Below are 226602 nucleotides of genomic sequence, written 5' to 3'. Positions count from 1 at the left end.
CCGACCGGAACGCCGACGTCCGCAAGGCGGCCGTCCTCGCCCTGACCCGGCACACGGCCACCACCGAGGACGCCCGGACGGCACTCGCGACCGTCACCGGCGACACGGACGCCGACGTCAGGGCGTACGCGACCCGGGCGCTGTGACGCGCGGCGGGCGCCAGGGCCGGCCTCCCGCCCGGCCCGGTCCTGTCCTGTCCCTATATCCAGTCGTCGGGCTCGGGCTCCGGCTCGTGCTCGGGCCAGTCGTCCCCGGCGGCCTGCGCACCCGAACCGGTTCCCGGTCCGTCCGACGGGGCGGGCGCGGGCGCCGGGGCGGAGCCCGGTCCCTCCAGCCCCGCCAGCACCTCGACCACGCCCTCCCCGTACGTCGCCAGCTTCTTCTCGCCGACCCCGCTGATGCCCCCGAGCTGCCCGACCGAGGCGGGCCACACGGTGACGATCTCCCGCAGGGTGGCGTCGTGGAAGATGACGTACGCCGGGACGCCCTGCTCGCGGGCCTGCTCCGCACGCCAGGCGCGCAGTGCCTCGAAGGCGGGGACCAGCTCCTGGGGCAGCTCGGCGGCGGCCGCCTTCGCCTTGCGCTCACCGCGTCCGCCGCCCGCCGACTTGGCCGCGGCGGGCTTCTTGGGCTCCTTGCGCAGCGGCACCTCCCGCTCCCGCCGCAGGACCTCACCACTGGTGTCGGTCAGCACCAGCGTGCCGTACTCCCCCTCGACCGCGAGCAGGCCCTGGGCCAGCAGCTGCCGGGCCACACCCCGCCACTCGCCCTCCGTCAGCTCCTCGCCGATGCCGAACACGGAGAGCTGGTCGTGATCGAACTGGATCACCTTGGCCGTCCGCTTGCCCAGCAGGATGTCGATGATCTGCCCGGCGCCGAACTTCTGCCCCCGCTCGCGCTTCAGCCGCACCACCGTCGACAGCACCTTCTGCGCCGCCACCGTGCCGTCCCAGGTCTCCGGCGGGGTCACGCAGGTGTCGCAGTTGCCGCAGGCGGAGCCGTCCGGGTCCTGGCCGAAGTAGGCGAGGAGCTGGCCCCGGCGGCACCGGGCGGTCTCGCACAGGGCGAGCATGGCGTCCAGGTGGGACTGGGCCCGGCGGCGGAACGCCTCGTCGCCCTCGCCGGACTGGATCAGCTTGCGCTGCTGTATGACGTCGTTGAGGCCGTACGCCATCCAGGCCGTGGAGGGCAGGCCGTCCCGCCCCGCGCGGCCGGTCTCCTGGTAGTAGCCCTCGACCGACTTCGGCAGGTCGAGGTGGGCGACGAAGCGCACGTCCGGCTTGTCGATGCCCATGCCGAAGGCGATGGTGGCCACCACCACCAGGCCCTCCTCGCGCAGGAACCTCGACTGGTGCGCCGCGCGGGTGCCCGCGTCCAGTCCCGCGTGGTACGGCACCGCCTCGACGCCGTTGCGCGACAGGAACTCCGCGGTCTTCTCGACCGAGTTGCGCGAGAGGCAGTACACGATGCCCGCGTCGCCGGCGTGCTCCTCCCGCAGGAAGCCCAGGAGCTGCTTCTTGGGGTCGGACTTCGGCACGACCCGGTACTGGATGTTGGGGCGGTCGAAGCTGGCCACGAAGTGCCGCGCCGACGGCATGTGCAGCCGCTCGGTGATCTCGCGGTGGGTGGCGTCGGTGGCCGTCGCCGTGAGCGCGAGCCGGGGCACGTCCGGCCAGCGCTCGCCCAGCAGCGACAGGGCGAGGTAGTCGGGCCGGAAGTCGTGGCCCCACTGGGAGACACAGTGCGCCTCGTCGATGGCGAACAGGGAGATCTTGCCGCGGGAGAGCAGGTCGAGGGTGCTGTCCAGGCGCAGCCGCTCGGGCGCCAGATACAGCAGGTCCAGCTCGCCGGCCAGGAACTCGGCCTCCACCACGCGCCGCTCGTCGAAGTCCTGCGTGGAGTTCATGAACCCGGCCCGCACGCCGAGCGCCCGCAGCGCGTCGACCTGGTCCTGCATCAGCGCGATCAGTGGCGAGACCACGATGCCCGTACCGGGCCTGACCAGGGACGGGATCTGGTAGCACAGCGACTTTCCGCCGCCGGTCGGCATGAGCACGACGGCGTCGCCGCCGGCGATCACGTGCTCGACGACCGCCTCCTGCTCGCCGCGGAAGGCGTCGTATCCGAAGACCCGGTGCAGGGTGGCCAGCGCCTCGCTGTCCTCGTCCCTCACCTGCGCCGTCTCTGCCATCTCGCCGATCACGCCCGTCCCGCCCATCGTCTGGTCCCCCGTACGTACTACCTCGCCCGTCCGGCCTGTCTGGTCCGTCCTGCCCCGACCACTGCCTCAACGATAGGGGTCCGCGCCGACAGCCCGGGAGTTATCCACAGGCTGCCCGGCACCGCCCGCGTCAAGGACACGACGATCGTTCACACGTTCGCGGGAGACCCGCCCGTTTCCGGCGGATAGTCTGATTGCACCCGCGAGACTCCGTCCCATGGGAGCACTGATGAGCGTCGCACCGAAGGCGTCCACGCCCGACTGGCCGACCCCGCCGGAGGGCGGCTGGACCGCGGACGACCTGGACCGGCTTCCGAACCTGCCTCCGCACACGGAGCTGATCGACGGGAGCCTGGTCTTCGTGAGTCCGCAGACCGCCTTTCATGAACGAGCTGTCGACTTCTTCAAGTGGCAGCTGCAGTCGCTGGCACCCGGCGAGTTCGAGGTCTTCCGTGAGTTCACGATTGACATCGACGCACAAAACCGGCCGGAGCCGGACGTCATCGTGCTCCGGGCGGATGCCTGGACCGAGTCGGCACAGACCCGGTTTCCCGCGGATGGGGTCCTGCTGGCAGTCGAGGTGGTCTCCCCGGACTCGGTGTCCCGAGACCGCGAGACCAAGCCATTGAAGTACGCCAGGGCGAAAATTCCCCACTACTGGCGGGTGGAGAGCGAAAATGGATTCGCCGTGGTCCACGTCTTCGAGCTGGAGCCGACGACTGGTGCTTACACGAGCATCGGCATCTTCCGTGAGCGCCTGAAACTCGATGCACCCTTCCCGATGGAGCTGGACCTGACCGCCATCAAGGCCCGGCCGCGCGGCAAATAGGACTGCCCTTGCACGGCCACGGCCCGGAACCCTCGCGGGGGTACCGGGCCGTGGCCACAAAGCCGCGAGCGCGGCGTCAGCGCACGAACACCCCCGCCTGACCCGCCAGGTCCAGGAAGTACTGCGGCGCCACGCCGAGCACCACCGTGACGGCCACGCCCACGGCGATCGCCGTCATCGTCAGCGGTGACGGCACCGCGACGGTCGGGCCCTCCGGACGCGGCTCGCTGAAGAACATCAGCACGATCACCCGGATGTAGAAGAACGCGGCGATCGCCGACGAGATCACGCCGATCACGACCAGCGGGGCCGCACCGCCCTCCGCCGCCGCCTTGAACACGGCGAACTTCCCCGAGAACCCGGAGGTCAGCGGGATACCGGCGAAGGCCAGCAGAAACACCGCGAAGACCGCCGCCACCAGTGGCGACCTGCGGCCGAGCCCGGCCCACTTCGACAGGTGCGTCGCCTCGCCGCCCGCGTCGCGGACCAGCGTGACGACCGCGAAGGCGCCGATCGTGACGAAGGAGTACGCGGCCAGGTAGAAGAGGACGGACGAGATGCCCTCCGGCGTGGTCGCGATGACACCGGCGAGGATGAAGCCCGCGTGCGCGATCGACGAGTACGCCAGCAGCCGCTTGATGTCGGTCTGTGTGATCGCGACGATCGCCCCGGCCAGCATCGTGACGATCGCCACGCCCCACATCACCGGCCGCCAGTCCCAGCGCAGGCCGGGCAGGACGACGTAGAGGATGCGGAGCAGGGCGCCGAAGGCGGCCACCTTGGTCGCCGCCGCCATGAAGCCGGTCACGGGCGTCGGCGCACCCTGGTACACGTCCGGCGTCCACATGTGGAACGGCACGGCGCCCACCTTGAACAGCAGGCCCATGACGATCAGCGCGGAGCCGACGAGCAGCAGCGCGTCGTTGCCCATGGTGTCCGCGAGCGCCGGGGTGACGTTCTGGACGGTGCCGTCGACGACCTGGGCGATCGTGCCGTACGACATGGAGCCCGCGTAGCCGTAGAGCAGCGCGATGCCGAACAGGGTGAACGCGGAGGCGAAGGCGCCGAGCAGGAAGTACTTGACCGCCGCCTCCTGCGACATGAGCCGCTTGCGGCGGGCCAGCGCGCACAGCAGGTACAGCGGGAGGGAGAAGACCTCCAGCGCCACGAACAGCGTCAGCAGGTCGTTGGCCGCCGGGAAGACCAGCATGCCGGCGACGGCGAAGAGGAGGAGCGGGAAGACCTCCGTCGTGGTGAAGCCGGCCTTGACCGCCTTCTGCTCGCTCTCGCTGCCGGGCACGGCGGCCGCCTGCGCGGCGAAGGAGTCGACGCGGTTGCCATGCTGTTCCGGGTCGAGGCGGCGCTCGGCGAAGGTGAACAGGGCGACCAGGCTGGTCAGCAGGATGGTGCCCTGCAGGAACAGGGCCGGTCCGTCGACGGCGACGGCACCCATCGCCGCGATCCCCGCCTTGGTCGTGCCGTACCCGTCCGCCGCGAGGGCGACGATCGCCGCGAACGCCGCGACCAGGGCGACGGCGGACACGAACATCTGCGCGTAGTAGCGGGACCTGCGCGGCACGAAGGCCTCGACCAGGATTCCGATGATCGCCGCGCCGAGGACGATGAGGACGGGCGACAACTGCCCGTACTCGATCTTCGGCGCGTCGATCTTGGCGATCGGATCGGCCGCCGTCGCCGCCGTTGTCCACAGGCTGTGGACGGCTGATGCGCTCACTTGGCCGCCTCCACCTCAGGCTGGGGGTCCGTCTTGTGTACGTCGGACATGGTCTGTTCCACCGCCGGGTTGACGATGTCCGTCACGGGCTTCGGGAAGACGCCCAGGAAGATCAGCAGCGCCACCAGCGGCGCCACGACCACCAGCTCGCGCACCCGCAGGTCGGGCATCCCGTTCACCTCGGCCTTCACCGGGCCCGTCATCGTCCGCTGGTAGAGGACGAGGGTGTAGAGCGCGGCGAGGACGATGCCGAGGGTGGCGATGATGCCGATCACCGGATAGCGCGTGAACGTGCCGACCAGGACCAGGAACTCACTGACGAAGGGCGCGAGGCCCGGCAGGGAGAGGGTCGCCAGGCCGCCGATCAGGAAGGTGCCGGCCAGGATCGGGGCGACCTTCTGCACACCGCCGAAGTCGGCGATGAGCCGCGAGCCGCGCCGCGAGATCAGGAATCCGGCGATCAGCATCAGCACGGCGGTCGAGATGCCGTGGTTGACCATGTACAGCGTGGCGCCGGACTGGCCCTGGCTGGTCATCGCGAAGATGCCCATGATGATGAAGCCGAAGTGCGAGATCGACGCGTAGGCGATCAGCCGCTTGATGTCGCGCTGGCCGACCGCGAGCAGCGCGCCGTAGATGATGCTGATGACCGCCAGGACCAGGATGACCGGCGTCGCCCACTTGCTGGCCTCCGGGAAGAGCTGGAGGCAGTAGCGGAGCATTGCGAAGGTGCCGACCTTGTCGACGACCGCCGTGATGAGCACGGCGACCGGCGCGGTCGACTCCCCCATGGCGTTGGGCAGCCAGGTGTGCAGCGGGAACAGCGGCGCCTTCACCGCGAAGGCGAAGAAGAAGCCGAGGAAGAGCCAGCGCTCGGTGCTGGTCGCCATGTCCAGCGAGCCGTTGGCCCGGGCCTCGGCGATCTCCGTGAGCGAGAAGTTCCCGGCGACCACGTACAGCCCGATCACCGCGGCCAGCATGATCAGACCGCCGGCCAGGTTGTAGAGGAGGAACTTCACCGCGGCGTACGACCGCTGGGTCGCCGCCGTCTTCTCGCCGTGCTCGTGCGCCCGGTCCCCGAAACCGCCGATCAGGAAGTACAGCGGGATCAGCATGGCTTCGAAGAAGATGTAGAAGAGGAAGACGTCGGTGGCCTCGAAAGAGATGATCACCATCGCCTCGACGGCCAGGATCAGGGCGAAGAAGCCCTGTGTCGGCCGCCACCGGCTGCTGCCGGTCTCCAGCGGGTCGGCGTCGTGCCAGCCCGCGAGGATGATGAACGGGATCAGCAGGGCGGTCAGCGCGATCAGTGCCACCGCGATGCCGTCCACGCCCAGTTCGTACCGGACGCCGAAGTCCGCGATCCAGGAATGGGACTCGGTGAGCTGGTAGCGGTCGCCGTCGGGGTCGAAGCGGACCAGGACCGCGATCGCCAGCCCGAGCGTGGCCAGCGAGACCAGCAGCGCCAGCCACTTGGCCGCGGTGCGTTTCGCGGCCGGCACGGCTGCCGTGGCGATCGCCCCGACGGCCGGGAGGGCCGCCGTGACTGTCAGCAGGGGAAAGGACATCGGTATCAGACCGCCCTCATCAGCAGGGTCGCGGCGACGAGGAGTGCCGCACCGCCGAACATCGAGACCGCGTACGAGCGCGCGAAGCCGTTCTGCAGCTTGCGCATCCGCCCGGACAGGCCGCCGACCGAGGCCGCCGTGCCGTTGACGACTCCGTCGACCACGGTGTGGTCGACGTAGACCAGGGAGCGCGTCAGGTGCTCGCCGCCACGGACCAGAACGACGTGGTTGAAGTCGTCCTGGAGCAGGTCGCGCCGGGCTGCCCGGGTGAGCAGCGACCCGCGCGGGGCGACGGCCGGGACCGGACGGCGCCCGTACTGCGCCCAGGCGACGGCGACGCCGATGACCATGCAGGCCACCGTCGCCCCGGTGACCGCCCCGGCGCTGATCGGGGAGTCGCCGTGGCTGTGCCCGGTGATGGGCTCCAGCCAGTGCATGAAGCGGTCGCCGATGCTGAAGAAGGCACCGGCCCCGACCGATCCGACGGCCAGCACGATCATCGGGATCGTCATGAGCCCCGGCGACTCGTGCGGGTGCGGGGGCTCGTACGTGCCGCGTGTCTCTGCGGCAGGCTCCACGTCCGGCTTCGCGGGCGACGGCGTCGGGGCGTTGCGCCAGCGCTCCTCGCCGAAGAACGTCATCAGCATCACGCGCGTCATGTAGTACGCGGTGATGGCCGCGCCCAGCAGGGCACAGGCGCCGAGGATCCAGCCCTCGGTGCCGCCCTTGGCGAACGCCGCCTCAATGATCTTGTCCTTGGAGAAGAAGCCGGACAGGCCGGGGAAGCCGATGATGGCGAGGTAGCCGAGGCCGAAGGTGACGAAGGTGACCGGCATGTACTTGCGCAGTCCGCCGTAGCGGCGCATGTCGACCTCGTCGTTCATGCCGTGCATGACGGAACCGGCGCCGAGGAAGAGCCCGGCCTTGAAGAAGCCGTGCGTCACCAGGTGCATGATCGCGAAGACGTAGCCGATCGGGCCGAGGCCCGCGGCGAGCACCATGTAGCCGATCTGCGACATGGTCGAGCCGGCCAGCGCCTTCTTGATGTCGTCCTTGGCGCAACCGACGATCGCACCGAAGAGCAGCGTGACCGCGCCCACGATGGTGACCACCAGTTGCGCGTCGGGTGCGCCGTTGAAGATCGCGCCGGACCGGACGATCAGGTACACGCCCGCCGTCACCATGGTCGCGGCGTGGATGAGGGCCGAGACCGGGGTCGGGCCCTCCATCGCGTCGCCGAGCCAGGACTGCAGCGGCACCTGGGCGGACTTGCCGCAGGCGGCGAGCAGCAGCATCAGGGCGATCGCGGTGAGCTTGCCCTCGTCCGCGCCGGACGCGAGCCCGGCCTCCCCGTGGCCGCCGAGCACCGGCCCGAAGGCGAAGGTGCCGAACCACAGGAACATCAGCATGATGCCGATGGACAGGCCCATGTCGCCGACGCGGTTGACCAGGAAGGCCTTCTTCGCGGCGGTGGCGGCGCTGGGCTTGTGCTGCCAGAAGCCGATCAGCAGGTAGGAGGCGAGTCCGACGCCCTCCCAGCCGACGTACAGCAGCAGGTAGTTGTCGGCGAGGACGAGGATCAGCATCGCCGCGAGGAACAGGTTCAGGTAGCCGAAGAAGCGGCGGCGGCGCTCGTCGTGCTCCATGTACGCGACCGAGTACAGGTGGATGAGCGAGCCGACGCCGGTGATGAGCAGGACGAACGTCATCGACAGCTGGTCGAGCCGGAAGGCGACGTCGGCCTGGAATCCCTCCACCGGGATCCAGCTGAACAGGTGCTGCGTCAGGGTGCGGTCCTCGGTGCCGCTGCCGAGCAGGTCGGCGAAGAGGACGACGCCGATCACGAAGGACACGGCGGCCAGCAGCGTGCCGATCCAGTGGCCGACGCGGTCCAGCCGGCGTCCGCCGCACAGCAGGACCGCCGCTCCGAGCAGGGGCGCCGCCACCAGCAGCGCAATCAGGTTCTCCACGTTTCAGCAGCCCCTCACAGCTTCATCAGGCTGGCGTCGTCGACCGAGGCCGAGTGGCGGGAACGGAACAGGGACACGATGATCGCGAGCCCGACCACGACCTCCGCGGCGGCGACGACCATCGTGAAGAAGGCGATGATCTGGCCGTCGAGGTTGCCGTGCATGCGGGAGAAGGCGACGAACGCGAGGTTGCAGGCGTTGAGCATCAGCTCGATGCACATGAAGACCACGATCGCGTTGCGCCGGATCAGCACGCCGGTGGCACCGATCGTGAACAGCAGGGCTGCGAGATACAGGTAGTTGACAGGGTTCACTTCGACGCCTCCTCGGACTGCTTGGAGTTGTCGGGGCCGGCCGCCTTGCGTTCCAGCCGGTCCTCGGCCCGCTGCTCCAGCGCCTTCAGGTCGCCCAGCGCCTCCATCGACACGTCGCGGATCTGGCCCCGCTCGCGCAGCGTCTTGCTGACGGTCAGCTCGGAGGGGGTGCCGTCGGGCAGCAGCCCCGCGATGTCGACCGCGTTGTGCCGGGCGTACACGCCGGGGGCCGGCAGCGGCGGCAGGTACTTGCCGTCGCGGACGCGCTGCTCGGACAGCTCGCGCTGGGTCCTGGCGCGCTCGGTGCGCTCGCGGTGGGTGAGCACCATGGCGCCCACGGCGGCCGTGATGAGCAGGGCACCGGTGATCTCGAAGGCGAAGACGTACTTGGTGAAGATGAGGGACGCGATGCCCTCCACGTTGCCGTTCGCGTTGGCCTGCGCGAGGCCGGTGAACTCCGAGACGGAGGCGTTGCCGATACCGGCGATCAGCAGGATGCCGAAGCCGAGCCCGGACAGCAGGGCCAGCCAGCGCTGGCCCTTGATGGTCTCCTTCAGGGAGTCCGCCGCGGTGACACCGACGAGCATCACCACGAACAGGAACAGCATCATGATGGCGCCGGTGTAGACGACGATCTGCACGATGCCGAGGAAGTAGGCGCCGTTGGCGAGGTAGAACACCGCCAGGACGATCATCGTCCCGGCGAGGCACAGCGCGCTGTGCACGGCCTTCTTCATGAAGACGGTGCACAGGGCGCCGATCACCGCGACCGTGCCGAGGATCCAGAACTGGACGGCCTCTCCGGTGGAGGTGCCGGCCGAGAGGGTCGCCGCGGCGGCGAGCTGCGCGCTCATCGGCGGATCACCTCCTCCGACGCCGGCTCGGTCGCGCCGAAGGTGGAGTCGCCCTCCTGGACGACCTCCCCCTTGGAGTGGGCGACCTGCTGGACCGTGCCGGGCGCGGCCTCGGTGACCAGGCCCCGGTAGTAGTCCTGCTCGTCGGTGCCCGGGTAGATGGCGTGGGGCGAGTCGACCATGCCCTCTTCGAGGCCGGCGAGCAGCTGGTCCTTGGTGAAGATGAGGTTGGCGCGGCTGGAGTCGGCCAGCTCGAACTCGTTGGTCATCGTCAGCGCGCGCGTGGGGCACGCTTCGATGCACAGGCCGCACAGGATGCAGCGGGCGTAGTTGATCTGGTAGACGCGGCCGTACCGCTCGCCCGGCGAGTAGCGCTCCTCGTCGGTGTTGTCCGCGCCCTCCACGTAGATGGCGTCGGCGGGGCAGGCCCAGGCGCACAGCTCGCAGCCGACGCACTTCTCCAGGCCGTCCGGATGGCGGTTGAGCTGGTGCCGTCCGTGGAACCGCGGAGCGGTGGTCTTCTTCTGCTCCGGGTACTGCTCGGTCAGCCGCTTCTTGAACATGGCCTTGAAGGTCACGCCGAAGCCGGCCACGGGGTTCATGAAACCGGGGTCGGTCCCCTTGTGGTCCACGTGCTCCGTGTTGTCCCTGTGTTCTTCGCGTTCCTCAGCCATCGGACGCCTCCTTTCCATCCGTAGGTCCGCCCGCAGGTCCGTCACTGTGAGTATCGGGCCCACCACTGACAATGAGCTCCCGCTCCCGGCGGGGACGGCGCCTGGGCACCGGCGGCACCTGCTGTCCGGGCATCGGCGGGACGGGGAATCCGCCGGCCATCGGGTCGAAGGCGGTCTCCGTCCCGGCCGCGGCCCCGGCCCCGGGCCCGGCACCGGTCCCGGCAGACTGGTCGGCGGCCTTGCCGCCCTTGTCGCGGTACATGTCGACGAGGAAGGACAACAGCAGCAGGACCAGGACGCCGCCGCCGATGTAGAGGGCGATGTCGCTGAAGCCGTAGTTCTCGTTCCTGAGGGCCCGCACGGTCGCGACCAGCATCAGCCAGACCAGGGAGACCGGGATGAGGACCTTCCAGCCGAGTTTCATCAACTGGTCGTAGCGGACCCGGGGCAGGGTGCCGCGCAGCCAGATGAAGAAGAACAGCAGCAGCTGGACCTTGACCACGAACCAGAGCAGCGGCCACCAGCCGTGGTTGGCGCCCTCCCAGAAGGTGCTGATCGGCCAGGGGGCCCGCCAGCCGCCGAGGAACAGCGTGGTGGCGACCGCGGAGACCGTCACCATGTTCACGTACTCGGCGAGCATGAACATCGCGAACTTGATCGACGAGTACTCGGTGTTGAAGCCGCCCACCAGGTCGCCCTCGGACTCGGGCATGTCGAAGGGGGCGCGGTTGGTCTCGCCGACCATGGTGACGATGTAGAGGATGAAGGAGACCGGCAGCAGGACGATGTACCAGCGGTCGTCCTGCTGGGCGACGATCTCCGAGGTGGACATCGAGCCGGAGTAGAGGAAGACCGAGGCGAACGCGGCGCCCATCGCGATCTCGTAGGAGATCATCTGGGCGCAGGAGCGCAGTCCGCCGAGCAGCGGGTACGTCGATCCGGAGCTCCAGCCGGCGAGCACGATGCCGTAGATGCCGACCGAGGCGACCGCCAGGATGAACAGCATGGCGATCGGCAGGTCGGTCAGCTGCATGGCGGTGCGGTGGCCGAAGATCGAGATCTCGTTGCCGGCCGGTCCGAAGGGGATCACCGCGATCGCCATGAAGGCCGGGATGGCCGCGACGATCGGGGCGAGGATGTAGACCGCCTTGTCGGCGCGCTTGACGACGACGTCTTCCTTGAGCATCAGCTTGATGCCGTCGGCGAGCGACTGGAGCATGCCCCAGGGGCCGTGCCGGTTCGGACCGATGCGCAGCTGCATCCAGGCGACGACCTTGCGCTCCCACACGATGGAGAACAGCACCGTCACCATCAGGAAGGCGAAGCAGAACACCGCCTTGACGACCACCAGCCACCAGGGGTCGGTGCCGAACATCGACAGGTCTTCAGCGGCGAGGTACGGGCTCATGCCTCCACCTCCTTGGGGGCGGCGCCCGCGGGCGCCGCCGGACCGATGCGGACGAGGGTTCCGGGCAGTACCCCGGCGTCGGAGGCGACGCCGGTGCCGGCCGAGTTCAACGGGAGCCAGACCACCCGGTCGGGCATCTCGGTGACCTGGAGCGGGAATTCGACGGCTCCGGCGGGCCCGGTGACGGCGAGGACATCGCCGTCCTTGACGCCCGCCTCGGCGGCCGTGGCGGCCGACACGCGCGCGCGGGCGGCGTGCCGGGTACCGGCCAGCGCCTCGTCGCCCTGCTGCAGCAGTCCCTGGTCGAGCAGCAGCCGGTGCCCGGCCAGCACGGCCTCGCCGGCGGCCGGCCGCGGCAGCGCGCTCGCGGTCTGCAGCGGCTCACCGGCCCGCGGCCCGTCCCAGGCGCCGAGCCGGTCGATCTCCGCGCGCGTGGTGCGCAGATCGGGCAGGCCGAGGTGGACGTCCATGGCGTCGGCCAGCATCTGCAGGACGCGGGCGTCGGCGGGGGCCAGGCGGCGGGTCATCTGGTCGGGCTTGAGCGCGGCCTCGAAGAACCGGACCCTGCCCTCCCAGTTGAGGAAGGTGCCGGGCTTCTCGGCGACCGCGGCGACGGGCAGGACGACGTCGGCGCGTTCGGTGACCTCGCTGGGCCGCAGCTCCAGCGACACCACGAACCCGGCCTCGTCGAGTGCCGCACGCGCGCGCGTGGGGTCGGGCAGGTCGGTGACCTCCACGCCCGCCACGAGCAGCGCCTGGAGTTCGCCCCGGGCCGCGGCCTCGACGATCTCGCCGGTGTCGCGGCCGTAGCGGTGCGGAAGGTCGGCCAGGCCCCACAGGGCGGCGACCTCCTCACGCGCGCGCGGGTCGGTCGCCGGGCGTCCGCCGGGCAGCAGCGACGGCAGCGCGCCCGCCTCGATGGCGCCGCGCTCCCCGGCCCGGCGTGGGATCCACACCAGCCGGGCGCCGGTCGCCGCCGAGGTCCGTACGGCGGAGGTGAGGCCGCCGGCCACGGCCGCCAGCCGCTCGCCGACGACGATCACGGCGCCCTCGGCGCGCAGGGCCTCGGCGGCCTGGGTGCCGCCCTCCTCCAGGCCGACGCCGCTGGCGAGGGCGTCCAGCCACTCGGTCTCGGTGCCGGGAGCTGCGGGGAGCAGGGTGCCGCCCGCCTTCTCCAGGCCCCGCGTGGCGTGCGTGGCCAGCGAGAAGACCTTCTGCCCGTGCCCCCGCCACGCCTTGCGCAGCCGGAGGAAGACGCCGGGCGCCTCCTCCTCGGCCTCGAAGCCGACCAGCAGGACCGCGGGCGCCTTCTCCAGCGACGTGTAGGTGACGCCGGTGCCGTCGAGGTCGCGGCCGTGTCCGGCGATCCGGGCGGCCAGGAAGTCGGCTTCCTCGGCGCTGTGCACGCGCGCGCGGAAGTCGATGTCGTTGGTGTCGAGCGCCACGCGCGCGAACTTGCTGTACGCGTAGGCGTCCTCGACGGTGAGCCGTCCGCCGGTCAGGACGCCGGTGCGGCCCCTGGAGGCGAGCAGTCCCTGTGCGGCGATCTGCAGCGCCTCCGGCCAGGAGGCCGGCTCCAGTTCGCCCTCGGCGTTGCGCACCAGGGGCGTGGTGAGCCGGTCCCGCTGCTGGGCGTAGCGGAAGCCGAAGCGCCCCTTGTCGCAGATCCACTCCTCGTTGACCTCGGGCTCGTTGGCCGCGAGGCGCCGCATGACCTTGCCGCGCCGGTGGTCGGTGCGGGTGGCGCAGCCGCCGGAGCAGTGCTCGCACACCGACGGCGAGGAGATCAGGTCGAAGGGGCGGGAGCGGAACCGGTAGGCCGCCGAGGTCAGGGCGCCGACGGGGCAGATCTGGATGGTGTTGCCGGAGAAGTACGACTCGAAGGGGTCGCCCTCACCGGTGCCGACCTGCTGGAGCGCGCCCCGCTCGATCAGCTCGATCATCGGGTCGCCCGCGATCTGGTTGGAGAAGCGGGTGCAGCGGGCGCACAGCACGCAGCGCTCGCGGTCGAGCAGGACCTGTGTGGAGATCGGCACGGGCTTCTCGTAGGTCCGCTTCCTGCCGTCGAAGCGGGAGTCGGCCTGGCCGTGCGACATGGCCTGGTTCTGCAGGGGGCACTCGCCGCCCTTGTCGCAGACCGGGCAGTCCAGCGGGTGGTTGATGAGCAGCAGCTCCATCACACCGTGCTGGGCCTTCTCGGCGACGGGCGAGGTGAGCTGGGTCTTCACCACCATGCCGTCGGTGCAGGTGATGGTGCAGGACGCCATGGGCTTGCGCTGGCCCTCGACCTCGACGATGCACTGGCGGCAGGCGCCGGCCGGGTCGAGGAGGGGGTGGTCGCAGAACCGGGGGATCTCGATGCCGAGCTGCTCGGCGGCCCGGATGACCAGGGTGCCCTTGGGCACGCTGATCTCGGCGCCGTCGATCGTCAGCGTGACGAGATCCTCCGGCGGGACCGCCGCAGCTCCCCCTCCCGAGGGAGTATTGGTGGTCACGGTCATGCCTTCACCTCCGTGCGGTCGGCCCAGGCCGTCGACTTGGCCGGGTCGAAGGGGCAGCCGCGGCCCGTGATGTGCTCCTCGTACTCCTCGCGGAAGTACTTGAGCGAGGAGAAGATCGGCGCCGCGGCACCGTCGCCGAGGGCGCAGAAGGACTTGCCGTTGATGTTGTCGGCGATGTCGTTCAGCTTGTCGAGGTCGGACATCTGTCCCTTGCCGGCCTCGATGTCGCGCAGCAACTGGACGAGCCAGTAGGTGCCTTCGCGGCAGGGTGTGCACTTGCCGCAGGACTCGTGGGCGTAGAACTCGGTCCAGCGGGTGACGGCGCGCACGACGCAGGTCGTCTCGTCGAAGCACTGGAGCGCCTTGGTGCCGAGCATGGAACCGGCGGCGCCCACTCCTTCGTAGTCGAGGGGGACGTCGAGGTGCTCGTCGGTGAACATCGGTGTCGAGGAGCCGCCGGGCGTCCAGAACTTGAGCCGGTGGCCGGGGCGCATGCCGCCGCTCATGTCGAGGAGCTGACGCAGCGTGATGCCGAGCGGGGCCTCGTACTGGCCGGGGCCCGCGACGTGGCCGCTGAGCGAGTAGAGCGTGAAGCCCGGGGACTTCTCGCTGCCCATCGACCTGAACCAGTCCTTGCCCTTGTTCAGGATCGCGGGAACTGAAGCGATCGATTCGACGTTATTCACCACAGTCGGGCACGCATAGAGGCCCGCGACGGCAGGAAAGGGGGGACGGAGCCGCGGTTGCCCCCGGCGGCCTTCGAGCGAGTCGAGCAGTGCGGTCTCCTCACCGCAGATGTACGCGCCCGCGCCCGCGTGCACGGTGAGGGTGAGGTCGAGTCCGCTGCCCAGGATGTTCTCGCCGAGGAAGCCGGCCGCGTAGGCCTCGCGCACGGCCTCGTGCAACCGCCGCAGCACTGGGACGGCTTCACCACGCAGATAGATGAAGGCATGCGAAGACCTGATGGCGTAACACGCGATGACGATGCCCTCGATGAGGCTGTGCGGGTTCGCGAAGAGGAGCGGGATGTCCTTGCAGGTTCCCGGCTCCGATTCGTCGGCGTTGACAACTAGATAGTGAGGCTTGCCGTCCCCCTGGGGAATGAACTGCCACTTCATCCCCGTCGGGAACCCGGCACCGCCGCGTCCACGCAGACCGGACTCCTTGACGTACGCGATCAGGTCGTCCGGCGCCATCGCCAGCGCCTTGCGGAGCCCCTCGTACCCCTCGTGCCTCCGGTAGACGTCGAGAGTCCACGACTCGTCCTCGTCCCAGAAGGCCGACAGCACGGGTGCGAGCAGCTTCTCCGGGCTGCTGCCCTTGATCTCGGCTGCCACGGTCATCACTCCCCCTCCTCGGCGGCAGGCCCTGCCGGGTGGGCCGGGTCGGATGCCGATGTGTCCTGCGGCGCGTCGTGCGAGCTGAGGTGTTCCGTCGGTGACGGGTCGTGCACGGCCCGGTCCTGCGGTGCGTCGTGCGGTCCGCCGTCCCGCGGGTGCACCACGCGCGCGGCGGGCGCTTCGCCCTTCGCCAGCTTCAGGCCGGCCAGGGAGGCGGGACCCGCGCTGCCGCCGGCCGCGACGGCGCCGTCCCGCTCGTCGGGGAAGCCCGCCAGGATCCGGGCGGTCTCCTTGAAGGTGCACAGCGGCGCACCGCGCGTGGGCGTCACCGGGCGTCCCGCGCGCAGGTCGTCGACGAGGGCCTTGACGCTCGCCGGGGTCTGGTTGTCGAAGAACTCCCAGTTGACCATCACGACCGGCGCGAAGTCGCAGGCCGCGTTGCACTCGATGTGCTCCAGGGTGACCTTGCCGTCCTCGGTGGTCTCGCCGTTGCCGACGCCGAGGTGGTCCTGGAGGGACTCGAAGATGGCGTCGCCGCCCATCACCGCGCACAGCGTGTTGGTGCAGATCCCGACCTGGTAGTCGCCGCTCGGCCGGCGCCGGTACATGGTGTAGAAGGTGGCGACCGCGGTGACCTCGGCGGTGGTGAGGTCCAGCATGTCCGCGCAGAACTGCATCCCGGTGCGCGTGACGTGTCCCTCCTGCGACTGCACGAGGTGCAGCAACGGCAGGAGGGCGGACCGGGAGTCCGGGTAGCGGGCGATGACCTCGCGCGCGTCGGTCTCCAGCCGGGCCCGGACGTCGTCCGGGTAGGCGGGCGCGGGCAGTTCCGGCATGCCCAGGCTGACGCCCCGCTCCGAAGAAGAGGTGGTCACCGGTCGACGCCTCCCATCACGGGGTCGATGGACGCCACCGCGACGATGACGTCGGCGACCTGGCCGCCCTCGCACATCGCCGCCATGGCCTGCAGGTTGGTGAAGGACGGGTCGCGGAAGTGGACCCGGAAGGGGCGGGTGCCGCCGTCGGAGACGACGTGCACCCCCAGCTCGCCCTTGGGGGATTCGACCGCCGTGTACGCCTGTCCCGGCGGCACCCGGAAGCCCTCGGTGACCAGCTTGAAGTGGTGGATCAGGGCCTCCATGGAGGTGCCCATGATCTTCTTGATGTGGTCGAGGGAGTTGCCGAGGCCGTCCGGTCCCAGGGCGAGCTGGGCGGGCCAGGCGATCTTCTTGTCGGCGACCATGACCGGGCCGGGCTGGAGCCGGTCCAGGCACTGCTCGACGATCCTGAGCGACTGGCGCATCTCCTCCAGCCGGATCAGGAAGCGGCCGTAGGAGTCGCAGGTGTCGGCGGTCGGGACGTCGAAGTCGTACGTCTCGTAGCCGCAGTACGGCTGGGTCTTGCGCAGGTCGTGCGGGAGACCGGTGGACCTGAGGACGGGGCCGGTGGCGCCGAGCGCCATGCAGCCGGTCAGGTCGAGGTAGCCGACGTCCTGCATACGGGCCTTGAAGATGGGGTTCCCGGTGGCGAGCTTGTCGTACTCCGGGAGGTTCTTGTTCATCTTCTTCACGAACTCGCGGATCTGGTCCACCGCGCCCGGCGGCAGGTCCTGGGCGAGTCCGCCCGGGCGGATGTACGCGTGGTTCATCCTGAGGCCGGTGATCAGCTCGTAGATGTCGAGAATCAGTTCACGATCGCGGAAGCCGTAGATCATGATCGTGGTGGCGCCCAGCTCCATGCCGCCGGTGGCGATGGCCACCAGGTGCGAGGAGAGCCGGTTCAGTTCCATCAGCAGGACCCGGATGATCGTGGCCCGGTCCGGGATCTGGTCCTCGATGCCGAGGAGCTTCTCGACGCCCAGGCAGTAGGCCGCCTCGTTGAAGAACGGGGTCAGGTAGTCCATGCGCGTCACGAACGTGGTGCCCTGCGTCCAGTTCCGGTACTCGAGGTTCTTCTCGATGCCGGTGTGCAGGTAGCCGATGCCGCAGCGGGCCTCGGTGACCGTCTCGCCGTCGATCTCCAGGATGAGGCGGAGCACGCCGTGCGTGGACGGGTGCTGCGGGCCCATGTTGACGACGATGCGCTCGTCGTCGGCGCGGGCCGCGGACTGGACGACCTCGTCCCAGTCACCGCCGGTGACCGTGTAGACGGTGCCTTCGGTCGTCTCCCTGGGGGAGGCGTGGGAAGTGCTCACGAGTACGACCTCCGCTGGTCCGGAGCCGGGATCTGGGCGCCCTTGTACTCGACGGGGATGCCGCCGAGGGGGTAGTCCTTGCGCTGCGGAAAGCCCTGCCAGTCGTCCGGCATCATGATCCGCGTCAGGGCCGGGTGATCGTCGAAGACGATGCCGAAGAAGTCGTACGTCTCGCGCTCGTGCCAGTCGTTCGTCGGATAGACGGAGACCAGCGACGGGATGTGCGGGTCGCCGTCTGGGGCGCTGACTTCGAGGCGGATCAGCCGGTTGTGGGTGATCGAGCGCAGGTGGTAGACGGCGTGCAGTTCGCGGCCCTTGTCGTGCGGGTAGTGGACGCCGCTGACGCCGGTGCACAGTTCGAAGCGCAGGGCCGGGTCGTCGCGCAGGGTGCGGGCGACGCGGACCAGGTGCTCCCGCTCGATGTGGAAGGTCACCTCGCCGCGGTCGACGACCGTCTTCTCGATGGCGTTGTCGGGGAGGAGTCCCTGCTCCTCCAGCGCGCCCTCGAGTTCGTCGGCGACCTCGTCGAACCACCCGCCGTAGGGCCGGCTCGCCGGTCCGGGGAGCCGGACGGAGCGGACCAGGCCGCCGTAGCCGGAGGTGTCGCCGCCGTTGTTGGCGCCGAACATGCCGCGCTGGACGCGGATCTCCTCACCGCCCTGGCCCCGCTGGCCGGGGAGGTTCTCCGCGGACAGTTCCTTCTCGGGGTTGACCTCGTTCGGGTCACCCGCGGTGTTGTTCGCGTCGCTCACCGCAGCAGCCCCTTCATCTCGATCGTGGGCAGGGCCTTGAGCGCCGCTTCCTCCGCCTCGCGGGCCGCTTCCTCGGCGTTGACCCCGAGCTTGGAGCTCTGGATCTTCTGGTGGAGCTTGAGGATGGCGTCCATCAGCATCTCGGGCCGCGGCGGGCAGCCGGGGAGGTAGATGTCGACGGGGACGACGTGGTCCACGCCCTGGACGATGGCGTAGTTGTTGAACATGCCGCCCGAGGAGGCGCAGACCCCCATGGAGATGACCCACTTCGGGTTCGGCATCTGGTCGTAGACCTGCCGCAGCACCGGCGCCATCTTCTGGCTGACCCGGCCGGCGACGATCATGAGGTCCGCCTGCCGCGGCGAGCCGCGGAAGACCTCCATGCCGAAGCGCGCCAGGTCGTAGCGGCCGGCGCCGGTGGTCATCATCTCGATGGCACAGCAGGCGAGGCCGAACGTGGCCGGGAAGACGGACGACTTGCGCACCCAGCCCGCGGCCTGCTCGACGGTGGTCAGCAGGAAGCCGCTCGGCAGTTTTTCTTCGAGTCCCATGTCAAAGGCCCCTCAGTCCCATTCCAGGCCGCCGCGCCGCCATACGTACGCGTACGCGACGAAGACGGTGAGCACGAAGAGCAGCATCTCCACGAGCCCGAAAATCCCCAGGGCGTCGAAGGTGACGGCCCAGGGGTAGAGGAAGACGATCTCGATATCGAAGATGATGAAGAGCATCGCCGTCAGGTAGTACTTGATGGGGAAGCGCCCGCCGCCGGCCGGCGTGGGGGTCGGCTCGATGCCGCACTCGTAGGCCTCGAGCTTCGCCCGGTTGTACCGCTTCGGACCGATCAGCGTGGCCATCACCACGGAGAAGATCGCAAAGCCTGCCCCGAGGGCTCCCAGTACGAGGATGGGCGCATACGCGTTCACCGCTCCTCGCTCCTCTCAGTCGGCACTGACTGCTGGCGGTTGCACTGGACTCACAGCCGCCCCAACAGCCCCACGAGCCCCGCCCGTCCCGACGAAGATCGCGAACATGTGAAGCAGGTCACAAGCCCAACTGCCTCGCATCCTATGCCCGACGCTCTGTGATCTGCGACACGGGGTATTGCACAAGCTTTGTGATCTCCACCACCTGACGAACGATCATGAAGTCGGATGAGCAGTGATCTTCACACAAGAAGCGTTCACCTGATCACCAGAGGTGACATTTTCGCTCGTCGTCGCTGGCCAGAGGGCCCGAGCAGGATGCGTCTCAATATCAAGATGGTTCCCTTGCATGCAAATTGGCGTTGGACGCCCGCCCTTGATAGAGGAGGTGTTCACACAGGAGAGGGAGGGCCGGGGGGCGATGTGGACACGTGCACGCATTCACGAGCGGTGATCCACATCGGCGGGCCACCGCCGGGCCGGCCCCGGGAGTCGAGTGGCGCACTCGCACGCGACGGACGCCTGTGCCGGGACAACCGTTCCGTGACCTGCGCCACATCCATGAGAGGCGTCTGAGAACCGGGCTTGGCCAACTGTCCCAACAAGTGGTAAGCGCGGGGCAATTCGGGCGTAACGATCAAAGACCGTGATCACAGGCCGGTTACGGCCCGTCCGCAATGTCCGTTACGGCGTCAATAAAGAGCGACACGCCCGGGATTCGACGGCCCGATTGAACAACTGTGGCGCAGCACACGTTTCTTGAAGGTATGGAGGAGCTACTGATACCGGTTGTCCCTATGTCCCACACCGCTCACATACGCAGCCACCGGAAGCCCCGCCGCAGCGCGTCGACGATCGCGATGCGGACCGGAGTTGCCGGTGGCGTCCTCAGCACCCTGGCAGTGGCCGGTGCGTCGGGGGCGGCCCACGCGGCCGAACCCGTGACGCAGACCCTCGAACTGCCCACCCTGACGGCCGACCTGGCCGCTCAGGTCGCCCAGTCCGCGGACGTCACGCAGCAGGCGGCCGCGAGCTACCAGCTGCAGGCCGAGCGCGACGCGGCGGCCGCCAAGGCCGCCAAGCAGGCCAAGACGGACCTCGCCGAGGCCAAGAAGAAGGCCGCGGAAGCCAAGAAGAAGGCCGAGGAGGCCGAGCGCAAGGAGGCCGCCGAGCGCGCCTCGCGCGCCGCCGAGCGCACCACCCTGAGCGCGTCCTCGGACACCGGCTCCTCCAGCGCCACCGGCACCGGCAGCAGCACCAGCACGTCCACGGCGACCGGTTCGGCCGCCGCCGTCGTCTCCTTCGTGCAGGCCCAGGTCGGCAAGGCGTACGTCTCCGGCGCCACCGGCCCGTCCGCCTACGACTGCTCCGGTCTCGTACAGGCCGCCTTCAAGCAGGTCGGCATCAGCCTGCCCCGCGTCTCCCAGTCGCAGTCCACGGCCGGTACCCAGGTCGGGCTGGACAACCTCCAGCCGGGCGACATCCTCTACTGGGGCGGCGCGGGCAGCGCGTACCACGTGGGTGTCTACGTCGGCGGCGGCATGTTCGTCGGCGCGCAGAACTCCTCCACGGGCGTCGTCGAGAAGCCGCTCTCCTACGACCCGCCGAGCGGCGCGGTGCGCGTGCTGTAAGCCGGCACCCACCCGTACACGCGCGACAGGGCCGCAGCCGCTCGGGGGCTGCGGCCCTGCGTCCTCTCCTGGCATGCTCGGCGCGGGCCGGTTCCCACCGGCCCGTCCACGAGCCGAAGGAGAGAACGTCATGCCGAGCGTCTTCGTCCAGGGGCGGCCCACCGCCTCCTATCCCCCGTTCGCGCCCGAGGCACGGCGCGGAGCGGTGCGGCGCGTCACCGAGGTCGGCGAGGAGGTGCTGCACCGGCCGTGCCGGGACGTCACCGAGTTCGGGCCCGACCTCGCCGCGCTGATCGACGACATGTTCCGCACGATGTACGTCGCGGAGGGGGCCGGGCTGGCGGCCAATCAGGTCGGGGTCGACCTGCGCCTGTTCGTCTACGACTGCCCGGACGACGACAGTGTCCGACATGTCGGACACATCGTCAATCCTGTCCTCGATCCCCTCGACCCGGCCGCGCGCCGGCTGCTCGACGAGGGCGAGGGGTGCCTGTCCGTGCCGGGCGCCGTCATGGCCGTACCGCGGCCCGACCGGGCCGTCGTGCGCGGCCTGGACAAGGACGGCGCGCCGCTCCTCGTCGAGGGCACCGGCTACTTCGCGCGCTGCCTCGCCCACGAGACCGACCACGTGAACGGGCACGTCTATCTGGACCGGCTCTCCGGCCGGGAGCGGAAGGCGGCGCTGCGGCAGTCGGCGGACCGGCGCGAGGAGGTCTTCGCGCGCCGGACCGCCAACGCCGCGGCCTTCGCCGCCTGACCGGCCCCTCGGTTCACGCCTTCGGCGCGACCTTGCTCAGTCCGTTGATGATGCGGTCCATCGCGTCGCCGCCCGTCGGGTCCGTCAGGTTGGCGAGCATCTTCAGGGTGAACTTCATCAGGATCGGGTGGGTGAGGCCGCGCTGGGTCGCGATCTGCATGACCTTCGGGTTGCCGATGAGCTTCACGAAGGCGCGGCCCAGGTTGTAGTAGCCGCCGTAGGTGTCCTTCAGGACGCGCGGGTAGCGCTGCAGGGCGATCTCGCGCTGGGCCGGGGTCGCCCGCGCGTGGGCCTGGACGACGACGTCGGCGGCGATCTGGCCGGACTCCATGGCGTAGGCGATGCCCTCGCCGTTGAAGGGGTTCACCAGGCCGCCGGCGTCGCCGACGAGGAGCAGGCCCTTGGTGTAGTGGGGCTGGCGGTTGAAGGCCATGGGCAGGGCGGCGCCGCGGATCGGGCCGGTCATGTTGTCCGGGGTGTAGCCCCAGTCCTCGGGCATGGACGCGCACCAGGCCTTGAGGATCTCGCGCCAGTCCAGCTCCTTGAAGGCGGCGGAGGTGTTCAGCACACCCAGGCCGACGTTGGAGGTGCCGTCGCCCATGCCGAAGACCCAGCCGTAGCCGGGCAGCAGACGGTCCTGCGGGCCGCGCCGGTCCCAGAGTTCCAGCCAGGACTCCAGGTAGTCGTCGTCGTGGCGGGGCGAGGTGAAGTAGGTGCGGACGGCGACGCCCATGGGGCGGTCCTCGCGGCGGTGCAGGCCCATCGCCAGGGACAGCCGGGTGGAGTTGCCGTCGGCGGCCACGACCAGCGGCGCGTGGAAGGTGACCTCGCGCTTGTCCTCGCCCAGCTTGGCGTGCACGCCCGTGATGCGGCCGGTGCGGTCGTCCACGATCGGCGCGCCCACGTTGCAGCGCTCGTGCAGCCGGGCGCCCGCCTTCTGGGCCTGCCGGGCGAGCTGCTCGTCGAAGTCGTCGCGCTTGCGGACGAGTCCGTAGTCGGGGAAGGAGGCGAGATCCGGCCAGTCCAGCTGGAGGCGCGAGCCGCCGCCGATGATGCGCAGGCCCTTGTTGCGCAGCCAGCCGGCCTCCTCGGAGATGTCGATGCCCATGGCGACGAGTTGCTTGACCGCGCGCGGGGTGAGGCCGTCGCCGCAGACCTTCTCCCTGGGAAAGGCGGTCTTCTCGAGGAGCAGGACGTCGAGTCCCGACCTGGCCAGGTGGTACGCGGTCGTGGAGCCGGCCGGCCCCGCGCCCACGACGATCACGTCGGCGGTGTTCTCGGAGAGCGGCTCGGTCTCGACGGTCACGGCGGGATCTCCCCAAGTTCGGAATCTGCGTGCCGACCGGCACTGGTCATGGGCAGTCTATTCAGCGTCACCGACCACCCGGCTGAAGGGCTGCCCAGTGAAGCGACCTCTCCCCGTTGTACGGTTGCGCGTTCCCACCGACGAGGACGCCGTCGCCTGGCACCGGATCTTCGACGACCCGGACGTCATGGAGTTCCACGGCGGGAGGGCGGCGGAGCTGTCCGTCTACGAGGAGCTGACCGCCCGCCAGCGCCGGCACGACGCCGAGCACGGCTTCTGCCTGTGGACCATGGTGGACGAGTCCGGGCAGGTCATAGGGTTCACCGGCGCCCAGCCGTGGCCGGGGGACTGGGGCCCCAAGGGCGAGATCGAGATCGGCTGGCGGCTCGGCCGGGCGCACTGGGGCAAGGGATACGTCACGGCGGCCGCGCGGCAGACGCTGGAGCGGGTCCGCGGTGCGGGTGTGGCGGAAGTGGTCGCGATGGTCGACGCGCGCAACACCCGCTCCATCGCGGTCACGGAGCGGCTGGGCATGCGACTCGCCGAGGTCTTCACCACCCCGGTCTCGCGACAGCAGGGGCACTGCTACCGGCTCCCCCTACAGAAAGGGTGACGGAGGGTAGCGGACTGTCACAGTAAGCCACTTGACGCTTCCCGGTGGTGCCCCGCGCGGCTACTGTGCCCGGTACCGCTGGGGGGTGACGTCCGTGCGCCTGGTACCCGACACATCCGACGTACGCGTACCGCGCCTGGTCGGCCTGATGGCCGTGGACGCGCGGGAGGCGATCCGGGAGCGGGGCCTGTCCCTGCACGCGCCGGACCGGCCGGACCTCCGGCTCGCCCTCGTCGACCACGTCGTACGCCAGTATCCGCAGCCCGGCGCACGGGTGCCGAGGGAGTCGGCGGTGTACGTGTGGTTCGACTTCGGGGAGGGCGAGGGCGGCGGGGGCAGCCGAGAGCCGCGGCTGCCGGTACCTCCGCACGGCGGGCTGCGGCGGGAGCTGGCCGAGCCCGGCGAGGACACGCAGCTGCCGCGCTGCGCGACCCTCAGCTGTCCTTGAAGCTGCTCTTGAACCCGCGGTGCAGCGTCACCACGCCGCCCGTCAGGTTGCGCCACGCGACCCTGGACCAGCCGGCCTTGCCCAGCCGTTCGGCGAGCGCCGGCTGGTCGGGCCAGGCCCTGATGGACTCGGCGAGGTAGACGTACGCGTCGGGGTTGGACGACACCGCGCGGGCCACCGGCGGCAGGGCGCGCATCAGGTACTCGGTGTAGACGGTGCGGAACGGCGCCCAGGTCGGGTGCGAGAACTCGCAGATGACGACCCGGCCGCCGGGGCGCGTCACCCGGTACATCTCGCGCAGCGCGGCGTCCGTGTCCTGGACGTTGCGCAGCCCGAAGGAGATGGTGACGGCGTCGAAGACGTCGTCCTTGAACGGCAGCCGCGTCGCGTCGCCCGCGGTGAACGGCAGCCAGGAGTGCCGTTCCTTGCCGACCTGGAGCATGCCCTGGGAGAAGTCGCAGGGGACGACGTAGGCGCCGGTGCGGGCGAAGGGGAGGGACGAGGTCGCCGTGCCGGCCGCCAGGTCCAGGACCTTCTGCGCCGGGCGGGCGTCGACGGCTCTGGCGACCGCCTTGCGCCACGCCCGGTCCTGGCCGAGCGAGAGCACGGCGTTCGTCAGGTCGTACCGTTCCGCGACGTGGTCGAACATCGAGGCGACTTCGTGCGGCTGCTTGTTCAGGGAAGCGCGGGTCACGGGCCCATTGTTGCAGCACCCGCCCCTGCCGCCGCCGACGGGCTCACGGCAGCAGGCGCGGCCGCTTCCGCGCGGCGACGTCCTCCACCCACCCGAACAGCAGCACGAACACCGCGATCAGGGCCCAGCCCACCCCGAGCAGGAACCACTGGCTCTCCAGCGGCAGGTACGCCTCAAAGGCGGGCACCTCCCAGAACCGGTCGATCAGCGGCACGGCCAGGACGAGGGCCAGCTCGTGCCAGAGGTAGACGGTCACCGCGCGGGCGTTGAACACCGCGACCAGCCGGTCCAGCCGCCGCAGCCGGACCAGTCCCGAGAGGCCGATCCCGAGCCGCTCCTTGGCGTACATCAGCAGCGTCACGGACCCGGCGGACCAGAAGGCCTGCGCGAGCGGGATGTCGTCGAGGTCGTAGGTGCCGTACTCGCCCCGGTGCGCGAAGGCGTACCAGGCGCCGTAGGCGAGGGCCGCGAGCGACAGGGCGACGACGGCGGCCGGCCTCAGGCGGGCGAGCACCCCGTCGCGGTGCGCGAAGCCGAGGATCCAGCAGAACAGGTACGTCGCGAGGTCGAGCAGCCCGGTGCCGAAGCGGTTCTCCGGCGGCTGCCAGAGGAACTGGAACGCCACGACCGGCGCGAGGGACAGCAGCAGCACCGGCACGGGCGCGAGCCGGAAGACCCGCAGCAGCAGCGGGGAGAGCAGCACGAACCACAGGTACGTCCTGAGGTACCAGAGGATCTCCCAGGCCTGCTCGCCCCACGCGCTGCCCGGCGGGTCGCCGAGCGGCACGACCCAGAAGACGATCTGCCACCCCGGCATCCAGCCGCGCGCCAGCATCGCGCCCACCACGAACAGGCCCCAGCACCAGAACGGTGGCAGCAGGCGGCGCAGCCGGCTCCCGAGCACCGTGGCGGCGGGACGCCGCAGCGAGCGGGCTATCAGGGTGCCGCCCAGGCCGAACATGATCCCCATGGACGGGAAGACCAGCCCCGCCCAGGGCCAGCCGAAGGCGTGGTACGCGACGACCCGGACGAGGGCGAGGGCACGCAGGGTGTCGAAGTAGCGGTCCCGCACCGCCGGGGCGGCACCCTCCGCAACCCGCACGGTGCGCGCGGCGCCCCGGCTGTGCGCCCCCATCAGCCGGTCCCCGTGGTCCCGGTGGTGCCCGTGGTCCCCGTCGGCGTCCCCACCTCGCCGGTCCGTTTCAGTTTCTGCCAGCGCAGCCGCCCGCCGGTCAGGGCGGTGACGCAGGAGTGGATGAGGACGAGGTACATCATCTGCCGGTACGCGAGCTGCTGGAGCGGCATCATCAGCAGGTACCGGTACTTCTCCCGGTCGAGCCGGAAGGCGTACGCCGCGCACACCAGCTGCACGCCCAGCACCGCGAGCCAGGCGAGGAGCGCCGCGCGGAAGTCGACGAACAGCATCGAGTAGACGGTGAACACGTCGATGAGCGGGGCGAAGACCGGCGTGACCACCTGGAAGAGCACCACCAGCGGCATCCCGACCCGCCCGAAGCGGCCCGAGGGCCCCTTGTCCGTCAGGGACCGGCGGTGCTTCCACAGCGCCTGCATCGTGCCGTACGACCAGCGGTAGCGCTGGGACCAGAGCTGGCCGAGCGACGCCGGCGCCTCCGTCCAGGCTCGGGCGTGCTCCTCGTAGACCACCCGCCAGCCCGCGCGGTGCAGGGCGATGGTGATGTCGGTGTCCTCGGCGAGGGTGTCGTCGCTCATGCCGCCCGCCTGGAGGACCGCCTCGCGCCGGAACGCGCCGATCGCGCCGGGGATGGTCGGCATGCAGCGCAGCAGGTCGTACATGCGCCGGTCGAGGTTGAAGCCCATCACGTACTCGATGTGCTGCCAGGCGCCGATGAGGGTGCGCCGGTTGCCGACCTTGGCGTTGCCCGCGACCGCGCCGACGCCGGGGTCGGCGAAGGGCTGCACCAGGTGCCGTACGGTGTCGGGCTCGAAGACGGTGTCGCCGTCCATCATCACGACGATGTCGTACCGGGCGTGCCGGACGCCGTTGTTGAGGGCGGCGGGCTTGCCCGCGTTGGCCTGCCGCACGACCCGGACGCCGGGCAGCCCGAGGGATTCGGCGATCTCGGCCGTGCCGTCCGTCGAACCGTCGTCCACGACGACGATCTCGACGGGGTGGGTACTGCGCGCCAGCGATCTCAAGGTCGCCTCGATGCACTCCTTCTCGTTGTACGCCGGGACGACCACGCTCACCGGCCCGGTCACGGGCGGGCCCCAGCCGAACCGGCGTCTGTTGCGCTGCCGGTGATGGCGGCGGGCCAGGACCAGCATCATCGCGAACCGGCCCATGACGGCCACGCCCACGACGACGAGCCCGGCCGACAGCGCGGGGACCGTCCACTCGGCGACGGCGACGGCCGCGATCAGCGCCTTGCCCTCGTAGAGGGTGGCGCCGGTGGCCCGGTGATGGGCGGCCTGGAGGCTGTCGCCGGGACCGTTCGTGTCCGGGGCCGCGGCGGAGGGCCCGCCCGTGGGCTGCTGATCGGCCATGACACCGCTGACGGTGGTGAAGGTGTAGCCCTTCGCCTTCATTTTCTCGATGTACTCCGGCAGCGCCTCGATGGTCTGCGACCGCTCGCCACCGGCGTCGTGGAAGAGGACGGAGGCCCCCTCGCCGTCCTCCGGCGTGGCCCACTCGACGATCTTCGAGACGCCGGGCCGTTTCCAGTCGTCGCTGTCGGTGTCGATGAAGACGCTGGTGTAGCCGTCCTCGCCGAGGCTCTCGTAGACGGGCCAGCTGTAGTTGTCGATGGCATCCGTCTGGGAGGAGTACGGCGCCCGGAACAGCGTGGTGGTGATGCCGGCCGCACCCGCCAGCGCGAGCTGGGTCTGCTCGATCTCGCGGGTGACGCGGGCCTGGCTCTGGTAGGAGAGGTCGACGTGGGTGAAGGTGTGGACGCCCACCTCGTTGCCCTGCTCGACCATGTCCCGCACGATCCCCGGGTGGCGCGAGACCATCGAGCCGACCAGGAAGAACGTGCCGGGCACGTCGTACTTCTCCAGGATCTCCAGCACCTGGGGCGTCCAGGTGGGGTCGGGGCCGTCGTCGAAGGTCAGCACGATCGTCTTGTCCGGGACGGAGACGGTGGTGGCCTGCCCGCCGGGGAAGGACAGGATCGGCCCGCCGTCGAGCACGTCGTCGGGGACGTCGCTCGCCGAGGCGCCGGTGCGTACGCGCTGGTCGCCGCCGACCTCGGCGCGCAGATAGCCGTCGAGGAGCATCACGCAGGTCAGGGCGAGCAGGAGGAGCAGGGCGAGGAGCACGCGCGGGCGTTGCAGTGCGGCGGCCCGGCCGGCGGCCCGTTCCATCCGGGAGGGGGCACGGCGGCGGCCCCGCGCGGGCGGGGTGGGGGGTGAGGTGGGCGTGGTCATAAGCGTGGGGGCGTCCGGTCAGTCGGTGGGGGCGGTGGTGAGGGCAGTAATGGGAGCAGTGGCGCTGGGGTCCGGGCTGGGAGAGGCGGCGGGTGCGGTGCGCGGTGGAGCGCCCGTGGGAGCGACGCCGCCCTGCGGACGCGTACCGCCCCCGGGCCCCGGGCCGCCCTCCGGTCCGCCACCACCACCGCCGACGCCGAAGGGCAGCAGCGCGGACGGGTTGACCGAGATGCCGACGCCCATGAAGGCCAGGCCCAGGACGACCGTGTAGCCGACGCACACGGCTCCCACCAGCAGACCCAGCCGGCGCAGCAGCCGGGCCCGGCGTCCGGTGCTGTCGACGAACACGGGCCCCTCGGCGGGCCCGGGGCCGCGTTTCCGACGGCGACCGCGCGGGGCGGCTCGGGAGGCGGTGGCAGGCTCGGATCGCATTGCCCGGACGTTAGGGAGCGTTGCCTGTCGCGAACTGGCAGTTCCTTGAGAGATCCCGGTGAATAGCGCCCCGTCCTGTCCGTTGCCTGGGAGCCGGGTCCGATCGGCGCCATTTCCTCAGCCAAGGCCCAGGAAGGCGTGGCACCTTCACTGATCCGACGGCGACAACGGACGACGACGAGAACGGGAGGGTGTGCTCATGGGGACTCACCGGAACACGGCAGCCGGGTGCGCCCTGTTGTTGGCCCTGGCCACCGCGGGCTGCACAGGACAGGACCGCACCACCGCCTACGCCCCCTACGTCGGTGCCACCACCGCGTCCGCCACCGACACGGCGGGCTCCCCCACGACGTACAACCTGGCGTTCGTCATCTCCTCCGGCGACGACTGCGTCCCCCGCTGGAACGGCGTCCAGGACATCGACGACGCCTCCGTCGCCTCCCGCGTCGGCAAGCTGAGGGAGTCCGGCGCCACCGTCCGCGTCTCCTTCGGCGGCGCCTCCGGCACGGAGCTGGCGGCGGCCTGCGACAGCGCCTCGCAGCTGGCGGCGGCGTACGGCACCGCCCTGGACGCGGCCGGTTCGACGCAGGCGGACTTCGACATCGAGGGCGACGCGCTGACCGACACCGGCTCCGTCGCCCTGCGCTCGGAGGCGATCGCGCTGCTCCAGGAGCAACGGGACGGCCTGGAGGTCTCCTTCACCCTCCCGGTGATGCCCACGGGCCTGGACACCGACGGCCTGGCGCTGCTGGCGTCCGCCAACGACCACGGCGTACAGATCTCCACGGTCAACCTCATGACCATGAACTACGGCGAGTCGTACACCGCCGACATGGGCGACTACGCCCTCGCCTCCGCGAAGGCCGCGCACACCCAGCTGAGGAAGGTCTTCGGCACGTCCGACGCGGACGCCTGGCGGGGCATGGCGCTCACCTCGATGCTCGGCGTCAACGACGTCGCCGGTGAGACCTTCACGCTCGCGGACGCCGCCGAGGTTCGCGCCTTCGCCGACGAGAAGGGAATCGCCTGGGTGTCGATGTGGGCGGCGTTCCGGGACAAGCGGTGCGCCGAGGACGCGTCGGCCACCGACGCGCTCACCACGTGCAGCGGCGTGGAGCAGAAGGACGGTGCGTTCGGGAGGACGTTCGGGACGGCGCCCGGCACCTAGGGCCTGTCCGACGAGCCCCGCGGACCGCGCGCTCAGCGCCCCCGGTACACCAGACGGCCGCCCACGACGGTGGCGACGCACGTGGCCGCGCCCTCCCTCACGAGCGCGGCCCGGTCGGGTACGTCGAACACCGCGAACCGGGCGGGCTTCCCGGCAGCGAGCCCGGGCAGCAGCACCAGCGGCACCGGCGAGAGGGACGCGGGCCCGGGCAGGGTGGCCGGACGCCCCGCCAGGGCGAGCCCCGCTCCGCGCACCGCGTCCTGGGCCGCGCGGCCGCGCAGCTCTCCGGCGACGGCGACGGTGCCGTGCGCCAGCATGCGCTGCACCCCGCGGCGCGCGCTGGCGCCCCGCGCGGACGCGTCCGCACCGAGGAGGGCGAGCCCGCGCTGCCCGAAGATCGGCTCGGTGCCCAGCCGGTCCGCTTCGCGCGGGTCGGGGTGGTACGCCTGCTCCAGCAGTTCCGGGCCGTACGGGTTGAGCAGTCCGGGCGTCAGGATGCCGGGCCACCGGCGCACCCGCGCCCGTGGGTGACCGGCGGCCAGTTCCTCGTACGGGCCGACGGCGGCGAGTTGCGCACCGTCGACCACGACGGCCGTCTCGGGCGAGGCTTCACAGACGTGGATCGTCAGCACGGCGGCCTCAGTTGGGGGCGAGCAGCTTCAGCTCGGGGTGGGCCGTGCCGCCCTCGATCGCCGTGGAGGAGATGTGGGAGACGACGCGCTCGTCGACGGGGTCGTTCGCCGGGTCGTCGTGCACGACGAGGTGCTCGTACGTGGTGGCCCGCTGCGCCGGGACCCGCCCCGCCTTCCTAATGAGATCGATGATCTCCAGCCGGTTGGACCGGTGCTTGGCACCCGCGGAGGAGACGACGTTCTCCTCCAGCATGATCGAGCCGAGGTCGTCCGCGCCGTAGTGCAGGGAGAGCTGGCCGACCTCCTTGCCGGTGGTCAGCCAGGAGCCCTGGATGTGGGCGACGTTGTCGAGGAACACCCGGGCGATGGCGATCATCCGCAGGTACTCGAAGAGCGTGGCCTGCGTGCGGCCCTTCAGGTGGTTGTTCTCGGGCTGGTAGGTGTACGGGATGAAGGCGCGGAAGCCGCCGGTGCGGTCCTGCACGTCCCGGATCATCCGCAGGTGCTCGATGCGCTCGGCGTTGGTCTCGCCGGTGCCCATCAGCATCGTGGACGTCGACTCGACGCCCAGCCCGTGCGCGATCTCCATGATCTCCAGCCAGCGCTCGCCGGACTCCTTCAGCGGCGCGATGGCCTTGCGCGGCCGCTCGGGCAGCAGCTCCGCACCGGCACCGGCGAAGGAGTCGAGACCGGCGGCGTGGATACGGGTGACGGCCTCCTCGACCGACACCTTCGAGATCCGCGCCATGTGCTCGACCTCGCTCGCCCCCAGGCTGTGGATGACGAGCTGGGGGAACTCCTTCTTGATGGCGGCGAAGTGCTCCTCGTAGTACTCGACGCCGTAGTCCGGGTGGTGGCCGCCCTGGAACATGATCTGCGTGCCGCCCAGCTCGACCGTCTCCGCGCAGCGGCGCAGGATGTCGTCGAGGTCGCGGGTCCAGCCCTTCTTGGTGTCCTTGGGGGCCGCGTAGAAGGCGCAGAACTTGCACGCCGTGACGCACACGTTCGTGTAGTTGATGTTGCGCTCGATGATGTACGTCGCGATGTGCTCGGTGCCGGCGTACCGGCGCCTGCGTACGGCGTCGGCGGCGGCGCCCAGCGCGTGCAGCGGGGCGTCGCGATAGAGGTCGAGCGCCTCTTCGGGGGTGATCCGCCCACCGGCGGCGGCGCGGTCGAGGATGGGCTGAAGGTCGGCCTTCTCGGTCACCGGCGTCCCTTTCGCAAGGTTCGTAAGGGTTGTGGACGGACCGCACCAGCGTACGCCAGGCCCTTCGCCCGCTCGTGGTCAGGCCGCGTACGCCCCGGCCAGGACGCCGAGGAAGGCGCCCGCGATGAGGAACGGCCCGAACGGGATCGCCGTCTTGCGGTCCGCGCGCCGGGCGACGAGGAGGGCACCGCCGTACAGCGCCCCGAGCAGGAACCCGGCGAAGGTGCCCAGCATCAGGGTGGGCCAGCCGTACCAGCCGAGGACGGCACCGGCCGTGAGGGCGAGCTTGACGTCGCCGAAGCCCATGCCGGCCGGGTTGATCAGGAACAGCACGAGGTAGCCGGCGCCGAGGGCGAGGGCGCCCAGCAGGGCGGTCGTCCACTCCCCCGCGTGCTCGGGCACGAGCGCGGTGAGGCCGAGCAGGACCAGCGCGGCCCCGGCCAGCGGCAGGGTGAGCGGGTCGGGCAGCCGCCGTACCTTCAGGTCGACGACGGCCAGCAGCACGCCGACCGGGGCGAGCAGCAGCCAGACGGCCACCTCCGGCCGGGTGCCGGTGGCGGCGGCGAGGGCGGCGCAGACCAGGGCGGTGGCGACGGCGAGGGACGCGGTGCGGGGGCCGTAGGACGCCTGACCGGCCGGGCACTGCCCGCACCGGGCCCGGCCGAGCCAGCCGCGTACGGGGTGCCCGTCCGGACACCGCTCGCGCCAGGCCTCCCCGGAGGGCGCGGCGAACCGGTAGGCCGCGCGGGGCAGCAACGCGCCCGTCGCCGCGCCCCAGAGCGCGGCGACGAGGACGATGACGAGGCCGATGTCGATCGGGGAGTCGAGGGCGATGTCGATGGCGGAGTCGACGGCGGAGTCGACGGCGGAGTCGACGGCGGAGTCGATGCTCATCCGGCGGCGGAGACGCCCTCGCGCCAGGTCGGCAGCAGCTCGTCGAGCAGCGCCTCGGTGCGCGGTGGCACCCCGCGGGCCCCGCTGCGGGCGACGAGGTCGGCGGCGAGGGCGCGCAGCCGGTCGGGGTCGCCGGTGGAGTGGGTGGCGCGCAGCAGCTCGTGCCACAGGCGTTCGTCGGCGGGGGCGGTGCGCAGCGCCGCGGTCAGCGCCTCGATGGCCTTCTCCGCACGGTTCTTCTCCAGGTGGAACTCGGAGAGCGCCAGCCCAGTGTCGGCGACGAGCAGCGGGAGCTGGGCGTCGACGATCTCGTGGGTGAGCCAGCGGTAGCGGCCCTCGGGCCGGTCGGCGAGCAGCGGCCCGCGCACCAGCACCAGCGCGTCGGTGAGCAGCCGCCCGCGCACCTGGCGGCTGCCGACGCCGCGGCCCTGGGTGGCCTCGTAGTAGAGGGAGCGCAGGACGTCGAGGTCGGAGACGACGGACTTGGCGAGGGTGAGCCGGCCGGTGGCGTCGGTGCCGAGCCGAGGGGTGCCGTCGGGGTCGGAGCCGAGCCAGGCCCGCAGCCGCTCCAGCAGCGCGTCGCGTACGTCCGGCGTCACGCCGCGCGGCCACAGCGCGGAGGACAGCACCCGCGGGTGGACCCCCTCGCGGTGCAGCAGGAGCAGCGCCAGCGCCTCGTGCAGCAGGGCGCTGCGCTCACCGTCGGGGGTGTCCAGGCCGATGATCTCGTACGACCCGACGAGCCGGGCGTACACCGCGGGCCTGCCCTGCTCGCTGATGTCGACGAGGAACGGCGGGGCGTTGGCCGGCCGGCCGGGCCCGCCCTCGGGGTCGGAGCCGGAGCCGGGATCGGCGTCGGTGAACAGCTCGACGACGGCACGCCGCTGGGCGGCCGGCAGCATCTGGGCGTCCAGTTCGAGCCCGAGCAGCGGCGCGAGCAGGCGGCCCTCGCCGGTGATCTCCATCTCCCAGGCGGCACCCGGCAGGTCGGTGCCCCCGGTGCCGACGAGGTAGCCGATGCCGAGCCGGCCGGCGTCGGCGGCCAGTTCGGCCAGTCGCAGCGCGTCGTCGTCGGAGGGCTGGGCGGCCAGCAGGACCAGGTGCGGGGCCCAGCGTGTGTGCTGGGCGGGCCCGGTGCGGCCGGTGAGCACGGAGTCGTGCCCGGCGGCACCGAGCGCGCCGCGCCGCTGCCGGGTCTCGGCGGACATCGTCTCGAAGAGGTCCTCGAACCCGTCGAGATGGCGGATCCGGTTGGGCGCGAGGGGCGTGAGATCGTCCCCGAACCCGACCAGGGTGATGGTCATACGGTCCGACCAGCCGTTGGTGGCCAGTTCGGCGGCGACCGACGCGAACACGGCGGCCCGGTCGGCCTCGGTGCCGCCGAGCGAGACGATGCCGGGCACGGCCTCCAGGTTGAGCAGCAGCCGGGAGTCGTCCATGGTGCCGAGACTGACGAGCCCGGGGTACGGCGCGGCCGTCTCGGCCTCCTCGTACCCCTCGGCGTCGGTGCGGGCCAGCATCCAGAAGGTCTGGTCCTGACCCTGCTGCCACGGCGCGGGCGGCTTCCCGGCCGGCTGGGCGAGCTGGAGGTGCAGGTCGCCGTTGCCGCTCATCCAGGCCGCGTAGACGACGGGCAGCGGGCGGGACTCGGCGGTGAGGGAGGCGGCCAGCCCGCGCAGCGACCGGTCGAGCAGGCGTACGCCCTCGGGGTCGGCGCCGACGAGCAGCGCGTCCTGCACGTCCTGGGCGTCGCCGGTCGGCGTGGGCGGCTCCATGCCGCGCCGTCCGCCGACCGCGCCGAGCGCCGACTGCCACATCGCCTGCCGGCGCCGTCGCCCGAGGGCGCCGAGGAGACCGGCGGCGAGCAGCGGCGCGGCGAGGAGCGCCTCGGGCAGCCCGAAGGAGTCTCCGGCCGGTGAGGCGGCGGGGGTGGCGTGCTCCTGACCCGTGCCGGGGACGGGAGTGGCCGGTGTGACGGGGTTGGCGGGGGTGGCAGGGTTGGCGGGCGTGGGTGCGGGCCGCTGCTCGGGCAGGGAGACCTGTGCGTCGCCACCGCCACTGCCCTGGGCGTGGTCCCCGGTCTGCGCGTAGTCGCTGATCTGCTGCTGCGCCTGCTCGGAGACGTTCGGCGCCGCGTCGGGCATCTCGACCAGTTCGCCGCCGCGGGCGTCGCCGGGCATCTCCATGATCCAGCCGGGCCGGATGAGCGAGGCCTCCGACAGCCGGGACCCGTCGGGCTGCACCCGGTCCTTGTTGAGCTCGAAGATCTCCTTGTACCGCCGGCCGTCGCCGAGGTGCCGTTCGGCCACCTCCCAGAGGGAGTCGTGGTGACGCCCCTCGGGCGGCTGGATCCGGTAGTACTTCGTGTCGCCGTGCGCGGCGGAGGCGCCACCGTCGGCACGCGCTGCGGCCTGCCCCGCCTGTCCGGCCTGCTCGGCGAGGGCGTTGGCAGTGGCGGCCGCCTGTTCCTGCTGCTGGGCGAAGATCCCCGGCGTCTGCTGGGCGGCGGCGACGGACGGCTTCTGGTTCCCTTCCAGGCTCTGCCCCAGCTGCGACAGCCCCGGTGTGAGGCTCGCGGCGGTGGCGCCGACGAGGAGCAGGGCGGCGACCAGCTGCCGGGCCAGCAGCTGACTGGGCCCCGACCCCGGCACCCGCCCCGGCACGCCGACACCGGACAGCGCGGCCTTGACCTCGACCAGCACGCAGGCGGTGAACTGCGCCCAGGCGAGCCAGACGATGACGGTGAGGATGTGGAGGAACGTGGTGACGGTGATCTCGCGCTGCAGCCAGTCGAGGCTCGGCGCGCCACCGGGGAACGGCCACCCCGCGGTCACGGCCAGCGCGAACGGCACCCCGACGACCAGCCCCGCCAGCACCACAAAGGCCAGGAACGCCTTGACGAAGTCCCCGAACGACCGCCGCCGCACCCGCACGGGCTGAGGCGTGCGGTTCCTCGGAGCCGAGGATGCCGGAGGTGCCGAGGGAGCCGTCGAGCTTGACGAGCTGGTGGTGCGGCGTCGCGGCATGGCGGGTGTCCTGTGTCGAGTGTGGGAGGAGTCAACTGCGTGAGCTGTCGGGGGCTCGTCGAGCCTACAGAGATCTTATGGACTGGCGCCGACAGCGGAGAAGGCCCCGAAGAACCGGGCTCGCAACTCCTGCACCGTTTCTCCCCCTTTACCCGTAAAGCCGTCGGACTGCCCCACCCTGAGGAAGGGGTCTCCCGCGCCCGGCGACCGACGGGGCCTATCGGTTGACGGCCTGGATCTCCCGCACAGCCAGGTCCTGTGTGGTCTCGAAGGTGCCGTCGGGCAGATCGCCCTGAGCTCCGCCGGAGCCCTCCCAGGAGATCTCCCATGTGATCGACGCCTTCAACTGGTACGGAGCGTCGCCACTCGCACGCAGGTACTTGATCCCGCAAGGCGGCGTCCGTTCGGCAGCACCCTTGGAGTAGGGAGTGCCGATGGAACCGTCGGCGTTGATCTCGCAGTCGCCGGACGAGGGATACGTCTCGGCATCCTCGGTGCCCGGGTCCAGGTGCAGCGCCACGGGTTTGGCGGTGGTCTCCGCCCACACGCCGGCCGCCTCCAGCTCTGCACGGACCTTGACCTCCTGGAAGGTCGCCTTGTCCAGCCACACCCAGGTGGGCAGGTTCACCTTGGACTCGGCGGCGGGCTTGAGCTCGACCTTTGTACCGGGAACCTTGATCTTGTCGTACGCGTAGGCCGCCAGGACGTCGGGAGTGGGAGCGTGATCATTGTCCGGGAGGGTGTTGGCGTCCTGCCAGAACAGGGTGCGGTCGCATTCGTAGGACGCCGCGTCGTTCTCCCTTTCCTTGTTGATCACTCCGCGCCAGAACCGGCCGTCCTTGCCGATGTTGTAGTTCTTGTAGCCGTCGCTGTCACCGGTCCGGCCCTCACCCTTTTCGTACTGGGTCACCATCAGCTCCTCACCCCAGGAGAGCGTCGGCGTGACAGCCACCAGATCACCGCCCTTCTTGAGGCGGTCCACGGCGGCCTTGAGCTGCTCGGGCGTGGCCACGGGCTCGTACCAGCAGGCGGGCGGCTCCCAGTTGGGGTCCACCGGGGCGAGCGCCTTGGGAGAGGTGCCGGAGCCGCTGCCACTGACCTGTGTGACCTTGATGCCGGTGGTGGTCGCGGAGGCGGTCAGTGTGTTGCTGTCGGCGCTTCCGGAAGGGCCCGTGGACGGCTGCCGGTTGTCCTCGTCACCGATCGCCTGCGCACCCGGAGTGGCCAGGGCCACCGCACACAGCGAACCGAAGAGCACGAGTCCCGCCTTGGACAGCGCCCCCATCAGGAACAGGCTCCCGGCACCACGTCGACGGACGCGGCTTTCCAGACCCCCTGCGACGTCTTGTCGAGGTTGATCCGGTACTGAATCACACTCTCCGGCTTGTCCGGGGTCTTGGTGACTTCGCCGGTCTTGCGGTCCTTTGTGGATGCCTGGCGCTCGTCGACGCAGTAGAAGAGCACACCGGATCCGGAGTCACCGATGCTGACCTGGGGGTCGAAGACCGTGACCTTCCCGATCAGGGTTTCGTCATCGTCGACGAACTGCTTGATCCACTTGCGGGCGGTCGGCAGAGTGGCGTCCGAGTTGTAGAACGCCACCGCGTCGGACTCCGGGTCCGCCTCGATCACCGCGGCGTACTGTGAACGCAACTCCTCACGGCCGTCGTTCAGGATCGCCTGGAGCTTCGGATCGCTGTTCGTCCAGCTCTCGAAGTCGGCCTGGAACTCCTTGGGGAGCGTGATCTCCGGCCGGTCGACACCATCCGGCGCGGCAGAGGCCGTAGGGCTCACGGAGGCGGTTGCTCCACCGCTGGTGTCCGCACCCTTGATCTTGTCCGACGATGTGTCGTCGTCGCCCGAGCCGCAGGCGGTCAACAGCAGGGCCGCGGATGCGGTGAGCGCGACGGTCACTAGCCGGGCGGGGCGGTTCACGCTTGGACTCCCGTTGAGGTGGGGGGCAACTGGAGTGAACCACGCTATCCAAGAGCCGGCCCTGCCAACAGACGGACCCCGGCCGTGACAGGAATCGGCTGTAGCCGAACCATGCCTGCCAGGTTGTCAGGCCCCGTCCCCGGCGAACAGGTCCTCGGCGCGCGTGACATGAACAGCCCGCTGGGACCACGTCTTCAGCTGATCCGGGTCGGCACAGGAAAGTACCCGCTCTCGAACGGCATCGGACACCGAAATACCCCGCCACTCCAGAATCTCCAGCGTGATTTCGGAACGGGCCTCGGCCCGGCCCTCCTCACGACCCTCCACCCGGCCCTCCTCACGAACCTTCTCGGCCACGGGGTTGTTGAAGAAGTAGCGGATCTCCGACATCAGGTCCCTCCAGAGGTCCTTGGCCCGGGAATCACCCAGGCACGATTCGATGAGCTGTCCGAAGACCGCCGCACTGTCACCGTCGACGGTCCGCAGAGCGCAGGCCAGTGGTTCCAGTATGGCGGCGGCCCCGGCACCACGCCCGTGCGTCATGGCCGACAGGACGGCCAGCGGAACGTCCCTCTCGGCCTCTCGCTCATTCGCAATCACCGGCACGTTGTCCGGACCGATCACCAGTGGCCGCACGGTCATCGAGTCCCAGCCGGGCAGCCCCCGCCGGATGGGCTGAGCCGCCCAGCGCGCCGTCGCACTGTTCTGCGTGATCACGACGAGCACCGGCTCGCACCGGTACTTCTCATACAGATACGAGAGGTAATAGGGCCAGCTGCCGCGCTTCTTCTCGTCCTTCTTTCCCTGCGCCTCGACGACGAGAAGGTAGGCCGCTTCGTCCGTCTCCACCCGCATCAGCGTGTCCACGCGCCGTTCGACGGGCTCAATCTCCGTAACGTCGGCATTCAGAACCGCGAAGTCACGCGGCTCCGGGAACGGAACGTGCAACACCTTCTGAAACGCCCGCGTCAGCAGCGCCGGGTCCTTCTGAAAGACCCAGTGCAGCGCCTCGTGCGACGAGCCGACCATCAGCTCTCCCTCCTGTACGACGCGATCAACGAGCTACGCCGCGACGAGGTCACACGTACTTGCCCCGGTTTCCGCCCCTGGCCGGCGGCTGCCACCCCCACAGGTCCGCACACGCCCGCACGAGCGCGACCCCGCCCCTTCTCCTCGTCCGTGAACGCGTCCAGGTTCCCGGGGACACCGCCGAGGTCGAACATCATGCGACGGCGCTGCGTGAGATCGTGATCACGCACGTTCCCGGGTTGCTCCAGACCACCGACTACACCCGCGCGGTGTACACCTACGTGATGCCGGGCCTGCCCGACAGTGAACTGACGCCGCGGATCGAACACCGGATGCGGCGGCACTCCGTGATCGAGGGTGCCAACCCGACGCCGTACGAGACGATCATGCCGAACCTCAACTGAACCAGCTTCGAACACTGTTCCGTAAGGTGGAGGAGGCGTCGCTGAGCCCTGCGGCGTCACGGGACTTCATCCACCGTCTGACGAAGGAACTCCGCGTGGCGACACGCGACTCGACGGCACCCTCCCAGGGCACACTCACCATCCCGGTCGGCACCTTCGCCGCCCTCATCCGGAGCCTCAGGACGACGACAACTGTCTGACCGGGACCCCGATCGGGTGCGATAAGTTCAGACGCGCGTTCTAAGCGAGGGCATCGCACGGGCACGGGGGAGAACACGGTGTCGCACAGGCCGGCGGACTGGTACGTACTCGACCTGGACAAGGACCCGACGCCGGGCGACCCGGCCCGCATCCGCAAACTCGCCGGCACCCTGAACGACTTCGCCGACGACGTGTCCGACGTGCTGCGCGACCTCAAGGGCATCGCCAAGGAGGAGGAGATCCTCTCCTGGGCGGGCAAGACGGCGAAGGTGTTCGCCGAGGAGTTCGAGGACGCCCCGAAGAAGCTGCGCAAGCTGAAGAAGTCGTACGGCCTGGCGGGCGACGCGCTGGCCACCTTCTGGCCCGATCTCCAGGATGCCCAGGAGAAGGCCGACAAGGCGCTGCGCGACGGCCGCAAGGCCCGCGAGGAACTCACCACCGCCCAGACCGCACTGACCGGTGCCGAGGACTGGGTGCGCAGGGCGACCGAGAAGAGCGACTCGTACGACCCGGCCAAGAACGGCGGCAAGGACGTCCCCAAGCCCGACGAGGCCGACGTCCGCCGCGCCACGCGTGACGCCCAGCACGCGAAGGCCCGCCAGGCGGCGGCCGAGCGGAACGTGGAGAGTGCCCAAAGCGCCCTCGACGCGGCCAAGAAGCTCGCCGGCCAGGCGAAAGGGCTGCGCGAGGAGGCCGCCCGCCGGACGGTGGCCAAACTCCGGGAGGCCTCCGACGCCGGTATCCCCAACCGGCACTGGTGGGAGGAGGTCGGCGACTGGGTCTCCGACCACTGGGACGAGATCGTCACCGTCTGCAAGTGGGTCGTGACGATCGTCGGCATCATCGTGATGATCGTGGGCGGCCCGTTGGGCTGGCTGGTGTTCGCCGCGGCGCTCGTCGTGATGGCGGACACGATAAGAAAAGTCATCAAGGGTGAGGCGGGCTGGGGCGATCTCCTATGGGCCGCCTTGGACTGCATACCCGCCACCAAGGGCTTCACCAGCCTCGCCAAGCTCGGCAAGCTGTGGAAGGCGGGCGGCCTGCGGGCCTTGGGCACCGGGTTCATGAAGGGCATCGGTGGAGGGCTACTCAAGAAGATCCAGCAGCTGAGATCTGGAGAGGGCCTACGCGGCATCTACCGCCCGTTCAAAGGATCTGCCCGTCTCTTCGGTGGCACTATCCCCTACCGGGCCCTCACCCCCAAGGCGCGGCAATTGGCAAGGGACCTGACCAAAGGGCCCGTTCCCATCACTCCCAACGAAGTCAACATATCTCACATGTCCGAACTTCAGCAGTTCCACGGAGTGGAGCACGCAGTCGTACAGAACCCCTCGGGACAGATGCGTCTCTTCCAGGGGGACGAGGTTACGACGATCGTTCCGAAGGAACTGCGCGACGAGGGCTACAAGTTCACCGTGCACACGCATCCCGAAGACCGCCTGCCCGGGCCGCCTGACGAGATGGAAGCCGCTCGTGGCATGAAGAACAGCATGAGCCGCGACCTGGACAACAAGAGGACCCCTCACATGGAAGCGGTCATCAGCCGCGACGGGCAAGTCCGGTTCTTCGACAACACGGGCGTTCTGGAATTGCCTCCGGGTACTTACCCTCCGGGCGGCCCCGTCAGCGAGCGCGGCGGAATCGTCCCCGTGACCGGCCTATGATGATGGAAGAAGCGACGCACTACCTGCCTTCCTCCGCGATTCAAGTGACCCTAACCCGGACCGACAGGCGATCAAGATGCCAGACGTGAATGAGTGCCAGATCTGTGGTGCTCCGGCTCCACTCATCCCGGGACAGTGCGACGGTGTCGCCGGGTACCGTCTGCTACGGGATCCGTGGTCCCCGAAACCCGCCTTCCTCGACGGGAACCTCCATTTCTCCTGCCTGTCGGAGTCCGATCGAAACGGGCTCTTCTTTGACGAGTTCACCCGTATGCTGCGCGCCGGCCATGAAGAGATCGAGAGCCTGGATGGTTCTCCTCCTCCCCTTACCAGGATGGGCCTGGGCATGACGGAGATTTTTTCCGGCGCCGAATGCTGCGTATTCCAGAGCGGCGTTGCCGACCGATGGATGGTGGTGAAACGCGACGGACCCTGGTTCCGTCTGCGCCTGGAAGACATCACTGAACTCGCCCGCGGTGCCACTCTCCAATCTTCCTCGGACGTCGTCCCGTACCGTCTTCCGGTCGACCTTGGCAGCGACGTCAGGGAGTTGAGCCTTGCGTCCCTGCTGTCCGTCCTGGGCGTGACGGATCGCTACGAGCCGGACGTCGTGGAATACGAAGCGGTCGACTACTACCCGCCGAAACTGCTGCTCGAGTACGTGGCTCGCGCACCGCTGAACCTGCCTCGTGAGGCGGTGGCATTCTTCACGGAGTACGTTCAGAATTACACCCCGGTAAGTTACGACGACGAGGCCTGATGCCCACACGTTCCACGCCCCTTGGCGTATCCCTGTCGGTCCCGGAATCGTGGTGGGAGTTCGACATCCGTCCCGAAGGCCGGGAGGCGACGATCCGCGCCTTGGTGGATGAACGCCTCGACGAGACGCCCGAGCTGGCGCCGTACCGCGCCGACCTGACCGCCATGCTCCGGAAGATGGCCAAGGACGCCCATGACTCCGGTGCCCTCTACCTGGGGTGCATGGCGGAGAACTTCGACGGTGTGCCGCTCTCGGCGACCGTCACCGTGTCCGTCCTCGGCGCCAAGAACCAGCAGGGTGTCGCCCTGTCCACCGACCCCCGGGCCATCGCCGACAGCCTTCGGACGATCACCGCGCGCCGGGAAGGGGACGCCTGGCGGAAGGTGACGACCGTCGACATTCCCGAAGTGGGCCCGGCCGCGCGGACGTACGGCGTGGAGGACGTGCCCGTGGCGCCGGGCGACAGTCGTACCCTGCGTATGGTGCTGACGCAGACGTACGTCCCCGTCCCCGGAACCACCGACCAGGTCGTCCTCGTCTCCGGAGCCAGCCCGGTGCTGGATCTCGCCGAGGCGTTCCACGACATCTTCGACGCCGTGACAGGCACGTTCCGTTTCGTCTGACCCGCAGAGAGGACTTCGGGCCATGGGCAAGAGCGATCTCGCGCTGCCGTTGACCGAGCTGGAGGACTACGGGCGCCGGCTGCGGTCGCTCAAGACTCGGCTGAACCACACGAAGAAGCTCTTCGAGTCCTACGAGGACGACATCGGCGACGGCGGCGTCAACGACGCCCTCGGCGACTTCGAGTCCAACTGGGAGGACGGCCGCGAGGACATCACCCAGCAGCTCGACGCCCTCGCCAGCATGTCGGACGCCGTGGTCCGCGAGTTCAAGAAGCTGGACGACGATCTCACCAAGAAGGTCAACGGCGCCGTGAAGACGGAGGACAAGCGGGGCGGCAAGGGCGGCGACAAGTAGCCGATGACCTGGGTCCCCGTGCCGCACCTCGTCGGCGAACCGCAGCCGGAGGCGGACTTCACCCCCGGCACCCTCCCTGACGAGTTGGCCGAGTCTCTGGCCAGATTCCTGGAGGGGGCGGAGCCCGTTCTGTTCTCACCGGGCACTGTCCCGGATCCGTTCTCCGACTCGGCGGACGCGCGCGTGCGTGTGGGAGTCATGACCGACGGGCGCTGGGTCTGGTCTCTAGCCTGGGCCGACCACGTCCGGCAGCACCGAGTGGCACCACCGTCGGCCTTCGTCCAGCACGCCCTCTCGCTCCGTTTCTCAGCTCCGGAGGTCAGCGTTGAACGAGCACTTGCCATCGCGCGGGCCGAAGGGCTCCCCCTCCCCGACTGAGGCCACCCGGGCGGCACGTACGGTCCGGGCCGTCGGGTTCTTCGACGAGCTCGCGCCCGGCTGGGGATTCCCCACCGACGGCACGATCAGGGACGCGGTCAGGTCGTCGGCGGACACGGACGAGCACCGCCTCGTCGAGTACCTCCGGCAAGGCTCCGGCATCTGGTCGGAGATGGGCGCACAGGCCGACGTGCTGGATCCCGAAGGGCCGGTCCTGGTGAGCGCCGGCTCGCTCCTCACGGACGGGGGCTGGCTCTGGCGGGAGGATCTCGCGTACTACGTGGGCAGGTACCACCTGGCTCTGCCCGGGGACTTCGTCGCGCGTGTCAGAGAGCTGAGCCACCGGCCACCTGAGGTCCCGGAAAGCAGGCTCGTCGAGATTCTGACGCGGGATCTCGGAATCCCCATGGGCTGAGCGCCGCGACTCCGCTCGCTCACCCCACCTCGTTCTCCGCCACCGCCTCGCCGTGGACGACCACGTCGCCGCCGTAGAACATGCCGGTGAACACCGGCGAGTAGGTGAGCTGGACCTCGACCTGGACCTGGGCCGCGTCGGCCGTGACACAGTGGGTCGCGGCGATGTCCGCGCCGGTCATGTCCATCTCGGCGGCGAAAGCCTTGACGCGGGCGTTGCAGTTCTCGTAGTTGATGGGGGCAGGGCCGCCCACGTCGTCGTAGAGGGCCTCGCGGTCGATGTCCTGGGCGGCGTAGCGGGCGGCCTGTTCGGCGATGTCCGCGGCGCGTTCGCGCTTGGAGATGGACATGCCGCCGTCGATGACGAAGGCCGAGAGGGACAGGAAGACCAGGGCGAAGATGATGACCGCACCGGCGCCCGAGCCGCGGTCGTCCAGCCGGGTGCGCCGGTCCGCGAGCCAGTCGCGTACCTGAGTTCTCACGCCGTCCTCCGGTACGGGTCCAGCGGGGAGCTGAAGGTCGCCGACAGGGTCGTGGGGATGTTCAGGCCGATCGAGGCCAGGCCGCGCACCTCGCAGCTCACCTCGACCGTGAAGAGGGTGTCCGGTTCGAAGCCCGCGCTCTTCTGGACGACCGAGACCGGGCCGGAGCACACGTCCGCGAGGTTGGCCTCGGCGGCCTTCTTCGCCTCCGCCATCGCCGTACCGTGGTCCTTCTGGATCGAGCCCGCGCGGGCCGCGTCCCTGGCGGCGCCGTCGAGTGCGCCGCGGCCGTCGACGAGTTGGCCGAAGGCCACCAGGACGAGGATGAAGAGGATCATCACGGGGGCCAGGATGACCACCTCGATGGTGGACAGACCCCGGTCGTCGCCCTCGCCGCACAACGGCCGGCCGCCCCTGCGGCGGGAGAGGTTCACTAGTTGCCCCCCTCCGGCACGAAGCGCTCGACCGGGCCCATCGACTGTGCGTGCACCGTCAGGTTCAGGCCCGGGAAGACCGTGGGGATACGGGCCGTGATCTCCACTCCGACCGTGTTCTGCTCCGGCTGGACCATCTTCACGTCGGGGGACAGGACCAGTTGCGGGCCGAGTTGGCGGATGTAGCTGTCGACCACGTCCTGGGCCTCGCCCCGCCACGCGCCGGGCTGGGCGTCCGCCGTCGCGCGGGCCTTGCGCGCGCCCGCCTGGGCCGCGGCCTGCGCCACGTGGTCCGCGAAGAAGTACAGACCGAACTGCACCGTCGCGAAGATCATGAAGAACAGGACCGGAGTGAGCAGCACGAACTCGATCGCGGTCATGCCGGAGTCGTCGCCGCGGGTGGTCGCGGCCTCCCGCGCGGCGTCCACCCTGCGCCGCACCCGTCTGTGCACGCCCCCGAGCGCGCCCTTGAGCACGCCGCGCACAGCGCCCGGCGTCCTCGTCCCCGTCTGTCCCGTCACGTCGTCCCCGTCACAGCGCCAATAGCTCTGGAGCCCCACGGCCGTACAGCGGCCGCGTACGGCCGGTCAGCAGGTCTTGCCCGCGTCCGCGCCCTTGATGCAGTCGCCGACCTTGTTGGCGCCGTCGCTGAGCGCGGCGTTGATGATGGCGGCCACCACGCCGACGATCGCGACGACGACCGCGGAGATGATGACCCACTCGACCGCGGAGGCGCCGCGGTCCAGCTCGCCGGAGCGGGCGCGCTCCACACGGGCCCGCAGGAAGGTGATCAGGAAGTCGACGGGCACGATGCCCGTGGTGCCGGTGCGGAGGTTCCGTCCGTTCATGGTGGGTTCTGTCCTCTCGTGTCAGTTCTGGGAGCGAAGCGGCTCGGAGCTGCTGAATCGGGGCTGCGGCGGGTGCGGCGGGTGCGCCGGAAACTGCGTCACACCTGGAACACCCGCATCGCCGCCGGATAGATCAGGAACACCAGGAACCCGGCGCACAGCAGGAGCTGGGCCACGAGCATCGACTGGGACTTCTCGCCCGCGCTGCCCTCGATCTCGGAGAGTTCGCGGTGCCGCATGGTCTCGGCGCGGGAGGCGAGGGACTCGCGGACCTTGGCGCCGTCGTCCGCCACCAGGGCGAGGGAGGCGGAGAGGTCCTTGAGTTCCTCGACGCCCAGGTCCTCGCCGAGCTGCCCCAGCGCCTGCCACTGGCTGATGCCCGTGATGCGCGCGTCGGCCAGCGCGTTGCGGATGCGGTGGGTGGCCCAGCCGTCGGACACCTCCGCCGCCGCCATCAGCGCCTCCGGCAGACCGCGGCCGCCGGCCAGGCTCATGGAGACCAGGTCCAGGTACGCCCCGATCACGCGCCGCAGGTCACGGCGCTTGTCGGCGGCGTCCCTGCGTACCTCCAGGTCGGGGAGGAAGAAGAAGAGCGCCGCGCAGAGCAGGGCCAGCCAGACCGGGATGATCGGGCTGTCCCCGAAGCCCAGCTGCCAGACGATCGCGAACAGGAACGGGCCGAAGAACAGGCCGCCCACCGCCAGCAGCGCCTTCGTCGCGAGGAACTTCTCCCAGCTGCGGTCCAGTACCGCCAGGTCCGCGCGCAGCGAGCGCTGCTCCCAGCCCTGCTGGAGGTACAGCTCGGCGACCCGGGCGCCGACCTGGGCCCGCAGCGAGCCGAGACGGCCGGTGTCCTTCGCCGCGCGGGACGACTCGTACGCCGCTCCGCGCGCCCGCATCGCGTCGATGCGGGCGACCTGCTGGATCGGGCTGCGTCTGCTCGGCATCAGAGCACGGACCAGGGCGTAGATGCCCAGGCCGGTGACGGCGCCGACCAGGACCGGCATGGTCAGGTTCATCGTCGTACCCCCTCGTCCCCAGACGCCGGCGACGGCTGGGACGGTTGCGGCAGGCGCTGTACGGGCTGACCGGGGTGACCGGGGTGACCCGGCTGACCCGGTGTGCGGGGGCGCACGAACTGGACGTCGGCGCCGTCCCGGACCAGGAAGCGCTCCGGCGTCTCGATGGTCGACAGCTTGCGCAGCCACCAGAAGCCCAGCGCGAACAGGCCGCACACGCAGACCAGGACCAGCTGGCCGACGGGCGAGCCGTACGGCTCGACGAAGTCCCGGTTGAAGATGGACAGGCCGAGGACGAAGAGGACCGAGACCGCGACCACGATCTGCACCGACCGGCGGGTCGAGGCGCGCTGCGCCATCACGCGCTGGCGCATGTCGACCTCCTCGCGCGCGGACTTGGCGAGGGCGCCGAGGACCTGGCGCAGACCCGGGCCGCGCAGGCGCGCGTTGAGGATGAGGGCCGCGACGATGATGTCGGCGGACGCGTCGTCGATCTCGTCGGCGAGGTGCTGGAGCGCGTCGGGCAGCGGGGTGCGTGAACGCAGCCGGTCGACCAGGGCGTCCAGGTGGGGGCGCAGGACGGGGGCTGCGGCGCGGGCCGAGGCGGGGATGGCCTGCTCCAGGCCGACGGCGCCCGCGATGGTGTCCCGCAGCGACTCCGTCCAGGAGGCGAGGGCCTCCACCCGCTTCATGGCGGCGCGTTCCTCGGCGGCGCCGCCGAAGAGGCGGTCCCAGAAGAAGACGAGGACGCCGGCCGCGATGCCGAGCACCGCCCAGCGGGTCAGGAGCAGGACGACGAGTCCGGCCAGGGCCGCGGCGGAACCGCGCCGGCCCGCCCACCGGATCAGCTCGTTGACGCGCTCGCTGGCCTGCCGCTTCTCGTGCTCGGGCTTGGCGGGCAGTCCGCGTACGGCGACGAGGAAGAGGGCCAGGCCGCCGCCGACGGCGACACCGCAGCCGAGCGCGTACAGGACCGTGGTGGAGAACAGTCCGCCCATGGAGCCGAGCGAGTCCAGTGCCGCGAGTGCGGTCGTGTCGTGCGTCATGTGGTGCGTGTCGCTCATGTCCCTCTCACCCCCACGTTCCGTTGGGCCGGTAGCCGTAGGCGATGAGTTCCTCCAGGCAGGCGATGGGGGCGTGCGGGACGACCTGGCCGTCGGGCGTCTCGGTGAACACCTCGCTGGACAGCACCCGGCCGTCGACGCCGTTGACCTCGCGGACCGAGGTGACCATGCGCTGGAGACGGCCGCCGCTCTGGAAGTCGTTGCGCCGCTGGACGAAGACGACGAAGTTGACGGCGCCGGCCACCAGCATCTGGCTGGCCTCGATCGGCAGCCGCTCGGTCGCCTGGAGGGCGTACGTGGAGATGCGGTTGAAGACCTCGTGCGAGCTGTTGGCGTGGATCGTGGAGAGCGAGCCGTCGTTGCCCTGCGACATCGCGTTCAGCATGGTGACGATCTCGTCGCCGAGCACCTCACCGACGATGACGCGGGAGGGGTTCATGCGCAGGGAACGGCGGACCAGTTCCGCCATGGTGATGGCGCCCTGGCCCTCGGAGTTGGGCAGCCGCTCCTCGAACGCCACGACGTTGGGGTGGAGTTCGGGGAAGGTGTCCAGGCCCAGCTCCAGCGCGCGTTCCACCGTGATCAGCCGCTCGTGCGGCGGGATCTCGTTGGCGAGGGCGCGCAGCAGTGTCGTCTTTCCGGCGTTGGTGGCGCCCGCGATCATGATGTTCTTGCGGGCCCGGACCGCGCAGGCCAGGAAGTGGCCCAGCTCGGGGGTGAGGGTGCCGTTGCCGACCAGGTCGGAGATGAAGACCTTGCCCAGGCGGGCGCGGCGGATGGAGAGCGCCGGGCGCCGGGCGACGTCCATGACCGCCGACAGACGCGAACCGTCCGGCAGCCTCAGGTCCAGCTGCGGGTTGGCGGAGTCGAAGGGGCGGGAGGACAGGCCGGAGTAGGCGCCGAGGATCTGGATCAGCTCGATGAGTTCCTCGTCGGTCTCGGCGACGGCCTCCCCGCGCGTCTCTCGCCCGTCGGAGTAGCCGACGAAGACGTGGTCGCAGCCGTTGATGTCGATGTTCTCGACCTCGGGGTCGTCGAGGAGCGGCTGAAGGCGCCCGACGCCGAAGAGCGCGGCGTGCACGGCGGCCGCGTACGCCTCCTCCGTCTCCGCGTCCAGCGGCGTACGCCCGCCGTTGATCTCCGCGCGGGCGTACTCCTCCAGTATCTGCGCGATGACGGCGCGCGCGTAGTGCCGTTCGTCCTCGGTGGACATCGGCGTGACGCCGCTGACCTGGTCCTGGCGGCGCTGCTCGGAGATGCGGTCGCCGGCGTCCTGCCGGAACCGCTTGACCAACGAGTGGTCGACAGCGGTCATCGGCCGGCCCCCGCGTGGCCGGACATGCCGGGCCCGGCGGGACCTGCGGCACCGGGGCCGGTGGGCATGGACCAGGCGGCGCCGAACTGCTGGTACAGGTCCGAGGTGACCTTGCGGGCCGAGCGGATGAGCAGGGACTTCTCCAGCCGCCCGCGCCTGCGTCCGGCCAACTGGTCGGCGCCGGCCGGGTCGTCGGCGATCGTGCCGACCACGCGAGCGCCGGTCTGGGCGTGCACCAGCATGTCGTTGACCTGGCCGGAGAGCTTGGCGGCGTTGTTGGTGTCGGCGACGAGGACGACGCCGATCAGCGGCAGACCGAGGCCGGCGGCGCCCCGCGATCCGCCGTGCAGCTTGTTGGACAGCGCGGCGGCACGGTCCCGGACCCGGGCGATGGCCTCCGGCTCGGTGCGGGAGAGGAGGAGGACGAGGGAGGCGTGCGGGAACAGCTCGGTCGCCGGGGAGTCCCCGCTGATCCGGCCGCAGTCGGCGATGACGTCGGCGGGTGCGTTCGGGGAGTCGGCGAGGGAGGCGAAGGCCCGGCCGAGGGTGGGCCACAGGCCCGCGAGCCCGGCGGCCTGCTCGGAGATGCCGAGGCCGACGAGGACTTCGAGGCCGCCGCTGAGCGGCTGTACGTGGTCCCAGAGCTGGTCGGGCACGAGCCCGCGGCGGGCGGTCGCGGCGATCGACAGCATGCCGGTGTTCGGGTTCAGCGGACCGCCGTGCGCGGCGGCGGACCGGTACACCAGGTCGCCGCCTGCCGGGTCGGTCTCGGCGAGCAGGACACGGCGCGGCCAGACCGCCGCGAGGGCGACGGCCGCGGTGGTGACGCCGGGGGAACCCTTGTCGGCGGCGAGGGCGATGAGGGCCATGGCTTCTTCGGTCGCCTTCTAGTTGCCGGGAATCAGAACGACGGCGACCTCGCCCGCGGACGCGGCCTGCGCCAGCGCCGCGGCGTCGGCGGCGTCGACGGTCAGCGTGACGGGCAGGTTGGTGCTGGTGATGCTGTCGCCCGAGGCGGCGGAAGCGTCCTCGACCACCGCGCGCTCGACCAGCAGCGAACTGTCGGCACCGGCGGACCCGGAGGAGCCTTCCTGGTCCCCGCCGCCGGTGGACTTGTTGCCGACGCGGTAGACGGCGACGTTGTCGCCCGCTTCCAGGCCCTTGGGGTACTGGCCCTCCTTGAGGGCGACACCGACCGTGGCCTTGCCCTGCTCCATGCCGGACTTGCCGGCGAACATCTCGCCGACGACGACGGTGCCCTTGTAGATCGTGGACTTGGCCTGGAGCTTCATCAGCCCGTCGCGCTGGTCCCAGCGCACGAAGTTGGCGCCGGAGTCGTCGTTCACCATGACGACCTTGATGTTGTCGTCGGTGATGGACTCACCAGGCTTGATGTCCGCCGTCACCTGGATCGCCTCGACCCGGTCACCGACCTGCAGCACCAGCATCGTCGCGCCGAGGGCGCCCAGCAGGATCAGCAGCACCGCCAGCGCGGCCAGCGCCGGTTTGCGCTCGCGAGGAGGGCTGGGAAGCCGGTCACCGACCGACGGCTGAGCCGGAGCCGCGGAACGTCCCGCGCCCGCCCCCGTACGCTCCTGGATCTTCACGCAACCGCTCCCCGTACAACCAAGAAAATTGCCTGCCACGTACTCACTCGGGCGCCGATCACCCAAGTCCGCAGAATCATCTGCAATTTCGGACACTTCACCCGTGACCGCCCGACCGATGGCGTCCCGGGGCATCCCCGTACGCACCCGCCCGACCTGGGCAAATAGCCAGCAGTAAGGCGAGTGTCAAGCCACCGCACCGTATCAGCCGCACATAAGCCCCTCAAGGCATGCCCTCCCCTGCCCGCACACCCTGTCCACCGTTACTCATCTGCAACTTCGCACCGGTGGAGCCCCTTTGAGCGAGGCCCAACAAGCAGCCACTCTCACTGTGCTCGCGCGAATCACGGACGGCCAGAGCCCGACACCATCCGCGCGCGGTTCGTCACGGTGCGCCCATGAGTCCTGCACGATTCACTCACGAGGGGCCCGACCGGCCGTGCCATGATCTTCGCTCGGATCAGTGACGGGGCGTGTACACAGAGAGAGTTGCAGAGGGAGAGCAGTGGGGGAATCGATGGACCTACTCCCGGTGAACGGGGCCGCGCTGTCGGCCGACCCGAGAGCGGCAGAGGTCATACGCGCCGTCGGCACACGTCACGGCGTCGACTACACCGATGACATGGCAGTGACGGCCCTGCTGGCGGAGCGGCGGCAGGCGTTGCAGGCGACACAACGCGGCCCACTCGTCTGGCTGGGTGGTTCGACACTGACACTCGGAGTCGTCTGGCCGTTCCTCGGCCCGACCATCCCGGCGCTCGCCGGCGATCCGATTCTGGCGGCCGCTCCGGCGGGGCCCCTCCTGATCGTCGCGATCGCGGCCCTCACACTCGTACGCGTCAGGTGGAAGCGCGAGTTGATCCACCCGGTACTCGTCGGCTACCGCGAGACCCTGGGCGTCGCCCGCGCCCACGGGATACCGGTGACACACATCCCCGCGTGGTTGGAGGGGCGGTCGTCGACCGGCGGAGGGAAGGGCATCGCCCCCGTCCCGACGTATCCGCCGGTACAACCGGCCACTGCGCAGGCAACACCCGCTCCAGCAACGCCCGAACAGGACGCCGACACACCCGACGAAAGCCCGGAACCGCAAACCACTCCCAAGCCATCGGCACCCGCTCCGGCAATACCCGTACCGCCGAAACCCTCAAAGGTCGAGGACTACGAACGCATGGCAGATGTGGGTGGCTGGCACGACGAGACAGGTTGCCTCCTCATCTTCGCCGGCGTGATCGGCACCGCCTGGGCCTACACCGACGGCTCCCCCCTCGGATACGCCACGGCCTTCCTCGTCCCCGTGGCCGTCCTCGTCTGGCTGGCGGGCAGCCGTCAGGGCGACGAGAAGAACGAACTGCGCGAGGAGGCCCTGAAATACATCAAGGAGCTGGAGGCCGCACAGGCCGCGGGCGCACACGTACCGGAACTCTCCCCACAGCTGCGCGCACTGCTCGACGACCACCACTGACCTCTCTCCCCCACCCAGGGAGCAACGGATTACCCGTGTACCGCCCCGCGTCCACTGCCCTCGCCGCCCTGTCCCTGCTGTCCGTCACCGCGCTCACCGCGTGCGGAGGCAGTTCGGATCCAGACCCGGCGACCGACGAACCGAAAGCGGGCTCGTCGAAGTCCACCTCCACGGCCGAGGCGCCCACCCCCGCCGAACACGCGGCCGCGACGCTCGTCACGAAGACCGACACCGACGGCTTCGAGGTGGAGGAGCCGGACGACGGGTACGCCTTCGCCAAGTCGACGGACGAGGTGACGCGCGACAAGCCTGTCCGCCGAGGCCGTGTCCGGGCGCCGTCGCACGTGCACTGAGAGCAGCGCGACCGGGCCGTCACCGTCCAGCAGGTCCAGTCCTTCAACCGCTGAGCCGAGGTACGCTCGGGCAACCGCGCGCATCGGGAGGGAAGGGGAGAGACGGTTGTCCTTTCTGCGTTTCGCGAGTGACGAAGTCCTCGGGATGGCCGGCACGCTGGAGACCAGCGGCGGCCAGATGAAGTCCGCGTCCAAGGGCATGAGGCACGCCGACTCCAAACAGATCGGGCACGGCGGCCTCGAGTCCGCGTGCGACGACTTCGCGGACTCATGGGACTACGGCTTCGGTCAGCTGTCGAAGCTGACCAAGGGCGTCTCCAAGTTCGCCAAGAAGTCCTCGGAAGAGTTCACCAAGCTCGATCAGAAGCTGAACGACGAGCTGAAGAAAAAGCAGAACGAGGGTAAGAAGTAGCTCGCACGCCCGCCACCACCTCGGGTCTCAATGAGCGCCCTTCTCCACATCGAAGGTGAAAGTCCGGCCGATCTGGGCGAGCCGCCCGCAGTACGAGTCGAGCAGGAACACCGACGGCGTGGAGATCGTCACGTAGACGCAGTAGTCGCGCGGCGCCGGGACGATCAGCTGCAGCGAAGCAACCGGCAGGGTCGGTCGTACGGTCTCGTCTTCGCCGACGGCGTCCGCGAGACCGCTCTCGGCGACGAAGCTCGCGGGCAGGGTGAGCAGACGCAATGACGTGGACATCACGGCCGGGCCGGAGGGCAGTTTGACCGCCAGGAGCATGTCCTGTCGCCCTTGCACGCCCTTGCCCAGGTCGAAGTCCAGTTCCTGCAGCTCGGGCTCGTCGGCGAAGAACCCGTGGCGCTTCGCCCGGTAGATGCCTTCAGCCGTCAGCAGCCGGTCATGATGCCCGCTCGGCTTCACGGTGACGGCGAGCAGGCCCATGGAGAGTCGCTCCTCGCCCGCGACGTCCTCCGTGCCCAGGCACATCGCCGCCAGATCGACCGTGTCCTCCCCGCCCGCGGAAAGACCGGGGAGCACCGCCCTCATCTGTTCCGTGGCCGAGGCCAACTGCTCCTCGTCGGCATCCGGAACGAGTCGTTTGAGCGCCTTCTCCCAGCCTTCGACGGCTGCGGGGTCGGGCAACCGCACGAATTCGTCGGGCACCGTGTACCGGAACGCGTACGGGACCTGGCGGGCAGCGGCGGCTTCGATCGGTGTGCGGGTCATGCGGCGGTCCCGAAGTTGCCGGGCTGGAGCCCCTTGGTGAAGCTCTCGCCGGCCGAGGTGAGCGTGGTGGTGCTGTCGAACCGGGGGCCCAGGGGACCGGGCGCCATCGTCTTCGGCTCGTTGTCCGGCGCCTCGTAGTCGACGAAGCCGGCTCCGGGACCCACCACGGGTATGTCGGAGATGTTCCAGTCGCCGTCCAGCCACCGGCCTTCGTTGGTGTTGGAGCCGAACGCGAAACCCGCACCGGTCACCGTGCCGACGACGTCGAGGGTCTTGCCCGTGGCGACGTGCACCCAGCCCTTGCCCGCCGTGGCGAACCCGCGCATGGAGTTCGCCATACCACTGGGAATCTTCGCGATGTTGCCCCACCCTCCGGGGCCGATCCTGCCGAGCGTCGCCATGAGCCCCTGCGAGGCGCGCAGGGAGCGCCCGGACTGCACCAGCGCCCGTCCCGCCTGAGCGAGCTTCGCCCCACCGAGGGAGGCACCGCCCGCGACCACCCCGAGGGCGTCCCAGGCCAGGGTCTGCCACGTGACGCCCTCCGCACCTCCGGCCATGGCGGCACCGTGCGCGGCCAGCGCGCCGACTCCGACGATGAATCCGATGAGCCCCAGCGCGCCCACGCCGGTGCCCAGCATCAGGGCGACCAGGCACACCACGCCGATGACCATGGCGATGTCGGCGAGGATGTCGCCGACGAGCTTCCAGAAGTTGGGGTCGCTGAGGACGTTCCAGGCATCGGACAGGAAATCGGTGAAACCGTCCACGAGGTCGTCGAACCAACCCGGCTCCGGCGGGGCGTCATCCGCGGCCTCCTTGACCGTACGTGCCGTCAGGTCCGCCGCTGTGACGTACTCCGCATGCAGGGTGTGCGCCCGTCCTCGCACGGCCTCCAACTCACCGTTCGCGGAGTCGTAGGCCGCCTTCTTGCCCTTCTTGTCCTTCTCGTACTCTTCCTTCTCCTTGTCCGTCATCTCGGACGTGTCATCGGGCAGGCCGTCCAGGCTCCCCTTGGCCGTACCGACTTTCCGGGCCGCCGCTGCCGCCTCTTCCTCCAAGGCACGGGCCCTCGACTGGAACCCGTCCAGGCTGGTCTCCCAGTTGGACAGGGCCCGGTGGGCGGAGCCGACCGAGTCGAGGGCCTTCTTGAGGTAGGGCGGGATCTTCTCGACCGACTTCGCGAACGTGTCGGCAGCCTTGCCCGTCCAGATGCCGTCGGAGGCGCCGATCTTGCTGAGCTGCGTGTGCGCCGTACCGCTCTCGCGGCTGACCCTGCCGATCGCGCCCACCATCAGACGCACCGTCTCCAGATCTCCCGGAGCCGGATCGAATCCCAGATTCGGGTACTTGGACGAACCCACTGCTGTCCCCCTGTGCATCCCTGTGTGTCGAACGCCTCCCGCCGCGGGGAGCTTGCCTGGCCCAGTGATAGGAAGCTATCCGTGGGGCGAGTGATTGCGCCATCTCGCCGATCCCACGGTAATGGCGTCCCGACGTCGTGCTACGACCCGGTCCCAGGAGGTTGGTCCGATGTTCCTGCAGCCCCAGCTCAGAGCACTGCTGCGGGACGGCGCGCAGGGTGTCGAACGGCATGACGCCCGCAACCTGCAGCGGTCGTGGCGGAAATTCGCCGCCTTCGCCTACGTCGCCGAGCAGTACGGATACCGGTACGACGGGCTGTCCACGCTGTCGCCCAAGGGGAGCCCGAACCCGTACTTCGCCTTTCGCCGGCTGCCGGACGCGCCGGAGCGGGCGGCGTGGAGCGCCCAGCACTACCCGGCTGCGCCGGAAGCCGGGCCGCTGCCCGGCATGCGCCCCGGGGGCAGCCGCCTGCGGCCACTGCCCGAGGTGCGGCACGAGGTCGATCTCCTGCACGCCCGCATCATGGTCGACTACAGCCGCACCCACCGACGCCGGGGACTGACCGCCCTCCTGGTCCTCATGGTGGCCATGCTCATTCCCCTGTCCCAGACCGGTTTCAGCGCCCAGTCGCTGCTCGTGTGCGGCGCCGTCTGGCTGTTCTTCGCCGCCCTGTGGCTGACGGGCCTCGCCATCGCACGGCACAGGTACAGGAAATACAGTCGCGTGCTCCGGGACTCCGGGGTCGACTGGCCCTCGAATCCGTCACTCGCCTAGCACTCTGGCGAAATCGGGAAGCACGCGGATACGGTCAGTGGCCTCGACTGCACTTCTGTCTCACGGGGAGTCCACTGTGAAGCGCCGCTCTTTGCCCGTTGCTGCCGCGCTCGCCGCCTCAGCAGCCCTGCTGCTGACGGCCTGCGGGGGCGGGGACGACAAGTCCAGCGACAACGACAAGATCGCGGGGGCGGAGCAGGGTTCTGCGACCCCGAGCGCGACAGCCGAGTCCTCGGCGGCACCGGCGGAGGACAAGCCGGACGGCGTGGACCTGTCCCTCCCGAAGGACATGAACCTGGTCTTCGACTGGGACAAGCCGAAGGACAAGAACGAAGCGGCCGCGATGGACGACGCGGCAAACTACGTTCGTGCCATCTACCGTGGCGTCGACAAGCGCACGACCAAGGACGCCGCGTTGGCCACCTACGCCACCGGGGACGGGCTGAAGTACGCGCGCACGCAGATCGACGCCCGACTCGAAGGCGACTGGACGTCGACCGGCACCCGCCGCCACTACCAGGCCACCACTCGGTCCGCCCCCAACGGCAACTCGGTGGAAGTCGCGTTCTGCGTGGACTCGAGCAAGTTCTACTCCAAAGAGGTCAAGACCGGGAAAGTCCTGAAGGGCACACCCAGCATCACGGACTTCGATTACTTCAAGATCGTCATGTCCAAGTACCCGACGGGGGACGGGATGTGGCAGGCGTCCAAGGTGTTCGTCGAAACGAAGGCGGCGAAGTGTCAGTGACGACGTCACGGCGCACGGCCCTCATCACCGGCCTGGCTGCGCTGACGTTGGTCCTGGGCACCTCCCTCGCGGATCCTGCGTACGCGGGAGAGCAGCCGAGCAACGGCCAGGGCGCCGACACCGAACAATCCGGCGGCGGTGACAAAACGGGCATCTATGCCGCCGCACGCATCACGTACTCCGGCTCTGTCGCCCCCAACGGTGGTACCGGAAACGTGACGTCCGCCGACGTCGATTGGACTCCCCCACCCTGCTGGTACGCCCCCTACCTCGGCGCCAAGGACTTCAAGAAGAAGATGTCCGCCGAGATAGAGGAGGCAGCGAGTGCACCCGGCATGACCGGGACCCCCGCCGCAGCGATCGGCCAGACGAAGGCGCACTACGAGGACGAGTACGGCTGGACGGACACGCCCGGTTATAAGGACTACAACGTCGCCAAGGACGGCGAGGGAATGTTCTGGGCCGGCGTCGAAAATCCGAACGAGTCCGACTACCTGAAGCGCAACTCCTGCACCGACCTCCCGTTCTGGGTCGACAACGGCGAGGCCCCGCCGCCCCAGTACGAGGAGGCCATCACCCCGGAGATTCTCGCCGCCCTCGCGTACCAGCACATGGAGCTGCCCGGCACCGAGGTCACCCTCGCCCCGGCCCAGACCACGAAGGTGAACCTGCCGACCTGGGCCTGGCTCGACAAGGCCGACTTCCACGAGGTCCGGGCCACGGCCGCCATCGACGCCCCTGGCTTCGCCCTCACGGCCACGACCACCGCCAAGCCCGTGTCGCTCAAGCTGGAGCCGGGCACCCCGGACGCTGTGACCTACCCGGCCTCCGGCGAGTGCACGATCAACGACGACGGCTCCATCGGCGAGCCCTACGCCAAGGGCAACGCCGACCGGACGCCGCCCTGCGGCATCAAGTACCTCCGCTCGTCCGGAGACGACACCTTCGACCTCCAGGCCACCATCACCTGGGAGATCGCCTGGACCGGCTCCGGCGGCGCGGGCGGCGACCTCCCCGACGGCACCTTCGAGAACGGACAGGCCGTCACGGTCCAGGAAATCCAGGCAGTCAATCGCCGATGAGAACCACAGGTCTCGCCAAGACCGCGAAGACACGACTCGGACTTGAAGCCGACTGTGCCGCCTGGTGCCGGATCAGCAGGATTCCCGACCCACCCGCGGACGTACACGAAGCCGCAGGTGGGGCGCCCATACGCCCCGCGTTCATCCGGCCGCTTGGCATGCTGGGTGTCGCGCTGGTGGCCGTCCTCTGGCCCTTCGGGGCGCTCCTGGCGTTGCTCGCTTCGTTGGAGGACCTGGCGGAGTGGCTCCTGAGCCCCAAGGAGCGCGCCAGGTCCCGCGCCCGGGCCCGGGACGACGAGGAGCGGAGGAGGGCCATCAAGGCCCACGCCCTGGACCAGCTCTTCGACGGGGACTGGACCGCGGCGGCCGGACAGTTCGTGCTGCGCTGGTACGGCCACTCGTCACATCCCAAGCGCCTGCTCGTACTGACGCCGGAGCGCATCGTGCTGGCCGCTCCCCCCAAGCGGGTGTCCGTCCGACAGTCGGAGCGCATGGTCGTCGTTGCCGAGATTCCGGCGTCTGAGGCCCGGGTGGAGGACCCGCTTCTCGGTGTCCATCCCAGTGACAGGCTCCGTGTCGTGTTCTCGGACGGGTCGTGGCTGACGGTCATCACCGACGAAACACGCAGCGAGATCCACAAGTATGTGATGCGCCTGCCCGCCCCGGAGTCACCAACCCCCGGCGCTGGCCAGTCCTCCCGAGAAACGCCGTGGAAGTGACATGTGGACTTACGTCTGAAGGCCCCTTCTGCCGTGCCCCGACGAAAGAGAGCGCTCATGTCCGAAGGCACGCTGTGGAGCGCCGACCTCGGCGCCCCGCTCCACATCGACACGGACGCCAACCCAGATCTCTGGGGCTATCTCCACCTCCAGATCGACAAGAAGAATTTCGGGGAATGGCTGGACCTGCACCTGACCGGCCTGGCCGCTGTCCACGGCGTCGACCTCACCCGCAAACTCCGTCGATTCCACAAGCGCTTCTACGAGAAGAAGATCGTCATGCTCCGGGACAAGCTTGAAGCCGACGAGGCGTTCATCCACCACCCGGTTCCGCTAACCCGCATGCCCCTCGTGATGCACGCCACCCGCATTCACTGCGAGGCCCCTGACACGGCCTCCTGTGAGGGGTCCACCGCGTTCACCGTGCCGCACCCGGGCATCCCCGAGTGGCAACAGCGGACCGCCAGCCTGCCGTTCGCCTCCCCGCATCTGGGCGAGAACGGCATCCGGGTCACTCGCTCCTACCCGGCGGACAGCACCATCACGATGACCGCGGTGACGTACCACTGGCACACACCGCCCGGCGTCCCGGACGTCTGCCTCCGCGGACACCACGACGATCCGGACGTGATTGCCGCGGCAATGGAGGCGCTGGACGACTTCGCGCGGACGCTCCGGCTACCTGAGGCCGATCGTTGAGGTGTGGCGAAGGGGGACGGGTTTGCGCGAGGAGTCGGCGTCCCGTACTTGAGTAACTCCCGTCCGCACTTGACTCGTTCCCGGTGGCGAAATCAGGCGACTGATCGATACGGTCAGTGAGCTTGCCCCCAATGCCCGGAGGGACCCGAACGCCGCATGAGCGACCTGACACTCGACGACACCATTTTCCAGCACTTGAAGGAGACGTTCTCCTCCATCAGCGACCGCATGGAAGCCACTCGCCGGACGCTGCGCGGCACCGACGCCTCGGCCGTCGGTGAACCGAAACTCATCGACGACGTCCAGGACTTCGCGGACGAGTGGAGCTACGGGATCAAGCATCTGGGCAAGCACACGCACGGCGCCGTCAAGATGATCAAACACATCGGCGACACGTTCAGCGACCTCGACCTGGACCTGGCCGAGTCCCTCAAAACCGCCAAGGCCAAGAAGGGGAAGTAGACGTGGCCGGTACGCGTCCCGCGTTCCCGAACATAGGCTGGGACCCTACGCCCGGAGATGTCGAGGACACTCGCGACCTCGCCAAGAAGCTTGGCAGTCTGGCCAGTGGCCTGGGCTGATCGGCAAAGGTGCGAAGGTCGTCGGCGCGGCCAAGGCGGCCACTACTGCGAGTCGGCTGGGTAAAAGATTCAAGGTCACCGAAATCGGTAATGCGCGTGTGCTGCTTTCCTTTGGCAAGGAATCCGCCAACATCACATGCGCGGCCTGTCCTACGCCGGCTACCACCCAGGCCAGTTGATCGGGACCAAGGGCGCGAACCTGATACCGGGCGTGAATCTGGATTCCTTCAGTGCTGCCGGGATGGCGTTGGACGCCGGTCTCAAGGTCGCTCCGAAGATCTACGGGCATGTGACCGACTGAGTTCCTGGGAGCACATCACCCCTATGTCAGCTATGGAGAAGGAACGACGGCCATGACCCTCTGGCTACCCCCTCAGGGGGAGACCCTCCTCGCTCGCGCGCCGGTGGCGTTCGCCTCCGGCGCGGCCATGCGGGTCAGAGGAAAGCGTTGGTTTCGCGACACAGAGCGCAACGACATTCAAGCTCAACTGGCCGGCTGGCCGGAAGGACCGACGTACACGGAGCGGTCGGCGGCCAAGGCGACCGCGCTGAACACCCTCAAAGGCACGGCGATCGCTGCGATGACCGTGGCGTGGGGGGCACTGTCCTCCCAAGGGGGGAGCGCCGGAGGGCCATCCGGAGAGACAGGTGCGGACATCTCTCACGATCGTGCGGACGAGGTCGAGGACTTCCCGGTCATCTGGGCAGCTCCGGACACCACGGCTCGGACCTTGCCGTGGCAGTTGGATCCGGGCCGGTCCTCTCCTGATCACTACCGCACGCACGCGGTTGTCACGGACCGTCGCTTGGTGATCGTCGGCTTCCCGTACGTCAAGGGAGACGACACCCTCATCGACGACGAACCCTTGTGGGACGTTGCGCGGTCGGGCATAAAGAGTGTGGAACTGCGTGACTTCAAGGCCAGGAATGACGCGAAGATCGTCTTCGCGGACGGTTCATGGGTCCGATTGAGTAGCGTGAAACGAGAAAGGCTGACTCGCTACCTTCTCGAGCCGCTCGATTTCCTTTCCCTGGACTCGCTGACAACCGCTCAGCGGGAAACAGCAGAGCGGTTCGCTTCGACAAAGGCGCCGGACGCCCAGCCTCCGCTCGTCAAACAGAACACATGCGGCTGCTTTCGCGTCGAGGTACTCGCGCCCAGCACGGTCCACGCCTTTTTTGGGCACTCAGGCCTGAACACCGTCATGGACGCCGAGGGCACCGAACTCAGCGTGACAGAATACCATCCTGACGACTTCCTCACCTGACAGAAATAGTCGGCCATAGCCTGACTCGTAGCATCAGCGCAGACCCGGCGCCTGTTGACAGAACCCCGCATGTCAGCATTTGCCCTCTATTACATCCAGTCAGGTTCGACTGCCACTCCAGGCGTCCGCCTCCTCATCCGGGCTGATTCGGACAGTGCGAGCGAATTCGTCGATTTCGTCGAGAGCTCGCAGGATCCTGCCGGCATCAGGATCGGCGAGGATGATCAGGACGTCCGCGGCTTCCGTGCCCTCCTCGTAACGCCAGGCGTAGCGGAGGCCGACATGCACCTCATTGCTGTCTTCGTCATGGTAGTAGCGCAGTACCCGCAAGCCGGTCCCCAGGTAGGGGGAATCGAAGTCCTCGACAATGGGCGGCTCGACGGTATAGCTCGCGTCAGCGTGGGTCAGCTCACGCAGTGCGGTTGTCCGGTCCTCACCCTCCTCGATCTCCACCAGGTCGACGTACACCGGGAGCGGAATCTCCCGTGGGTGCCGGAGATGAAGGAATACCTCGAAGTCCGGATAGGCTGCGGGGGCCCTGATGGCGTACATCAAGAGGATGTTGGTCAGCAGCTCGACTTCCCCGGGTTCTGGCTTCTCCGACGCCAGATCCTCCCAAAGCCCCTCGGCGAAGTAGCGCGCCCACGCCTCAGGCGTCTGAGCCTCCTCGACGTCCTCAAGCCCCGGTTCCGGCCACATGAGCGGAATGCGGATCCAAGCGGACAGATCCATGGCGTGCTTGACGTTGAGCCAGCTCACTCGTAACTCCATTTGAACGTGCCGACCACCGCGTCGAACAACTCGACCAGCACACCGGTGAATTCGCTGTCGATGTCACCATCACCCGGCGTGGAGAAGTTGATGCTGATCCAGCGACCGGGATCGTCCGGCACGGGGATCACATAGTCGACCCGTCGCGTCGGCAGGGCGGCCTGCTGTACGGCTTCGGAGGCAGAGCTCGGCTCTTCCTCTTCGAGAGACAAGCCATAGGCTCGACGAAGGGCGGGTGCACCTGCCACGTCAACCTGCTTCGCCGTTCTGTCTGGAGTGTCCTCGTTGGCCAGTTCAGTGATTACTGCCTGTTGAGGGATCACATGGGCTTGGCCGATCGGCAGCTCAGCGACGATAAAAGAGGCCATGAGGAAGATCCCTCCGCGCGGCAGAACCGGAAGATAGAGATCAAGGCCACCGTTTCTTCTGGCCGCACGCGCCTGCCTCTCCAACTGGCGACGCATGTCCAGCCGAAAGCGCATCGCGTCGTCCCGAGGAATTCCCTCCGGGACTTGCCCCATATGCGAGAACAGAACCTTCCCGAGCGCTTCTTTGGTGCCTTCGCGCAGGGGGATGCGGACCCAACCGGGTGGCAGGACAAGCTCATAGCCGCGGGGAGCGGTCACCTCGACGGGGGGCGACTGCTGTTCCGAATTTGACGTGCTCATGTACCGGTCCGCTTCTTGAGCTGCCAGTCGGCCACCAGGATCGCAAGGCAAGCAAGCACGGAAATCACAGCCAGCCAACTGTAGCCGATGGCTCCGATGATGTTCCAGAACAGATACATCACGGCAACGATCTTGATCGTCTGAGAGAAGTTGGCGCCCACATGCGGGTTACGGATAAGTTCTCCGTTTCTGAAGAAAAGGATCAGCATAAGCACTGGCGCGATCATCATCGGCCACGCCACGTACCCGTAGGTGAGCCAGTCCATTCCGCCGTATTCACTTCCGAGATCCTGAAAAGCGAAACAGAGAATCGGCACCAGTGTGCAGGCAGCAAGGAACTTCATCGCCCGCGATTCCTGTGGACTCTTCGCCGGGATTGTCGCCACTTTCACCGCTCCCTCGGTTTTCGCTTTGAATGCCATCGCGCCTGGTTATTTTTGGTCGATTCACGATTCGGAGTTGTCACCAACGGCTCCCGACTTCACGCGTCAGGACGTCCTTTGCATCACCGTACTGCTCACCAAGGGGACCCTTTTCTCCGAGTTTGTCGCCTACATCCACCAGCGTGGCGGCGGCGTAGTTCAGCCTGAACTTCAGTGCAGCCTTTCCCACCTCATCGGCCGCCTTCACCACCTCGGAATTCCCGCTGAACTCGGCTCGCATGCCCTTGGCGAACTTGGTTGCGCTGACGACCTCACCGTCGCCGCCCAGCAGGCGTTCAAGCCGGGTAGCCCCAGGGCGTGTCTCCCTCGCCCCGATCTGACGCAACGCACCCTTCGCCCGCACAGCTTTCGCGCCGCGGGCCGAATCGGTGCCATACCGCATGACGTTCTTGTCGAGCAGCTTGCGTAGATTCGCGTACCGCTGGAACCGTCCCGCCCTACTTGCGGTCTTGAGCGCTGCCGTGGCGGCCTTCACGCCCTTCATCGCCACACTGCCGAATCCCAGCGTCGCCAGCGCGAAGACATCCATGGCGACATCCGCCCAGCTCCCGTCACCGGAGAGGGCCAGCATCGTGTGCCCCACCCCGACGAGCGCCGTGAGACTGATGGCGGTCACCGTGATGAGTGTCGCCAGCCATCCGACGGGCGTGAAGAGGAGGGCAATGACCCCAATGATGGTCGCTGCCCAACTCAGGATTTCAATGACACTCTTGATCGTATCCGCATGCTCGTGCACCCAGTCTTTGAAGTTCTCCCACCCACTGTCCTTGATGATGTCGGAGATATCACCATCGATTTTCTCGGCGTAATGCCGGGCACGGGAATTACGGTCGGAGATGACCTGGTTGAGCTGCTTGTGGAAGGGCGCAAGGTGACTGTTGGGATCAGACTCCTCCGGCGCCTTCTTGTCGCCGTCCTTCTTGGCTTCGGCTTCCTTCTTCTTCACCTCGGCCGCGTGTTCCTCGTCGGCCTGCTTCGCGGCGCGGAGGACGCCATCGGCGCGTTCCTGGAAACCGTCCAGATCATTGGCCCAGTTGCCGAGGTCGCCGACGACGCGTTCGTAGCGGCCCGCTGTCTCGCGGAAGCGCTTCTCGAGGTCGCCGGACTTCTCCCGGATCTTGTCGGCGTACTTGCCCTTCAGGGCGTCGCCGTCGGCGGCCTTGCGCAGGATGGCAGCCTGGTCGCGTAGGGTCGAGGCCAGGTTCTTCATCCTGGTGACCTCGTCGCGGATGTCCTCCGGGTCGCCGGGGATCGGGTCCTTCTCCGCCAGCGGATGCCAGTCGACCGGCCGGCGCCTGCCCTTACCCGTCCCCATCGGTCAGCTTCCCCCGTTTTTCCCGTTCTTCTTCTCGGTCACATTCTTGAGATCAAGGTCCAGCTTTTCGAAGCTCTTAAGTGAAGTGTCTACTTGCTTGCCCAAGTCTTCGACATTGTCCAGGAGTTCACGCCGGTAGTTGTCCCAATTGTTGACGAACTCTTCCATCTTGCCGGCAATGCTGTCATGACCCCAGATGTCATGAATGTCATCACGATGGTCCTCGATATCCTTGAGGGCTCTCTTGATGTCCGTGAGGTTCTTCTTCGAAGACTCCAGAAGTGTGAAGTCGACCAGTAGGCGGTCGTGCTCCCCCATGAGCCCCTCCTCGGGGATTCCTTGATCAGGTCAAGGTCGTACCAAGCAGTACCAAGCTCCGTCAGCCCACCCTTCAGACTTCCATCCTCACGGGCGACATGAGCGGGCGCGGCAGGACACTCGATGCAATCCACCGCGCCCAGACGGCGTAGTGACCGCCGTCGACGTCCTCAGCTCTTGGCGCTCTTGGCCAGCTGCTCGTCCAGGTCCTCGTACGCCTTCTTGGCGTTGGTGAGGAACTTGGACAGGCCCTCCAGACCCTTGACGGTCTTGGCCGCGCCCTTGGTGAAGTCCTTGATGGACTCGTCGTACGCACCGGAGGCCTTCTGCGTGGTGAAGCCGTTCGCGACCAGCTCCTCCACACCCTTCTCGATGGCCTTCAACATGTCTTCCATGTCGCCCATCGCCTTGATCAGGTCGGTGGCCTTCTTCTCCATCTCGGCATAAGTAAGGTCCGTGTCCTTCGCCATGACAGCTCTCCCTCCCATCGCCTCAGGGCCTTCCCCCGTGGCGTGACTGACGCGGTACACCCGGCCGTTCGTCCACAGACCGTCCGCATGAGCAAAGATCCTACGGGCGAGGCACATGGGACGACAGGGATGCCCGGCAGCACAAGCGTGAACCAGTGCACATATCGGCCAGTGAAGGCGGCCTCAGCCCAGCGAGGGGCCCCGGAGCCCGACCGGTGGTCTCGCCCGACTCACTCACCGCAGGTCAGCCCCAGTGCAGCGTCCCCGACGTACCGATGCCCGCCACCACTCGCTGGTTGCTGCTGAACTTCTCGACACCCGTCGATCAGCTCGCGGACCAGATGGCGGCGCTGTTCGACACCGTGGCCTGAAAGTCCTTCAGCTCATTGGACCAGCGGTGCAGGGCGCGGGAGGCTTTGTGGGAGATCGCCTGGACCGGCACCGGCGGCGCGGGCGGCGACCTTCCCGACGGCATCTTCGAGAACGCCCAGGCTGTCACGGTGCAGGAAATCCAGGCGGTCAATCGCTGATGGGACGGGTTCGCCGTGCAGGAGAAGAAAGGGTGCTTGTGGTTACAGTGACCGCCCCGGAACCCAGCGCAGGGATTGGGCCATGGCGTCACAAAGGTCACCCATGGATCCCTCGGTACCGCTGAGCGGCATCGAAAAAGCCAGGTGCAGGTAGCCTGCATTACCCGGCATCCGAACATGGTGATCCAGCGTCGTCGCCGTGCGGACTCGCACCGTAGGCCCGGCCGGCATGTCGACGACACCCACGTCGGACTCGGCGTCGCGATCTGAGCTTCCGCGCTCGCTCAACGCCTCGGCGAATGCTTCGGCCGTCGGCGCAACTCCGCGAGGCATCGGTGGCCAGGAGATCAGAAGGGAGGCCGGCGCGATCGCCGTGCCCTCGGACGATTCCGTGCGGAGGAAGAATTCCAGCGCACCACGGGCCAGGCCGTTCTCGGCCGTGTTGCGGAGGATGGTCCATACGCTGCGGGGGACGTCCCCGGAAGTCCCGCTCCCGGCGAACTCCTTGTCCACGTAAGTCTTCAACTGACCGCGCCAGCGCTCCTGTGTGAGGTCGACACGAAACCAGTCGCGGGGTACGAGGATGCGGTAGTCCGAGGGCGGGGATTCGGGTACGGGCCCGGTCATGTCGCCGCCGCGGAGGTGATGAGCGGCGTTCCGTCGGCGCGGAACAAGCGGATGCTGCTGACGGTGTTGCCGAACATGGTCGAAAACGCGTCCCACCCTGCCATGGTGGGCGTCGACATCTCCATCATGAGAGAGGTGCCGTTCGGAAGCGGCACGTAGACACGTATGTACCAGTTCGGGAAGGTGAGCTCCTCGCCCGAGTCCGTAAGTTCAGCGACCAGCTTGTCATCGCGGCTGCCGATACACGACACGGCTGATCCACACGGCAGCTCGATCTCGGAGACCTCCGCGTCGCCGAGCTTGCGAAGGTCCGCGGCGATCGCCCTCACCGCATCACCCACGTCCGAGGCTTCCGGACTGTCCACCAGGGCGGCGTACATCGTCGCGGTGCAGGGGGTGTCGTCGACCGCCGTGACGCAGAGACCGGCGTACTGGGCGCCGGCCGCCAGCAGGTCGTCGACACCCAGCGCACACGTGACAGCGAGTGCCGTCTGAGCCTCTTGCCCGGCCCCCGGAAGGGCCTTCTCCACGAGTTCGCCCAACAGGCGGACCGCCTCGTCGTCGTCCGTCTCCTGGATCGGGATGTCGTGGAAGATCTCCGGCATCACCCACCGCACCTGGATATCGTCTGCGCGGAGCACGGGCGGGGCAGGGTGGGTGGGTATGAAATCAGCGAGTTCGGGCTGGCTCGTCACGGGGACTCTTCCCTTTCAGGTATGGGTCGTTCCGGCGCTTCGGGGAAGAACTTCCGCGAGGTGACGTACATACCGTAATAGGGGTACATGCTCGGAATTTCGGCCCCACCTTTGCGGGCCATGCCGACGATCTTTCGGTACAGACGAGCGCGGCACCGTACATTGCGCACGACCGGGTCGAGGAGGCTGCGCCGCCGGACCAGGACGATGGCAACGATTGCGGCGCAGACGATGATGGCGTCCACGGCGATGAAGGCGATCTGGAACTGGCGCGGCTTCTGGGATGCGACGAGGTCCCAGAAAGGCCAGGCCCCCACACCGAAGACAAACAGTGGCAGGGCGAGCAGACACCCAAGAACGCTCCCCTTCTCCGTGTCCTCACGCCGCTGGAAGAGCATCCATTGCACGGCCCTGTCGTCAAGGAAGTCGAAGTGCACCTCATGCCCGAAACGCTCGGCGGCGGCCTTGGCTTCCGGAACGGCGGCCACGACCGAGGACGGCACCATGGTGTGGACGGCACCCTGGTCATCGACGAACGTTCCGGGCTCCATGGCGTGGTAGTCGCTCACAGGGTCATCTCCTTACCCAGTGGGGGCGAGTGCGGAATGGAATGCCGTCGACCGCGGTTTCGGGCTTGGCTGCGGCGATGGCGACGGTGCGGGCCGGGGCCCTTGGTTCGGTGTCCTGCCCCCATTGGACGAGTCGCCGAGTTCTTCGAACCGGTTCTTCAACTTCACCACGCCGTGTACGCCCAAATTGACCAACGATCCACCCTTGATGTATCGCGTAAGGACTTCAGGGTTGAATCCACCCGGCGGCAGTTTGATCTTGGTGATGTCCTTGCTCTTCAAGAACTTCGAGGCCCAGACGACTCCCTTGTTGAAGTTCTTCACCGCGAAGCCGTTGGTGAATCCGGACCAGATGGCGTTCCTCGCGGCGAGCAGGCGTGCACCCTTTGCCGCCGCTGTGAGGCCCTTGATCGCCCCGAGTCCGGGAATGATACCCAGGACGTCGAGGCCCATCTTGAGCAGGTCGAGCTTTCCACCTCGAGCGAAGTAGTCATAAAGACGTCCTGACAGCGCGGTGGCACTCATCACTCCGGCTGCAACGACGAGGAACACCGCGAGGGTACCGCCGGAAAGAACAACCGCAGCCACCAAAGCCGCCACTGCCAAAAACGTCCCCACGGCGGAAAACAAGTCAGCGTGGTCCGCGATCCAGTTCATGAAGCCTCCGGGGTCCTTGACCCCGTCATGGTGGATCACGTTCTTGATCTTCCGGGCGGCATCGCGCGCCGCATCGTCGCGGATGGCCTTCGCCCTCATGATCTTTTTTTCGCCTTCGAGCATGAGCTGCGCGGCATCGTCGCTCTTCTTCTGCTGCTTGCTGTGCTGCACCGCGTCGTCGCCCGTCAGCACTTTCCCGTTGAGCGGGTCCAGGATCTTGTTGGCGGCCTTGTAATCGACCTCGGCGTCCCGATACTCCTGAAGTCCCTTGTCCGCCAACTGCTGGGCCCGGTGCAGCTCGCTGGCGTACTCGGACGACTCTCCACCTCCCTCCCGGACCTTGGTGCCCATGGCGATCGCGGCTTCGTCGTAGCGGTCGTAGGCGTCCTTGAGGCGACTCGATGTGTCGCCCGCGATCTCGTGGAACGCCCGGCCGGCGTCGCTGTCCCAGCCGTCGACCGACGCCAGCGCCTTGATGTTCCGCGCCTGCTTGTCGATCTCGTCTGCCATGCCGCGCAGCTCCTTGCCGAGCCGCGCCACCTCGTACGGGTCGCCGGGCACCGGATCGGAGTCGTACATCGGTGACCAGTCCTGCGGACGGGCTGTCACTGCTACTTCTCCTTCTTCCCGCTCTTCTTGGCGTCCCTGAGCGCGTTCGCCAGCTTGTGGTCGACTTCGTCATACGCCTTGGCCGCGTTACCGGTGTACTTGGCGAGGTTCTCGATGTCTTCCATGAGCTTCTTGCGGTTCTTCTTCCAGGTGTCGGAGAAGTCGCTGAAGACGTCCCGCAGTTTGTCGCTGCCCAGCGCGTCGCCGTACTCGTCGGCGGGGTTGCCGTTGTCCTTGAACTCCCGGTGCATGCGGTACAGGGACTTCGAGCATTCCTTGATCACGTCAAGGTCGAGCCGAGTTCTGTCTGCCACCCGTTCAGACTTTCTTCCTCAGGCACCGCCTCGTCCGGGCACGGCTGGACACGGTATGTGCCGCCTCACGCCCGGACAAGGGAGTGACGTCGACATCAGCCCTTGGCGCCCTTGGCCAGCTGCTCGTCCAGGTCCTCGTACGCCTTCTTGGCGTTGGTGAGGAACTTGGACAGGCCCTCCAGGCCCTTGACGGTCTTGGCCGCGCCCTTGGTGAAGTCCTTGATGGACTCGTCGTACGCGCCGGAGGCCTTCTGCGTGGTGAAGCCGTTCGCGACCAGCTCCTCCACACCCTTCTCGATGGCCTTCAACATGTCTTCCATGTCGCCCATCGCCTTGATCAGGTCGGTGGCCTTCTTCTCCATCTCGGCATAAGTAAGGTCCGTGTCCTTCGCCATGACAGCTCTCCCTCCCCACCGCCTCAGGGCCTTCCCCCGTGGCGTAACTGGCGCGGTCCACCCGGCCGTTCGTCCACCAGCCGTCCGCATGAGCAAAGATCCTACGGGTGGAGCTGTTGAGGCGACAGGGACGCCTGACGGCGGAAACGTGAAGCGGTGCACATATCGGCCAGTGAAGGCGCCTCGGCCCTGCAAGGAGTCCCGGTGGCCCCCTATCACCCGCCTATCACCCGCCAGGGACCACCGCAGTTCACTCCCAGTGCAGCGTCCCCGCCACCTCCGTCCGTTCAGGCCGAGACGCCTCCCGCCGGGAGCGGAGTGACGCGCATGGTCCGAACCGCTTCGTCGGCCAGTTCGGTGATCTGTTCCGCGAGGGCGACCTTCTCCCAGATCACCGTGACGACGATGAGACTCTCCATGCCGGGTGGGAAGACGGCGTACTTGATGAACCCGGCCAGCTTGCGGCCGAAGCCGAGCATCCGCTTGACCTTGAGCATCGCCTGAATGCGCACGGCCGGCCCCGCGGCCAGCTCGAGGCGGGTGATCTGGGGGTCACCCGTGACCTGCGCGTTGCCCCACTGCAGAAGCAGCGGGATAACCTCTTCCGGGCCTGGGCGGGGTACACCCTCGTCTCCGTACGAGTCGACCGTGAGATTGGCCAGGGCCTCGCCCGCCTCGGAGTAATACGCCGCCGCGAGGGTGGGCACGTCGTCGTTGAGGTCCACGGCCCGCGCGACCATGTCGTCGAAGACCGCGCTCCTCTCGATCTCGAGGCCGAGCGGATTGAGCCGGTTCACGACCTCCGTGGCCAGCGCCTTGGCCTCGGACTCCGTACCGTCGTGCAGAGTGAGATCGATCCAACCGGGCTGGAACTCGAAGGTGCACTCGAAGGTCTCATCCAGCGGAGCGGGATCGTCCGGCGTGGTCATGCTCGGACCTTTCGTGCGGATACGGGCGAGGCTCAGCCGATTCCGGCCACCTTCTGGAGGTTTGTCCAGTCAGACGACCCGGTGCGACAGGACGCTCGCGCCCCGCCGCACCGGGCTGTGTCGCGTGTGTCCCGGCTCAGCCCTTGGCGCTCTTGGCCAGCTGCTCGTCCAGGTCCTCGTACGCCTTCTTGGCGTTGGTGAGGAACTTGGACAGGCCCTCCAGGCCCTTGACGGTCTTGGCCGCGCCCTTGGTGAAGTCCTTGATGGACTCGTCGTACGCACCGGAGGCCTTCTGCGTGGTGAAGCCGTTCGCGACCAGCTCCTCCACACCCTTCTCGATGGCCTTCAACATGTCTTCCATGTCGCCCATCGCCTTGATCAGGTCGGTGGCCTTCTTCTCCATCTCGGCATAAGTAAGGTCCGTGTCCTTCGCCATGACAGCTCTCCCTCCCATCGCCTCAGGGCCCTCCCCCGTGGCGTGACTGACGCGGTACACCCGGCCGTTCGTCCACAGGCCGTCCGCACGAGCAAAGATCCTACGGGCGAGGCACTTGCGACGACAGGGACGCCCAGCAGCAGAAACGTGAACCGGTGCACATCCCGGCCAGTGCGGCCCTGCGCATCCCATTGCACGGGGGCGATGCACGGCGGCTGTGGTGTTGCGACGCGGAGCGTCGCCGGAGCCCGGATGTGGTCCCGGAGCACCCGTATGGCCACCAGCATGCCCCAAGGCAAAGGGAACGCGTGTGCCTGTGATCACTGGCCGGGGTGGCGGTTGCGGGATCGTCGGGTGCGTGTGCGGCTGTCGTACGTATGGTCGCAGGGGTTGGGGACGGCACGGTGTCCTGGCCGTGGCCGGAAAGGGGGCTAGATGGCGCAGGTGGGAGCGAGTGAGAAGGTCGGGCATGCCCGGTACACGTACCGGTTGCGGGTGTCGCCCACGGCTGGTGCCCGTCTGGCGGCGGAGTGGGGCCGGTGTCGCTGGGTGTGGAACGAGTGCGTCGCCAAGTCGCGGGCCGTGCATCTGCACAACAGGGCGAGTGGTGAGAAGGCCGCGTGCGGTCCGGCGCAGCTGGACCGGATACTGACCGGGGCCCGTGCGCGGACGCCGTGGCTGCGGGAGGGCTGCTGCGTTCCCCAGCAGCAGGTCGTCCGCGACCTCGGTCGCTCCCGCGCCAAGGCGCACAAGGACATCGCGGAACGTCTGCCCGTGGCGCGCCGGGCCGGGATGCCGACGTGGAAGACACGGCGTGAGGCGTTGGCGACCCTGAACTACACGCGGCGCGGTTTCCGGTTGAAGGACGGCCGGCTGTATCTGTCGGGCGGCATCGTCGTAAGAGTGGTGTGGTCGCGGGAGCTGCCGGCCGAGCCGTCCTCGGTACGCGTGTACCAGGACAGCCTCGGACACTGGTACGCCTCTTTCGTCGTCCCCGCCCAGGTCCAGCCCCTACCCGCGACCGGTCGCGTCCTCGGTGTCGACTGGGGTGTGAAGGAGACCGCGACCACCACGTCCGACGCGCACGACCTGCCGCACCCCGGGCACGGCGGCAAGGCGAAGGGGAAACTCACCCGGTACGACCGGATGATGGCCCGCCGCAGGCCGAAGAAGGGGACGCCCGGATCGAGGGGCTACCGGACAGCGAAGAGGCTGCGGGCGAAGGAGCACAGGAAGGTCGCCCGGCAGCGTGCGGACACCGGCCGCAAGTGGGCCAAGAAGGTCGTCCGCGACCACGATGCCGTAGCGGTGGAGGACTTCCGGCCGAAGTTCCTGGCCCGGTCGACGATGGCCCGCAAGGCCGCTGACGCCGCCATCGGCGCCACCAAGGCCGCTCTGATCGAGATGGGACGCAAACACGGGCGGGACATCCGCCTGGTCCACCCCGCCTACACCACGATGGACTGCGCGCAGTGCGGAGCGAGAGCCAAGCACGCCCTGCCGCTGGGTGAACGCACGTACACTTGCACCGCCTGCGGAACCACAGCCCCACGGGACAAGAACTCCGCACGCGTCATGCTCGTCCGGGCTGGTCTCAACCCGGCTGGCGCCGATGGCGCAAGACCTCCTGGAGCGCCGCTCCAGGAGGCAGCCTGAGCCAGGAATCCCCTCCCCCAGGGAGGGGAGGATTCAATGTGTTCAGCGTTCCGGGGGGCGGCCTCAGCCCAGCGAGGAGGACGAACGTGCGCCTGAGTCTGACCGTCGTCGACCCCGTCGGCGGAGCCAGCACCGATGTGGTGCTCGACGCCGATCCGGAGTCGTCGGTCGGCGACATCACTCGGGAGCTGGCGCGCCATGTCGGTGTCACCGGTGGTGCGGACATCATCCCCATCGGCGGGCGACCCGGCCCCGGCGGTACACCGCAGGCCTTCGTCGACGGCTACGCCCTCGACCCTGACGCCAACATCGTCGGCTCACCACTGCGCGAGGGCGCCGTCGTCAGCCTGCACGATCCAGCGGGCTGCGTGTCCGGCGAGCCGACGGGTGTCGTGGAGTTCCGCGTGGCCGGCGGTCCCGGGGCCGGTGCCGTGCACCGGCTGGGTGTCGGTCGGTACGACATCGGCAGCGGCCCGGCCGCGCACCTGCGCATCGACGACCCCGAACTCGCCACGCGTGCCGCCACTCTGTCCATCGCCATGGACGGCACCTGCGACGTCACCCTGCACGGCATCGAGCCGAAGAACGCCGGGGGCGAGGAGAAGGAGGGGAAAGAGGGGAAGGGCGGCGGCGACAGGGCACTTCCTCGGCTCGACGGCGAGGGGTTCGAGGGTGGCAGCTGGCCCCTGGGGTCCCAACTCGCCCTCGGCAACACGCTCCTGGAGATATCCGGATACTCCCCTCCCGACGCCGCCCTGAAATGGTCGGAGGACGGAGCCGGGCTCGACTACAACCGGCCTCCGCGACTGCGTCCGGCGGAGCGCAAGACACAGTTCCGGCTGCCTTCTCCGCCCAGGGAGTACGAAGTCCGGCCGCTGCCCTGGCTGATGGCCTTGTTCCCGCTGGTCGGCGCGGTCGTGTCCGTCATGATCTTCGGACGCTGGTACTACCTGATCATGGCTCTGCTGAGCCCGGTCATGCTCTTCGGCAACTACTTCAACGACAAGAAGCACGGCCGCAAGTCCCATGCGAAGCAGGTCAAGGAGTACAAGGAGACCAAGGAGCGGATCGAGAAGGACGCCCAGGACGCGCTGCGGCTGGAGCGGCTCGACCGACGCGCCGCCAGCCCCGATCCCGCCTCCGTGCTGGCCTTCGGTACCGGCCCGCGTACCCGGTTGTGGGAGAGGCGGCGCACGGACGCCGACCATCTGCTCCTTCGGGTCGGCACCGGCCAGGTGTCGTCCGAAGTCGTTCTCGACGACCCGGAGCAGGACGAGCACAAGCGTCAGGTCACCTGGGAGATCGAGGATTCTCCCGTCGCGCTGCCGCTGAGGGACCTGGGCGTCATCGGTGTCGCCGGGCCCGGCGACTCGGCGCAGGCGCTCGCGAGATGGGTCGTGGCGCAGACCGCGGTACTGCACAGCCCGATGGACGTTCAGTTCTACGTGCTCACCGAGAACCACGCGCAGCCGCGCTGGGACTGGGTGCGCTGGCTCCCGCACGCCCGCCCCACGAGCGGCCAGGACGTCAACGTGGTGATCGGGACGGACTCCGAGACCGTGAGCGCCCGGGTCGGCGAGCTGACGCAGTTGCTCGACGCCAGGCAGAAGGCCCTGAAGGAGAACAGCAGCGGTGGTGTCGGCCCCGCCTTCTCCGACCCGGACATCGTCGTCGTGTGGGACGGGTCGCGCCGGCTGAGGTCGCTGCCGGGCGTGGTACGGCTCCTGCGGGAAGGGCCTGCGGTCGCCATGTACGCGATCTGCCTGGACGAGGAGGAGCGCTTCCTGCCGGGGGAGTGTCAGGCTTTCGTCGTCGCCGAGCCGGTGGCCCACGACGCCGTCGCCGCCGCACGGCCCGGCAACGCCCCGCAAGCCGCCGCCGGTGGCTTCCCCTCCTTCCAGGCCTGGCACCAGGGCGCCCAGCAGAACCAGCAGACCGCCGAGCGGGCCCCCGAGCTGCGACTGCGCGTCGAGCAGACGGGTGCCCGGCGCCGGTCCGGCGTACGGCCCGACCTCGTCTCGCCCGCCTGGTGCGCCCGGCTGTCCCGGGCGCTGGCGCCCCTGCGGGACATCAGCGGCGAGACCGAGGACTCCGCGCTCCCGTCCTCGAGTCGGCTCCTCGACGTGCTCCAGCTGGAGCCCCCGACCCGCGACGACGTCGCCGCGCGCTGGCGCATGGGCGGGCAGTCCACCATGGCGGTCATCGGTGAGTCCTACGACGGTCCCTTCGGCATCGACATCCGGCGCGACGGCCCGCACGGCCTCATCGCCGGTACGACCGGTTCGGGCAAGTCGGAGCTGCTCCAGACCATCGTGGCCGCGCTCGCCGTCGCCAACACCCCCGAGAACATGACGTTCGTCCTCGTCGACTACAAGGGCGGGTCCGCCTTCAAGGACTGCGTCAAGCTCCCGCACACCGTCGGCATGGTCACCGACCTCGACGCGCACCTCGTCGAACGCGCCCTGGAATCGCTGGGCGCGGAGCTGAAGCGGCGCGAGCACATCCTCGCCGCCGCCGATGCCAAGGACATCGAGGACTACCAGGACCTGGCGCGCCGGGACCCGTCCCACGCGCCCGTGCCCCGGCTGCTCATCGTCATCGACGAGTTCGCGTCCATGGTGCGCGACCTGCCGGACTTCGTGACGGGTCTCGTCAACATCGCGCAGCGCGGCCGCTCCCTCGGCATCCACCTCCTGCTGGCCACCCAGCGGCCCAGTGGTGTCGTGTCGCCCGAGATCCGCGCCAACACCAACCTGCGGATCGCCCTGCGCGTGACCGACGCCGGTGAGTCGACCGACGTCATCGACGCTCCCGAAGCCGGTCACATCGCCAAGAGCACCCCGGGCCGCGCGTACGTCCGGCTCGGCCACGCCTCCCTCGTTCCCTTCCAGTCCGGCCGCGTCGGTGGCCGCCGCCCGGGTGCCGCCGATCCGGCGGCGCTCGCCCCGTGGGCCGGGCAGCTCTCCTGGCAGGAACTGGGGCGGGCCGCGCTGACGAAGCCCAAGACCGAGGCGCGGGAGGACGACGAGATCACCGACCTCAAGGTCCTGGTCGACGCCATCCGGGAGGCCAACCAGAGCCTCGGCATTCCGGCCCAGCACTCTCCGTGGCTGCCCGCCCTGGACGAGGCCCTGCTGTTGGACGACATCGCGGAGGTGCGCAGCCAGGGGGCGCTGCCGGCGGCCCCGTACGGCATCGCGGACCTGCCGTCCGACCAGGCCCGCCGCCCCGTGGTCGTCGACTTCGCCACCTTCGGGCACCTGCTCGTCGCCGGTGGTCCGCGCAGCGGCCGTTCGCAGGTGCTGCGGACCATCGCTGGCTCGCTGGCCCGCACCCTGTCGAGCGCCGACGTCCATCTGTACGGCATCGACTGCGGCAACGGCGCCCTGAACGCGCTGACCCGGCTGCCGCACTGCGGCGCGGTCGTCAGCCGCAATCAGCAGGAACGGGTGATCCGGTTCTTCAATCGGCTCACCGGTGAACTCACCCGTCGGCAGGACCTGCTGGCCGAGAAGGGCTACGCCGACATCGGGGAGCAGCGGACCGCCGCGGCCGAGGACGAGCGACTGCCCCACGTCGTGGTCCTCCTCGACCGCTGGGAGGGCTGGCTGCCCACGCTCGGCGAGTACAACCACGGCGACCTCACCGACCAGGTGATGGCGCTGATGCGCGAGGGGGCCAGCGTCGGCCTGCACCTGGTGATCACCGGTGACCGTCAACTGCTGACGGGGCGGATCTCCTCCCTCACCGAGGACAAGTACGGTCTGCGCCTCGCGGACCGGGGCGACTTCTCGTTGCTGGACATCAACGCGCGCAAGATCCCCGAGGAGATTCCGCCCGGCCGCGGCTTCGCGAGCGGGACGGCGACCGAGACCCAGTTCGCGCTGCTCGCCGAGGACACCACCGGTCAGGGGCAGGCCGCCGCGCTCGCCGCGATCGGTGAGGCGGCGACCGCCCGGGACGCCGGCCTGCCGCGCTCCCGCCGCCCGTTCCGCGTCGACGTCCTGCCCAGCCGGATCTCCTTCGCCGACGCCTGGGCCATGCGCGACCCGGTGGCGAGCGCCTCCCCGCTGTGGGCGCTGGTCGGGGTCGGCGGCGACGAGCTCACCGCCTTCGGCCCCGACCTCGCCCAGGGCGTCCCGGCGTTCGTGATCGGCGGGCCCGCGAAGTCCGGGCGCAGCACGGTGCTGCTGAACGTCGCGCGCTCCTGCCTCGCTCAGGGCGTACGGCTGGTCCTGGCGGCACCCCGCCCGTCCCCGCTGCGTGAACTGGAGGGAACGGAGGGCGTGCTGAAGGTCTTCACCGGGCGGGACATCGACGAGGACGAGATGGAGGAGCTCGTCGGGACGGCCAGTCCCGAGCAGCCGATCGTCGTCCTGGTCGACGACGCGGAGGTGCACGACGACTGCGACGCGGAGGACATCTTCAAGCGCATCGTCGAACGCGGGGTGGAGGAAGGTCTGGCCGTCGTCATCGCCGGTGACGAGGAGGAGATCTGCGACGGCTTCTCCGGCTGGCAGGTCGACATGAAGAAGGCCCGCCGCGGCATCCTGCTGTCTCCGCAGGACAGCTCCGCGGGAGAACTGATCGGCATCCGCACGAACCGGAGCATGGTCGGCGGCCAGATCACTCCCGGCAAGGGCATGCTGCACCTCGGCAGCGGGGAGCACCTGACGGTCACGACGCCGATGTGACGGGCACCGGCCGCCCGGAAAGGGCAACGGCCACCCGGAAAGGACGACGGGCCGCGGGACCGAGAGGTCTCCGCGGCCCGTCGTCCTCGCTACACCGCCGGCAGCGCGTAGATCTCCTGGCCGTGGGTCGCCAGCAGCCGGTTGCCCGCGAGGGCCACCTGCCACGGCTCGCCGGCGGCCTTGCTGTCGGTGTACGTCCAACGGAGCTTGCCCGTCCGCGTCTCCAGGGCGACGATGCCGCCGTCGACGGCGCCGGTGGCGCCGTACAGGGTCGAGCCGACGCGGCGGAACGACTCCGGGCCGTCGACGTCCAGTTCGTCGCAGAGCCAGTTCCGCTTGCCGGTCCTGACGTTCACCGCCCATACGCCGTCGTCGTGGTCGCTGACGTAGAGCACGCCGTCGACGACCGTCGGGTTGTCGAAGCCGCGGCGGCCGGCCGGGGGGAGTGTCCAGGCCGTTTCGCCCTTCTCCACGTCGACGGCCTCGAGTTCGTCGCCCGGCAGGAAGACGAGGCCGTTCGCGACCGTGGGCTGCCAGGACCACTCGTCACCGGTCTTCTTGGTCCACAGCTGGCCGCCGGTGGCGGTGTCCCGGACGGTGAGGTTGAGGTTCGAGTCGGCGTAGACCAGGTACTTGCCCGAGGCGGTGCCCTGGACGTCGTAGTCCTTCGTGCCCCAGTCCCGATGCTGGATCCACGTCTTCTTTCCCGTGGTGTGACTGACGGCCGCGACGGCCGTGCGGTACTCGGTGGCGCTCTTGGACCGGCCGTAGTCGGTCGCCGTGACGTAGACGTTCCTGTCGTCGATCGCGATGGTGTCCTCGACGGACAGCTGCTTGCCGAGGCGGCTGCGCCAGGCCTCTTCGCCGGTCTTGACGTCGTAGGCGACCAGAGCGCCCTCGTAGTCGCCGTCGGCGAGGAACAGCTTGCCGTCGTGGAAGAGGAGTCGGGCCCCGGGCCGGCAGATGCCCGCCTTGGTCCAGCGGGCCTTGCCGGTCCGGACGTCGTAGGCCACGAGCGGGTCGCCGCTGACCAGGAGCAGTCCGTCGTGGGTGAGGAGCGGTACGCGCGGGCTGGTGCTGTCCTTCCCGGCCGACTTGTGCCACAGCGGCTGGGGGGCCACCCCGGCGGGCGGAGTCGTGAAGCCGTCGTCCGCCGGATCGGCCGAAGTCCCGGTGCCGGGTGTCCCCTTCGCGTCGTCGGACGCGTCGTCGGACGTGAGCGCCCAGGCGATACCGCCCCCGGCCACCGCGACGGCGGCCGCGCCGCCCAGGGCCAGGCCGAGGACGCGACGACGGGAGCGGGCGGGAGCGGCTTCCGCGGTCTCTCCGAGTCGGACGGTGCCGGGCAGCGGGGTCCCGTACGCGGGTGCCGGGGTGCCGCCGGGCGTCGTGCCATGAGCGGCCGTTCCGGTCGACGAGGCGCCGTCGAGCATGGTCGGTGCCGGGCCGAAGCCCGTCGCCGGGTGGTTCTCCGGCTGCGGAGCGGTCCGCGGCGTTCCGGGTGCCTCCAGGTCCAGGATTCCCGCGGCATGGGTCGCGATGGTCGATGCGACGGCCGACGGCAGCCAGTCGTGCAGGGCGGCGTCGATGCCCTGCCCGGCCAGCGCCGCGACGATCTCACCCGGCGCCGGACGCTGCGCCGGGTCCTTCATCAGGCAGGCGCGGACGAGTCCCAGCAACGACGGGGGCACGTCCGTCAGGTCGGGTTCTCCGTGCACGACCTGGTAGAGCATCCCCGCGTGCGAGGTCGTGCCGTCGCCGAAGGCGGCCCGCCCGGTGGCCGCGAACGCGAGCACGGAACCGAGGGAGAAGACGTCACCCGCGACGCCGACGTCCTTGCCCGTCGCCTGCTCCGGCGACATGTAGCCGGGCGAGCCGACCACCACTCCGGTCTGGGTCATACGGCTGCCGTCCACCGCCCGTGCGATGCCGAAGTCGATGAGCCGGGGTCCGTCGGCGGCGAGCAGAACGTTGGAAGGCTTGAGGTCCCGGTGCACCAGGCCCGCCGCGTGGATGTCCCGCAGCGCCGCGGCGAGACCGGCGGCCAGTGCGCGAACCGTGCGTTCGGGCAGCGCCCCATGGGCCGCGACCACGTCGGTCAGATCGGGACCGAGGACGTAAGACGTGGCGAGCCAGGGCAGCGGCGCGTCCGGGTCGGCGTCCGCAACGGGGGCGGTGAACCGGCCGGAGACCGCCTTCGCGATCTCGACCTCGTGCCGGAAGCGCTCGCGGAAGTCGTGGTCGGCGGCGAGGTCGGGGCGGACCACCTTGACGGCGACGGTACGGCCGCCGGGCGATCGGGCGAGGTAGACGCGGCCCATTCCACCGGCGCCGAGCCTTCGCAGGAGGCGATAACTGCCCAGCTCCCGCGGATCGTCCGACTGCAGTGTCTCCATGGCGGGCCTTCCCCGTAGCGAAACCTTGACGAACGCCTTGACGAACGGTCATCTCATCACCGGTGCTCGTATCGCAGACACAGTAGTGACAAAGGGGGCAGGGCCATTACGGGCAGGGCCATTACCGGGCAGCGTCATCACCGGGGCATGGCGCGGCGGATGCGGAGGCAGTGGGCGGGTGGAGACCCGGTCCCGCTACTTGATCTTCGACAGCCGTGCCTTCGGCCGGCCCGACTCCTCGCTCTTCGAGGCGTAGTCGAGGTCGTCGCCGACCGGGGTGAAGGTGACCGTGGTGGGCGCGGGGTTGCAGCCGTCGTGGTTGCCCTCGGCGCCGACCGACCCGGCGACGAGCTGCTTCTCCGTGACCTTCTTGAGGGTGATCACGTCGACGCAGACGCCGCCCAGCGCGTCGGTCTGGCGGAGCCTGCCCAGTTCCTGGCCGGCCTTCGCCTGCTTGATGGTGATCCGGAAGGTGCCCAGCGGCAGCTTGCCGTTCAGGGCGGCGGCCTGGCCCTCCCAGGTGCCGACGTAGCGCGCGGGCAGCCCGCCGGGGGTGGCGGCCGGAGGTTCGGGGGAGGCCTCGTTGCCCCCCGCGTTGTTGGCGTCGTTGCCCGAGCCCGGCAGCAGGTCCAGGACGAACACCGACCCCACCGTCACCGCCGCCAGCGCGCCCGCCACCGCCAGCGCCACGGTGCAGCTGATCCGGCGGCCGCGTCCCTGGGCGCCCTGCGTCGAGGTCGCCGCGACGGAGAGGGCGAGCCTGCCGGACGGGTGCCCCGTGTCCGGGTCCGCGCCGGGGACGAATGAGGAGGAGGCCGTTGGCGGTGGCGGGAGTGGCGTCGAGGGCGCCGTGGGCGTCGGCATCACCGGAGGAGGACCGAAGGTGCCGGAAGCACCGGAGGCACCCGCGGGCGTGGGCGCCGCCCGGTCCTCCTCCGGTCCCCGCGGAGCGCCTGTCCCGTTCTCCCCGCCCGCCGTGACCGACGGCCGGCTGAAACCCACCGGGCCCGACGCCTCCCCCGCGACCGCCCCCGGCCCCGTCTCCGTCTCCGTCTCCGCCGCCTCCAGGTTCAGCAGCCGTACGGCGCTGCGGCTGACCCGCTCCACCAGCGCCCCCGGCAGCCAGCCGCCACTCACCAGGCGGGCCGCGCCCTCGGGGGCCAGGCGCCGGGCCACCTCGGCGGGGGCCGGACGGGCGGCCGGGTCCTTCGCCAGGCAGGTGGCGACCAGCTCGCGCAGCTCCCCGTCCAGGCCGTCGAGGCTCGGCTCCTCGTGGACGACCTTGTAGAGGAGCGCGGCCGAGGAGTCACCCGGGAAGGGCGGCCGGCCCGTCGTCGCGTACGCCAGCACGGCGCCCAGCGAGAAGACGTCCGCCGCGCCGGTCACGCCCTTGCCGAGGATCTGCTCGGGGGACATGTAGCCGGGGGAGCCGACGGACACCCCGGTCGAGGTCAGGGAAGCGGTGCCGTCCGTGGCGCGGGCGATGCCGAAGTCGATCAGGAGGGGGCCGTCGAGGGTGAGGAGGACGTTGGACGGCTTCACGTCACGGTGGACGAGGCCCAGTTCGTGCACGGCCGCCAGCGCCTCGCCGAGGCCCGCGCCGAGCGCCCGTACCGAGTGGGCGGGCAGCGGGCCGCCGTCCGCCACGGCCGCCGTCAGGGACGGACCGGCCGCGTACGCCGTGGCGACCCACGGCACGCGCGCCTCGGGGTCGGCGTCCAGTACGGGAGCGGTCCAGGCGCCGCCGACCCGGCGCGCGGCGGCCACCTCGCGCCGGAACCGGGCCCGGAACTCGTCGTCCAGCGCGAAGTGCGGGTGCACGATCTTCACCGCGACCGTGCGGCCGCCCGCGCTGCGGCCCAGGTAGACCCGGCCCATGCCGCCGGAGCCCAGCCGGCCGAGCAGCCGGTAGGGCCCCACCACGGTGGGTTCGTCGACTTCGAGCGGCCGCATGGCGTCCACCCCTCCCCCGTACGCCGGTACCTGCCAGCAGGGTAGTGGGCCGCCCCCGCCGGCACCCGGGGCGCGTCCGGGTCAGGGGGTGCCGAGCAGCTCCACCTTCACGTCCGCCGGGAAGCCCGTGGTGGGGCCGACACGGCGGGCGAACTCGGTGACCGCCGCCAGCTGCGGGGCGCCGAAGCGGAAGTCGAGGGTGGTGAAGTACTTCGCCAGGGTGTCCTCGTCGAAGGCCTCCCAGCGGGCGGCCTGCTCCGCGACCTTCTCCACCTCCTCCAGGGAGAGGTTGCGGGAGGCGAGGAAGGCCTCGTGCACCTTGCGGGTGATGACCGGCTCACGCTCCGCGTAGTCGCGCCGGGCCGCCCAGACCGCGAAGACGAACGGCAGACCCGTCCACTCCTTCCACAGGGCGCCCAGGTCGTGCACGTCGAGGCCGTAGCGCGGGCCGTCGATCATGTTGGCGCGCAGGGCCGCGTCCCCGATCAGGACGGCCGCGTCGGCCTCCTGCATCATCAGGCTCAGGTCCGGCGGGCAGGTGTAGTAGTCCGGCTGGACGCCGAAGCGCTCCGACAGGAGGAGCTGGGCGAGGCGTACGGAGGTGCGCGAGGTCGACCCGAGGGCGACCCGGGCGCCGTCCAGGCGGTCCAGCGGGACCTGGGAGACGATCACGCACGACATCACGGGGCCGTCGCAGCCGACGGCGATGTCGGGAAAGGCCACGAGGTCGTCGGCGTTCTTGAGGAATTCGACCAGGGTGACGGGACCGATGTCGAGATCACCGCGCACCAGCTGCTCGCTGAGCTTCTCCGGGGTGTCCTTCGTCAGCTCGAAGTCGAGGAGCGTGCCTGTTCTCGCGAGCCCCCAGTACAGGGGCAGGCAGTTCAGGAACTGGATGTGGCCGACACGCGGCCGGGTGCGAGAATTGTCCACATCGGGAGGCTAGCCCTCCGCCCGCATCCGCCCGTCGGCGACCCCCGGCGTCAGCCGAACGGCGCAGGCGTTCAAACGTCCGGGTGAAGTGATCTTGACCTCTGTTGCGCTCGGGGGCCTGCGTGCTAGGCTCACAGCAAGTTGCAGTTTGGTTTCCCTTGCAGTACAGAGCCTGCGGAGCATGTGACCGCGGGCTCTCGTCGTTCTCAGACGTATGCAGTTGTGCGGCATTCAAAGTCTTCACACTTGCTGGTTCTGGAGCAGGGCAACCCTTTGGGCCCAAGGAGGGCTTATGGCTACCGGAACCGTGAAGTGGTTCAACGCCGAAAAGGGCTTTGGTTTCATCGCCCAGGAAGGCGGCGGCCCCGACGTCTTCGTCCACTACTCCGCGATCAACGCGACCGGATTCCGGTCCCTCGAGGAGAACCAGCAGGTGTCCTTCGACGTCACGCAGGGCCCCAAGGGTCCGCAGGCGGAGAATGTCACTCCTGTCTGATTGACAGCAGTACCCAAGGAGCCCCGCGCCGGTTTCGGCGACGGGGCTCCTGCCTTTCGTGAAACCTTCGTGAATTCCTCACCGACTCCTGCTGTCAGTGGCTGCCGCTAGGGTCCGGCCATGACCGTCGACCCCGCCTTCGTGGCCACCACCCGGACCTTCTACGACGCCATCGCCGAGGACTACCACGTCCGCTTCCGCACCGCGCTGGACGACGCCCCGCTGGACCGGGCGCTGATGGGCGCCTTCGCCGAGCTGGTCGGACCGGAGGGGCAGGTGGCCGACCTCGGCTGCGGGCCCGGACTGGTCACCGCGCACCTCGCCTCGCTGGGCCTGCGGGTCTTCGGGCTCGACCTGTCCTCCTCGATGCTCGCGATCGCGCGCCGGGAGAACCCGGGGCTGCGGTTCGAGCAGGGGTCCATGCTGGACCTGGACCTGCCGGACGGCGCCCTCGCGGGGGCGGTCTCCTGGTACTCGTCGATCCACACGCCGTGGGAGCGGCTGCCGGACCTCTTCGGCGAGGTGCGGCGCGTGCTGGCCCCGGGCGGGCATCTGCTGCTCGGCTTCCAGGTCGGTGACGAGCCCAAACACCATGACCGGCCGTGGGGCCACCCGGTCGCCCTGGACTTCGAACGGCGGCGGCCGGAGCCGATGGCGGAGCTGCTGGAGCAGGCCGGGTTCACCGTGCTGTCCCGGACGGTACGGACCACCGAGGAGACCACCGTCGCCCAGGTCCCGCAGGCGTTCCTCATCGCCCGCCGCTGAGCATCCGCCGGGGCAGGCCCTGGCCCTCGTGGAACCCCTACCCCTCGTACAGCCCCTCCACCGCCTCCGCGAAGTCCCGCATGATCGCCTCGCGGCGGAGCTTCATGGAGGGGGTCAGGTGGCCCTCCCACTCGGTGAAGTCCCTGGGCAGTACGGCGAAGCGGCGGATGGACTCCGGGCGGGAGACCAGCTTGTTGGCCTCGTCGACCGCGCGCTGGAGCACGGCGTGGACGTCCTCGTCGTCGGTCAGCAGTTCCGGCGGCACGGGGTGCTTGCCGTTCATCCGGCGCCAGTGGGTGACGCCGTCCGGGTCGAGGGTGAACAGGGCGGTGACGTAGGGGCGGCGGTCGCCCAGGACGATGCACTGGGAGATCAGGGGGTGGGAGCGCAGCCAGTTCTCCAGCGGGGCCGGGGCGACGCTCTTGCCGCCCGCGGTGATCAGCAGCTCCTTCTTGCGGCCGGTGATCGTCAGATAGCCCTCGTCGTCCAGGCTGCCGATGTCACCGGTGGCGAACCAGCCGTCGGGTGCGGCCTGGACGACGCCCCCGGCCTGCGGGTCCCAGTAGCCGTGCAGGACCTGCTCCCCCGCGACGAGGATCTCGCCGTCGGCGGCGATGCGGATGCGGGTGCCGGGCAGCGGCCAGCCGACCGTGCCGAGGCGCGGCTTGAGCGGGGGCGTGACGGTGGCCGCGGCGGTGGTCTCGGTGAGGCCGTAGCCCTCGAAGATCTCGATGCCGGCGCCGGCGTAGAAGGCGGCCAGGCGGCGGCCGAGCGGGGAGCCGCCGCAGATGGCGTACTTGACCCGGCCGCCCATGGCGCCCCGGATCTTCCGGTAGACGAGCGGGTCGTAGAAGGAGCGGGCGGTCTTGAGGCCCCGGCCGGGGCCGCTGCCGGTACCGGTCTGGCGGGCCTCCTTGGCCTCGCCGTAGCGCACCGCCACCGAGGCGGCCCGGTCGAAGGCGGAGGCCCGGCCGCCGGACTCGGCCTTGGCGCGGGCGCTGTTGAAGACCTTCTCCAGCATGTACGGGATGGTCAGCAGGCAGGTCGGGCGGAAGGCCGCCAGGTCCGGCAGCAGGTCCTCGGGTTTCAGGCTGGGCGCGTGCCCGAGGCGGACCCGGGCGCGGACGCAGGCGACGGCGACCATGCGGCCGAAGACGTGGGACATCGGCAGGAAGAGCAGGATCGAGGGCTCCTCGCCGGTCTCCGCCTTGAAGACCGGGTAGAGCAGCTCGATGGCGTTGTCGACCTCGGCGAAGAAGTTGCCGTGGGTGAGCACGCAGCCCTTGGGGCGGCCGGTGGTGCCGGAGGTGTAGATGAGGGTGGCCAGCGTGCCCGGGCCGAGCATGCCGCGGCGTACCTCCACCTCCGCGTCGGGCACCCGCGCGCCCAGCTCCGCGAGCCGCTCCACGTGTCCCTTCTCCATGACCCACAGGTGCCCCAGGTCGGGGATGCGGTCCAGCTCGGGGCCGAGCGCCGCGGCCTGTGCGGTGGTCTCGGTGACGAGGGTGACGGCGCCGGAGTCCTGGAGGATCCAGCGGGTCTGGAAGAGGGAGGAGGTGGGGTAGATCGGGACGGTGACCAGTCCGGCCGCCCAGGCGGCGAAGTCCAGCAGCGTCCACTCGTACGTCGTCCGGGCCATGATCGCGATGCGGTCGCCCGGCAGCAGGCCCTCGGCGATCATGCCCTTGGCGACCGCCAGCACCTGCCCGGCGAACTCGGCCGCCGTGACGTCGCTCCAGTCGCCGTCCGGCGACCTGCGGCTGAGGACGACCTGGCCCGGGACCGCCGCCGCGTTGTCGAAGGGCAGGTCGGCGAGGGACCCGCGGCGCACCGGCGGCGCGAACGGCGGTACGTACGCCTCCCGTACGGTCCCGTCCAGCATCCGCGTCTCGGGCGCCACCAGGGTGGGGCCGGGCGAGTCGGCGTAGGCGGCGGACGCGGCGAAGGACGGAAGCGGGGTGGACACGGGCGGCTCCTGGGACGTGCAGCAAAGACACTGCTTCTGCTGTCGCTGCTCTGCTGCATGACGTACGTGCCTCGCGCGCCGAGGCGTTCATCGCCGGTTCCGCGGACATGGGTTACCGGCGGTCAGTTCCGGGATCGTACGGTGCCCAGGTGGGGACTTGGTGCGCGTTCCACGATCTTCCCGCGCCGGAGGTGTGCAGTGTTGGGGGTTACCTGAGGGTAAGTCACGTTCGTTCCAGTATGGCCGTGACACCCTGGCCGCCCGCCGCGCAGACGGAGATCAGGCCGCGCCCCGGTCCGTCCCGCTCGGCGAGCAGGGTGGCCAGGGTCGCCACGATACGGGCGCCGGTCGCGGCGAAGGGGTGGCCGGTGGCCAGGGAGGAACCCGCCACGTTCAGGCGGGCCCGGTCCACCGGGGTCAGGCCGCGCTTCTCCCAGGCGGCCAGCGTGGCCAGCACCTGGGACGCGAACGCCTCGTGGATCTCGACCAGGTCGAAGTCCCCGATCCCGAGCCCGGCCCGCTCCAGCATCCGCGGGACCGCGTACGCGGGGGCCATCAGCAGTCCGTCCTCACCCCCGGCCACGTCCCCGCCGGCGAAGTCCACGGCCGCCGTCTCGTAGGCCGTGAGGTACGCGAGGGGTTCGATGCCGCGGGCCTCGGCCCACTCCTCGCTGGCCAGAAGCACCGTCGCGGCGCCGTCCGTCAGGGGGGTGGAGTTGCCCGCCGTCATCGTGGGACCGGGGGCGTCGAGCCCGAACACCGGCTTCAGTGCGGCCAGTTTCTCCGGCGTCGAGCCGGGGCGCAGGTTCTGGTCGCGGGCCAGGCCCCGGAAGGGGATCACCAGGTCCCGGAAGAGGCCGCGTTCGTACGCCGCCGCCAGCCGCTGGTGGCTCGCGGCGGCCAACGCGTCCTGTTCCTCACGGGTGATGCCCCAGGCCCGTGCGGTGACCGCGGCGTGCTCGCCCATCGACAGGCCGGTGCGCGGCTCGGCGTTGCGCGGGATGTCGGGGACCAGGTGTCCCGGGCGGACCTTGGCCAGGGCCTTGAGCCTGCCGCCGGCGGTCTTCGCCCGGCGGGCCTCCAGGAGGATGCGGCGCAGACGGTCGTTGACGCCGAGCGGGGCGTCGCTCGCGGTGTCGGCGCCGCCCGCGATCGCCGACCCGGTCTGGCCGAGGGCGATCTTGTTGGCGGCGGCGATCACGGCCTGGAGTCCGGTGCCGCAGGCCTGCTGGATGTCGTAGGCGGGGGTGCGCGGGTCGAGGGCCGAGCCGAGGACGGTCTCGCGGGCGAGGTTGAAGTCCCGGCTGTGCTTGAGGACCGCCCCGGCCACGAACTCGCCGACCGCGCCCGGCTCCTGGAGCCCGTACCGCTCGACCAGGCCGTCGAGGGCCGCGGTGAGCATCTCCTGGTTGGAGGCGGTGGCGTACAGCCCGTCGGCGCGGGCGAAGGGGACGCGCGTGCCGCCGAGCACGGCGACGCGGCGCGTGGACTGCTGTGCCAGTGGGCTCATCTCGGACCGCTCCTCACCCGCGACATGGACTTACCGGCGGTAACACTACCGCACGCACAACTGCGCCGGGCGGGAGCGAAGAGGAACCACGGACCCATACGGGAAAAAATCCCGGACAAATCAAAGAATGCCGTGAATCGCAGTACGGTCACCTTCGCCATTGGCCCTTAACCCTTAACCATTCACCGATCACCGATCAGAGGAGAATTGCGGGATGACGACCCACGACCGTCCGCGGTCAATAGCGCGCCGTTCACTTCTCGTGGCGGCCGGAGGGGCCGCGCTCGCCGGCCCGCTGGTCTCCGCCGCCGCGCCCGCGGCCCGTGCGGCGGCGGGCGGGCGACTGCCGCTGACCGTCGTCAACAACAGCGGCGAGTTCAAGAACGCGTCGGTCCACGTGTACATCGTGGGGACCCGGAACGACCGGCAGGTCAGGGTCGACCGGGCCGGAAACGCCGTCCCGCTCGCCCTCGCGGACAACGGGGCCGGCGGGTTCACCGACTACGCGATCCCGCTCGCGGCGAAGGGCGAGACCCACCTCTCCCTCCCCCGTATGTCGGGCCGCATCTACGTGTCCCTGGGCGGGAAGCTGAAGCTCAAGGTGGTGCGGGACGGCAACGGGCGGCCCGCGCTGCAGACCCCGGCCGGCTGGGTGGCGTCGGACCCCAACCACCCGGTTCTGCACGACTGCGCGGAGTTCACCCACAACGCCGACGGGATGTTCTGCAACACGACCATGGTCGACATGTTCAGTGTCCCGATGAGCCTCCAGCTGACCGGGCGGGGCCGGCACACCACCGGCGCGGTGCGCAAGGGCGGCAGGCGGGCCGTCTTCGCCGCCCTGCGACGGCACGAGGCGTTCGACCGGCTGGTGGTGAGCGACCTGCGGGCCCTCGCCCCCGGGCACGGCCTCGACGCCGGACGCTTCCCGGGGAACTACTACGGCCCGTACATCGACCGGGTCTGGCAGCGGTACGCGCGGCAGAACCTCACCGTCCGCACCAACGCGGGCACCTTCACCGGTCGGGTACGCAACGGGAAGCTGACCTTCCACGGTCCGGCCACCCTCACCTTCGACCGGCCCACCACCCGCGACATCCTCTTCTGCGACGGCAGCCTCGCCGCACCCAACGACGGCCTGCGCGGCCCGGTGGCCGCGGTGCTCGGCGCCGGGTTCAACCGCTCCGTGCTGCTGCGCGCCGGCGCCCAGCCCACGACCGGCGCGGCGGCCTTCTACCGGACGCCCGTCACCAACCACTACGCGCGGGCGATCCACTCGGTGGTGAACAACGGCAAGGCGTACGGCTTCGCCTTCGACGACGTGGGTGACTTCGCCACGTACATCCAGGACAACGCGCCCCAGCGCCTGCGCCTGACGGTCACGCCCTTCTGATCCTCCGGCAGACCACCGCCGCGTGCGGTGTGCCGCGGCATCGGCACACCGCACGCGGCGGTCGGCTCGCAGTGGGCGGATCAGAACTTCGCGCCGAAGTCCTGGGTCCAGTACGTCCCGTAGCGGGTGCCCGGCTTCTTCACGTACCCGACGCCCAGGTGCTCCAGCGAGCAGTCGAGGATGTTGGCCCGGTGGCCCGGGGACCTCATCCAGCTCCGCACCACGGCGGCGGCGGTCTTCGGACCGGCGGCGACGTTCTCCGCGAGCGCGTTCCAGCCGGTGTAACCGGCGGCCCGCGCCCTGGTCACGATCGTGCTGCCGCCCGATCCGACGTGGCCGACGAAGTCGTGCCGCGCCATGTCGGCCGTGTGGCGCTGCGCGGCCCTGGCGAGCGCCGCGTCGAACGTCAGCCTCGGGCAGCCCGCCCTGGCCCGTTCGACGTTCGTCAGCCTGAGCACGTCGGCCTTCAGCGCCTTGGGCGGGGGCACGGCCGCCGAGGCGGGGGCGGCGGATCCCGCGGACAGTGCGGTCGCCGCGGCGGCGACGGTCAGGGCCGCGGCGAGGTACCGGGACATGAACATGTTCCCGCTCCCTCAGCAGCTCTTGTTCTTGCCGGGCGCGACGTGCAGGATCCGGGCGAACCTGTCGTACTGGGCCACCCGGTGGCGCACCTGGTCCGGCCTGCGGCCGTCGCACTCGACGGCGCCGTTGATACTGCGGACGGTCTGGCCGAAGCCCGCCCCGCTCACCATGGCGCGGTGGCCGGTCATGGAGCCGGAGCCGGTCTGCCGCATCCAGAACCACAGGGCCGTCTTCCAGGCGACGACCGGGTTCTTCTGCACCAGGTCCGGGTGGTGCAGCAGGTCGATGCCGAGGGCGTCACCGGCGGCCTTGTAGTTGTAGTTCCAGCTCAGCTGGATCGGGCCGCGTCCGTAGTACTTGGCTTTGCCGGCCGGGCAGCCGTAGGGCCTGCCCGGTTCGCAGTAGTGGTCGTAGTTGGACTTGTCCAGTTCGACGATGTGCTTCAGCCCACCGGTCTCGTGCGAGACGTTGGCGAGGAAGGCGGCGGCCTCGCGGTTTCTGACGGCGGCGCCGCCGGTGTGGGCGAAGGCCGGGAACGCCTTCATCGCCTTCGTCAACGAGGCATACGTGTAGAACGCGTTGTGGTTCGGGAACATGCGGTTGAACTCGGCCTTGCCGACCACGAATCCGGCCTGTGCGGCGGGCGCGGCCTGTACGGCGGGAGCGGCGGGAGCGGCGGACGCCGCGGTGGCCAGCGGTCCGGCCAGGGTCGAGAGTGTCAGGGCCGCGAGCAGCCCGGTGAGTATGCGGGACTTGGACATGGATCGAACTCCCCTGTTACCTGATACCTGTTACCTGACGAACTTCCACTTGACGCCCTTGATGACGCCCTTGGCCGGAGCGGCCAGCCTCGCGAAGGCGGGCCGCCCGAGGTCTATGTGGTTGGGGCCGCAGCCGGCGCACTTGTCCCGGACCGGCACGGTCACGGACTTTCCCCGGTAGGTCACGCGCACCTTGAGACCGCACAACGGGTCCTTGTTCGGATTGGCCGCCGTCCACCATTTCGGCGAGACGGCGACGATCGACTGGTGCGCCGCGTCGACCGGCTTTCCGCAGGCTCCGGTGCCGCGGTCCGTGTAGAACGTGGCCTTTCCCTGCCGCACCGTCCCCATGGGGACCGCGGAGGCCGGGCTCGCCTGCGCGACGCCCAGAAGGGCGGCGGCCACGCCTATGGTGACGAATCCTCTGACCCGCCGATTCATGAGCATGCTGAGTTGTTCCTCTCTGCGGGCGGGTGGAATGAGCACACCCGGACACCGGGATCTTAGAAAGCCGCCAATTTTGTCGTCGAGGACCGTCAATATTCCGGGTCCGGATTAAATGCCCTGCGGCCGGATTTACTCCGGCCCGCTTCGGTGGGCCGCCGCAGCAGGAATACGGCACCGAGGGCGGCGGCGAATTCGCCCAGTTCGGCGCGGCGGACGAGCAGCGGCGGGCGGGAGCCGAACCGCACGACGTTCGCCCCCAGTTCCCGCCGTACGGCTTCCATGAGCGCCGGGGCGGCGGTGACGAGTTCGCCTCCCACGACGACGGCGCCGGGTGCGAGCGCGTTCGCCAGGCCGGCCAGCACCCGGCCCGCGTACGTGCCCGCCCGCCGGACCGCGGCGTGGGCGGCCGGTTCACCGGCGCACAGCGCGGCCGTCAGGTCCGCCGCGTCCGCCGCGGCCCGGTAGGCGCGCAGTACGGCCCCGGTGGACGCCACCGTCTGCAGACATCCCCGGCCACCGCAGGCGCAGGACGGGCCCGCGGGCTCCACGGTGATGTGCCCGAACTCCCCGGACCGGCCGTGTGCGCCGTGGTGCAGCGCGCCGGCGCTCACCAGTCCGCCGCCGACCCGGTCGGACAGTTCCAGGTAGAGCACGTCCCGCTGTCCCGCGGCCGCGCCCCGCACGGTCTCGGCCAGCGCCGCCAGCCGCGGGGCGGCGTCCAGCCGGACCCGGGTGCCGAAGCTGCGGCCGACCAGCGTCGCCAGGGCCCGCCGGTCCACCGGGGCGGACGGGCCGGCGGCCGGGTCCGTCACCGAGACCCCGACCCCGTCGAACACGTCGAGCCGCGGCCGCCCGCCGGTCAGGGTGTCCGCCAGCCGGCGGGCGAGGGCGACCCGCTCCGGCCAGGGCGCGTCGGCGGGACAGCGCTCAACGGCGGTGCCGACGTCGTCGTGCAGCACCGCCATCGCGGCCACCCGGACGGCCCGCCGGCCGAAGTCGATGCCGAGGACCCGCCCGGCGTCGGGGTTCAGCGCCAGCAGTTCCGCCGGGCGCCCGCGTCCGCGCGGCCCGGCGTCCGGCACCGTGGCGACCACCAGACCCTGGTCCACGAGCCTGCTGACGACCTCGTACAGCGTGGTGCGGGACAGTCCGCACAGTTCCCCCAGTTCTCCCCTGGTCAGGGGGCCCGACTGGCGCAACGACCGCAGCACCTGGTCCGAGTGCGTTCGCACGTCCGGCACTTCCGGCATCCCTCCCCCGCAGCAGTCCGAGCCTGCTGTGGGGAGGAACGTAGGAGCCGATCTTGTGAAATTCTTGTGACCGTCCCGGCGGGTACGCCCGCTCAGTCGGCGGGTACGCCGGCTCGGTCGGTGGGTACGCCCGCTCGGTCGGCGGCGGTCAGCCAGTCGCGGCGGAGCAGCGGCAGGGTGTGTGTGACGTCCCGGACGCCGGTGACCGGCAGCCGCACCTCGAAGCGCGCTCCGGGTGTTCCGTCCGGACGGTCGGTCGCCACGATCCGCCCCTGGTGCAGGGCGACCTGCTGGGCGACCAGGGTGAGGCCGAGTCCCGAACCGGGGCTGTCCCGGCTGCGGTGGAAGCGCCGGAACACCGCCTCGCGCAGCTCCGGTGGGACGCCCGTGCCGTGATCGTCGACGGTGAGGACGGCCACCGGTGCGCCGACTCCCTGGACGGCCCGCAGAGTCACTTCCAGGCGGGCGTCGCCCGTCCTGGTGCGGCCGTGGGTCCAGGCGTTGATCAGCAGGTTGTCCACCGCCGAGCGCAGCCCCTCCCGCCAGGCGTGGACCAGCAGGCCGTCCGCGGCCCGCACGGTCGGCCGCGCGCCGGGGTGGGACCGGCGCAGGTCCCCGACGCAGGCGCGGACGAGCTCGCCCAGATCGAGCGTGGTGAAGGCGTCGGCCTCGACCAGATCGCCCTGGGCGAGCGTGCGCAGCATCCCCAGCAGTCCCAGCAGCCGGGCCTGTTCACGCGCCAGGTCGGCGAGCACCTCCTCGCGGTCGGCCGCGTCGAGGTCCGGGTACTCGGTGAGGACGTCCAGGTTGGTGCGCATGCTCGTCAGCGGGTTGCGCATCTCGTGGGAGGCCGCCGCGGCGAAGGACCGGGCGGTCTCCAGCGCCTCCCCGGCGCGCGCGGCCTGCTCGTCGTACCGGGCCAGTACGGTCCTCAGCGTGCCGGCGAGGTCGTCCACCTCGGTGACGCCGCTCGGCGTGTGATCCAGGCGGAGCACGGTGCTGCGGGGGTCGAGTCCGTTCGCCCGGTGCTGGAGGCGGCGCAGCGGCAGGGTGGCGCGGCTCGCGATGAGCCAGGCGATCGCCCCGGTGACGGGCGCGGACAGCAGGGCCACCGTCAGGATCCGGTGCCGTACCCGCGCCAGTTGCGCCCGGTAGGCGGTGTCCGGGGAGTACATCCACAGGTTGGGCCGGTCGGGTGGTGTGCCGTTCGGCGGGGTGATCCGGCGGGACATGACGAGCCACTTGGTGCCGCCCGGCCCCGCGCCGTCCAGGACGACGGGCTCTCTGGCCTCGTCCGGCAGTGGCAGCGCCGGGTCGTGCCGGGGACCGGCCGCGACGACGCCGCCCGGTGCCCGCAGCCGGAAGCCGACGTCCGGCGACGAGACGACCAGTCGGCGCCGGGCGTTCCTGGCGGCGACGGGGTGACCGGCCTGGACGGCCTGCAGATAGGCCTGGGCGTTGTGCGTGAGGGTCGTGGCACGCGAACGCAGCTGTCTCTCCTGCTCGGCGCGCAGGTCGCCGGTGAACCAGTCCAGCAGCAGGTAGTTGGTGGCGAGGACCAGGACGGGCACGATCACGGCGGCGGACAGCGCGATGCGGGTGGAGAGCCTCACGGTGCGGCTCCGGCCGCTCGCGCACTCCTGCCCGTGCTCTCGTGCGTACTCTCGCCGGTGCTCCCGTCCGCGCTCCCGTCCGTGCGCAGCACGAACCCGATGCCGCGCACGGTGTGCAGGATGCGGGGGCGTCCGTGCGCCTCCGTCTTGCGCCGCAGGTAGCTGACGAAGGTGTCCACGGCGTCCGTGCGGACTTCGGCGTCGTACCCCCAGACCCGCTCCAGCAACTGGCCGCGGGTCAGGACGATGCCCGCGTTGCGGGCCAGCGTCTCCAGCAGATCGAACTCGCGGAGCGTCAGTCGCAGGGGCCGTCCGTCCAGTGACGCCTGGCGGGCGGACGGTTCCAGGACCAGGCCGCCGGCCCGCACGCGGTCACCGGCGGCCGGACGGCGCCGGCGCAGCAGGGCGTGCAGCCGCAGCGTGAGCTCCTGCAGGGCGAACGGCTTGACCAGGTAGTCGTCACCGCCGGCCTGCAACCCGGCGATCCTGTCCGCCACTTCGTCCAGACCGGAGAGCATGAGCACCGGCACGTCGTCCCCGCTCTCGCGCAGGGCCCGGCACACCTCGATACCGCTCGGTCCCGGCATGCGTACGTCGAGGACAACGATGTCCGGCCGCTGTCGGCGCAACGCCTCCAGCGCGGCGTGCCCGTCCTCGGCCAGCGTCACCTCGAAACCCCCCAGGCGCAGCCCCCGTGCCAGCGAACGCCGTGTGCTCACGTCGTCGTCGGCCACGAGAACCCGTCCGGCCCTGCCGGTCATGCGGTACTCCCCCCAGCGGTCCCAACTCTCCTCCCCCGAGGCGATGTTACGCGCGACAGGCGCACGGACACGGCGACCGGGCCGGATGACAGGATGCCGCCATGACCGACAAACCCACCGCCGACGACTACCGGTGGATCACCGAACAGCACGAGGACTGGGTGGACGCGTACTGCGTCACCTACGTCGGGACGATCGCACCCGGGGAACTCCTGCGGGCCCTGGGCGCCGATCCCGCCGAGCGGATCACCGGCGTGAGCCGGCTGGCCGAGCTGACACTGGCCCACGACGAGGACGACCAGCGGTTCTTCGTCGGGGCCACCGCGGTCGGCGACTGGTCCGTGATGGTGGAGCACAACGGCTTCCTCGGCGCCACGGACGAGGCCGTGGGCCCCCTCTCCCGAGGCCGCACGGTGGTCTCGCACTACCGCAACGCCAACGCGCTGCACCGCTTCTGCTGGTACGTCGACGGCACGCTGCGACTGGACTTCGACGCGCTCTTCGCCGACTCCCGCGAGGGCAGCGCCCCGGACGGACTCCTCGCCGACATGGCGGAATGCGGCTTCGACCTCACCGGCGAGGACGACACCCCCGCGCACTGGGCCCACACCACCGTCCATCCGTCGTTCGCCCTCGCCGAACGCCTCACCGGCATCCGCCTGACGCCGCAGACGCTCACCGCCGCGCCGTACCTGTGCGGCCTCAGCGCGAACCCGTGGGAGGCGAGCGGGGTGCCCTGGGGCGCGGCACCGAGCTAGAGCCCGCCCGGCACCCGCCCGGCACCCGCCCGGCGGCCGACCGAATCCCGCGCGAGAACTGCTCCTGTCCCGCTCCCCACCCGCCACCCGGGATTACCTCCGGTAACCTTACTCTCGGGTAAGCACTCGTGAGCGCGCGTGGACACGACAGAGTCGCAGGGGAGACAGGACATGGCCGACCGCTATCTCAGCTTCACCGGTACCGCACCGGGCCGTTTCCTCACCCGCCGGCTGGGGCTGCCGCAGCCCGCGGTACTGCGGCGGGACGCGCTCGACGGCGGCCTGCTGCACCTCACCGCCGGCCAGCCGGAGCTCGGCCTCGCGCCCGTCCTGGCCCGCACCGGCCTGCCCAGGGACGAGGACGGCCGCCCCGCCGCCGTCGTCCTCGACGCCACCGGCGTACGGGACACCGACGCGCTGGCCGAGGTGCACGCCGCGCTGCATCCCGTCGTACGGTCCGTCGCCGCGAGCGGCCGGGTGGTGGTGCTCGGCGCGCCGCTCGACCCGGCCGACCACCACCAGGCCGCCGCGCAGCAGGCGTTGGAGGGGTTCACGCGCTCGCTCGGCAAGGAGATCGGGCGGGGCAGGACGGTCAACCTCGTACGGCTCACCGACGCGGCGCCCGCCGAGTCCACCCTCCGCTTCCTCCTCTCCCCCGCCTCCGCCTACGTCAGCGGCCAGGTGATCGAGGTCGCCGCGGCGGATGCGGGCGCCGCCCCCGACGACTGGGCGCTGCCGCTCGCCGGACGCACCGCCCTGGTCACCGGCGCCGCGCGGGGCATCGGCGCGGCGGTCGCCGAGACGCTGGCCGGGCAGGGCGCCCAGGTCGTCGTCCTCGACGTGCCGCAGGCCGAGGAGGCGGCACGCCGGGCCGCCGAACGCCTCGGGGGCACCGCGCTCACGCTGGACATCACCGCGGCGGACGCGGGCGAGCGCATCGCCGCCGCGCTGCCGGGCGGGCTCGACGTCCTCGTCCACAACGCGGGCATCACCCGCGACCGGCGCCTGGTCAACATGCCGGCCGACCGCTGGAGTTCGGTGCTCGACGTGAACCTCGCGAGCGTCCTGCGCACCACGGACGCGCTGCTCGCGGCGGGCGCCGTCAACCGGGGCGGCAGGATCGTGGCGACGGCCTCCATCGCGGGCCTCGCGGGCAACGCGGGCCAGACCAACTACGGCGCGAGCAAGGCGGGCATCGTCGGACTCGTCCGCTCGCTGGCGCCCCGGGCCCTCGCCGAACACGGGGTGACGGTGAACGCGGTGGCGCCCGGCTTCATCGAGACGAGGATGACGGCGGCGGTCCCGCTGCTCATCCGCGAGGCCGGCCGCCGCATGAACTCCCTCGCGCAGGGCGGACTGCCCGTCGACGTCGCCGAGACCACCGCCTGGCTCGCGCACCCGGCCTCCGGCGCGGTCAACGGCCAGGTCGTACGGGTCTGCGGCCAGAGCCTGCTGGGGGCGTGATGACCACCGCGGCCCCGCCCCCCAGCACCCTGACCGGCGTCCCCGCGCTGGCCCCGCTCCTCGCGCGCGGCGCGCTGCTGTCGCCCCTCAAGCGCCCCCGCCCGGACGCGGACTTCCCCCGCACCCGGCTGGTCCTGCCCGGCCTGCGCGTCGACCTCGCGCGGCTCGCGGCGTACGAGCGGGTGTGCGGGTTCGCGACCGGCGCGGACGCGCTTCCCGTGACCTATCCGCACGTGCTGGGCTTCCCGATGGCCATGCGCCTGATGAGCGGCCGGGGCTTCCCGCTGCCGCTGCTCGGCCTCGTCCACACGTCCATCGGCATCACCCGCCGGGCCGCCATGCCCGCGACCACCGGGTACGAACTCACCGTGTACGTCGAAGGGCTGGCCCCGCACCGGCGCGGCACCGAGGCGGCGGTGGTCACGGAGGTCCGGGCCGGGGGCGACGTCGTGTGGGAGTCCCGCAGCACCTACCTGGCCCGGCACCGCACCACCGCCCGGCCCTCCGCCGCCGGTGAGACCCCCGCGGCGGAGCGGGAACCCCTCCCCGTGCGCGCCGAGTGGCGACTCGCCGGTGACATCGGGCGGCGTTACGGCGCCGCCTCCGGGGACCGCAACCCGATCCACCTGCACCCGCTCACCGCCCGCCTGTTCGGCTTCCCCCGGGCCATCGCGCACGGCATGTGGACCGTGGCCCGGTGCCTCGCCGAGCACGGGACGCCGGACGCGACCGTGGTACGGGCGGAGTTCCGGGCGCCCGTGCTGCTGCCGGGGACGGTGGCGTACGGGGCCGGGGACGGGCGGTTCGAGCTGCGCGGCGGCGACGGAGGACGGCGGCTGCACCTGTCCGGCGAGGTGGGGCCCTACCCGGCGGCCTGAGCCACCGGCTCGGCATCGGCCACCGGCTCGGCATCGGGCACCGACTTGGCGTCCGGCACCGGCTCGGCGTCCGGCACCGGCTCGGAATCCTCCGGCGCGGACCAGGGCCGCCCCGCCATCAGGTCGCCCAGGCCCGCCCAGGCGAAGTTCATCAGGGTCGCCGCCGCCTGCTTCGCGGTGACGCCCTCGGTGGCGCCCGCCCAGTCGGCCAGCGACTCCGCGGCGCCGACCAGTGCCTCGGCCAGCCCGGCGACCTCGCCCTCGGCCAGGTGCGGGTCCCGGTGCGCGTCACGCGCGGCGGCGGCGATCAGCTGCGTCACGAAGGCGACGATCTCCTCGCGCATCGCCGCCACCTCGGCGGCGAACCGCTCACCGTGCGTACGGGCGTGCAGGTGCAGCACCCGCCAGGCGTCCGGATGCCGTGCGGTGTGGTCGAAGAACGCCCGCAGCCCCGACCAGAGTTGCCCGTCGGCGGACAGCCCCGGACGCACGCCGGCCCGCACCGCCTCGGTGAGGGCGCGGGCCTCGCGGCCGATGCAGGCGCTGAAGAGGTCGTCCTTCGAGTTCAGGTACAGGTACACCAGCGGCTTGGACACGCCCGCCAGTTCGGCGATCTCGTCCATCGACGCCGCCATGTACCCGCGCCGGCCGAAGACGCTCACGGCGGCGTCCAGCATCTGCTGCTCACGGACCGCACGCGGCATCCGCTTGGTCTTTCCTGCACCCATGCGAATCAGCGTACGGTCCGTGCGGCGGTGTCCAGGACGTCAGCGTCCCGGACGGGACGGTCAGGCGGCGACCGGAACCGGCTCCGACGCCTGCTTCTCCCGCTCCGGCTCGTCGATCGGCGAGGCGTGCGCCTCGTCGTAGGCCTTGCGGTCGAGGATCCCCTCACGGGCCGAGACGATCACCGGGACGAGCGCCTGTCCGGCGACGTTGGTCGCCGTGCGCATCATGTCGAGGATCGGGTCGATGGCGAGGAGGAGGCCGACGCCCTCCATGGGCAGGCCCAGGGTGGAGAGGGTCAGGGTGAGCATGACCGTGGCGCCGGTGAGGCCGGCCGTGGCGGCGGAGCCGACCACCGAGACGAAGGCGATCAGCAGGTAGTCGCCGATGCCGAGCTGGATGTCGAAGATCTGCGCGACGAAGATCGCGGCGATCGCCGGGTAGATCGCGGCGCAGCCGTCCATCTTGGTCGTCGCACCGAAGGGCACGGCGAAGGACGCGTACTCCTTCGGGACGCCGAGGCGCTCGGTGACCTTCTGGGTCAGCGGCATGGTGCCGACCGAGGAGCGGGAGACGAAGGCCAGCTGGATGGCGGGCCAGGCGCCCTTGAAGAACTGGAGCGGGCTGGCCTTGGCCACGGTGGCGAGCAGCGTCGGGTAGACCACGAACATCACGATGGCGCAGCCGACGTAGATGTCGGCGGTGAAGGTGGCGTACTTGCCGATGAGGTCCCAGCCGTAGGTGGCGATGGCCTTGCCGATGAGGCCGACGGTGCCGAGCGGGGCGAGGCGGATGACCCACCACAGGGCCTTCTGGAGGAGTTCGAGGATCGACTCGCTCAGGTTCAGGATCGGCTGGGCCTTCTCGCCGAGCTGGAGGGCGGCGATACCGGCGACGGCGGCCATGAAGACGATCTGCAGGACGTTCAGCTCGGTGAACGGCGTGATCACGTCGGTGGGCACGATGCCGGTCAGGAAGTCGATCCAGGAACCGGTGTGTTCGGGCTTGGCGCCGTCGGCCGCGGTGAGGCCGGTGCCGGCGCCGGGGTTGGTGACCAGGCCGATGACGAGGCCGATGGCCACCGCGATCAGCGAGGTGATCATGAACCAGAGGAGGGTGCGGGACGCCAGGCGGGCCGCGTTGTTGACCTTCCGCAGGTTGGTGATCGAGACGAGGATCGCGAAGAAGACCAGCGGTGCGACGGCCAGCTTCAGCAGGCCGATGAAGATGTCACCGACCTTCTCCAGGGTGGTGACCAGCCACGATATGTCCTGGCTGCGGGCCAGCCAGCCCAGCAGGACGCCGAGGACGAGACCGGCGAGTATCTGGGCCCAGAAGGGCACCTTGAGGTACTTCGTCACAGAAGAGGGTGAAGACACGGACATGCTCCGTAGGGGGACGGGACGCGGGATGGGACGCGCTGAGCTGACGTGGGGACGACTGGTGAGGGGGGAACGTCAGGGGCGACAGTTCGCGGACGCGCACCGGCAGAGGTCCACGTGCAGGCGCGCCACGAGCGCGAGGCGCTGTGGTGTGGTGGGCGCGGCTGCTTGCTTCATGCACACGACTTTAACACCCATGCTTTGAGACACTCAAAGCCATACTTTGAGAGGCAGGAGTGCACTACTGCCCGCAAAACGCAAAGCGCCCCGGTTTCCGGTGAATTCGGAAGCCGGGGCGTGCGGGTGCGTGACGGACGTTACGAGGTCTGGCCCTGCGCCCGTGCCGTGTCGTCGGCGGTGTCCTCCTGGCCGCGGTTGGCCTCCAGGTTGGCCTTCATGCGGTCCACCCGGCCCACGACCTGGACCGAGGCCCGGTCCCGCTCCTTGCGCAGCGCGACGTAGCTGATGGGGGCGGAGATCAGCAGGGAGAGCAGGAGGATCCACATGCCGTTGGAGTCGCCGAGGCCGCGCGGGAACACTCCGGCGTAGACGAGCCCCCAGACGACCACGAGGCAGCCTGCGAAGATCCCGAGGCGCATCAGCGTGTAGCGGAGCATCTCAATCCACTCTTCCGTTTCTGGCACAAAGAGGCACTGTCCAGTGAAACATGCCGGGCCGTCGATCTTGCAGGGGGGTCGGCCGGGCGGCGGCCGGGGATCAGGCCAGGGGCAGCAGCATGAAGACGTCGTCCCGGTCGTCGCCGGGGGCGACCCGGATCGCGCCGGGGACCCGGCCGACCTCCTTGTAGCCGCAGGACTCGTAGAACCGCTCCAGGCCGAGCCCGCCGCGGCAGGTGAGGCGTATCGCCTCGATGCCGTCGCAGGTGCGGGCGGCGTCCGCGGCGGCGGCCATCAGGTCCCGGCCGTAGCCCCGGCCCTGGTGGCGCGGGTGGACCATGACCGTGTAGAGCCAGAGCCAGTGCCGCATCAGCCGGTGCGTGTTCAGGGCGAGGAACGCGGTGGCGGCCACCCTGCCCTCCTCGTCGAGTCCGACGAGGAGGCGGGTACGCCCTTCGGCCATGCCCGTCAGGTGCTTGAGCAGCTCGGGGCGGACGTCCTCGCGCGTCACCGGCGGCACGAAGCCCACGGAACCGCCCGCGTTGGAGACGTCGGTCCACAGGTCGAGGACGCCGTCGCGGAGGTCGGGGGTGACGGCTGGATCGAAGGTGAAGGTAAGGGACACCGAGCCATAGTAGCCATTACGCGAGTGCTCGTGCGGCGACTCCTGGGTCGTTCGGGTCCGTGCCGGGTGCGGGTGGTTCGTGGCTGGTCGCGCAGTTCCCCGCGCCCCTGCGCCGGGACAGGCCCGGCGCCTCTCAGGAAGCGTGGGTGCATGCCCTGAGGGGCGCGGGGAACTGCGCGACCGGCCCCCACCGGCCGGCGGCCGAAGCACTGCCGCGGCGAATCAGACCCGCATCGGCTGCGGCGCCTCCCGGCGCGCCGGGTCGGGACCCTCGTACTCCCGGAGGATCTCGTACCGCGTGTTCCGCTCGACCGGCCGGAACCCGGCGTCGCGGATCAGGTCCAGCAGGTCCTCGCGCGTCAGCTTGTTCGGCGTGCCGAAGTCGTCCGCGTCGTGCGTGATCTTGTACTCGACGACCGAGCCGTCCATGTCGTCCGCTCCGTGCTGGAGGGCGAGCTGGGCGGTCTGGACGCCGTGCATGACCCAGAAGACCTTGACGTGCGGCACGTTGTCGAAGAGCAGCCGCGAGACCGCGAAGGTCTTCAGCGCCTCCGCGCCGGTCGCCATCTGGGTCCGCGCCTGGAGGCGGTTCCTGACCTTGCCGTCCTTCATGTCCACGAAGTCGTGCTGGTAGCGCAGCGGGATGAAGACCTGGAAGCCGCCCGTCTCGTCCTGCAGCTCACGCAGGCGCAGCACGTGGTCCACGCGGTGGCGGGGTTCCTCGATGTGGCCGTAGAGCATGGTGCACGGGGTCTTCAGGCCCTTCTCGTGGGCCAGGCGGTGGATGCGGGACCAGTCCTCCCAGTGGGTGCGGTGGTCGACGATGTGCTGCCGCACCTCCCAGTCGAAGATCTCCGCGCCGCCGCCGGTGAGGGACTCCAGACCGGCGTCGATCAGCTCGTCCAGGATGTCGGAGGCGGACATCCCGGAGATGGTCTCGAAGTGGTGGATCTCGGTCGCTGTGAACGCCTTCAGCGAGACCTCCGGCAGCGCGGCCTTCAACTCCCTGAGCGAGCGCGGGTAGTAGCGCCACGGCAGGTTGGGGTGCAGGCCGTTGACGATGTGCAGCTCGGTGAGGTTCTCGCCCTCCATCGCCTTGGCGAGCTTCACCGCCTCCTCGATGCGCATCGTGTACGCGTCCTTCTCCCCCGGCTTGCGCTGGAAGGAGCAGTACGCGCAGGAGGCGGTGCACACGTTGGTCATGTTGAGGTGGCGGTTGACGTTGAAGTGGACGACGTCGCCGTTCTTCCGCGTCCGCACCTCGTGCGCGAGGCCGCCGAGCCAGGCGAGATCGTCCGACTCGTACAGCGCGATGCCGTCCTCGCGGGTCAGCCGCTCACCGGAGCGGACCTTCTGCTCCAGCTCGCGCTTGAGCCCGGCGTCCATGCGATACCTCTTTCTGAGACAGACTGGTCAACCGTACGCCTCGGCCCGGCGGCCGGTCCCGGAGGCTAGACCTCTTCGGGCAGCTCGCCCACGCGGTTCTCCCACTTGGTGGAGAGAACGATGGTGGTACGGGTGCGGGACACGCCCTTGGTGCCCGACAGCCGCCGGATGATGCTCTCCAGGCCGTCCACGTCGGCGGCGCGCACCTTGAGCATGTAGGAGTCGTCACCGGCGATGAACCAGCAGTCCTCGATCTCCCGCAGCTCCTTGAGGCGCTGCGCCACGTCCTCGTGGTCGGCGGCGTCGGAGAGCGAGACGCCGATCAGGGCGGTGACGCCGAGGCCGAGCGAGGCGGCGTCGACGGTGGCCCGGTAGCCGGTGATGACACCGGCCGCCTCCAGCCGGTTGATGCGGTCGGTGACGCTGGGTCCCGAGAGTCCGACGAGGCGCCCCAGCTCCGCGTAGGAGGCCCGGCCGTTCTCCCTCAGGGCCTGGATGAGCTGCCTGTCCACCGCGTCCATGCGATCGAAGCCTTCCACTGAAGAGTTCTGAAGATGTGGGTAACAAACGTGTGGGGGGGTGGTGCTCAGTCGGTGGGGCGGGCCCCGCCGAGGTCGCCGCGCCAGCGGCGGTACAGGTCGTGCCCGACGCCCGCGGCGTCGAGAACGCGTCCGGCGACGAAGTCCACCAGGTCCTGGATGTGCGTCGCCCCCGCGTAGAACGCCGGGGAGGCGGGCACCACGCTCGCACCGGCGTCGTCCAGGGTCACCAGGTGCCGCAGCGTCCGGCCGTCCAGCGGGGTCTCCCGTACGGCCACGACCAGCCTGCGGCGCTCCTTGAGGGTCACGCTCGCGGTGCGCTGGAGCAGGTCCTTGGACAGCCCGAGCGCGACACCGGCCACGCAGGCCGTGGACGCGGGCACGATCAGCATGCCCTTCGTCGGGTACGACCCCGAGGACGGCCCGGCCGCGAGGTCGCCCGCGCTCCAGTGCCGTACGCCGGAGACGTCCGCGTCGAAGGTGTCCGGCTTTCCGTCGGCTCCGCGGGCCAGCCACTCTCGCAGGTCGTGCTGCCAGTGGGCGTCGCGGAAGGAGATGCCGGTCTCGTCGAGCAGGGTGAGCCGCGAGGCCCGGCTGACCACCAGGTCGACGCTCTCGCCGGCGGCGAGCAGCGCACGCAGCACGGCGGCGGCGTACGGGGTGCCGGAGGCCCCGGACACCCCCACGATCCAAGGCACGCGCTGCGTCTGTCCTGGGTTCATGATGCCGAGCCTAGTCGCAGGCTCAGGGTATTCAGACCGTGAGGCCCCGTACGAGCAGATCCAGCAGCGCGCACACGAACAGGGCGATGCCGATGAAGCCGTTGACGCTGAAGAATGCCCTGTTGAGGCGGGACAGGTCGGTGGGGCGGACGATGGTGTGCTCGTAGAGGAACGCGCCCGCGACGATCAGCAGGCCGAGCCAGAAGAAGACACCCGCGTCGGTGGCGACGGCGTACCAGGCGAACAGGGCCGTGGTGACCGCGTGGCAGGCGCGGGCGCCCCAGATCGCGGCGGGGATGCCGAAGCGGGCCGGGACGGACTTCACGCCGACCTGCCGGTCCGTCTCGACGTCCTGGCAGGCGTAGATCAGGTCGAAGCCGCCGATCCAGATGCCGACCGCGAGGCCGAGGATCACGGCCTCCCAGGACCACTCGCCGGTGATCGCCAGCCAGCCGCCGATCGGGCCCATGGCCTGGGCGAGGCCGAGGATGGCCTGCGGGAAGTTCGTGAACCGCTTGCCGTAGGGGTAGACCACCATCGGAACGACGGCGATGGGGGCGAGGGCCAGGCAGAGCGGGTTGAGCAGCGCCGCCGCGCCCAGGAAGACGACCAGGGCGATCAGCGCGCCGGTCCAGGCGTGCCTGACCGACATGGCGCCGGTGACCAGCTCGCGGTGGGCGGTGCGCGGGTTTCGGGCGTCGATCTCGCGGTCGATGATCCGGTTGACCGCCATCGCGAAGGTGCGCAGGCCCACCATGGCGACGGTGACCAGGAGCAGCCGGCCCCAGTGGATGTTCTCGTCCCACCTGTACATCGCGGTCAGCGCGGCGATGTACGCGAAGGGCAGCGCGAAGACCGAGTGCTCGATCATCACCAGGCGCAGGAAGGCCTTGGTGCGCCCCGGCTGCTGCGGCAGGGCGGCGGACGCCGACGTCACAGTCCGTACTCCTTCCAGCGGCGGTCGACCTTCGCCGCCGTCTCCGGGTCGGACAGCACCATGTCCGGCCAGCCCCCGTCGCGCGTGTACCCCTCCTCGGGCAGCTTCTTCGTGGCGTCGATGCCCGCCTTGCCGCCCCAGAACTGCTGGTAGGAGGCGTGGTCGAGGTGGTCGACCGGCCCTTCGACGACGGTGAGGTCACGGCCGTAGTCGGTGTTGCCGAGGGCCCGCCAGGCGACCTCGTGCAGGTCGTGGACGTCGCAGTCGGAGTCGACGACCACGATCAGCTTGGTCAGGGACATCATGTGGGCGCCCCAGATGGCGTGCATCACCTTCTGGGCGTGCTTGGGGTACTTCTTGTCGATCGAGACGATCGCGCAGTTGTGGAAGCCTCCGGCCTCGGGCAGGTGGTAGTCCACGATGTCCGGGACAATGATCTTGAGGAGCGGCAGGAAGAAGCGCTCGGTGGCCCGGCCGAGGGGCCCGTCCTCCGTCGGGGGGCGGCCGACCACGATCGACTGGAGCAGCGGGCGTTTCCGCATCGTCACGCAGTCGATCTTCAGGGCGGGGAAGGGCTCCTGCGGGGTGTAGAAGCCGGTGTGGTCGCCGAAGGGGCCCTCGGGGAGCATCTCGCCGGGCTCCAGCCAGCCCTCGATGACGACCTCCGCGTGCGCGGGGACCTGGAGCGGGACCGTCTTGCAGTCGACCATCTCGATCCGCTTGCCCTGCAGGAACCCGGCGAAGAGGTACTCGTCGATGTCGCCGGGGAGCGGGGCCGTGGAGGCGTAGGTCACGGCGGGCGGGCAGCCGAAGGCGATGGCGACCGGCAGGCGCTCGCCGCGGCGGGCGGCAACCTGGTAGTGGTTGCGGCTGTCCTTGTGGATCTGCCAGTGCATGCCGATGGTGCGCCTGTCGTGGCGCTGGAGGCGGTAGAGGCCCAGGTTCCGGATGCCGGTCTCCGGGTCCTTGGTGTGGGTCAGGCCCAGGTTGAAGAAGGAGCCGCCGTCGTCCGGCCAGGTGAACAGGGCCGGGAGGCGCTCCAGGTCCACGTCGTCGCCGGTGAGGACGACCTCCTGGACGGGGGCGCTGCCCGGCTTCACCTTCTTCGGCGGTACGTGCGTCATCGTGCCGAGCTTCCCGAACGCCTCGCGCATGCCGACGAAGCCCTGGGGCAGCTCGGGGCGCAGCAGCCCGCCGATCTTGTCCGAGATGTCGGAGTACGACTTGAGGCCGAGGGCCTTGAGCAGTCGGCGGTCGGTGCCGAAGACGTTCATCGCCAGCGGCAGGTCGGAGCCCTTCACGTTCTCGAAGAGCAACGCGGGGCCGCCGGCCTTGTTCACCCGGTCGACGATCTCCCCGACCTCCAGGTACGGGTCCACCTCGGCCTTGATGCGCTTGAGGTCGCCCTCGCGCTCCAGCGCCCTGAGCAGGGAGCGAAGATCGTCGTAAGCCATGCCGTCCAGTATCCCCGAGCGGCTACCCTGGCCCTGTACCTGGGGGCCGTGACGCGTCCCCACCCCTCGCTTGAGCTGGAGAAGCCCATGCTCCGGGTGCTGATGTTCCTCGTACCACTGGCCCTGAGCGTCTATGCGTTCATCGACTGCATCGGCACGAAGGACGCGGACATCCGCCACATGCCCAAGCCGCTGTGGGCGATCCTCGTGCTGCTCTTCCCGCTGGTCGGCTCGATCTCCTGGATCATCGCCGGGAAGAAGCGGCAGCCCGCCGGCTCCTCGCCCTGGCAGGGCGGCGGCGGGCGGCGGCAGTGGGTGGCGCCGGACGACAACCCCGACTTCCTGAAGTCGCTGGGCAAGGACGCCGAAGACGACAAGGACGGCAAGGGCGACAAGGACGGCAAGGACGACGAGGACCGCAGCGGCGGCAGGCGGGACGAGCCCTGACGCTGCGCCCCGTCACGCTCCGTCAGATCCTGGTCCAGCGCTGGGAGGCGGAGCCGGTGCAGGTCGTGGTGGTCAGGCCGATCATGGACGCCCGCCGGTTGAGGTCGAGGCAGCCGCCGGTGTTGAGGTTCCTGAGCGAGCCGTTCGCCCCCTCCCGCCACTCTCCTCCGAACGAGCCGCAGGCGTCCTTGACGAGCCAGGCGTTCGCGCTCCGGGCGTGGACGCACTGGGCGGTTCCCACGTTGAGCATGCGGAAGGCGCCGCCCGAGGTGCTCTGGAAGCGGAAGACGGCGACGTCGCCCGAGCAGGCGCCGTCGTCGATGGGGGTGCCGACGTACATGCACTTCCCGCTCGATCCGTTCTTCAGCATGAAGCTGCCCGACGCGGACCCGCCGCCCTCCGAGCCGTCCCCGCCGTCCCCGCCGTCCCCGTCCGCCCCTGATCCGCTTCCGGAGCCGGAGGACGTACCCGAGTCGGACGATCCCCCCGCGTCGGAGGAGCCCCCGGAGCCCGAGGCGCCGGAGTCCGAGCCGCCGCCGGACGCGCCCTGCGCGGCAGCGGCCGCGTCCCCGCTCCCGTCTGTGCCGGACGCGCCGCCGTCGCCGTCCTTCCCGCTCTCCTCGTCCTGGCCCTTGTTCCCGTCCTTGTCCGTGTCCGTGTCCGTGTCCTTGTCCCCGTCCTGACCGCCCTTCTTCCCGCCGTCCGAGCCGGGGGAGGCGGAGGCGCTCGGACCGGTGGCGGAGGCTGCGGGGTCCGGGGCGGCCGTTCCGGTGGCCGCGGGCGGCGCGGCCGCGTTCCCGTCCTGGTCCGCGTCGTTCATCGCGTACGGCAGCAGCGTGAAGCCGAGCGTCGCCCCGGTCACGGCGACCGGGATCACGAACGCCAGCACCTTCGTGCGGCGCCGCCGTTCGCGCTTGTCCGGCTGTCCGCCCGTGACCACGGGGGCGGACGGCGGGGGAGGTGCCGCCGCGTCCGGCTCGGACGGCAGGTGCGCGGGCTCCCGAGCGGCGAAGGCCGCCCGCTCGGACAGCCGCTCGGTGATGTCCCGCGGCCACGGCGCGGACGCCGACGGGCCGTGCGCCGCGGCGCGTTCGACGAGTTCGGCGGCGGTGGGCCGGCCCTCGTGGTCCTTGTCCAGGCAGGAGGCGACGACGTCGGCGAGTTCGGGGTCCAGGTCCCGCAGCGGCTGGAGGTCGGGCTCCTCGTGCACGATGCGGTAGAGCACGGCGTGCCCGGACTCGTCGCCGAAGGGCGGGCGGCCGGACGCCGCGTACGCGATCACCGAGCCCAGCGCGAAGACGTCGACGACGCCGCTGGACGCCCGCTTCCCCGAGGCCTGCTCGGGCGACATGTAGGCGGGCGTGCCCACCACCATGCCGGTCCTGGTCAACTGGCTCTGGTCGGCGGCCCGGGCGACGCCGAAGTCGATGAGGGTGAGTCCGTCGAGGGTCAGCATCACGTTGGACGGCTTCAGGTCCCGGTGGACCATGTCCAGCGCGTGCACCGCCGCGAGTCCGGTGGCGGCCTCCCGCAGGACGAGCCACAGCGCCTCGGCCGGCAGGGGCCCGTGCAGGTCGACGGCCTCGCGCAGGGTGAGGCCGGGGACGTAGGCGGTGGCGAACCACGGCGGCCGGGCCTCCCGGTCCCCCGCGAGCAGCGGCGCGGTCGCCTCCTCGGGCAGCCGGGCGAGATTGTCCAGCTCGTGCCCGAAACGGCGCAGGAAGTCCTTGTCCTCCCCGGCGACCGACGGCAGCACCTGCTTGACGGCCGCGTACCGGCCCTCGTGGACGCCGAGGTAGACGCGGCCCATGCCGCCGGCGCCGAGCCGGCCCAGCAGCGGGATCGGTCCGATCCTGCGCGGGTCCTCGTCCTCCAACGGCTCGGCACCACTGCCCGTGAGGCCGGATCCGGCTTCCCCGCTCAACTCTCTCCCCGTTCGCCGGCGCCGCGCGCTCCGTGCGGGTGCCGCGGCCACTCATCGGAAGCTACATCTTTAGCACGACCGCCCCAACTAACGCTCCGCAGAACGCCGGTGAGCCCCCGTCAGACGGGTTTCGCGAGGTTCGCGACCCGCGCCGGACCGAGTGCCCGGTCGAAGGCCCGTACGTCGCGGATGGCGCCGGGGAAGAAGTCCCGGGGCTGCCCGTCGAAGGAGGCCCGGCCGATCATGAAGGCGCCGGTGGCGGGTGCGGGGCCGGTGTCCTCGACGACCGCCTCCTGGGCGCCGTTGACGTACAGGTGCAGCTTGCGGGCCGGGCCGTCGCAGACGCCGGTCAGGTGGGTCCAGACCTGCGCGGCGGGCGCGGTGCGGCCGACGGCGCGCAGGCCGGGCCGGGCGAAGGCCCAGCCCTGGTCCTCGCTGGAGTACTGGAGGTAGAAGCCGCTGGCGTCGGCGCTGTCCTGGCTGACGGCGGTGGCGAAGACCTCCGGCACGGCCAACAGGCGGACCCAGGCGGCGACGGTGAAGCTGTGGCCCGCGCCGGTCTGCAGCACCGGACCGGCGGTCACGATCTGGCTGCCGGTCCCGTCGAAGGCGGCGCCTCCCCCGGCGCCCTGCCAGGCGACGCCGGTCACGGTGCCGTCGTGGCCGCCCACGGTGTCCCGCGCGACCTGGCCGGAGGCCTCGTTGAGGGGCCAGAGCCCGACCAGTCCCGGGGGTGGGGAGGGCGCGGACGAGGGCGACGGCGACGGCTCGGATCCGGCACCGTCCGCCGGGTCCGGGTCCGCCGGGCGGTTGAGCCAGAACCCGGTCCCCACGCCGAGGGCGGCGAGCGCGCCCGCGCCGGAGAGCAGGAAGGCCCGTCGGCTCCGGCGCCCGCCGTCCCCGGTCGCCGTCGGGCGTACGTCCGCCGGTGCGGGCGCCGGTGCGGGCGCCGACGGGTACGCCGGCGGACGTGCGGTGTCGACGCGGGTGTGCTGATGCCCCGGGGGTGCCGCGACCGGCGGGACGATCTGGGTGGGCACGGCGTCCGCGCGGGTCGGACGGGCGGCCGGCGTCCACTGCTGGGCGTGCGGCAGGGCCGTCGCGCTCTCGCCGCCCAGCGGGCCGATGCGGGCGAGGATCTCGCGCGGGGCGGGGCGGTGGGCCGGGTCCTTGGCGAGGCAGTCGGCGATCAGGGAGCGCAGGGCAGGGTCGGCGACGGCGGCGACGTCCGGGGCGTTGTGCACGACGCGATAGAGCAGCGCGGGTGTCGGTCCGGCGCCGAAGGGGCCCGCGCCGGTCGCCGCGAAGGCCAGCACCGCGCCGAGGCAGAACACGTCGCTGGCCCAGGTGACCTCGTCCCCGTTGACCTGCTCCGGGGACATGAAGCCCGGGGAGCCCGCCATGTGCCCGCTGCCGGTGAGGGAGTCGGCGTCGACGCTGCGGACGATGCCGAAGTCGATGACGCGCGGCCCGTCCTCGGCGAGCAGCACGTTGGAGGGCTTGAGGTCGCGGTGGACGAGGTGCGCGGCGTGGATCGACACCAGCGCCTCGGCGAGTCCCGCGGCCAGCGTGAGTACGGCCTGCGGGTCGAACGGCCCGCGCTCGGCCACCGCCTGTTCCAGCGACGGCCCGGCGATGTAGCTGGTGACCAGCCAGGGCAGCGGCGCGTCCGGGTCGGCGTCGACGACGGGCGCGGTGAAGGCGCCGCTGACCATCCTGGCCGCCTGGACCTCGCGCCGGAAGCGGTCGCGGAACTCGGGTCGGCGCAGCAGCTCGGCGTGCACCACCTTGACGGCGACGAGCCGCCCGCCCGGGGACCGGCCGAGGAAGACCCGGCCCATGCCGCCCGCACCCAGCCGGCTCAGCAGCCGGTACTCCCCCACGGAGCGCGGGTCGTCCGGCTCCAGCGCTGACACAGATCCCTCCCGGCGTGCGGTTCCTCGCCCCTGCGGGCGGGTCCAGCATAGGGGGGCCGTCAGCGGGCGACGCCGGCGAACTTCTCGACGGCGGCCGGGGTGACGGGCGTGAAGAAGTTGACCAGGTTGCCGTCGGGGTCGCGGAAGAGGAGGGCACGGTTGCCCCAGGGCATGGTCGTGGGCTCCTTGACGAACTCCCCGACGAACCCGGTCAGGTTCCGGTGCACGGCGTCCACGTCGTCGACGAGGAACTCGACGATCACGCTGCGGTTGTCGGCCGGGCGGGCGGAGCCGGGGGCGAAGAGCGGCACGGTACGGGTGCTGCCGATGGCGAGCGTCCCGGACGGGGTGCGCAGTTCCGCGAAGTCCTCGGTGGCCCAGGTCGCGCGCAGGCCGGTGGCGCGCTCGTAGAAGCCGACGAGACGGGCGACGTCGTCCGTGATGACGCGGAGCGAGACGAGGTTCATGGGGTGCCTCCAGGGGGGGGCCGATGGCCGATCAGTGCCTACGGCCCCCACGCTAGGAGCAATACCGGTCACAATCCGGCCGGTATCGAGCGCAGACTTGGGGCATGTCGCGTCCCGTCTCCCGTGTGCTGACCCTGCTCGAACTGCTCCAGGCGGGCGGTGTGCGGACCGTGGCCGAGCTGGCCGAGCGGCTCGGCGTCGCCGAGCGCACGGTGCGCCGGTACGTCGACCACCTCGTCGACCTCGACGTCCCCGTGGAGTCGGTACGCGGCCGCTACGGCGGCTACCGGCTGGCCCCCGGCCACCGCATGCCCCCGCTGATGCTGACCGACGACGAGGCGCTGGCCGTACTCCTCGGCCTGGTCGCGGGCCGGCGGACGGGGATCACGGCGGCGGCGGGCACGGCGGGCGAGACGGCGGCGGCGAAGGTCCGGCGGGTGCTGCCGGAGCGGCTGCGCCGGCGTCTGGACGCGGTGCTCGACTCGCTCACGTTCACGAGCGCGTCCGCCGGGTCGGCCGCCCCGGAGGCCGTCGTGCTGCTCCCGGTCGCCGACGCGGTGCGCCATCACCGGCCGCTGGCGATCCGCTACAGCGGCGGGAGCGGCGAACGCACCGTGTACCCGTACGGGCTCGTCGCGCACGCGGGCCGGTGGTACGTGACGGGCCGGGACCTCTCGGTCGGGGCGGACCGGACGTTCCGCCTCGACCGGATCGACGGCGCGCGGGTCCTGCCCGGCACCTTCGAACCGCCGCCGGGGCCCGGTCCGGCGGAGCGCGTGCTGACGGCGCTGGCCACCGCGCCCTACCGGCACGAGGTCACGGTGCGGGTCCGGGGAACGGCGGAGGAGATCCGCGCCCTGCTGCCGGGCAGCGTGGCCGTCGTCGCCGACGCGGACGGCGACGGCGAGGGCGAGGGCTGGTGCCGGGTCGAGATCCGGGCCGAACGCCTCGACTGGCTGCCGGGACTCCTCGCGTCGCTGGACCGCCCCTTCGTCGTCGAACGGCCGGACGAGCTGCGCGGTCTCGTCGCGGACCTCGCGGGCCGGCTGATGGACGCGGCCAGGGGCGCTCCGCCGCCGCGCCACTGACGGCGGACGCCGGGTCACAGCCAGGCCGTGGCGAGCCAGACCGTGACGGAGGCGGTGACCAGGAGGGTGAGGTTCAGGGCGACCTGCCGGTCCCCGAGGCGCAGGTGGACCCCGGTGGCGCCGATCTGCAGGACCACGAACCCGGCCGCCGCGGCCAGGGCCAGCCCGGGCGCGACGCCGGTCAGCGGCGGGAGGACCAGCCCCGCCGCGCCGAGCAGCTCGACCACGCCGATGGCGCGGACCGCGGGCATCGGCACGCTGTCCACCCAGGCCATCATCGGCCGCAGCGCGTCCCGGCCGCGCACCACCTTCACCGCGCCCCCGTAGAGGTAGAAGGCGGCGAGGAGACCGGCGACGATCCAGTACGCGACGTTCACGACCCGGTCCCCCGGGCCGGCGCGGGCAGGGGGGCGAAGTCGGTGGCGGGCTCGGTCGCGTAGCGGCTCATCGTCCCGAGGCTCTCCTCCCGAGTCGGGGTGCGGCCGCCGGCGTACAGCTCCTCCAGGTCGCGGAAGTACTGGACGTACAGGTCGGGGGTGAACGTGCTGAGCATGCGGGCCGGTTCGCCGGTGGTGTTGGCGAAGGTGTGCGGCGCGCCGGGCGGGACCATCACGAGGGTGCCGGCCGTCGCGTCGATGTCCTCGTCCCCCACCGTGAACCGCACCGTGCCGGAGATGACGTAGAAGCCCTCGTCATGCTGGGCGTGGCGGTGCTGGGGCGGCCCGGGGGTGTGCGGGGCGAGTACGGACTCGGCCATGCCGAGGCGGTGGCCGGTGTGGCTGCCGTCCTCCAGGACGCGCATGCGGGTGGTGCCGAGGAGGATCGTCTCGCCGTCTCCCGGGCCGACCACCGACACGGCGGGGCCCGCGACCGCCTCGCTGTTCTCGCTGTGCTCGCTGTGCTCGTCGTTTTTGGTGTTCTCGCCGTTCCGCGGTTCGTCGCTCATGCCTCGATTCCACCGCCGGGGCACCGGCAGCGTCCAAGACTCGTTCCGCACCCTCGATACCGCGCGGGTATCGTCGCAGGATGGACCGGGTGAACCGGATGGACCGGCTTGAGCTGCGGACGCTGCGCTACTTCGTGGCGGTCGCCGAGGAACTCCACTTCGGCCGGGCGGCCGTCCGGCTGCACATGAGCCAGCCGCCGCTGAGCCGGGCGATCAGGGCGCTGGAGACGGACCTCGGCGCCACACTGTTCCACCGCACCTCCGCGGGCGTCACCCTCACCGGGGCCGGTGCGGTGCTCCTCGACGAGGCGCGCGCCCTGCTCGACCGGGCCGAACGCATACCCGCCCGCGTGGCGGCGGCGGCCGGTGTCGCGACCCTCACCGTCGGCATCCTCGGCGACAGCACCGACCCGGACGTGGTCCGGCTGGCGGACGCCTACCGCCGGCGCCACCCGCACGTCGAGGTCACCGTCCGCGAGACCGACCTGACCGACCCCACCTGCGGGCTGCACGCCGGTCTGGTCGACGTGGCCCTCACCCGCGGCCCCTTCGATCCGACCGGCCTGACCACGCGGGCGTTGCGCGCCGACCCGGTGGGTGCCCTGCTGCGCGCCGACGATCCGCTGGCCGGCCGGGCGAGCCTGACACCGGCCGAGCTGGCCGACCGCCGCTGGTTCCGCTTCCCGGAGGGCACCGACCCGCTGTGGCAGGCGTACTGGAACGGCGGCGAGCCGCGGCCCGGGCCGGTGGTGCGCACCGTACGGGAGTGTCAGCAGGTCGTGCTGTGGAACGGCACGGTCGGCATGACCCTCGCCGACCACGTGCCCGCGGAGGGGCTCACCGTGGTCCCGCTGACGGGTCTGCCGCCGAGCCCCGTGGTGGTGGCCTGGCCCCGGACCGACCCGAACCCGCTGATCCGCTCGTTCGTCCGGCTCGCGGTCGCGGTGTACGACGCTCCCTAGGTCCGCGTCCAGCGTTGCGAGGCCGTTCCCGACCGGCAGGGCTGCGAGGAGACCCCGCCGCCGAAGGCCAGGTCGAGGCAGCCGTCGTTGAAGACATTCGTCAGGCTGCCCCCGGAGCCGGGACGCCACAGGTGGGCGTTGCCGAAGGAGCCGCAGTCGACGGTGGAGACGGCCTGGCCCATCATGTTCGCGCCCAGGCAGGCACCCGTGGACTTGTTGACGACCTTGACCGCGCCGTCCGCCGCGCTCCGGAAGCTCCAGGTCGCGGTCGAGCTGCCGCAGGAGCCGTCGTCGGCGGCGCCGTAGACCTGGGTGAGGCACTTGCCGTTCTCGCCGTTCTTCAGGGCGAACGTGCCCGAGGAGGGCGTGTCGGTGTTTCCGGATCCGTCACCGGACGACGAGCCACCCGCCCCGGACGATCCGCCGGAACGGGACGAGTCTTGGGCAGCACCGGAATCGCTGCCCGAGCCGCTGCCCGAGCCTGCGTCACCGGCACCCGTACCCGTACCCGTACCCGTGCCGGTACCGGCCGCCCGTTCCGCTCCCCCGCCGCCGTCGCCCTCCCCCGGGCCTTCGCCGCTCGCGCCGTCCTTGCCGTCGCGGCCGTCCTTCCCGTCCTCGGCGTCCTTGCCGGCCCTGTTGTCCGACGCCGACGGACTCGGGGTCGGCCGGTCCTGCGCGGACGCCGAGGCCGGGGCCGAGGCCGTCGGGTCAAGGGCCGCGGAGACGGACGGGGACGGCGCGGTGCCCGCCTCCGCCTTGTCGTGGGCGGCGTAGGGCAGGAGCTGGATGGCGAGGGTCGCTCCCGTCGCCAGCACGACCGGGACGACGCCGACGAGGATCCGGGTCCGGCGCCGGTTCCCACGCCGCCCGGACCCCTCGCTCTTCGCGTCCGTCGCCGGGGGCTCCGGGGCGGGCAGGTCCGCCGCTCGGGGTAACTGCTCGACGAACGCGGCTCGTTCGGCCAGGACCTCGGCCACGGCCCGCGGCCACGGCGGCGGCTCGTACGGCCCGTGCCGCTCGGCCGTCCCGAGCAGTTCGGCGGCGGTCGGACGGCCCTCGTGGTCCTTGTCCAGGCAGGACGCGACGACATCGGCGAGTTCGGGGTCCAGGTCCTTGAGGGGCCCGAGGTCGGGCTCCGCCGTCAGGATGCGGTGCAGCACCGGCAACGCCGAATCGTCCCCGAACGGCGCGTGCCCCGACGCCGCGTACGCCAGCACCCCGCCCAGCGCGAAGACGTCGACCGCCCCGCTGGGCGTCCGGCTGCCCGACGCCTGCTCCGGCGACATGTAGGCCGGCGTCCCCACGACCTTGTCCACCGACGTCAACTGGCTCTGGTCGGCGGCCCGGGCCACCCCGAAGTCGATGACCGTCAGGCCCTCCACCGTGAGCATCAGGTTCGACGGCTTCAGATCCCGGTGCACCATCTCCAGCGCGTGCACCGCCACCAGCGCCTTCGCGGCTTCCCGCAGGATGAGCCACAGCGCCCGGGCGGGCAGCGGCCCGCCGTGGGTGTCCAGCGCCTGGGACAGGGTGATGCCCGGCACGTACGCGGTGGCGAACCACGGCGGGCCTGCCTCGCGGTCCCCCGCCAGCAGGGGCGCGGTCACTCCCTCGGGCAGCCGGGCGAGGTTGTCCAGCTCGTGCCCGAAGCGGCGCAGGAAGCCCTTGTCCTCGGCGGCGACGGAGGGCAGCACCTGCTTGACGGCCACGTACCGGCCCTCGTGGACGCCGAGGAAGACCCGGCCCATGCCGCCGGCGCCGAGGCGTCCGATCAGCGGGATCGACCCGATCCACCGGGGGTCCCCGTCCTTCAGCGGCTCCGCCCCGCTGCCGTCCAGCTCCAACACGTCGACCCTGTCCCCCCGTTGTCCCGACGAACGGGGACCCGCGGCCCGCCCGCTCCCCTCCGAAGTCCGGGCGGACTCGCGCGTCCCGCAGGGGACAGTCTGAGTCAGACGGGCCTAGGATTGGAAGGAACTTCTAGAAAATTGTTCTAGAAATGCGAAACGAGAGCACGTCTGCCCATGAGCCCCAAACAGCACCGCGGCGAGGTCACCTCCGACCTCCTCCTGGACGCCGCCCTCCGTCTCTACACGGAGTCGGGTGAACAGGGCGTCACCGTCACCGCCGTCACCCGCACCAGCGGGGTCAGCCTCGGCAGCCTGTACCACCACTTCGGCAGCCTCGACGGCCTGCTCACGGCACTCACCGAGCGCTGGACCGGACGGCTCCTGGAACAGCTGGTCACCGCGCTGACCAATACCGAGACCGCCCGCGAGGGAATCCGGGCGGTCGTCGGGGCCTATCTGGCCTTCGTCCGCGACCACCCCGGCGCGGCCCTCCTCGTGCACTCCCCCAGTGCGGACCGGCGCCTGCTGGGCCAGGGCCAGGAGATGCGGGACGCGCAGCAGCCGGCCGTCTCGGCGATGGCCCGGTGGATCCAGCCCCGTATCGACGCCGGTGAAGTGGCCCCGCTCCCGATGCCGTTGCTGGAAACCCTGGTCCTGGGTCCGGTCGTGGCCGTCGCCCGGCGCCGCCTGTCCGGGGTCCGGGACGTCGACCTGGAGGAGGCCGCGCGCATTCTGCCGGAGCGGATCTGGCGGTCGATCAGCGCGGACGGGGCGTAGCGGCCGCGCGGGGCGGCGGGGCTGTCCCCCGCGGGAGCTACGGGCAGGTGTCCACCGCGGGGTGACGATCCGGGACCGGTGGATCCATAGAGTCTTCATCAGTCGCCGAGCACCACAGGCCGACTGAGAGAACTCCCCCCAACACCGCGTCCCTACCCCACCCTTGTCTGCTGGAGGCCCCCCATGTTCCGCACCTTCGCCAAGACGATTGCCGCGATCGCCGTCGTCTGCGCCGTGGCCGGCGCGGGACTCGTCCTGAACGAGGAATACGGCAAGGACGACTCCGACGCGAAGGACACCACCGCTTCCGCGGGAGCCTCCTTCACCGGCACGAAGAAGATCGACGTCGACGGCCACACGGTCAACGTCTCCTGCTCCGGCCACTCGGACGCGGACCAGCCGCTGGTGATGCTGATGGCGGGCGGCGGCGAGGGCCTGGACAACATGGCCGCCCTGCAGAAGTCCCTGAGCAAGACGGACCGGGTCTGCTCCTACGACCGCCTCGGCGAGGGCAGGAGCGACAAGCCCGCCAAGGACGAACTGCAGACCGTGAACGACACCAGCGTCCTGCTCACCAAGCTCCTCGACCACCTCGCGGGCGACCGCCCGGTCGTCCTGGCGGGGCACTCCCTGGGCGGCTACATCGCCGCCCGCTACACCCCCGACCACCCCGACCGCGTCAAGGGCCTGGTCCTGCTGGACGCCACCGTCCCCCACCTCACCCGTGACATGAGGCGCACCATCCCGGCCGACGCCACCGGCGGCGCGACCCAGGTCCGGGACGGCGCGATCGCGGCCAACGAGGGCAAGAACCCCGAGCAGTTCCTCATCGCCGACGGCCCGGTCCACTCCGCCGGGGACATCCCCGTCGAGATCCTCAAGCACGAGTCCCAGTACGCAGCGGTCCCGGAGTACGGCCCCGCCCTGGAGCAGATGTGGGCCAAGGGCCAGCAGGAGTGGCAGCAGCTCTCCACCAACGCGAAGCTCACCACCGCCAAGGGCAGCGGCCACTACATCCACACCGACCGCCCGGACCTCGCCCTCAAGGCCGTCCAGAGCGTCACCGACCGCGTCGCCGACGCCCGGTAGCAGCCGCTGCCCCCACAGACGGCCCTGGGCCGTGGCTTCCCCCGCCACGACCCAGGGCCTCAAGCCGTGCACCGGGGCGGAACGGCCGTCGAAAAGCGCCCGAAAACAATCGTTGAGCTCCACTTCCTGCACGCTAGTGTCCGTGGCCACGCAAACGGGCATCACCGTGGCAGGGGGAGGCGGTTCATGGAGAGAAGCGAGAGACCCGACGGCCCGGAGCGGCCGGAGCAGCAGCCGACGGCCCGGTCCGGGCCATCGAGCAGCGACAGGCCGTGGCACCGCGAGATGCCTCCGCCACCGGTGTTGCCTCCGCACCTGGCGGGCGGCGTCGATCTGCGCGTCGGCAAAAGGCTGTTGTGGGTCGGTGGCGCGGCCTACCCGACGGCCAACATCACTCGCGTGTACACGTTTCTGCTCACCCCCCGGCGTGGTGACGCCACCGCACGCTTCTTCAAACGCGTCGGGATCATCCTGTTGGTCGCCCTCGCCCTGGTGTTCGTCACCGACACCGTCTCCGACAGCGAGACGGCGGAAATCGTCCAACTGCTCAACGTGGCCACCGTCATGGTGCTGATCTACTGCGTCGGGGACTGGGTGTCCGTCCTGATCGCGCCGTCGCACTGGGTCCTGGCGGTCGAGACGTCCGGTGCGTCGACGGCCCTGGTCACCGGCAGGGACACCCAGCACCTTCATCAACTCGTCGGCCAGGTCGTGAAGGCCATCGAGAACCCCGACATCGAGTTCCAGGTCAGGGTGGAGTCGCTCACGGTCAACCCCCGGAACTACCACTTCGGGGACAACGTCAACATGTACGGCGGATCGGGCAACGTAGGGATGAGGATGTCATGAGCGGCGACCACATCAACGTCAACATGTACGGCGGCACGAACAACACCGGCGTGGTGAAGAACGTACTGCCCACATCACTTGACCCCGAACAACGCGCCGCCGTCGCGACGTTGACGGAGTAGTTGAGAGCGCTGCGCCCGCAGGTCTCACCCGAGGGCGCGCAGACGATCGACGCGTCCCTGCCGGTCCTGGCGCCCGACGCCTCGGTCCAGCCCGGAGCCCGCACCCGCGCCCTGATGGCGGTCGCCGGTGTCGCCGCGACCGCGGGGGCGCTGGGCGTACCGATCGTGGAAACGGTGAACCGGGTTCTCGAACTGCTGGGCGCGCGATAGCGAACGGGGCCGCCCACGTCACCGACACCCGACAGCAGCCCACGGCTCCGGCATAGGCTGCGGCCGGTGAGCAACCGCGAGGGTCGTCTGCGTACCGTCGATCTGGCCCGTGCCGTCGGGCTGTCGACGCAGCAGGTGCGCAATTGCGAGGACGCCGGTGTCCTGCCCCCGGCCGGGCGCACCGACGCCGGGTACCGGGTGTTCGGGGAGCGGCACCGGGAGGCGCTGCTGGCGTACCGGGCGTTGCAGCCGGGGTACGGGGCGGTGACGGCGACGCGGGTGATGCGGGCGGTGCACGCCGGGGACGTGGCCGGTGCCCTCGCGCTGGTGGACGCCGCGCACGCCGCGCTGCACGAGGAGCGGGTGGCGCTGCGGGCCGCGGGCGAGGCGCTGGACGCGCTGGCCGGTCGGGAGCCGGTGGCGCCGCCCGGAACAGGTGACGGCCTGCGCATCGGCGAGGTCGCCGCGCTGGTCGGCGTACGGACTTCCGCGCTGCGGGTGTGGGAGGCGGCGGGGCTGCTCGTGCCCGGGCGGGAACCCGGCACCGGGTACCGGGTGTACGGGCCCGCCGACGTACGGGACGCGCGGGTGGTGCGCACCCTGCGCCGCAGTCACCACGTCTTCGAGCAGATCCGGCCGGTGCTGGAGGACCTGCGGCGCGCGGGGAGCAGCGAGGCGCTGCGGACGGCGGTCGAGGCGCGCGGGCGGGCCCTCACCGCGCGGACGCGGTCGATGCTGGCGGGGGCGGGCGCCCTGCACGCCTACCTGGAGTGACGGGCGAGGCGTGAAGGGTGCACGGGGGAAGGGTGAAGGGCGGCCGGGCGGTGGGGGCGTATCGGCGTTCGAGAGGCCATCCGTTCCGTTGAACAGTGCCGACACGGCAGGTGCGCGGCCGCGCGGACGGCATTCCCTTGGTCGGGTCTGTACATCTGCGAACGGAGACCTCCTCGTGCGAATGACCGACATCCAGCGCTGCGAGATCCGGCCCGGGCGCCTCGTCGAGTGGACGCTCAGTCCCAGGACGCTCGACATCGCGGCGGCGCTGCCCGAGGACGCGCGCCCGCCCGCGTACATCCAGGAGTCGCACATCCGCACGGCACGCTCGGTGCGCGAGGACGGCCTGTTCGTGCCGACCTGGCTCGGGGCCGCCTTCGACATCCCGGGGCCGGTCGATCTCGACGTCCTCCAGGAGGCGTTGCGGGCCTGGACGCTGCGGCACGAGACGCTGCGCAGCGGTTTCCGGTGGAGCGGCGAGCGCGGCGACACGATGCGGCGGTTCACGCTCGACGCGGACGCCGTGGCGCTGCACCGCGAGGACGTCGGCGACTTCCCGGACGCGGCCGAGCTCGCCCGGCACCTCCAGGACCGCTTCGACAACGTCGCGGACGCGCTGCGCTGGCCCAACCTCATCTACACGGCGGTCGTCCGCGACGACGGCGTCAGCGTCTACATGGCCTTCGACCACAGCAACGTCGACGCCTACTCCATCTACCGCATCCCCGCCGAGGTCGGCGAGCTGTACGCCGCGGGTGTGGCGGGGCGGACGGTGCCGCACCCCCGGGTGGGTTCCTACGTCGACTTCTGCGAGGCGGAGCGGGCGGACGCGGACCGGATCGACGGCGGCCACGACATCGTCGCCCGCTGGCGGGAGTTCATCCGGCGCTGCGACGGGCGGCTGCCGTCCTTCCCCGTCGACCTCGGCGTCCGGACCGGCGATCCGCTGCCCGAACAGCGGCTGCTGCGCGAACCGTTGGTGGACGCGGCCGACGCCGCCGCGTTCGAGGCGTACTGCCGTCCCTTCGGCGGCAGCCTGGTCGGCGTGCTGGCCGCGACCGCGCTGATCGTCCACGAGATCGGCGGCGAGCCCGTCTACCGCACGGTCGTGCCCTTCCACACCCGGTCGCGGTCCCAGTGGGCGGAGTCCGTCGGCTGGTACGTGGGCGGCGCGCCGATCGAGGTCCCGGTGGACCGGGCCCACGACTTCCCCAGCGCCCTCGGCACCGTCCGCGCCGAGCTGCAGGCCAACCGGCGGCTGTCCCGCATGCCGATCGACCGCGTGCTGCGCCTGCTCGGCACGGACTTCCGGCCGACCTCGCCCGACCTGTACTCCATCGTGTCGTACGTCGACGCCCGCGGCGTCCCCGGTGCCGACAGCTGGCCGGACCGGACGGCGTACGCGCTGCTGCGGGTCTCGTACGGCGACCAGGTGTGCGCCTGGGTCACCCGGCTCCCCGAGGGCCTGTGGTTCGCGAGCCGCTACCCGGACACCGACGTCGCCCACAAGAACCTGCGGCTGTACGTCGAGCGGCTGCGGAACGTCGTCACGGGCGTCGCCCGCGGGGACTTCGGGCCGCCGCTCACCGCTCGGTGAGGGAGACGCCGCCCGCGTGCAGACGCCCGTCGCCGCCGTCGAAGTAGATCCGGTCCCCGTCGAGGGCCGCGTCGGGGTCGCCGGACGACAGACGGGTCTTCGCCGTCGCTCCGGTACGGGCGTCCGCGGCGTGCAGGGCGCCGGCCTTGGTGCTGAAGAGCACCGAGCCGTCCAGCAGACCGTGCAGCTCGGGGTCGCGTTCGGTGCGCTCGCTCCACAGCGGTTTGCCGGACCCGGCGTCGACCGCGTGCACGGCCCCCGACTCGTATTCGCTGGTGACGCCGCCGATCCCGCCGTACACGACACCGTCCGCGACCACGAGGGGATCGAGCCACTGCCGCACGCCGCCGGTGTCCGCGTCGTAGGTCCACCGCCGTGTGCCCCGCCGGGCGTCGACGGCGTGCAGGACACCGCGGTCGTCACCGAAGTAGACCGTGCCGTCCGAGACCTCGACCGCCGACAGCTCGCCCGGGTACGGCCGACTCGTTCTCGAGCTGTACCGCCACAGCCGGTCCCCCGTCTCCCCGTCCCAGGCGTGGAAGTAGGTGTCGTCCGGCTCCCGGACCCCGACGTAGACGACCCCGTCCGCGACCGCGAGCGCGTCGGACAGGATGTTCTCGATCCTGTTGGTCCACTTCAGCCGGCCGGTCGCGAGGTCCACCGCGGACACGGCGTACATGGCCGAGCGGTCGGACTCCTCGGGCAGGTCGTACATGGCGTTCAGGTAGACGGTGCCGTCGGCGACCACGACCCCCATGTAGAGGTTGAACTCCGTTCCGGACGGCGTGTGCGTCCGCGCGTCCACCTCCCAGACCCGCGTGCCGCCGTCCACGTCGATGCCCTGGATCGTGTGCTCCGCGTTGCTGGAGACCACCGCGACACCGTCGTCGATGCCCTCGAAGTACGCCGATTCCGGACTGTCATACGTCCACTCGGTGTCACCGTCCGCGGTCGTCAGCGCGTGCAGCCGGCCGTCGTCGCCCTCGCCGATCAGCTTTCCCCGGGCGACTTCCGGCTGCCGCAACTCCCCGTCCGACGGCCACAGTTCCCGCACCGTCGGCTGCTTCGCGGCGGCCGTGGGAGTGCCGGAGTTCTCGGCGTCGCCGCCCGGCCCGGAGGAGTCCGAGAAGGCACGGGGCAGCAGCAGACCGCCGACGACGGCCAGGACGACGAAGGCACCGGCGGCGGCGAGGACCGCCGTACGCCGCCGGCCCGCCCACCGCGCCGGCCGGGAGGCGGACGAGGGGCCGGCGGGCGGCGTGCCGAGCCGGGCCGTGGCGACGGCGGTCGGCGCCGGACCCGCCGTGACGGTCGGCAGGTCGGCCTCCGCGGGCGCCGAGGCGGTCGGCCGCACCTGCGGCAGCGGCTCGGCGCCCAGCGCGGTGACGTCGGCGGCGACCGGCGCGGGCAGCCACGTACCGGCGGTGAACGTGCCCCTGGTGCCGTCGGCCGCCTCCCAGCGGCCCAGTTCCCCGACGAGTTCGGGCACCCGGGGCCGCTGCCGCGGGTCCTTTGCCAGGCACCGGGCGACCACCTCGGCGAGTCCCCCCGGCACGCGCTCCAGGTCGGGCTCCTCGTGGACCACGCGGTAGTTGACCCCGTGCGCGGGCCCGCCGCCGAACGGGCCGGTCCCGGTCGCGGCGTACGCCAGCAGCGCGCCCAGCGCGAACACGTCCCCGGGCGGCCCCACCTCGCGGCCGACCAGCTGCTCGGGCGGAAGGTAGCCGGGGCTGCCGACCACGGCCCCCGTGGTCGTGAGCTTGGTGTCGTCGGCGACCACCGAGATGCCGAAGTCGATCACCCGGGGTCCGTCCGGCGCCAGGAGCACGTTCGACGGCTTCAGGTCGCGGTGCACCACGTCGGCCCGGTGGATCGCGTCCAGAGCCTCCGCCAGCCCGGACCCCAGGGCCCGCACGGACCGCTCGGGCCAGACGCCGTGCGCCGCGACCGCCGTGCCCAGCGCGACGCCCGGCACGTAGGCGGTGGCCAGCCACGGCAGGTCCGCGTCCGGGTCCGCGTCGACCACGGGCGCGGTGAACGGGCCCGAGACCCGCTGTGCCGCCGCCACCTCGCGCCCGAACCGCCTGCGGAAGGCGGGGTCCTCGGCCAGTTCCTCGTGCACCACCTTCACGGCGGCCGCCCGGCCGCCGGGCGAACCGGCCAGGTACACCCGGCCCATCCCGCCCGAGCCGAGCCTGGCGACGATCCGGTACGGGCCGACCCGCTCGGGATCGCCCGTCTGAAGCGGTACGTACGCCTGCACTCCGCCATTCCTCCCTCGTGCCGGTCTGTGTCGGCCGTCCGCCCGTGCGGGGGCGGGGTCAGGTCGCGGCCCGGTAGGCGGTCAGCCGGCCGTTGGTCTCGGTCACCACCACGTCGCCGATGACCCGGACGTCCGTCTCGTCGCCCCCGCCCAGCGATTCCCGCCAGCCGGTCTCTCCGCTGGCGGTGTCCAGTGCGGTCAGTCCGCCGTCCGAGGCGTCGACGAGGAGGGTGTCGTCCACGACCTCCAGGGACGTCACCTCGTCGGCCTCCTGCTTCCGCCGCCACCGCTGCGATCCGGTGTCGGCGTCGAAGGCGGAGACGTATGCGTCGTTCTCGAAGTACACGGTGCCGTCGGCCACTTGGGGCATGCCCGCACCCTCGCCGAGTCTTCCGTCCCACAGCTCGCCCTCGAACGTGCGGCGCCACTCCTCCTCGCCCGAACGCGCGTCGACGGCGTAGAGCGAGCCGTCCAGGGTGCCGAAGTAGACCTTGCCGTCCGCCACCACGAGGCCGGTCTCCGCGTCGCTCGCGGCCTGGTGGGTCCACTTCTCCTTGTGGGTGCGGAGATCGACGGCGATCAGCTTCTTCCCGCTGTGCACGAGGAGCACGTCGTCGGTGACGGCGATGTTGCTGCCGTCGGCCTTGGGGTCGAAGCCGTAGTCCCACAGCTTGTCGCCCGTGCGCGGGTCGAGGACGTAGAAGAAGTAGTCCAGGTGCGCGTAGGCGGCGTCGCCCACCACCACCGGCGAGGGATGGAAGGTGCTGTCCATGTACCGCCAGCGGTGGTCGCCGTCGTCCGCGTCGATCGCGTACAGGTGGTCGTTGCTGCCGTAGAACAGGAGGCCCTCCGAGACGCCGGTGATCCGGATGTCGTTGCCCACGCTCTTCAGGTGGCCCGTGTCCTGGCCGACGTCGTCGACGCGTACCCGGCGGTCCCAGCGCCGCGAGCCGTCGGTGACGTCCAGGGCGGTGATCCGGTGGCCCTTCTCGTGCTCGAGGTAGAGCGTGTCCTGGGAGGAAACCGACAGCCGCTGTCCGTCGGCCAGGGTGTGCGTCCAGAGCTGCTCCAGGTTGGGCGGCCGGGAAGGCTCCTCGTCTTCGGCGCTCACCCGCCACAGCACGACGGCGGTCGCGGTGACGGCCAGTGCGGTCGCGGCGGCGAGCACCGTCCGCAGGCGGCGGCGCCGGGTGCCGGGCGGTGCCGGGGCCGGGGCGGGAGCGGTCCGCGTGGTGGCGTCCCCCGGCCGGGGCAGGGGCTCGGTGGGGGTTCCGTCCCGCAGCCGGTGGGCCGAGTCGGCGACCGGACCCGGCAGCCACCCGGCGGTCGTCACGTCCCCGTCCGGCGCGGGGGTCTGCGACTCGCCCAGTTCGTCCAGCAGCCACGCCACCGTGGGCCGGTGCGCCGGGTCCTTCGCGAGGCACCGGGCCACCACGTCCGCGAGGGCGGGGGCCAGGGCGCGCAGGTCGGGGTCCTCGTGCACGACCCGGTAGTTGACCGCGTGGGACGCCCCGCCGCCGAACGGGCCGACGCCCGCCGCCGCGTACGCCAGCACCGCGCCCAGGGCGAACACGTCACCGGCCGGTCCCGAGACCTCGTGGCGCAGCTGCTCGGGAGGGATGAAGCCGGGGGTGCCGATCACCGTCCCGGTCTGGGTGAGGGCGGTGTCGCCGACCGCCGCCGAGATGCCGAAGTCGATGACTCTGGGGCCGTCCGGTGCCAGCAGGACGTTGGACGGCTTCAGGTCACGGTGCACCAGGTCCGCGGCGTGCACCGCGGCCAGTGCCTCCGCCAGGGCGGCGCCGAGACCGCGTACCGCGTCCCTGGGCCACACGCCGTGCCGGGCCACCGCGTCCTGGAGGGAGAGTCCGGGTACGTACTCCGTGGCCAGCCAGGCGGGGTCGCCCTCCGGATCGGCGTCCACCACCGCGGCGGTGAAGAACCCCGTCACCCGTCGGGCCGCCGCCACCTCCCGGACGAAGCGCCGCCGGAATCCCTCGTCCCGCAGCAGCGCCTCCCGCACCACCTTCACCGCCACCGCACGCCCACCGGGCGACCGGGCGAGGTAGACCCGGCCCATGCCCCCCTGGCCCAGCCTGGCCAGCAGCCGGTACCGCCCCACGCGTACCGGATCCCCCGCCGTCAGTGGTACCGACGCCACCGCCCCGCCCTCCCCGCACCCGCGATGCCGCGGCCCGCCGCCCGGGCGGGCCCTCCCCGCATCGGACTCCCGGTAACACCCCCACGGTTCCCGGCCGGTGCCCCCGTCACCCCCGTACGGCGGACTCTCCCCGGAAACCTCACGTCTCCGGACGGCAGACGAAAGGCCGGTCCCGGTGACCTGGGTCACCGGAACCGGCCTTGGGCCGTGCCTTGTTCAGAAGCCGACGGACTGGAGGGCGCCCAGGCCCACGTCGGCGTAGGAGTGCTTGCCGGAGACGAAGATGTTGACGCCGTAGTAGTTGAACAGCCAGCAGCCGAAGGCGATCAGCGCCAGGTAGGCGGCCTTGCGGCCCTTCCAGCCGGCGGTGGCGCGGGCGTGCAGGTAGCCGGCGTAGGCGACCCAGGTGATGAAGGACCAGGTCTCCTTGGGGTCCCAGCCCCAGTAGCGGCCCCAGGCGTCGCCCGCCCAGATCGCGCCCGCGATGATCGTGAACGTCCACAGCGGGAAGACGGCGGCGTTGACGCGGTAGGCGAACTTGTCGAGGGAGGCGGCGGCGGGCAGCCGGTCCAGGACGGAACTGGCGAAGCGGCCGGGCGTGCCGCCGGAGGCGAGTTTGTTCTCGAAGCTGTCCTTGAAGAGGTACAGGATCGTGGAGACCGCGCCGACGTAGAAGACCGCGCCGCAGAAGATCGCCGTGGAGACGTGGATGTACAGCCAGTACGAGTGCAGGGCCGGGACGAGCTGGTCGCTGGCGGTGTAGAGGACCGTGACGGCGAGACCGAGGTCGAGCAGGACCGTGGTGGTCAGCGGCAGGCCGAGCCAGCGGACGTTCTTCTTCAGGGCGAGCAGCGCGAGGTACACGCCGACGGCGACCGTCGTGAACGTGATGTTGAACTCGTACATGTTGCCCCACGGCGCCCGCTCCACCGACAGGGCGCGGGTGAGGACGCCGCCCGCCTCGACGGCGAAGGCGAGGACCGTGAGCGAGATGGCGACCCGCCCGTACAGGTCTCCCTTCTCGGTGCCGCCGTGCGCGCCGGGGCCGTCGGGCACGTCACGGGTGCCGGACACGGTCCGTACGACGACCTCGGGGCGCTCCAGTACGGCGGTGCCGCCGGCCTTCTTCACGGTGACGGCCGGACCGGACCTGGCGCCGGCCTTGGTCCCGGCCGTTTCGGTGGTGAGCGCGGCGGCGGTGCGGCCGACCTTGCTGCGGCTGCCGAAGAGCCACTCGGCGATGTACGCGAAGAAGGCCAGCGTGTAGACGGCCATCGACGAGTAGATCAGCGTGTTGCTGACGTTCGCGAGATTCTCGTTGGTCGCGGCGGCCAACTCGGTTGCGGCGGCGAGAGTCATTTCTCAGCCCCTTCGGCAGGTACGACGTGGGTGTCGGGGGAATCGGGGGTGTCGTCGTTCTCGGGCCCGTCGGGGGCTTCGGGTGCGTCGGACGCGTCGGGGGCTTCGGGTGCTTCGGGTGCGTCGGGTGCTGCCCGGTCGTACAGGGCGCCGGCGAGGGCGCCCAGCTCCTCCGGGACCTTCGCGGACTCGCTGCGGCCGAGGCCGGCCATCTCCACGACGGTGACGCCGTCGGCGCCGCGCACGGCCCGCACCCAGACCCGGCGGCGCTGGATGAACAGCGAGCCGGCCAGGCCGAGGATGGCGACGACGGCACCGCCGAGGGCCCAGCCGCTGCCGGGCTGCTGCGTGACCTGGAAGCCGGCCCACTCCTGGACGCCGTTGAAGGTGACCGAGCCGGCCCCGTTCGGGAGGGTCATGGTCTCGCCGACCTTGAGCTGCTTCTTGAACAGCTTGCCGTCGGAGCCCTTGAACTCCTCCAGGTTGGTCTTGTCGAGCTGGTAGATGCTCTGCGGGATGCCCGCGTCGACGCCGAGGTCCCCGTGGTAGGCGGAGAGCGCGAGCATCGGGTTGATCAGCGCCGGGAAGCTGGAGAGCATCGCGCTGCCCTTGCCTCCGTACGTCGGCAGGAAGAACGCGTTGAAGCCGAGCTGCTCCTTCTCGCCCTTGGCGTTGCGGTAGCCGTCCATGACCTTGACGGCGCCGGAGGAGGTGACGTTGGCGTCCAGCGGCAGCAGGGCCACCGCCTGCTTGTCCATCACCACGTCGCCCTTGGCGTCCTTGACGGTGAGGATGGGGGCGTAGCCGTGGCTGACGAGGTAGACCTTGGAGCCGTCGATGTCCAGCGGCTTGTTGACCTCGATGGTCTTCGACTTCTCGGCGCCGTGGGCACCCTCGTTGTAGGTGACCTTGGCCTCGTAGACGCGCGGGGTGCCGCGGTTGGGGCCGGTCGCCTCGTAGGTGCCGCGGAAGTCCTTCAGGGTGAAGCTGAAGGGGGCCAGGTCGTGGGCCGCGTCGAAGAGGTTCCCGGACTTGAAGTCGTCGTACTGGGTGAGCGTGTTGGAGAAGCCGTCGCCCTCCAGGATCAGCTTGTTGCCCTCGTACTTGAACAGCTGGCCCCAGGCGAAGGCGATCAGCATCACGATCAGCGCGATGTGGAAGGCGAGGTTGCCGACCTCCCGCAGGTAGCCCTTCTCGGCCGTGACCGCGTCACCGGCGGCGTCCGCGTCCGCGCGGAAGCGGCGCTGCTTCAGCAGTTTCAGGGCGGCCTCGCGGACCTCCTCGGGCTCGGCCCCGGTGCGCCAGGTGGTGTAGGCGGGCAGCCGGTCCAGGCGCCGGGGCGCGCGGGGCGGGCGCCCGCGGAGCTGGCCGACGAACTGCCAGGTGCGCGGGACGATGCAGCCGATGAGGGAGACGAACAGCAGGATGTAGATCGCGGAGAACCACACCGAGCTGTAGACGTGGAAGAGGCCGAGCTTGTCGTAGACCGGCGCCAGGATGTCGTGGTTGTCCCGGAACTCCTCGACCTTCAGGGCGTCCACGCCGTCCTGCGGGATCAGCGAACCGGGGATCGCGCCCAGGGACAGCAGCAGGAGCAGGAGCAGCGCGACGCGCATGGAGGTGAGCTGACGCCAGAACCAGCGGGCCCAGCCGGTCACGCCGAGCGAGGGGAGGTTCGGGGCCTCCTCCTTGGGTGCGGTGGACAGCTGGGAGCCGGCGGCGCCGAGGTCCTGTTCCTCGTCGGTCGTCGGGGTCGTGCCCGTGGTGGTCTTGCTCATCGGTCAGATCCCTACAGTGAAGCCGTTGGACCAGGTCTGCATGTCCTGCACGATGCTGTCCCACGCGCCGGTCAGCAGCAGCACGCCGGTCGCGATCATCATGGCGCCGCCGATCCGCATCACCCAGACATAGTGGCGCTTGATCCAGCCGAAGGCGCCGAGCGCCTTGCGGAAGGCGACCGCGGCGAGCACGAAGGGCACGCCGAGGCCGACGCAGTACGCGACGGTCAGTATGGCGCCGCGGCCGGCGGTGCCCTGGTCTGCGGAGAGCGCGAGGACGGACGCGAGGGTCGGACCGATGCAGGGCGTCCAGCCGATGCCGAACAGCGCGCCCAGCAGCGGCGCGCCGACCAGGCCGGTCACGGGGCGCTTGTGGAAGCGGAACTCGCGCTGGGTGAACCAGGGCATGAGGCCGACGAAGAAGACGCCCATGAGGATCATGAGCACGCCGAGCACCTTGGTCAGGGTGCCGCGTTCCTCCTGGAGCGTGGAGCCGAAGTAGCCGAAGAGCGCCCCGCTGGAGACGAAGACGGCGGTGAAGCCGAGGACGAAGAGGGAGGCTCCGGCGACCATCCGGCCGCGCCGGGCCTCGCCGAGGTCCGTGCCGGTGACGCCGGTCACGTAGGAGAGGTAGCCGGGGACGAGCGGCAGGACGCAGGGCGAGAAGAAGGAGACCAGGCCGCCGAGCAGGGCGATGGGGAGGGCCACGAGCAGGGCGCCGTTCAGCACCGTGCCGTTGTAGCCCTCGGCCGCGAGGGTGATCGCTGCGGACACGTCACTTCTCCGGCTTGCCGTCGTCGGCGAGGTACGGGGCGAGCATCTTGCGCAGCTTCTCCTCGCTGAGCGCCTGGAGGGTGCGCGCGGCGACCTTGCCCTCCCGGTCGATGATGAGCGTGGAGGGGACGGCCTGCGGGTTGAGGGTGCCCTTCTCGAAGCGGAGCATCAGTCTGCCCGCCGGGTCGTACAGGCTCGGGTAGGTGACCCCGTAGTCCTTCTCGAAGGCGCGGGCCGGGCCGGTGGAGGTGTCGCGGGTGTTGATGCCGACGAACTGGACGCCCTGGTCCTTGACGTCCTGGTAGACCTTCTCGAAGTTCTTGGCCTCGGCGCGGCAGGGCGGGCACCACGAGCCCCAGACGTTGAGGACGACGACCTTGCCCTTGTAGTCGGCGACGTCGACCTGTCCCCCATCGACGGTCTCGCCGGACAGCTCGGGGGCGTCGGCGCGCTCGCCCTTCTTCGCGGTGGCGATGCCGTCGGAGCCGGTGATGAAGCCGGTCTGGCCGCCGCCGCCCGAGGTGCCGCCGGAGCTGCACGCGGACACGAGGAGCGCCGCGGCGGCCGCGCCGACGGCGGCCCGGGCGGCCCGGCTACGGACGCGGGCGCGGGCGTCGGCGGTGCGCTCGGTGGAGCGCTCGGTGGAGCGCTCGACGGTGCGCTCGGTGGTGCGGGTCGAGCGGTTCGAGCGCAGGGGGGCGCGGCTGGCGGCACTCATGTGAAAAGTTTCGCATGTCCGTTCCGAGGATCTTGCGCACCCCCCTCACGGCCGGAAACCCGCATCTCAGGCGGCGTTCCCGCTGGGTGTCGAGCCCGGGGCGGAGGTGTCCTTGAGGAAGGCGTTCCAGCCACCGGCCGGCTGCTGCCCGACCTCGACGGTCCGCAGCCTGGCGAGCACCTCGGGCTTCTGCACGTCCAGCCAGTCGGTGAACTGCCGGAAGGAGACCAGCCGGATGTCCTCGCCCTTCTCCTTCTCCCGCGCGATGTGCTTGAGGGCGTTCTCCACGGCGTCCATGTAGATGCCGCCGTTCCACTCCTCGAAGTGGTTGCCGATGAAGAAGGGTGCCCGGTTCGACTCGTACGCCCGCTTGAAGCCGGATATGTACGAGTTGGTCGCCTGCTCGCGCCAGCCCGGGTAGTTGTGCGCGGGGGCCTTGGTGGAGTTCACCGACTGGTTGGCGAGGATGTTGTAGTCCATCGAGAGGACCTCGAAGGAGTGGCCGGGGAACGGTATCTGCTGCAGCGGCAGGTCCCAGATCCCGTCCTTCTTCACCGGCCACACCTGGCGGCCGCCGGGCGAGGAGGCGTCGTAGCGCCAGCCCAGCTCGCGGGCGGTGGGCAGCAGCTTGTCCTGGCCGAGCAGACAGGGCGTGCGGCCGCCGACGAGTTCCTTGTCGTAGTCGAAGGGCAGGGACGGCAGATCGGTCCAGCCGCTGTTGGTCCGCCACTCCTTGACGAAGGATTTCGCCTGGTCGATCTCGCTGCGCCACTGCGCGGACGTCCAGTTGCCGACGCTGCCGCCGCCCCCGCAGAAGTGGCCGTTGAAGTGGGTGCCGATCTCGTGCCCGTCGAGCCACGCGCGGCGGACGTTGGTGAGCGTCGCCTTGATGTGCTCGTCGGTGAGGTAGCCGATGTCGGAGGCGCCGCGCGGGTTGTTCGGCGGGTCGTAGAGGCGCTTCTTCGACTCGGGCAGCAGGTACAGGCCCGAGAGGAAGAACGTCATGTGCGCGCCGTGCTCCTTGGCCAGGTCCAGGAAGCGGGGGAAGAGCCCGTTGCCGACCTCGCCCGCGCCGTCCCAGGAGAAGACGACGAACTGCGGCGGCGTCTGGCCCGGTTCCAGCGGCACGGGGGCGTCCGGCTGGTGCGGCTGCTTGCCGGTGTACGACGTGGAGCCGTCGCCGATGGGCTTCGCCGGGGCCTTGCCGCTGCCGGAGGGCGACGGTTTCCCGGCGTCACCGGCCTGGTGCGAGCCGTCCGACGAGGGGTGGGAACCGGTGCCGCAGCCCGCGAGCCCGACCGCGGCCGCGGCCCCCGCGCCGAGTCCGAGCATTCCCCTGCGGGTGAGAGTGCGGTTGGAAGTGCGCATCGCAACCTCGTTCGTCGCGTCCTTGGTGGTCACTAGGTGAGAGGACGCGACGAACGAGCGGGTTCCGGAAATTTGTGCGGGTTGGGTAACAGCGGACAGCGGACCCACAGAAAGGGGCCGGGGCAGGTGCCCCGGTCGTGGCCGGGGCCGGGGCCGGGGCGACCGTCAGGCCCCGTACGCCTTCCCCTGCCCCTTCACGGGCTTGGCCCCGGCGAGGAGGTGGGCCGGGACGAGGTCGCGGGCGGGCTCGGTGTAGCCGACGGACACGATCCGATCGCCCCGGTAGGTGAACGTGGTCAGGGACGCCAGCGTGCACTGCCGCTTGCGCGGGTCGTGCCACAGCCGCCGCCGCTCGACGTACGACCGCAGGATCCAGATCGGCAGCTGGTGGCTGACGACCACGGCCTCGTGCCCGCGCGCCCGGTCCCGGGCGGCGTCGATCGCGCCCTTCATCCGCACCACCTGGTCGACGTACGGCTCGCCCCAGGACGGCTTGAACGGGTTGACCACGTGCTTCCAGTTCTCGGGCCGGCGCAGCGCGCCGTCGCCGATGCCGAAGGTCTTGCCCTGGAAGACGTTCTCCGCCTCGATGAGGCGGCCGTCGGTGTCGAGGTCGAGCCCGTGCGTCTTGGCGATCGGGGTCGCCGTCTCCTGCGCCCGCTCCAGCGGGGAGGCCACGACGTACGTCACGTCGCGGGGCGCGAGGTGCTCGGCGACCCGCTCGGCCATCCGCCGGCCCAGCTCGGAGAGGTGGTAGCCGGGAAGCCGCCCGTACAGGACGCCGGTGGGGTTCTCGACCTCGCCGTGCCGCATGACGTGGACGACGGTCAGTTCTTCGTTGTTCCCGTGGTTCCCGTTGCTCATGCCGTCGCCTCCGCGGCCGCTCGGGCCGCCGCCGGGAGGGCGTCGGCGATGCGCTGGACGGCCCGCTCGTCGTGGGCGGTGGAGACGAACCAGGACTCGAAGGAGGACGGCGGCAGGTAGACCCCACTGGCGAGGAGGGAGTGGAAGAAGGCGGTGAAGCGGAAGGACTCCTGCGCCTTCGCGTCCTCGTAGTTGACGACCGGCCCCTCGGTGAAGAACACGGAGAACATGTTGGAGGCGTTCTGGAGGGTGTGCGCGACGCCCTCCTTGGTGAGCGCCTCGGTCACCAGCGACTGGATCTGCGCGGACACGGCGTCGACGGTGTCGTACGCCGCGTCGTCGAGGAGCCGCAGCTGGGCGAGCCCGGCGGCGGTGGCGACCGGGTTCCCGGAGAGGGTGCCGGCCTGGTAGACGGGCCCGGCCGGCGCGAGGTGCGCCATGACGTCCGCCCGCCCCCCGAACGCGGCGGCGGGGAACCCGCCTCCCATCACCTTCCCGAAGGTCATCAGGTCGGGCACGACCCCCTCCACGCCGTACCACCCGGCGCGGCTGGTCCGGAACCCGGTCATGACCTCGTCGGACACGAACAGCGCGCCGTTCGCGGCACACGCGTCCTTGAGCCCCTGGTTGAACCCGGGCAGCGGCGGCACGACGCCCATGTTGCCGGGCGACGCCTCCGTGATCACGCAGGCGATCCCGCCGGGGTGGGCGGCGAAGGCGGCGTGCACGGCCTCCAGGTCGTTGTACGGCAGCACGATCGTGTCGCTCGCCTGGGCACCGGTGACGCCGGGCGTGTCGGGCAGCGCGAAGGTGGCGACGCCGGAGCCCGCGGCGGCCAGCAGCGAGTCGACGTGACCGTGGTAGCACCCGGCGAACTTGATCACCTTGGTGCGCCGGGTGAACCCGCGGGCGAGCCGGATCGCCGACATGGTGGCCTCGGTCCCGCTGGACACGAGCCGGACCTCCTCCAGCGGCGCGACCCGCTCGACCATCGCCTCGGCCAGCGCGACCTCGCCCTCGGCGGGCGTGCCGAAGGACGTACCGCGCGCGACCGCCTCCTGCACGGCGGCGATCACCTCGGGGTGCGCGTGCCCGAGGATCATCGGTCCCCAGGAGCAGACGAGGTCGACGTACTCACGCCCGTCGGCGTCGGTCAGATACGGCCCGGTGCCGGACACCATGAACCGGGGCGTGCCGCCGACGGCGCGGAAGGCGCGCACCGGGGAGTTCACACCGCCGGGCGTGACGGCCGCGGCGCGGTCGAACAGAGCCTGCGAGGCCGGTGCTTCGTATGGATATGCCAGTTCACTCATGACCTGCGACTTCTCCGACCTTCTCGACCTTCTCCGACGTATCGGACCCTGCGCGGCCTCTGGTTGCCCAGGGTGACTTCGTCAAGGGTAGACAACCGCCCCCAATGCCGTGCCGTCTGCCAGACTGGAACTCATCCACGCAGCTCACCGGGGCGACGCGGACGGGGCTGCCGACCGTCCGGCGGGCATATGTCGCACCGCACGTTTCGGCGAGCGGCCGTGGGGGAGGTCACTGACACGATGATCGGGTTGCGCGGCGGGGGCCACGCGTCCTAGAAAAGCAGTCGGGTGGAGATATGCATCGCGGTGGCGGACTGGGCGAGGGGACCGATGACCTGGGTCCTCGACGTGCCCGGCGGGGAAGGCACCGACGCGAGGCGGAGGAAGCGTCCGAAGCACGTCAGGCACACGGCACCCCGGGCGAGCCCGACCGGCTCGACCGACGGGCCGACCGGCTGGGGGCGGGGAGCGGGAATGGTGGTCGGGTGGGGGTGACCTACAAGTACTTCGGCGCGCCCGACGGCGCGACCGCGGCCCGCGTCCCGATCTCGATGCGCCCCGAGGAACTGGGCGGCGACGAGCTCGGGATGAACGGCATGTTCACCAAGATCAAGCCGGAGACCATGGCCGCCATGGTCCTCACCGGCATCGAGGGCGTCCCCCTGCACAAGGTGCCCCCGCTGGAACTGGTCGTCCTGCACCCCGACTACGCGGTCGTCAAACTCCCGATGACCGTGGTCGACCCGCTGCGCGGCATCGGCGAGGAGGCGGTCGGCGCGGCGGCCTTCATATGGTCCACGGTCCCGGACCGCGGCGGCCCGCGGGACGCGTTCAACGTGTACCAGCTGCTGCACGAGTGGCAGGACTTCTCGCACCGGCTGCACGAGGCGGGGCATCAGCCGTACTGCCTGGTGTGGCCCTGAGCCGGCGCTCTTCCTCCGACGGGCGGGGCCCCGGGGTCCCGCCCGTACCCGTGGCCTGCCTCAAGGACCGCCGCTTCAACGGTTATCTGGGCCTTCGCCTCCCCCACGAACGGGACGCCGCCGCCGATGCGGTGATCACCTCGTACCTCAAGAGCCCCGCACCGGTCCGGCAACGGGCGATCGACGACCTGGACCGGCGGAGCGCGTCCGTGCTCAGCGTGTACGGGCAGCGCATGGCCTCGGCCGCGGTCCGTGCCGGGTCCGTGGACACGCTGCGCCACGGCCTCGTCGCCGTCGGCATGGCGCAAGCACGCCTCGACGACGCCCGCGAGAACCTGTACCCGCTCGTGGCCCTCAACGACGCCGCATCCCTGCTCGGCACGTCACTCCGGGCCTTGATCGCCGAGGTGTCGGACTCACTGCCGCCCTCGGCGGTCGACGAGCTGCGCGCCTTTGATCAACGTCGGGAACAGGACAAGTCACTGGAGTCCATGGGCCTGAGACGACTCGGCAGCGGCCAGACCCTCCGCTACTCCTGACCCGCCTCACCGAGACCCACCCAGGGCACCACCGCACGGAGCAGGCCCCGGGCACGGAGCGCTCGGCATCCCCGCTCCCGGCCGGCGCCCGGACCGCGTCGACGGTGACGTACGCGGCGAGCGCGGGGAACGACACCGCGATGATCCGGTCTCGACGGCCACCACGGCATTGCGCAGGTCGTCCAGCGCGCGGAGGGGCGGGCTCGTCCGGTCACCCGAGCGGCCCCGGTCCAGGGGCCGGGGTCCACCGCCGTACCCAGGATGGTGCGGACGAAGGTGACGGCAACGCCCGTCGTGCCGCCCACGCGTCCAGGAGGTCCATGTGAGCGTTTCCGACCGGCCGGCCGCGACCGACCTGCCCGACTTCGCGGATCGCACCGACTTCGACGACGCCGACCGCGGTCTGGTCGCACCGCCGGCGGCGCCGACGGTGACCGGTGCGGACGGGCGAGTGGTCTGGGATTTCCGGGCCACCGACTTCCTCGGCGGTGACTGTCCCGGGACCGCGAACCCGAGCCTGTGGCGGCAGTCCCAGCTGTGCGCCCGCGCGGGTCTGTACGAGGTGACCGACGGGGTCTACCAGGTGCGCGGCTTCGACCTGTCCAACATGTCGCTGATCGAGGGCGAGCGGGGCGTCGTCGTGGTCGACCCGCTGGTGTCGGCGGAGTGCGCGCGCGAGGCGCTGGCGCTGTACCGGGCGCACCGCGGGGAGCGGCCGGTCACGGCGGTCCTGTTCACCCACTCGCACATCGACCACTTCGGCGGCACCCTCGGTGTCGTCGACGAGGGCTCGGACGTGCCGATCGTCGCGCCCGAGGGGCTGATGGAGCACGCGGTCGCGGAGAACGTCTACGCGGGGACGGCCATGCTGCGGCGCGGCGTCTACCACACCGGCGGCAATCTGCCCGCGGGCCCGGACGGTCTGATCGGGGTGGGGCTGGGCTTCACCGCCTCGCACGGGCTGCCGAGCCTGCTGCCGCCGACGCTGGAGATCACCCGGACCGGGCAGGAGGAGCGGCTGGACGGGGTGCTGTTCCGGTTCCAGCTGACGCCGGACACCGAGGCGCCCTCGGAGATGAACTTCCACCTGCCCGAGCGGCGTGCGCTGTGCATGGCCGAGAACGCGACCCACAACCTGCACAACATCCTGACCCTGCGCGGCGCGGTCGTCCGCGACGCCCGGGTCTGGTCGCGCTACCTCACCGAGGCGAGCCGGCTCTTCGGCGACGACTCCGACGTGCTGTTCGCCTCCCACCACTGGCCGACCTGGGGCACCGACCGGATCGAGCGGTTCCTGTCCGAGCAGCGCGACCTCTACGCCTACCTGCACGACCAGACCCTGCGGCTGACCAACCAGGGCCACACCGGCACCGAGATCGCCGAGCTGATCGAGCTGCCGCCCGCGCTCGCGACGGCCTGGCACGCGCGGGGCTACTACGGCTCGGTCAGCCACAACGTCAAGGCGATCTACCAGCGTTACATGGGCTGGTACGACGGCCACCCGTCCTCCCTGTGGGAGCACCCGCCGACCGCGAGCGCCGAGCGGTACGTCGACTGCATGGGAGGCCTGGACGCCGTCCTGGCCAAGGCCCGCTCCTACGCCGACGACGGCGACCTGCGCTTCGCCGCGCAGCTGCTCAAGCACGCCACCTTCGCGGCGCCGGACAGTACCGAGGCCAAGGAGTCGCTGGCGCGGGTCTTCGAACGGCTCGGGCACGGTGCCGAGTGCGGGACCTGGCGCAACAACTACCTCACGGCGGCCCAGGAGTTGCGCGAGGGCGTCAAGCAGGTCCCGATCGCCGCGGGCAGCATGGCGTCGGCGCTCGGCGTGGACCAGATCTTCGACTCGCTCGCCATCCGGGTCAACGGGCCAAAGGCGTGGGAGCACACCGTCTCCACCCACTGGCACTTCACCGACCTCGGCGAACGCCACCAGGTGATCCTGCGCAACGGCGTCCTCGTCCACTACGCGACCGAGCGCCCCGCCGAAGACACCGGCCTGACGCTCACCCTGACCAAGCGGCAGCTGGCGGGGTTGGTGACGGGCCGGGCCGGTCTCGACGGCATCGAGCACTGCGGTGACCCCTCCGCGCTCCGGACACTGCTGTCGGTCCTGGACGAGCCCGACCCCGACTTCCCCATCGTCACGCCCTGAGGAGGGGGGGGTCCGTCACGATCCGCAACAGCCGCCCGCCGGGACGTCCTTCGCCGGGGCGTCCTTCGCCGGGGCGTCCACTGTCGCGGGCGCCGCGAGCCGGACGAGTTGCGGACCGGGCGCGGAACAGCAGCCGTCGGCGCCGGTCTGCGGCGCGCCGGGGGTGTCGAACAGGCCCGCACCGCCGCAGACTCCGGTCTCCGGGAGGGTGAGTTCGACGCGGTCGGCGGCGTCGAGGTCCCCGGCGATCGCCGCGGCGACGGAGCGGACCTGCTCGTACCCGGTCATCGCGAGGAAGGTCGGGGCGCGGCCGTAGGACTTCATGCCGACCAGGTAGACGCCCCGTTCGGGGTGGGACAGCTCGCGGTGGCCGTGCGGGTAGACGGTGCCGCAGGAGTGCTGGTTGGGGTCGATCAGCGGCGCCAGTGCCACCGGGGCCTGAAGACGCTCGTCCAGGCCCAGGCGCAGTTCGTCCAGGAAGGACAGGTCGGGGCGGAAGCCGGTCAGCACGATCACCTCGTCCACGGGGTCGAGGCGACGTCCGTCCTCGCCCACCAGGACGAGGCGGCCGTCGGCGTCGCGCTCGAACGCCTCGGTGCGAAAGCCCGTGACCGCGTCCGCGTGCCCCTTGTCGACGGCGGCCTTCGCGGCGAGACCGAGGGCGCCGCGGGCGGGCAACTGGTCGGCGGTGCCGCCGCCGAAGGTGGAGCCGGAGATGCCGCGGCGCAGGATCCACACCGCGTGCGTCCCCGTACCGTCCTCGGACTCGGCCAGCTCGGCGAGGTACGCGAGCGCGGTGAAGGCGGAGGCGCCCGAGCCGATGACGGCCGTACGCCTGCCCGCGTAACGGGCGCGTACGGCCGGGTCCTTCAGGTCCGGCACGCGGTAGGTGATCCGGCCGGCCGCCGCCTTCTCTCCGAGGGCGGGCAGGCCGCCGCCCCCGGCCGGGGCCGGGGTGGTCCAGGTGCCGGAGGCGTCGATCACGGCGCGGGCGCGGATGCGCTCCGCACGGCCGTCGGCGTGCGCCACGTGCACGACGAACGGCTGCTGCTCCCGGCCGGCGTCGACGATCCGGTCGCGGCCGGCGCGGGAGACACCGGTGACGCTGGCCCCGGTGCGCACCCGGTCGCCGAGGGCGTCCGCGAGCGGCCGCAGATACCGCTCGGCCCACTCTCCGCCGGACGGATACGTCGCCGGGTCCGGGCGGGTCCAGCCGGTGGGGGCGAGGAGCTTCTCGGCGGCCGGGTCGACTACCTCGCCCCAGGTGGAGAAGAGGCGCACGTGGCTCCACTCACGGACGGCCGCGCCGGCACGGCCGCCGGCCTCCAGGACGAGGGGCTCGATGCCGCGCTCGACCAGGTGGGCCGCGGCCGCGAGCCCGACCGGACCGGCTCCGACGACTACGACAGGAAGCTGCTGGGTGCTCATGGCGCTCGGTCTCCTCGTGCGCGAAAAGGGTCGGCGCGCGACGCCTTACTTCGATGTCCGTCGATACGCCGCTTCGATTCGGAGATTGCCACCCGTATCGACGAGTGTCAACATAGACGCATGTCGAAGCCAGAGGCTCTGGAACTTCCCGTCGTGCGGGGCGGGGACGTCGTGCCGTGCTGCCCGCCCGTCACCGCCGGGGAGCTGTCCCCGGCGGACGCGGAGAAGATGGCCGGGATGTTCAAGGCGCTGTCGGACCCGGTGCGTCTGCGTCTGTTCTCCAAGATCGCCTCGCATCCGGGCGGGGAGGCGTGCGTGTGCGACATCGCGGACGTCGGCGTCTCCCAGCCGACCGTCTCCCACCATCTGAAGAAACTCCGCGAGGCGGGTCTGCTGACGTCCGAGCGACGTGGCACCTGGGTCTACTACCGGGTCGCGCCGGCCGTGGTCGCGGCCATGGCCGCCATGCTCGACCTGCGCGGCTGACCGCCCTCCGCCTCCGCCGCCACCTGCCTCGTCACGGAGCCGTGGTTACCGAGTCTGCGGCGAACTTCCTTCGCCAGGCGAGCGCGACGTGGACGAGACCGATCAGCACCGGGACCTCGATGAGCGGTCCGACGACACCGGACAGCGCCTGGCCGGAGGCGACACCGAAGGTCGCGATGGCGACCGCGATGGCCAGCTCGAAGTTGTTTCCCGCCGCGGTGAACGCCAGCGTGGTGGTGCGGTCGTAGGCGAGCCCCAGGCCCTTGCCGAGGAGGAAGGCGCCGAAGAACATGACCGCGAAGTACACCAGCAGCGGCAGCGCGATCCGGGCGACGTCCAGGGGCTGGGAGGTGATGGTCCTGCCTTGCAGGGCGAAGAGGACGACGATCGTGAACAGCAGTCCGTACAACGCCCACGGCCCGATCTTCGGCAGGAAGCGCTGTTCATAGCCCTCGCGGCCCATCCCCCGCTCACCGATCCGGCGGGTCAGGAAGCCGGCCACCAGCGGGACGCCGAGGAAGACGACCACGTTCAGGGCGATCTTCCACATCGAGATGTCCAGGTGCTCGCCGTCGCCGAGGCCGAGCCAGCCGGGCAGCAGGTCGAGGTAGAACCAGCCGAGCAGGCCGAACGCCAGGACCTGGAAGACCGAGTTCAGCGCGACGAGCACGGCCGCGGCCTCGCGGTCGCCGCAGGCGAGGTCGTTCCAGATGATCACCATGGCGATGCAGCGGGCCAGACCCACGACGATCAGGCCGGTGCGGTACTCGGGCAGGTCCGGCAGGAAGATCCATGCCAGGGCGAACATCACCGCGGGCCCGAGGATCCAGTTGACGACCAGGGAGGAGATCATCAGCTTCCGGTCGCCGGTCACGGCGTCCAGCCGGTCGTAGCGGACCTTGGCAAGCACCGGGTACATCATGATCAGCAGGCCGAGCGCGATCGGCAGGGAGACACCGCCGACCTCCACCTTCGCCAGCGCGTCGTTCAGCCCGGGGACGGCTCGTCCGAGCCCGAGGCCGACGGCCATGGCGATGAGGATCCAGACCGCAAGGTAGCGGTCGAGGGTGGAGAGCTTCTTGACGATCGAGTCGTCGCCACCCCCGCTCTGCACGGACGTGGTGGGCTCGGTGGAGGTCACGGGCAGGCCCGCTTGTTCTCGGCGGCGGTGCGGGCCGAGGCGGCGAGTTCGGCGAACTGCTCGGACAGGCCGGCCAGGACCTCGGGCTTGAGCCTGTAGTACGTGTAGCGGCCGCAGGGCTCGGTCTCCACGATCCCGGCCTCGCGCAGCACCTTCATGTGGTTGGAGAGGTTGGTCTGCTTGGCTCCGGTCTCCTCGACCAGGTGCGTCGTGCAGAGCGTCTCGCGCGCCAGGAGAGTCACGATCTTCAGGCGGAGCGGATCGCCCAGCACCCGGATCACATCAGGATCGACTGAAGTCAGCATGCACTGATACTGCCACATCACCGCTCGCTGATATCAGCAGGGATTGAATCCTTGTCGCCGAGTTCCGCCGTGCGACGAGAGAGAAGGATCACCATGGCCGACAAGCCGTCCGTCCTGTTCGTCTGCGTCCACAACGCCGGCCGCTCCCAGATGGCCGCCGCATGGCTGACTCACCTGGCCGGCGACCGCGTCGAGGTCCGCTCCGCCGGCTCCACCCCCGGCGATCAGGTCAACCCGGCCGCCGTCGAGGCCATGGCCGAGGTCGGCATCGACATCTCCACGGAAACGCCGAAGATCCTCACCGTCGGGGCGGTCCGCGAGTCGGACGTGTGCATCACCATGGGCTGCGGCGACACCTGCCCGGTCTTCCCCGGCAAGCGGTACCTCGACTGGAAGCTGGAGGACCCGGCCGGCCAGGGCGTCGAGGCCGTCCGCCCCATCCGGGACGAGATCAAAACCCTGGTCGAGGATCTGATCGCCGAGATTGCCCGGTGAACGTTCGGGCTGTCGGTCAACCGCGGAACGAGCATGGGCCCGAGGGCTCTTGCCGGTTCGGCTGCGGGCCGGTAGGACTGTCCGGTGACTGATCAACGGAGCTCTGCGCGTCGCATCATGGCGGCTTCCTCGGTGGTGGTTGCCGTCTGTGCGGTGATCGTGACGATCAAGGTGATGAACACCGACCCCAACGATGTCCCCCCGGACCCCGTGGTGTTGGACCCCGTCGCGGTGGAGCAGACGGTGAAGGCCTGGATAGGCGACGAGACCGACCGGGTGAGCTGCCCCGTCCACCTCGTTGCTGAGGACGGCAGGACGTTCAACTGCACCTACTGGGTCAAGGACATCCCGAAAACGGTGGAGGTCAAGATGTCGGGCGGGGAGGGTGAGATCTCGCTGGTGACGTGACCGCCGAGTGTCACGGACCCCCACGGCTCGGCTCCGGCGGCTCAGGATCCGCGCTGGGGAGCGCCGAGGTAGGTGAGGACCGCGAGGACCCGTCGGTGGCCGCTCTCCTCGGGCGGGAGGTCGAGCTTCAGGAAGATGTTCCCGACGTGCTTGTGCACGGCCCGCTCGGTGACCACGAGGCGCTCGGCGATGTCGGAGTTGCCGTGGCCCTGGGCCATCAGCGCGAGTACTTCGCGTTCGCGCCCGGTGAGCCGGGCCAGGGGGTTGCCGCGCGTCGTGAGCAGTTGCCGGATCACCTCGGGGTCCAGCACCGTGCCGCCGGCCGCCACCCGGTGCAGCGCCTCGACGAAGTCGTCGACGCGGGCGACCCGGTCCTTGAGCAGGTAGCCGACGCCGGTGCCGTCCGCGAGCAGTTCCCGGGCGTAGGTGTCCTCGACGTACTGGGAGAGCACGAGGACCGGCAGGCCGGGCACGCGTTGTCTGGCGCGCAGCGCGGCCCTGATGCCCTCGTCGGTGAAGGTCGGGGGGAGGCGGACGTCCACCACGGACACGTCCGGGCGGTGGGCGACGGCGGCCGGCACGAAGGACTCGGCGTCCTCGGTGGTGGCGAGCACCTCGTGGCCCAGGGCCTCCAGCATGGCGGAGAGTCCCTGCGCGAGCAGGGCGTTGTCCTCGGCTATCAGGATGCGCACGGGCACTCCGCCGTGATCACCGTGGGCCCACCGGGCGGGCTCCGTACCTCGAGCACACCGTCGACCGCCTCGACGCGCTGCCGTATCCCGCGCAGCCCGGTGCCGCCGCCCTCCGCCGCCCCGCCGCGGCCGTCGTCGGTGATCTCCGCACGGACCGTGCCGCCGGACCTGGACAGGACGACCGACACGGACTCGGCCCGGCTGTACTTGACCGCGTTGGTGAGCGCCTCGTTGACGGCGAAGTACAGGGCGACCTCCGCCTGGGGCGGTACGTCGCCCAGTTCGCCGAGTTCCGCGGTGGCGCGGACGGGGCACCGGGCGACGACCGCCGAGACCGCGCCGGCGAGGCCGCGGTCGGCGAGGATCGGCGGGTAGACGGAGCGCAGTACGTCGCGCAGCTCGGCCATCGCCTCCTCGGCACCCTCCCGGGCCCGGGTCAGCAGCGGTCCCACGGCGGCGGGGTCGGTACCGAGCGTCCTTTCGGCCAGGCCGAGTTGCATGGCGAGGGAGACCAGCCGTGCCTGGGTGCCGTCGTGCAGGTCCCGCTCGATGCGGCGCAGCTCGCTGCCGTGTGCGTCGATCGCCCCGGTGCGCGTCCGGTCCAGCGTCGCCACGCGCTCGGCCAGCACCGCGGTGGCCGAGGGGGCGAGCAGCCACCGGCTCACCGAAGCCGCCGACCTGGCGAGCAGCGGCGGCCCGAACAGGGCGAGCAGCACGCTCAGGAGGAACTGCGGCGCTCCGACGTACACCGCCGGGCCCCAGCCGTCGATCGGCACGTTCAGCATCAGTCGGAGCGGATCGTCCGCGGGGAACAGCCACCACAGGCCCACGAGAACGAGCACCGCCGCCGGGAAGAGGAACAGCGCCACGCCGGTCAGCCCGAGTACGGTGCCCGCGACCATCATGCCGGGCGCCCAGCGCAGGTCGCGGCCGGTCGCCGGGTCCGACAGCACCGCCATCAGGCGCCTGCCCGCGTGCGGCCCGGCCGGTGCCGTGGCGGCCGCCGTCCAGCGTCCCAGCCGGGCACGCTCGCCGTCGGCCAGACGGCGCAGCAGCCGCAGTTCGAACGGCAGGACGAGCAGACCGATGCCGACCAGGCACAGCACGGCCGAGTAGATCAGTACGGGCACCAGCACGATCAGGGCCAGTCCGTGGACGAACGCGGTCGCGCAGTAGCCGGCGGCACGGGCCGAGCGTGCCGTGCTCACTCGCGGGGTGGACCAGATATTCACGACGACCAGTCTTCCCCGCGTCGCTCCCCCGCGCAGTGGAGCGGGCTACACCATGGGGCGGCGAGCGTGCACGATCGCCCCGGCCGACCGGCCGTTCCTAGCGTCGGGGCCATGAACCCAACGAATCCCGCGGGCCGCCCGAGCCCCGGCCTCGTGCCCTTCCTGGCGATCAGCTTCGTCGGTGCGTGGGTCACCATGATCCCGCTCTGGCTCGACGGCCTGCGTCGGACGAGCGCCGAGCAGGAGGCGACGCCGCTGGCGGCGTTGTGCATGATCCTCATGATGCTGGTGCCGGCGCTGACCGCCTTCGGTCTCACCGCGCGCCGCCGGGGACCGCGCGAGGCGGTGCGGATCCTCGGGCTCACCAGGGCCACACCGTGGCGGCACGAAGCCCGCTCCGTCGCGGTCGCCCTCCTGATCCCACTGGGCCTCACCGCCTGCGGCCTGGCCCTCGCCACACTGGCCGGCTGGTACACCCCCGGGCGGCTGCCCGGACCCGCCACGATCACGCCGCTCGTGCTGAGCGCGCTGGTGTCCGTCCCGCTGTACTTCGGCGAGGAACTCGGCTGGCAGGGCTACCTGCTGCCCCGGCTGCTCCGGCACGGCAGAATCCGCGGGCTGCTGATCAGCGGCGCCGTCTGGGGGGCGTGGCACGTCCCGATGACCGCGCTCGGCGGGAGCTACCCGGGCCATCCGGTGCTGCTGGGCATACCGGTGGCCGTGGTGACGGCCATGCTGCTCGGGACGGTGATCTCCGCCGTCCGGCTGTCCACCGGGTCGGTGTGGGCGGCCGTCGCGGCGCATCTGTCGCTCAACGAGTTCGCGCTGCCGCTGACGAGCGACGTCTCGGCCGACCTCGTCGACCCGCTGCTCGCCGGGCCGCTGAGCGTCTCCACCTGGCCGGCCGGTGCGCTCGCCGTACTGGTCGTCCGGCTCGGCCACCGGCGCGTCCACTCCCGTGGGCGCCGCGAGACGGGCGAGTCGTGGGACGGGGCGGCGGGTGGTCAGGCGGCAGGGTCGGCTTCGGGGTGGGTGAAGCGCACGGGCTTGTCCAGGGACCGGGCGTAGGCGATTTCGGCCCGGGTGCTGTCTCCGATGTGGTCGCCGACCACGAGCACCTCGTCGGCGAGCCGGATCTTCGCCCGGTGCAGCTCGTCCAGCCGTGCCTTCAGCGCCTCGGCCTCGACTGGATCGGACCGGAGTGGGTGCGGCGACTTCATGTCACGGCCCGGCTTGACGACGATCCTTCCGGCCTCGGTCTCCCGCACGTCGGCCTCGGTCATCTCGGTCATGAAACGGGTGGAGCCGCAGATCACGACGATGTGCGGGAGACCCAGCCGCTTCTTCGCGTCGGCGAGCGCCTCCTCGGGGGTGGGCGGTCCTTGGTGGGACACCGGTTCCTCCTGGTGGTGTGGGCGTGAGCGGATGGTCTCTTACGGGGGCGCACCACGACAGGCCCGTACGATGGGCGCGTGACCAGGAGCACCCGATCAAGCAGCCGTCCGGCCGGGCGGCTGTTCGTGCTGCTGGTGCTGGCGGTACTGGCCGGTGTGCTGGGTATGCACGGCCTCGCCCCCGGTGCGATGCCGCCGGGCCAGGCGGGTGCCGGGCACGAGATGGTGATGACCGCGGCGGAGGGCGTGCCGCACGCGGACGGGGGATGCACGCACACGGACGGCGGATCGAGCCACCTCGATCATGCCGACGGGACGTGTGCGGCGGCCGGTACCGGTTCGGCGTACACGCCGCCCGCGCTGACCGGCGCCCTGCTGAACGCGCCCGCGCCCCCCGCGCCCGCCGCGGCGTTCCCGGGGGCGCCGCACGACGGCCGGGCTCCGCCCGACCTCTCCGAGCTGCAACTCCTGCGGATATAGAGCGGCCCGCCCGGCTCCCGTGCGCCCGGCCGTTGCCGGTGACGGGTGCCGTGCTTCCGCACGCTCTCCATCCGTTCCCACCGCGTGCCGCGCGACGGCGCGCGTCAAGGAGTTGCACCACCATGATCCGCAAGCGTTCCCTCATGCGCCGTACTGCCGCCGTAGCCGCCGCAGGCGCGGCAGCACTGGTCCTGGCCGCCTGTGGCGGCAGCGGCGACGACGGCGGCTCGGCCGGGCACGGCGGCCACGCGGCCACCGCATCCCCGTCCGCCCCGGCGTCGTCATCGGCATCGGCATCGGCATCCCAGGGGCAGCACAACGCCGCCGACGTCGCCTTCGCGAAGGGGATGATCCCCCACCACCGCCAGGCCGTCGAGATGGCCGACCTCGCGCCCGACCGTGCGCGGTCGGCCGAGGTGAAGAAGCTCGCCGCCGACATCAAGAAGGCCCAGGACCCGGAGATCAGGACGCTCTCCGGCTGGCTGACCTCGTGGGGCGAGGACGTGCCCGCCGAGGGCGCCATGGACCACTCCACCCACGACATGGACGATATGGGCGGCATGATGACGGCCGAGGAGATGACCGAACTCGAGAACGCCTCGGGCACGGCCTTCGACACCGCGTTCACGGAAATGATGATCAAGCACCACGAAGGCGCGGTCGACATGGCGAAGACCGAGCAGGCCGACGGCGCCCACGGACCGGCCAAGAAGATGGCCGGAGAGATCATCGACTCGCAGAGCGCGGAGATCGAGCAGATGAACGCACTGCTCGGCAAGGGCTGACCGCACCACGCCGGTGCGGGGCGGGCGCCGAAGGCGTCGGCCCCGCACCGGCGGATCCGCCTCATGGGCTCACGCTCCGCGCCGTCCCCCGCCCACCAGCTTGGCGAGGAGGCGGCGGTCACTGTCGGCTCAGGGTGCGGGACACCCCCGCGGTGACCGTCGTGGCCAGGATCCAGCCCGCTGTGATCAGGGCGTAGGACAGCCACTGGCCGGGGCCTCGGGGTGCGAAGGCGGGCTCCTGGCCGAAGGTGATGATCGGGACGAGGAGGTCGAGGGTGTAGAAGACGGCGTTGAAGGGCGGGGCCTTGGCCGCTTCGAGGGGGGCGGGGGTGTGCCGGGCGAAGTAGAGGGCTCCGCAGGCCAGCAGGGCCAGCAGCCACAGGCCGGCCCGGAGGGGGCGGTAGCCGTAGCCGACGGAGACGTCCTGGACGTGGCCCCACAGTCGGGTGTGCGGGGGGAGGGTGGCCCGGCGGTGGCGCTGTTTGGCCAGCAGCACCGTGCGGGCCTCGTCCTCGTGGCCGAGGCGCCGGTAGGCCGCCGCCAGTTGCTCGTACGGCTGGGGGAGGTAGTCGCCCGCGGTGCGCCGGATCCAGCGGACTCGCTGCGCGGCGGGGAGCGGGAACGCGAGGGCCTCGTACGTCGCGTCGGCCAGGCGCAGGTCGGTGGGCCAGGTCTCCTGCGCGTCGTACAGCGTGCCCAGCCGGGCGTTGCGGGCGTCCACCACCGCGTCGATCGGCCGGCGGGTGCGGAGGTCGGTCTCCCGGGCCCGGACCGCCCGGAGGGACAGGGCGGTGCCGTCCTTGTGGGTCAGTTCGGCGTCGCGGAAGCTCAGTTCCGTGCCGACGCTCGTGCCGTCGAGTTTCACCGCGCCGTCGACCGTGAGCCCGAGGCCCAGGTCGAAGTTGCGGTCGACCGTGACGTCCACCGCCTCCAGGGCGATGTCGCCCGGGTTGCTCAGCCGGGCGCCGCAGAATCCGACGGCCGCCGCGACGGTGGCGCCGGAGAGGATGATCCGGCCCTCGGCGCTGAAGCCGGGGTGGCAGGTGAAGTCTTCGGCGACACGGACGTGGTAGGCGTCCAGGGCGTGGCCGCCCGGGGCCCGGAGCGAGGCGCCCTCCAGGTCGAACTCGCCCTCTATGGAGGCGCCGGAGAGCCGGAACGTCCCCTCGACGTCCAGGTTCGTGCACAGCGTGTCGCCGCCCACCTGGGCGTGGACGGCGGATATGGCCTCCCCGGCGGGGAAGCGGACCGCCGTGTCGCGCAGGTCGAGGTCGCCGTTGAGCTGGGTGCGGGTGAGCACCAGGGGGCCCGTCAGGGTGCAGTGGGAGAGGACCAGCCTCCCTTCGACCTGCGCGGTGTCGGCCAGGAACCCGGGCAGGACGCACCCCGTCAGGGCCAGCTCACGGGTCCGGGCTCCCTGGAGCAACGGCGCCTCGTCGAAACGGCAGTCGGTGAGGCGAACCGGTACGGCGACCTCCGTGAAGCCGAGGTCCAGGCGGCCCGTGAGGTGCGCGCCGGTGAGCCGGAGGGCGGGGCGGTCGCCGGGGTCGTGGTCGGCGTTGGCGCCCAGCAGCAGGGCCGCCACGACCTCGGACCGGACCACCGGGTCCGAGGATGAGGGGTCGTCCCGGAGGTCGACGGGGCGGCCCTTCGGGAAGGCGTCCCACAACCGGCGTTCTTGGGCGTTGAGTTCGTCGAGGCGCACGAGTGACGATCTTCCCGGGACGGCCGCGTGCCGGACAAGCCGTTTCGCCGCAGCGGTCCCGCTCAGGCGGCCGCACCGCGTTCCGCACGCCCCAGACGGAGGGCGGAGACCAGGAAGAAGACGCCGCCGAGGAAGGCGTAGCCCGCGAGGCTGCTCAGCGAGGGGTCGTCGGCGCCGGCCTGCGTGATGAACGAGAGACCGGCGAGCGTGGAGATGGCGCCGCTGACGATCATCGGCCACTGCCCGCCCAGCCGGCGGCGGACGGCGCCCGCGACGAGCTGGACGATTCCCGCGGTGACCGCCCACGCGCCCCAGACCCGCAGGACGGCCGGGATGCCCGAGGTCGCGGCGAGGGCGAGGGCCAGAACGGTCAGTGAGCTGATCGCGATGTTCGCGTACAGGGGCGCGGCGGGGCCGCCGTTCGCCCTCGCCGACCGGACGTCGACGACCGCGGCCGCCACGTCGAACAGCGGGTAGACCAGCAGCAGTGCCGTGCTCAGCGGGCCCAGCGCGTCGGCGGTGGCGAAGACCAGCGCGGCCCACACGGCGGCGAACGCGAAGCGGAGGAAGTACAGCTTCCGGAGCGTGACGGGGACGCTGGCGGGCGGTGCGGCGGCGACGGTGTCCACGGTGAGTGCCTTTCGGTGCGGCGGGCGGGAGGGGAGACGGAGCAGAGCACCCGAGGCATCCGAGGCATCCGAGGCATCGAACGCAGCAGATGAGGTAGAACGTTCGGTCTCGCTCGTCTCGTCACGCAGTCAACGGCTTCCCGCCTCTCCTGTCAAGACCGAACGTTCTACCTCGCCACCTTGATACGGTGGACGCATGAGCCCGAGTACGGAAGCCGCCGCCCGCATCCCCTCCGAAGCGCGAGCCCGGCTGCTCGGTACCGCCACGAGGATCTTCTACGCCGAGGGCATCCACTCCGTCGGCATCGACCGGATCACCGCGGAGGCGCAGGTCACCCGCGCCACGCTGTACCGGCACTTCTCGGGCAAGGAAGACCTCATCCTCGCCTACCTCGACCAGGCCGACCGGGGCATCCGGGCGCAGATCACCGCGGCCCGGGACAGCAGTCCGTCTGCCGCCGGGCAGGTCCGGGCCGTCGCGCGGTCCATCGTGGACGGGATCCGGTCCCCCGGTTTCCGCGGCTGCGCCTTCCTCAACGCCGTGGCCGAGTACCCGGACCCGGCCCACCCCGTGCACCGGGCCGTGCTGGCCCACCGGCAGTGGTTCCTGGACACCGTCACGGAGCTGCTCGCGCGGGTCGGCGACGGTGACGGCGTCGTCGCCGGGCGGCACCTCGTCATGCTCCGGGACGGTGCGATGGCGGCCGGGTGCCTCTTCGACCCCGAGCTGATCTCCGAGACCTTCCTGCACGGCGTGGAAGGGGTCCTGAGAGACGTCTCGGAATAAATTCTCCGTCCGGTCCGCCCGCCGTGTCGAGAACGCGCGTCCCGCTCCGTCCCAGGGGTGAAGGCGGCCACAATGGGCCGCACCAGCACCGAGGAGACCACCCATCATGGCCAAGTACCTGCTGCTCAAGCACTACCGAGGCGCCCCGGAACCGGTCAACTGCGCGCCGATGGACCAGTGGACGCCGGAGGAGATCTCGGCCCACATGCGGTACATGCGGGACTTCGCGGACCGGCTCGAGAAGAGCGGTGAGTTCGTCGACGGGCAGGCGCTCGCCCCCGAGGGGACGTGGGTCCGGTACGACGGCGAAGGGAAGCCGCCGGTCACCGACGGGCCGTTCGCCGAGACCAAGGACCTCATCGCCGGCTGGATGGTGATCGACGTCGACAGCTACGAGCGCGCCGTCGAGCTGGCCGGGGAGCTGTCCGCCGCCCCGGGTGCGGGCGGAAAGCCGATCCACGAGTGGCTGGAGCTGCGTCCGTTCCTGACCGCCTCCCCGACCGTCACGGACTGACCGCGCCAATGGACGAGGCCCTGATCAGGAGCCTCACGCCCGGCGTGCTGACCGTTCTCGTCCGCCGCGGAGCCGACTTCGCGGCGGCCGAGGACGCGGTCCAGGACGCCCTGGTCGAGGCGGTCCGCGCGTGGCCGGCCGACCCGCCGCGGGACCCGAAGGGCTGGCTGGTCACGGTCGCCTGGCGGCGGTTCCTGGACGCGACCCGCGCCGACACCGCCCGCCGGCGGCGCGAGGACCGTATCGAGGAGGAACCGGCGCCCGGCCCGGCGCCCGACGTGGACGACACGCTCCAGCTCTACTTCCTGTGCGCGCACCCCTCCCTGACGCCGTCCTCCGCGGTCGCGCTCACGCTGCGCGCCGTCGGCGGGCTGACCACCCGGCAGATCGCCCGCGCCTACCTGGTGCCGGAGGCGACGATGGCGCAGCGGATCAGCCGGGCCAAGCGCACCGTCGCCGGTGTCCGGTTCGACCGGCCCGGTGACGTCGCCACCGTGCTGCGCGTGCTGTACCTCGTCTTCAACGAGGGGTACTCCGGTGACGTCGACCTCGCCGCCGAGGCCGTCCGGCTCACCCGGCAGCTCGCGGCCTCGGTCGACCACCCGGAGGTGGCCGGGCTGCTGGCGCTGATGCTGCTCCACCACGCGCGGCGGGCGGCCCGGACCGCGCCCGACGGGAGTCTGGTGCCGCTCGCCGAACAGGACCGCGGCCGGTGGGACACCGCGTCGATCGCGGAGGGCGTGCGGATCCTCCAGGCGGCGCTCGCCCGGGACCGGCTGGGCGAGTTCCAGGCCCAGGCCGCGATCGCCGCGCTGCACGCCGACGCGCCCACCGCCGGGGAGACCGACTGGGTGCAGATCGTGGAGTGGTACGACGAGCTCGCCCGCCTGACCGACAACCCCGTCGTCCGGCTCAACCGCGCGGTCGCCGTCGGGGAGGCCGACGGGCCGCGCGCCGGGCTGGCGGCGCTCGCGGCGCTGGACGGCACGCTGCCCCGCCACACCGCGGTGGCGGCGTACCTGCACGAGCGCGACGGCGACCTGGACACGGCCGCGCGGCTGTACGCCGAGGCGGCCCGCAAGGCCCCCGCGCTCGCCGAGCGCGACCACCTGACACGCCAGGCGGCCCGCCTCAACTCCCGTCGCCGTGAGCACCGGTGACCGGGAAGTCGAGGCGGAACGGCGGGCGTCGCGTCGCGCATGGCCCTCTCGCACCGGGGCGCGGGTAGGGCAACCGGCACACCTGGCTCGGCATGGCGTCGGCGCCGGCGCTGCCCGCCCGAGCGCGGTCACTCCCTCACACCGTCACACCGGGGCGCTCGGCGCGGCGCCGGCCCCTCCCTGGTAGCGCAGGAGCAGCATCGCAGCGTCGTCGTGGTGGGGCCCCGCCGCGTGCCGGACCAGGTCCTCGCGCAGGGCGTCCAGGGCGCGGTGGATGTCGGGGTCCTTCAGGAAGTGGGAGCGCTCGGCGAGCGGGTAGAAGCCGCCCCGCTCGTCGCGGGCCTCCGTGACGCCGTCGGTGTAGAGGAGCAGTTGGTCGCCGGGGCGGAAGGGCACCCGGAAGGGCTCGGGGCCGGGGCCGCCGTGCGCGGACAGGCCCAGCGGCAGGGCGTACGCGGGCGGCTCCGGGAAGTCGGCGGTGCCGTCGCCGTGGACGAGCAGCGGCGCCGGGTGGCCGTAGTTCAGGAGGACCACCCGGTGGTCGTGGCCGATCTCGGCCAGGATCGCGGTCACGAACTTCTCGTCCTCCAGCTCCCGGGCGACGCTGCGCTCCAGCCGTTCGCCCAGTTTGACCAGGTCCTCCTCGTCGTACGCCGCCTCCCGGAAGGCGCCGAGGACCCGGGCGGCGGTCTCCACCGCGGCCAGCCCCTTGCCCTGGACGTCGCCCACGATCACCCGGACACCGTGCGGCGAGGCCACCACCTCGTACAGGTCGCCGCCGATCCGGGCCTCGGCGACCGCCGAGGTGTACGAGACGGCCGCGTGCAGCGGGCCCGCGGTCAGCGGCACCGGGCGCAGCAGGACCCGCTGGGCCGCTTCCGCGATCGAGCGCACGCTGGCCAGCTCCGCCTCGCGGCGCGAGCGCATCACGGCCGCCGCGATGCCGACGCCGGTCACACCGGCCACCGACAGCATGGCGGTGTAGCCGCGGGGGCGGTCGAAGAGCCCGTTGTACATGCCGAGACCCACGCAGAGCAGCAGCGCGGCCAGTCCGATCACCGCGGTGCGCCGCCAGTCGCCGACCAGTCCGGCGAAGGCCGGGCCCAGCGACACCAGCGGCAGCAGACCCACCCCGGGACCCATCGTGAGGTCCACGACGGCGACGACGGCCATCGCGGCGACGGGCATCCAGGACAGCACCGTCGCGGAGCCCGTCGGCGGCTTCTCAACGGTCATGACTACTCCGGTGTCGCAGCGCTCAAGAGCCGCCCTCTCCCTGTCCTCAGGCGTCCTCCCCAGCCTCTCACCCTAGGCAAGGGAGGGTGCGCGCAGGAGTTTCCGGGCGGTCCTTAACCCAATCGAGGCCGAGTCGCGCCCGCGGACCGCACGTCACGAAGACGGCACGTCACGCGGACCGCACGTCACACGGACCGCACCGCCGCCCGGGTCGGCAGCAGTCCGCCGTCGGGCGCGCCCCGCCTGCTCGCCGCCGTCAGCGTGAGCGTCACCGTGAGCGAGGCGAGCGCCATCACGGACATGGCCGTCGCCGGTGAGGTGAACTGGGCCACCGTGCCCGCCAGGATCGCGGCGAGGCCCTGCATGGTGAGCATCCCGGCGGAGTGCAGTCCGAGGGCGTGCCCGGAGAGTTCGTCGGGGGTCAGGGCGACCAGGCGCTCCTGCTGCACCAGGCTCGCGCCGAAGCCCACCGACGCCAGGCCGACCAGTACGGCCGTCAAGGGCAGCGGCGGACGCAGGAAGAGGACGAGGTACGGAGCGGCCAGCAGCGCCAGGAGCGGGACGCCGAGCCGCGGACGCAGTCGGGCGGGCAGCAGCCGGCCGACCGTCACGTCCCCGGCGAGCATGCCCAGCGCCCCGCAGGCGAACAGGGTGCCCGCAGCGCGCGGGTCGTAGGAGACGAAGAGCGACTCGCAGCCGACGACGAGGCCGTTGGGGACCCACAGGGCCAGGTAGACGTGGCGGCGCGGACGGGCCGACCAGAGCCGGGCGTTGGCCTGCCAGGTGGCCCGGACGGAGGGGCGGCCGGAGATCCGGGGCGGACGGCGGGTCAGGCGCAGGGCGAGGGCGGCCGACGTGCCGTACAGAGCGGCCGCGAGCAGCAGGCACAGGCGCGGCGACAGCAGGGTCACCAGGACGCCCCCGGTCGCGTATCCGGCGATCTGCATGAGGCCGCTCATCATGTTGAAGAGCGAACGCCCGGTCAGGTAGCCGTCCTTGGCGAGGATCTCGGTCAGCAGGCCCCAGCGGACGCCGCCGCCGAGCGAGGCGATCAGCCCCTCGACGAGCACGATGACGAGCATCGCCCACACCGGCAGGCCGGGCAGCGCGAGGGCCGCGGTGGCGGCGGCGAAGGACAGCGAGAGGCCCGCCAGCGTCGCGCGGGGCGGCAGCCGGTCGGCGCCGGAGAGGAAGAAGGTGGCGCCCAGCACCTGGGCGAGCGCCGGGCCGAACATGCTGACCGCGGACAGCAGCGGCGACTGCGTCGCCCGGAACACCAGGGTGCCGAGCGCGAGCCCGCTCACCGTCTGGGCGGCGATGTTGGCGGAGGAGGAGAGGAAGAGGGGGCTGAACTCGGGGGTACGGAAGAGGTCCGCGTAGGTCTTGCGGGGTGTGTCCGGCATGCGGGGAGTGTGGGGTGGGCGGGAGACCCGCCGTTATTGTTTCGCGTGGACGCGAAAGGTCACGAGGGGTGCGGAGGGCGACGGGCGGATGGGCTGGTGGGAGATCAACGCCGACACCCTCGCGCGCGGCCGTTTCGTCGTGTCCCCGCTGGACGAGACCCTCGCCTGCCTGAAGATGCTGCACGCGGGCGTCGCCGGGCATCCCGGTGAGCGGGCCTGGCTCGACACCCACCGGCCCGCCCATCTGCGCCGGATGGCGGCCGACCCGGTGACCGCGCTGCTGGTGGCCTCGGGCCTGGGCCGGGAGTGGAACGCCGACTTCCTCACCCCCACCCCGGTCGAGGGCCGGAGCTTCGCGGAGGGCGTCGCGCGGATCCGGGCGACCCGCCCCGACGTGGCACGCGCCGACCTGGCCGTCTCCCTGTCCGGCACGCTCCCTGCGGCCCTGGACCGCGACGACCTGCCGGAGCGGGCCGCGGCGCTCCTGGAGGAGGTCTGGGCCGAGGCGGTACGGCCGGACTGGGACCGGCGCCGCCGGGTGCTGGAGGCGGACGTCGTCGCGCGGACCGCGCAGGTGAGCCGGGGCGGCTGGGCGACGGTGCTGGACGCCCTGCGGCCCGGCACCCGCTGGCTGGGCGACAACCGGCTCCAGATCAACCTGAACCCGTACCCGCCGCGCGAGCTGTCCGGGGCCGAGCTGCTCCTCGTGCCGATCACCGCGCAGCGGCACGGCTGGGTGGCCTGGGAGGAACCGGAACGGTACGCGATGGTCTACCCGTGCGCGGGCGCCCTCGCGGACGACGGCGCCCGGCACGTGCCCGCCGCCCTCGGCGCGCTGCTCGGCCCGGCCCGCGCGGGCGTGCTGACGCTGCTCGGCACCCCCATGAGCACCAGCCAGCTGGTCGGCGTGACCGGGCAGGGCCTCGGGTCGGTCGGACGGCACCTGCGGGTACTGCTCGACGCGGGGCTGGTGGAGCGCCGCCGCGCGGGCCGCTCGGTGCTGTACTCACGGACACCGGCCGGGGAGGTCCTCGTCGAGGCGGGCAGCGAGGGGCGTACCGGGGCGCCGGACTAGGGCCTGTCTGACAATTCGCGTCGTCGCCCGAAGGGCGGCCGCGCGGCGTCAGGTGCGTGCTCTGGGGGTCCCCCCGGCCGAAGGCTGGGGGAGTGCCGGCCCCAGACCCGCGTACTGGCCGTACTCGGGTCTGGGGCCGGTGCGGCGAGTGGGGGTACCTCCCACGCCCTTAAGGCAGTGGGGGAGCGTGCATGGCGTCGCGCGGCAGACGGGAATTGTCAGACAGGCCCTAGCATCCGGTGCATGACGAGCTCACCGAACACGCGGAACGACGACAGCCTTCCCCTCGACGTCGAGATCGGCGCCCTCCAGGGCGGGGCCGCGGACCTCTCGCAGTACACCGGCCGGGTCGTGCTGGTGGTCAACGTGGCCTCCAAGTGCGGGCTCACCCCGCAGTACGCCGGTCTGGAGCGACTGCACGAGCGGTACGCGGAGCAGGGGTTCACCGTGCTGGGCGTGCCCTGCAACCAGTTCATGGGCCAGGAGCCGGGCAGCGCCGACGAGATCGCCGAGTTCTGCTCGGCGACCTACGGGGTCACCTTCCCGATGACCGAGAAGGCCGAGGTCAACGGCGAGGGCCGGCATCCGCTGTACGACCGGCTGACCGGCTTCGCGGACGCCGAGGGCCACAGCGGGGACATCCGCTGGAACTTCGAGAAGTTCCTGATCGGGCGGGACGGCAAGGTCGCCGCCCGCTTCTCGCCGCAGACCGAGCCGGAGGCGGCCGAGGTCGTGGCGGCCGTCGAGGAACGCCTCGCCGGTTGACCTTGCCCCTGGGGCAAGGCCGAGCCTCTCCGTCGCCGGGCGGAACAGCCGCCCGGCGACGGAGGACGACGACGTGGACGACTACGTGGACGACGGCGTGGACGACGAGTTGCTGACCATCGGCGCGTTCGCCGCGCGGGCCCGGCTGTCGGCCAAGGCCCTGCGGCTGTACGACCGGCTGGGCCTGCTGGCGCCCGCCCACGTGGACGAGGCGACCGGGTATCGCTACTACCGGGCCGGGCAGGCCGAACGCGCCCGGCTCGTGGCCCTGCTGCGCCGCCTGGACATGCCGCTCGCGCGGATCGCCGAGGTGGTCCACGCGGACGGCGACCGGGCCGCCGGTCTGCTCGACGTCTACTGGGCGGACGTGGAGGCCCGGGTGGCCGGGCAGCGCGCGCTCGTCGACTACCTCCGTGGACGGCTGACGGAAAGGGATTCCGACGTGTACGGAAAGTTCGTGGTCGAGACGGTGGACGTGCCCGAGCGGGTGGTGCTCAGCGAGACCCGGCACCTGCTGGCGGACGAGCTGCCGGCGTGGATCGGTGCCTCACTGGGGCGTCTGGAGGAGGCGGCCCGGGGCTGCGGGGGTGTGACGGCGGCGCCGTTCGTCGCCTACCACTCGGACGTGTCGGCGGAGAGCGACGGCCCGGCCGAGTCCTGCGTGCCGGTCGCCGACGAGGCGGCGGCGCGGGCCTGGAGCGAGGAGCGGGGGCGGGCGTGGCAGACGCGGGTGCGGGTGGAGCCGGCCGGGCGGCTGGCCTACACCCGGATCACCAAGGCCCAGGTGGAGTATCCGCAGATCCTGGCCGCCTTCGGGGCGGTGGAGGAGTGGATCGCCGCACAGGGTCTGACGGTGACGGGGCCGTGCCGCGAGGTGTACTTCGCCGACTGGGACGCCGCGGGCCCCGAGGACCCGGTGTGCGACGTGGCGTTCCCGGTGAGTTGAACGGAGCTGAGCCGAGCGGGGTTGGGCTGAGCTGAACCGGGCCCCGGCGGGCGCCCTCTCGGCAAGGTCGGCGAACTGGTCGAGAGGGCTCCGTCGGTGGTACCGGCGGTTGACGCGTGGCGGCGTTACTCCTTGACCGAGGTCACGAAGGCGGTCCACGCGTCGGCGGGGAACGCGAGGACCGGTCCGCCGGTCACCTTGGAGTCGCGGACGGCGAGTGCCGCCACGAGCGGTGACCTGACTTCGACGCACGCGCCGTTTCCTCCGGAGTAGGAGGACTTGGTCCACGATTCCTGGGCGCCCTGAAGAATTGCCATGTCTGCTCCGATGGCGAGTCGCGAGTGTGGTTTACGCCAATGACGTTTGATCTTTGGCGTGATCGACGCTACTCGCTGGCCTTCCCGTACGGAGCAGCCATTCACTCGTCCGGATGGCATATTCCAGGCGAGTCTTCCAGTACATCGCGGCAGGGGTGTACTATGCCGCACCGCTCAGCGTGCGTACTCCTTCGCCACGTCCTCGATGCGCTGCCGCGACTGCTCCACGTTCAGGGCCTGGGCCCGCAGATGCTCGTACATCACCGTGTACTTCTGCACGTCCGGCGCCTTCTCCAGGTACAGGTCGCTGGTCACGCCCTCGATGTACACCACGCTGGAGTCGGCCGTGTCCGCGAACTCCAGGATGGAGTACTGGCCGTTGATGCCGGGGTGCGCCCCGACGTCGAAGGGGAGCACCTGCACGGTGATGTGCGGCAGCTGCGACATCTCGGCGACGTGCTCCAGCTGCTCCCGCATCACCTGCTTGCCGCCCACCACCCGGCGCAGGCTGGCCTCGTCGAGGACCACCCACAGCCGCAGCGGGTTGTGGTCGGCGGAGATACGCTCCTGCCGCCGTATGCGGACCTGCACCCGCTTCTCCACGTCGGCGACAGACGTCTCGGGCAACGCGCCCTGGATGAGCGCCTCGGCGTAGGGCCGGGTCTGCAACAGGCCGGTGATGATCTGGGGTTCGTAGGTCCGCAGCGACTCCGCGTCGGTCTCCAGGCCGATGTAGACGCTGTACGGGATGTCCCCGAAGGCGTGCCACCAGCCCTGCTGCCGCGAGTCCTTCGCCATCTGCATCAGCGAGTCGACGATCCGCTGGTCCTCGACCTCGTACACCCCGCACAGGTCGCGGACGTCCCGCTGGCTGATGCTGCGCCGGCCGTTCTCCAGTCGGCTGATCTTCGACTGGGAGACCAGCAGCCGCTCGGCGACCTCCTCGGCCGTCATGCCCTTGAGCTCACGGAGCCGGCGCAGCTCCTGGCCCAGCCGACGCCGCCTTACGGTGGGATTGACACTCGACGCCACGGGACGTGCACCTCCGGCTGCGTGACTCATGCTTGCCACTTTGTGTATCTGCTGTTGAGCAGACTGCCACCAAGGTGCTTTCTACCGCTGGGAAACGGTCGATATGCGCCGCGTACACGCCAGTTCGGGGCGCCACCCCCGCATGCGGCCGCGCGGGGCGGCGGAACCTTTCCTCGGTCCGGGTGGGCCGGACCTGCGGTCGGTTCCACCGCCCCACGCGGACCTGCGGCTCCCGTGATGGGGCTTGGGGACTGGCGGTGCGGCGGTGCGATGGTGCTGTGGTGCGGTTGTCGTGCGGGTGCTGCGGTGCGGGTGCTGCGGTGCGTCCGTCGGGCTAGTGGACCGCCGCCCGCGCCATGGATCCGTGGCGCGGTTGCGCCGGAACGCCGCGGGCGGGTTCCGGAGCGGGCCTGGCCCCTGGTCCCGCGGCCTGGCGGCCGGCCGGGGCCGGACTGCGGCGTGGCTGTGCCGCAGCGCCGTTCTGGACGTCCATCACCGCGTGCGCCACCAGACCGCCCATGGGGTCGTGCCTGATGAGGTCCCGCAGCCGGGACCGCGACGAGCGTCCTTCGTTGCCCGGGTAGAGGTGCTTGCCGAGTCCGACCGCGTGGGCCAGCGCGGCGAGCGCCGCGGTCCGCGGGTCCGGCGGGACGCCGGTGCGGATCGCCGAGTCCAGCCGGGCCTTGATCTCCCTGCTGATCGCCGTGTCCGTCGCCTGGTAGCGAGTCGTCGGCAGCACCCCGCACATCTGGCCCTCCACGGCATGCACCATGCCGCATCGCTCCAGATGCGAGAGATAGGTCTGGCGCAGCCCCAGGCGGGGCCCGCCGATCCAGTTGACCGCCCGTACGGGAGCGCCACGCCTTCGCAGCAACTCCAACGCGCAGTCCAGTGTTGGATCTCCTGTCGGCCGTGGGGCCACCACGGCGATACGATCCCCGTCTGGGGCTATACGTCCGGCCAGCGCCAGCTCCACCAGCTGTGCTCCGGCCAGACCGAGGTCGAGCGACTGCGGCTGTGCGGTGGTACCCGTGGTCGGGTCCAACGCCAGCAGCAGAAGCTCCTCCGGAAGTGTTCTGCGGCTCCTGCCCATCCATGCCTCCCCGCGTGGATGACAGACAGGGTGACCCCTCTCACATTGGTCTGTCGAGGGTGCGTGACCGCTTCGTAGTGGAACCAGTAGGTATGTCGTTCTCGTCTTCCGCGTGGGTTCCACCCGTACACAGGACACTGGTAAATGGTTTCGGTACGGGTTCGGCAGCGCGCACAGGACGTGCGGCGCATGGAGGAGGCATCGGTGGCGGGCGAGTCCCCCGACAGTTCGAAGCAGCGCGAGTCGTCGGAAGAACCGACGTCGGGGAGCGCGGGTCCGGTTCCCGAAGCCAGGACCGAAGCGAGCGAGCGGCGTGATCCGCGGCTGGCGGTGGCCCGGGAGGACGCGAAGCGCTCCGCGGGCACCGGTGCCGGGCCCCGCGGTGGCGTCGACACGGCCACCCGCGTGCTGTCGGTCCGCGAGACGGAGCCGGAACCGGAACCGGAGCCGGAACCGGAGTCCTCCGGCGAGGACGACGCCCCCGAGGCGTCCGCCGACGCCCCGAAGGTGTCCGGGGCCGATGACGCGGCTGACGCGGCGCCCGCCGCCGGGAACGACGGCCGGCTCAGGGACGCCGTCGCGGCCTGGGTGGCCACCGCGGACGAGCGCGCCGCCGCCAACGCGCGGCTCGCGGGCGCGCGGGACGCGGAGGAGCCTTCACGGGAGGCCGACAAGGACTCCGACTCCCCCGGGGACGTCGAGGACGGCGAGGGCGGCGCGGACGCCCCGCAGGACACCGAGCAGGCCGAGACGGCCGGTGCCGCCGACGGCGACTCCGGCACGGACTCGGACCAGGACTCCGACACGGCCGCGGCCGCGCACACGGACGCAGCCCCCGGCTCGGATCCCGGCGCCGACCCGGACGGAGACGCGGCCTCGGGTACGAGCCCGGCGGCCGCCCCCGACACGGACACCGCACCGGATGCGGGCGCCGCCACGGACACGGACGCAGCCCCGGGCTCGGATCCCGGCGTCGACCCGGACGGAGACGCGGCCTCGGGTACGAGCCCGGCGGCCGCCTCCGACGCAGACACCGCACCGGATGCGGGCGCCGCCACGGACACGGACACAGCCCCCGCCCCGGATCCCGGCGCCGACCCGGACGCGGGCTCGGACGCGGCCTCGGGCTCGGGCTCGGGCTCGGGCTCCGCACCGGACGGGGGCGAGGAATCGGCCGTCGGCGCCGGCTCGGGCGCGGGCTCGGTTGCCGACGCCGACCCGGGTACCGGTGCGGACCCGGACCGCGCCCCGGAAACGAAGTCGGACTCGAAGCCGGAAGCCGAGCCGGGCACGGAGGCCGGGGCCGTTCGGGACGCCGCCGCCGACGCCGACGGCGGTGACAGTGGCCGTGACGGTGACGGTGACGGCGACGCTGACGGCGATCGCCGTGACGGCGGCGACGACGTCCCGCCCGTCGATCAGCCCACCGCCGTGTTCAAGGCACCGCGGCCGGACAAGCCCGCCGTCGATCAGCCGACGACCATGCTGAAGCTGGGGGACGCCGCCTCCGCCGCCAGGAAGGCCGGACAGAAGGCCGGGCAGAAGGGCGACGGCCCCGCGCGGTCCGAGGGGGACGCCGAGCGGACCAGCAAGTTCGTGGCGCTGCGGAACCCGGACGCCCCGGCCCCCGAGGCGCCCAAGGCCCCCTCCGCGGAGCCCAAGGGACCGCAGGCGCCCCGCACCGGGGTGACCGCCCCCAGGTCGCACGTCGGGCCCGACCGGACCACCCAGCAGCCGCTGCCGCCCAAGCCGCCGCTGGACCTGCTGGCGGAGCTGACGAACACGCCGCCGCCGCCGGAGACCCCGCTGCGGACGACGGTGCGCCGGGTCAAGATCTGGACGCCGCTGGTCATCCTGCTGGTGATCATCTTCGGCGTCGTGCAGTCCATGCGCCCGCTGCCCGCGCCGACCCTCGACCTCACGGCGCAGGACAGCTTCTCGTTCGACGGCGGCAAGCCGCAGATCCCGTGGCCCGAGAGCGGTCAGGCCGCGCTCGACGTGCAGGGCATCGGCTCGTTCGGTTCGTCCGGCGACCAGAAGCCCGTGCCGATCGCGAGCGTGGCCAAGGTCATGACCGCGTATCTCGTCCTGCGCGACCACCCGCTCAAGAGCGGCGCCGAGGGCCCGAAGATCAAGATCGACCAGGCGGCGGAGGACCAGTCGCAGGCCGGTCAGGAGTCGACGGTCGACGTCTTCGCGGGCGACTCGATCTCCCAGCGCGAGGCCCTGCAGGCCATCCTGATCGCGTCCGCGAACAACGTGGCGCGTCTCCTCGCCCGCTGGGACGCGGGGTCGGAGAAGGCGTTCGTGGAGAAGATGAACGCCGCCGCCAAGGACCTCGGCATGACCAACACGACGTACACCGACCCGTCGGGGCTGAACAACACGACGGTGAGCACGGCCGTGGACCAGGTGAAGCTGGCCAAGGCGGCGATGAAGGAGCCCGCCTTCCGCGAGGTCGCCGCGATGATGTCGTACAACGACTACAAGGGCGAGAACCACGGCAACTGGAACCAGCTGGTCGGTCACAACGGCGTCGTCGGCATCAAGACCGGCACCACCACCTCCGCCCTCGGCAACCTCGTCTTCGCGGCGAAGAAGGAGGTCGGCGGGGAGACCCGGACCATCGTCGGGGCCGTGGTGCGCCAGCCGGACGTCGGCGGGGGCATCCTCGACGCCGCGCTGGACGCGAGCGACGAGCTGATCCGGGCCGCGCAGGACACCCTGACGTCGTCGACGATCATCAAGAAGGGCAGCGTCGTCGGGTACGTCGACGACGGCCTCGGCGGCCGGACGCCGGTCGTCGCCACGCAGGACGTCAAGGCCGTCGGCTGGGGCGGACTGACCGTGAAGCTGACGTTCACGGCGGACGAGGTGCCGCACACGGCGAAGGCCGGGACCAAGGTGGGCACCCTCACGGTCGGCGACGGCGGCACCAGCGGCGCGGTGAAGGTGCCGGTGGCGCTGAGGGACGACCTCGTCGAACCGGGGTTCACGGACAAGCTGACGCGGCTGGGCTGACGGCCGGCCCGTCCGGGCCGCTGCCACGCCCCGCGCTCCCCGCCCCCGCGGTCACCCGGCCGCGGGGGCGTTCGCGTGCCCGGAGGCGGCGAAAGGGAGGAGGCAGCGGTGCGGCGGCGCGTGCTAGCGTCGCCAAACGGGGCAGTCGCCGGTCGCGGGAACGGGACACGGCCCAAAGAAGAAGACGGGACACGGGGAGTGCCTTCAGGTGGCCACTGCGGAGCCGACACGCGCCGACGACGCCGATCCGGGTTCGGGAGCCGACCCGCGACCACGCGTGCCCGCGCCCCGCAGGGACGACGGTGAGTCCCGGTCTGCCGGGCGGCGGCCGCCCGCCGAGCCGGAAGCGCCCTCGGCGGTGAACGCCGCCTTCCTGGCCCTGCGCGAGCGCATGCTGCGCCATCCGGTGCTGTCCGTGACGGCCCTGGCCGGGGTGCTCCACATAGCGTGGTTCTTCACGTTCGCGAACAGCGGCGGCGACCTCGCGGCGCAGGACGCGTGGGCCGAGTTCGTCGGCCGCCACCCGGCCTCGGCGTACAACCTCGCCTGGTACGGCGGCATGCACCCGGTGTCGTACAGCGTGATCTCGCCGTACCTGATGTCGGTGCTCGGCGTGCGCACCACGATGATGATCGCGGGCACGGTGTCGGCCGGGCTGCTGACGATGATCCTGATCCGCAGCCGGGTGGTCCGCAACCCGCTGTGGGCGTCGCTGGCGGGCCTCTTCGCGCTGCTGGGCAACGCGGCGTCGGGGCGGGTGACGTTCGGGCTCGGCATGATGTTCGGTCTGGGCGCGGTCGCCGCGGTGTTCTGCTGGCCCCACCGGTGGCGGCACGAGCGCTGGGCCAAGGGGCTGTGCGCGGCGCCGCTGGCCGCGCTGTCCACGATGGCCTCGCCGGTCTCCGGGCTGTTCGTGGGCCTGGTGGCGGTCGCCCTGTTCCTGCAGAAGCGCCGCCCGGGGGCCTGGGCGCTGGGCGTGGCCCCGAGCGTGGTCGTCGCGCTGTCGGCGGTGCTGTTCCCCTTCTCCGGCACGCAGCCGATGGGGTTCGGCTCGGCGGTGCTGCCGATCGTGTACGCGGGCCTGATCTACTGGTTCGTGCCGAGCACCTGGAAGACGGTGCGGATCACGTCGGCGGTCTACGGCCTGTCGGTGCTGCTGGTCTGGCTGATCAGCTCGCAGATCGGCTCCAACATCACGCGGCTGCCCATGCTCTTCGCCGGGGTGGCGCTGGTGGCGGCGCTGCCGTTCACGGTGGTGAAGTCGCGCAAGTGGTACGCGCTGGTGGTCTCGATCGTCGGCTTCGTGGGCTGGATCGGCTTCAAGTCGGCCGACGACATCATCCACACCACGCCCGCCGCCTCCTGGGCGCGCGAGCTGGCGCCGCTCGTCAACGAGCTGCAGGAGGTCGGCGCGGGGCGGGGCCGGGTGGAGGCCGTGCCGGCCCGCTCCCACCGGGAGGCGTCGGCGCTCGCGCCGTACGTGAACCTGGCCCGCGGCTGGACCCGCCAGGCCGACATGGAGCGCAACCCGCTCTTCTACGACGACACGCTCAACTCGGCGAACTACCACGAGTGGCTGAAGCGCTGGGCGGTGCACTACGTGGTGCTGCCCAAGGGCGAGCCGGACGGCGACGGCGGCAAGCGGGAGCGGGAGCTGCTGCAGCGGGGCCTGCCGTACCTGAAGCAGGTGTGGGGCGACGCCAACTGGCAGCTGTTCCAGGTGCTCGACCCGACGCCGCTGGCCGAGCCCGACGCCGTCGTCCAGCGGGCCGAGCAGGACGAGTGGACCATCGACGTGAAGGAGCCCGGCCGCATCCTGATCCGGATGCCGTACTCGCCGTGGCTGAGCCTCGTCGACGAGGAGGGCAACAAGCTGGAGCCGCCCCAGGAGACGGAGGCCTCCAAGGACGCCCCGGAGGGCACGCCGAAGACGTACGACAACGTCAACGGCTGTCTGACGGAGACCGAGGAGACCGCCGACGGCGACGTGTGGACGACGCTCGTCGCGCCCGAGGCGGGCACGTACCGGCTGTCGGCGCCGTACGGCCTGAAGCGGGGCACGCCGTGCCCCGACGAGCTGAAGTAACGGACCGGGCGCTCGGCCCGGGGCCCCGGACACCCTCGCTGACGTTCATGTAGATGAACGCAGGTCAGTAAGCCGAACCTTTTTACTTCCTCTTGACCTTCCGCTTCCTTGTCGTGCCCGCGTCGACGCACCCACGATGAGCGGGCACTTCGCGGCCTGCCACGCCCCTACCCCGCTCGTGCGAAGTGCCAACCAGCTGAGCGGAGTTCACAAGGCGGACCCCGGAAGGGGGCACATGAACGGTCTCGACTGGTCCGTGCTCATCGGCTACTTCGCCGTCATGGTGGCGATCGGTGTCTGGTCGCACAAACGCGTCGACGACGTCAGCGACTTCTTCACGGCCGGCGGCAAGATGCCGTGGTGGCTGTCCGGCATCTCGCACCACATGTCGGGATACAGCGCGGTGATGTTCACCGGCTACGCCGGCATCGCCTACACCTACGGCGTCACGTCCTTCGTGACGTGGTCGTTCCCCATCGCGCTCGGCGTCGCCATCGGCTCCAAGCTGTTCGCGCCGCGCATCAACCGGCTGCGCTCACGGCTGCACGTGGCCTCGCCGCTGGAGTACCTGAAGAACCGGTACAACCTGCCCACCCAGCAGGCGCTGGCCTGGTCCGGCATGCTGCTGAAGATCGTGGACGTGGCCGCGAAGTGGGCGGCCATCGCCACGCTCCTGTCGGTCTTCACCGGCATCACGCTCAACCAGGGCATCCTGATCACCGGCGTCATCACGGGCATCTACTGCACGATCGGCGGCCTGTGGGCGGACGCGCTGACGGAGCTGGGCCAGTTCATCATCCAGCTGCTGGCCGGTGTCGCGATGTTCGTGGCCGTCGTCATGAAGCTCGGCGACCACGGCGGCTTCTTCGGCGTCTGGGACGAACCCGCCCTCCAGGGCCACGGAAAACCGCTGGTCGGCCCGTACGGGACGGTGTTCCTGCTGGCCTTCCTCTTCATCAAGCTCTTCGAGTACAACGGCGGCATGCTCAACCAGGCCCAGCGCTACATGGCCACGGCCAACGCCCGCGAAGCGTCGCGGGGGGCGCGGCTGTCGGCGGTGCTGTGGCTGGTCTGGCCGTTGGTGCTGTTCTTCCCGATGTGGATGTCGCCGCTGCTGGTGGAGTCGCAGAAGGCGGACGGTTCCGACTCCTACGCCCTGATGACCGAGCAACTGCTGCCGCACGGGCTGCTCGGGCTGGTCATCGTCGGATTCTTCTCGCACACGATGGCCATGTGCTCCTCGGACGCGAACGCCATCGCGGCCGTGTTCACCCGTGACGTGGCGCCGGTGCTGTCGAAGCGGGCGCGCGGCTGGGGGCAGCGGTCCGGGCTGCTGGCGGCCCGGCTGACGACGGTGATCTTCCTCGGTCTTTCGATGGCGGTGGCGACGCAGGTCGACTCGCCGACGTTCAAGGACATCATCACCGTCGTGATCAAGTGGGTCGCCGGGCTGATGGGCCCGATCGCGATCCCGATGATGCTCGGTCTGCTGCGGCCCTTCCGCCGCTCCGGCCCGACGGCGGCGCTCACCAGCTGGGGACTGGGCCTGGTCGCGTTCTGGCTGGTCAACTACCCGATCAACTGGAGCGTGGACGGCGGGGTCCCCCTGGAGTACCAGGTCTCCGTCCCGCTGGCGGTCTCGCTGGTCCTGTACGTCCTGGTCGGCTACCTCAAGCCGGAGGACACCCCGGAACGGCTCGCGATCATCGAGCGCGTCAACACCGACGGGGACGACGACACCGGCGCGGCGGCCGCGATCCCGACGCCAGCGGGCGGGGTGGACGACGCGGTGGGCCGCAGCCGGGTGGGCGACTAGGCACGCCGCCCGCCAGGGGAAGGCCGCTCGGCCGGTGACCGCGGAGCGTGGTCACCGGCCGTGCGGTCAGCGCAGTTCCTGGATGCGGATCTGGTTGCCGGCCGGGTCCCGGAAGGCGCAGTCCCGGATGCCGTACGGCTGCTCGGTCGGCTCCTGGACGATCTCGGTGTTCCCGGCGCGCACCTTCTCGAAGGTGCCGTCGAGGTCCTCGGTGGCCAGGAGGATCCACCCGTAGGTGCCCTTGGCCATCATCTCGGCGATGGTGCGGCGCTCGCCGTCGGTGATGCCAGGGTCCACGGCGGGCGGCGACAGGAGCAGCGAGACGTCCGGCTGGTCGGCCGGTCCGACCGTGATCCAGCGCATCTTGCCGTTCCCGACGTCCTTGCGGACCTCGAAGCCGAGGACGTCCCGGTAGAAGGCCAGGGACGCGTCCGGGTCGTCGTGCGGGAGAACGGTGGTGTGAATGCTGATGTCCATGGCCGCCACGCTAGCCGGGGCCCACGGACCACCGCTTCTCGAAACGTGACCGCTATCCCCGCGGGTACCTGGTCAGCCAGCCGGGGGACGAGCCCGCCGGGCCGTGCAGGGCGGGGCCCTGGGTCATCTCCATGGCGAAGTCGTCGGCGAGTTCCAGCACGGTCGGGCGGCCCTCCAGTTCGGCCAGCCAGGCCGGGGGCAGCGCCGTCTCGCCGTGCAGGGCGCCGAGCAGGCCGCCGGTCAGGGCCCCGGCCGCCGCCGAGGCGCCGTCGTGATTCACCGCGAGCCGCAGCCCGTGCCGTACGTCCTCGCCGACGAGGGCGCAGTACACGGCGGCGGCGACCAGGCCCTCCGCCGTGCCCGCGCCGATCAGCTCGGTCACTCGGGCCGGGGTCGGCAGCCCCTGCCGTACGGCACCCAGCGCATGCTGCAGGGCGGTCGTGACGGGTTCGTGCCCGGGCCGGGGCACCAGCAGCGCCAGGGTCCGCTGCACGGCGGCGTCCAGGCTCTCGCCGCGCGCCAGCCCGTGCACGATCACGGCGTACGCGCCCGCCGCCAGGTAGCCGGTGGGGTGGCCGTGGGTCTGCGCCGCGCACTCCACGGCGAGCTGGGCGACCAACTGCGGCTCCCAGCCGACCAGGAGCCCGAACGGCGCCGAGCGGGCGGCGGCCTCGGGGCCGCGCTCGCCGGGGTTCTTGGGCGCCTCGGGGGTGCCCATCGTCTCGTCGCCGAGACCGAGCAGCAGCGCGCGCGGGGCGTCCCGGCGGACGTACAGCCACTCCTCGTGGGCCAGCCAGCCGTCGTCCTTGCGCCGCAGGTCGGGCCCCCAGTCGCGCTGGGTGGCGGCCCAGCGCCGGTAGGCCCGGTGCAGGTCGGTCGGCGGATGCCAGGCGCCGGTGTCGCGGCGCACCTGGGCACGGATCAGCCCGTCGACCGAGAACAGGGTGAGCTGGGTGAGGTGGGTGACGGCACCGCGCCGGCCGTGGGCGGCGGCCAGGTCGGCCAGCCCTTCGGGGCCGTGGGCCTCCCGGATCGCGTCGAGGGCGAGAGAGTCGACGGGCGAGCCGAGGGCGTCCCCGACGGCCACCCCGAGCAGCGTCCCGCGCACCCGGCTGCGGAAGTCCTGCTGTTCGGCACGCCCCCAGACGGCACCGGCTGCCCCGCCCACCTGGACCTCCCCTCGGCACTGCCCACACCACTGTCCGTACGTACGACGTCCAGCACTGTATGCGAACAGAAGTGGTCGGTCAGGGTCGGAACGGTGTGGAAACGTTCACGCGGCCGCGCACACCTCGCGGCAGCAGCGGACGAAGTCTCGGACGACGGGGTCGGCGTCGTCGGCGGGCGCCCAGGCGACCGCGACCCGGCTGGGACCGATCCCGGTGACGGGGCGGTGGGCGACGCCGGGGCGGGTGTAGAAGCGGGCCGCCGACTCGGGGGCGAGCGCGACGCCGTAGCCGTTGGCGATCGCGGTGAGCCAGTCGTCGGGCTGCTCGGTGACCGCGCCGATGCGTACGGGGTGGCCGTCGCGCTCGTCGGCGGCCAGCCAGTACTCGCGCCAGGGGCCCGTCTCGGGCGGGGCGGCCACGAAGGGCTCGTCCCACAGCTCGCGGAAGTCGATCCTCTCGCGCCCGGCCAGCGGGTGGGTCTCGGGGAGTGCCACGCAGCGGGGCTCGCTGAACAGCTCCACCACACGCAGCGCCTCCTGCCCGGGGAACGGCAGCCGCACCAGGGCGACGTCGACGTCCGAGTCGGCGAGTCCCGCGGTCGGGTTCGACCACGCGGCCTGCCGCATCTCGGCCCGCCAGTCCGGACGGCGCCGGGCGAACTCGGCGATGATCGGCTGCGTCGCCTCGTTGGCGGCGCTGGCGAGGAAGCCGACCCGCAGGATCCGGTCCGCCCGGCGCGCCGCGGACCTCGTCTCGCGCAGTGCCGCCTCCCACCCGGCGAGAAGAGCGGGCACCCGCGCCGCGAGCGCCCGGCCCGGCCCGGTGAGGGCCATGCCGCTGCGCGAGCGGGTGAAGAGGGGCCCGCCCAGTGCGGACTCCAGCTGCCGGATCTGCTTGGTCAGCGCGGGCTGGGAGACGTACAGCCGCTGAGCCGCCCGGGTCAGGCTGCCTTCCTCCGCCACGGTCGCGAAGTACCGCAGCAATCGGGTGTCGACATCCATTCCACCAGGTTATAGAAGCAGGTATTGGACGTCGCGGTGGGCTGCGGTGAGCCTGGAGGAAAGCCACTGGAAGGAAGCGAGTCCCCGTGTACACCGCCTACGTGACCGTCACCGTCGTGGCGATCGTCGCCAACGCCGGGATCGCCGTCGCGGACCTGCTGCGGGCCCCGTTCGTCCTCGCCAACTCGGCCGAGGTGGGGGTCCCCGCGTCGTGGCTCCCGTGGCTGGCCGGCCTCAAGGGGGCGGGAGCCGCCGGGCTCCTCGTCGGCCTGCTGGGTGTCCGGCCGCTCGGCATCGCGGCGGCGGTCGGCCTCGTCCTCTTCTTCGTCGGCGCGGTCGCCGCACACGTCCGCGCCCGGGTCTTCCACAACATCGCCTTCCCCCTCGGATACCTGGCGCTCGGCACCGCGGCGCTCGTCGTGGGGGTGGCCCGGTGACGGATCGGCCGCGGGACCGGGCCGGCCATTAGTGGGACAGCCGGTCGGGGGTGGAGGAAGGTACACCCCGTTTCCGCCGCCTGGCCCCATCGAGCGGGCGGCCGGTTCGCGAAAGGCTCAAGGCGTTCCGAGAGCAGCCTTGTTGAGAGGATCCCCCGTGTCCGACCGTCTTTCCACCGCCGCCTCCGCCTCCACCACCGCATCCGCCACGGCCTCCGCCTCCGTCCCCTCCAAGTCGAGGAAGCAACGCGGGCGTGTGCTGTCGGTGGTCGCCGCGCTCGCGGTCCTGGGCGGCGGCCTCGCCGTGACCGGTTCCCTGGCCTACGGCGCCCCGGACCGCGCCGGTCACCGCGACGCCGTGCGCGAGGGGGCACGGGACCTGGTCCGCGAGGACGGTTTCCCCGCCGCGCTGGTCGCCGACCAGGGACGGGACGGACGCGTCCGCGACTACACGGCGGGCACCGGCGACCTGGAGACCGGCGCGTCCGTGCCGGTCGACGGACAGGTCAGGGCGGGCAGCAACACCAAGGCCCTCACCGCGGCGGTGGTGCTCCAGCTGGTCGGCGAGGGCAAGGTGAAGCTGGACGAGCCGATCGAGACGTACCTGCCGGGTCTGGTGCGCGGCGACGGCATCGACGGCGGCCGGATCACCGTGCGGAACCTGCTCCAGCACACCAGCGGCCTGCCCGACTACGTGCAGACGCTGGGCCTGGACCCGTTCGAGGTCCGTGACACGTACTACAACCCGCGTGACCTGATCGACCTCGCCCTGAGCCAGAAGGCGGCGTTCGAGCCGGGCGCGAAGTGGCAGTACAGCAACACCAACTACGTCCTGGCGGGCCTGCTCGTCGAGAAGGTCACGGGCCGCCCCTTCGGCGAGGAGATCACCGACCGGATCATCCGCCCGCTCGGCCTGAAGGACACCTACTGGCCGGGCGTCGGCGAGCGCGGCATCCGGGGCGCCCACCCCGAGGGCTACGCCGCCGCCACCCCCGGCGCACCGCTGGAGGACATCACCCGCCTCGACCCGTCCCAGGCCTGGGCCGCCGGGCAGCTGGTCACCACCCCGCGCGACCTCAACCGCTTCTTCTCCGCCCTGCTCGGCGGCGAGGTCCTGGAGGCCGCCGAGCTGACGGAGATGCAGACCACGGTCCCGGTCACCGAGGGCGCCCCCGCGCCCGGCACCGGCTACGGCCTGGGCCTCTTCCGCACCCCTCTGTCCTGCGGCGTCGAACTGTGGGGCCACGGCGGCTCCATCCACGGCTACGAGACCTACGGCGGCGCCACGCGGGACGGCCGCGCGGCCACGGTGGCGACGACGGCCCTGTCCAGCTCGGTGGCCGCCGAACCGGCCGACATGATGGCGGCCCACCAGCACGTCTTCGACCTGGTGGACACGGCCGTCTGCGAGTAGGCGGAACGCTTCGGAGAGATCACGTTCCGGGCCCTCCCCGCTCGCCGCGCCACCGGCTTCGGGATAGTGCTGCCATGACCAACATCCCCCGCAGCACCCTTTTACTGGCCTCCACCGTGCTCACCGCGGTCCTCGCCCTCTACATCGCCCTCGTGGCCCTCGGGAACATCACCGACTTCGACAACAACCAGCAGTACGTGCGTCACGTCCTCGCGATGGACACGACGTTCAAGGACGACGACCTGATGTGGCGGGCGATCACGAGCAAGGGTCTCCAGGACACCGCGTACGTGGCGATCATCGTGTGGGAGACCGCGGCCGCGCTCGTGCTGATCTGGGCGACCTGGCTCTGGATACGCCGGCAGCACGCTCCCGCGCGGCGCTTCACCACCTACGGCACGCTCATGCTGATGCTGCTCTTCGGCGCCGGGTTCCTCGCGATCGGCGGGGAGTGGTTCGCGATGTGGCAGTCGGAGGACTGGAACGGACTGGACGCGGCGACGCGGGTGCTGCTGTTCAGCGGCGTCGTGCTGATCGTGGCGCACCTGCCGTCCGGCGAGGCGGAGGCTAGGTGACCACGGTGACCGTCGTGCCGGACGTGCCGAACTCCCAGAGCGCGTCGGCGTCCGCCTTGGGCAGCCGTATGCCGCCGGTCTTGGCACCGTCGACGGGCGGCGGCGGGGAGGAGCCGTCCACGGCGTTGGAGAAGGCGACCCAGACGCCGTCCTCCTGGGCGAAGTACATGATCTGCTCGACCCGGACCCCGTCGGAGCCCGTCGTCGGGTCCTGGCGGCGGGTGCCCACGCTGTACTTGCCGGGGTCGGGGTCGACCGTGCCCGGCCACACCTTGAAGGAGCGCCGGGTGGCGTCGCTGGCGTCGACCAGCCACACCCGGTCCTTGCCGACCGAGTAGACGACGCGCCGACCGGTGCCGGAGCCCTCCGGCACCGGGGCCGGCGCGGTCTCCTTCGGCGTGGGGTGCGCGTCCGCGGACGCCGACGGTTTCGGCTTCGTCGCCACGGCGGTGGGGTGGGGCCCCTGGTCCGCCTGCACGGCCAGCACGGTCACCGCCGCGATCGCGCCCACGGTCAGACCGGAGACCCACGCCCATGAGGGAAGTCGGGCAGGCACGGGCACGCATCTCCTCAGCTACGAGAACCCCGGCACGACACACCGGGGGCCCGATCATCGTACTGCGCGCCCGCGACCCTCAGTCCAGGACCGGCAGCAGCTCCGGCAGGTGCCCGTCCGAGTCCCGCGCCGCCCGCTGCCGCTCCTCGGGGACCGGGCCGTAGAGGGTGGTGCGCGGCTTCGCCGGGCGGCCCGCCGCGTCCGCGACCGCGATCAGGTCCTTGACCGACTTGTACGACCCGTAGGACGAGCCCGCCATGCGGGAGATCGTCTCCTCCATGAGGGTGCCGCCGATGTCGTTGGCGCCGGAGCGGAGCATCTCCGCCGCACCCTCCGTGCCCAGTTTCACCCAGCTTGTCTGGATGTTGGGGATGTGCGGGTGCAGGAGGAGGCGGGCCATCGCGGTCACCGCGCGGTTGTCCCGGAGGGTGGGTCCGGGCCGCGCGATGCCCGCCAGGTACACCGGCGCGTTGGTGTGGATGAAGGGGAGCGTCACGAACTCCGTGAAGCCGCCCGTGCGCTGCTGGATCCCGGCGAGCGTGCGCAGGTGGCCCAGCCAGTGGCGGGGCTGGTCGACGTGGCCGTACATCATCGTCGAGGAGGAGCGGATGCCCAGCTCGTGGGCCGTCTCGATCACCTCGATCCAGGTGGCCGCCGGCAGCTTGCCCTTGGTGAGGATCCAGCGGACCTCGTCGTCGAGGATCTCCGCCGCCGTGCCCGGGATCGAGTCGAGCCCCGCCTCCTTCGCCGCGGTCAGCCACTCGCGGATCGACATCCCCGTGCGGGTGGCGCCGTTGACGACCTCCATCGGCGAGAAGGCGTGCACGTGCATGCCCGGAACGCGGGCCTTCACCGCCCGCGCGATGTCGAAGTACGCCGTGCCGGGCAGGTCGGGGTGGATGCCGCCCTGCATGCAGACCTCCACCGCGCCCACCTCCCACGCCTGCTGGGCGCGGTCGGCGACCTGGTCCAGGGAGAGCGTGTAGGCGTCGGCGTCCGTGCGGCGCTGGGCGAAGGCGCAGAAACGGCAGCCGGTGTAGCAGACGTTGGTGAAGTTGATGTTGCGGGTGACGATGTACGTCACGTCGTCGCCGACCACCGACCTGCGCAGGTCGTCGGCCACCTTGCACAGGGCGTCCAGCGCCGGGCCGTCGGCGTGCAGCAGGGCGAGCGCCTCGTCGTCCGTGAGCCGCGTGGGGTCGTCGGCCGCCGTCGACAGCGCGGCCCGCACGTCGGTGTCGATGCGCTCGGGGACCATGCCGGGGGCGGCGGCCTCGCGCAGGGCGCCCCAGTCGCCGTACACCTCGTCGAAGTCGTCGCGGCGGTCCGAGGTACGGCCCTCGGTGTCGATGGTGGCGTGCAGGTCGGTGCGGCCGCTCGCGGTGAACGCCTCGTCCGGCTCCTGCCAGGCGTGCCCCTCGACCACCGCGTCCTCGCGGGCCAGCCCCGTGACCGGGTCGGCGAGCGCCGCCACGTGCGGGCGCAGGCGGGGGTCGAGCCAGGGCTCGCCGCGCCGCACGAACTCCGGGTATACGCACAGCCGTTCGCGCAGCTCGAAGCCGGCCGTCCGGGACTTCGCGGCGAGTTCGTCGATCTGCGGCCAGGGGCGCTCGGGGTTCACGTGGTCGATGGTGAGCGGGGAGACGCCGCCCCAGTCGTCGATGCCCGCGCCGATCAGCCGCTCGTACTCCGCGTCCACCAGGTTCGGCGGGGCCTGGAGGCAGGCGGAGGGGCCCATGATGTGCCGGGCGACGGCGACCGTGGCGACCAGCTCGTCCAGTTCGGCGTCCGGCATGCCGCGCATCGCCGTGTCGGGCTTGGCGCGGAAGTTCTGGATGATCAGTTCCTGGATGCCGTGGTAGGAGCGGGAGACGCGGCGCAGCGCGAAGAGCGACTCGGCCCGCTCCTCGTACGTCTCGCCGATGCCGATGAGGATGCCGGAGGTGAAGGGCACCGAGGAGCGCCCGGCGTCCTCCAGGACGCGCAGGCGTACGGCGGGCTCCTTGTCGGGCGAGCCGTGGTGCGGGCCGCCGGGCTCGGACCACAGGCGGGTCGCGGTGGTCTCCAGCATCATGCCCATGGAGGGTGCGACGGGCTTGAGCCGCTGGAAGTCCGTCCAGGTCATGACGCCGGGGTTGAGGTGCGGGAGGAGGCCCGTCTCCTCCAGGATGCGGATCGAGATGGCGCGGACGTAGGCGATCGTGTCGTCGTAGCCGTGCGCGTCCAGCCACTCCCGGGCCTCCGGCCAGCGGTCCTCGGGCTTGTCGCCGAGGGTGATGAGGGCTTCCTTGCAGCCGAGGGCGGCGCCCTTGCGCGCGATGTCGAGCACCTCGTCCGGGGACATGAACATCCCGTGGCCCGCCCGGCGCAGCTTGCCGGGGACGGTGACGAAGGTGCAGTAGTGGCACTTGTCCCGGCACAGCCGGGTCAGCGGAACGAAGACGCTCTTGGAGTACGTGATGACGCCGGGCCGCCCGGCGGCCGCCAGGCCCGCGTCCCGGACCCGGGCGGCGGACGCGGTGAGGGCGTCGAGGTGCGCGCCGCGCGCCTGGAGCAGCACGGCGGCCTCGGCCGCGTCGAGGGCGACGCCGTCCCGGGCGCGTTTGAGGGCGCGACGCATGGAGTTCTCGGTGGGCCCTGCGGGGTCGGCGGGTCCGGTTCCGGAGGTCGCGGAAGTCGTCATCCTTCGAGCATACGAGCGGCGTGATCAGCACGGCTGTCCCGTCCCGGTGACCCACCGCGCGGTTTCCGGTCCTCCATCCGCCTCCCCCCTTCCCTTGCCCCGCAGTTCACGGCTCAATACGAGGGTTGCACGCACCAACCCCTGCACCACCCATGCCATGTCATCGACGACACCTGGGGAGCAGCAGCATGTGCGAGGACAACCACGGGCACGACCACGAGCAGGAGCACGAGCACGACCGGACCGGGATCGGCAGACGCGCGGTGTTCGTGACGGGAGCCGCCGCCGCGCTTACGTTGTCGACCGTGAGCTTCGCTTCAGCGGCGGGCGGTACGGGCCCGCGGACCAGGACCGTGCGCGGCACCCTGCCGCCCGGCTCCCCCGACTTCGTGTACGTCCCGGTCGAAGTCCCCCGGGGAGTGCGCGAGATCCACGTCGCCTACACCTACGACCGTCCCACCGTCCCGGCCGGCACCCAGGGCAACGCGCTCGACATCGGCCTCTTCGACGAACGCGGCACCGACCTGGGCGGCCGGGGCTTCCGCGGCTGGTCGGGCGGGGCGCGCACCGAGTTCTTCGTCCGCGCGGACGCCGCCACGCCGGGCTACGTCCCGGGGCCGGTGCGCGCGGGTACCTGGCACATCGCGCTCGGCCCGTACACGGTGGCCCCCGAGGGGCTGTCCTACGAGCTCACGGTCACGCTGACCCACGGCGAGCAGGACGAGGCGCCGCGGCCGGTGTACCCGCCCGAGCGGGCCAGGGGGCGGGGCCGGGCCTGGTACCGGGGCGACTGCCACCTGCACTCCGAGTACTCCGACGGCCGCTACACCCTCGCCGAGATCGCGGAGCTGGCGCGGGCGGCGGGCCTGGACTTCATCAACTCCTCCGAGCACAACACGCACTCCGCGCACGCGCACTGGGCCGAGCACGCCGGGGACGACCTGCTGATCATGCTGGGCGAAGAGGTGACGACCCGCAACGGCCACGTCGTCGCCCTCGGCACCGATCCCGGCACCTTCGTCGACTGGCGCTACCGGGCCCGCGACAACCGCTTCGGCCGGTTCGCCCGGCAGATCCGCCGGGCCGGCGGCCTGGTCGTGCCGGCCCACCCGCACGCCACCTGCATCGGCTGCAACTGGAAGTTCGGGTTCGGGGAGGCGGACGCGGTCGAGGTGTGGAACGGCGCCTACACGCCCGACGACGAGGTGGCGCTGGCCGACTGGGACGGCATGCTGGTCGCCTCGGCGCGCGACGGGCGGCGGGACTGGCTCCCGGCGATGGGCAGCAGCGACTCGCACCGCTCCCCCGACGTGATCGGCCGCCCGCAGACCGTCGTCCTCGCCGACGACCTGACCCGCGAGGCGATCCAGGAGGGCATCCGGGCGGGCCGGTCGTACGTGGCCGAGTCGTCGAAGGTGTCCCTGTCCCTCACCGCGTCCGGCGGCCGGGGCGAACACGCCGGGATCGGCGAGCGGCTGCGCGTCGCGGACGACACCCCGGTCACCGTCCGCCTGGAGGTGACGGGCGCCCCGCGCTGCACGGTGCGCCTCGTCACGGACCAGGGCGTGCTGTTCACCGGCGATCCGCTGCCGGTGTCCGGCGCGGGCACGGTGGAGTGGCGCACGACCGCCTCGTACGCGGCCTACGTACGGGCGGAGGTGCGGCACGAGGCGGCGGCGGGCCCGCTGCCGGGGGCGCTGGCGGCGTTCACCAATCCCGTCTTCCTGGGGAGTTAGTCTCCAAAGGGCCACCGGGCTCCGGGACCGACCGCGGAGCCCCCGAGCGAGACGGAGCGCGGACCCACGATGCCGAACCCGCCGAACCCCGAACGGAAGTACCGGACCGTCACGGCCTTCCAGCGCAGGCTGAACGCCGTCGTGCGCCGGCTGCCCGGCCAGACCCTGCTGGAGACCACCGGCCGCGTCTCCGGTCTCCCCCGCCGCACACCGGTGGGCGGCCGCTGGGAGGGCGACTCCTTCTGGCTGGTCTCGGAGTTCGGCGAGCGCTCGCAGTACGTCCGCAACATCCGGGCCGACCCGCGGGTGCGGGTGCGCATCCGGGGCCGCTGGCACCCGGGGACGGCCCACCTCCTGCCCGACGACGACCCGCTCGCCCGCCTGCGCCGCCTCCCCCGCTTCAACAGCATGGCGGTGCGGGCGATGGGCGTCGGGACGGGGCTGCTCACGGTACGGGTGGAGTTGGAGGGGCAAGGGTAAAGAACCTGATGAAGAACCTGTGATCGGCGTCTCCCACGGCTGACGTGGTCGGCATGAACAAGGCAAACTGACGTGGTTGCTCAGGATGTCTAGGGGGACGGCATGGACGGTGGACCGCGGGTTCCGGAGCAGCGGCGTCCCGGATTCCCGGCGGAAGAGGAGGAATCGGGCGCGCTGCGCTTCGGCGTGCTGGGGCCGGTGCGCGCCTGGCGGGACGGGGAGACGCTGGCCACCGGCTCCCCGCAGCAGCGCGCGCTGCTGGCCGCCCTGCTGCTGCGCGAGGGCCGTACGGCCACGGCGGGCGAGCTGATCGACGCCCTGTGGGGCGAGGAACCGCCGTCGCAGGCGCTGGCGGCGGTGCGGACGTACGCGTCCCGGCTGCGGAAGGCCCTCGACCCCGGGGTGCTGGTCAGCGAGTCGGGCGGATACGCCGTGCGGGGCCTCGCCGAGGGGGCGTTGGACCTGGCGCGGGCCCAGGACCTGGCCGCGGAGGCCGAGAAGGCCAGGAGCGCCGGGGACCTGTGCCACGCCCGTGACCTGCTGCGCCGGGCGCTGGCCCTGTGGGACGGCGAGGTGCTGGCCGGCGTGCCCGGACCGTACGCGGAGACGCAGCGCGTCCGCCTCGGCGAATGGCGGCTCCAACTCCTCGAAACGCGCCTCGACATGGACCTCGACCAGGGCTGTCACGCCGAGGCGGTCTCGGAACTGACGGCGCTGACCGCGGCGCACCCGCTGCGCGAACGCCTGCGCGAGCTGCTGATGCTGGCCCTGTACCGCAGCGGCCGCCAGGCGGAGGCCCTCGCCGTCTACGCGGACACGCGCCGGCTGCTCGCCGACGAGCTGGGCGTCGACCCGCGCCCCGGCCTTCAGGAACTCCAGCAGCGCATCCTCCGCGCCGACCCGGCCCTGGCCGAGCCCTCGGCGGCCACCGCGGAGACCGCGACAGCCCCGGTACGCCCGGCGCAACTCCCCGCGACCGTGCCCGACTTCACCGGCCGCGCGGCTTTCGTCCGGGAGCTGAGCGACGTACTGTCCGCCGCGTCCGGGGAGTCGGCGTCGGGCCGCGTGATGGCGGTCTCGGCGCTGGCCGGCATCGGCGGCGTCGGCAAGACGACCCTCGCCGTGCACGTCGCCCACCGGGCTCGGGCCGCCTTCCCGGACGGGCAGCTGTACGTCGACCTCCAGGGCGCGGGCGCCCGGCCCGCGGAGCCGGAGACGGTGCTCGGCTCCTTCCTGCGGGCCCTGGGCACGGCCGACTCGGCCATCCCGGACTCCCTGGAGGATCGCGCCGCCCTCTACCGCTCCGTCCTGGACGGCCGCCGTGTCCTGGTCCTGCTGGACAACGCCCGCGACGCCGCCCAGGTGCGGCCCCTGCTGCCCGGCACGGACGGCTGCGCGGCGCTGGTGACGGCACGGGTGCGGATGGTGGACCTGGCCGGTGCGCACCTCGTCGACCTGGACGTGATGTCGCCCGAGGAGGCGCTGGCCCTCTTCACGAAGATCGTGGGCGAGGAGCGGGTCGGCTCGGAGCGGCAGGCGGCGCTCGACGTGGTCGGCGCGTGCGGTTTCCTGCCGCTGGCCATCCGGATCGCCGCGTCCCGGCTGGCCGCCCGCCGCACCTGGACGGTCTCGGTGCTGGCCGCGAAGCTCGCGGACGAACGACGCCGACTGGACGAGCTGCAGGCCGGCGACCAGGCCGTCGAGGCCACCTTCGAACTGGGCTACGGCCAGCTGGAACCGGCCCAGGCCCGCGCCTTCCGGCTGCTGGGCCTGGCCGACGGCCCGGACATCTCCCTCGCCGCCGCGGCGGCCGTGCTGGACCTCCCGTCGGAGGACACGGAGGACCTCCTTGAGTCCCTCGTCGACACCTCGCTGCTCGAATCGGCGGCCCCGGGCCGGTACCGCTTCCACGACCTGGTCCGCCTCTACGCGCGTGCGTGCGCGGAGCGGGACGGGGACCGGCCGAGCGAGCGGGGGGCGGCGCTGTCGCGGCTGCTGGACTTCTACCTGGCGACGGCGGCGGGGGTGTACGCGATCGAGCGGCCCGGGGACCGGCTGGTGGACGGCCTGGAGCCGACGGAGTACCCCGGGCTGACGTTCACCGAGGGATCGGCGGCGCTCGACTGGCTGTACTCCGAGGCCGCGCCGCTGCTGGCGTGCGTGCGCCAGGCGGCCGAGTCGTCCCGGCTGCGGCGCGCCGTCGACCTCCTGTGGGCCGCCAAGGACCTCACCGAGTCCGGTGCCAACTCCCACCAGTACGAGACGACCGCCAGGGGGATGTGCGAGGCCACCCGCGCGGCAGGCGACCCCCTGGCCGAGGGGCGGGCACGGACGGTGCTCACCGACGTCCTGCTGGTGAGCGGCCGCATCCCCCAGGCGGAGGAGGAGTCCCGGCTGGCCATGCGGCTCGCGGAGTCGGTCGACGACGCCGTCGCGGTGAGCTGGGTCGCCAACAGCCTAGGCCTCATCTGCCTGCACCAGGGGCGGCACAACGACAGCAAGCCGTTCTTCGAGCGGGCCATCGACGGATACCGGGCCCTGGCCAACCGTCCCCCGGAGGCGACGGCCCTGTGCAACCTCTCGCGGGCCCACCTGGGGGCCGGCGACGTCGCGCAGGCCGTCGACTTCGCGAGGCGGGGGCTGGACGCACACGCCGAGTTCGGCAGGACCGTGCGCCTCGCCAACAGCCACTACGCGCTGGGCATCGCCCTCAACCGGGCCGACCGGCACACGGAGGCCCTCGGACACTTCTCCGAGGCCCTGACGATCTTCACCGCGCACCGGCAGCGGCTGTGGGAGGGCACGACGAACTACCGCATCGCCGAGGTCCACCTCGCGGCGCAGCGTCCCGCACAGGCGGCCCAGCACGCCGAACAGGCCCTCGCGCTCGGCTGCATCGGCGGCGACCGGATGCAGGGCAACGTCCTGACCCTGCTGGGCCGGGCCCTGTCCGGCCTGGAGCAGACGGACCGGGCCAAGGCCTGCTGGAGCAAGGCACTGCGGCTGTACGAGCAGGAGGGCGCCGAGGAGGCGAGGGAGGCGAGGGCCCTGCTCAGGCCCGCTTCCGCCGCCTGAACCGCCTGCGTACGACGGGCGTTCAGCATTCGTTTATCGCCCCCCGGCATTGTCGTACCCGTCACACCGTCGCGTCGGGGGGCAGACGGTCTGACACGGAGCGCGACCAGTTATGGTGCGGCTCCGAACGCCCGTCCGGCGGCCCACGGGGGAGCCCCCGGGCGGGCGTTCGCCACATGTCGTTACAGCGGAGGGACCAAGCCCATGAGCGAGAACCAGAAGGACACAAAGACCACGGCCACGGGCGAGGCGGCCACCGACGAGACCATCACGACGCTCGAGAACCCCATGCCCGCGCCGCCGAAGGACGGGGCCGTCACCACGCTGGAGAACCCCATGCCCAGCGGACCGGCCAAGCCCGACGTCAGGACGATGGAGAACCCCATGCCGGCCCCGCCCGCCCTGGACCTGGACGGCGACGGCAAGTAGACCCTTTTCCCGCACGGGGATCGGCCGCGGCGGCGCGGAGGGGAAGCCGCCGCGGCCGACGTGTGTCCGGGGGGGCCAGGAGACCGGCTCCGGCGACGGGTGCTTCAGGACGGCGTCGTCCACCCCGCCGCTGCCGCCGCTGCCCGTACCGCGTCACGCCGTACGGGCCGTCCCCGTGCCCTTCTCCGCGTCCAGGGCGTAGACGCAGCGGTCCTTGCTGCACGCGTACACGATGCCGTCCCGGACCACCGGGGAGCCGGTGATCTCGCCGCCGGTGGCGAGCTTCCAGCGCAGACGGCCGTCGTCGGCCTTCAGCGTGTAGAGCAGGTGGTCGGACGAGCCGAAGTGGATACGGCCCTCGGCGACCGCGGGCGCGCCCACGATGTCGCCGCCCGCCTGGAAGCGCCACTTGGGCGTGCCGGTGACCGCGTCCAGGGTGTAAAGGCCCTTGCCGCTGCCCACGTGGACGTGGCCGGCGGCGACCAGGACCGGGTCGGTCGAGGAGCGGGCCTCGGTCGCGATGCGCCAGCGGTCGCGGCCGTCGGTGGCGTCGAGGGCGTAGACGGTGCCGAGGTAGTCGGCCAGGTAGACGCCGCCGCCGGTCACCGCCGGGCCCGGCACGAAGGTGGGCGGGGCGAGGAAGACCGCCGGGGCCTCGAAGTGCCAGCGGACGTGGCCGGAGGCGACCTCCAGGGCAAGCACCCGGGTGCCGGCCGCGACGTACACGTAGCCGTCGGGCGCCTGGGTGAGGCGGACCGGGACGCCGCCGCAGGAGGCCGCGTCGCCGATCGGGTACGACCACCTCTCGTCGCCGGTACGGGCGTCCAGGGCGCGCAGGCGGGCGTCCTGCCAGACGTAGGCCGTGCCGTCGTGCAGCGCGGCGCCCGCCTCGGCGGACTCGAAGTCGGTCTGCGCGCCGGTGACCTCCCACAGCTTCTGGCCGGCCGACGCCTCCCAGGCCTGGACGCCGCCGCCGCGGGTGGCGGTGAGGACGGTGCCGCGGTCGGCCTGGAGCGAGTACACCCAGGCGTCGGTCTGCACGCGCCAGAGGTCGGTGCCCTCCCGGGCGTCCAGGGCGAAGAGGGTGGGTCCGTCGGAGGCGTGGATACGGCCGTCCGCGACCGCCATCGACCAGGCGACGTCCCGGGTCTTGAAGCGGCGGCGTCCGGTGGCCACGTCCAGCGCGTGCACCTCGAAGGAGGTGACGTAGACCAGGTCCTCGGCGACCCGCGGCGTGCCCCAGACGTCGTTGGACATGCGGAACCGCCAGGGGCGCCACCCGGCCGGCGAGGCCTCCGGGGAGGGGGCCGCCACCGACGACGGGGCCGGTACGGCGGGGTCGGCGCCGTTGACGCCGGGGCGCGGGCGGGACCAGGACGCGGCGAGGGCGGACTCCGGCGGGGGCGCGGCGACGGCGGCGGCGCGCATGTCGGCGACGCGCGGGCCGGGCCCGATGGGCACCGCCGCGCCGGGCAGCCGGACCGGCCCGCCGTCGGGGGCGCCGACCGGAGCGGGCACCGCCGGGACGTGCGGGGGCGGCGCCGGTACGACGGGGTCGTGCGCGGGCGGGGGCGGCAGCGGGGGCGCGTGGACCGGGGCGCGGGCGCCGGACGGACCGTGGCCGTGGCCGCGGCCGCCGGCCGTGGTGGCGGGCTTGGCCGCGGGGCGGCCGTTGCGCCGCCCCTCGATCAGGCCCACCGCCCGCTCGGGCAGCCACGCCGACGCCGTACCGCTGTCGTCCGAGCCGGAGCCGAAGAGGTGCGGGGCGAGCTGGGCCTGGAGGTCGGCCGGGTTGGGGCGGCCGGTGGCCTCCATCTGCATGCAGGACTCGATGAGCGGCCGCAGCTCGTCCGGCAGGCCCTCCAGGTCGGGGCCCTCGCGCAGCAGCATGAAGACCGTCTCGACCGGGTTGGCGCCGTGGAAGGGCGGGTGTCCGGTGGCGGCGAAGACCAGCATCGAGCCGAGCGAGAACACGTCGCTGGCCCCGGTGACGCTGCGGGAGTCCTTCGCCTGCTCCGGGGACATGTAGGCGGGGGTGCCGACGGCCACGTTCGTCATGGTCAGACGGGTGTTCGAAACGCCGGACGCGATACCGAAGTCGATCACACGGGGGCCGTCCTCGACGACGAGGACGTTGGAGGGCTTCAGGTCGCGGTGGACCAGGCCCGCGCCGTGGATCGACTGGAGCGCCTCCGCGACGCCGGCCGCCAGCCAGCGCACCGCCTGGGCCGGCATCGGCCCGCACTCGTTCACTATCTCCTCGAGGGAGGGTGCGGGTACGTAGGCCGTGGCCAGCCAGGGCACGGCGGCGCGCGGGTCGGCGTCGACCACGGCCGCCGTGTAGAAGCCCGAGACCGCGCGGGCCGCCTCCACCTCGCGGGTGAAGCGGACGCGGAACAGCTGGTCCTCCGCCAGTTCCGTGCGCACCGTCTTGATCGCCACGCGCCGCCCGGACGCCGAGCGCGCGAGATAGACCAGCCCCATGCCGCCGGCGCCGAGCCGCCCCAGCACCTCGAACGGCCCGATCCGCCGCGGATCGTGCTGTGTCAGCTGATCCACCACTTGCCTGCCACCTCCCCGTACGGGCCGCGCCACCCACATATGTACGCGACCGAAGTGCAGCGTCTCACCACCGCACCTGCGTGGCGCCACGCACCCCGATTCTTCCTGTCCGAGGCGCTGGTGGCGAACCTGGCGACAATCGGGGTGTCTTGCCTGATTCCGGGCAAAGAACCCCCGCGATACCGTTCCCGGCCCCATTCCGCGCCGTGGCCGCCGTGGCCGCCGTGGCCGCCGTGGCCGCCGGGTCAGCGTCGCAGCAGCGCGAACGACGCCCCCTGGTCGTCCGAGACCACGGCCACCCGCCCGTACGACGTCCCGAAGGGCGGCACCCGCACCCGCCCGCCGAGCCGGGCCACCGCCGCGAGCCCGGCGTCCACGTCCTCGACCTGGAAGTGGACGAGGAAGTGCGGCGGCATCGCGGCGGGGAAGACGTCGGAGACCCGGGCGCGGCCGAAGTCGGGAGACGCGTCCGGGCCGAAGAGCGCCTCGTGGAACAGGTCGCCGTAGAAGGCGTTGGCGGCCTCCGTGTCCCGGGTGTACAGCTCGGCCCAGGCGAACGTGCCGGGCTCGCGCCGGTGCCCGAAGCCGGCCCGGCGACCCGGCTGCCAGAGCCCGAAGACCGCACCGTCGGGGTCGGCGGCGAGGGCGGCGGTGCCCAGGTCGCCGAGCGGGTGCGGCGGGGTGACGACCTGACCGCCGCCCGCCCGGATCCGCGCCGTGAGCGCCGCGGCGTCCGGGGTGTGGAAGTACACCGACCACACGGTGGGCATCCGGCCGTCCGTCTTGCGGACCAGCGCGGCGACCGGCTCCCCGTCCAGGCACGCCCGTACGAACTCCCCCGCCGGACGGTAGGGGCTCCCCTCGGCCTCCCCCTCCTCCTCCCCTTCCTCCTGGAAGGTCCAGCCGAACAGCTCGCCGTAGAAACGCCTGCCCGCCGCCACGTCGGAGAGCTGGGCGTCCACCCAGCAGGGGACGCCCTCCCGCCTCTTCTCGAATGCCCCGTTTTCGGCCATGCCGTCAAAGTAACCGTGTCACCCGCACCGCGCAGACCAGGCACACCCGTCACTTTCCCGTCCCGCACCCCATTTGCAGTCGGCCGAATCGCGCTCGGATCACCCGTCGGTAAGCTGACGGCATGACAGGACAAGTGCGTACCGTCGACGGCCGCGTGGCCGGTCGGCGTGGGCAGGCGACCAGGCAGAAACTGCTCGACTGCCTCAGCGAAATGCTCAGCTCCTCCCCCTATCGCGATGTCAAAGTCATCGATGTCGCCCGCAAGGCGGGCACGTCGCCCGCGACCTTCTACCAGTACTTCCCGGACGTCGAGGGCGCCGTACTGGAGATCGCCGAGCGCATGGCCGCCGAGAGTTCCTCGTTGGCCGAGCTGACGGCGGGCCGCTCGTGGGTCGGCAAGGCCGGCTGGCAGACGGCGCAGGAACTCGTCGACGGATTCCTGGAGTTCTGGCGGAAGAACGACGCCATTCTGCGTGTCGTGGATCTCGGTGCGGCGGAGGGCGACAAGCGATTCGCCAAAATCCGCATGAAGATCCTTAACTCGGTGAATTCCCCCCTCACGGAATCCGTCGCCGATCTCCAGGCAAAGGGCAAGGTCGACAAGGACGTGAACCCCGCGGCGATCGCCGGGTCACTGGTCGTCATGCTCGCGGCCGCCGCCTCGCACCAGAAGGGCTTCTCCTCGTGGGGTGTGAAACAGGCTGAACTCAAGCCCCATCTCGCCCTGTTGACGTATCTCGGCATCACCGGAAAGAAGCCCGTCAAGTAGTACGCCGCGCGGCAGCCTGTCATCTCCGCTGCGCCGCGTCGCCGCCCGTCGTACCTCCGCACCTCCGCACCTCCGCGCATCCGCACCTCCGCACCTCCGCGCATCCAGCCTTTCGCCCCCTGTCGGCCGACCGCTCGAACTCGGCGACCGTGCCCCGGCCCCTCGGCCGCACCGGCACGACGTCCAGCGCCTCGAAGTTCAGCACCGTGACGGCCCCGGCCGGGGGAACAGCCGCCCACCCGGCCGACGTTGTGTCCGGCATCCGTATCCGCACGCATCCACAACCGCATCCGCATCCGCTGGAGGAGACCGCCGTGGCCCTGACACGCGAAGAGCGTGAGACGTTCCTGGCCGAGCCGCACATCGCCGCGCTCGCGGTCGACGCGGGGGAGGGCCGCGGCCCGCTGACCGTGCCGATCTGGTACCAGTACGCGCCCGGCGGCGAGGTGTGGATCATGACCGGCCTCGACAGCCGCAAGAACCGGCTGATCAGCAGGGCGGGCCGGTTCTCGCTGATGGTCGACCGGCTGGAGCCCACCATCCGCTACGTGTCGGTGGAAGGGCCGGTCGTCGAGACCGTCGCCGCGACCGCGGAGCACCTGCGGGAGATCTCCGCGCGCTACCTCCCGGCGGAGAAGGTCGACGGCTACATCGCCTTCGCCTCGGCCAACCACGGTGAGCAGGTCGTGGTCCGGATGCGTCCCGAGCGCTGGGTCTCCTCCGACCTCGGCTCCCTGTGAGACCCGGGCAGGCATGGGAACCGATCTGCACGAACTGCTGAGGTCGCTGCGGGTGTGGGACCCGGCGGTCACCGAACTGCCGCCCCTCGACCCGGCCGAAGCACCCGGCGACCCGCTGGAGCTGTTCGCCCGGTGGTTCGCCGAGGCCGTCGCGGCCGGTGAACGGGAGCCGCACACGGTGTCGCTGGCGACGGCGGACGACGAGGGCCTGCCGGACGCGCGCATCGTGATGCTGCACGGCGCGGACGCGGACGGCTGGGCCTTCGCCACCCACGCCGACAGCCGCAAGGGCCGCCACCTGGCCGCCCGCCCGTATGCCGCGCTCGTCTTCTACTGGCCGGTGCTGGGCCGCCAGGTGCGGCTGCGCGGACCGGTCGCCGTCGCCCCGGCCGATCAGGCGCGGGCCGATCTGCACGCGCGGTCGACCGGCGCACTGGCCGCCGCGCTGACCGGCCGGCAGAGCGCGGAGCTGGGCTCGGCGGACGAACTGGCCCGCGCCTCCGGGGCGGCCTGGGAGCGGGCCGAGCGGGAACCGGACGCCCCGGTCCCGTCCTGGACGCTGTACCGGCTGCGCCCCGACGAGGTGGAGTTCTTCCAGGGCGAGGCCCGCCGCCGCCACGTCCGGCTGGCCTACCGGCGCACGGAGGAGGGCGGCTGGGACCGGCGGATGCTGTGGCCGTGACGCGTGCTCACCGCGCGCCGGGCGGCGTCGGCTCCTCGTCCGTCGCCAGCCGGGCGTGCAGGTGCACGTCCCGGAACGCGTCGTGCCGGCCGGCCTCGAACATCGCCTGGCGCAGGGTCCCCTCGGCGACGTAGCCGCTTCGTTCGGCGACCCGGCAGGAGGCGTCGTGGCCCGTGGCGTGGCCCAGTTCCAGGCGGTGCAGGCCGAGTTCCGCGTAGGCCCAGCGCGAGGCGAGCAGCAGCGCCCGGGTGGCGACGCCCCGGCCCCGGGCCTCGGGGAGCACCCAGTAGCCGACCCTGGCCGTCCGCAGCTGCCTGCTGATCTCGCCGAAGCCGATGTGCCCCAGCGTCGTACCGCTCTCGTCGTCGGCGATCCGGAACGACGCCGACCTGCCGTCCGCCGCGTCCCGCGCCCGGCCGCGCAGCGACTCGCGGGCCCCGGCGAGGTCGGTCCACAGCTTCAGCGGCGTGTTCCAGCGCTGGAAGTCGGGGTCCAGGTGGCCGCGCAGCCAGGCGTGCGCGTCGGCGTCCGAGCCGGCGTCCCAGGCGCCCAGGCGCAGGCCGTGTCCGCGCGGTTCGACTCGGGAGAGGGAGGGGTCGAGGGTGTACATCGGGGTGTGGGCCATCCACCCATTCAAGCCGACCCGTCCCGGTCGTGACCGATCCGCAACCGATTCCGGTCTTGACCGAGACCCATCAATCTGGGGCGCGATTACGCTCGCCGCATGGCCGACTCCACAGTGTCCGCTGAACCGCAGCGGCCCGCCCACCCCGCGGACCGTCCCGTGTACGTCATAGGCGCCGGTCCCGGCGGTCTCGCCGTCGCGCAGGCGCTGCGCGCCCGCGGACTGCGGGCCGTGGTCCTGGAGCGGGCCGGCCACGTCGGTTCCTCGTGGCGGCGCCACTACGACCGGCTGCGGCTGCACACCACCCGCCGCCTGTCGGCCCTGCCCGGCCTGCCGATCCCGCGCCGCTTCGGACGGTGGGTGGCCCGGGACGACGTGGTGCGGTACCTGGAGAAGTACGCCGAGTGCCACCAGCTGGAGATCGTCACCGGCGTCGAGGTCTTCCGCGTCGAGCCCGCGCCCGACGGGACCGGCTGGCTGCTGCACGCCGCCGGGGGCCGGGAGCTGACCGGCGCCGCGGTGGTGGTCGCCACCGGCTACAACCACACCCCGCGTGTCCCGGACTGGCCCGGCCGGGACACGTACACCGGCGAGTTCCGGCACGCCGCCGAGTACCGCGCCCCGGCCCCGTACGCCGGCCGCGACGTCCTGGTGGTCGGGGTGGGCAACACCGGCGCCGAGATCGCCGTGGACCTGGTGGAGGGCGGGGCCGCCCGGGTCCGGCTCGCGGTGCGCACGGCGCCGCACATCGTCCGGCGCTCGACCGCCGGGTGGGCCGCCCAGTACACCGGTGTGCTGTGCAGGCGGCTGCCGGTCGCCCTGGTGGACCGGCTGGCCCGGCCGCTCGCCCGGATCAGCGTGCCGGACCTGTCGGCGCGGGGGCTGCCGCGCCCCGGCACCGGGCTCTACAGCCGGGTGACAGAGGGTGCCATCCCGGTGCAGGACGTGGGCCTGATCGACGCGGTGCGCTCCGGCCGGGTGGAGGTCGTCGCCGCGATGGACGGCTTCGAGGACGGCAAGGTGCTGCTGGCCGACGGCACCCGCATCGCCCCGGACACGGTGATCGCGGCCACGGGGTACCGGCGGGGCCTGGAGGGGCTGGTCGGGCACCTCGGCGTCCTCGACGGCACCGGCCGGCCGGTCGCCCACGGGGGCCGCACCCCGGCCGCCGCACCCGGCCTGTACTTCACCGGCTTCACCAACCCGATCAGCGGCATGCTCCGCGAGCTGGCGATCGACGCGGAGCGAATCGCCGGGGCGGTCGCGAAGAAGGCAGCGGGCAGAGTGTCGCGGCTGCCGGACAGGCCCTAGCTCCGGGTGAGGATCAGCGGGTCACCGGCGTCCGGGGCGCAGAACGGCGCGAACAGCGCGAACGGTCCGGGCGACCGCTCCCTCCCGCCCCATGCCCGCACCCCACGGCCGGCTCAGGCCGCCGCGGCCACCGGAGCCGGGCGCCGCCGGATCACCAGGGCCATCAGCGCCGCCGCCGCGCACAGGGCGCCGGAGGCGATCCAGACCACGTCGTAGGAGCCGAAGCTGTCGCGGGCCACGCCGCCGAGGAAGGCGACGAGGGCGGCGCCCACCTGGTGGGAGGCCAGCACCCAGCCGAAGACGATCGCGCTGTCCTCGCCGTAGTGCTCGCGGCACAGGGCGAGGGTGGGCGGGACGGTGGCGACCCAGTCGAGGCCGTAGAAGACGATGAAGAAGATCATCGGCGGGTGGACGCTCGGCGCGAGCAGCATGGGGAGGAAGAGGAGGGAGACGCCGCGCAGGGCGTAGTACACGGCGAGCAGGCGGCGCGGCTCGAAGCGGTCGGTGAACCAGCCGGAGGCGATCGTGCCGACCACGTCGAACACGCCGATGACGGCGAGCAGCGAGGCGGCGGCGGTGATCGGCATGCCGTGGTCGTGGGCGGCGGGCACGAAGTGGGTCTGGATCAGGCCGTTGGTGGAGGCGCCGCAGATCGCGAAGGTGCCGGCCAGCAGCCAGAACGGGCCGGTGCGCACGGCGGAGAACAGCACCGTCAGGGCGCGGCGGGCGGCGCCGGGCACGGGGACGGGCTTGGGTACGAACTCCTGGGCGCCGTACGGCTTCTGGCCGACGTCGGCCGGGTGGTCGTGCAGGAGGAGCCAGACGAAGGGGACGACGGCCAGGGCGGCGAGGGCGACGGTGACGGCCGCCGGGCGCCAGTCGTACGTCTCGACGATCCAGGACAGCAGCGGCAGGAAGATCAGCTGCCCGGAGGCGGACGCCGCGGTGAGGACGCCGGTGACCAGGCCGCGCCGCTCGGTGAACCAGCGGTTGGTGACGGTGGCGGCGAAGGCCAGGGCCATCGAGCCGGAGCCGAGGCCGACCAGCAGGCCCCAGCACAGGATGAGCTGCCAGGCGGAGTCCATCCACACGGTCAGGCCGGAGCCGAGCGCGATCACCATCAGGGCGACGGCGACCACCCGCCGGATGCCGAAGCGGTCCATCAGCGCGGCGGCGAAGGGGGCGGTCAGCCCGTAGAGCGCGAGGTTGACCGAGACGGCGGCCCCGATCGTGCCGCGCGACCAGCCGAACTCCTGGTGGAGCGGGTCGATGAGGATGCCGGGCAGGGAGCGGAAGGCGGCGGCCCCGATGATCGTCACGAAGGTGACGGCGGCGACCCACCAGGCGCGGTGCGCCCGGGTGCGGCGGCCCGGTCGGGTGGGCTCCGGCTGTGCCTCGGAAGCGGCTGCGGCGGCGTCGGCGTCGGTTGTCTGGGTCACGTCATCGAGTCTCCGCAGCGGGCTCCACGCGGGCGAGTGGCCCGAAGGACACCATTCGCTAGGATCGGGCCATAAGATCGGGTCATGGCCCCCGATACCCGCAGCACCCCCGGCGCCGCCGACCGCCCGCACCGTGTCGTCGTCCTCGCGCTCGACGGCCTGCTCCCCTTCGAGCTGGGCATCGCCCCGCGCATCTTCGGCCTCGCCCGGGACGAGCACAGGCGCCCGCTGTACGAGGTCGTCACCTGCTCGGTCCGGCCACCGGGCCCGGTCGCCACGGACGCCGACTTCGAGATCCTGGTCGGGAACGGCCCCGAGGCACTGGCCACCGCCGACACGGTCGTCGTCCCCGCCTCCTACGAGCTGGGCCCGGTCTACGAGGAGGGCGCGCTGACCGGGGAGCTGCGTGCCGCGCTGGCCCACATGCGACCCGGCACCCGGCTCGTCGCGATCTGCACGGGCGGGTTCGTGCTGGCCGCGGCGGGGTATCTGGACGGCCGCCCGGCCACCACGCACTGGGCCTCGGCCGAGCACTTCCAGCGGCTGTTCCCGAAGGTGCGGGTGGACGCCGACGTGCTGTTCGTCGACGACGGCGACGTGCTCACCTCGGCCGGGGTCGCGGCCGGGATCGACCTGTGCGTGCACATCGTGCGCCGGGACCACGGCACCGCCGTCGCCAACGACGTGGCCCGCCGCACTGTCGTACCGCCGCACCGGGACGGCGGGCAGGCCCAGTACATCGCGCGGCCGGTGCCCGATCCGCAGCAGTCGTCCACGACTGCGGCCCGCGCGTGGGCGCTCGGCCGGCTGCACGAGCCGATCCAGCTGCGGGACATGGCCGCCCAGGAGTCGATGTCGGTACGCACCTTCACCCGCCGCTTCCGCGAGGAGGTCGGGGTCAGTCCGGGCCAGTGGCTCACCCGGCAGCGCGTCGAACGGGCCCGGCACCTGCTGGAGTCCACCGCGCTCTCGGTCGACCAGGTCGCCCAGGACGCGGGTTTCGGTACCGCCCAGTCGATGCGGCAGCATCTGCAGGCCGCGCTCGGGGTCACACCGACCGGGTACCGGCGGACCTTCCGCGCGGAGTTGTCCACAGCCTGTGGACAATGAGCGGGGAATGAGCAGGGAATGACCGGCGCATGAGCGGGATCCGTCCCGGAACCGTCGGCCGGCGGCGCGGCGTTGTCCGCCCCGAGCACGGCATCGCGCGCCGCCACCCGACTCCGGCGCTCCCGCCCGGCTCCCGTCGCCCCCGAGGGAACCGCCGCCGACACGACCCACGCTCGTCGAGGGCCCCGTCACCGGGCCCTCGGCGTCCCCTCGCGGCGAATCGTCGCTACAAGCGTGAGGAAACGGTCACGATCCGTCAACCAGCAGGGGAGCTTTCCTCCCTTGTATCCCGCTTCGCCGGGACGCGCACGGAAGCACACCCCGGCGCACGGCCGTCACACCACTTCGTACGCGAATCCCTCGTACGCCAGCGCGCCATCGCCGCTCCCGCACACGGGCGGGGCCTCCTCGCCCGCGGCGCGCCGGTCCAGTTCGCACCAGATGCGCTTGCCGGTGCCCTCCCGGCTCCAGCCCCAGCGGTCGGCGAGGCCGTCCACGAGGGCGAGGCCCCGGCCGCCCGTCGACTCGCCGCCCGCGCAACGGGGCACGGGGGCCCGGTCGCTGGCGTCGTCCACCTCTAGGCGGACGGTCGCCTCCTGGGTCTCCTCGGTCACCGCGCCCGGCAGCACCAGCCGCAGCACCGCCGAACGCCCGGTGTGCACCACGGCGTTGGTGACGAGCTCGGAGACGAGCAGAACCAGCGTCTCGGCGAGTGGTTCGTCGGCCCGTATCCCCGATCCGGCGAGGCGGGAACGCGCCCAACGCCGGGCGCGCCCCACTTCCGAGGGGTCTGGACGGACCTCCAGCTGCACTTGAAGCACCTGCACCGCTCACACCATCCGAACCGGCGGACACCAAGGCTCGCGCCTCATGAGGGCCACGATCGTAGCCATTTCCAGCATGGCCAGAACAACGGCCGGGGCAGGGTTCACGGAACGTGAATCCCTTGTGGGACAGCATGGTTGACGGACAGTCACGTCAACAAGCGCTTCGGGCATATTCCAGCGCGAAGGAGTACGCGTACGGCATACTGTGCGACGCGCTTTCCGGGGAGTCGAACAGGCGGCGGCCGACGGCCGTTCCGCCCTGCGGGGCAAGGCGCACACCGCCGGTTCCGGAGCCGCCCCAGGGGCAACTCCGGCACGGCTGGCGCTCGGGACCACTCGCATCCCACCCAAGGTACCGGAGCGTGGCACCGACTCCGGGCCGTAACGGGCGACTCGGCGGACACAAGCCGGTATCAACGCTCTGTGATGCCGTACCGCCACGATCCGCGACACCCGGGCGGGCGCCCGCCCGCGGTACGCGCCGCTCCGGTACGCGCTGCTCGGGTACGAGTCACTCGGGTACGCGCTGCTCGGGTACGCGCTACTCGGGCACCGTGAAGTAGCGGGCGAAGGCCGGGACGATCTCCGCCTCCCCCACCTTGCCGTCGCCGTCCGTGTCGAGCGCGGCGGCGGCCTGCCGGGCGAGGTCCTCGGGCACGCCGAACGCGGTCAGCGCCCGCGCGGTGTCCGCGACCGTGGCCGCCCCGTCACCGTCGGTGTCGGCGACGCCGAGGGCGGCGTGCAGGAAGGGGCGGGCGATCTCGGCGAACCGGTCGGGCTTGTCCCGCAGCCGCTTGACCGCTCCGGTGACGAACTCCTCGCGGGTGATGCGCTGGTCGCCGTCCCGGTCGGCGATGCCGGCCAGGCCCTGCCAGAGCGCCTCGGCACCGCCGTACAGGGCCTGGCCCTTGTCCGAGCGGGCGGCGACGCCGAACTCGGCGAGCAGCGCCTTGGCCACCCCGCTGAAGTCGGAACGGTCGATGTGGCCGTTGCCGTCCTGGTCGAAGGTGGTGAACCGCGCGGCGATCCTGCGCTCGTACTCGCTGTTGACCATGGTTCTCTCCGGCCGCCTCACGTCGGTGTTCGGGGTACGTCTCGCCCGGAGCGTACGTCGCCGGACGCGGCCGCGGACCGGACTTGCCGTGATGTCCCGCGTGGCATGCGGTCTGCGCGGCCTGCGCGGGCTACGCGGGCTACGCGGAAAGGGGCCGCGGCTCGTCCCCGGTCGCCGAGGCGAGGTCGGGGTGGCAGTCGAAGAGCCGGCGCACTCCCAGCGCGCCGAGGACCCGGTTGACGTGGGAGCCGTCGACGGCGCCCTGGGCGGGCAGTATCAGGCGCAGCCTGCCCTGGCAGGAGCGGATGAGCCGCCGGGACGCGATGAGGACGCCGACCCCGCTGGAATCGCAGAACAGGACGTCGGAGAGGTCCAGGACGAGGCTGTGCCGCCCCTCCGCCACCTCGTCGTGCACGCGCTGCCGCAGCACCGGTGACGTCACCAGGTCCAGTTCGCCCGACACCTGGAGCACGGCCCACTGGCCCCGCTCGCCGCCGGTCACGTTGAACGTCACCACCATGCCCTTCCTTAGTCGGAACGTCTGGAACCTTCGGGATTCACCCGAAACGGAAGCCGTGCCTACGCTTCTTGGCGGCGCGCCTGCCCACCGGCCGTTCCCGCAAACGCCGCGGCGGAAACGGGAGCCGGTCGGAAGTGGCTTGTTTCAGACGGTTTCGATCCTGTTCGATCGACTTTGGTCGCACGTTAGAGGGTAGTGGAGGCGCATATCACCTCCGGCCGCCCGGGGGCGCACATTGGAACAAAGGGGCGTGCGCTGTCGGACGTGCCGACTACATTCGGGGAGAGGGTGGCCGCAGGCTGGGACCGAGGAGGGGGCGGAGGGACCGCATGGCGAAGAGGGACGTGCCGCTGCGCTGGGACCGCAAGATGCAGCAGCGGCTCGCGCGCGGGGAGGCCGCCGCCCTGGGCGAGCTGTACGACCGGTTCGCCTCGCTGGTGCACGGCCTGGCGCACCGCGTGCTCGACGACGAGCGGGCCGCCGACCACATCACGCGCGACGTCTTCGCGCACGTCTGGGAGCACCCCGACGCCTACGACCCCCGGCAGGGCCCGCTGCGCACCTGGATCGCCACCCTCACCCACCGTTTCGCCGTCCAGCGGCTGCGCGCCACCGAGACCGCGGCCCTCGTGCGGGGCGGGCCGGGCACCGCGGAGGAGCTGGAGACCAAGGTGCGGCACGCCTCGGTCGCCGCCCGGGCCGACTACATCGTCCAGTCCATGCCGGCTCCCCTGCGCGCCGCGCTGGAGCTGGCCTATTTCCAGCGCCGCGACTACCGCCAGACCGCCGCCGACCTCGGGGTCACGGAGGACGAGGCCCGCCGCCGCCTCCGCCTGGGTCTCCAGCTCCTGTCCACCGCCCACGACGCCGGCACCGCCCAGCGCCCACCGGGGGCTCCGCCCGGGTACGGGGGTGCGGCATGAAGGCGTACGACGAGAACGGCGCGAACGGTGGAAACGGCGAGAACGACGAGAGCGACGACGGGGGCACCGGCACCGGGGCACGCATACCGCTGCCCCGCGCCTCCGTCGAGGACGGCGGCCGGGCGCTGCCCGAGGCGGCGCCGGCCGCACTGGAGCACCAGGTGCTGACGTCGCTGCTCGGCGCGTGGGCGCTGGCCGCCTGCTCGGCGCAGGAGGCGGCGGCCGTCGAGGAGCACCTTGAGGAGTGCGAGAGCTGCGCCGAAGAGGCGCTGCGCCTGCGCGAGGCCGTCACGCTGCTCCAGCGGCCGGAGAGCCTCGACCTGGACCCGGCCCTGCGCACCCGGGTCCTGGACGGGTGCCTGGAGCGGCGTCCGCCCCGCATCCCGGTGCCCGAGTGGGCCACGCCCTACGACGCCGAGACCGCGCGCCTGGACGCGCTGCTCCAGGACTTCGGGGACGCCGAGTGGCACGCCCCGGTCCGGCTGCGCTGGTTCGAGGACGACGGCCCCGCGAGCCGCCGTACGACCGTCGCCGGGGTCATCGCGCACCTGCTGACGGTGGACGGCACGGTCGCCGCCGGCCTGGGCCTCGACGACCCGCTGGGTGACATCACCGCGCCCGGCCGCACGCCGGCCGCCCGCACGGAGGCGTACTGGCGGGCCTCGCACTACCCGCCCACCCGCGCGGTGCGGGCGCCCTGGCGCGAGCAGAGCCACGACATCGTCCGGACGGTGGCGTTCACCGGCGACACGGGCGGGATGCCGGTCTCGTACGGCGACTTCGAGCTGCCGTTGCGGGACGCGATGCTGGACCGGGCGTTCGAGTGCTGGGTGCACGGGGAGGACATCGCCGAGGCGGTGGACTATCCCTACGAGCCGCCGTCCGCGCGCCATCTCAACGGCATGATCGACCTCGCCGCCCGGATGCTGCCGGGCGTCCTCGCGGCGCGCCGCCGGGCCGGTCTGGCCACGCCCGGTGGCGGTCCGCACCTGGTCGCCGCGGGCGGGCCGGGGCGCAGCCTGCGGCTGGAGATCGAGGGCTCGGGCGGCGGCGAGTGGCTCATCCCGCTGGACTCCCCCGGCGCGGTCGGCTCCGCCGACCACGAGGTGGCGCATGTCGCCCTGGACGGCGTGGAGTTCTGCCGGCTGGCGGCGGGCCATGTGCCTCCGGCGGAGGCGGCGGCGGGCCAGGTCGGGGACCGGGAGGCGATCAGGGACGTCCTGTTCGCGGCGGCCGATCTGAGCCGGATGTAGCCGCGCCCTCCGGGGAAGCGGTCGGCGCCGTGTGGAGGACCTCGCGGGCCTGGTCCGCGGCCCGGACGATGCTCTCGGAGATGAAGTCGAGGAAGCGGGCGATGTTCTCCAGGCGCTCGGCCGCCGGGGTGCCGGAGCCCAGGACGCCGACGCCCTGGCGCGCGGTTTCGGCCACCAGAAGGGTCCCGCGGGCGCTGGCGACCATGGACTGGTACCAGACGTCGTCGTCGATGACGTAGCGCTCGCGGCGCGAGGCGTCGCGTTCCCGGCGGACCAGGCCCTGCTCGTCGAGGAACGCGACCGCCTTGGAGACGGACGCCGGGCTGACCTGGAGGTGCCGGACGAGTTCGGACGCGGTGAGGCTGCCGGTGTCGCTGACGCAGAGGCACGCCATCACCCGGGCCATCATCTTCGGCGTGCCCTGCTGTATGAAGACGGTGGTCAGCGTCTCCTCGTACTCGCGCACCGCCTCGGCGTCCCGCCCGTGGGCCGACGGGAGCGCCTGCGGCCCCCGAGGAGCCGCCTGCCTGCGCCGGTGGGCGCGGCGCTCGGTGGCCCGGTGGGCGAGGTCGGCGCGGTACGCCGTGGGACCGCCGTTGCGCATCACCTCGCGCGTGATCGTCGAGGTGGGGCGGTCGAGGCGCCTGGCGATCTCCGCGTAGGCGAGGCCGTCGGCCAGCCCCAGCGCGATCTGCTGACGTTCCTGCTGAGTGAGCCTGCCGCCCGGCATCGTGATCTCCTTCGCGTCCCGTGATGCCTGCGACTATAGCGTTCACTCCCACTTCATTGCAACGACAGATGAGCTGACGTTGCATTGCTTTTCAAACCGTTGCAACGAAATAGTCTGCTTGACCTGCACAGTTGCCACTCCATCGCAACAAGTCTCTTGAGTGATCCTTGAACGCAACGTAGCGTTTCTCATGTCAGAAAGAACGACGGGCAACGAAACCGGGAGACCACCATGCAGACCTTCGACACCCCCGCACCGATCTCCGCCCTCCTCGACGTCCCGGCGGGCCGCATCCGGTTCATCGCCGCCGACCGGACCGACACCACGGTCGAGGTCCTGCCCGCGGACGCCTCGAAGGGGCGCGACGTGAAGGTGGCCGAGCAGACCAGGGTCGAGTTCGGCGACGGCGTCCTGCGGATCGAGACCCCGGTGCGGCACCAGTTCATGGGCGCCTCCGGCGCCGTCGAGGTGACGGTCCGGCTGCCCGCCGGCTCCCGCGTCGAGGCCAAGGCGGCAGCCGCCGAACTCCGGGGCGTCGGACGGCTCGGCGACGTCGGCTTCGAGGGCGCGCACGGCCCGGTCAAGCTCGACGAGGCCGCGAGCGTCCGCCTCGCCACCGCCGCCGGTGACATCTCGGTCGGCCGTCTGGACGGCTCCGCGGACATCCGCACCGAGAAGGGCGACATCCGGATCGCCGAGGCCGTGCGCGGCGAGGTCGTGCTGCGCACCGGGTCCGGCGACCTCTCGGTGGGCGCCGCCGCCGGGGTCTCCGCCTCCCTGGACGCCGGCACCTCCTACGGCCGCGTCCACAACGCGCTCAGGAACACCGCCGGCACCCCCGGCCTGACCATCCACGCGACCACCGCCCACGGCGACATCACCGCCCGCAGCCTCTGAGGAGCAGCAGTCATGACCAGCCCGGCCATCACCGCGAACGGACTGCGCAAGTCCTACGGCGACAAGACCGTCCTCGACGGCATCGACCTGGCCGTCCCCGAAGGAACGGTCTTCTCCCTGCTCGGCCCGAACGGCGCGGGCAAGACCACCGCCGTCAAGATCCTCTCCACCCTAGTCACCCCCGACGCCGGCGACATCCGCGTCGGCGGCCACGACCTCGCCGCCGCTCCGCAGGCCGTGCGCGGCGCGATCGGGGTCACCGGCCAGTTCTCCGCCGTGGACGGCCTGATCACCGGCGAGGAGAACATGCTCCTCATGGCCGACCTGCACCACCTGCCCCGGCGCGAGGGCCGGCGGGTCGCCGCCGAACTCCTGGAGCGCTTCGACCTCACCGAGGCCGCGAACAAGCCCGCCGCCACCTACTCCGGCGGCATGAAACGCCGCCTGGACATCGCCATGACCCTGGTCGGCGCCCCCCGGATCATCTTCCTCGACGAACCCACCACCGGCCTCGACCCCCGCTCCCGCCACACCATGTGGCAGATCATCCGCGCCCTCGTCACCAGCGGCGTCACCGTCTTCCTCACCACCCAGTACCTGGAAGAGGCCGACGAACTCGCCGACCGCATCGCCGTACTCCACAACGGAAAGATCGCCGCCGAAGGCACCGCCGACGAACTCAAACGGATCGTCCCCGGCGGACACGTCCGGCTCCGCTTCACCGACCCCACCACCTACCGCGACGCCACCACCGCCCTGCCCCACGGCACCGGCGACAACGACACCCTCACCCTGAAGATCCCCAGCAACGGCAGCCAACGCGACCTGCGCACCGTCCTGGACCGCCTCGACGACGCGGGCATCGAGGCCGACGAACTCACCGTCCACACCCCCGACCTCGACGACGTCTTCTTCGCCCTCACCGCCACCGTCCCCACCGCCGTCCCCACCCAGACCCACCCACTGAAGGAGACCCTCCGATGAGCAATCTCAGCCTCGCCGTGCGCGACTCCTCCACCATGCTGCGCCGCAACCTCCTGCACGCCCGCCGCTACCCCTCCCTCACCCTGAACCTCCTGCTCACACCCGTCATGCTGCTCCTCCTCTTCGTCTACGTCTTCGGGGACGCGATGAGTGCCGGCATCGGCGGCGGCGACCGCTCCGACTACGTCTCCTACCTCGTGCCCGGCCTGCTCCTGATGACCATCGGGTCCACCACGATCGGCACCGCGGTCTCCGTCTCCAACGACATGACCGAGGGCATCATCGCCCGCTTCCGGACCATGGCCATCCACCGCGGCTCCGTACTCGTCGGGCACGTCGTCGGCAGCGTGGTGCAGTCGATCCTGAGCGTGATCCTCGTCGGGGCCGTCGGTGTGGCCATCGGCTTCCGTTCCACCGACGCAACCGCCCTGGAGTGGCTGGCGGCCTTCGGGCTGCTCCTGCTCTTCACGCTGGCGCTGACCTGGATCGCGGTCGGGATGGGCCTGATCAGCCCGAACGCCGAGGCCGCCAGCAACAACGCGATGCCGCTGATCTTCCTGCCACTGATCTCCAGCGCCTTCGTCCCCATCGACTCGATGCCGGGCTGGTTCCAGCCGATCGCCGAGTACCAGCCGTTCACGCCCGCCATCGAGACCCTGCGCGGCCTCCTCCTCGGCACCGGGATCGGCCACAACGGCTGGCTCGCCCTCGTCTGGTGCCTCGCCCTCACCGTGCTCGGCTACGTCTGGGCGACCTCGAAGTTCAACAGCGACCCGAAGTGACCGGAGCGACCGGAGCGACCGTCGATCGCCTGGGGCCGGTGGGACCGGTCCTAGGCGAAGACGACCGTCCGGCGGCCGTTGAGCAGGATCCTCCGCTCCGCGTGCCACTTCACGGCCCGCGCCAGCGCCTGGCACTCCACGTCACGCCCGATCGCCACCAGCTGATCGGGCGTGACGTCGTGGCCGACCCGCTCGACCTCCTGCTCGATGATCGGCCCCTCGTCGAGGTCGGCCGTCACGTAGTGCGCCGTCGCACCGATCAGCTTCACTCCCCGCGCATGCGCCTGGTGGTACGGCTTCGCGCCCTTGAAGCTCGGCAGGAAGGAGTGGTGGATGTTGATGATCCGGCCGCTGAGCGCCTTGCACAGGTCGTCCGAGAGGACCTGCATGTAGCGGGCCAGCACGACGAGTTCGACGTTCTCCTCGCGCACGATCTCCAGGATCCGGGCCTCGGCCTCCGGCTTGGTGTCCTTCGTCACGGGAATGTGGTGGAAGGGGATGTCGTAGGACCCCACCAGCTCCGCGAAGTCGGTGTGGTTGGACACCACCGCCGCGATCTCCACGGGCAGCGCGCCGATCCGGGCGCGGAAGAGCAGGTCGTTCAGGCAGTGACCGAACCTGCTCACCATGAGCACGACGCGCATCTTCGCGTCGGCCCGGTTGATCTGCCAGTCCATGTGGAAGGCGTCGCCGATCGCGGTGAAGCTGGCGCGCAGCTTGTCCACGGTCACCGGTTCACCGGCCGAGAAGTGGACCCGCATGAAGAACAGACCCGTGTCGTGGTCCCCGAACTGCTGGCTGTCCTCGATGTTGCAGCCGGTCATGAACAGGTAGCTCGAGACGGCGTGCACGATGCCCTGCTTGTCGGGGCAGGACAGGGTGAGGACGTACTGGTCGGCCGGGACGTCGGCCGACGGGACGGCGGCGGAGGACTGCGCGTTCATGCAGCACAGGGTCCCATATCCGGCCTCCCGGACCGCTTGCCGTCCCGTCAGGCGGACCGGGTGAGGATCTGCAGCACCTCGAGCGTGCGCGGCTGCGCCTCCGGGTCCTCGCCGTCGCTGGTGGCCAGCCGTACGTGCGCGTCGCGCGCCGCCCGCACCGCCTCCGGCCAGTCCGCGTGCTCCAGGTACGCGGTCACCGGTGCGTCCGGCCCGACCTGGTGCATGATCCGCAGGACCCGCAGCACGGCGGTGTCGACCAGCGCCGCCTCCTGCGAGTCGCGGAAGACCGTGCCCACGTACTTCTCGGCCGACCAGTGGTCCAGCCAGGTGTCCTCCACCAGGCGGTACACGGCATCGGTGACGTCTCCGTAGCCCTCGACGCCGGCCAGCCAGACGTCCTGCTGGAAGGCGGGGGCGGAGAGCATGTGCAGCGCGGAGCGCACCTGACTGCGCCAGCGCCACCACGGCATGTCGTTGAGTGGCATGCCGCCCATGGTGGTGGAGCGACGGCCGCGACGGGAAGAGTTCTCCGAACCTTGCACGGTCATCGATCCTACGTTCCTCTTCGCCGCGCCTCGCCGGCCCCCGCAATTCACCTCCGCGTCACCACACGTTGACCGCAGGTCACTCCCCGGTTGGCCGCGTGACGGAATCGTGCGGGTACATGACCGGCAGGCGACCCATCCGCAGCACTCCCCCCGGCGGCCCCCGCGGCCGCTCCCGGGCCACCCGCACCGGCGTCCTGTCCGCGGGCGCGCTGGTGGCGTGCGCGTCACTCGCCGTCGGCTGCGGGGTCGTCCCCGGTGCCACGGGGGGCTCCGGGGACGACCCGATCACCGTCATGACCTGGGCGCCGCAGGACACCGGCGCGACCAACAAGCCGGGCATGCCCGCGCTCGCCCGGGCCTACGCCCGCTCGATCAACGCCCAGGGCGGCCTCGGCGGCCGCAAGCTCAACGTCCTGACCTGCAACGACCACAACGACAGCGTGGCCGCCGCGAAGTGCGCCCGCCGTGCCGTCAAGGAGAACGCGGTCGCCGTGGTGGGCTCCTACAGCCAGTACGCCGACTCCTTCTTCCCCATCCTCGAGGGCGCCCGCATCCCGTACATCGGCGGGTACGGCCTCACCAACACGGAGTTCACCAGCCCGCTGTCGTACCCGGTCAACGGGGGCCAGCCGGCGCTGCTCGCGGGGCTCGGCGACGCGCTCGCCGACTCCTGCGGGCCGGTGACGCTGGTCCGCCCCGACACGATCGCGGGCGACCAGCTGGCCGCGCTGCTGGACTCGGGGCTGACCTCGGGCGGCCACGAGCGGTCCCACGACCAGCGGGCGGCCGAGGACGCCACCGCGTACGACGACCAGGCCGAGCGGGCGCTGGCGCGAAGCGGCGGCGACCCCGCGGAGCCGGGGTGCGTGGTGCCCGTCCTCGGGGACCGCACCGGCACCTTCATGGACTCCTTCCGGCGGGCCCGCGAGGACCGTACCGACGTCCGGACGGCGACCGTGCTCGGCAGCGTGGACCAGACGACGATCAACGCGAGCGGCGGCGCGTCCGGGCCCTACGAAGGGGCGTACGTCACCGGCTGGTACCCCGCGGTGAGCGACCCGGCCTGGGACGGTCTGAAGCGGCTGATCAAGGAGCAGGCGTTCGAGGACAACGACGTCGACGCGGCCGACGCCGGGGTGCAGACGACCTGGATCGCGTACACCGTGCTCAAGCAGGTCGTCGAGTCGCTCGGCGACGGCGAGGTGAGCGCCGACACCGTCCGGCGGGCCCTCGACGACGGCCCGGAGATCGGCACGGGCGGGCTCACCCCCGACCTCCGGTGGACGTTCGCCGACAAGCTGGCCTCGGTCGGCTTTCCCCGCCTGGTCAACGCCGACGTCACCCTCCAGGTCGTGCGGGAGGGCCGCCTGGTCTCGGCCCGCGGCGGCGCCGTGGACACCACCCGCACCCTGCAGAACGCGGACGTGGCCTGAGCGAGGGCCCGCTCACAGCTGGGTGGGCTGCCGTTCGGTCAGGCCGTACTTCTTGGCGATGGCGTTCCAGAGCGTCGCGGCCTTGGCCTTCTCCTTGGTGGCCGTGCCGCTCGCCCGCGTGGCCGCCGTGGGCTGGGTGGCGGCCTTGCCCTTCTTGCAGCCCTTCTTGCCGGCCGTCCGGTCGGCCCAGGCCGCGTAGTGGTTGTCGGCCGACGCGGAGGCCTGCCACGCCTTGGTGAGCGCGGTGGTCAGCTCGGTGTGCCGGGGCAGCTTGTCCACCGACAGCTTGGACAGGCTGTCGACCAGCCCGCTGCGCTGCTTGGCGGCCTCGCGCAGGTCCTTGGCCGCCTGGGGAAGCTTGTCGCAGGTCTTCACGTCGCCCACGGCGTTGATCACCGTGGTGCGTCCGGTGCCGCTCTCGGCGAGCAGCTTGTCCAGCTCGACGGCCTGCTGCCGGACCGGATCGACCGTCGGGGAGGCCTCGGCGGACGCGGACTCGGAGGCGGGGGCCGTGGCGGACACCGTCTGGTTGCCGCCCTTGTCCTCGTCCTCTCCCCCGCCGGCCATCATCGCTCCGGCGCCGACCCCGATGACGGCGATGCCCACGCCGACGGCCGCGAGGATCGGCAGGCGCGAGCCGGTACGGCCGCCGCGCCCGCCGCCGGCGCCGTCGTCGGGACCGCGCCGCCTGCCACCGCCACCGCCGCCGACCGGGCCCTGCGGGGCGTACCCGGGCTGGTCGCCGGGGTACGGCGCCTGGGGCGCGTCGAAGCGGGGCATCTGCTGGGTGGCCGAGGCCGGGCCGTCGGCGCCGGGGGCACCGCGGAAGAGGTTGTCGAACTCGGCGGGCGGCTGGCGGTCCTCGTCGGGTCCGGGCCCGGCGCCGAACGGGGCGCCGGCGGGGCCGCCGGGCACGGGCGCGATGTACTGCGTGGCCTCGGCGTCGGGATGGGGCGCGGGTGCGGCGGGCGTGGGCTGCACGGGGTACTGCGGTGCCTGGCCGAGATACTGCGTCGACTCGGCGGCGTGCGGTTGCGCGGGCCTCTCCGGCGGCAGCGCACCCGGTCCCGCGGGCGCGATGGGCGGTATGTACTGGGTGGCCCCCTCGTCGGCGGGCGGCGCGACGGGCGGTATGTACTGCGTGGCGCCCTCGTCGGCGGGCGGCAGCGGCGCGACACCCGCGCCGTGCTGCGGGTACTGCTGGTACGAGTGCTGTTGCTGCTGCTGTTGCTGCCCGTACGGCGGCTGCGCGCCGTAGGACTGGTCGCCCGGCGGCGTCCCGTACGACGGGGGGAGCGCGCCCTCCGGAGGCAGCGGGCCGGGTCCGGCCTGCGGCGGCAGCGCGCCGGGGGCCGGTGACTGTGCGCCCTGTGCGGGCGCCCAGGCCTGCGGTGCGGGCTGCCGCGGGTGCTCCGGAGCGTTCCAGGGCTGAGCCGCGGGCGGCGTGGGCCATTCCTGGCCGGGGGCCGGGCTCTGCTGCTGCTCGGGGCCCCAGGGCCGGTCCCAGGCCTGGCCACCGGGCGGCGCCGAGGCGGGTGCCGGGCCACCGCCCTGGGGGCCGGCGGCAGCGCCGGCCAGGCCGGGCAGCAAGGGCTCGCCACCGTCCGAGGGCAGCACGATGCCTTCGTGCGCTTGCCGCGCCGAGGGCTCCTCGCCCTGTCCACTCTGCGTCACCGGGACTCCTACGAATGGGGGACCTTCGGAATCGTCGGCTCACGCTACCGGGTCCCCCGAGCCCACTGCCACGCCGCCCGGGGCGACAACTCCTTCCCTGTGACAGCCGTAACAAAACCGGGACGCGCCACGCTGTTGATGTCCCTTTCCGCTCACCGCGGCGGAGTTTCACGCGTGTTCACTCACTCCGCGCCCCGGCCGCTCACGCGGCGGCCTGCAGATCGAGCCGGGCGCCGAACTCCCTGACCACCGCTTCTTCCCGGTACGGCTCGAGCCGGGCCTGGAAGTCGTCCAGGTATTCGGCGCCCCGGTTCGAGCGCAGGGTCTCCAGGAGTTCCACCGCCCTCGTCGCCGTGCTGCAGGCCTGTTCGATCTCCCGCTGCTGCACCTGGGCCGTGGCCAACAGCACATGGCCGATGGCCCGCCTTCGCGCCCGCGACTCGGGGTGCCCGTCCAGGGACTGCCGTGCGTAGCGGGCGGCCGCGTCCGCCTGGCCGAGGTCCCGGTGGCAGTGCGCCAACTCGTCGGCGAGATAGGCCTCGTCGAAGTGCGCGATCCACACCGGGTCGTCCCCGGCGGCCGGATCGGCCGACTCCATCGCGCCGACCGCCCGCCCGGCCGCCTCGTGGGCCGCCCGAACGTCGCCCAGGAGCGCGTGGCCGCGGGCCTCGGCGGCGTGGAACATCGACTCCGCGCGCGGCGTGACCCGCCCGCGTGCGCCCTCCTGCGCCGCCCGCGCCAACTGCGCGATCTCGCGCGGGTTTCCGAGCTGCGCGGCGAGGTGGCTCATGGAGGCGGCCAGCACGTACCCGCCGTAGCCGCGGTCCCCGGCCGCCTGTGCGAGTCGCAGCGACTGGATGTAGTACCGCTGGGCGAGGCCGGGTTGGCCGGTGTCGACGGCCATGTATCCGGCCAGCTCGGTCAGTCGCGCGACCGTGGCGAACAACTCCCGTCCGACCGCCTCCCGGTAGGAGCCGGCCAGCAGCCCGGAGACGACGCTGTTCAGGTAGTGCACGAGAACGGGGCGCACGTGCCCGCTCCCGTACTGGTGGTCCAGGTCCGTCAGGGCCTGCGTCATCGCCCGCACGGCCGCCACGTCGGAGTGGCCCACCCGCGGTCCCGCCGAACGCGACACCTGGGGGTCGGGGGCGGAAATCAGCCAGTCCCGGCTGGGCTCGACGAGCGCCGAGGCGGCGACGGAGGAACCGGACAGGAAGTCCCGGCGCCCCACGTCGCTGCGCCACAGCTCGCAGACCTGCTCGATGGCCCCCAGTACCGTCGGCGAGAACTGGAGGCCGACGCCGGACGCGAGGTTCTTGCCGTTGGCCATGCCGATCTCGTCGATCGTGACCGTGCGGCCGAGCTTGCGTCCGAGCGCCTCGGCGATGATCGCCGGTGCCCGGCCCCGCGGTTGCTGTCCGCGCAGCCAGCGGGCCACGGAGGTCTTGTCGTACCGCAGGTCGAGACCGTGCTCGACCCCGCACACGTTGACCCGGCGGGCGAGGCCCGCGTTCGAGCAGCCCGCTTCCTGAATGAGCGCCTGCAGTCGTTCGTTCGGCTGCCGCGCGACGAGAGGCCTTGCGGCCATGGCGTAACCCCCATGCGGTCTCATGCGGTCTCGGTGCTGTCCCGGCGGATCGTTGGACGAAGAGGATCCGGCCCGTGAAGATCAATGCCCCGTCGATGTGCCAACAATGCGAGACTTGCGAAGCTTGCGAGGATTGCCGGGGTAACGGCCGGTGCCGGCCCCAGTCCTGGCTACCCAGCTCCCGCGGTGAATCCTCCTGCGCGCCCCCACGTATGCACCCATGCGCCCCGAATGCCGTACCGATGCACCTCCCCCGCGCGCGCCGCCCCCGTAACCCCTGGTGGGCCCGGGAGTTGAGTTCCACGTGGAAGAGACCATCCCCGGCACCGAAGCCGCCCAGATCCGGCAGCAGCGCGGTACGTCGCTGCTGGAGACCGCCGTTCGCTACGCCGAGGAGCGTCACTGGGACGTGTTTCCCGGCACCTGGCTGGTGCCCGGCGACGGGGTGCAGCACTGCTCCTGCGGGGACCCGGCGTGCGCCGCGCCGGGCGCGCACCCGGCGCGCGAGGACTGGGCGGCGCAGGCGACGGGCAGCGCGACCGTCGCACGGCGGATGTGGCAGAAGCAGCAGTCGGCGTCGATCCTGCTGCCCACGGGGCGGACGTTCGACGCGATCGACGTGCCCGAGACGGCCGGGTTCCTGGCGCTGGCCCGGATGCAGCGGATGGAGCTGACGCTGGGGCCGGTGACGTTGGCGCCGGACCGGCGGATGCGGTTCTTCGTTCTGCCGGGGGCGGGGGCGAAGGTGCCGGATCTCGTGCGGCGGCTGGGGTGGGCGCCCCGGGCCCTCGATCTGGGCGTGCTCGGGGAGGGCGCGTATGTGGCGGCGCCGCCTACGCGGATCGGGACGCGGGGGGCCGTGCAGTGGGCCTGCCGGCCGACCGCGGTGAACCGGTGGCTGCCGGACGTGGAGGAGCTGGTCTCGCCGTTGGCGTATGCGTGCGGCAGGGATCGTTAGGGGGCACCCTTTCCTCTGCCGGGTTGCTGTGCTTTTGGCGGCTGCGGGCCGGTTCGTGGTTGCTCGCGCCCACGCGGCGGAGCCGCATACCGACACAGCCCCGCGCCCCTTTCAGGGGCGTTGCTCCCCCGTAGGGTTCTCGTTGACGGAGGGAGATGTGGTGAGCGACAGCGCCGTGCGGGTTCGGGGGCTCTGGAAGCGGTTCGGGCAGCAAGTGGCCGTGGGCGGGATCGATCTGGAGTTGCCGGCCGGGAAGTTCATCGGGATCGTCGGGCCCAACGGGGCCGGGAAGACCACCACGCTCTCCATGGTGACCGGGCTGCTGCGCCCCGATCAGGGGACGGTCGAGGTCGTGGGGCACGACGTGTGGCGCGATCCGGTGGAGGTGAAGGCCCGGATCGGGGTGCTCCCCGAGGGACTGCGGCTGTTCGAGCGGCTGTCGGGGCGGGAGCTGCTCGGCTACACGGGCCGGTTGCGCGGGCTGCCCGGCGACGAGGTCGACAAGCGGGCCACCCAGCTCCTCGACGTGCTCGACCTCGCCGGGGCCCAGCACAAGCTGGTCGTCGACTACTCGACCGGCATGCGCAAGAAGATCGGCCTGGCCGCCGCACTGCTGCACAATCCGGAAGTGCTGTTCCTGGACGAGCCGTTCGAGGGCGTCGACCCGGTCTCCGCGCAGACCATCCGGGGCGTCCTGGAGCGCTACACCGCCTCCGGCGCCACCGTCGTCTTCTCCTCGCACGTCATGGAGCTGGTGGAGTCGCTGTGCGACTGGGTGGCCGTGATGGCCGCCGGCCGCATCCGGGCCACCGGCACGCTCGCCGAAGTGCGCGGCGGGGCAGCCTCGTTGCAGGAGGCGTTCCTCGAACTCGTCGGTGCGGGCGGCCGGGACGCCGGGTCGGACCTGGACTGGCTGGGCGGCGGGTCCCGATGAGCACGCGGACCACACCGGCCGCCCCCGTCCCGCCGGGACCGCAGCGCCCGACGGTCCCGTCCGGCTCCTCCATCACGCCCGTCTTCGTACGGCTGAAGCTGTCGCTGCTGCGCAACGGGCTGCGGCAGTCCGGCGGGCGGCGGGCCGCCTACATCGCCTCGGCCGTCCTCGTGCTGCTGTTCGCCGCGCTCCAGCTGGTCGGCCTGATCGCGCTGCGCGGGTACGCGCACGTGGACTCGCTGGTCGTGCTGCTCGCCGCGGTGCTCGCCCTGGGCTGGGCGGTGATGCCGCTGTTCTTCCCCGGCGGCGACGAGACGCTCGACCCGACCCGGCTGGTGATGCTGCCGCTGCGGCCGGGGCCCCTGGTGCGGGCACTGCTCACGTCCTCGCTGGTGGGCATCGGGCCGCTGTTCACGCTGTGCGTGTTCGCCGGTTCCGTGGTCGCGGTCGCGCACGGCGAGGCGGCCTACGCCGTCGGCGTCGTCGGGGCGGCCCTCGCGCTGCTGGTGTGCGTGACCCTCGCGCGGGCCGTCGCGGCCGCCAACGTCCGGCTGCTGACCAGCCGCAAGGGGCGCGATCTCGCGGTGCTGAGCGGGCTGGTCGTCGCGGTCGGCGCGCAGCTCGTCAACTTCGGCGCGCAGCGGCTGGGCTCGGCGGGGCTCGGCGAGCTGGATCCGGTGGCCGACGTGGTGCGCTGGATTCCGCCCGCGTCGGCGGTCGGCGCGATGGACGCGGCGAGCGACGGGTCGTACGGCACCGCGCTGGCCCAGCTGGCGCTGACCGCGGCGGCGCTGGTGCTGCTGCTGCGGGTGTGGGCCCGGCATCTGACGCGGCTGATGACGGCGCCCGACGGCTCCACGCTCCAGAGCGACACCGGGCCGGTGCGCGAGCGCGGGTCGGCCGGTCTCGCCCGGTGGCTTCCGGCCGGCCGTACCGGCACCACCATGGAGCGCACCCTGCGCTATGTGTGGCGCGACCCGAAGACCAAGGCCGCGTGGGTGACCTCGCTGGCCATCGGCCTGATCGTGCCGGTGTTCAACGCCTGGCAGGGCACCGGTTCGGTCTACTTCGCCTGCTTCGCGGCCGGGATGCTCGGCATCCAGATGTACAACCAGTTCGGGCAGGACACGTCCGCGTTCTGGATGGTCGCGATGACGATCTCCTCGACCAGGGACGCCTACGTCGAGCTGCGGGCCCGCGCGCTGGCGCTGCTGCTGATCACGCTGCCGTACGCCACCCTGGTCACGGTGCTGACCACCGCGCTGCTCGACGACTGGCGGGCCCTGCCCGAGGCGCTCGGGCTGTCCTTCGCGCTGCTCGGCGCGATGCTGGCGACCGGCGCCTGGACCTCGGCCCGCTTCCCGTACTCCATCCCGCAGGAGGGCTACAAGAACGTCGCCCCCGGTCAGGTCGGGCTGGCCTGGGTCTCGATCTTCGGCGGCATGATCGGCGCGGCCCTGCTGTGCGCGCCCGTGATCGCGCTGACGATCTGGCTGAACGTGAGCGAGGGCGCCGCGGACACGGCCTGGGTGCTGCTGCCGGTCGGCGCGGTGTACGGGGCGGTGCTGACGCTGCTGGGCCTGCGGCTGGCCGCGCCGCGCACGGCCGGGCGGCTGCCGGAGATCCTCACGGCGGTCAGCAAGGGGTGACGGGCGCTCAGGCGTCCCCGAGGGCGTTCAGGAACGGCTCGATGGCCGCCCGCCATGCCTCCGGCTGGTCGTAGTGGACGAGGTGACCGGCGTCGGCGACCTCCGCGTACTGGCCGCTCGGCAGGACCCGGACCATCTCCTGGGCCTCGGCGCGGCCCAGCTCGCCGTCCAGGCCGCGCACGACCAGGGTGGGGCATTGCACCTGGGCCAGCTCCTCCCAGTGGGCGTCGTAGACCCAGGTCTCGCGGGAGCGCAGCATCTGCCCGGGTTCGAAGACGGGGCGCCAGCCGTCCGGGGACTCGGCCATCACCTCGGCGTAGAACTCGCCGCGGGCCGGGTTCGGCCGCTCCACCCACGGGTCGTCCTCGCCGAACCACTTGCGGACGTCGGCGAGCGTGGCGAAGGGGACCGGCCAGGCGCGGAACCACTCGGTCCAGGTGTGCTGGGAGGCGGCGCCGAGGGCGGAGGCCCGCATGTCGCAGATGATCAGGCCGCGGACCAGGTCGGGGCGTTTGGCGGCGAGCTGCCAGGCGGTCAGCGCGCCCATGGCGTGGCCGATGAGGACGGCCGGGCCGAGGCCGAGCTGCTCCAGGGCGGCCTCGACGTCCTCGACGTAGGCCTCCCGGGTGTAGGCGGCCCGCGGGGGCTTGTCGCTGCGGCCGTGGCCGCGCTGGTCGAGGGCGACGGCGCGGTGGCGGGCGGAGAGCCAGCGGGCCGTGGGGGCCCAGTGCGAGGCGCGGCCCATCAGGCCGTGCAATAACAGGACGCCGGGCCGGTCCTGGGCGCCGGACGCGGGGGTGGCCGGGTCGTGGCCCCGGTCGGTCTTGGGAGGGTCGCCGAACTCCCAGGCCGCGAGGCGTACGCCGCCCGCGCCGGTCACGTCGATGCGCCGCGCCATAGGTCCTGGCACCCCCAAGCTCCGCTCGGACCCGCCCGCCCTCGCGGTCCGGCCGGTCCTGTGAACCGTGTCCTGCCTGCCGTGCAGAGTATCGAAGCTTATCGAATACCCATTCGAAAAAGCCGTCCCGCCGAGCAACACCCCTCATTCGAGTGACACCGCTCAGGGATTGATCGCCGCCGCCCAGGGGAGATCTTCAACGGGAGGCGGACCGCTCGGGGAAAACGGTCCGAGGGGATTGACCTTGAGAGCTCGGGGCTCCAGGTCAGCACAGGGGAGGACAGGCCCCGGCGCCACACGGCGCCGGGGCCCTCTCCGTCTCTCCGGCATGCCCCTCCCCCTCTCCGGCCCGGCGACATCGCTGTCAGCCGCGGCCAAGAGCCCCTCATGTCCGGTGCCTCACGCGACAGCCTCGCACGCGAACCGCCCGGCCGCTGCGATTCGGCGCACAGGGACCCCGAATCAACGCGCCCCGGACGACGGTCTCCTCCGGGCGCGGTCAGCGCTTGGCGACGAACACGTGGGAGGCGGTGTCCGCCTCCAGCTCGGCGGCCTCGCCGCCACTGCCCACCAGCACGCCGCCCGCCGACTCGGTCACGCTCACCACCGAGCCGGGCTGCACCCCGGCCCGGCGCAGCGTGTACATCAGCTGCGCGTCCGTCTGGATCGGCTCGCCGATCCGGCGCACGACGACCGTCTTGCCCTCCAGCCCCGGGTCGAGGTCGGCCAGGGAGACCATCCCCTCGTCCAGGAACGGATCGGCCCCGTCGGTCTCGCCCAGCTCCTCCAGGCCCGGGATCGGGTTCCCGTACGGCGACTCGGTCGGGTGCCGCAGCAGCTCGAGCACGCGGCGCTCCACCGCCTCGCTCATCACGTGCTCCCAGCGGCACGCCTCCGCGTGCACCTGCTCCCACTCCAGGCCGATCACGTCGACGAGCAGGCACTCCGCGAGCCGGTGCTTGCGCATCACGCGCGTCGCCAGCCGCCTGCCCTCGTCGGTCAGCTCCAGATGCCGGTCCGCCGCCACGGACACCAGCCCGTCGCGCTCCATCCGCGCCACCGTCTGGCTGACCGTCGGGCCGCTCTGGTCGAGCCGCTCGGCGATCCGGGCGCGCATCGGGACCACACCTTCCTCCTCCAGCTCGAGGATGGTGCGGAGGTACATCTCCGTGGTGTCGATCAGTCCGGACATACGTGCCCCTCGATGAGATTGCCGGAGGCTGCGGCCCACCGGCGTGTGCGCTGGCCCTGCAACCAATTCTGACGCATACCACCGACAACCGTGCCTCGCCGCGAAAAGCCGGGCCCCGCGGGCCCGTCCTGGCCTGTCCGGGCCCGCCCCGCCGCGTTGACGCCGTATTGACACCGCACTGGTCCAGACCGCACCGTGATCCGCGACGCAGCCACTCCGAAGGGGCCCCGCATGAGCGACCACAAGCCGGCCGGTCAGTTCCTCGACGCGGCGATCGACCTCCTGCGACGCGTGCGCGACGAGGAGGCGGACAGCATCGAGGCGGCCGGCACGCTGCTCGCCGACACCGTGCAGAACGGCGGCCGGCTCTTCGCCTTCGGCGCCGGTCACTCCTCGCTCGCCGCCCAGGACGTCGTGTACCGCGCCGGCGGGCTCGCCCTGATGAACCTGCTCACCGTGCCCGGCGTCGTCGGCGTCGACGTCATGCCGGCCACCCTCGGCTCCGCCCTGGAACGGGTCGACGGCCTCGCGAGCGCCGTGCTGGACTCCTCGCCGCTCCGCGCGGGCGACGCCCTGGTGATCATCTCGCTCTCCGGGCGCAACGCCCTGCCCGTGGAGATGGCCATGCACGCCCGCGCCCTCGGCCTGCGGGTGATCGGCGTGACCTCGGTGGCGTACGCGTCGCAGACGACGTCGCGGCACACCTCCGGCACCTTCCTCAAGGACCACTGCGACATCGTGCTGGACTCCAGGATCGCCGTCGGCGACGCGGAACTCACCCTCGACACCGTCCCCGCGCCCTTCGCGCCCGCCTCCACGGTCGTCACCGCCGCCCTGATGCAGGCCGTGACGGCCACGGCCGCCGCCACCCTCGCCGACCGCGGCATCGAGCCCCCGCTGCTGCGCTCGGGCAACGTGGACGGCGGCCACGAATGGAACCGCCGCGTACTGGAGCAGTACGGCGAGCGCATCTTCTACCGCCGCTGAACACGCCCGGTAGGCCTAGGACCGCTCCACCGCGCCGGCCAGGTCCAGCGCGGTCGCGATCCGGACCGCCACGTCCTCCGCGTACATCGCGTCCGGCCGCTCGAAGGCGCTGCGGCCCGCGCCGCGCAGGAACGTGACGACGCCCAGCGTCCGGCCGCGGCTGCGCAGCACCGCGCACAGGCCGTGCACCGTGTCCTCCGGCCACTGCCGGGCCGTGGCCCACCGGCGCACCTGCTCGGCCGGGACGGCCCGCACACCGGCGCTGGCCCGCACCGAGCCCGCCCGCTCCACGCACTGCACCGCGGGGTGTCCCTCGCCGTAGCGCACCGGCATCCCGGACGTCCCGGACGGCACGCTGGGCCCGGGCGCACCGGACGGGGTGGCCGCGACCCGGACCAGCCGCACCTGCTCCGCGGCGTCGGTGTCGGTGTCCGAGGCCGCGCCGCCCACCACGCGGTCGATGAGGGCGTGGTCGGCGAACCCGGCCAGCGCGAAGTCCAGGTGGACGATCGCGGCCTCGGCCGGGTCCTCGCACTCGGCCGCGGCCCGCGCCGCCCGGTGCAGCTGGTTGGCCCTGAAGCGCAGCAGCGCCGCCTCCTGCTCGCCCTGCTTCGACTCGGTCACGTCCTGGAACAGCCAGCCCACGCCCAGCGGCACCGGCTCCTCCGCGAGCGGCGAGGCCAGCCGCACGAAGCCGCTGCGCCAGCACCGGCGCCGCTCCCCCTCGGGGGTGCGCAGGCTCACCCACACCTCGGCGGGCGCGGGCGGCGCGCCCTCGGCCAGGACGTGCGTCAGCGCGTTCTCCAGCTCCTCGACGCCCTGGGCGAGCAGGTCGCCGAGCGGGCGCCCCAGCACGGACGTGCGTCCGGCCCCGAGCGCCCGTGCCGCGTGCGCGTTGACCACGGCGGGCCGCAGGTCCGCGTCGACCAGGACGACACCCCAGCTCGCGTCCTCCAGCAGGGCCTCGCTCAGCGCGATGGACCGCTCCAGGTCGATCTGCGCGTGCACCTCGCTGAACGCGCAGTACACCCCCGCGGGCCGCCCGTCGGGGCCGCGCACCGCCGCGGACTGGGTACGCACCAGCACCCGGCCGCCGTCCTTGGTCAGCAGCGCGAACTCGTTCACCTGGCGGCCCGGCGCCCGCATGGCGGACAGCAGCCGGTCCTCCACCTCCCCGGCGTCCGCGCTGCGCACGGCCCACCCCGCGAAGCCCTGCCGTCCCACGGCCTCGGCGGCGCTCCAGCCGAGGATCCGCTCCGCCTCGCGGTTCCAGTGGGTCACGACCCCGGCCGCGTCGAAGGCGCACAGGGCCGCGTCCATGCCGTCGAGGAGGGCGGCCAGCAGGTCCGCGCCGTCCCGCTCGGGCTGCTCCGGCTCGTCCGGCCCCAGCTCGTCGGTGGTCCCACTACGCCGCGAAGCACTCACCCGGACCCCCTGCAGGCTGCGTCCGCCGTACGGTACGTCGGTTCGCTCACTGGCCTTCATTCAACTCGAACGTGATGCAGCACACATCGGGTTCCCGCAAGTTCGCGGAAATCGTTGTACTGCGGAAACTCGGCATACGCCCCCGTCATGAAGGGGGCGCGGCCGGTCGTGCCGGGCGGGCTGCGGCGAGCCTCAGATCGACCCACTCGTCGTGCTCGCCGTCGAGCACGTACCGCTCCTTCTCCACGAACCCGCGCGCCCCGGCGAACCGCAACCCGTCGGTGTTGGCCGCCAGCACCACGGTCTCCACCGCCCCGGCACCCAGCACGCGCGCGTGTGCCAGCCCCTCCTCGTAGAGCGCCGTACCGATCCCTCGTCCCCGGTACGCCGGCAGCGTCCGTGCGATCACGGTCGCGACCCGCTCCTCGCCCCCGGGCGGCCGCACGGTGGAGCAGCCGACGAGCACGCCGTCGAGGTAGGCGTTGGCCAGACGGTTGCGTCCGGCGCGTTCCCGCGCCTCGTCAAGGGTCATGGCGGCCGGCGGCACGATCACGTTGTGCACGTGCCGCCACTCCTCGACCATGGCGTCCCCGTCCACCGGCTCGATCCGCAGCGCCGGGCCCGCTCCGGTCCCCGCGACCGTTCCCCGGCGCGCGTACACCTCGATCTCGATCCGCATCCGCTCGTCGGCGAGGCCGCACACCATCATCGTCGCGGCCGGCCGCACCTGCCCGAACGCCCGCCGCAGCACGGGCCAGCACGGTTCGAAGTCCTCCCGCGCGGGCAGCAGGTACCGCACCCGCACCACGTCCGCGAACGTGCATCCCGCTTCGGCCAGCGCGGACCCGATGTTGCGCAGGCACTGTTCGGCCTGCTCCACCACGTCCCCGGAGATCGTCATCGTCGCGTAGTCGAATCCGGTCGTGCCGGACACGTGGACCCGGTCGCCGTCGACGACGGCGCGGGCGTAACCGATCCGCTCCTCGAACGTCGACCCGCTGACCACCGCCCGCCTGGCCGGCGCCTCCCCCAGTCGTTTCGTCATGAGCGAAACCGTAGGTGACCAGCGAAGACGCGTCCATGGGAGATCAACGACGAATCCACCCGGAAATTCGATTGATCGGCGGCCGACCGGTTCTTAGGGTGGTGCGTACACAGAAGGGAGGTGGTTCGGCAAATGTATGACATCCGGACGCGTGAGGTGGCTGCGGGCTAGCGGCCCGGCACCACACGGAGTGCGGCGCCGGACCAGCGCGTGACAGACGCGTGCAGCCGGCCCAATCCCAAGCAGTCACCCGACCCGCGAGTCGCCGGTACGTCCGGCCGGCTCCTCCACGGAGGAACCAGACTCGCGGGTCGCCTGCGTTCAGAGGCCGAAAGGTGCGGTCAGCCCGCGATGTCGGCGTAGCCCTCGATCTCGCGCGGGTCGCGGCTGCCCGGGCCCGTGTAGCGGGCGGAGGGGCGGACCAGCCGGCCGGTGCGCTTCTGTTCCAGGATGTGCGCCGACCAGCCGGCGGTGCGGGCGCAGGTGAACATCGAGGTGAACATGGGCGCCGGGACCTCGGCGAAGTCCAGCATGATGGCGGCCCAGAACTCGACGTTGGTGGCCAGCACCCGGTCGGGGCGGCGGGCGTGCAGTTCGGCCAGGGCGGCCTTCTCCAGGGCCTCGGCGACCTCGTAGCGCGGGGCGCCCAGTTCGCGGGCGGTGCGGCGCAGGACGCGGGCGCGCGGGTCCTCGGCGCGGTAGACGCGGTGCCCGAAGCCCATGAGGCGTTCGCCCGCGTCGAGGGTCTTCTTGACGTAGGCCTCGGCGTCGCCGGTGCGCTCGATCTCCTCGATCATGTGCAGGACGCGGGACGGGGCGCCGCCGTGCAGAGGTCCCGACATGGCGCCCACCGCCCCGGAGAGGGCGGCGGCGACGTCCGCGCCGGTGGAGGCGATGACCCGGGCGGTGAAGGTGGAGGCGTTCATGCCGTGCTCGGCGGCGGAGGTCCAGTAGGCGTCGACGGCGGCGACGTGCTTGGGGTCGGGTTCGCCGCGCCAGCGGATCATGAAGCGTTCGACGACGGACTGGGCCTTGTCGATCTCGCGCTGCGGGACCATGGGCAGGCTCTGGCCGCGCGCGGACTGGGCGACGTAGGACAGGGCCATGACGGCGGCCCGGGCGAGGTCGTCGCGGGCCTGGGCGGCGTCGATGTCCAGCAGCGGCCTGAGGCCCCAGGCGGGGGCGAGCATGGCGAGGGCGGACTGGACGTCGACCCTGATGTCGCCGGAGTGCACGGGGATGGGGAAGGGCTCGGCGGGCGGCAGGCCGGGGTTGAAGGCCCCGTCGACGAGCAGGCCCCAGACCTTGCCGAAGGAGACGTGCCCGACCAGGTCCTCGATGTCGACGCCGCGGTAGCGCAGGGCGCCGCCCTCCTTGTCGGGTTCGGCGATCTCCGTCTCGAACGCGACGACTCCCTCTAGCCCGGGTACGAAGTCGGACATCAGGCGGCTCCTCGTGATCAGTGGCGTACGGCGACCTGTGCGGAGACGGTGCGGCGCCTCCATGGATCCACGGTCGTGTGCCCGACTCGCGGTCCCGGCGGTCACCCCTGTGATGCCCCGTACGGCCGTCGGTCATCCGGCCGCGGCGGGACCAAGCACCATATCCCCGTGTGCCCGCTTTGGGCAGTGGGTGCGGCACTGGGTGCCACCCCCGGTCGGGTGGTGGAGCGGATGGGGCAGGATGGGCGGCGTGACCGATCGCGAAGCCGATTCCACCGTCCCCGCCGCCGACCCAGTCCCCTTCGATCTCGCCTCGATGCGCAAGCAGTACCGGGCCGAGGGGCTGTCCGAGACCGAGCTGGCGGCGACGCCCGTCGAGCAGTTCGCGCGCTGGTTCAAGCAGGCGGCGACGGACGGCGGCCTGTTCGAGCCGAACGCCATGGTCGTCTCCACGGCGGACCCCGAGGGGCGGCCCAGCTCCCGCACGGTGCTGCTGAAGCACTTCGACGAGCGGGGGTTCGTCTTCTACACCAACTACGACTCCCGCAAGGCGCGCGAGCTGGACGCGAACCCGCACGTGTCGCTGCTGTTCCCCTGGCATCCGATGGCCCGGCAGGTCGTGGTCACCGGCGTCGCGCGTCGCACCGGGCGGGACGAGACCGCCGCGTACTTCCGGACCCGGCCGCACGGCTCCCAGCTGGGTGCCTGGGCCAGCGCGCAGTCCACGGTGGTGGCCGGGCGGCGGGCCCTGGACACGGCGTACGCCGAGCTGGCGGCGCGTTACCCGGAGGGCGAGCAGGTGCCGGTGCCGCCGCACTGGGGCGGGTTCCGGGTGGTGCCGCAGGCGGTGGAGTTCTGGCAGGGCCGCGAGAACCGGCTGCACGACCGGCTGCGGTACGCGGCAGCGGCGGGCGGGGGCTGGCGGGTGGAGCGGCTGAGTCCGTGAGCTGGAGGCATCATGCTGGCTCAGGGACTAAAATGCGCCGATGAGGCCGCGACACTGACTCCTGCCGAGGCGGCGCACGAGGCGCGGGCGATCGCCTCGCGCGCGCAGGTCACGGCGGACGACGTCACGGACGCCCTCCGCGACCTTCGCGAGGCCCGAGCGTGAGCGTTCTCGTTCTGGACACCTCCGCGCTCGTGGAGTTCCTCGTCGGCGGCGACGCGCTCGCCGACCGGGTGCGGGCCCGCGTCGCGGACCACCGGCTGGCCGCGCCACACGCCGTGGACCTGGAGTGCGCCTCGCTGTTCCGCGGTCTCGTGCGGGGCGGGAAGCTCCCCGAGGGCGAGGCCGAACGCGCTCTCCAGCTCTTGGGACGCATGCAGCTCACGCGGTACGACCACGCTCCACTGCTCCCGCGCATCTGGGAACTGCGTCACGACATGTGGCCGTACGACGCCTCGTACGTGGCACTCGCCGAGACGCTGGACGCCGGGCTCGTCACCGTGGACGCCAAGTTCGCGGGAGCCCCGCACATCCGCTGCGGGCTGATCGACCTTCGCGACGGCTGACCGGCCGTCTCAGTCCAGCGCCGCGTCCAGCAGCCGTGCCCACTGCTCCACCACCCGTTCCCGCCGTGCCCCGTCGTCGGTGAGGAGGTTGGCCAGGCCCAGGCCGCGGGCCATGTCCAGGAGGCCCTGGACGGTTTCGCGGGCGCCGGGCCGGCTCTCGTCGGCGCCCAGGAGGTCGACGGCGATGCGGTGGCTCTCCCGGCCGACGCGGGCCTCCAGCTCGGTGACCCGGCCGCGCAGCTGCTCCTCGTTGGAGGCGGCCACCCACAGGTGCAGGGCGGCGCGGAAGAGCGGGCCGGTGTAGAGGTCGACGAGGGCGGCGACCACCGAGCGCCGGTCGTCGGCTCCGGCGCCCTCGGGGAACAGGGCGCGCAGCGCGCCGGAGCGTTCCTCGGCGACGTACTCCACGGCCGCGGTGAAGAGGTCCTCGCGGGTCGGGAAGTGGTGCTGGGCGGCTCCCCGGGAGACTCCGGCACGTTCGGCGACGACGGAGACCGTGGAGCCGGCCCAGCCGCGTTCGGCGAGGCAGGCCACGGCGGCTTCCAGGAGCCGCTGCCGGGTGGCCCGGCTGCGGTCCTGCTTGGGCACGCGCTCCGCGCGGTCGGCCGCGTTCACGGCGCCGCTCACACCACCCATTCCGGATCCCGTCGTTCGAGGAAGGCCGTCATCCCCTCGCGGGCCTGCGGGGAGGCGAACAGCCGGGCCGAGAGCGCGGTCAGATCGGCCGCGTCCCGGTCGAAGGCCTCCAGCACCCTAGCCGTGAGCAGCCGTTTCGTCTCGGCCAGGCCCTGCGGTGAGGCACGGCGCACACCGTCGAGGACGGGTTCGAGTACGGCGTCCACGTCGTCGCCCGCCGCGGTGACCAGGCCGGTGCGGGCGGCCTCGGCGGCGTCGAAGCGCTCACCGGTGAGGTAGTAGCGGGCGAGGGCGCGCGGGTCGGCGCGGGGCAGCAGGGTGAGCGAGATGACGGCGGGCGCCACGCCGATGCGGACCTCGGTGAAGGCGAACGTCGACTCCGTGGACGCCGCCGCGATGTCGCAGGCGGCGACCAGGCCGAGCCCGCCCGCGCGGACGTGCCCGGCGACCCGGGCGATCACCGGTTTCGGCAGCTCGGCGATCCGCCGGAACAGGCCGACCAGGGCGTCCGGGTCGGGCGGGTCGCGCAGGTCGGCGCCGGCGCTGAAGGTGTTGCCGGTGTGGGTGAGGACGACGGCGCGGACGCCGGGGTCGTCGCCCGCCGCGGCGAGGGCGTCGGCCAGGCCGTCGACCAGGGCGGCGGACAGGGCGTTGCGGTTGTGCGGCGAGTCGAGGGTGAGGGTCGCGACGCCCCGCGCGCGCGTGCGGTCGACGCGGGCGGCCGGGCTCACCGCTGCGCCCTCAGCCGTCGGCGGAGGATCTTGCCGGAGGCGGCGCGGGGGACGGCGTCCACGAAGGTGACCCGGCGGACGCGTTTGTAAGGGGCGACGCGTTCGGCGACGTACATCATGATCTCGCCCTCCGCGAGGCCGGGTGCGGCCGGCTGGCGGACGACGAAGGCGTGCGGTACTTCGTTGCCGTCGTCGTCGTACTCGCCGATGACGGCGGCGTCGGCGACGCCGGGGTGGGTGAGCAGGAGGGCCTCCAGTTCGGCGGGGGCCACCTGGAAGCCCTTGTACTTGATCAGTTCCTTGACGCGGTCGACGACGAACAGCCAGCCCTCGGTGTCGACGTGTCCGACGTCCCCCGTGTGCAGCCAGCCGTCCTCGTCGATCATGGCGGCGGTGGCGTCGGGGCGGCGGAGGTAGCCCTTCATGATCTGGGGCCCGCGGATGAGGATCTCCCCGGACTCGTCGGCGGGGAGGTCCTTGCCGGGGTCGGTGAGCGAGACGATGCGCATCTCGGTCCCGGCGATGAGCCTGCCGACGGTGCCGGGCGGCGCGTCGGCCATGGCGTCGAGCGGGACGACGTGGGTGCCCGGGGACAGCTCGGTCATGCCGTAGGCCTGGCCGACGGGCGGCAGGCCGAGCCGCCGGGAGCAGGCGGCGGCGAGGCGGGCGTCCAGCGGGGCGGCGGCGCTGACGACGTACTTCAGCGAGGAGAGGTCGTAGTCGGCGACCAAGGGGTGTTTGGCCAGGGCCAGGACGATCGGCGGGGCGACGTACAGGCTGGTGATGCGGTGGTTCTGGATGGCGGCGAGGAACTGCTCCAGGTCGAAGCGGGGCAGCACGACGACGGTGGCGCCGAGCCTGAGCGGGGCGTTCATCAGGGCGGTCAGGCCGTAGATGTGGAAGAACGGCAGCACAGCGAGGACCCGGTCGCCGGGCGCGGACGGCATCGACGGTTCGAGCTGGGCGAGGTTGGTGGCGATCTGCCGGTGGGTGAGCATGACGCCCTTGGGGGTGCCGGTGGTGCCCGAGGAGTACGGCAGGGCGGCGACGTCCTCGGCCGGGTCGATCCCGACGGAGGGTTCGGGCGCGGTCGAGGCCAGCATGTCGACGAGTGAGCGGTGACCGGGCGCGCTGTCGCAGACCAGGATCTCCTCGACACCGCCCGCGAGTTCGGCGGCCCGGCGGGCGGTGGACAGGAGCGGTGAGACGGTGACGATCCAGCGGGCCGCGCTGTCCTTCAGCTGCTTGGCGAACTCCTCCGCCGTCGCGAGCGGATGCACCGTGGTGACGGAGGCGCCCGCGCGGGTGGCGGCGTAGAAGGCGAGCGGGAAGGCGACGGTGTTGGGGCTGTGCAGGGCGAGGACGTCGCCCTTGCGCACGCCGGTCTCGGCGAGGGCGGCGGCGACGCGCCGGTGGAACCGGTCCACCTGCTCGTAGGTGAGGGTGGTGCCGTCGGTGCCGTCGATCAGCGCCGGGGTGTCCCCGAAGGCGGCGGCACCGCCGAGCACGGCGTCGTGGATGGGCAGGTCGACGGGCGGGACGTCTGCGTACTCGCTGCGGAACACGGTTCCTCCAACGCGGGCTGGATACGGCCTCGTACTGGATCTTGTACCGGGCCTTGTACTGGGCCTCGTACTGGCCTAGTACGACTTGGGCAGGCCCAGGGTCTGGTGGGAGACGTAGTTGAGGATCATCTCCCGGCTCACGGGGGCGATACGGGCCACGCGCGAGGCCGTTATCAGCCGGGCGAGCCCGAACTCGCGGGTGAGGCCGTTGCCGCCGAGGGTGTGCACCGCCTGGTCGACGGCCTTCACACAGGCCTCCCCGGCCGCGTACTTGGCCATGTTGGCGGCCTCGCCCGCGCCGACGTCGTCGCCCGCGTCGTACAGATGGGCCGCCTTCTGCATCATCAGGCGGGCGAGTTCGAGGTCGATGTGCGCCTGGGCGAGGGGGTGGGCGATGGCCTGGTGGGCGCCGATGGGGGTCTTCCACACGGTGCGCTCACGGGCGTACTCCACGGCCTTCGCGAGAGCGTGGCGGCCCATGCCGATCGCGAAGGCGGCCGTCATCACGCGCTCGGGGTTGAGGCCCGCGAAGAGCTGGAGGAGCCCCGCGTCCTCGTCGCCGACCAGGGCGTCGGCGGGCAGCCGCACGTCGTCGAGGGTCAGCTCGAACTGCCGCTCCACGGCGTTGAGTTCCATGTCGATGGGGCGGCGCTCGAAACCCTCGGCGTCGCGCGGGACGATGAAGAGGCAGGGCTTGAGCCTGCCGGTGCGGGCGTCTTCGGTACGGCCGACGATCAGGGTGGCGTCGGCGAGGTCGACGCCGGAGACGAACACCTTGCGTCCGGTGAGGATCCAGTCCCCGGTGGCCGGGTCGCGGCGGGCGGTGGTGGTGATGCGGTGGCTGTTGGAACCGGCGTCGGGTTCGGTGATGCCGAAGGCCATGAGGCGGCTGCCGTCGGCGAGGGGCGGGAGCCACTCGCGCTTCTGCTCCTCGGTGCCGAAGCGGGCGATGACGGTGCCGCAGATCGCCGGGGAGACGATCATCATGAGGAGGGGGTTGCCCGCGGCGCCCAGCTCTTCGAGGACGAGGGAGAGTTCGGTGATACCGGCGCCGCCTCCGCCGTATGCCTCCGGCAGGTTGACGCCGATGTAGCCGAGCTTGGCCGCGGCTTGCCAGAGGCGGGTGTTGTCTTCGGCGTTGGTGGTGTGCGGGTGGGTCTGTGCGAAGGCGGATACCGCTGCGCGGAGGGACTTGTGCTCTTCGGATTCGATGAGGGTGGTCACTGTGCTCCTTCGGGTGCGGGTTGTGTGTGGTTGCTCGCGCAGTTCCCCGCGCCCCTAGGTTGCTTGCACTACCGCCAGTAGAGAGCCGACCGTCACTTGTTGTCCCGGTACGGCGTTCAGCGCGGCCAGCGTGCCTGTCACCGGGGCCGTGATCCTGTGTTCCATCTTCATGGCCTCCAGCCACAGCAACGGCTGGCCCGCCTGGACGGTGGTGCCCTCGGTCAGGCCCTCCGCGACGCGGACGACCGTGCCGGGCATGGGGGCCAGGAGGGAGCCGGGGGCGTGCTGGGCGGTGGGGTCGGGGAAGCGGGGCAGGGCGGTGAGGCGCGTGGTGTTGACGTGGACGTGGTCGCCGTGGCGGGCGATGTCGAAGGGGCGTTGTACGCCGTCCGTTTCGAGGACGACCCGGTCGGGGGCGGCGTGGACGACGCGGACGCCGTCGGCGGTGAGACCCGTGCGGGTGTGCCCGTAGCGGACCTCGTGTTCCTCGCCCGCCACGGCGTAGCGCTTGACCTGCGGTTGCGAGGGCAGGTTGCGCCAGCCGCCGAAGCGTCCCGCACGGGTGCTCGCGTCGGCGAGGGCGGCGGCCAGCGGGGCGAGGGGGTCGGGGGCCGGCTCGGTGAGGTCGGCGAGGTGGCGGTCGTAGAAGCCCGTGTCCATGCAGCCGGAGGTGAACTCCTCGTGGCGCAGGGAGCGGACGAGGAGGTCGCGGTTGGTGACCGGGCCGTGGATCGCCGCCCGTTCCAGGGCTCCGGCGAGGCGTCGGACGGCTTCCGCGCGCGTGGGCGCGTGGGCGACCGCCTTGGCGAGCATCGGGTCGTAGTGGACGCCGATGTCGTCGCCGTCGGTGTAGCCGGTGTCCAGGCGGATGCCGTCGGGGACGGCGAGGCGGTGCAGGCGGCCGGTCTGCGGGGCCCAGCCGTTCGCCGGGTCCTCGGCGTAGAGGCGGGCCTCGACGGCGTGGCCACGCGCGCGCGGGGGATCGTTTTCCAGGGCGTGGCCTTCGGCGATCCGGAGCTGGAGGGCGACGAGGTCGATGCCGAAGACCGCCTCCGTGACCGGATGTTCGACCTGGAGGCGGGTGTTCATCTCCAGGAAGTGCGCCGTGCCGTCGGCGACGAGGAACTCCACGGTGCCCGCGCCGACGTAGTCGACGGCACGGGCGGCGCGTACGGCGAGGTCGTGGAGTTCGGCGGTGAGCCCGGGGGCCAGGCCGGGTGCCGGGGCCTCCTCGATCACTTTCTGGTGGCGGCGCTGGAGGGAGCAGTCGCGGGTGCCGAGGGCCCACACGGTGCCGTGGGTGTCGGCGAGGATCTGCACCTCGACGTGGCGGCCGTTCTCCACGTAGGGCTCGACGAAGACCTCGCCGTCGCCGAAGGCGCTCGCGGCCTCCGCGCGGGCGGCCGTCAGTTCGGCGTCGAGGTCGGCGAGGCGGCGTACGACCCGCATGCCGCGTCCGCCGCCGCCCGCCGCCGCCTTGACCAGGACCGGGAGGTCGGCCTCGGTGACGTCCGTGGCGCCGGTGAGGGCTGCGATGCCCATCAGTTCCTTGGCGCGGGTCTTGGACGCCATCGCCTCGACGGCCTCGGGCGGCGGTCCGATCCAGACCAGCCCCGCGTCCCGTACCGCGCGCGCGAAGTCGGCGTTCTCGGAGAGGAAGCCGTAGCCGGGGTGGACGGCGTCGGCTCCGGCGGCGACGGCGGCCTTCACGATCAGGTCGCCGCGCAGGTAGGTGTCGGCGGGGGCGGCACCCGGCAGGCGTACGGCGGCGTCGGCCACGCGCGTGTGGAGGGCGTTCGCGTCGGCGTCCGAGTGCACGGCGACGGTGCGGATGCCCGCCTCGCGGCAGGTGCGGAAGACGCGGCAGGCGATCTCGCCCCGGTTGGCGACGAGTACGGAAGTGATCACTGGTCTCTCACCCTCACATGCGGAAGACGCCGAAGCCGCCGCGTGCGCCCTCGTAGGGGGCCGTGTGCACGGCGGACAGGCACAGGCCGAGGACGGTGCGGGTGTCGCGGGGGTCGATGACGCCGTCGTCGTAGAGCCGCCCGGACAGGAACATGGGCAGCGACTCGGACTCGATCTGCTGCTCCACCATGGCGCGCAGGGCGGCGTCGCCCTCGTCGTCGTAGGGCTGCCCCTTCGCGGCGGCGGACTGGCGGGCGACGATGGACAGGACGCCGGCGAGCTGCTGCGGGCCCATGACGGCGGACTTGGCGCTGGGCCAGGCGAAGAGGAAACGCGGGTCGTAGGCGCGGCCGCACATGCCGTAGTGCCCGGCGCCGTAGGAGGCGCCGAGCAGGACGGACAGGTGCGGGACGCGGGAGTTGGAGACGGCGTTGATCATCATGGCGCCGTGTTTGATGATGCCGCCCTGCTCGTACTCCTTGCCGACCATGTAGCCGGTGGTGTTGTGGAGGAAGAGGAGCGGGATGTCGCGCTGGTTGGCGAGCTGGATGAACTGGGCGGCCTTCTGCGACTCCTCGCTGAACAGGACCCCCTGGGCGTTGGCGAGGATGCCCACCGGATAGCCGTGCAGGGCCGCCCAGCCGGTGGTCAGGCTGGTCCCGTACAGCGGTTTGAACTCGTCGAAGTCGGAGGCGTCGACGATTCGGGCGATCACCTCGCGCGGGTCGAAGGGCGTGCGCAGGTCGGCGGGGACGATGCCGAGCAGGTCCTCCGGGTCGTACTTGGGCGGCTCGGCGAGGGGCGGGTCGGCGTACGCCTTGCGGTGGTTGAGCCGGGCGACGACGCGGCGGGCCTGGCGCAGGGCGTCGGGTTCGTCGACGGCGAAGTGGTCGGCGAGGCCGGAGGTGCGGGCGTGCATCTCGGCGCCGCCCAGCGACTCGTCGTCGCTCTCCTCGCCGGTGGCCATCTTGACCAGCGGCGGGCCGCCGAGGAAGACCTTGGCGCGCTCCTTGACCATGATGGTGTGGTCAGACATGCCGGGGATGTAGGCGCCCCCGGCCGTGGAGTTGCCGAAGACGACGGCGATCGTGGGGATGCCGGCCGCGGACAGCCGGGTGAGGTCGCGGAAGATCGCGCCGCCCGGGATGAAGATCTCCTTCTGCGAGGGCAGGTCGGCGCCGCCGGACTCCACCAGGCTGATGCAGGGCAGCCGGTTGGCGAGGGCGATGTCGTTGGCGCGCAGGGCCTTCTTCAGCGACCAGGGATTGCTGGCTCCGCCGCGCACGGTCGGGTCGTTGGCGGTGATCAGGCACTCGACGCCCTCGACGACACCGATGCCGGTGACGAGGGACGCGCCCACGGTGTACTCACTCCCCCAGGCCGCCAGCGGCGACAGCTCCAGGAAGGGCGTGTCCGGGTCGAGGAGCAGTTCGATGCGCTCGCGGGCGAGGAGCTTGCCGCGCTTCCGGTGCCGGGCGACGTACTTCTCGCCGCCGCCCGCGAGGGCCTTGGCGTGTTCGGCGTCCAGCTCGGCGAGCCTGCCGAGCATGGCCTCGCGGTGCGCGCGGTGGCCGGGGTCGGCGGGGTCGAGGGCGGAGGGCAGGACGGTCACGGCACAACCTCCGGAACGTACGGCGGGACGGTCACAGCAGGACCTCCGGGATGTCCAGGTGCCGGGCGCGCAGCCATTCGCCGAGCGCCTTGGCCTGCGGGTCGAAACGGGCCTGCGCGGCGACGCCCTCGCCGAGGATGCCCTCGACGACGAAGTTGAGGGCGCGCAGGTGGGGGAGCTGATGCCGGGTGACGGGCAGGTCGCGGGCCTCGGGGATCAGCTCGCGGAACCGGTCGGCGGTCAGTGCGTGGACGAGCCAGCGCCAGGCGTCGTCGGTTCTGGCCCACACGCCCACGTTGGCGTTGCCGCCCTTGTCGCCGCTGCGGGCACCGGCGACGAGGCCGAGGGGGGCGCGGCGGACGGGTCCCGGGGGGAGCGGCCGCGGGAGGGGTGGTTCCGGCACCGGTGCCGGTGCCGGTGCCGGTACGGCGGGGTCCTGGGCCGGTGGTGGTGACACGCTCACGCGCCGCCCGTCATGGAGGACGGCCACATGGTCGACGGCCCCATGGGGGACGTACACATCCTCGAAGACCCCATAGGGCGCGCCCTTTCCGGGTGGCGCGAGCACATGGAATCCGGGATAGCTCGCGAGGGCCAGTTCGATCGCGGCGCCGCTCAGCGCCCGTCCCACGGCCTGCTGGTCGGCGTCCCGGACGACGAGCCGCAGCAGGGCGCCGGCCGTCTCCTCGGTGGGGGCGTCGGGCCGGTCGGTGCGGGCCAGGTCCCAGCGGACGTCGGCGACCTTGCCGAGCGCCGGTTCCATCTGGTCCCGCACCAGCGCGGCCTTGGCCTCGATGTCCAGGCCGGTGAGGACGAAGGCGACCTCGTTGCGGAAGCCGCCGAGGCGGTTCAGGCCGACCTTGAGGGTGGGTGGCGGGGCCTCGCCGCGCACGCCCTCCACGCGGACGCGGTCGGGCCCGTCCTGGCTCAGCCGTACGGTGTCCAGCCGGGCGGTGACGTCGGGTCCGGCGTACCGGGCGCCGCCCGTCTCGTACAGCAGCTGTGCGGTGACCGTGCCGACGTCGACGAAGCCGCCGGTGCCGTCGTGCTTGGTGACGACCGAGGTGCCGTCGGCGTGCAGTTCGGCGAGCGGGAAGCCGGGGCGCCGTACGTCGCCGTCCTGGAAGAAGGCGTAGTTGCCGCCGGTCGCCTGCGCCCCGCACTCCAGCAGGTGCCCGGCGACGACCGCGCCCGCGAGCCGGTCGTACTCCGTGGGCCCCCAGCCGAAGTGCGCGGCGGCGGGTCCGGTGACCAGCGCGGCGTCGGTGACCCGGCCGGTGACCACCACGTCCGCACCGGCCCGCAGGCACGCGGCGATGCCGAAGCCGCCGAGGTAGGCGTGCGCGGCCAGCGCGCCCGGGTGGGCGGCGGTGAGGTCGTCGCCCTCGACGTGCGCGACCCGCACCGGGATGCCGAGCCGCTCGGCCAGTGCCCGTACGGCGTCGGCGAGTCCGGCCGGGTTGAGGCCGCCCGCGTTGGCGACGATCCGCACGCCCCGCTCGTGGGCGAGGCCGAGGCACTCCTCCAACTGCCGCAGGAAGGTGCGGGCGTATCCCGCGCCGGGGTCCTTCAGCCGGTCCCGGCCCAGGATGAGCATGGTCAGCTCGGCGAGGTAGTCGCCGGTGAGGACGTCCAGCGGGCCGTCGGTGAGCATCTCGCGCATGGCGTCGAAGCGGTCGCCGTAGAAGCCGGAGGCGTTGCCGACGCGGAGCACGCTCACCGGGGCTCCCCCTGCCCCGGGCGTCCGGCTCCCGGCTGGCGTCCGGCTCCCGGCGGTCCGGCGAAGGCCTGGGCGATGTCCAGCCAGCGGTCGGCGTCCGGACCCTCGGCGGTGAGGGCGAGGTCGGCGCGGTGGGCGCGCTGGGTGGCCAGGAGGCAGAAGTCGAGCGCGGGGCCGGTGACGCGCTGGGTGGCGTCCTCGGGGCCGTACGCCCACACGTCCCCGCCGGGCGCGGTGAGTTCGACGCAGAACGGCTCGGCGGGCGGGGTGAGTCCGTGGACGGCGTAGGCGAAGTCCCGGGCGCGGACGCCGATGCGGGCGACGTGCCGCAGCCGGTCGGTGGGCGGGCGGGACCCACCGAGGGCGGCCGCGATGTCCAGGCCGTGGGCCCAGGTCTCCATCAGGCGGGCGGTGGCCATGGAGGCGGTGGCCATGGGCGGGCCGTACCAGGGGAAGCGGGCGCCGGGGGCGGCGGTGCGCAGCGCCTCGTCGAGGGCGGCGCGGCCGTCCCGCCAGGCGGCCAGCAGGTCGGCGGGGGCCTGCTCGGCGCCCTCCTCGGCGGCGTCGTCGACGTACCGGTCGGGTGCGGCGAGCGCCTGCTCGACCAGCGCCCGGAAGCCGTTCGCGTCGGTGACGGCGACCAGGGCGGCCCGGTCGGTCCAGTGCAGGTGCGCGATCTGGTGAGCGATCGTCCAGCCGGGCGCCGGGGTGGCCAGCCGCCACTCCTCGGGGCTCAACTTGGCCACCAGCGCGTCGAGTTCCTCGCTCTCCTCGCGCAGGTCGTCGATCACGGGCGTCGGGTCGGACACGGGGCGCTCCCCTCGGGCACGGCGATGTGCGGGGCGGTGTGGGGAGGAGCATGGCAGGGTGGCCGGTAACAATCAAGCACGCTTGCATGATTTTGCGCGACGGGCGGGCGCCCCGGTCACGACGCTTTCGAGCCCACCCGGTCGGCCCGCGCGGTCAGCCCGCAGGCCAGACCGTCAGATCCACGTCGAGGAAGCCGTGTTCCGGCATGGCGGTCGACTTGGTCTGGATGACCAGCAGCGCGATGTCGCCGCTGCGGTGCCTGACGCAAATCTCGGTTCCGGCCGCGGACGCGGCCAGGGGGAGCTCGTGCGGGACGCTTGGGCCGGCCGTCAGGTCGCGGCACTTCTCGTAGGTGGCGCCCGGCTCGCCGGGGACCTGAACGATCACGCTCGTGTCACTCGTCAGCTCACAGCCCGCCGACTCGCAGCCGAAGCGGATGTCTCCCTCGCGGCCCTTGCCTTCCTTGCCGCTGCGGATCATCAGCGAGTTGTCGCCGGTCAGCAGCGGCACGTAGTAGGCGTGGGCCACCGGCGCCGTGGTCCCCGCCGTGGGGCCGTCGGCCTCCGTGTCCGACGTTCCGGCCGACGACGCGGCCGCCTCCTCGCCCGACGCCGCCCCCTCCGCCACCGGACGGGGCGTACCGGACGCCGACGCGGACTCGGACGTCGAGGCCGACTCGGCCGCGTCCCGGGCCCGGTCCAGGCCGCGCCCCGCCGCGTCCAGGAGGGCCGTTCCCGCCGCGATCACCAGGCCGCACGCGACGGCGGCGGCGGCCGTGATCAGGACGGCGTTTCTCCGGCGGCGCCTGCGCTCCTGCGGCCCGTCCGGCCGCCGCGGCACGAACGGGCCGCCGGGTCCCGTGGCGCCCGGCCAGGGCGCGGGGACAATCCCCTGCGGGACGGTCCCCTGCGGGGCGGTCCACGGCGCGGTGTGCGCCGCGGTCGGGCCCGGGGCCGCGACCGGAGTCGCGGCGGTCGCCGCCCCCGTGGCCGCGACCGGCGGCGGGACCGTCACCGGGGGCCCGGCGATCTCCCGCCACACGGCGGGCCCCGTGTCCTCCCCCGCGTCCCGGCCCAGCTCCCGGCGGCACCACTCGACGATCTCCGCCGGGGCGGCCCGTTCCGCGGGGTCGGCGGCCAGGCACCGGCCGAGCAGGTCGCGCAGGCGCTCGGGCAGCTCGGAGAGGTCGGGCTCCGAGTGGACGATCCGGTACAGCACGGTGGCTGCCGGTCCGTCGCCGTACAGCGGCTTGCCCAGTGCCGCGAACGCGGCCGTCTGCCCGAGCGAGAAGACGTCGGTGGCCGCCGTGACGGCACCGGCGGAGGCCTGTTCGGGCGCCATGTACTGGGCCGTGCCGATGGTGGTGCCCGTGGCGGTGTGCGCGGTGCTGTCGGCGGCGAGCGAGATGCCGAAGTCGATGACCCGCGGCCCGTCGGCGGCCAGCAGGACGTTCGCCGGCTTGAGGTCCCGGTGCACGATCCCCGCGCCGTGGACGGCCTGCAGCGCCTCGGCGACGCCCGCCATCAGCCACAGCACCGCGGGCACCGGCAGCGGCCCGCTGCGGGCGA

General features: G+C 71.6%; 216 protein-coding genes and 3 pseudogenes (2 of these 219 cut by a window edge). 85 read left to right on the top strand and 134 right to left on the bottom strand.

What is annotated here, in order from left to right; all coding sequences use genetic code 11:
* Positions 1-146, top strand: the final stretch of a protein-coding gene (locus ACH4D3_RS15590; RefSeq protein ID WP_398321988.1) for a fumarate reductase/succinate dehydrogenase flavoprotein subunit. The gene continues 2602 nt to the left of window position 1, outside the view; only the last 146 of its 2748 coding nucleotides appear in the window; its start codon lies beyond the left edge, outside the window; its stop codon occupies positions 144-146.
* A gap of 53 nt (positions 147-199) precedes the next feature.
* Here the strand turns inward: ACH4D3_RS15590 and recQ are convergent, their stop codons facing one another.
* The gene (gene recQ / locus ACH4D3_RS15585; RefSeq protein ID WP_398321985.1) at positions 200-2218 is read right to left on the bottom strand and encodes a DNA helicase RecQ; all 2019 of its coding nucleotides are present in this window, start codon (positions 2216-2218) and stop codon (positions 200-202) included.
* Positions 2219-2450: 232 nt separating this feature from the next.
* On the opposite strand from recQ, the gene ACH4D3_RS15580 reads away from it, so the two are divergent.
* Positions 2451-3050 (top strand): Uma2 family endonuclease, encoded by a 600-nt coding sequence (locus ACH4D3_RS15580; RefSeq protein WP_398322743.1) that lies wholly within the window; start codon positions 2451-2453, stop codon positions 3048-3050.
* A gap of 76 nt (positions 3051-3126) precedes the next feature.
* On the opposite strand, the gene nuoN is transcribed toward ACH4D3_RS15580, so the two are convergent.
* The 14 genes from nuoN to ACH4D3_RS15510 are packed head-to-tail and all read right to left on the bottom strand — an operon-like array spanning position 3127 to position 19283.
* Positions 3127-4785 (bottom strand): NADH-quinone oxidoreductase subunit NuoN, encoded by a 1659-nt coding sequence (nuoN, locus tag ACH4D3_RS15575; RefSeq protein WP_398321983.1) that lies wholly within the window; start codon positions 4783-4785, stop codon positions 3127-3129.
* Complete coding sequence (locus ACH4D3_RS15570) at positions 4782-6353, bottom strand: NADH-quinone oxidoreductase subunit M (RefSeq protein ID WP_398321980.1); 1572 nt, start codon at positions 6351-6353, stop codon at positions 4782-4784. The genes nuoN and ACH4D3_RS15570 overlap by 4 nt, the downstream gene beginning before the upstream one ends.
* Positions 6354-6358: 5 nt before the next feature.
* Entirely contained in the window at positions 6359-8323 is a 1965-nt protein-coding gene (nuoL, locus tag ACH4D3_RS15565) for an NADH-quinone oxidoreductase subunit L (RefSeq protein ID WP_398321977.1), read from the bottom strand.
* Positions 8324-8337: 14 nt separating this feature from the next.
* Positions 8338-8637 carry an NADH-quinone oxidoreductase subunit NuoK gene (nuoK, locus tag ACH4D3_RS15560; RefSeq protein WP_003974374.1) on the bottom strand — a complete coding sequence of 100 codons (300 nt, stop codon included), beginning with the start codon at positions 8635-8637 and terminating at the stop codon, positions 8338-8340.
* Positions 8634-9491: an NADH-quinone oxidoreductase subunit J gene (locus tag ACH4D3_RS15555; RefSeq protein WP_398321974.1), complete on the bottom strand. Its 858-nt coding sequence runs from the start codon at positions 9489-9491 to the stop codon at positions 8634-8636. The genes nuoK and ACH4D3_RS15555 overlap by 4 nt, the downstream gene beginning before the upstream one ends.
* Positions 9488-10165, bottom strand: a complete 678-nt coding sequence (gene nuoI / locus ACH4D3_RS15550; RefSeq protein ID WP_164275674.1) for an NADH-quinone oxidoreductase subunit NuoI — start codon at positions 10163-10165, stop codon at positions 9488-9490. The genes ACH4D3_RS15555 and nuoI overlap by 4 nt, the downstream gene beginning before the upstream one ends.
* Positions 10158-11573: an NADH-quinone oxidoreductase subunit NuoH gene (gene nuoH / locus ACH4D3_RS15545; RefSeq protein WP_398321971.1), complete on the bottom strand. Its 1416-nt coding sequence runs from the start codon at positions 11571-11573 to the stop codon at positions 10158-10160. Before nuoH ends, nuoI begins: the two co-directional genes overlap by 8 nt.
* A complete protein-coding gene (locus tag ACH4D3_RS15540) occupies positions 11570-14074 on the bottom strand; it encodes an NADH-quinone oxidoreductase subunit G (protein ID WP_398321968.1) in 2505 nt (834 codons plus the stop codon). Before ACH4D3_RS15540 ends, nuoH begins: the two co-directional genes overlap by 4 nt.
* On the bottom strand, positions 14071-15420 hold the full coding sequence (gene nuoF / locus ACH4D3_RS15535; protein ID WP_398321965.1) for an NADH-quinone oxidoreductase subunit NuoF: 1350 nt from the start codon (positions 15418-15420) through the stop codon (positions 14071-14073). Before nuoF ends, ACH4D3_RS15540 begins: the two co-directional genes overlap by 4 nt.
* A complete protein-coding gene (nuoE, locus tag ACH4D3_RS15530; RefSeq protein ID WP_398321962.1) occupies positions 15417-16289 on the bottom strand; it encodes an NADH-quinone oxidoreductase subunit NuoE in 873 nt (290 codons plus the stop codon). Before nuoE ends, nuoF begins: the two co-directional genes overlap by 4 nt.
* A complete protein-coding gene (locus tag ACH4D3_RS15525; protein ID WP_398321959.1) occupies positions 16286-17608 on the bottom strand; it encodes an NADH-quinone oxidoreductase subunit D in 1323 nt (440 codons plus the stop codon). The genes nuoE and ACH4D3_RS15525 overlap by 4 nt, the downstream gene beginning before the upstream one ends.
* Positions 17605-18360 (bottom strand): NADH-quinone oxidoreductase subunit C, encoded by a 756-nt coding sequence (locus ACH4D3_RS15520; protein WP_398321956.1) that lies wholly within the window; start codon positions 18358-18360, stop codon positions 17605-17607. Before ACH4D3_RS15520 ends, ACH4D3_RS15525 begins: the two co-directional genes overlap by 4 nt.
* Positions 18357-18911 (bottom strand): NADH-quinone oxidoreductase subunit B family protein, encoded by a 555-nt coding sequence (locus ACH4D3_RS15515; protein ID WP_006133126.1) that lies wholly within the window; start codon positions 18909-18911, stop codon positions 18357-18359. Before ACH4D3_RS15515 ends, ACH4D3_RS15520 begins: the two co-directional genes overlap by 4 nt.
* Before the next feature lie 12 nt (positions 18912-18923).
* The gene (locus ACH4D3_RS15510) at positions 18924-19283 is read right to left on the bottom strand and encodes an NADH-quinone oxidoreductase subunit A (protein WP_003974383.1); all 360 of its coding nucleotides are present in this window, start codon (positions 19281-19283) and stop codon (positions 18924-18926) included.
* A 797-nt stretch (positions 19284-20080) separates the two neighbouring features.
* Here ACH4D3_RS15510 and ACH4D3_RS15505 point away from each other — a divergent pair.
* Positions 20081-20914: a C40 family peptidase gene (locus ACH4D3_RS15505; RefSeq protein WP_398321953.1), complete on the top strand. Its 834-nt coding sequence runs from the start codon at positions 20081-20083 to the stop codon at positions 20912-20914.
* A 130-nt stretch (positions 20915-21044) separates the two neighbouring features.
* Positions 21045-21671: a peptide deformylase gene (gene def / locus ACH4D3_RS15500; protein WP_398321950.1), complete on the top strand. Its 627-nt coding sequence runs from the start codon at positions 21045-21047 to the stop codon at positions 21669-21671.
* A 13-nt stretch (positions 21672-21684) separates the two neighbouring features.
* Here the strand turns inward: def and ACH4D3_RS15495 are convergent, their stop codons facing one another.
* Positions 21685-22977, bottom strand: a complete 1293-nt coding sequence (locus ACH4D3_RS15495) for a geranylgeranyl reductase family protein (protein WP_398321947.1) — start codon at positions 22975-22977, stop codon at positions 21685-21687.
* 97 nt (positions 22978-23074) lie between these two features.
* Here ACH4D3_RS15495 and ACH4D3_RS15490 point away from each other — a divergent pair, with 97 nt between their 5' ends.
* Together ACH4D3_RS15490 and ACH4D3_RS15485 are read left to right on the top strand one after the other, a co-directional pair.
* The gene (locus ACH4D3_RS15490; protein WP_398321944.1) at positions 23075-23590 is read left to right on the top strand and encodes a GNAT family N-acetyltransferase; all 516 of its coding nucleotides are present in this window, start codon (positions 23075-23077) and stop codon (positions 23588-23590) included.
* Positions 23591-23684: 94 nt separating this feature from the next.
* On the top strand, positions 23685-24038 hold the full coding sequence (locus ACH4D3_RS15485; protein ID WP_398321941.1) for a PASTA domain-containing protein: 354 nt from the start codon (positions 23685-23687) through the stop codon (positions 24036-24038).
* Here ACH4D3_RS15485 and ACH4D3_RS15480 read toward each other — a convergent pair.
* From ACH4D3_RS15480 to ACH4D3_RS15465, 4 genes are read right to left on the bottom strand one after another with little or no spacing between them, the layout of a single operon-like run.
* On the bottom strand, positions 24025-24732 hold the full coding sequence (locus tag ACH4D3_RS15480; protein ID WP_398321938.1) for a demethylmenaquinone methyltransferase: 708 nt from the start codon (positions 24730-24732) through the stop codon (positions 24025-24027). The genes ACH4D3_RS15485 and ACH4D3_RS15480 overlap by 14 nt on opposite strands.
* A gap of 43 nt (positions 24733-24775) precedes the next feature.
* Positions 24776-25867: an acyltransferase gene (locus ACH4D3_RS15475; RefSeq protein ID WP_398321935.1), complete on the bottom strand. Its 1092-nt coding sequence runs from the start codon at positions 25865-25867 to the stop codon at positions 24776-24778.
* The gene (locus tag ACH4D3_RS15470; protein ID WP_398321932.1) at positions 25867-28140 is read right to left on the bottom strand and encodes a bifunctional polysaccharide deacetylase/glycosyltransferase family 2 protein; all 2274 of its coding nucleotides are present in this window, start codon (positions 28138-28140) and stop codon (positions 25867-25869) included. Before ACH4D3_RS15470 ends, ACH4D3_RS15475 begins: the two co-directional genes overlap by 1 nt.
* Positions 28141-28158: 18 nt before the next feature.
* Entirely contained in the window at positions 28159-28572 is a 414-nt protein-coding gene (locus ACH4D3_RS15465) for a hypothetical protein (protein WP_398321929.1), read from the bottom strand.
* Positions 28573-28771: 199 nt separating this feature from the next.
* Between ACH4D3_RS15465 and ACH4D3_RS15460 the strand changes: the two genes are divergently transcribed.
* Positions 28772-29740 carry a chitinase gene (locus ACH4D3_RS15460; RefSeq protein ID WP_398321926.1) on the top strand — a complete coding sequence of 323 codons (969 nt, stop codon included), beginning with the start codon at positions 28772-28774 and terminating at the stop codon, positions 29738-29740.
* Positions 29741-29772: 32 nt separating this feature from the next.
* Here the strand turns inward: ACH4D3_RS15460 and ACH4D3_RS15455 are convergent, their stop codons facing one another.
* The 8 genes and pseudogenes from ACH4D3_RS15455 to ACH4D3_RS15420 form a co-directional block, all read right to left on the bottom strand.
* Positions 29773-30372 (bottom strand): hypothetical protein, encoded by a 600-nt coding sequence (locus ACH4D3_RS15455; protein ID WP_398321923.1) that lies wholly within the window; start codon positions 30370-30372, stop codon positions 29773-29775.
* A 7-nt stretch (positions 30373-30379) separates the two neighbouring features.
* On the bottom strand, positions 30380-31579 hold the full coding sequence (mqnC, locus tag ACH4D3_RS15450) for a cyclic dehypoxanthinyl futalosine synthase (RefSeq protein ID WP_398321920.1): 1200 nt from the start codon (positions 31577-31579) through the stop codon (positions 30380-30382).
* Between the two features lie 78 nt (positions 31580-31657).
* Entirely contained in the window at positions 31658-32473 is an 816-nt protein-coding gene (locus ACH4D3_RS15445; protein ID WP_398321917.1) for a prepilin peptidase, read from the bottom strand.
* Positions 32470-35499, bottom strand: coding sequence for a BTAD domain-containing putative transcriptional regulator (locus ACH4D3_RS15440; RefSeq protein WP_398321914.1), 3030 nt, complete (start codon positions 35497-35499; stop codon positions 32470-32472). Before ACH4D3_RS15440 ends, ACH4D3_RS15445 begins: the two co-directional genes overlap by 4 nt.
* A gap of 217 nt (positions 35500-35716) precedes the next feature.
* On the bottom strand, positions 35717-36784 hold the full coding sequence (locus ACH4D3_RS15435; RefSeq protein WP_398321911.1) for a hypothetical protein: 1068 nt from the start codon (positions 36782-36784) through the stop codon (positions 35717-35719).
* The gene (locus ACH4D3_RS15430; RefSeq protein WP_398321908.1) at positions 36784-37434 is read right to left on the bottom strand and encodes a hypothetical protein; all 651 of its coding nucleotides are present in this window, start codon (positions 37432-37434) and stop codon (positions 36784-36786) included. Before ACH4D3_RS15430 ends, ACH4D3_RS15435 begins: the two co-directional genes overlap by 1 nt.
* 126 nt (positions 37435-37560) lie before the next feature.
* Positions 37561-38463, bottom strand: a complete 903-nt coding sequence (locus ACH4D3_RS15425; protein ID WP_398321905.1) for a hypothetical protein — start codon at positions 38461-38463, stop codon at positions 37561-37563.
* Between the two features lie 49 nt (positions 38464-38512).
* Positions 38513-38612, bottom strand: a pseudogene (locus ACH4D3_RS15420) (ATP-binding protein); the annotation flags it as partial.
* 24 nt (positions 38613-38636) lie between these two features.
* On the opposite strand from ACH4D3_RS15420, the pseudogene ACH4D3_RS15415 reads away from it, so the two are divergent.
* The 6 genes and pseudogenes from ACH4D3_RS15415 to ACH4D3_RS15390 all read left to right on the top strand — a co-directional run.
* Positions 38637-38959: pseudogene (locus ACH4D3_RS15415) on the top strand (Scr1 family TA system antitoxin-like transcriptional regulator); the annotation flags it as partial.
* A gap of 186 nt (positions 38960-39145) precedes the next feature.
* Positions 39146-40732 (top strand): putative T7SS-secreted protein, encoded by a 1587-nt coding sequence (locus tag ACH4D3_RS15410; protein WP_398321902.1) that lies wholly within the window; start codon positions 39146-39148, stop codon positions 40730-40732.
* A 76-nt stretch (positions 40733-40808) separates the two neighbouring features.
* The gene (locus ACH4D3_RS15405) at positions 40809-41492 is read left to right on the top strand and encodes a hypothetical protein (protein WP_398321899.1); all 684 of its coding nucleotides are present in this window, start codon (positions 40809-40811) and stop codon (positions 41490-41492) included.
* A complete protein-coding gene (locus ACH4D3_RS15400; protein ID WP_398321896.1) occupies positions 41492-42115 on the top strand; it encodes a hypothetical protein in 624 nt (207 codons plus the stop codon). The genes ACH4D3_RS15405 and ACH4D3_RS15400 overlap by 1 nt, the downstream gene beginning before the upstream one ends.
* 22 nt (positions 42116-42137) lie before the next feature.
* On the top strand, positions 42138-42470 hold the full coding sequence (locus ACH4D3_RS15395; protein WP_398321893.1) for a hypothetical protein: 333 nt from the start codon (positions 42138-42140) through the stop codon (positions 42468-42470).
* 325 nt (positions 42471-42795) lie between these two features.
* Positions 42796-43263, top strand: coding sequence for a hypothetical protein (locus tag ACH4D3_RS15390; RefSeq protein ID WP_398321890.1), 468 nt, complete (start codon positions 42796-42798; stop codon positions 43261-43263).
* Between the two features lie 19 nt (positions 43264-43282).
* Here the strand turns inward: ACH4D3_RS15390 and ACH4D3_RS15385 are convergent, their stop codons facing one another.
* From ACH4D3_RS15385 to ACH4D3_RS15345, 9 genes are all read right to left on the bottom strand, one after another.
* Positions 43283-43744 carry a TadE/TadG family type IV pilus assembly protein gene (locus ACH4D3_RS15385; protein ID WP_109035685.1) on the bottom strand — a complete coding sequence of 154 codons (462 nt, stop codon included), beginning with the start codon at positions 43742-43744 and terminating at the stop codon, positions 43283-43285.
* A complete protein-coding gene (locus tag ACH4D3_RS15380; protein ID WP_398321887.1) occupies positions 43741-44178 on the bottom strand; it encodes a TadE/TadG family type IV pilus assembly protein in 438 nt (145 codons plus the stop codon). Before ACH4D3_RS15380 ends, ACH4D3_RS15385 begins: the two co-directional genes overlap by 4 nt.
* On the bottom strand, positions 44178-44663 hold the full coding sequence (locus ACH4D3_RS15375) for a TadE family protein (protein WP_398322740.1): 486 nt from the start codon (positions 44661-44663) through the stop codon (positions 44178-44180). Before ACH4D3_RS15375 ends, ACH4D3_RS15380 begins: the two co-directional genes overlap by 1 nt.
* A 102-nt stretch (positions 44664-44765) precedes the next feature.
* Positions 44766-45026, bottom strand: coding sequence for a hypothetical protein (locus ACH4D3_RS15370; protein WP_016326983.1), 261 nt, complete (start codon positions 45024-45026; stop codon positions 44766-44768).
* Positions 45027-45124: 98 nt separating this feature from the next.
* Positions 45125-46045 carry a type II secretion system F family protein gene (locus ACH4D3_RS15365; protein ID WP_398321884.1) on the bottom strand — a complete coding sequence of 307 codons (921 nt, stop codon included), beginning with the start codon at positions 46043-46045 and terminating at the stop codon, positions 45125-45127.
* Complete coding sequence (locus tag ACH4D3_RS15360; protein ID WP_398322737.1) at positions 46042-47043, bottom strand: type II secretion system F family protein; 1002 nt, start codon at positions 47041-47043, stop codon at positions 46042-46044. Before ACH4D3_RS15360 ends, ACH4D3_RS15365 begins: the two co-directional genes overlap by 4 nt.
* Before the next feature lie 73 nt (positions 47044-47116).
* The gene (locus ACH4D3_RS15355; RefSeq protein ID WP_398321881.1) at positions 47117-48424 is read right to left on the bottom strand and encodes a CpaF family protein; all 1308 of its coding nucleotides are present in this window, start codon (positions 48422-48424) and stop codon (positions 47117-47119) included.
* Positions 48421-49293 carry a hypothetical protein gene (locus tag ACH4D3_RS15350; RefSeq protein WP_398321878.1) on the bottom strand — a complete coding sequence of 291 codons (873 nt, stop codon included), beginning with the start codon at positions 49291-49293 and terminating at the stop codon, positions 48421-48423. Before ACH4D3_RS15350 ends, ACH4D3_RS15355 begins: the two co-directional genes overlap by 4 nt.
* A gap of 18 nt (positions 49294-49311) precedes the next feature.
* Positions 49312-50031, bottom strand: coding sequence for a hypothetical protein (locus ACH4D3_RS15345; RefSeq protein ID WP_398321876.1), 720 nt, complete (start codon positions 50029-50031; stop codon positions 49312-49314).
* Between the two features lie 505 nt (positions 50032-50536).
* On the opposite strand from ACH4D3_RS15345, the gene ACH4D3_RS15340 reads away from it, so the two are divergent.
* The 3 genes from ACH4D3_RS15340 to ACH4D3_RS15330 all read left to right on the top strand — a co-directional run bounded on the left by ACH4D3_RS15340 (position 50537) and on the right by ACH4D3_RS15330 (position 52261).
* The gene (locus ACH4D3_RS15340) at positions 50537-51496 is read left to right on the top strand and encodes a hypothetical protein (RefSeq protein WP_398321873.1); all 960 of its coding nucleotides are present in this window, start codon (positions 50537-50539) and stop codon (positions 51494-51496) included.
* Positions 51497-51531: 35 nt separating this feature from the next.
* Positions 51532-51849, top strand: coding sequence for a hypothetical protein (locus ACH4D3_RS15335; protein ID WP_398321870.1), 318 nt, complete (start codon positions 51532-51534; stop codon positions 51847-51849).
* Positions 51850-51955: 106 nt separating this feature from the next.
* The gene (locus tag ACH4D3_RS15330; protein WP_398321867.1) at positions 51956-52261 is read left to right on the top strand and encodes a hypothetical protein; all 306 of its coding nucleotides are present in this window, start codon (positions 51956-51958) and stop codon (positions 52259-52261) included.
* Positions 52262-52288: 27 nt separating this feature from the next.
* On the opposite strand, the gene ACH4D3_RS15325 is transcribed toward ACH4D3_RS15330, so the two are convergent.
* The gene (locus ACH4D3_RS15325; RefSeq protein WP_398321864.1) at positions 52289-53035 is read right to left on the bottom strand and encodes a hypothetical protein; all 747 of its coding nucleotides are present in this window, start codon (positions 53033-53035) and stop codon (positions 52289-52291) included.
* Positions 53032-54327, bottom strand: a complete 1296-nt coding sequence (locus ACH4D3_RS15320; protein ID WP_398321861.1) for a putative T7SS-secreted protein — start codon at positions 54325-54327, stop codon at positions 53032-53034. The genes ACH4D3_RS15325 and ACH4D3_RS15320 overlap by 4 nt, the downstream gene beginning before the upstream one ends.
* Positions 54328-54565: 238 nt before the next feature.
* Here ACH4D3_RS15320 and ACH4D3_RS15315 point away from each other — a divergent pair, with 238 nt between their 5' ends.
* The 8 genes from ACH4D3_RS15315 (at position 54566) to ACH4D3_RS15280 (ending at position 60268) form a co-directional block, all read left to right on the top strand.
* The gene (locus tag ACH4D3_RS15315) at positions 54566-55171 is read left to right on the top strand and encodes a hypothetical protein (RefSeq protein ID WP_398321858.1); all 606 of its coding nucleotides are present in this window, start codon (positions 54566-54568) and stop codon (positions 55169-55171) included.
* 76 nt (positions 55172-55247) lie between these two features.
* The gene (locus ACH4D3_RS15310; protein WP_398321855.1) at positions 55248-55919 is read left to right on the top strand and encodes a hypothetical protein; all 672 of its coding nucleotides are present in this window, start codon (positions 55248-55250) and stop codon (positions 55917-55919) included.
* Positions 55910-57001 (top strand): hypothetical protein, encoded by a 1092-nt coding sequence (locus ACH4D3_RS15305; protein WP_398321853.1) that lies wholly within the window; start codon positions 55910-55912, stop codon positions 56999-57001. Before ACH4D3_RS15310 ends, ACH4D3_RS15305 begins: the two co-directional genes overlap by 10 nt.
* A 158-nt stretch (positions 57002-57159) precedes the next feature.
* On the top strand, positions 57160-57720 hold the full coding sequence (locus ACH4D3_RS15300; protein WP_398321850.1) for a hypothetical protein: 561 nt from the start codon (positions 57160-57162) through the stop codon (positions 57718-57720).
* A gap of 57 nt (positions 57721-57777) precedes the next feature.
* Positions 57778-58419, top strand: a complete 642-nt coding sequence (locus ACH4D3_RS15295) for a hypothetical protein (protein ID WP_398321847.1) — start codon at positions 57778-57780, stop codon at positions 58417-58419.
* Between the two features lie 156 nt (positions 58420-58575).
* On the top strand, positions 58576-58881 hold the full coding sequence (locus tag ACH4D3_RS15290; protein WP_398321844.1) for a hypothetical protein: 306 nt from the start codon (positions 58576-58578) through the stop codon (positions 58879-58881).
* Between the two features lie 255 nt (positions 58882-59136).
* Positions 59137-59301, top strand: coding sequence for a hypothetical protein (locus ACH4D3_RS15285; protein WP_398321842.1), 165 nt, complete (start codon positions 59137-59139; stop codon positions 59299-59301).
* Positions 59302-59353: 52 nt separating this feature from the next.
* Positions 59354-60268 (top strand): hypothetical protein, encoded by a 915-nt coding sequence (locus tag ACH4D3_RS15280; protein ID WP_398321839.1) that lies wholly within the window; start codon positions 59354-59356, stop codon positions 60266-60268.
* A gap of 99 nt (positions 60269-60367) precedes the next feature.
* On the opposite strand, the gene ACH4D3_RS15275 is transcribed toward ACH4D3_RS15280, so the two are convergent.
* The 14 genes from ACH4D3_RS15275 to ACH4D3_RS15210 form a co-directional block, all read right to left on the bottom strand.
* On the bottom strand, positions 60368-61027 hold the full coding sequence (locus ACH4D3_RS15275) for a hypothetical protein (protein WP_398321836.1): 660 nt from the start codon (positions 61025-61027) through the stop codon (positions 60368-60370).
* Positions 61024-61707, bottom strand: a complete 684-nt coding sequence (locus ACH4D3_RS15270) for a hypothetical protein (RefSeq protein ID WP_398321833.1) — start codon at positions 61705-61707, stop codon at positions 61024-61026. Before ACH4D3_RS15270 ends, ACH4D3_RS15275 begins: the two co-directional genes overlap by 4 nt.
* Positions 61704-62129, bottom strand: a complete 426-nt coding sequence (locus ACH4D3_RS15265; RefSeq protein ID WP_398321830.1) for a hypothetical protein — start codon at positions 62127-62129, stop codon at positions 61704-61706. The genes ACH4D3_RS15270 and ACH4D3_RS15265 overlap by 4 nt, the downstream gene beginning before the upstream one ends.
* A gap of 40 nt (positions 62130-62169) precedes the next feature.
* Positions 62170-63465, bottom strand: coding sequence for a putative T7SS-secreted protein (locus ACH4D3_RS15260; RefSeq protein ID WP_398321827.1), 1296 nt, complete (start codon positions 63463-63465; stop codon positions 62170-62172).
* Positions 63466-63468: 3 nt separating this feature from the next.
* A complete protein-coding gene (locus tag ACH4D3_RS15255) occupies positions 63469-63783 on the bottom strand; it encodes a hypothetical protein (RefSeq protein ID WP_398321824.1) in 315 nt (104 codons plus the stop codon).
* 170 nt (positions 63784-63953) lie between these two features.
* Entirely contained in the window at positions 63954-64253 is a 300-nt protein-coding gene (locus tag ACH4D3_RS15250; RefSeq protein ID WP_398321821.1) for a WXG100 family type VII secretion target, read from the bottom strand.
* 572 nt (positions 64254-64825) lie between these two features.
* Positions 64826-65296 carry a hypothetical protein gene (locus tag ACH4D3_RS15245; protein ID WP_398321818.1) on the bottom strand — a complete coding sequence of 157 codons (471 nt, stop codon included), beginning with the start codon at positions 65294-65296 and terminating at the stop codon, positions 64826-64828.
* 110 nt (positions 65297-65406) lie between these two features.
* A complete protein-coding gene (locus ACH4D3_RS15240; RefSeq protein WP_398321815.1) occupies positions 65407-66105 on the bottom strand; it encodes a hypothetical protein in 699 nt (232 codons plus the stop codon).
* Entirely contained in the window at positions 66102-66674 is a 573-nt protein-coding gene (locus ACH4D3_RS15235) for a hypothetical protein (RefSeq protein WP_398321812.1), read from the bottom strand. Before ACH4D3_RS15235 ends, ACH4D3_RS15240 begins: the two co-directional genes overlap by 4 nt.
* Positions 66675-66686: 12 nt before the next feature.
* Positions 66687-67940 (bottom strand): putative T7SS-secreted protein, encoded by a 1254-nt coding sequence (locus ACH4D3_RS15230; RefSeq protein WP_398321809.1) that lies wholly within the window; start codon positions 67938-67940, stop codon positions 66687-66689.
* Positions 67941-67942: 2 nt separating this feature from the next.
* The gene (locus tag ACH4D3_RS15225) at positions 67943-68254 is read right to left on the bottom strand and encodes a hypothetical protein (protein WP_356821883.1); all 312 of its coding nucleotides are present in this window, start codon (positions 68252-68254) and stop codon (positions 67943-67945) included.
* Positions 68255-68349: 95 nt separating this feature from the next.
* Positions 68350-68649 carry a WXG100 family type VII secretion target gene (locus tag ACH4D3_RS15220; RefSeq protein ID WP_087807860.1) on the bottom strand — a complete coding sequence of 100 codons (300 nt, stop codon included), beginning with the start codon at positions 68647-68649 and terminating at the stop codon, positions 68350-68352.
* A gap of 287 nt (positions 68650-68936) precedes the next feature.
* On the bottom strand, positions 68937-69578 hold the full coding sequence (locus tag ACH4D3_RS15215; RefSeq protein WP_398321805.1) for a hypothetical protein: 642 nt from the start codon (positions 69576-69578) through the stop codon (positions 68937-68939).
* A 136-nt stretch (positions 69579-69714) separates the two neighbouring features.
* Positions 69715-70014 (bottom strand): WXG100 family type VII secretion target, encoded by a 300-nt coding sequence (locus ACH4D3_RS15210; protein ID WP_240330467.1) that lies wholly within the window; start codon positions 70012-70014, stop codon positions 69715-69717.
* A 435-nt stretch (positions 70015-70449) separates the two neighbouring features.
* On the opposite strand from ACH4D3_RS15210, the gene ACH4D3_RS15205 reads away from it, so the two are divergent.
* Both ACH4D3_RS15205 and ACH4D3_RS15200 read left to right on the top strand, forming a co-directional pair.
* A complete protein-coding gene (locus ACH4D3_RS15205) occupies positions 70450-71670 on the top strand; it encodes an RNA-guided endonuclease InsQ/TnpB family protein (protein WP_398321802.1) in 1221 nt (406 codons plus the stop codon).
* Positions 71671-71756: 86 nt separating this feature from the next.
* Positions 71757-76364, top strand: a complete 4608-nt coding sequence (locus ACH4D3_RS15200) for an FtsK/SpoIIIE domain-containing protein (RefSeq protein WP_398321799.1) — start codon at positions 71757-71759, stop codon at positions 76362-76364.
* Between the two features lie 89 nt (positions 76365-76453).
* Here ACH4D3_RS15200 and ACH4D3_RS15195 read toward each other — a convergent pair whose 3' ends face one another.
* The 3 genes from ACH4D3_RS15195 to ACH4D3_RS15185 all read right to left on the bottom strand — a co-directional run bounded on the left by ACH4D3_RS15195 (position 76454) and on the right by ACH4D3_RS15185 (position 81646).
* Positions 76454-78760, bottom strand: a complete 2307-nt coding sequence (locus ACH4D3_RS15195) for a PQQ-binding-like beta-propeller repeat protein (RefSeq protein WP_398321796.1) — start codon at positions 78758-78760, stop codon at positions 76454-76456.
* A 195-nt stretch (positions 78761-78955) separates the two neighbouring features.
* On the bottom strand, positions 78956-80713 hold the full coding sequence (locus ACH4D3_RS15190) for a protein kinase (protein WP_398321793.1): 1758 nt from the start codon (positions 80711-80713) through the stop codon (positions 78956-78958).
* Positions 80714-80794: 81 nt separating this feature from the next.
* Positions 80795-81646 carry a menaquinone biosynthetic enzyme MqnA/MqnD family protein gene (locus ACH4D3_RS15185; RefSeq protein ID WP_398321790.1) on the bottom strand — a complete coding sequence of 284 codons (852 nt, stop codon included), beginning with the start codon at positions 81644-81646 and terminating at the stop codon, positions 80795-80797.
* A gap of 292 nt (positions 81647-81938) precedes the next feature.
* Between ACH4D3_RS15185 and ACH4D3_RS15180 the strand changes: the two genes are divergently transcribed.
* Both ACH4D3_RS15180 and ACH4D3_RS15175 read left to right on the top strand, forming a co-directional pair.
* A complete protein-coding gene (locus ACH4D3_RS15180; RefSeq protein WP_004984723.1) occupies positions 81939-82142 on the top strand; it encodes a cold-shock protein in 204 nt (67 codons plus the stop codon).
* A gap of 120 nt (positions 82143-82262) precedes the next feature.
* Entirely contained in the window at positions 82263-82907 is a 645-nt protein-coding gene (locus ACH4D3_RS15175; protein WP_398321787.1) for a class I SAM-dependent DNA methyltransferase, read from the top strand.
* A 37-nt stretch (positions 82908-82944) separates the two neighbouring features.
* Here ACH4D3_RS15175 and ACH4D3_RS15170 read toward each other — a convergent pair whose 3' ends face one another.
* Positions 82945-84873 (bottom strand): AMP-dependent synthetase/ligase, encoded by a 1929-nt coding sequence (locus tag ACH4D3_RS15170; protein WP_398321784.1) that lies wholly within the window; start codon positions 84871-84873, stop codon positions 82945-82947.
* A gap of 223 nt (positions 84874-85096) precedes the next feature.
* The gene (locus tag ACH4D3_RS15165) at positions 85097-86383 is read right to left on the bottom strand and encodes an acetyl-CoA C-acetyltransferase (RefSeq protein ID WP_398321781.1); all 1287 of its coding nucleotides are present in this window, start codon (positions 86381-86383) and stop codon (positions 85097-85099) included.
* A gap of 214 nt (positions 86384-86597) precedes the next feature.
* Between ACH4D3_RS15165 and ACH4D3_RS15160 the strand changes: the two genes are divergently transcribed.
* Complete coding sequence (locus tag ACH4D3_RS15160) at positions 86598-87776, top strand: beta-1,3-glucanase family protein (RefSeq protein WP_398321778.1); 1179 nt, start codon at positions 86598-86600, stop codon at positions 87774-87776.
* Positions 87777-87856: 80 nt separating this feature from the next.
* Here the strand turns inward: ACH4D3_RS15160 and ACH4D3_RS15155 are convergent, their stop codons facing one another.
* From ACH4D3_RS15155 to ACH4D3_RS15130, 6 genes are all read right to left on the bottom strand, one after another.
* On the bottom strand, positions 87857-88357 hold the full coding sequence (locus ACH4D3_RS15155) for a CAP domain-containing protein (protein ID WP_398321775.1): 501 nt from the start codon (positions 88355-88357) through the stop codon (positions 87857-87859).
* Between the two features lie 12 nt (positions 88358-88369).
* Positions 88370-89119 carry a chitinase gene (locus ACH4D3_RS15150; RefSeq protein ID WP_398321773.1) on the bottom strand — a complete coding sequence of 250 codons (750 nt, stop codon included), beginning with the start codon at positions 89117-89119 and terminating at the stop codon, positions 88370-88372.
* Between the two features lie 30 nt (positions 89120-89149).
* Positions 89150-89566, bottom strand: coding sequence for a cysteine/serine endopeptidase inhibitor (locus ACH4D3_RS15145; protein WP_398321770.1), 417 nt, complete (start codon positions 89564-89566; stop codon positions 89150-89152).
* An 89-nt stretch (positions 89567-89655) separates the two neighbouring features.
* The gene (locus ACH4D3_RS15140; RefSeq protein WP_398321767.1) at positions 89656-90798 is read right to left on the bottom strand and encodes an ROK family protein; all 1143 of its coding nucleotides are present in this window, start codon (positions 90796-90798) and stop codon (positions 89656-89658) included.
* 110 nt (positions 90799-90908) lie between these two features.
* Positions 90909-92429: a sensor histidine kinase gene (locus ACH4D3_RS15135; RefSeq protein ID WP_398321764.1), complete on the bottom strand. Its 1521-nt coding sequence runs from the start codon at positions 92427-92429 to the stop codon at positions 90909-90911.
* A complete protein-coding gene (locus ACH4D3_RS15130) occupies positions 92426-93190 on the bottom strand; it encodes a response regulator transcription factor (RefSeq protein WP_398321761.1) in 765 nt (254 codons plus the stop codon). The genes ACH4D3_RS15135 and ACH4D3_RS15130 overlap by 4 nt, the downstream gene beginning before the upstream one ends.
* Positions 93191-93291: 101 nt before the next feature.
* On the opposite strand from ACH4D3_RS15130, the gene ACH4D3_RS15125 reads away from it, so the two are divergent.
* The 3 genes from ACH4D3_RS15125 to ACH4D3_RS15115 all read left to right on the top strand — a co-directional run bounded on the left by ACH4D3_RS15125 (position 93292) and on the right by ACH4D3_RS15115 (position 96290).
* Positions 93292-93948 (top strand): DUF6461 domain-containing protein, encoded by a 657-nt coding sequence (locus ACH4D3_RS15125; RefSeq protein WP_398321758.1) that lies wholly within the window; start codon positions 93292-93294, stop codon positions 93946-93948.
* A gap of 171 nt (positions 93949-94119) precedes the next feature.
* Entirely contained in the window at positions 94120-95412 is a 1293-nt protein-coding gene (locus tag ACH4D3_RS15120) for a 3-oxoacyl-ACP reductase (protein WP_398321755.1), read from the top strand.
* A complete protein-coding gene (locus ACH4D3_RS15115) occupies positions 95412-96290 on the top strand; it encodes a MaoC family dehydratase (protein WP_398321752.1) in 879 nt (292 codons plus the stop codon). The genes ACH4D3_RS15120 and ACH4D3_RS15115 overlap by 1 nt, the downstream gene beginning before the upstream one ends.
* Here ACH4D3_RS15115 and ACH4D3_RS15110 read toward each other — a convergent pair.
* The 10 genes from ACH4D3_RS15110 to ACH4D3_RS15065 all read right to left on the bottom strand — a co-directional run bounded on the left by ACH4D3_RS15110 (position 96275) and on the right by ACH4D3_RS15065 (position 104678).
* A complete protein-coding gene (locus ACH4D3_RS15110) occupies positions 96275-97018 on the bottom strand; it encodes a TetR family transcriptional regulator (RefSeq protein WP_398321749.1) in 744 nt (247 codons plus the stop codon). The two genes, ACH4D3_RS15115 and ACH4D3_RS15110, sit on opposite strands and share 16 nt — an antisense overlap.
* 60 nt (positions 97019-97078) lie before the next feature.
* A complete protein-coding gene (locus ACH4D3_RS15105) occupies positions 97079-98401 on the bottom strand; it encodes a dicarboxylate/amino acid:cation symporter (protein ID WP_398321746.1) in 1323 nt (440 codons plus the stop codon).
* A 72-nt stretch (positions 98402-98473) separates the two neighbouring features.
* Positions 98474-98575, bottom strand: coding sequence for a putative leader peptide (locus ACH4D3_RS15100; RefSeq protein WP_309546884.1), 102 nt, complete (start codon positions 98573-98575; stop codon positions 98474-98476).
* Positions 98576-98715: 140 nt separating this feature from the next.
* Entirely contained in the window at positions 98716-99015 is a 300-nt protein-coding gene (locus ACH4D3_RS15095) for a DUF4229 domain-containing protein (protein ID WP_398321743.1), read from the bottom strand.
* 100 nt (positions 99016-99115) lie between these two features.
* On the bottom strand, positions 99116-99640 hold the full coding sequence (locus tag ACH4D3_RS15090) for a GNAT family N-acetyltransferase (protein ID WP_398321740.1): 525 nt from the start codon (positions 99638-99640) through the stop codon (positions 99116-99118).
* 222 nt (positions 99641-99862) lie between these two features.
* Complete coding sequence (gene mqnE / locus ACH4D3_RS15085; RefSeq protein ID WP_398321737.1) at positions 99863-101026, bottom strand: aminofutalosine synthase MqnE; 1164 nt, start codon at positions 101024-101026, stop codon at positions 99863-99865.
* Positions 101027-101091: 65 nt separating this feature from the next.
* Positions 101092-101547: an Lrp/AsnC family transcriptional regulator gene (locus ACH4D3_RS15080; RefSeq protein WP_030401669.1), complete on the bottom strand. Its 456-nt coding sequence runs from the start codon at positions 101545-101547 to the stop codon at positions 101092-101094.
* Positions 101548-101612: 65 nt separating this feature from the next.
* Positions 101613-102263, bottom strand: coding sequence for a UbiX family flavin prenyltransferase (locus ACH4D3_RS15075; protein ID WP_042824853.1), 651 nt, complete (start codon positions 102261-102263; stop codon positions 101613-101615).
* Between the two features lie 55 nt (positions 102264-102318).
* Positions 102319-103224, bottom strand: coding sequence for a menaquinone biosynthesis prenyltransferase MqnP (gene mqnP / locus ACH4D3_RS15070; protein ID WP_398321733.1), 906 nt, complete (start codon positions 103222-103224; stop codon positions 102319-102321).
* A complete protein-coding gene (locus ACH4D3_RS15065; RefSeq protein WP_398321730.1) occupies positions 103221-104678 on the bottom strand; it encodes a menaquinone biosynthesis decarboxylase in 1458 nt (485 codons plus the stop codon). Before ACH4D3_RS15065 ends, mqnP begins: the two co-directional genes overlap by 4 nt.
* Positions 104679-104765: 87 nt before the next feature.
* Between ACH4D3_RS15065 and ACH4D3_RS15060 the strand changes: the two genes are divergently transcribed.
* A complete protein-coding gene (locus ACH4D3_RS15060; RefSeq protein WP_398322734.1) occupies positions 104766-105125 on the top strand; it encodes a PLD nuclease N-terminal domain-containing protein in 360 nt (119 codons plus the stop codon).
* A gap of 22 nt (positions 105126-105147) precedes the next feature.
* Here the strand turns inward: ACH4D3_RS15060 and ACH4D3_RS15055 are convergent, their stop codons facing one another.
* The 3 genes from ACH4D3_RS15055 to ACH4D3_RS15045 form a co-directional block, all read right to left on the bottom strand.
* Positions 105148-107049 carry a protein kinase gene (locus ACH4D3_RS15055; RefSeq protein WP_398321727.1) on the bottom strand — a complete coding sequence of 634 codons (1902 nt, stop codon included), beginning with the start codon at positions 107047-107049 and terminating at the stop codon, positions 105148-105150.
* 119 nt (positions 107050-107168) lie between these two features.
* On the bottom strand, positions 107169-108965 hold the full coding sequence (locus ACH4D3_RS15050; RefSeq protein WP_398321724.1) for a LamG-like jellyroll fold domain-containing protein: 1797 nt from the start codon (positions 108963-108965) through the stop codon (positions 107169-107171).
* Between the two features lie 59 nt (positions 108966-109024).
* Entirely contained in the window at positions 109025-109432 is a 408-nt protein-coding gene (locus tag ACH4D3_RS15045) for a VOC family protein (RefSeq protein ID WP_398321721.1), read from the bottom strand.
* Positions 109433-109536: 104 nt separating this feature from the next.
* Between ACH4D3_RS15045 and ACH4D3_RS15040 the strand changes: the two genes are divergently transcribed.
* Positions 109537-110520 (top strand): helix-turn-helix transcriptional regulator, encoded by a 984-nt coding sequence (locus tag ACH4D3_RS15040; RefSeq protein ID WP_398321718.1) that lies wholly within the window; start codon positions 109537-109539, stop codon positions 110518-110520.
* Between the two features lie 14 nt (positions 110521-110534).
* On the opposite strand, the gene ACH4D3_RS15035 is transcribed toward ACH4D3_RS15040, so the two are convergent.
* Positions 110535-110897 (bottom strand): DoxX family protein, encoded by a 363-nt coding sequence (locus ACH4D3_RS15035; protein ID WP_398321715.1) that lies wholly within the window; start codon positions 110895-110897, stop codon positions 110535-110537.
* On the bottom strand, positions 110894-111466 hold the full coding sequence (locus ACH4D3_RS15030) for a cupin domain-containing protein (RefSeq protein ID WP_398321712.1): 573 nt from the start codon (positions 111464-111466) through the stop codon (positions 110894-110896). Before ACH4D3_RS15030 ends, ACH4D3_RS15035 begins: the two co-directional genes overlap by 4 nt.
* Positions 111467-111546: 80 nt before the next feature.
* Between ACH4D3_RS15030 and ACH4D3_RS15025 the strand changes: the two genes are divergently transcribed.
* Positions 111547-112428 carry a LysR family transcriptional regulator gene (locus tag ACH4D3_RS15025; protein WP_398321709.1) on the top strand — a complete coding sequence of 294 codons (882 nt, stop codon included), beginning with the start codon at positions 111547-111549 and terminating at the stop codon, positions 112426-112428.
* Here the strand turns inward: ACH4D3_RS15025 and ACH4D3_RS15020 are convergent.
* Entirely contained in the window at positions 112425-114278 is a 1854-nt protein-coding gene (locus ACH4D3_RS15020) for a protein kinase (RefSeq protein WP_398321706.1), read from the bottom strand. The two genes, ACH4D3_RS15025 and ACH4D3_RS15020, sit on opposite strands and share 4 nt — an antisense overlap.
* 177 nt (positions 114279-114455) lie before the next feature.
* Here ACH4D3_RS15020 and ACH4D3_RS15015 point away from each other — a divergent pair, with 177 nt between their 5' ends.
* The 7 genes from ACH4D3_RS15015 (at position 114456) to ACH4D3_RS14985 (ending at position 119699) form a co-directional block, all read left to right on the top strand.
* Positions 114456-115058: a TetR/AcrR family transcriptional regulator gene (locus ACH4D3_RS15015; RefSeq protein ID WP_398321703.1), complete on the top strand. Its 603-nt coding sequence runs from the start codon at positions 114456-114458 to the stop codon at positions 115056-115058.
* 183 nt (positions 115059-115241) lie between these two features.
* Entirely contained in the window at positions 115242-116147 is a 906-nt protein-coding gene (locus ACH4D3_RS15010; protein ID WP_398321700.1) for an alpha/beta fold hydrolase, read from the top strand.
* A gap of 186 nt (positions 116148-116333) precedes the next feature.
* Positions 116334-116996, top strand: coding sequence for a DUF6232 family protein (locus ACH4D3_RS15005; protein ID WP_398321697.1), 663 nt, complete (start codon positions 116334-116336; stop codon positions 116994-116996).
* Positions 116993-117118 (top strand): hypothetical protein, encoded by a 126-nt coding sequence (locus tag ACH4D3_RS15000; RefSeq protein ID WP_398321694.1) that lies wholly within the window; start codon positions 116993-116995, stop codon positions 117116-117118. The genes ACH4D3_RS15005 and ACH4D3_RS15000 overlap by 4 nt, the downstream gene beginning before the upstream one ends.
* Positions 117119-117328, top strand: a complete 210-nt coding sequence (locus ACH4D3_RS14995) for a hypothetical protein (protein ID WP_398321691.1) — start codon at positions 117119-117121, stop codon at positions 117326-117328.
* Positions 117329-117394: 66 nt separating this feature from the next.
* The gene (locus ACH4D3_RS14990; RefSeq protein WP_398321688.1) at positions 117395-118102 is read left to right on the top strand and encodes a MerR family transcriptional regulator; all 708 of its coding nucleotides are present in this window, start codon (positions 117395-117397) and stop codon (positions 118100-118102) included.
* A 175-nt stretch (positions 118103-118277) separates the two neighbouring features.
* Positions 118278-119699: a condensation domain-containing protein gene (locus ACH4D3_RS14985; protein WP_398321685.1), complete on the top strand. Its 1422-nt coding sequence runs from the start codon at positions 118278-118280 to the stop codon at positions 119697-119699.
* On the opposite strand, the gene ACH4D3_RS14980 is transcribed toward ACH4D3_RS14985, so the two are convergent.
* From ACH4D3_RS14980 to hemL, 9 genes are all read right to left on the bottom strand, one after another.
* Positions 119686-121962 (bottom strand): PQQ-binding-like beta-propeller repeat protein, encoded by a 2277-nt coding sequence (locus tag ACH4D3_RS14980; protein WP_398321682.1) that lies wholly within the window; start codon positions 121960-121962, stop codon positions 119686-119688. The genes ACH4D3_RS14985 and ACH4D3_RS14980 overlap by 14 nt on opposite strands.
* A 58-nt stretch (positions 121963-122020) precedes the next feature.
* Complete coding sequence (locus tag ACH4D3_RS14975; RefSeq protein WP_398321679.1) at positions 122021-124123, bottom strand: PQQ-binding-like beta-propeller repeat protein; 2103 nt, start codon at positions 124121-124123, stop codon at positions 122021-122023.
* Positions 124124-124339: 216 nt separating this feature from the next.
* Complete coding sequence (gene ccsB, locus ACH4D3_RS14970; protein ID WP_398321676.1) at positions 124340-125482, bottom strand: c-type cytochrome biogenesis protein CcsB; 1143 nt, start codon at positions 125480-125482, stop codon at positions 124340-124342.
* Positions 125479-127260 (bottom strand): cytochrome c biogenesis protein ResB, encoded by a 1782-nt coding sequence (locus tag ACH4D3_RS14965; RefSeq protein WP_398321673.1) that lies wholly within the window; start codon positions 127258-127260, stop codon positions 125479-125481. The genes ccsB and ACH4D3_RS14965 overlap by 4 nt, the downstream gene beginning before the upstream one ends.
* A gap of 3 nt (positions 127261-127263) precedes the next feature.
* Positions 127264-128034: a cytochrome c biogenesis CcdA family protein gene (locus ACH4D3_RS14960; protein WP_127893924.1), complete on the bottom strand. Its 771-nt coding sequence runs from the start codon at positions 128032-128034 to the stop codon at positions 127264-127266.
* Position 128035: 1 nt separating this feature from the next.
* Entirely contained in the window at positions 128036-128752 is a 717-nt protein-coding gene (locus tag ACH4D3_RS14955; protein ID WP_398321670.1) for a TlpA family protein disulfide reductase, read from the bottom strand.
* Positions 128753-128818: 66 nt separating this feature from the next.
* Positions 128819-130120: a hypothetical protein gene (locus ACH4D3_RS14950; protein WP_398321667.1), complete on the bottom strand. Its 1302-nt coding sequence runs from the start codon at positions 130118-130120 to the stop codon at positions 128819-128821.
* Between the two features lie 165 nt (positions 130121-130285).
* Positions 130286-130984 carry a histidine phosphatase family protein gene (locus tag ACH4D3_RS14945; protein WP_398321664.1) on the bottom strand — a complete coding sequence of 233 codons (699 nt, stop codon included), beginning with the start codon at positions 130982-130984 and terminating at the stop codon, positions 130286-130288.
* Positions 130981-132297: a glutamate-1-semialdehyde 2,1-aminomutase gene (hemL, locus tag ACH4D3_RS14940; protein WP_398321661.1), complete on the bottom strand. Its 1317-nt coding sequence runs from the start codon at positions 132295-132297 to the stop codon at positions 130981-130983. Before hemL ends, ACH4D3_RS14945 begins: the two co-directional genes overlap by 4 nt.
* 485 nt (positions 132298-132782) lie before the next feature.
* Here hemL and ACH4D3_RS14935 point away from each other — a divergent pair, with 485 nt between their 5' ends.
* Together ACH4D3_RS14935 and ACH4D3_RS14930 are read left to right on the top strand one after the other, a co-directional pair.
* Positions 132783-133220, top strand: a complete 438-nt coding sequence (locus tag ACH4D3_RS14935) for a hypothetical protein (RefSeq protein WP_003974483.1) — start codon at positions 132783-132785, stop codon at positions 133218-133220.
* Between the two features lie 50 nt (positions 133221-133270).
* Positions 133271-133759, top strand: a complete 489-nt coding sequence (locus ACH4D3_RS14930; protein ID WP_398321658.1) for a hypothetical protein — start codon at positions 133271-133273, stop codon at positions 133757-133759.
* 46 nt (positions 133760-133805) lie between these two features.
* On the opposite strand, the pseudogene ACH4D3_RS14925 reads toward ACH4D3_RS14930, so the two are convergent.
* Positions 133806-133907, bottom strand: a pseudogene (locus ACH4D3_RS14925) (cation transporter); the annotation flags it as partial.
* Between the two features lie 174 nt (positions 133908-134081).
* Between ACH4D3_RS14925 and ACH4D3_RS14920 the strand changes: the two are divergent.
* Positions 134082-135914 carry an alkyl/aryl-sulfatase gene (locus ACH4D3_RS14920; RefSeq protein WP_398321655.1) on the top strand — a complete coding sequence of 611 codons (1833 nt, stop codon included), beginning with the start codon at positions 134082-134084 and terminating at the stop codon, positions 135912-135914.
* 15 nt (positions 135915-135929) lie between these two features.
* On the opposite strand, the gene ACH4D3_RS14915 is transcribed toward ACH4D3_RS14920, so the two are convergent.
* A complete protein-coding gene (locus ACH4D3_RS14915) occupies positions 135930-137342 on the bottom strand; it encodes an NAD(P)-binding domain-containing protein (RefSeq protein ID WP_398321652.1) in 1413 nt (470 codons plus the stop codon).
* A gap of 120 nt (positions 137343-137462) precedes the next feature.
* On the opposite strand from ACH4D3_RS14915, the gene ACH4D3_RS14910 reads away from it, so the two are divergent.
* Positions 137463-137828, top strand: coding sequence for an ArsR/SmtB family transcription factor (locus ACH4D3_RS14910; RefSeq protein WP_398321649.1), 366 nt, complete (start codon positions 137463-137465; stop codon positions 137826-137828).
* 31 nt (positions 137829-137859) lie between these two features.
* On the opposite strand, the gene arsB is transcribed toward ACH4D3_RS14910, so the two are convergent.
* Together arsB and ACH4D3_RS14900 are read right to left on the bottom strand one after the other, a co-directional pair.
* Complete coding sequence (arsB, locus tag ACH4D3_RS14905; protein WP_398321646.1) at positions 137860-138969, bottom strand: ACR3 family arsenite efflux transporter; 1110 nt, start codon at positions 138967-138969, stop codon at positions 137860-137862.
* Entirely contained in the window at positions 138966-139274 is a 309-nt protein-coding gene (locus ACH4D3_RS14900; protein WP_398321643.1) for an ArsR/SmtB family transcription factor, read from the bottom strand. Before ACH4D3_RS14900 ends, arsB begins: the two co-directional genes overlap by 4 nt.
* A 93-nt stretch (positions 139275-139367) precedes the next feature.
* On the opposite strand from ACH4D3_RS14900, the gene ACH4D3_RS14895 reads away from it, so the two are divergent.
* Positions 139368-139769 carry an arsenate reductase ArsC gene (locus ACH4D3_RS14895; RefSeq protein ID WP_398321640.1) on the top strand — a complete coding sequence of 134 codons (402 nt, stop codon included), beginning with the start codon at positions 139368-139370 and terminating at the stop codon, positions 139767-139769.
* A 117-nt stretch (positions 139770-139886) separates the two neighbouring features.
* Positions 139887-140177 carry a DUF4333 domain-containing protein gene (locus ACH4D3_RS14890; RefSeq protein ID WP_398321637.1) on the top strand — a complete coding sequence of 97 codons (291 nt, stop codon included), beginning with the start codon at positions 139887-139889 and terminating at the stop codon, positions 140175-140177.
* 41 nt (positions 140178-140218) lie between these two features.
* Here ACH4D3_RS14890 and ACH4D3_RS14885 read toward each other — a convergent pair whose 3' ends face one another.
* Positions 140219-140869, bottom strand: a complete 651-nt coding sequence (locus ACH4D3_RS14885; RefSeq protein ID WP_398321634.1) for a response regulator — start codon at positions 140867-140869, stop codon at positions 140219-140221.
* On the bottom strand, positions 140857-142077 hold the full coding sequence (locus tag ACH4D3_RS14880; RefSeq protein ID WP_398321631.1) for a histidine kinase: 1221 nt from the start codon (positions 142075-142077) through the stop codon (positions 140857-140859). The genes ACH4D3_RS14885 and ACH4D3_RS14880 overlap by 13 nt, the downstream gene beginning before the upstream one ends.
* A 135-nt stretch (positions 142078-142212) precedes the next feature.
* Between ACH4D3_RS14880 and ACH4D3_RS14875 the strand changes: the two genes are divergently transcribed.
* A complete protein-coding gene (locus ACH4D3_RS14875) occupies positions 142213-143169 on the top strand; it encodes a CPBP family intramembrane glutamic endopeptidase (RefSeq protein ID WP_398321628.1) in 957 nt (318 codons plus the stop codon).
* Here ACH4D3_RS14875 and ACH4D3_RS14870 read toward each other — a convergent pair.
* Complete coding sequence (locus ACH4D3_RS14870) at positions 143106-143495, bottom strand: hypothetical protein (protein ID WP_398321625.1); 390 nt, start codon at positions 143493-143495, stop codon at positions 143106-143108. The genes ACH4D3_RS14875 and ACH4D3_RS14870 overlap by 64 nt on opposite strands.
* 78 nt (positions 143496-143573) lie before the next feature.
* Here ACH4D3_RS14870 and ACH4D3_RS14865 point away from each other — a divergent pair, with 78 nt between their 5' ends.
* Together ACH4D3_RS14865 and ACH4D3_RS14860 are read left to right on the top strand one after the other, a co-directional pair.
* Positions 143574-143975 carry a DUF6153 family protein gene (locus ACH4D3_RS14865; protein ID WP_398321622.1) on the top strand — a complete coding sequence of 134 codons (402 nt, stop codon included), beginning with the start codon at positions 143574-143576 and terminating at the stop codon, positions 143973-143975.
* A gap of 122 nt (positions 143976-144097) precedes the next feature.
* Complete coding sequence (locus ACH4D3_RS14860) at positions 144098-144760, top strand: DUF305 domain-containing protein (RefSeq protein ID WP_398321619.1); 663 nt, start codon at positions 144098-144100, stop codon at positions 144758-144760.
* 118 nt (positions 144761-144878) lie between these two features.
* Here the strand turns inward: ACH4D3_RS14860 and ACH4D3_RS14855 are convergent, their stop codons facing one another.
* Both ACH4D3_RS14855 and ACH4D3_RS14850 read right to left on the bottom strand, forming a co-directional pair.
* Entirely contained in the window at positions 144879-146465 is a 1587-nt protein-coding gene (locus ACH4D3_RS14855) for an oxidoreductase (protein WP_398321616.1), read from the bottom strand.
* Between the two features lie 62 nt (positions 146466-146527).
* Positions 146528-147094 carry a hypothetical protein gene (locus tag ACH4D3_RS14850; RefSeq protein WP_398321613.1) on the bottom strand — a complete coding sequence of 189 codons (567 nt, stop codon included), beginning with the start codon at positions 147092-147094 and terminating at the stop codon, positions 146528-146530.
* A gap of 196 nt (positions 147095-147290) precedes the next feature.
* Between ACH4D3_RS14850 and ACH4D3_RS14845 the strand changes: the two genes are divergently transcribed.
* The 3 genes from ACH4D3_RS14845 to ACH4D3_RS14835 all read left to right on the top strand — a co-directional run bounded on the left by ACH4D3_RS14845 (position 147291) and on the right by ACH4D3_RS14835 (position 149555).
* A complete protein-coding gene (locus ACH4D3_RS14845) occupies positions 147291-147881 on the top strand; it encodes a TetR/AcrR family transcriptional regulator (protein ID WP_398321610.1) in 591 nt (196 codons plus the stop codon).
* A gap of 106 nt (positions 147882-147987) precedes the next feature.
* Positions 147988-148395 (top strand): YciI family protein, encoded by a 408-nt coding sequence (locus ACH4D3_RS14840; RefSeq protein WP_398321607.1) that lies wholly within the window; start codon positions 147988-147990, stop codon positions 148393-148395.
* Between the two features lie 8 nt (positions 148396-148403).
* Positions 148404-149555 (top strand): RNA polymerase sigma factor, encoded by a 1152-nt coding sequence (locus ACH4D3_RS14835; protein WP_398321604.1) that lies wholly within the window; start codon positions 148404-148406, stop codon positions 149553-149555.
* A 144-nt stretch (positions 149556-149699) separates the two neighbouring features.
* Here the strand turns inward: ACH4D3_RS14835 and ACH4D3_RS14830 are convergent, their stop codons facing one another.
* Together ACH4D3_RS14830 and ACH4D3_RS14825 are read right to left on the bottom strand one after the other, a co-directional pair.
* Entirely contained in the window at positions 149700-150791 is a 1092-nt protein-coding gene (locus ACH4D3_RS14830) for a PP2C family protein-serine/threonine phosphatase (protein WP_398321601.1), read from the bottom strand.
* 185 nt (positions 150792-150976) lie between these two features.
* Positions 150977-152194 carry an MFS transporter gene (locus ACH4D3_RS14825; protein WP_398321598.1) on the bottom strand — a complete coding sequence of 406 codons (1218 nt, stop codon included), beginning with the start codon at positions 152192-152194 and terminating at the stop codon, positions 150977-150979.
* An 88-nt stretch (positions 152195-152282) separates the two neighbouring features.
* Here ACH4D3_RS14825 and ACH4D3_RS14820 point away from each other — a divergent pair, with 88 nt between their 5' ends.
* The 3 genes from ACH4D3_RS14820 to ACH4D3_RS14810 all read left to right on the top strand — a co-directional run bounded on the left by ACH4D3_RS14820 (position 152283) and on the right by ACH4D3_RS14810 (position 154980).
* Positions 152283-153269, top strand: a complete 987-nt coding sequence (locus ACH4D3_RS14820; protein ID WP_398321595.1) for an ArsR/SmtB family transcription factor — start codon at positions 152283-152285, stop codon at positions 153267-153269.
* 243 nt (positions 153270-153512) lie between these two features.
* Positions 153513-154034, top strand: a complete 522-nt coding sequence (locus ACH4D3_RS14815) for a glutathione peroxidase (RefSeq protein WP_398321592.1) — start codon at positions 153513-153515, stop codon at positions 154032-154034.
* Between the two features lie 73 nt (positions 154035-154107).
* Entirely contained in the window at positions 154108-154980 is an 873-nt protein-coding gene (locus ACH4D3_RS14810) for a MerR family transcriptional regulator (RefSeq protein WP_398321589.1), read from the top strand.
* 125 nt (positions 154981-155105) lie between these two features.
* Here the strand turns inward: ACH4D3_RS14810 and ACH4D3_RS14805 are convergent, their stop codons facing one another.
* The 3 genes from ACH4D3_RS14805 to ACH4D3_RS14795 all read right to left on the bottom strand — a co-directional run bounded on the left by ACH4D3_RS14805 (position 155106) and on the right by ACH4D3_RS14795 (position 157422).
* A complete protein-coding gene (locus ACH4D3_RS14805) occupies positions 155106-155297 on the bottom strand; it encodes a DUF397 domain-containing protein (protein ID WP_003974539.1) in 192 nt (63 codons plus the stop codon).
* Positions 155298-155471: 174 nt separating this feature from the next.
* Positions 155472-156329, bottom strand: coding sequence for a helix-turn-helix domain-containing protein (locus tag ACH4D3_RS14800; protein ID WP_398321585.1), 858 nt, complete (start codon positions 156327-156329; stop codon positions 155472-155474).
* Between the two features lie 334 nt (positions 156330-156663).
* Positions 156664-157422, bottom strand: a complete 759-nt coding sequence (locus ACH4D3_RS14795; RefSeq protein WP_398321582.1) for a GPP34 family phosphoprotein — start codon at positions 157420-157422, stop codon at positions 156664-156666.
* A 189-nt stretch (positions 157423-157611) separates the two neighbouring features.
* On the opposite strand from ACH4D3_RS14795, the gene ACH4D3_RS14790 reads away from it, so the two are divergent.
* The 3 genes from ACH4D3_RS14790 to ACH4D3_RS14780 all read left to right on the top strand — a co-directional run bounded on the left by ACH4D3_RS14790 (position 157612) and on the right by ACH4D3_RS14780 (position 164345).
* On the top strand, positions 157612-160443 hold the full coding sequence (locus ACH4D3_RS14790; RefSeq protein WP_398321579.1) for a D-alanyl-D-alanine carboxypeptidase: 2832 nt from the start codon (positions 157612-157614) through the stop codon (positions 160441-160443).
* Between the two features lie 208 nt (positions 160444-160651).
* Complete coding sequence (locus tag ACH4D3_RS14785; protein WP_398321576.1) at positions 160652-162529, top strand: MFS transporter; 1878 nt, start codon at positions 160652-160654, stop codon at positions 162527-162529.
* A gap of 235 nt (positions 162530-162764) precedes the next feature.
* Positions 162765-164345, top strand: coding sequence for a sodium:solute symporter family protein (locus ACH4D3_RS14780; RefSeq protein ID WP_398321573.1), 1581 nt, complete (start codon positions 162765-162767; stop codon positions 164343-164345).
* A 66-nt stretch (positions 164346-164411) separates the two neighbouring features.
* Here the strand turns inward: ACH4D3_RS14780 and ACH4D3_RS14775 are convergent, their stop codons facing one another.
* The 3 genes from ACH4D3_RS14775 to ACH4D3_RS14765 all read right to left on the bottom strand — a co-directional run bounded on the left by ACH4D3_RS14775 (position 164412) and on the right by ACH4D3_RS14765 (position 166992).
* Complete coding sequence (locus ACH4D3_RS14775) at positions 164412-164822, bottom strand: VOC family protein (RefSeq protein ID WP_003974546.1); 411 nt, start codon at positions 164820-164822, stop codon at positions 164412-164414.
* A gap of 52 nt (positions 164823-164874) precedes the next feature.
* Positions 164875-165990: an ADP-ribosylglycohydrolase family protein gene (locus ACH4D3_RS14770; protein WP_398321570.1), complete on the bottom strand. Its 1116-nt coding sequence runs from the start codon at positions 165988-165990 to the stop codon at positions 164875-164877.
* Positions 165991-166095: 105 nt separating this feature from the next.
* On the bottom strand, positions 166096-166992 hold the full coding sequence (locus ACH4D3_RS14765) for a LysR family transcriptional regulator (protein ID WP_398321567.1): 897 nt from the start codon (positions 166990-166992) through the stop codon (positions 166096-166098).
* An 86-nt stretch (positions 166993-167078) separates the two neighbouring features.
* Here ACH4D3_RS14765 and ACH4D3_RS14760 point away from each other — a divergent pair, with 86 nt between their 5' ends.
* From ACH4D3_RS14760 to ACH4D3_RS14750, 3 genes are all read left to right on the top strand, one after another.
* The gene (locus ACH4D3_RS14760) at positions 167079-167429 is read left to right on the top strand and encodes a DoxX family protein (RefSeq protein ID WP_398321565.1); all 351 of its coding nucleotides are present in this window, start codon (positions 167079-167081) and stop codon (positions 167427-167429) included.
* A 259-nt stretch (positions 167430-167688) separates the two neighbouring features.
* Complete coding sequence (locus tag ACH4D3_RS14755; protein WP_398322732.1) at positions 167689-168843, top strand: serine hydrolase domain-containing protein; 1155 nt, start codon at positions 167689-167691, stop codon at positions 168841-168843.
* Between the two features lie 74 nt (positions 168844-168917).
* Complete coding sequence (locus ACH4D3_RS14750; protein ID WP_398321562.1) at positions 168918-169418, top strand: DUF2165 domain-containing protein; 501 nt, start codon at positions 168918-168920, stop codon at positions 169416-169418.
* Here the strand turns inward: ACH4D3_RS14750 and ACH4D3_RS14745 are convergent.
* Positions 169411-169974: a hypothetical protein gene (locus ACH4D3_RS14745; RefSeq protein WP_398321559.1), complete on the bottom strand. Its 564-nt coding sequence runs from the start codon at positions 169972-169974 to the stop codon at positions 169411-169413. The two genes, ACH4D3_RS14750 and ACH4D3_RS14745, sit on opposite strands and share 8 nt — an antisense overlap.
* 79 nt (positions 169975-170053) lie before the next feature.
* The gene (locus ACH4D3_RS14740; RefSeq protein ID WP_398321556.1) at positions 170054-172657 is read right to left on the bottom strand and encodes a bifunctional FO biosynthesis protein CofGH; all 2604 of its coding nucleotides are present in this window, start codon (positions 172655-172657) and stop codon (positions 170054-170056) included.
* Positions 172658-172845: 188 nt separating this feature from the next.
* Between ACH4D3_RS14740 and ACH4D3_RS14735 the strand changes: the two genes are divergently transcribed.
* From ACH4D3_RS14735 to ACH4D3_RS14720, 4 genes are all read left to right on the top strand, one after another.
* A complete protein-coding gene (locus ACH4D3_RS14735; protein ID WP_398321553.1) occupies positions 172846-174393 on the top strand; it encodes a CehA/McbA family metallohydrolase in 1548 nt (515 codons plus the stop codon).
* Between the two features lie 69 nt (positions 174394-174462).
* Complete coding sequence (locus ACH4D3_RS14730) at positions 174463-174873, top strand: nitroreductase family deazaflavin-dependent oxidoreductase (protein WP_398321550.1); 411 nt, start codon at positions 174463-174465, stop codon at positions 174871-174873.
* Between the two features lie 102 nt (positions 174874-174975).
* Positions 174976-177948 (top strand): AfsR/SARP family transcriptional regulator, encoded by a 2973-nt coding sequence (locus ACH4D3_RS14725; RefSeq protein ID WP_398321547.1) that lies wholly within the window; start codon positions 174976-174978, stop codon positions 177946-177948.
* 204 nt (positions 177949-178152) lie between these two features.
* Positions 178153-178377, top strand: coding sequence for a sigma-like protein (locus ACH4D3_RS14720; RefSeq protein WP_398321544.1), 225 nt, complete (start codon positions 178153-178155; stop codon positions 178375-178377).
* A 153-nt stretch (positions 178378-178530) separates the two neighbouring features.
* On the opposite strand, the gene ACH4D3_RS14715 is transcribed toward ACH4D3_RS14720, so the two are convergent.
* A complete protein-coding gene (locus ACH4D3_RS14715) occupies positions 178531-180939 on the bottom strand; it encodes a PQQ-binding-like beta-propeller repeat protein (RefSeq protein WP_398321541.1) in 2409 nt (802 codons plus the stop codon).
* A gap of 245 nt (positions 180940-181184) precedes the next feature.
* Positions 181185-181952 carry a VOC family protein gene (locus ACH4D3_RS14710; protein WP_398321538.1) on the bottom strand — a complete coding sequence of 256 codons (768 nt, stop codon included), beginning with the start codon at positions 181950-181952 and terminating at the stop codon, positions 181185-181187.
* 134 nt (positions 181953-182086) lie between these two features.
* Here ACH4D3_RS14710 and ACH4D3_RS14705 point away from each other — a divergent pair, with 134 nt between their 5' ends.
* The 3 genes from ACH4D3_RS14705 (at position 182087) to ACH4D3_RS14695 (ending at position 184144) form a co-directional block, all read left to right on the top strand.
* Entirely contained in the window at positions 182087-182722 is a 636-nt protein-coding gene (locus tag ACH4D3_RS14705; RefSeq protein ID WP_398322729.1) for a TetR family transcriptional regulator, read from the top strand.
* A 314-nt stretch (positions 182723-183036) separates the two neighbouring features.
* A complete protein-coding gene (locus ACH4D3_RS14700) occupies positions 183037-183462 on the top strand; it encodes a pyridoxamine 5'-phosphate oxidase family protein (RefSeq protein ID WP_398321535.1) in 426 nt (141 codons plus the stop codon).
* A gap of 13 nt (positions 183463-183475) precedes the next feature.
* Positions 183476-184144: a pyridoxal 5'-phosphate synthase gene (locus ACH4D3_RS14695; RefSeq protein ID WP_398321532.1), complete on the top strand. Its 669-nt coding sequence runs from the start codon at positions 183476-183478 to the stop codon at positions 184142-184144.
* A gap of 7 nt (positions 184145-184151) precedes the next feature.
* Here ACH4D3_RS14695 and ACH4D3_RS14690 read toward each other — a convergent pair whose 3' ends face one another.
* Positions 184152-184769, bottom strand: a complete 618-nt coding sequence (locus ACH4D3_RS14690; RefSeq protein WP_398321529.1) for a GNAT family N-acetyltransferase — start codon at positions 184767-184769, stop codon at positions 184152-184154.
* Between the two features lie 99 nt (positions 184770-184868).
* Here ACH4D3_RS14690 and ACH4D3_RS14685 point away from each other — a divergent pair, with 99 nt between their 5' ends.
* Positions 184869-186080, top strand: coding sequence for a flavin-containing monooxygenase (locus ACH4D3_RS14685; RefSeq protein ID WP_398321526.1), 1212 nt, complete (start codon positions 184869-184871; stop codon positions 186078-186080).
* 113 nt (positions 186081-186193) lie between these two features.
* Here ACH4D3_RS14685 and ACH4D3_RS14680 read toward each other — a convergent pair whose 3' ends face one another.
* Complete coding sequence (locus tag ACH4D3_RS14680) at positions 186194-187519, bottom strand: MFS transporter (RefSeq protein ID WP_398321523.1); 1326 nt, start codon at positions 187517-187519, stop codon at positions 186194-186196.
* Between the two features lie 84 nt (positions 187520-187603).
* Between ACH4D3_RS14680 and ACH4D3_RS14675 the strand changes: the two genes are divergently transcribed.
* Entirely contained in the window at positions 187604-188629 is a 1026-nt protein-coding gene (locus ACH4D3_RS14675) for a GlxA family transcriptional regulator (protein ID WP_398321520.1), read from the top strand.
* A gap of 335 nt (positions 188630-188964) precedes the next feature.
* Here the strand turns inward: ACH4D3_RS14675 and ACH4D3_RS14670 are convergent, their stop codons facing one another.
* The 3 genes from ACH4D3_RS14670 to ACH4D3_RS14660 all read right to left on the bottom strand — a co-directional run bounded on the left by ACH4D3_RS14670 (position 188965) and on the right by ACH4D3_RS14660 (position 191030).
* On the bottom strand, positions 188965-189441 hold the full coding sequence (locus ACH4D3_RS14670; RefSeq protein WP_398322726.1) for an ATP-binding protein: 477 nt from the start codon (positions 189439-189441) through the stop codon (positions 188965-188967).
* A gap of 556 nt (positions 189442-189997) precedes the next feature.
* Positions 189998-190510, bottom strand: coding sequence for a calcium binding protein CalD (calD, locus tag ACH4D3_RS14665; RefSeq protein WP_398321517.1), 513 nt, complete (start codon positions 190508-190510; stop codon positions 189998-190000).
* 139 nt (positions 190511-190649) lie between these two features.
* Complete coding sequence (locus tag ACH4D3_RS14660) at positions 190650-191030, bottom strand: STAS domain-containing protein (protein ID WP_003974572.1); 381 nt, start codon at positions 191028-191030, stop codon at positions 190650-190652.
* 329 nt (positions 191031-191359) lie between these two features.
* Between ACH4D3_RS14660 and ACH4D3_RS14655 the strand changes: the two genes are divergently transcribed.
* Complete coding sequence (locus ACH4D3_RS14655) at positions 191360-191953, top strand: sigma-70 family RNA polymerase sigma factor (protein ID WP_398321514.1); 594 nt, start codon at positions 191360-191362, stop codon at positions 191951-191953.
* Entirely contained in the window at positions 191950-193206 is a 1257-nt protein-coding gene (locus ACH4D3_RS14650) for a zf-HC2 domain-containing protein (protein WP_398321511.1), read from the top strand. Before ACH4D3_RS14655 ends, ACH4D3_RS14650 begins: the two co-directional genes overlap by 4 nt.
* Here the strand turns inward: ACH4D3_RS14650 and ACH4D3_RS14645 are convergent.
* Positions 193163-193936: a helix-turn-helix domain-containing protein gene (locus tag ACH4D3_RS14645; RefSeq protein WP_398321508.1), complete on the bottom strand. Its 774-nt coding sequence runs from the start codon at positions 193934-193936 to the stop codon at positions 193163-193165. The genes ACH4D3_RS14650 and ACH4D3_RS14645 overlap by 44 nt on opposite strands.
* Positions 193937-194167: 231 nt before the next feature.
* On the opposite strand from ACH4D3_RS14645, the gene ACH4D3_RS14640 reads away from it, so the two are divergent.
* From ACH4D3_RS14640 to ACH4D3_RS14630, 3 genes are read left to right on the top strand one after another with little or no spacing between them, the layout of a single operon-like run.
* Complete coding sequence (locus ACH4D3_RS14640; protein WP_398321505.1) at positions 194168-194833, top strand: DUF4097 family beta strand repeat-containing protein; 666 nt, start codon at positions 194168-194170, stop codon at positions 194831-194833.
* A gap of 12 nt (positions 194834-194845) precedes the next feature.
* The gene (locus tag ACH4D3_RS14635) at positions 194846-195817 is read left to right on the top strand and encodes an ATP-binding cassette domain-containing protein (protein WP_398321502.1); all 972 of its coding nucleotides are present in this window, start codon (positions 194846-194848) and stop codon (positions 195815-195817) included.
* On the top strand, positions 195814-196599 hold the full coding sequence (locus ACH4D3_RS14630) for an ABC transporter permease (protein ID WP_398321499.1): 786 nt from the start codon (positions 195814-195816) through the stop codon (positions 196597-196599). The genes ACH4D3_RS14635 and ACH4D3_RS14630 overlap by 4 nt, the downstream gene beginning before the upstream one ends.
* A gap of 50 nt (positions 196600-196649) precedes the next feature.
* Here the strand turns inward: ACH4D3_RS14630 and purU are convergent, their stop codons facing one another.
* Together purU and ACH4D3_RS14620 are read right to left on the bottom strand one after the other, a co-directional pair.
* Positions 196650-197543 carry a formyltetrahydrofolate deformylase gene (gene purU / locus ACH4D3_RS14625; RefSeq protein WP_398321496.1) on the bottom strand — a complete coding sequence of 298 codons (894 nt, stop codon included), beginning with the start codon at positions 197541-197543 and terminating at the stop codon, positions 196650-196652.
* A gap of 47 nt (positions 197544-197590) precedes the next feature.
* A complete protein-coding gene (locus ACH4D3_RS14620) occupies positions 197591-198091 on the bottom strand; it encodes a hypothetical protein (protein ID WP_385347579.1) in 501 nt (166 codons plus the stop codon).
* Between the two features lie 116 nt (positions 198092-198207).
* On the opposite strand from ACH4D3_RS14620, the gene ACH4D3_RS14615 reads away from it, so the two are divergent.
* Positions 198208-199524, top strand: coding sequence for an ABC transporter substrate-binding protein (locus ACH4D3_RS14615; protein ID WP_398321493.1), 1317 nt, complete (start codon positions 198208-198210; stop codon positions 199522-199524).
* Positions 199525-199536: 12 nt separating this feature from the next.
* Here the strand turns inward: ACH4D3_RS14615 and ACH4D3_RS14610 are convergent, their stop codons facing one another.
* Both ACH4D3_RS14610 and ACH4D3_RS14605 read right to left on the bottom strand, forming a co-directional pair.
* Positions 199537-201198 (bottom strand): hypothetical protein, encoded by a 1662-nt coding sequence (locus tag ACH4D3_RS14610; protein WP_398321490.1) that lies wholly within the window; start codon positions 201196-201198, stop codon positions 199537-199539.
* Positions 201199-201400: 202 nt separating this feature from the next.
* Positions 201401-202786 carry a transcriptional regulator gene (locus tag ACH4D3_RS14605; RefSeq protein ID WP_398321487.1) on the bottom strand — a complete coding sequence of 462 codons (1386 nt, stop codon included), beginning with the start codon at positions 202784-202786 and terminating at the stop codon, positions 201401-201403.
* A gap of 304 nt (positions 202787-203090) precedes the next feature.
* Here ACH4D3_RS14605 and ACH4D3_RS14600 point away from each other — a divergent pair, with 304 nt between their 5' ends.
* The 3 genes from ACH4D3_RS14600 (at position 203091) to ACH4D3_RS14590 (ending at position 206327) form a co-directional block, all read left to right on the top strand.
* Positions 203091-203744, top strand: coding sequence for a bifunctional DNA primase/polymerase (locus tag ACH4D3_RS14600; RefSeq protein ID WP_398321484.1), 654 nt, complete (start codon positions 203091-203093; stop codon positions 203742-203744).
* 142 nt (positions 203745-203886) lie between these two features.
* The gene (locus tag ACH4D3_RS14595) at positions 203887-204678 is read left to right on the top strand and encodes an ABC transporter ATP-binding protein (protein ID WP_398321481.1); all 792 of its coding nucleotides are present in this window, start codon (positions 203887-203889) and stop codon (positions 204676-204678) included.
* Positions 204675-206327 (top strand): transporter, encoded by a 1653-nt coding sequence (locus tag ACH4D3_RS14590; protein WP_398321478.1) that lies wholly within the window; start codon positions 204675-204677, stop codon positions 206325-206327. The genes ACH4D3_RS14595 and ACH4D3_RS14590 overlap by 4 nt, the downstream gene beginning before the upstream one ends.
* A gap of 7 nt (positions 206328-206334) precedes the next feature.
* On the opposite strand, the gene ACH4D3_RS14585 is transcribed toward ACH4D3_RS14590, so the two are convergent.
* Both ACH4D3_RS14585 and ACH4D3_RS14580 read right to left on the bottom strand, forming a co-directional pair.
* Positions 206335-207225: an alpha/beta fold hydrolase gene (locus ACH4D3_RS14585; RefSeq protein ID WP_398321475.1), complete on the bottom strand. Its 891-nt coding sequence runs from the start codon at positions 207223-207225 to the stop codon at positions 206335-206337.
* Positions 207226-207724: 499 nt separating this feature from the next.
* A complete protein-coding gene (locus tag ACH4D3_RS14580; protein WP_052839193.1) occupies positions 207725-208417 on the bottom strand; it encodes a metal-dependent transcriptional regulator in 693 nt (230 codons plus the stop codon).
* Between the two features lie 231 nt (positions 208418-208648).
* Between ACH4D3_RS14580 and ACH4D3_RS14575 the strand changes: the two genes are divergently transcribed.
* The gene (locus ACH4D3_RS14575) at positions 208649-209404 is read left to right on the top strand and encodes an SIS domain-containing protein (protein WP_398321472.1); all 756 of its coding nucleotides are present in this window, start codon (positions 208649-208651) and stop codon (positions 209402-209404) included.
* Positions 209405-209419: 15 nt separating this feature from the next.
* Here the strand turns inward: ACH4D3_RS14575 and ACH4D3_RS14570 are convergent, their stop codons facing one another.
* From ACH4D3_RS14570 to ACH4D3_RS14560, 3 genes are all read right to left on the bottom strand, one after another.
* On the bottom strand, positions 209420-210829 hold the full coding sequence (locus ACH4D3_RS14570; protein WP_398321469.1) for a PAS domain-containing protein: 1410 nt from the start codon (positions 210827-210829) through the stop codon (positions 209420-209422).
* Positions 210830-210974: 145 nt separating this feature from the next.
* Positions 210975-211874: a GNAT family N-acetyltransferase gene (locus tag ACH4D3_RS14565; RefSeq protein ID WP_398321466.1), complete on the bottom strand. Its 900-nt coding sequence runs from the start codon at positions 211872-211874 to the stop codon at positions 210975-210977.
* Positions 211875-212215: 341 nt separating this feature from the next.
* On the bottom strand, positions 212216-213316 hold the full coding sequence (locus ACH4D3_RS14560; protein WP_398321463.1) for a citrate synthase 2: 1101 nt from the start codon (positions 213314-213316) through the stop codon (positions 212216-212218).
* Positions 213317-213557: 241 nt separating this feature from the next.
* Here ACH4D3_RS14560 and pdxH point away from each other — a divergent pair, with 241 nt between their 5' ends.
* From pdxH to ACH4D3_RS14545, 3 genes are read left to right on the top strand one after another with little or no spacing between them, the layout of a single operon-like run.
* Positions 213558-214262: a pyridoxamine 5'-phosphate oxidase gene (pdxH, locus tag ACH4D3_RS14555; protein ID WP_398321460.1), complete on the top strand. Its 705-nt coding sequence runs from the start codon at positions 213558-213560 to the stop codon at positions 214260-214262.
* Positions 214263-214274: 12 nt separating this feature from the next.
* Positions 214275-214427 (top strand): hypothetical protein, encoded by a 153-nt coding sequence (locus ACH4D3_RS14550; protein WP_398321457.1) that lies wholly within the window; start codon positions 214275-214277, stop codon positions 214425-214427.
* Entirely contained in the window at positions 214424-214828 is a 405-nt protein-coding gene (locus ACH4D3_RS14545; protein ID WP_398321454.1) for a type II toxin-antitoxin system VapC family toxin, read from the top strand. The genes ACH4D3_RS14550 and ACH4D3_RS14545 overlap by 4 nt, the downstream gene beginning before the upstream one ends.
* 9 nt (positions 214829-214837) lie before the next feature.
* On the opposite strand, the gene ACH4D3_RS14540 is transcribed toward ACH4D3_RS14545, so the two are convergent.
* From ACH4D3_RS14540 to ACH4D3_RS14500, 9 genes are all read right to left on the bottom strand, one after another.
* On the bottom strand, positions 214838-215464 hold the full coding sequence (locus tag ACH4D3_RS14540) for a TetR/AcrR family transcriptional regulator (protein ID WP_398321451.1): 627 nt from the start codon (positions 215462-215464) through the stop codon (positions 214838-214840).
* The gene (locus tag ACH4D3_RS14535) at positions 215452-216195 is read right to left on the bottom strand and encodes an enoyl-CoA hydratase family protein (RefSeq protein ID WP_398321448.1); all 744 of its coding nucleotides are present in this window, start codon (positions 216193-216195) and stop codon (positions 215452-215454) included. The genes ACH4D3_RS14540 and ACH4D3_RS14535 overlap by 13 nt, the downstream gene beginning before the upstream one ends.
* Positions 216192-217760, bottom strand: a complete 1569-nt coding sequence (locus tag ACH4D3_RS14530; protein WP_398321445.1) for a 4-coumarate--CoA ligase family protein — start codon at positions 217758-217760, stop codon at positions 216192-216194. Before ACH4D3_RS14530 ends, ACH4D3_RS14535 begins: the two co-directional genes overlap by 4 nt.
* Before the next feature lie 75 nt (positions 217761-217835).
* Positions 217836-218984, bottom strand: a complete 1149-nt coding sequence (locus ACH4D3_RS14525) for an acyl-CoA dehydrogenase family protein (protein ID WP_398321442.1) — start codon at positions 218982-218984, stop codon at positions 217836-217838.
* 54 nt (positions 218985-219038) lie between these two features.
* Positions 219039-220892, bottom strand: a complete 1854-nt coding sequence (locus tag ACH4D3_RS14520) for a biotin carboxylase N-terminal domain-containing protein (RefSeq protein WP_398321439.1) — start codon at positions 220890-220892, stop codon at positions 219039-219041.
* A gap of 13 nt (positions 220893-220905) precedes the next feature.
* Positions 220906-222504 carry an acyl-CoA carboxylase subunit beta gene (locus tag ACH4D3_RS14515; RefSeq protein ID WP_398321436.1) on the bottom strand — a complete coding sequence of 533 codons (1599 nt, stop codon included), beginning with the start codon at positions 222502-222504 and terminating at the stop codon, positions 220906-220908.
* A gap of 31 nt (positions 222505-222535) precedes the next feature.
* Complete coding sequence (locus tag ACH4D3_RS14510) at positions 222536-224224, bottom strand: acyclic terpene utilization AtuA family protein (protein WP_398321433.1); 1689 nt, start codon at positions 224222-224224, stop codon at positions 222536-222538.
* Positions 224221-225033: a TIGR03084 family metal-binding protein gene (locus ACH4D3_RS14505; protein WP_398321431.1), complete on the bottom strand. Its 813-nt coding sequence runs from the start codon at positions 225031-225033 to the stop codon at positions 224221-224223. The genes ACH4D3_RS14510 and ACH4D3_RS14505 overlap by 4 nt, the downstream gene beginning before the upstream one ends.
* Positions 225034-225187: 154 nt before the next feature.
* Positions 225188-226602: the 3' portion of a serine/threonine-protein kinase gene (locus ACH4D3_RS14500; RefSeq protein WP_398321428.1), read on the bottom strand. It continues 328 nt past the right edge of the window; 1415 of the gene's 1743 nt are visible here — the last part of the coding sequence; the start codon falls outside the window, past its right edge; the stop codon is at positions 225188-225190.

Origin of the sequence: Streptomyces sp. NPDC018026, assembly GCF_044327745.1 — a bacterium.
GTDB classification, from domain to species: domain Bacteria; phylum Actinomycetota; class Actinomycetes; order Streptomycetales; family Streptomycetaceae; genus Streptomyces; species Streptomyces rubrogriseus.
This window is presented reverse-complemented; position numbering and strand designations above follow the sequence as displayed.

Coding starts and splice junctions, on each gene's coding strand:
- recQ (WP_398321985.1), bottom strand. CDS start 2,218: ATGGGCGGGACGGGCGTGATCGGCGAGATGGCAGAGACGGCGCAGGTG.
- ACH4D3_RS15580 (WP_398322743.1), top strand. CDS start 2,451: ATGAGCGTCGCACCGAAGGCGTCCACGCCCGACTGGCCGACCCCGCCG.
- ACH4D3_RS15570 (WP_398321980.1), bottom strand. CDS start 6,353: ATGTCCTTTCCCCTGCTGACAGTCACGGCGGCCCTCCCGGCCGTCGGG.
- ACH4D3_RS15555 (WP_398321974.1), bottom strand. CDS start 9,491: ATGAGCGCGCAGCTCGCCGCCGCGGCGACCCTCTCGGCCGGCACCTCC.
- nuoI (WP_164275674.1), bottom strand. CDS start 10,165: ATGGCTGAGGAACGCGAAGAACACAGGGACAACACGGAGCACGTGGAC.
- nuoH (WP_398321971.1), bottom strand. CDS start 11,573: ATGAGCCCGTACCTCGCCGCTGAAGACCTGTCGATGTTCGGCACCGAC.
- ACH4D3_RS15540 (WP_398321968.1), bottom strand. CDS start 14,074: ATGACCGTGACCACCAATACTCCCTCGGGAGGGGGAGCTGCGGCGGTC.
- ACH4D3_RS15515 (WP_006133126.1), bottom strand. CDS start 18,911: ATGGGACTCGAAGAAAAACTGCCGAGCGGCTTCCTGCTGACCACCGTC.
- ACH4D3_RS15505 (WP_398321953.1), top strand. CDS start 20,081: ATGTCCCACACCGCTCACATACGCAGCCACCGGAAGCCCCGCCGCAGC.
- def (WP_398321950.1), top strand. CDS start 21,045: ATGCCGAGCGTCTTCGTCCAGGGGCGGCCCACCGCCTCCTATCCCCCG.
- ACH4D3_RS15475 (WP_398321935.1), bottom strand. CDS start 25,867: ATGGGGGCGCACAGCCGGGGCGCCGCGCGCACCGTGCGGGTTGCGGAG.
- ACH4D3_RS15470 (WP_398321932.1), bottom strand. CDS start 28,140: ATGACCACGCCCACCTCACCCCCCACCCCGCCCGCGCGGGGCCGCCGC.
- ACH4D3_RS15465 (WP_398321929.1), bottom strand. CDS start 28,572: ATGCGATCCGAGCCTGCCACCGCCTCCCGAGCCGCCCCGCGCGGTCGC.
- ACH4D3_RS15460 (WP_398321926.1), top strand. CDS start 28,772: ATGGGGACTCACCGGAACACGGCAGCCGGGTGCGCCCTGTTGTTGGCC.
- ACH4D3_RS15445 (WP_398321917.1), bottom strand. CDS start 32,473: ATGAGCATCGACTCCGCCGTCGACTCCGCCGTCGACTCCGCCGTCGAC.
- ACH4D3_RS15440 (WP_398321914.1), bottom strand. CDS start 35,499: ATGCCGCGACGCCGCACCACCAGCTCGTCAAGCTCGACGGCTCCCTCG.
- ACH4D3_RS15435 (WP_398321911.1), bottom strand. CDS start 36,784: ATGGGGGCGCTGTCCAAGGCGGGACTCGTGCTCTTCGGTTCGCTGTGT.
- ACH4D3_RS15425 (WP_398321905.1), bottom strand. CDS start 38,463: ATGGTCGGCTCGTCGCACGAGGCGCTGCACTGGGTCTTTCAGAAGGAC.
- ACH4D3_RS15405 (WP_398321899.1), top strand. CDS start 40,809: ATGCCAGACGTGAATGAGTGCCAGATCTGTGGTGCTCCGGCTCCACTC.
- ACH4D3_RS15400 (WP_398321896.1), top strand. CDS start 41,492: ATGCCCACACGTTCCACGCCCCTTGGCGTATCCCTGTCGGTCCCGGAA.
- ACH4D3_RS15395 (WP_398321893.1), top strand. CDS start 42,138: ATGGGCAAGAGCGATCTCGCGCTGCCGTTGACCGAGCTGGAGGACTAC.
- ACH4D3_RS15370 (WP_016326983.1), bottom strand. CDS start 45,026: ATGAACGGACGGAACCTCCGCACCGGCACCACGGGCATCGTGCCCGTC.
- ACH4D3_RS15365 (WP_398321884.1), bottom strand. CDS start 46,045: ATGAACCTGACCATGCCGGTCCTGGTCGGCGCCGTCACCGGCCTGGGC.
- ACH4D3_RS15360 (WP_398322737.1), bottom strand. CDS start 47,043: ATGGGCGGACTGTTCTCCACCACGGTCCTGTACGCGCTCGGCTGCGGT.
- ACH4D3_RS15355 (WP_398321881.1), bottom strand. CDS start 48,424: ATGACCGCTGTCGACCACTCGTTGGTCAAGCGGTTCCGGCAGGACGCC.
- ACH4D3_RS15350 (WP_398321878.1), bottom strand. CDS start 49,293: ATGGCCCTCATCGCCCTCGCCGCCGACAAGGGTTCCCCCGGCGTCACC.
- ACH4D3_RS15325 (WP_398321864.1), bottom strand. CDS start 53,035: ATGACCCGCACACCGATCGAAGCCGCCGCTGCCCGCCAGGTCCCGTAC.
- ACH4D3_RS15320 (WP_398321861.1), bottom strand. CDS start 54,327: ATGGTGGGCGCGATCGGCAGGGTCAGCCGCGAGAGCGGTACGGCGCAC.
- ACH4D3_RS15315 (WP_398321858.1), top strand. CDS start 54,566: ATGTTCCTGCAGCCCCAGCTCAGAGCACTGCTGCGGGACGGCGCGCAG.
- ACH4D3_RS15300 (WP_398321850.1), top strand. CDS start 57,160: ATGCTGGGTGTCGCGCTGGTGGCCGTCCTCTGGCCCTTCGGGGCGCTC.
- ACH4D3_RS15295 (WP_398321847.1), top strand. CDS start 57,778: ATGTCCGAAGGCACGCTGTGGAGCGCCGACCTCGGCGCCCCGCTCCAC.
- ACH4D3_RS15290 (WP_398321844.1), top strand. CDS start 58,576: ATGAGCGACCTGACACTCGACGACACCATTTTCCAGCACTTGAAGGAG.
- ACH4D3_RS15285 (WP_398321842.1), top strand. CDS start 59,137: ATGCGCGGCCTGTCCTACGCCGGCTACCACCCAGGCCAGTTGATCGGG.
- ACH4D3_RS15280 (WP_398321839.1), top strand. CDS start 59,354: ATGACCCTCTGGCTACCCCCTCAGGGGGAGACCCTCCTCGCTCGCGCG.
- ACH4D3_RS15270 (WP_398321833.1), bottom strand. CDS start 61,707: ATGAGCACGTCAAATTCGGAACAGCAGTCGCCCCCCGTCGAGGTGACC.
- ACH4D3_RS15265 (WP_398321830.1), bottom strand. CDS start 62,129: ATGGCATTCAAAGCGAAAACCGAGGGAGCGGTGAAAGTGGCGACAATC.
- ACH4D3_RS15260 (WP_398321827.1), bottom strand. CDS start 63,465: ATGGGGACGGGTAAGGGCAGGCGCCGGCCGGTCGACTGGCATCCGCTG.
- ACH4D3_RS15255 (WP_398321824.1), bottom strand. CDS start 63,783: ATGGGGGAGCACGACCGCCTACTGGTCGACTTCACACTTCTGGAGTCT.
- ACH4D3_RS15250 (WP_398321821.1), bottom strand. CDS start 64,253: ATGGCGAAGGACACGGACCTTACTTATGCCGAGATGGAGAAGAAGGCC.
- ACH4D3_RS15220 (WP_087807860.1), bottom strand. CDS start 68,649: ATGGCGAAGGACACGGACCTTACTTATGCCGAGATGGAGAAGAAGGCC.
- ACH4D3_RS15215 (WP_398321805.1), bottom strand. CDS start 69,578: ATGACCACGCCGGACGATCCCGCTCCGCTGGATGAGACCTTCGAGTGC.
- ACH4D3_RS15210 (WP_240330467.1), bottom strand. CDS start 70,014: ATGGCGAAGGACACGGACCTTACTTATGCCGAGATGGAGAAGAAGGCC.
- ACH4D3_RS15205 (WP_398321802.1), top strand. CDS start 70,450: ATGGCGCAGGTGGGAGCGAGTGAGAAGGTCGGGCATGCCCGGTACACG.
- ACH4D3_RS15195 (WP_398321796.1), bottom strand. CDS start 78,760: ATGGAGACACTGCAGTCGGACGATCCGCGGGAGCTGGGCAGTTATCGC.
- ACH4D3_RS15190 (WP_398321793.1), bottom strand. CDS start 80,713: ATGCGGCCGCTCGAAGTCGACGAACCCACCGTGGTGGGGCCCTACCGG.
- ACH4D3_RS15180 (WP_004984723.1), top strand. CDS start 81,939: ATGGCTACCGGAACCGTGAAGTGGTTCAACGCCGAAAAGGGCTTTGGT.
- ACH4D3_RS15175 (WP_398321787.1), top strand. CDS start 82,263: ATGACCGTCGACCCCGCCTTCGTGGCCACCACCCGGACCTTCTACGAC.
- ACH4D3_RS15165 (WP_398321781.1), bottom strand. CDS start 86,383: ATGAGCCCACTGGCACAGCAGTCCACGCGCCGCGTCGCCGTGCTCGGC.
- ACH4D3_RS15160 (WP_398321778.1), top strand. CDS start 86,598: ATGACGACCCACGACCGTCCGCGGTCAATAGCGCGCCGTTCACTTCTC.
- ACH4D3_RS15155 (WP_398321775.1), bottom strand. CDS start 88,357: ATGTTCATGTCCCGGTACCTCGCCGCGGCCCTGACCGTCGCCGCCGCG.
- ACH4D3_RS15150 (WP_398321773.1), bottom strand. CDS start 89,119: ATGTCCAAGTCCCGCATACTCACCGGGCTGCTCGCGGCCCTGACACTC.
- ACH4D3_RS15145 (WP_398321770.1), bottom strand. CDS start 89,566: ATGCTCATGAATCGGCGGGTCAGAGGATTCGTCACCATAGGCGTGGCC.
- ACH4D3_RS15130 (WP_398321761.1), bottom strand. CDS start 93,190: ATGACCGGCAGGGCCGGACGGGTTCTCGTGGCCGACGACGACGTGAGC.
- ACH4D3_RS15125 (WP_398321758.1), top strand. CDS start 93,292: ATGACCGACAAACCCACCGCCGACGACTACCGGTGGATCACCGAACAG.
- ACH4D3_RS15120 (WP_398321755.1), top strand. CDS start 94,120: ATGGCCGACCGCTATCTCAGCTTCACCGGTACCGCACCGGGCCGTTTC.
- ACH4D3_RS15115 (WP_398321752.1), top strand. CDS start 95,412: ATGACCACCGCGGCCCCGCCCCCCAGCACCCTGACCGGCGTCCCCGCG.
- ACH4D3_RS15110 (WP_398321749.1), bottom strand. CDS start 97,018: ATGGGTGCAGGAAAGACCAAGCGGATGCCGCGTGCGGTCCGTGAGCAG.
- ACH4D3_RS15105 (WP_398321746.1), bottom strand. CDS start 98,401: ATGTCCGTGTCTTCACCCTCTTCTGTGACGAAGTACCTCAAGGTGCCC.
- ACH4D3_RS15100 (WP_309546884.1), bottom strand. CDS start 98,575: ATGAAGCAAGCAGCCGCGCCCACCACACCACAGCGCCTCGCGCTCGTG.
- ACH4D3_RS15095 (WP_398321743.1), bottom strand. CDS start 99,015: ATGCTCCGCTACACGCTGATGCGCCTCGGGATCTTCGCAGGCTGCCTC.
- mqnE (WP_398321737.1), bottom strand. CDS start 101,026: ATGGACGCCGGGCTCAAGCGCGAGCTGGAGCAGAAGGTCCGCTCCGGT.
- ACH4D3_RS15080 (WP_030401669.1), bottom strand. CDS start 101,547: ATGGACGCGGTGGACAGGCAGCTCATCCAGGCCCTGAGGGAGAACGGC.
- ACH4D3_RS15065 (WP_398321730.1), bottom strand. CDS start 104,678: ATGGCTTACGACGATCTTCGCTCCCTGCTCAGGGCGCTGGAGCGCGAG.
- ACH4D3_RS15060 (WP_398322734.1), top strand. CDS start 104,766: ATGCTCCGGGTGCTGATGTTCCTCGTACCACTGGCCCTGAGCGTCTAT.
- ACH4D3_RS15045 (WP_398321721.1), bottom strand. CDS start 109,432: ATGAACCTCGTCTCGCTCCGCGTCATCACGGACGACGTCGCCCGTCTC.
- ACH4D3_RS15040 (WP_398321718.1), top strand. CDS start 109,537: ATGTCGCGTCCCGTCTCCCGTGTGCTGACCCTGCTCGAACTGCTCCAG.
- ACH4D3_RS15030 (WP_398321712.1), bottom strand. CDS start 111,466: ATGAGCGACGAACCGCGGAACGGCGAGAACACCAAAAACGACGAGCAC.
- ACH4D3_RS15025 (WP_398321709.1), top strand. CDS start 111,547: ATGGACCGGGTGAACCGGATGGACCGGCTTGAGCTGCGGACGCTGCGC.
- ACH4D3_RS15015 (WP_398321703.1), top strand. CDS start 114,456: ATGAGCCCCAAACAGCACCGCGGCGAGGTCACCTCCGACCTCCTCCTG.
- ACH4D3_RS15010 (WP_398321700.1), top strand. CDS start 115,242: ATGTTCCGCACCTTCGCCAAGACGATTGCCGCGATCGCCGTCGTCTGC.
- ACH4D3_RS15005 (WP_398321697.1), top strand. CDS start 116,334: ATGGAGAGAAGCGAGAGACCCGACGGCCCGGAGCGGCCGGAGCAGCAG.
- ACH4D3_RS15000 (WP_398321694.1), top strand. CDS start 116,993: ATGAGCGGCGACCACATCAACGTCAACATGTACGGCGGCACGAACAAC.
- ccsB (WP_398321676.1), bottom strand. CDS start 125,482: ATGACTCTCGCCGCCGCAACCGAGTTGGCCGCCGCGACCAACGAGAAT.
- ACH4D3_RS14965 (WP_398321673.1), bottom strand. CDS start 127,260: ATGAGCAAGACCACCACGGGCACGACCCCGACGACCGACGAGGAACAG.
- ACH4D3_RS14955 (WP_398321670.1), bottom strand. CDS start 128,752: ATGAGTGCCGCCAGCCGCGCCCCCCTGCGCTCGAACCGCTCGACCCGC.
- ACH4D3_RS14950 (WP_398321667.1), bottom strand. CDS start 130,120: ATGCGCACTTCCAACCGCACTCTCACCCGCAGGGGAATGCTCGGACTC.
- ACH4D3_RS14945 (WP_398321664.1), bottom strand. CDS start 130,984: ATGAGCAACGGGAACCACGGGAACAACGAAGAACTGACCGTCGTCCAC.
- hemL (WP_398321661.1), bottom strand. CDS start 132,297: ATGAGTGAACTGGCATATCCATACGAAGCACCGGCCTCGCAGGCTCTG.
- ACH4D3_RS14915 (WP_398321652.1), bottom strand. CDS start 137,342: ATGAGCACCCAGCAGCTTCCTGTCGTAGTCGTCGGAGCCGGTCCGGTC.
- ACH4D3_RS14910 (WP_398321649.1), top strand. CDS start 137,463: ATGTCGAAGCCAGAGGCTCTGGAACTTCCCGTCGTGCGGGGCGGGGAC.
- ACH4D3_RS14900 (WP_398321643.1), bottom strand. CDS start 139,274: ATGCTGACTTCAGTCGATCCTGATGTGATCCGGGTGCTGGGCGATCCG.
- ACH4D3_RS14895 (WP_398321640.1), top strand. CDS start 139,368: ATGGCCGACAAGCCGTCCGTCCTGTTCGTCTGCGTCCACAACGCCGGC.
- ACH4D3_RS14890 (WP_398321637.1), top strand. CDS start 139,887: ATGGCGGCTTCCTCGGTGGTGGTTGCCGTCTGTGCGGTGATCGTGACG.
- ACH4D3_RS14875 (WP_398321628.1), top strand. CDS start 142,213: ATGAACCCAACGAATCCCGCGGGCCGCCCGAGCCCCGGCCTCGTGCCC.
- ACH4D3_RS14860 (WP_398321619.1), top strand. CDS start 144,098: ATGATCCGCAAGCGTTCCCTCATGCGCCGTACTGCCGCCGTAGCCGCC.
- ACH4D3_RS14845 (WP_398321610.1), top strand. CDS start 147,291: ATGAGCCCGAGTACGGAAGCCGCCGCCCGCATCCCCTCCGAAGCGCGA.
- ACH4D3_RS14840 (WP_398321607.1), top strand. CDS start 147,988: ATGGCCAAGTACCTGCTGCTCAAGCACTACCGAGGCGCCCCGGAACCG.
- ACH4D3_RS14835 (WP_398321604.1), top strand. CDS start 148,404: ATGGACGAGGCCCTGATCAGGAGCCTCACGCCCGGCGTGCTGACCGTT.
- ACH4D3_RS14830 (WP_398321601.1), bottom strand. CDS start 150,791: ATGACCGTTGAGAAGCCGCCGACGGGCTCCGCGACGGTGCTGTCCTGG.
- ACH4D3_RS14825 (WP_398321598.1), bottom strand. CDS start 152,194: ATGCCGGACACACCCCGCAAGACCTACGCGGACCTCTTCCGTACCCCC.
- ACH4D3_RS14820 (WP_398321595.1), top strand. CDS start 152,283: ATGGGCTGGTGGGAGATCAACGCCGACACCCTCGCGCGCGGCCGTTTC.
- ACH4D3_RS14815 (WP_398321592.1), top strand. CDS start 153,513: ATGACGAGCTCACCGAACACGCGGAACGACGACAGCCTTCCCCTCGAC.
- ACH4D3_RS14805 (WP_003974539.1), bottom strand. CDS start 155,297: ATGGCAATTCTTCAGGGCGCCCAGGAATCGTGGACCAAGTCCTCCTAC.
- ACH4D3_RS14795 (WP_398321582.1), bottom strand. CDS start 157,422: ATGGGCAGGAGCCGCAGAACACTTCCGGAGGAGCTTCTGCTGCTGGCG.
- ACH4D3_RS14790 (WP_398321579.1), top strand. CDS start 157,612: ATGGAGGAGGCATCGGTGGCGGGCGAGTCCCCCGACAGTTCGAAGCAG.
- ACH4D3_RS14780 (WP_398321573.1), top strand. CDS start 162,765: ATGAACGGTCTCGACTGGTCCGTGCTCATCGGCTACTTCGCCGTCATG.
- ACH4D3_RS14775 (WP_003974546.1), bottom strand. CDS start 164,822: ATGGACATCAGCATTCACACCACCGTTCTCCCGCACGACGACCCGGAC.
- ACH4D3_RS14765 (WP_398321567.1), bottom strand. CDS start 166,992: ATGGATGTCGACACCCGATTGCTGCGGTACTTCGCGACCGTGGCGGAG.
- ACH4D3_RS14750 (WP_398321562.1), top strand. CDS start 168,918: ATGACCAACATCCCCCGCAGCACCCTTTTACTGGCCTCCACCGTGCTC.
- ACH4D3_RS14740 (WP_398321556.1), bottom strand. CDS start 172,657: ATGACGACTTCCGCGACCTCCGGAACCGGACCCGCCGACCCCGCAGGG.
- ACH4D3_RS14735 (WP_398321553.1), top strand. CDS start 172,846: ATGTGCGAGGACAACCACGGGCACGACCACGAGCAGGAGCACGAGCAC.
- ACH4D3_RS14730 (WP_398321550.1), top strand. CDS start 174,463: ATGCCGAACCCGCCGAACCCCGAACGGAAGTACCGGACCGTCACGGCC.
- ACH4D3_RS14725 (WP_398321547.1), top strand. CDS start 174,976: ATGGACGGTGGACCGCGGGTTCCGGAGCAGCGGCGTCCCGGATTCCCG.
- ACH4D3_RS14720 (WP_398321544.1), top strand. CDS start 178,153: ATGAGCGAGAACCAGAAGGACACAAAGACCACGGCCACGGGCGAGGCG.
- ACH4D3_RS14710 (WP_398321538.1), bottom strand. CDS start 181,952: ATGGCCGAAAACGGGGCATTCGAGAAGAGGCGGGAGGGCGTCCCCTGC.
- ACH4D3_RS14695 (WP_398321532.1), top strand. CDS start 183,476: ATGGGAACCGATCTGCACGAACTGCTGAGGTCGCTGCGGGTGTGGGAC.
- ACH4D3_RS14690 (WP_398321529.1), bottom strand. CDS start 184,769: ATGGCCCACACCCCGATGTACACCCTCGACCCCTCCCTCTCCCGAGTC.
- ACH4D3_RS14685 (WP_398321526.1), top strand. CDS start 184,869: ATGGCCGACTCCACAGTGTCCGCTGAACCGCAGCGGCCCGCCCACCCC.
- ACH4D3_RS14675 (WP_398321520.1), top strand. CDS start 187,604: ATGGCCCCCGATACCCGCAGCACCCCCGGCGCCGCCGACCGCCCGCAC.
- calD (WP_398321517.1), bottom strand. CDS start 190,510: ATGGTCAACAGCGAGTACGAGCGCAGGATCGCCGCGCGGTTCACCACC.
- ACH4D3_RS14660 (WP_003974572.1), bottom strand. CDS start 191,030: ATGGTGGTGACGTTCAACGTGACCGGCGGCGAGCGGGGCCAGTGGGCC.
- ACH4D3_RS14655 (WP_398321514.1), top strand. CDS start 191,360: ATGGCGAAGAGGGACGTGCCGCTGCGCTGGGACCGCAAGATGCAGCAG.
- ACH4D3_RS14650 (WP_398321511.1), top strand. CDS start 191,950: ATGAAGGCGTACGACGAGAACGGCGCGAACGGTGGAAACGGCGAGAAC.
- ACH4D3_RS14645 (WP_398321508.1), bottom strand. CDS start 193,936: ATGCCGGGCGGCAGGCTCACTCAGCAGGAACGTCAGCAGATCGCGCTG.
- ACH4D3_RS14640 (WP_398321505.1), top strand. CDS start 194,168: ATGCAGACCTTCGACACCCCCGCACCGATCTCCGCCCTCCTCGACGTC.
- ACH4D3_RS14635 (WP_398321502.1), top strand. CDS start 194,846: ATGACCAGCCCGGCCATCACCGCGAACGGACTGCGCAAGTCCTACGGC.
- ACH4D3_RS14630 (WP_398321499.1), top strand. CDS start 195,814: ATGAGCAATCTCAGCCTCGCCGTGCGCGACTCCTCCACCATGCTGCGC.
- purU (WP_398321496.1), bottom strand. CDS start 197,543: ATGAACGCGCAGTCCTCCGCCGCCGTCCCGTCGGCCGACGTCCCGGCC.
- ACH4D3_RS14620 (WP_385347579.1), bottom strand. CDS start 198,091: ATGACCGTGCAAGGTTCGGAGAACTCTTCCCGTCGCGGCCGTCGCTCC.
- ACH4D3_RS14615 (WP_398321493.1), top strand. CDS start 198,208: ATGACCGGCAGGCGACCCATCCGCAGCACTCCCCCCGGCGGCCCCCGC.
- ACH4D3_RS14605 (WP_398321487.1), bottom strand. CDS start 202,786: ATGGCCGCAAGGCCTCTCGTCGCGCGGCAGCCGAACGAACGACTGCAG.
- ACH4D3_RS14590 (WP_398321478.1), top strand. CDS start 204,675: ATGAGCACGCGGACCACACCGGCCGCCCCCGTCCCGCCGGGACCGCAG.
- ACH4D3_RS14585 (WP_398321475.1), bottom strand. CDS start 207,225: ATGGCGCGGCGCATCGACGTGACCGGCGCGGGCGGCGTACGCCTCGCG.
- ACH4D3_RS14580 (WP_052839193.1), bottom strand. CDS start 208,417: ATGTCCGGACTGATCGACACCACGGAGATGTACCTCCGCACCATCCTC.
- ACH4D3_RS14575 (WP_398321472.1), top strand. CDS start 208,649: ATGAGCGACCACAAGCCGGCCGGTCAGTTCCTCGACGCGGCGATCGAC.
- ACH4D3_RS14565 (WP_398321466.1), bottom strand. CDS start 211,874: ATGACGAAACGACTGGGGGAGGCGCCGGCCAGGCGGGCGGTGGTCAGC.
- ACH4D3_RS14560 (WP_398321463.1), bottom strand. CDS start 213,316: ATGTCCGACTTCGTACCCGGGCTAGAGGGAGTCGTCGCGTTCGAGACG.
- pdxH (WP_398321460.1), top strand. CDS start 213,558: ATGGGCGGCGTGACCGATCGCGAAGCCGATTCCACCGTCCCCGCCGCC.
- ACH4D3_RS14550 (WP_398321457.1), top strand. CDS start 214,275: ATGCTGGCTCAGGGACTAAAATGCGCCGATGAGGCCGCGACACTGACT.
- ACH4D3_RS14540 (WP_398321451.1), bottom strand. CDS start 215,464: ATGGGTGGTGTGAGCGGCGCCGTGAACGCGGCCGACCGCGCGGAGCGC.